The organism is Delftia sp. BGA-UO-ETr-SB1 (genome assembly GCF_059567865.1).
Genome location: NZ_JCAQOW010000006.1, coordinates 874,607 through 1,100,659 on the forward strand (window position 1 = coordinate 874,607; position 226,053 = coordinate 1,100,659).

The window sequence follows — 226,053 nt, forward strand, 5'->3', positions numbered from 1 at the left end:
CGGATCTCGCGCTGGCGGCCCAGCAGGATCAGCGGGGCGTCCACCAGATCTGACGGCGTCACCTCGTCCAGCGCCTGCAGCGCATGGCCTCTGGGCATGATGCAGACGGCCTCGGACTCCAGGCAGGCCCGCGTGCGCAGGCCGGGCATGGTCATGGGCAGGCGCACCAGGCCGATGTCGGCATCGCGGCTCAGCAGGGCCCGCTCGGTCTCGGTATAGGAGCCCGACAGCACTTCCAGCACCACGTCGGGATGCGCCTGCATGAACTGGTGGGCAATGGCCGGCATCAGCGAGGTGGCCAGGGTGCCGGGCACGGCCACCTTGAGCAGCCGGCGCTTGAAGCCGCCCAGCCGCAACTGCTCGGCATGGCGGCGAAAGCACTGGGCCGAATCCATGAGCACCTGGGCGTCGTGCAGCAGGGCCTCGGCCTCCTGCGTGGGCACCAGGCGGCCTTTTTCGCGGATGAAAAGCCGCAGGCCCAGGTCCTGCTCCAGCTGGGCCAGCAGGCGGCTGATGCCGGGCTGGGACAGCCCCAGGCGCTCGGCCGCACCCGTGGTGGAGCCGCTGAGCATGATGGCCTGGAAGGCTTCGAGTTGCTTGAAATTCATGGGTTGTACAGGCGGTGCTTGCATGATGGCAGCGCGGCCGGGGGCGCGCACGGCGCATCACGAATCGCATAGGGTAATACGCGTCCGTCATACCGTTGTGGTGGATGCGGGGGCTCCTGAGAATCGGCGGCGTCAGAACACGCACAACACAAGGAGCAAGATTCCATGAAGGCCCTGCCAAGCATTGCCGCCGTCTGCAGCCTGTCCATCGCGGCCCTGGGCCACCCGATTGCGCATGCGCAGGACATGCAGGTCTACGGCCAGATCCGGCTGACCGTGAACCACCTCAAGACCGGCAATGCCGGCTCCACCATGGAAGAGCGCGACAACGCCTCGCGCCTGGGCTTTCGCGGCAAGGAGGAGCTGGGCGGCGGCCTGCAGGCGCTGTTCGGCATGGAGATGGGGCTGGATGCGGACACGGGCTCGCTGACCACGCCGGCCTTTCGCAACAGCTACGTGGCGCTGCGCGGCAGCCTGGGCACGGTGGCCCTGGGCCGGCTGGACTCGGCCAATCCCACGGGCTCGCCGCTGTACTCGCAGGTCACGGGCATCACCTCGTTCGCGGCCAATGACGCCGGGGCCACGGCCATCGGCACCTCCATGCTCAATGCGCGCAACCGCACCTCCAATTCGCTGGGCTACCAAAGCCCGTCGTGGGGCGGCACGGTGTTCCGTGCGCGCTACTACCTGCGCGGCGATGCCAAGGCCCCAGGGCTGGAGGACGACGCCAGATCGCTGGACCTGGGCCTGAGCTACGCCGCAGGCCCGTGGACGGCCGGCCTGGGCTACGCCAAGGACACGCGCGCCGGGGGCCTGCTGGCCAACGAGTTCGACAGCAAATGGCAGATGGGCCTGCGCTACAGCTTTGGTGCCATCGAGCCCTATGTGCTGCTGGGCCGCGACCGCTTCAACCACAAGCCCGGCGTCTCGCGCGCCGACGTGGACTACTGGATGCTTGGCACGCGGCTGCGCCATGGCGCGCACGCCGTGGTGCTCAACCTGATGCAGCGCGACGTGCAGACCTCGCTGACCGGCAAGCGCAGGCGCCAGCAGCTGGCCTATACCTATGCGCTGTCCAAGCGCACCGAACTGCAGGCCTTCGTGGACCACGACGGCGTGGACTCCAGCCGCCCCAACGTGGCCGTGCGCGCCATCGGCGCGGGCGTGCGCCATGACTTCTGACCGTCCTGCACACCCGCATCAAGAATGGAGATTCCCATGACCCACTTCCAACGCTTCCTGTCCATGGCTTTCCTGGCACTGGGCCTTGCGCCCTTGCCCGGCCATGCGGCCGAATTCCCGGAAAAGCCCGTGCGCATCGTCGTGCCGTTCCCCGCCGGTGCCGCGGCCGATGCCGCCATGCGCGTGGTGGCCCGCAAGATGTCCGAGCTGTGGCGCCAGCCCGTGGTCATCGACAACCGCCCCGGCGTGCATGGTTTCCAGCTGGTGTCCTCCGCGCCGGCCGATGGCTACACCCTGCTGCTGGGCGCGGGCTCGGGCATGGTGACGGCGCCCCTGCTGTCCAGCAAGCTGTCCTACAACCCCTCGCGCGACTTCGTGCCCGTGGGGCGTGTGCTGATCAACGTGCCCATCCTCACCACGCACCCCAGCCTCAATGTGAGCACCGTGCAGGAGCTGGTGGCGCTGGCGCGCAAGAACCCCGGTGCGCTGAACTACAGCTCCAGCGGCAACGGCACGCCAGGCCATCTGTCCATGGAAATGTTCCAGGCCGCCACGGGCACGCGCATGCTGCAGATCCCCTACAAGGGCGGCGCGCCCGCCGTCAACGAACTGGTGGGCGGCCATGTGCAGCTGGGCATCAATGCCGTGCCCAGCGTGGTGCTGCAGATCAAGGCCGGCAAGCTCACGCCGCTGGCCGTGGCCAGCGCCACGCGCTCGCGTGCGCTGCCGCAGGTGCCCACCATGGCCGAGGCGGGCGTCAAGGACTTCGAATACGACATCTGGTATGCGCTGTTCGCGCCCACCGGCACGCCGCCTGCGGTGGTGGCCAAGGTCAATGCCGCGCTGGTGCGCTCGCTGCAGGACCGTGAAGTGGCCAAGTCTCTGGAGGCACAGGGCGCCGAGCCCGCGCCCACCACGCTCCAGGAGCTGGCGCGCTTCATGCAGGAAGACACGGCGCGCTGGGCCAAGCTGGTCAAGGAACGCAACCTCAAGCTCGACTGAGCGCCAGCAGAATGAGCAACACATCAATCACCCGCCTGGGCGGCGTGGTCCGCCATAGCCTCGTCGTGCCCATGCGCGACGGCGTGCGCCTGGCCACCGACCTGTATCTGCCCGAGAGCCTCGGCCCCTACCATCCCGGCCCGCTGCCCGTGCTGCTGGAGCGCACGCCCTACGGCAAGAACGAGGAAACGCGCCGCGAGCGCAGCGCGGCCAACCCCCTTCCCATGCGCCGGGGCGAGGTGGCGGCCCGCTTTGCGCGCGAAGGCTATGCCGTGGTCGTGCAGGACTGCCGGGGCCGCTTCGGCTCCGAAGGCCAGTTCACCAAATACCTGGGCGAGGCCCACGATGGCGCCGACACCCTGCAATGGATCATGGTGCAGCCCTGGTGCAACGGCAGCGTGGGTACCTACGGCCTGTCCTACGCCGCGCACACGCAGACTGCGCTGGCCACGCAGAGGCCGCCGGGCCTCAAGGCCATGTTCCTGGAATGCGGCGGCTTTGCGAATGCCTACCGGGGCGGCATACGCCACGGCGGTGCCTTCGAGCTGAAGCAGGCCGTCTGGGCCCTTCGCAATGCGCGCAGCGGCAGCAACCACTTGGAGCCCGCAGCGCGCCAGGCGCTGGAGCAGGCCGACATCGGCCAGTGGTGCCTGCGCCTGCCCTGGTCGCGCGGCGACTCGCCGCTGCAGTGGGCGCCCGAGTACGAGGACTACCTGTTCAGCCAGTGGGAGCGCGGCAGCTTTGACGACTACTGGCGCCAGCCCGAGCTGTACGCTGCCGGCCACTACGGCGCCTTCGACGGCCTGGCCGTGATGCTGATGTGCGGCTGGTGGGACCCGTATGCGCAGACCACCACGGACAACTACCTGGGCCTGTCGCGCGGCAATGGCCGGGTCCGCATGGTGCTGGGCCCCTGGACCCATGGCGAGCGCAGCGTCCCGCATGCGGGCGATGTGGATTTCGGGCCCGATGCCGTGCTCGACGGCGCGCTGGCCGACGACTACGTGGCCATGCGCCTGGCCTGGTTCGACCACTGGCTCAAGGGCCGGCCCATGCCCGCGCGCCAGCAAGCCGCCGTGCGCTACTTCCGCATGGGCGGCGGATCGGGCGCGCGCACGGCCCAGGGCCGGCTGGACCACGGCGGGGCCTGGCGCAGCGCCGACCACTGGCCCGTGCCCGGCACGCAGCCCACGGCCTGGCACCTGCACGCCGACGGCAGGCTGGCCCGCGAGCCCGCGCCGCAGCCGGGCGTGCGCAGCTACCGCTTTGACCCGGCCTGCCCCGTGCCCACCCTGGGCGGCTCCACCACCTCGGGTGAGCCGCTGATGTTCGCAGGCGCCTACGACCAGGTCACGCACGAGAGCACCTTCGCCGCCCGCCCGCCCTACGGCCCGCTGTCCGAGCGCGGCGACGTGCTGGTGTTCCAGACCGAGCCGCTGCAGCAAGACCTGGAGGTCACGGGCACCATCACCATCGAGCTGCAGGTGTCCTCGTCCGCGCCCGACACGGACTTCACCGCCAAGCTCATCGACCAGTACCCGCCCAGCGCCGACCATCCGCAGGGCTATGCGATGAACATCACCGACGGCATCCTGCGCTGCCGCTACCGCAACTCATGGGAGCAGCCCGAGCTGATGACGCCCGGCGAGGTGGTGGCCATCACCATCGAGCCCATGCCCACCTCCAACCTGTTCCGCAAGGGCCACCGCATCCGCCTGGACATCTCCAGCAGCAACTTCCCGCGCTTCGACGTGAACCCCAACACCGGCGCGCCCGAGGGCAGTGCGGGGCCCAGGCAGGTGGCGGTCAACAGCCTGCATCTGGGCGGCTGCCATGCCTCGCGCATCGTGCTGCCGGTGGTGGCGGTCTAGGCGGGGAACACGCGGGTTTGGCTGCCTGGCATGTTTCGCAATTTGGTTGTACCATGCAACCAAATTGCGAAGGAACATCGCCATGGACATGCAGCAGCGTCAGTTGGAACTGGCCGGCCCCCTGCCGGCCCTTGTACCATCTGGGCGGCTCCGGGGGCGTGTCTGCCTGGTGGTGGGCGCCACCAGCGGCATAGGCCGGGCCACCGCCCTGCGCATGGCCGAGGAGGGCGCCGCCGCCGTGGTGGTCACGGGGCGCCGCCGTGAGCTGGGCCTGGAGCTGGAGCAGGAAATCCGGCAGCGAGGGGCAGACGGCCTTTTTCTGGCCTGCGATGCAACGCGGCAGGAGGACATGGCGGCGGTGGTGGAGCAGGCCGTGGCGCGCTTCGGGCGGCTGGACGCGGCCTTCAACAATGCGGGCTTCCAGGAGCGCCGTGCCGCGCTGGCCGAGCAGGATGACGCGGTCTTCTCCCAGGTCTTCGACACGAATGTGCGTGCGGTCTTCCACGCCATGCGCCATGAACTGGCGGCCATGCTGGCCACGGGCGGCGGCACCATCGTGAACAACACCAGCGTCAGCGGCATACGCAATCCCAATCCGGGCCTGTCGCTGTACGGGGCCTCCAAGGCTGCGGCCCTGTCGCTGACCCGCGCCGCCGCCATGGAGTACGCGCCGCGCGGCATCCGCATCAATGCCGTTGCCCCTGGCCGCGTGGTCACGGACATGATGCTGGGCTCGGGCATTGCCGACATGCATGCCGTGGCGGCGGGCCTGCCGCTGCGGCGCATGGGCCATCCGCAGGAGGTGGCCACGGCCGTCGTCTGGCTGATGTCGGACGAGGCGGCCTTTGTGGTCGGGCACTGCCTGGCGACCGATGGCGGCTTCCTGGCCGGATGAGCCTGCCCGGGGCAAGTCCGTTGCGCGAAGTGAGCACTACCGGGTTTGATATGATGACTGTATAAAGATACAGTTTTCGAGCGGCCTGGCTGCCCGATCTGCCAGGCCCATGCTCCCTCCCCACCGCTTCTACTACCTGCACAACTTCCAGCGCGCGCTGGACTGGATTGGCCAGCGTTACGGCGATCTGCTGGACGCGCCCGAGCAGGCATTCCTCACCCGTTTCACGCAGCTGCCCCAGCCCTCGCAGGCGCTGATGGTGCGTTTGCTGATGCGGCGCGGGCCGTGGTTTCGGGCCGGCAAGCTGGTGTACGAAGAGATTCCCGGCATTGCCGAGGCAGCCGCGCCCCTGCTGGAGCTGGGCTGGCTGGACGCGGACCACCCCATCGCGCTGGAGGAGCTGTTTGCGCTGCACACCAAGCCCGAGCTGCTGCAGCTGTTCGCAGGCGCACCCGTTCATTCAGGCCTGCGCAAGGCCGAGCTTTTGCAGGCCCTGCAGCCCCTGCATGAGGCGCCCAGGCCCTATGCGCAGTGGCAGCCCCAGGGCGTCGGAGCCGGCGAAGCCGCCTGGCGCGTGATGGTGGGTGCGCTGTGCGAGCGCTTTCGGCTGATGTTCTTCGGCAATCTCTACCAGGACTGGTCGGAATTCGTGCTGGCCGACCTGGGCGTGTTCCGCTACGAGGCCGTGGCCTTCGATGCGGCCTCGCGTGCCTTCCAGTCGCGCGACGATGTCGATGGCTACCTGGCCCTGCAGGCCTGCCGCGCGGCGCTGGATGAGGGCGTGGAGATCGATGCGCTGCTGCAGCAGGTCGCCGGCTGCGCCAGCGGCAATGCCTGGCTGGAGCAGCGCCGCGCCAAGGTGCTGCTGCGCATAGGCCAGGCCTGCGAGCGCATGCAGGACTGGGAGCGTGCCGAGCAGGCCTATGCGCAAAGCCGCTACCCCGGCGCCCGCCACCGGCGCATGCGCGTGTACGAGCGCATGGAGCGCTTTGCCGATGCCATGGCGCTGGCCCAGGCCGCCCAGGCCCAGCCCGAGAGCGACGAGGAGCTGCAGCGCGTGGCGCGCATGCTGCCGCGCCTGCGCCGCAGCCTGGGGCAGGGCGCGCGCGGGCGTGCGGCGGCGCTGGCGCCCGTGGTGGCGCAGATGCGCATGGACGTGGAGCTGGAGCTGCCGGCGCGGCCCGCATCGGTCGAATACGTACTGCGCGACCACTGGCACAGCGACGCCGCGCCGGTGTTCTATGTGGAGAACGCGCTCATCAACTCGCTGTTCGGCCTGCTGTGCTGGCCGGCCATCTTCGCGCCGCTGCCGGGCGCTTTCTTCCACCCGTTCCAGAGCGGCCCGGCCGACCTGTCCGCACCCGACTTCGTGCAGCGCCGCGCAGCCTTGTTTGAGGAATGCCTGGCGCATCTGGACGATGGCAGCTGGCGCGAGGTCATCGTGCAGCGCCATGCCGACAAGCAGGGCCTGCAGTCGCCCTTCGTGTTCTGGGGCACGCTGAGCGCGCCGCTGCTGGCGCTGGCGCTGGACTGCATTCCGGCCGCCCACCTCAAGCTGTTCTTTGCGCGGCTGCTGCGCGACGTGCAGGCCAACCGCACGGGCTTTCCCGATCTGGTGCGTTTCTGGCCGGCCGAGCGCCGTTACGAACTGGTCGAGGCCAAGGCCCCCGGCGACAAGCTGCAGGACAACCAGATCCGCTGGCTGCAGTACTGTGCCGAGCACGGCATTCCCGTGCGCGTGTGCCATGTGCAGTGGCGCGGCCAGCCGCTGGGAGAGGCCGCGTGAGCTACACCGTGGCCGTGCGCGCGCTGTGCGAGTTCACGGCACGCGCGGGCGACCTGGACCTGCGCTTCACGCCCGCGCCCAGCGCGCTGGAGGGCATGGCCGGCCACAGCCTGGTGCAGTCGCGCAGGGGCAAGGACTACGAGACCGAGATCAGCCTGGCCGGTGAGTACGGCGACCTGCGCGTGCGCGGCCGTGCCGACGGCTTCGACGCCCAGGCTGGCCAGCTCGAGGAAATCAAGACCTACCGGGGCCAGATCGAGGGCGTGCGCGCCCACCACCGCGCCCTGCACTGGGCCCAGGCGCGCATCTACGCCCATCTGCTGTGCCAGGCGCGCAGCCTGCAGCGGCTGCGCGTGGCGCTGGTGTATTTCAACGTGGGCAACTCGGAGGAAACCGTGCTGGTGCAGGAGGAAGACGCGGCCACGCTGCGCGCCTTCTTCGAGCAGCAATGCGCGCTGTTCCTGGACTGGGCGCGCAGCGAGGCCGCCCACCGCGCGGCGCGCGAGGCGGCGCTGGCCGCGCTGCGCTTTCCCATGCAGGGCTTTCGCGCGGGCCAGCGCGAGCTGGCCGTGTCCGTCTACCGCGTGGCGCGCGCGCAGCAGGGCGGCCAATGCCTGATGGCGCAGGCGCCCACGGGCATCGGCAAGACGCTGGGCACCATCTTCCCCATGCTCAAGGCCATGCCCGACCAGGGCCTGGACCGGCTGTTCTTCCTCACGGCCAAGGGCACGGGCCATGGCCTGGCGCTGCAGGCGCTGGCCAGCGTGAACCGGCAGATCGCCGAGCAGCACCAGCCACCGCCGCAGGAACCGGCTGCGCCACAACCTCCGCCCTCGCCACCCGCGCCACCCGCAAGGCTGCGCGTGCTCGCCATCCTGGCGCGCGACAAGGCCTGCGAGCATCCCGACAAGGCCTGCCACGGCGACTCCTGCCCGCTGGCGCGCGGCTTCTTCGACCGGCTGCCCGCCGCGCGAGCCGCCGCGCTGCAGCAGGCGCCCTGGGACCCGCCTGCCGTGCGTGCCGTGGCGCTGGCGCACGACATCTGCCCCTACTACCTGGCCCAGGAACTGGTGCGCTGGAGCGACGTGGTCGTGGCCGACTACCACTACTTCTACGACAGCGCCGCCATGCTGTACGCGCTCACCCAGGCCCAGCAATGGAAGGTGGGTGTGCTGGTGGACGAGGCCCACAACCTGCTCGAGCGCGCGCGCCGCATGTACACGGCCGAGCTGTCGCAGTTCGCCCTGGCGGCCGCCCGCAAGTCGGCCACCGGTGCCGTGCGCAAGGCGCTGGACCGGCTCAGCCGCAGCTGGAGCGCGCTGAACAGGGAGCAGACCGCCAGCTACCAGGCCCATGAGGAAGTGCCCGCAGGCCTGCTGGGCACCGTGCAGCGCGCCGTGGCCGCCATCGCCGACGCCAATGCCGACAGCCCCATGCTGCCCGGCGACCCGGTGCTGGATTTCTACTGGGAGGCGCTGCAGTTCATGGCGCTGGCCGAGCAGTTCGGCGGCCATGCGCTGTTCGATGTCCACCTGCTGCCCGGGCGCCCAGGTCTCCGTCGCGCGCCGGCCTCCACGCTGTGCATACGCTGCGTGGTGCCCGCGCCCCACCTGGCGGCACGCCATGCGGCGGCCCATGCCTCGGTGCTGTTCTCGGGCACGCTGAGCCCGCCGCACTTCTACCGCGACATCCTGGGCCTGCCCGAAGGCACGCACTGGCTGGAGGCCGACTCGCCCTTCCAGGCCGACCAGCTCGATGTGCAGGTGGCCGGCCACATCTCCACGCGTTACCGCGACCGCGACCGTTCGCTGCGGCCCATCGCCGACCTCGTGGCCGCGCAGTACGCGCGCCGGCCCGGCAACTACCTGTGCTTTTTCAGCAGCTTCGACTACCTGCAGCGCGTGGCCGAATGCCTGCAGCGCGCGCATCCCGATCTGCCGGTCTGGCTGCAGACCCCGTCCATGGACGAGGAGGGTCGCGCGGCCTTCCTGGCCCGCTTCACCGAAGCCGGTCAGGGCGTGGGCTTCGCCGTGCTGGGCGGGGCGTTCTCCGAGGGCGTGGACCTGCCCGGCGAGCGCCTCATCGGCGCCTTCGTGGCCACGCTGGGCCTGCCCCAGGTCAATCCCGTGAACGAAGAGATGAAGCGCGCCATGGATCGCCAGTTCGGCGCGGACAAGGGCTATGACTACAGCTACCTCTACCCGGGGCTGCGCAAGGTGGTCCAGGCCGCAGGCCGCGTCATCCGCAGCGAGCGCGACCGCGGCGTGGTCTTTCTCATCGACGACCGCTATCGGCGCGGCGAGGTGCAGGCGCTGCTGCCGCGCTGGTGGCGGGTGGAGGGCATGCGATGATCCGGGGCCGCACCAGTCCACGACTGCCATCCCATACCCATCCAGTCCCCCATCCCGTCCCCATCCAGGAGCCTTCCGAATGCCCCGCATGCGCTGCGCCATCCTTGCATTGACCCTGGGCCTGCTGGCCGGTGGCCCGGCTGCGGCAGGCGTGGTGCAGCCTGTGCCTGACAGGCAGGCCAGCGAGAACAAGATGCCGGCCTATCCCAAGGAAGCCAGGCGGCTGGAGCAGGAAGGCAAGGTGGTGCTGCGGGTTCTGGTGGGCGCCAGCGGAAAGGCACTGGCCGTGGATGTGGCAGACAGCAGCGGCTATCCTCTGCTCGACCAGGAGGCGCTGGACGCCGTGCGGACGTGGCGCTTTATCCCCGGCACGCGCGACGGCGTGCCGGACAGCATGTGGACGCGCGTGCCCGTCACCTTCCTGCTGAAATAGCGGGCCTGCCAAGTGTGTGCCGGGTCTGAGCCATGCGGGGGCCGATGTTGTAGAGGGTGCAAGCCTCAACAAGGGTTGTCGCTTCCCGGGCATTCACTGCATGGCCCACTGCATTGCTCCCTGCAGCGTCCGCCTGTTCGGCGCTGTAGGTTCACCTTTACCTCACTGCAGATTGATGGCCAGCAGGCTCTTATTGGGTCTGGCGATGTAGAGCAGGCCGTTGTCGGATACGGCCAAGCGTCCGCTGGCCGGCAACTGCCAGACTATCTTGCGGGTCGCTGGGTCCACTGCGTGGGTGTAGTTGCCCTTTTCGGCTGACAGATTGGATATGAAAATCAGGTTGTTGACGGCAACGACTTGGTAGGTGAGGCCGTTGATGTTGATGGGATTGTTGTCGCCCGTCAGCGGCATGGACCACAGCAGAGCTCCGCTATCGCCCGCATAGGCGTGCAATTGCCTTGGCTCGCCTGATCTGAACGGATCGAAGACCAGATAAGCCACTCCGTTGGCCACGATCGGGACGCTGAGGAAGTTCTTCTTCATGGTCCACAGGCGCTTTTTCTGTGAGATTGAAAAGCTGCTGATCGTGATTTCGCTGTAGCCGTAGCGCGCGGCGAGTACCCGGTCAGCGCCATCCAGCACCGTGGTGCTGGGGGCTTTCTCCGTGAAGGCGTACGGGATGTTCTGGGGATCGTCCAGCACGATGGCCCGACCGCCGTCCTCGCGCCGCTTGATCACCAAGCTGGCTTCCGCTTGAGCCGAGACATTTTTCTGCATCGAATAGACATGCTGGGCATCGACGGCGTCCACGCGCTCGCCTTGATAGAAGATGGGAAGCTCAGGCTCCATCCAGCGCACCGTGGCGGTCGCGGCATCCACACGGCGCTGCTGCTCGCCAACATAGACGGAATCGGCATCTCCGGTAAGCCAGAGGCTGGATTCACGGCCGGTTGTCACCGGCTTTTCCTCTGCCACGATGGCTCCGGTAGCGGCATCCAGAGTCTTCAGTGACGATTGGAACGACCGCACCTGGGACACGACATGGCCGGCGGAAAGCACCGGATTACCGAAAAAGGGGAGAGGCCGTGTCCAGGCGACGTTGCCGTCGGCCTCGTTCAGCGCTACGACGGCCTCGTCAGCGCCTGAGTCGCCGTTGAAGACCACGTGCGAACCGGTGGTCAGCATTTCACTGCTGGAGCCATCCGCTCCCGTGGACTTGGCCCGCATCCAGCGCAGGCTGAAGTTCGCAGGATCAAGCCACTTGCTCGTTGCGACATAGCCTGTGTGCCCCGCATTGCCTTGGAAATTGGACCAAGTCGAGGCGCCATCGAGCTTGCTCAGCGGCTTCAGATTATCTGAAGTCGAGATGATGTTGAGTTGGTAGGGCAGCTTCCAGGGCGATCCTGGATAGGGGGAGGCGCAGACAGTGGGGTCATCGCGGCAGAGAGATACGTTGATGAAGCCTGAGCGCTTGCCGCTGGCTGCGCTCTCGGAGATCTTGAGTCGGGCCCGATACTGGCGGGCACCCAACTGCTCCAACGCCACTTCGGGAGAGAAGTCAGCCGTGACTTCCAGCCGCAGATTCAATTGTTCCTGGATGCTGGAGGAGGCGGTGCCGACGACTTGCAGCGTCAGCGACTCTGCCTGCATGACAGTAGCCTCCAGCCGGGGAGGGTCGAATGTCAGAATGCCATTGCCGCCATTGCCGCCATTGCCGCCATTGCCGCCATTGCCGCCATTGCCCGGCTCGGTGGGTGGATTGACCACGGGAGGTGGATTCTCGGTGCTGCCTCCGCCTCCACCACCACAAGCCGTCAGAATCAGGGCAATCAAGATACCTATTGCATTTTTCATTTCATTTGCCTTCGTCGCTCACGCCAAGTCGTCCCTAGGTCGCTACTTTCGGGAATGAAAACACGGTCATGGCGCAAAGCCGCGATTGTGCCTCGATATTGCCGAGTGGCCTCCCTCCAGACTGCCCCAGGCGTCCAGGCCGGCGCTGGGCATCGCGTCGTTGATTAGCGGTTGGCGCCGACCTGCTTTCAGTCCAGGCTGGTCGAGGACCAGAAGCGGGTCAAGCTGTCGGGAGCAACGATTGACTGATGCCCAAGCCCCGGTGACCCTCTCTGCTTGCGTGGGGACGGGTCAGTGCTGTTGGAGCACTCCGCATGATGAAAGGCCGGTCCACTACCATAGTCCCCGTCGGTCGCCCCGCGTGCGACATAAGGACTGCCCCATGAAGATCGTCATCACCAGCGTGCTCGTCGACGACCAGGACAAGGCCCTGGCCTTCTACCGCGACGTGCTCGGCTTCGTTCTCAAGCACGACATTCCCATGGGCGGCGATGCGCGCTGGCTCACCCTGACATCGCCCGGCGATGCCGATGGCGTGGAGCTGCTGCTCGAACCCGACATGCACCCGGCCGCCAGGCCGTTCAAGACCGCCCTGCATGCCGACGGCGTGCCGGCCACCTTCTTCGGCGTGGACGACGTGCAGGCCGAGTACGAGCGCCTGAGCGCGGCCGGCGTGTGCTTCACCAGGCCGCCGACGCATCTGGGGCCGGTCACGATTGCGGTGTTCGACGACACCTGCGGCAATCTCATACAGATCAACCAGCGGCATTGAGCGGGGCCTGCGGCCCCTGCGGCCCTTGCGCGCTCAGTCCCTGGCGGTGGGCTTGTCGTGCCGGGGCGGATCGATGCGCTCGATGTTGCCCAGCAGCAGTGCGCGCCCCGCAAAGTTGCCGCCGGCGGTCTCCAGCGCAAAGCGCTCGGTGTCGCGGCCGCGCACTTCGGCCTCCAGCGTCTGGGCCTCGTCCTCGGTGGCGCCCAGGGCCAGCACGGCATGGCGGCCCATGAGCAGGGCGGACTCGAAGCTTTCGCGCACGACATGGTCGGCGTCCTTCTGGATGAGCTCCAGCGCGTGCTCGCGGTCATAGGCGCGCACGATGAGGCGGGCGTGCGGGCATTCGTGGCGCACGTTCTCCACGATGCGCGTGGCGGCGGCCTTGCTGTCCACGCAGACCAGGATGGCGCTGGCATGGCTGGCGCCGGCCGCATGCAGGATGTCGGCGCGCGCGCCGTCGCCGAAGTAGACCTTGAAGCCGTAGGGCTCGGCGTTGCGGATCACGTCGGGGTCGTTGTCGATGATGGACAGCTTGGCGCCACGGGCCAGCGGCCCCTGGCTGGCGATCTGGCCCACGCGGCCGAAGCCGATGACCAGCACGTTGCCGCGCAGGTCCTGCGGCGCCTCCACGCCGTCCAGCGACACGGCCTCGGCGCCTGCCAGGCGCTTGTGCAGCACCACCACCAGCGGCGTGATGGCCATGGACAGCACGACGATGGCCGTCATGTTGGCATGCACCTCGGGGTCGAGCACGCCGAGCTTGAGCGCCTCGGCAAACAGCACGAAGGCGAACTCCCCGCCCTGGGCCATGAGGATGGCGCGGTCCAGCGCATCGGCATGGCTGCTGCGCGCCACGCGGGCCACGGCATAGATGCACAGCGCCTTGCCCAGCATCAGCGCCACCACGCCCATGCCCACGATGCGCCAGTTCAGCGCCACCACCTCCAGGTTCAGCGCCATGCCCACGCCCAGGAAGAAAAGGCCCAGCAGCAGGCCGCGGAAGGGCTCCACATCGGCCTCCAGCTGGTGGCGGAACGAGGATTCGGACAGCAGCACGCCCGCCACGAAGGCGCCCATGGCCATGGACAGGCCGCCCATCTCCATCAGCAGGGCGGCGCCCAGCACCACCAGCAGCGCGGCGGCCGTCATCACCTCGCGCGCCTTGGCCTTGGCCAGGATGCGGAACAGCGGGTTCAGCAGCCACAGGCCCGCACCCACCAGCGCGCCCAGTGACAGCAGGGCCACGCCCGCGCGTTGCCACAGGGGTGAGGTGGCCACGGGCGCCGCATCGGCCGGAGCAAGAAAGGCCACCACGGCCAGCAGCGGCACGATGAGCAGGTCCTCGAACAGCAGGATGGAGACGATGCGCTGGCCGCGCGGCGCCAGGATGTCGCCACGCTCGGCCAGCACCTGCATGACGATGGCCGTGGAGGTGAGCACGAAGCCCGCGCCGCTCACGAAGGCCACCTGCCACGGAAAGCCGAAGGCCATGCCCACGCCCGTGAGCAGCAGCGCGCACACCACCACCTGCAGGCTGCCCAGCCCGAAGATCTGGCCGCGCAGATCCCAAAGGTGCGAAGGCTTCATCTCCAGCCCGATGACGAACAGGAACATCACCACGCCCAGCTCGGCCACGTGCAGGATGGTCTGCGCGTCCGTCACCAGGCCCAGCCCGTAGGGGCCTATGGCCAGCCCGGCGGCCAGGTAGCCGAGCACGGCGCCCAGGCCCAGCCGCTTGAACAGCGGCACGGCCACCACGGCGGCCCCCAGCAGCGTGACGATTCCTACGAGCTGGCTTGCATTGCCTTCAGCTGCCATGTTGTGTTTCCTTGGATGGGCGGTGTGCGATGGGCGCGCAGGATAGCAAAGGGACGTTGCAGCCCGCGTCTTGAAGGGATCGGCCCTGCTCGGATGCTGGGGCAAAAGGGTATTTACGCAGATTCTTTTGGAAACTACTATCTACAAAGTTTCACAATTTCCCGCCATGGGTCCGCGCCGCCGCAGCTCTTTTTGCGGCTTGGCCGGCCCCCGAGCTTGCCAGGAGCAAGGCGGGCACGAATCCCTTTTTGCCATCCCTCTTTGCCAGGCGAATCCGCACCCCAGCCTCGGCCCTGGGGCTGTCATCGACCTTTTGCTGAATCACAGGAACCATGAAACAACACGCATTGAACAGCCTTTTGCTGATGTGTCTTCCCCTGGGGCCCGCCCTGGCGGCAGATATCGTGATCACCCCGGCTCCGGGCAGTGGCGTGGTGATCAACTCTGGAGCCGGAGGTGCGGCACTGCGCGTGGGTCCCACGGGCGCGGTGGCCGTGCCTGGCCTCCCGGCCACGGCCCCGAGCCTGACCAGCCCCATCTGCCATGACGCGGCGGGCACGTTGGGACGCTGCGATCCCGCGTCCTTGGCGGGGGCGACCGGTGCAACGGGTGCAACGGGGGTAGCGGGAGCAACCGGCGCTGCAGGCCCTGCTGGGCAAGTAGGCCCCGCAGGGCCGGCAGGAGCGACAGGGCCCACCGGAGCCACGGGGGCTGATGGCGCTCCCGGTCCGGCAGGCCCCGCCGGCCCTTCGGGTGCGACGGGCGCAGCGGGAACCAGCCTGGCAGAGCAGGGCTTTTCCGCCAAGCTGCCTGCGATGAGCTTTTCTGCCACGACGCAACTGACCGGCTGGACGGCCAACGTGCCTTTTTATGCGGACACTGCGTTCGATGCGGCCAACGGCACTTTCGTGGTGCCTGCGACAGGCACGTACAAGATCAGCAGCGTGGTCAATTACTCGACGGCAGCTGCGGTGAATGTGTCACTTGGGGCTGGCATCAATCCTGCCTTCGAGGTGCGCCGCAATGGCAGCGACATGCTGGCGCAAGCCAAGCTGCCGATCCTCAATGTCAATATTCCCCTTCTCTTGACCTTGCGCACCGTTCTGGGAAGCGCGGCCGTGCCCCTGGATGCCGAGGTGCAGCTCAATGCAGGCGATGTGGTGGGCCTGCACTACAACGCCAGCGGCATGACCCTGGCCCTCAACGTGCAAGACACCAACTGGTCCATCCACCGCATCCGCTGAACGGCGGGGGCCCCGGCGAGCACCGCCGGGTAGAATCGCGCCCCCTCACCGCCCAGCGCCATGCCCCAGATCCTCGTCCACGACCTCCGCAAGACCTACCGCATCCATGAGCGCGACCCCGGCGTGATGGGCGCGCTGCGCGCGCTGGTGCGCCCGCGCCACCGCACGGTGCAGGCGTTGGATGGCGTGTCGTTTGCGCTGGAGCGTGGCGAGCTGCTGGGCTTCATCGGCCCCAACGGCGCGGGCAAGTCCACCACCATCAAGATTCTGTCGGGCATCCTGCGGCCCGATGGCGGGCGCGTGGAGGTGGACGGGCGCGACCCCTTCGCCGACCGCCAGCGCCATGTGGGCCGCATCGGCGTGGTCTTCGGGCAGCGCTCGCAGCTGTGGTGGGACCTGCCCGTGGGCGACGGCTTCAACCTGCTGCGCGACCTGTACAGTGTCGATCCGCTGCGCTTTGCGCGCACCCGCGACGAGCTGGTGGCCATGCTGAGCCTGGAGCGGCTGCTGGACCAGCCCGTGCGCCAGCTGTCCCTGGGCCAGCGCATGCGCGCCGAGATCGCCGCGGCCCTGCTGCACGAGCCCGAGATCCTGTTCCTGGACGAGCCCACCATCGGCCTGGACGCACCCTCCAAGCTGGCCGTGCGCGAGTTCGTGCTGCGCGCCAACCGCGAACGCGGCACCACGGTGCTGCTGACCACGCATGACATGCACGACATCGAGGCGCTGGCGCGGCGCGTCATCGTCATCGGCCATGGCCGCGTGCTGGCCGACTGCGCGGTCGATGCGCTGCGCGCCCAGGTCGTGGCGGCGCAGCGCGATGGCACGGGCGAAGGTGAAGGCGAGGGGCAGGACATGGCCATCGAGGCCGTGATCGCCCGCTTCTACGCCATGCATGGTGCCTCGGAGGTCTGAGCGCCATGGGACCGCGCCAACGCCTGCGACACCTGCTGCGCCCCTACAAGGCCGCCTTCGCCTCGCGCTTTCTGCTGATGCTGCAGTACCGCACGGCCGCCTACGCGGGCTTTGCCACGCAGTGCTGGTGGGGCGCCATCAAGACCATGGTGCTGGCGGCGTTCTATGGCAGCGCCTCGGCATCGGCCGGCGCGCCGATTTCGCTGGAGCACGCCATCACCTACACCTGGCTGGCCCAGGGCCTGTTCGCGCTGCTGCCCTGGAGCGGCGACCCCGACGTGGCACTGGCCGTGCGCACGGGCGCCATCGCCTATGACCGGCTGCGGCCCGTGGATGCCTATGCGCTGTGGTTCGTGCGCTCGGCTGGCTGGATCGCCGCGCGCGTGCTGCCGCGCGTGGCGCTGATGGTGGCGTTTGCAGGGCTGGCCCTGCCGCTGATGGGGCTGGGCGCCTGGGGCTGGCAGCCGCCGGCCGGCTGGGCCGCAGGCCTGGGCTTTGCCGCGTCCATGCTGCTGGCGCTGCTGCTGTCCACGGCACTGGTCATGCTGCTGAATGTTGCCGCTGCCGCCGCGCTCAATGAAAAAGGCATCAACACGCTGGCCGCCCCCGTGGTCATCGTGCTGTCGGGCAATCTGCTGCCGCTGGCGCTGATGCCCGACGCCTGGCAGACCGCGCTGTTGCTGCAGCCGCTGGCCGGTGTGATGGACATCCCTGCGCGCATCTATTTCGGCCAGATGGCGGGTGCGCAGATGCTGGCCTGCCTGGCGCTGCAAGCCCTGTGGATTGCCGTGATCGTGGCCCTGGGCCGCGTGGCCATGGCGCGCACCATGCGCGGCCTCGAAGTGCAGGGCGGGTGATCGCCATGGCCAAGCAAAAAGGATCGCTGTCCATGTTCCTGCGCCTGGCGCTGGCCTCGCTGGGCGGGCAGGCGCGCTACCCGGCCTCGGCGCTGATGCTGACCCTGGGCCAGTTCCTGGTCACGGGCATCGAGGTCATCGCCGTCTGGGCGCTGTTCCACCGGTTTGGCGAAGTGCAGGGCTGGCGCATCGGCGAAGTGGCCGTGTTCTATGGCCTGGTGAACTGCATGTTCGCCCTGGCCGATGCGCTGGGCCGGGGCTTCGACGTGCTGGGCACGCAGTTCCTGCGCACGGGCGCCTTCGACCGCCTGCTGCTGCGTCCGCGTCCCGTGTGGCTGCAGCTCATGGGCCATGACGTGCGCATCAGCCGCCTGGGCCGCCTGCTGCAGGGCCTGCTGGTGCTGGGCTTTGCCACGGCTCAGGGCGCCGTGGCGTGGACGCCCCAGGCCGTCGCCGTGGCGCTGTTCGCCGTGGCGGGCGGCGTGGCGCTGTTCCTGGGCATCCTGGTGCTGCTGGGCGCGCTCTCGTTCTGGACCGTGGAAAGCCTGGAAGCCGCCAATGTGCTGAGCTACGGCAGCGTCGAGGCCGCCCAGTACCCGCTGGCCCTGTACGCGCAGTGGTTCCGCCGCCTGCTGACCTTCGCCGTGCCGCTGGCCTGCGTGGCCTACTACCCGGCGCTGGCCGTGCTGGGCAAGCCCGACCCGCTGGGCGCGCCGGCCTGGCTGGGCTGGGTCTCGCCGCTGGCCGGCTTTGCCTTCCTCTGGCTGGCCTCGGGCGCCTGGCGCATGGGGGTGAGGCATTACGCGTCCACGGGCAGTTGAAGCCGCTGCAGGCGCCGGTGCACCACACGCTCTAGACTGCGCGCTTGCCTTACTCCGGACACCAGACCATGACAGCAGATGAACGCTTCGCCCAGGCCGCCCTTGAGCTCGGCCACCGCTTCGATGGCGAGATCAAGATAGGCGGCAACTACAGCCCCGTCGTGCGCGACGGCCAGCAGCTGTTCGTCAGCGGGCAGATTCCCCGCGTGGGCGATGAAGTGCTCTATGTGGGGACGGTCGGCGCCGGGATCGACCTGGCATCGGCCAGAACGGCCGCCGCCATCTGTGCCATGCGGGCCCTGGCCTTCGTGCAGCGCGCGGCCGGCTCGCTCGATGCCGTGCGCGCCGTTGCGCGCATCACCGTCTATGTGCGCTCGGCGCCCGATTTCACCCAGCAAAGCGAGGTGGCCGATGGCGCCTCCGACCTCATCGCCCGGGTGCTGGGCCCCGTGGGTGCCCACACGCGCACTTCGGTGGGCGTGCTGCAGCTGCCCAAGGGCGCGGCCGTGGAGCTGGACCTGATCGCCCGCGTGGACTGATCGCGCTACCCCTACCCCTATTCCTATCCCTGGCCCGCTGGCGTTTCGTTGCGCGCCTTCCAGGCCCGCAGCGCCTGGCGGTACTCGTCCATGGCCAGGTCATAGCTGTCGAAGATGCAGGGGTCGCAGCCATTGCCGCAGCAGGCGTCCAGGTCGGGCTGCTCGGGCGGTTGGGGCATGGGGTCGGCGGAGGCGGCGGAATCTGCGGGAACGGGAATCGGCGCGGTGGTCATGGGGGCGATTGTCTCGCGCCACGGGGCTTTCTGTAGAGCACCAAAAGCAAACCCGCGCTGCCGACATGCAGCAGCGCGGGTTTGCTTGTTGACGCGTCTTACCGTCCGGTACGCTGCCTGCGCGCCATGCCCATGAAGCCGGCGGCTCCCGCCATCAGCGACAGCAGCAGCAGGCCCCAGCGGTCCAGCGTGGGGATGCTCTGCGCTCCTGCGGGGACTGCAGGCAGGGCCAGGATGACGGGATCGACGAACTCGCCGTTGACCGTCTTGTCGTCATCGCGCAGGCCGCCGTCCACGATGGTGTAGCTGACCTGGTTGCCACTGATGGTGGGCGTGAAGGGCTGCCACTTGGGCGTTGCGGTGGCGTCGTACTTCATCAGCTGCGCGTTGGCGGGCACGGGGGACGCGAAGGTGAGGGTCACGGTCAGCGTGCTGCTGGGGGCGCACTGCTTGGCCGTGAAGTCCACGGCGGCCTGCGGGTAGGTGAAGGCCGCCGGCAGCGGGCCCAGCGAGCCGGCCACGGCAGAAGGCGAGGTGAAGCTGGCCGCAGTCAGCGTGCAGGTGGGGCTGCTGTTGGCAATGCCCAGATCCACACCCGAGCCCGAGGCGCTTTGCCTGGCCTCGCGCGTCACCGTCACCACATAGGTTTTCTTGGTCGTGCCGTCCTGCGCCGTGACTTCGATGGACACGGTATTGCTGCCCACATTCAGCGCCACCGGGGTGGAGGCCGCTGCGCCGTTGACCAGGATCGTGGCGCCCGCATCGGCTGCGGTGGCCGTCACCGTGACAGTGCTGCTGGTGTTGGGCACGGTGGCCGTGTAGGCCAGGGTGCCTGCACCAAAGCCCGGTGCGAGCGTGCCGCTGCTCAGTGCCAGGGCGCTGAGGTCGGCGTTGGTGGAGTTCACCACCAGGGTGTAGCTGGTGCTGCCCGAGGTGAACGGAGCACCCGTGCCCGTGGAGGAGTCCGTGGCCGTGATGGTGAAGGTGAAGCTTCCCGCCGCGGTGGGCGTGCCGCCCAGAACACCGGTGCTGGCATTGAACGTCATTCCGGTCGGCAGCGTGCCGCTGCTGGCGTAGGTGTAGGGCGCCGTGCCTCCGCTGGCAGTGAAGGTCTGCCCTGCATAGGCCGTGTTCAGCCTGGCAGCCGGCAGCGTGGAAGCTGCGGGCGTCAGCACCACCGTGGCTGCCGCCACGTTGCCACTGTAGGTGCGCTGGCCGCTGATGCTGCTGCTGTCGGTCGCCTGCACCGTGAAGCTGAAGGCCCCGGCCGCCGTGGGCGTGCCGCTGATCACCCCGGCGGACGACAGCGACAGGCCTGTGGGCAGCGTGCTGCCGCCGGCCATTGCAAAGGTGTAGGGCGTTGCGCCGCCGCTGGCGGTCAGGGTCTCGCTGAACGAGACGCCTACCTTGGGCGTGCCGGCCAGCGTCGCGGGCGTCACCGTGATGGCCACATAGGTGAACTGGCCTGCCGCGCCGGTGGCGCTGGTGCCACCAGTCGTTGTGACGCGCACATCGACCGTGCCCGCCGATCCTGCAGGCGCGGTGGCCGTGATCTGCGTGGCGCTGTTGACCGTGAAGCCCGTGGCGGCCGTGCCGCCGAAGGTCACGGCCGTGGCGCCGGTGAAGTTCGTGCCGGTCAGGGTGACCGTGGTGCCACCAATCGAAGAACCGCTTGCGGGCGAGACGGAAGTCACCGTGGGTGCGGGCACATAGGTGAACTGGTCGGCCGCGCTGGTGGCGCTGGTACCGCCTGCGGTGGTGATGCGCACGTCTACCGTGCCCGTGCCGGCAGGCGCGGTGGCCGTGATCTGCGTGGCGCTGTTGACCGTGAAGCCCGTGGCGGCCGTGGCGCCGAAGGTCACGGCCGTGGCGCCGGACAGGTTGGTGCCGGTCAGGGTCACCGTGGTGCCGCCCGCTTGTGGGCCGCTGGTGGGCGAGATGGACGTCACCGTGGGCGCAGGCACATAGGTGAACTGGTCGGCCGCGCTGGTGGCGCTTGTACCGCCCGCGGTGGTGATGCGCACATCTACCGTGCCCGTGCCGGCAGGCGATGTGGCCGTGATCTGCGTGGCGCTGTTGACCGTGAAGCCCGTGGCGGCCGTGGCGCCGAAGGTCACGGCCGTGGCGCCGCCCAGGTTGGTGCCGGTAAGAATCACCGTGGTGCCGCCTGCCTGCGGGCCGCTGGTGGGCGAGATGGAGGTCACCGTGGGCGTGGCCACGTAGGTGAACTGGTCTGCCGCGCCGGTGGCGCTGGTGCCGCCAGTCGTGGTGACGCGCACATCGACCGTGCCCGGCGACCCTGCAGGCGCGGTGGCTGTGATCTGCGTGGCGCTGTTGACCGTGAAGCCCGTGGCGGCCGTGGCGCCGAAGGTCACGGCCGTGGCGCCGGAGAGGTTGGTGCCGGTGATGACCACCGAGGTTCCTCCTGCGGCTGGCCCTGCCGTGGGCGAGACGGAAGTCACCGTGGGCGCGGCCACATAGGTGAACTGGTCGGCCGCACTGGTGGCGCTGGTGCCGCCCACCGTGGTGACCCGCACGTCGATCGTGCCCGCTGCGTGGGCAGGCGCGGTGGCTGTGATCTGGGTGGCGCTGTTGACCGTGAAGCCTGTGGCGGCCGTGGCGCCGAAGGTCACGGCAGTGGTGCCGGAGAAGTTGGTGCCGGTGATGGTCACCGTGGTGCCCCCACTGGTCGAGCCGCTGGTGGGCGAGATGGAAGTCACCGTGGGCGCTGACACATAGGTGAACTGGTCGGCTGCGCTGGTGGCACTGGTGCCACCCACCGTTGTCACCGTCACATCGACCGTGCCAGCGCTGCCCGCGGGCGCGGTGGCGGTGATCTGGGTGTTGCTGTTGATGGTGTAGGTGGCGGTCGCGGCGCCGAAGCGCACGGCGCCGGTGCCAGGTGCTGCGGCGAAGCCGGTACCGGTGATGGTCACCGTGGTGCCGCCGCCGGTGGGACCTGCCGTGGGCGAGATGGAGGTGACCGACGGTGCCGCCACATAAGTGAACTGGTCAGCGGCAACGGTGGGACTGGTGCCGACGGAGTTGCTGACGCGGATGTCCACCGTGCCCGTTCCGGGCGGCGCCGTGGCCGTGATGCTGGTGGCGCTGTTGACCGTGAAGCCGGTCGCTGCCGAGGCGCCGAAGTTCACGCCCGTGGTGCCGATGAAGTTCGTGCCCGTGATGGTGACCGCCGTGCCGCCCGCCTGAGGGCCTGCCGTGGGCGCGATGCTGGTGATCGTGGGCGTTGCCAGGTAGCTGAATTGATCGGCCCCGCTGATGGCGCTGGTGCCGCCCGTCGTTGTGACGCGCACATCGACCGTGCCTGTACCCGCAGGCGAGGTGGCGGTGATCTGGGTGGCGCTGTTGACGACATAGCTGGCGGTTGTCGCGCCGAATAGCACGGCGGTGGCGCCGGACAGGTTGGTGCCGGTGATGACCACGCTGGTGCCGCCTGCCTGCGGGCCAAAGTTGGGCGAGACGGATGCCACCGTGGGCGCGGGCAGATAGGTGAACTGATTGGCTGCGGCAGTGACGCTGGTGCCGCCTGCCGTCGTGACGGTCACGTTCACCGTGCCCGATCCTGCCGGTGCCGTGGCCGTGATCTGGGTGGCGCTGTCGACCGTGAAGCTGGTCGCCGGCGTGCCGCCGAAGCTCACTGCGGTCACGATGGGGCTGTCGATCACGTTGGTGAAGTTGGCACCCGTGATGACCACGGAGGCACCGCCGGCGGCCAGGCCGGAGGTGGGCGCAAGCCCAGTGGCCGTGGGCGTGGCGGGGGGGAAGGGGTCCACGGCCAGATCGTCGAAGGCGAAGTTGAGTGGTTCCGTGGCGCCGTTGTTGGACACGCGCACTTCATCCACGTCCACCAATGCGCCGAGGCTGACCGTGACGAATTGCGTGGTCATTTCGGGCGTCCTGGGGATGTTCACGACTGCGCCAGGTGCAGGGCTGCCGCTCCGATAGCCGGTGAACGTGAATGAAGTCATGTCACCGTACGCAAAGATGCGCACCTGGGCGAGGCTGAAGCGGTCCGTGCCATTGACTGCCATGATGCGGGCTGTGCCGTCCAGGGCGGTGGCTGTGATCGCATCGCCAGAGGTGACGATCCCCGGAGTGCCTGTTATCAGGTCCACTTCAGCGAAATAGGACCAGTCGCTGATGAAGTCCAGCCCGTTGTAGTTCGAGGTGACCGCAGGGTAGCCAGAGGCGGCGCCGGTCCCGAAACCGATGATCCCCGAAGTCACTGCGGCATGGGCCGGAGCCGCCAGTGCCATCACCAACCCTATGAACCACGCAAACCACATGGACAGCATGCGTGAAGCGGACTTGGGCCTGGGGGGGTGGTTGGTGGGCATGGCGGGCAATGGCTGGAGGTGGAAGAACGTCAGGGCCTGACGGGGAATTCGCCGTCCAGGCAGATGCAGAAATTCAGCGCCAGAACGGGTTGCATATTGCTGTGGGCCTGGTTGCCGCCGACGGGCAGCAGCGCTGTCGGCGCCATGGCCGAAGTGGCAGCTCCCGCTGCATAGGTGGGCCTGGCGCTGCCCCGGGGCGGTACGCCTTGCATGCCCTGCGCCAGCAAGTTGCCGCTGGGGGTGGCCGCCGTGGCGCCGGCGCCCTGGGCGCTGATGCCGTGGCTGTGCGCCGGTATCTGCGCAAGGGTCAGCGTTTCGGTGGCTGTGCCCATGGTTTCACCGATGTCGCGGAAGCTCAGTCCAGGTCCCGTGCCGGCGCCCATGGCGGCCTTGCCCTGCAGATTGGGCAGCATGAAATTGGTGGTTCCGTTACCGCCGAACCGGCTTCCGATGACCGCAAAAAGCGCTGCATTCTGCTGTACCTGTATGGTCTGGCCTGCGCAAAAGGCCCAGTTGACAGGAGCGAAGGAGAAGCCGAATGCGCGGACCTCGCCGTAGAAGGGATCTGCCATATGGATGTTTCCTTGTGGGGAGGCTTGTTCAGTTGCGGGGCGGGAAGATCCCGGAGCTGGCGATGCACCAGTTGATGACCAGCGAGGGCTGCATGTTCTGGTGAGGCTGGCTGCCGCCGCTGATGTCCACGGCGGTGGCAGCCATGAAGGAATTGGTGGGCGCGCCATAGGCAGACAGGCCATTGGCGGCCTCGGCCATCACATTGCCGCCGGGGACATTGGTGGTGGCCACCGCAGCGCTGGACAGCAGCTGGTGGGTGTGCTGGGGCATCTGGCTGGGGGTCAGCGTGACGTTTTCCGTACCGTCGATCAAGCCGAGCACAACGCCGCCGCCGTATCCAATGGGCGCGCGACCACGCAGATCGGGCAGGCCGAAGTTCGTCGAGCCATTGCCGCCGTATCGGGTGCCCAGCAGCGCAAACAAGGCCTGGTTCGTACTGATCGGCAGAATCGCTCCGTTGCACAGCAGCCAGCCCCTTGGGACCTGGCCAAAGGCGAATGCGCGGATCTCTCCGAGAAAGGGGTCCATGAAATGCTCCTGTCCGTGCTATGTGAAGCTGGGGAAGTTGCCCAAGAGGCAGATGATGTAGATCAGCACCAGGCTGGGCATGACGTTGTTGTGCGGCTGCCCGCCGCCGACGATCTGCACCGAGCTGGGTCCCAGGGTGGCGGCAGTCGTGGCGGGTGAGGGGGCGTAGAGGTTGAACCCCGTGACGGCTGCCGGTACCTGCTGTTGTGGCTTGCTGGTGCTGGCGGCGCCGGCCGCCGAGAACGGGTGGGTGTGCCCGGGCAACTGGCTGATGTTCAGCGTTACGTCTTCCGCACCCATCTGCTGGCCCAGAAGGCGGTTGCTCCCGCCCTGCAACTGGCCTTGGCCAATAGGAAGTCGGCCCTGCAGGTTGGGAAGTGCGAAGTTGGTGACGCCATCGCCGCCATAGGTGGTACCCAGCAGCACGAAGAGTGCTTCGTTCTCGCTGATGGCAACCAGCCTGCCGTCGCACAATGCCCAGTTCTGGGGGGCAAAGTTGCCCGCAAAAAGACGGATTTCTCCAATATATGCCTCGCTCATGGCGTCTCCTCCTCCTTGATCGACGTGTTCATGCGTGTGATGAGTGCCTGGTAGCTGGTTTGCCCCGGCTCCGCATCCACGACGGGCCCCAGGAACAGAGCAAAGCGTCCCAGGCGTTCGTGGGAAAGCAGGTAGGTGTCGTGGGCCGGGCGGCCGATGTCAGGCCCCTTGAAGCGCAGCGAGCAGCGCGAGGCCAGCAATCCCTGCGTGACCGTGGCCTTTTCCAGGCGCAGCGCCACGGGCGCGGCACCGGGGAGCTGCAACGCGAAATCGGTGCCGACCAGGCCGGTGAAATCCTCAAGGCCGGGCATGCGCGCAGGCTGCGGCGCGCGGCGCATATACCAGTACACGCCGCGATCGGCCTCGGTGGCAAAGCCCAGGCGCTGGTAGTGGCCGAGGATGGGGTTGTTCTTCTCCACATGCAGGCCCAGGTCAATGCCCAGGGCATCTGACTCATCCGTCAAAGCCTGCAGCAACTGCTGCCCCACGCCCTGGCGACGGTGCCTGGGAAGCAGGGCGATATCCACCACGCGGATTTCCTGCGGGCTGCGGTCCACATACAGCCGGCCCGCTATCTCGCCATCGCGCAGCACCAGATCGAAACTGGGGTTGGCGTAGGCCGTCGAATACTGGGTGTGCTGCGCCATGAACTGCTGGCGAATGAAGGCATTCCATTGCTCCTCGGGCCAGCCGAATTGTTCGCGCTCCTGCTCGCGTGTGGAGGCGAAGATGGCCAGGAGAGCGGCTTCGTCGCCGGAACCAATGGGTTGAAGCGCCAGCGCACCGCAGGATTCGGGGTGAGGGCTGCGGAGACTGGTATGGGCAGGCGCAGTGCTCATGAATGGAAATCGACTGGAGCCGCAGGAGTTCCAGTCGTGAATAATTGAAAAGAGTTGTTAAATCATAGGCAGTTTTTGCAAAGGATTGTCAAATTTCTTTGAGAAAGGATTTTCAGTATGCCAAGAATTTCATGCGAAAGATGAGTGTTCCCATAGGGAAGGATCTGAATCGATTGATATTTGAAATTGACAATGCCCTATCAATGCATTGATGTTGTTTATTGTTGATATTGATTGTTCATTCAAATACTACAGGATTGCCATTTTTAATATCCCTGAAATCAGTGATATTCAACTCAAACAGCGCGGCGCCGGGAAATCGATCACGCTGCGGATGATCTCGCGCATTTCCGTGATCAGCGGCCGGGCATCGTCGCGGCGCCATTGCACGGTGTAGGTCAGCGGGGCCAGCGCGCTGTGCTTTGCGGCCTCGGCGCTGCCGTCCAGCACGCGCAGGCGGCCGCGTTCCTGCAGGGCCAGTGCCCATTGCTCGGGCATGTAGGTGAAGCCCAGGCCGTCCACCACCATGCCCACCACGGCGCCCCAGCTGTTGCAGGAAAGGCGCCGCTCCACGGCCAGGCCGTGGCGGCCCAGCCAGTCGTCCAGCGTGCGCGTGGCGCCCGAGCCGGTGGGCAGGGCGATCAGCAGTTGCTCGCGCACCAGGCGCCGGGGCAGGCCGGTGCCGGCGCGGGCAATGAAGTCGTCGCTGGCGGCCCAGACGAAGCGCACCTGGGCGACCTGCTCGAAGGCCAGGCTGCTGCGCGACGATGGCCCGGCGATGACCACGCAGTCCAGCTCGCCATCGACGATGCGCTGCTCCAGCACCTGGCCGATGTCGGTGTGGGGCTCCAGCTGCAGGTCGGGGTGCAGCTCGGCCACCCGCTGCACCAGCCGGGGCAGCCAGGTCAGGCCGCTGAGCTCGCCAAAGCCGATGCGGCAGCGGCCCTGCAGGCCCACGCTGCGGCCCGCCGCCTCGCGCAGCTGGGCGGCGCCGTGCAGCAGCTCGCGGATGCGCGGCAGCAGCTGCTCGCCCTGGGGCGTGAGTTCGGCGGCGCGGCCGCTGCGGTCGAACAGCTGCACGCCCAGCGAAGCCTCCAGCTCCGCAATGCGCTTGGACAGCGATGAGACGGACAGGTGCACGCGGTCGGCGGCCACGCTGAAGTTCAGGCAGGTGGCGGCCCAGTAGAAGGCTTCGAGCTGTTTGAGGGTCATGGCGACATTCTTCCAAAATCGAAATATCGATTCCTATTTATTTCGCTTTTCTTTGCAGGTTGGCCCTTCTACATTGGCCGGCAATGCCTGCCAACACCGTCCCCTCCACAACCGCCACCGCTTCCGCAGCTGCTGCACCTGCCCGGCCGCCGCGTCGCCTGCGCCAGGTGCTGTCGCTCGATGATTTCGAGCGGCTGGCGCGGCGGCACCTGCCGCGCCCCATCCATGCCTACATCAGCGGCGCGGTGGAGGACAACGCCTCGCTGGCGGACAACCGCCGCGCCTTTGCCGAGCTGGCCTTCGTGCCGCGCGCGCTGGTGGGGGTGGCACAGCGCGATCCCTCCTTCGAGCTGTTCGGGCGCCGCTACGGCGCGCCCTTCGGCGTGGCGCCCATGGGCATTGCCGCGCTGTCGGCCTACCGGGGCGATCTGGTGCTGGCCCAGGCCGCACAGCAGGCGGGCGTGCCGGCCATCATGAGCGGCTCCTCGCTGATCCGGCTGGAGGATGTGATGGCGGCCGCGCCCCACACCTGGTTCCAGGCCTACCTGCCGGGCGACCAGGGCCAGATCGATGCGCTGCTGGACCGCGTGGCCGCCGCCGGCGTGCAGACCCTGGTGATCACGGTGGACACGCCCGTGGCCGCCAACCGCGAGAACAATGTGCGCGCCGGTTTCTCCACGCCGCTGCGGCCCGGGCCGGGCTTGGCCTGGCAGGGCATCAGCCACCCGCGCTGGCTGTTCGGCAGCTTTCTCAAGACCCTGTGGCGCCACGGCATGCCGCATTTCGAGAACAACTATGCGCACCGGGGCGCGCCCATCCTGTCGGCCAGCGTGATGCGCGATTTCTCGGACCGTTCCCACCTGGCCTGGCCGCATCTGGCCGCCATCCGCCAGCGCTGGCAGGGGCAGCTCGTGGTCAAGGGCATTCTTTCGGCCGCAGACGCCGTGCTGGCGCGCGATCACGGGGCCGACGGCCTCATCGTCTCCAACCACGGCGGGCGCCAGCTCGATGGCGCCGTGGCACCGCTGCGCGTGCTGCCCGGCATCGTGCGCGCCGTGCCCGGCCTGCCGGTGATGCTGGACAGCGGCGTGCGCCGGGGCACCGACGTGCTCAAGGCCCTGGCCCTGGGCGCGCGCTGCGTGTTCGTGGGCCGGCCCTTCAACTACGCGGCCTCGGTGGCCGGGCCGGCGGGCGTGGCCCACGCCATGGCCCTGCTGCGCGAGGAGGTGCTGCGCGACATGGCCATGCTGGGCGCCACGCGCCTGGACCAGGTCACGCCGGCCTGCGTGCGCCACGCGCAGGCCTGGGATGCGTTCTGAGCGGCAAGACAACGGTATCGGCACAGACAACAGACACAGACACAGACGGAGACACAGCAGTGAGCAAGATTCCCGGATTCCATATCCACGCCCGGCCCGAGGCCGCCCTTGGCGATGCGCTGCTGCAGCGCTACCGCGGCTTTCCGGTCGCCAATGTCAGTGACGCCATGAGCCGCACCACGGGCACCTCGGCGCTGCGGCCCTTTCACCGCCGCCAGGGGCCGCTGGTGGGCCGTGCGCTGACCGTGCGCACGCGGCCCGGCGACAACCTGATGGTGCACCAGGCCATCGACATCTGCGGCCCCGGCGACGTGATCGTGGTGGACGCGGGCGGCGCCGGGCCCAACGCCATCATTGGCGAGATCATGCTGGCGCTGATGATGGCGCGCGGCGCGGCCGGCATCGTCATCGACGGGCTGATCCGCGACAGCGACACCATCGGCCAGCACGGCCTGCCCGTGTATGCGCGCGGCGTCTCGCACCGTGGCCCCTACAAGGACGGCCCCGGCGAGCTGCATGTGCCCGTCAGCATCGACGGCATGGTCGTCCACCCGGGTGACCTGGTGCTGGGCGATGGCGACGGCCTGCTGGCCGTGCCCGCCGCCGATGCCGCCGCCATTGCCGACCGCGTGGAGGCCATACAGCGCGATGAGGCCGACGTGCTCGCCGCCATTGCCGCAGGCCGCGCCGACCGCTCCTGGGTGGCGCGCACGCTGGCCGCCAAGGGGGTGCTGTGATGGACCGCCGCGTTGTCCGCTTCGACTACTGGCTGGATGCAGCCTTCGACCGCATCGTCTCGGCAGCGCCTGGCGTGCAGCTGGTCACCTGCCGGCGCGAGGGCGACGATACCGCCGCCTGGCAGGCCCTGGCCGGCGCACAGGTCTACCAGATCACGGCCGCCAAGGACGAGCTGCCGCGCCACTGGTTCGCCACGGCGGACCTGCTGGCGCGCTGCCCCGATCTGCTGGCAGTATCTTCCAGCGGCTCGGGCTGCGACACCATCGACATCGAGGCCTGCACGCGGGCCGGCGTGGCCGTGATGAACCAGTCGGGCGGCAATGCGGACTCGGTGGCCGAGATGGCCATCGGGCTGATGCTGTCCGTGCTGCGCCGCATCAACGAATCCGACCGCCTGCTGCGCGCCCCGGCCCGGGGCTTCAGCCGGGAGGACGTCATGGGCCACGAGCTGCGCGGCCGCACCCTGGGCCTGGTCGGCGTGGGCGAGGCCGGCAGCCGCGTCGCGGCCCTGGGCCGGGCCTTCGGCATGCAGGTGATCGGCTGCGACCCGGCCTACGACGCGGCAGGCCTGGCGGCGCGCGGGGCAGAGGCCGTCGGCTTCGACGAACTGCTGCAGCGCGCGGACATCGTCTCCCTGCACTGCCCGCGCGATGCCTCCACGCTGTGGCTCATGGACGCCGCTGCCTTTGCGGCCATGAAGCCGGGCGCCATCTTCGTGAGCACGGCGCGCGGCGGTATCCATGACGAGGCCGCCCTGCACGCCGCCCTGGCCAGCGGCCACCTGGCGGGCGCGGGGCTCGATGTCTGGGACCAGGAGCCGCCGCCCGCCTCCCATCCGCTGCTGGCCCTGCCCCAGGTGGTGGCTACCTTCCACACCGCCGGTGTCACGCACGAGGCCCGGCGCAACAACGCCGAGCTGGCCGCCACCCAGATCGTGCAGTTGCTGGCCAATGGCCAGCGGCCCGCGCGCCTGGTCAATCCCGAGGTCTGGCCGCATGCGCGCGAGCGCATCGCCAGGGCCTTGGACCCGTCCCGTTACCCGCCCTTTTCCCCGTCCCGTTGAGCCGCTTCCTTCACCATGACTAAAAAGCCTCTCAGACCACTGCAAGAGGCGACCCAGGAGACAAAGATGACACAGCAAGCAAGGCGCGCATTGTGCGCAGGCCTGGCCGCCGCCTGCATGGCGCTGCCGGCCCTGGCCCATGCCCAGACTCAGGGCGAGGCCCCCTATCCCTCGCGCAACATCGAGATGATCGTGGCCTACGGGCCCGGCGGCGGCACCGACCTGGTGGCGCGGCTGCTGGCCCGCCATCTGGAAAAGAAGCTGGGCGGCAGCGTGGTCGTGCTCAACCGCCCCGGCGCGGGCGGCGGCATCGGCTTTGGCGAACTGGCGCGCGCCAAGCCGGATGGCTACACCATCGGCTTCATCAACACGCCCAACGTGCTGACCATCCCCATCGAGCGCAAGAGCAGCTTCCACTGGAGCCAGTACGACCTGCTGGGCAACCTGGTGGACGACCCGGGCGGCTTTGCCATCCACAACAGCAACGCCATCACCACGCTGGCCGGCCTGGCCGCCTACGCCCGGGCCAACCCCGGCGCCGTGACCGTGGGCACCACGGGCACGGGCTCGGACGACCACCTGGCCATGCTGCTGTTCGCCAAGGCCACGGGCACGCAGCTCACCCATGTGCCCTACAAGGGCGCGGGCGAGGTGCGCGCCGCCGCCACGGGCCAGCAGATCACCATCGGCGCCATCAACGTGGGCGAGGTGCTGGCCTACCAGAAGGGCGGCACTCCCATCCGCCTGCTGGGCCAGATGTCAGCCGCGCGCAGCTCGCTGGCGCCGCAGGTGCCTACGTTCAAGGAGCAGGGCATCGATATCGAGCTGGCCTCCCTGCGCGGCCTGGCCGCGCCCAAGGGCTTGCCCGAAGGCGTGCGCAAAAAGCTGGTCGATGCCGTGGCCGCCATCGCGGCCGACCCGCAGTTCAGGCAGCAGGCCGAGGCCATGTACGCGCCGCTGCGCTACCTGGCACCGCCCGCCTACGCGGCCGAGCTGGAGCGCACCGAGGCCGGCTTTCGCAAGCTCTGGACCGAGATGCCCTGGCAGGACGGCAAGCCCTGAAGGCCATGCCCATGCCAACCTTTGAATTCACAAGGACGACCGCCATGCACTGTCTGCCGCGCCGCAGCCTGGCTGCGCTGGCCCTGTGCGCCCTGGCCCTGCCGGCCCTGGCGCAAGGCCCCATCACCCTCATCGTGGGCTGGCCTGCGGGCGGCCCTTCCGACAACGTGGCGCGGCTGGCGGCCACGCGCATGAGCGAGGCCCTGGGCCAGCCCATCACCATCGACAACCGGGCCGGTGCAGGCGGCAACCTGGGCAGCGACGCGGCGGCCCGCGCAAGGCCCGATGGCAACACCATCATGCTGGCCACCGTGGCCTCGCACGGCCTGAACTCCGCGCTCTATGCCAAGCTCAACCACGACCCGCTCAAGGACTTCGCGCCCATCGGCATGATCACCACCTCGCCCAGCGTGCTGCTGGTGCCCGTGGCCTCGCCGCTGCGCTCGGTCAACGATCTGCTGGAGGCGGCGCGCGCCAGGCCGGGCCAGCTCAACTACGGCTCGGGCGGCGTGGGCTCCAGCCAGCACCTGGCCGGCGCCAGCTTCAAGCAGCTCACGGGCGCAGATGTCACCCACATCCCCTACAAGGGCACGGCCCCGGCCATGACCGACCTGATGGCGGGCCGCGTGGACTTCGTGCTCACCACGGGTGCCATCCCCTTCATCCGCTCAGGCAAGCTGCGCGCCCTGGCCGTGGCCTCACGCCAGCGCCTGCCGGCCCTGCCCGATGTGCCCACCTTCGAGGAAGCAGGCGTCAATGGCTTCTACACCGACTCCTGGTACGGCCTGGTTGCCCCGGCCGGCACGCCGCGTGCGGCGCTGGAGCGCCTGAACGGCGCACTGGCCACGGCGCTGCGCAATCCCGAGGTGCAAAAGCAGTTCATCGACCAAGGCTCGCTGCCCGTCAAGCCCATGGGCGTGGACGCGTTCTGGCGCTTCGTGCGCGAGCAGATGCCCGTGGCGGCCGAGCAGGTGCGGGTGTCGGGGGCCAGAGCCGAGTGAGCGCAGCCGGGGGCGGCAGTGCAGGATCGGCACGGGGGCGACTGCACAGCCGCAATGCAGCCAGCGTGTCACTGGCAGGTCACTGGCAGGTCACTGGTAGTTGAGCGTGAAGGTGGCCCGTCCGTTGGCCAGGCCTGTTGTGACGGAGGGCTGGGTCTGGACATAGCGCGCCGTCAATGGAATCACGTGGTTGCTGGTGTTTGGGGTGATGGTGCCCGCCTGCCACTGGTTGGGATTGCCGAAGTTGGCGGAGTCCTCGCCGTAGCTGATGACCTTGTCGCTGCTGCGGATCTGGATGCCGATGCCGGCAGCCCCTCCGGTCACCGTCAGCACATCGGAGCGGTTGGCGGCATCGTTGGCATCCGTGAGCGTGACGAATGGGCGCAGGGTGGAATTGGCATCGCCCCCGGTGCAGATCAGTTCCAGATCGAATGGCTGGGGCGCGGAGGTAGCGCCTATCCCGTTGAACTGCGACCTGTTGATTCGCTGCAGGTTCACGGCGATGTTGCTCGTCTTCACCCGGCAACTGGCGCCTGTGCGCACCACGGTGCTGCCGGCCGCCATCACGGACCAGATATTGCAAAGGCTATTGCAGTCAAACCGGGCGGTTGCATAGCTGCTGACGCTGAAAGTGCCCGATTGAACGGCGCCTGTCTTGATGAGTTGCATCCATATGGTTTGCTCATGTACATCATCCTTTTGCCATCCCGTGGCTCCTGAATTGTTGGACGTAGTGGTGATGGACATGGTTTTGCCATTGGGGAAATTCCTGGCTTTCCATGTGGCACGCCAACGGATTCCTATTCCGCGCAAAGATGTGGAGTAGATATCGCCGTCCAGCGTAGTGGGGTTCATGATTTGGGGCCATATTTCTGAAGATGGCCCCGAAAGCACACTGTAGGAAATTGTGTCGAGGGTGGATTTGACCATGGGCGACTCCCATAGCACTGATCCATTCATGATATTTCCTGCGGGAACGTTGATGATTTCCGGTAATTGGACGATGGATACTGCCGGGGTAAACATGCCTCCATGAATGGAGCTTACAGAAAAGCAAAGCGTTGCCGGAATGAGAAAATATCTGATTTTTTTCATATGAATGAAACCGGAAACGATGCAGAAGAGTTTGTTGGGCGTGCTCCAAAGTCTATTCCTATGATTTATGAAAATCCATAGGATCATTCTGATATTGGCAATGCTTTTTCATGACTCCAATGCCGTGTTCCGTCCGCTTTTCCGCACATGGCCTTGCAGGCCATCCGGCCGGCGCCGGCGCGCCAGCGGGTGGTCGCTGCTGCTGTTGGCCTCGCCGATGCGCTCGGTCAACGATCTGCTGGAGGCGGCGCGCGCCAGGCCGGGCCGGCTCAACTACGGCCAGGGCGGAGTAGGCGGCCTTTGCATCTGTCCTGGTCTTGCCTCACCCGGGTCGGCCTTTGCGGGCTCCGGGAATGGCGTCGATCAGGCTGCGGGTGTAGGCATGGCGGGGGGCATGCCAGATCTGCCCTTGGTCGCCGCTTTCCACGATGCGGCCCTGGTGCATCACCACGACACGGTCGGCGATGTAGCGCACCACGGACAGGTCGTGAGAGATGAAGAGGTAGGAGAGGCCGAAGTCCCTTTTCAGTTCCACCAGCAGGTTCAGTATCTGTGCCTGCACCGACACGTCGAGCGCGGAAACGGGCTCGTCCAGCACCACCAGGGAGGGCCGCACCACCAGGGCGCGCGCAATGCCTATGCGCTGGCGCTGTCCGCCCGAGAATTCGTGCGGATAGCGCTCGGCCGCGCCGCGCGGCAAGCCTACGCGGTCGAGCATGGCAGCGATGCGCTGCTGCCGCCGCGCGCGCGAGGCCTCGCCATGCACGGCCAGCACTGCGTCCAGGATGTCCTGCACGCGGTGGCGCGGATTCAGCGATCCATAAGGGTCTTGGAACACCATCTGCATGCGGCGCCGCCACGGCCTGAGCGCGCGGCCATGGAGCGGGACAAGGTCGGTCCCGTCCAGTGCAATGCGCCCGGACGCGGGTGTCTGCAGCCGCAGCAGCGCACGCGACAGGGTGGACTTGCCGCAGCCGGATTCGCCCACCAGCCCCAGTGTCTCGCCCGCGCCGATATGAAAGTCCACACCGTCTACGGCGCGCAGCACGCTGGCGTCGCGCCGGATGTGCTCCACCCGCAGCGCCTGTACCTGCAGCAAGGGCACGTTGGCCTGCAGGGCCGGTTGCAGTGCATGGGCAGGCGGTGACGCGACCTGGGGAGTGAACAGCGTGAAGCGCGCTTCCTTCGTTCCCGGCTCCGAGTGGATGCGGATCTCGGGCAGCGGGCCCTGGCCGTGGTGGCGCACCTGTGTAGCCCCCGTTGCCTCGCCGTGCAGCGAGGCACCCAGCAGGCCGCGCGTATAGCTGTGGGTGGGCGTCCTGAACAGGGTGGGTGTGTCTGCCTCTTCGAGCTTGCGTCCACCATGCATCACGGCGACACGGTCTGCCCATTGGCTGACCAGGCCCAGGTCATGGGTGATGAGCAGCATGCCCATGTCCATTTCGCGGCGCAGGCTGTCCAGCAGTTCCAGGATCTGCGCCTGCACGGTCACGTCCAGCGCCGTCGTGGGTTCGTCGGCTACCAGCAGGCGGGGGCGGCAGGCGATGGCCATGGCAATCATCACCCGCTGGCGCTGGCCGCCCGACAGGTGATGGGGATGGTCGTCGATACGGCGCTGGGGCTCCGGGAGGCGCACGCGTTCCAGCAGTTCGATGGCGCGGCGGCGTGCGGCTGCGGCATTCAGCCGTTCATCGGGTCCTGCGTGCAGGCGCAGCGTCTCGGTGATCTGCTCGCCGATGGTATGCACCGGGTTCAGGGACGTCATGGGCTCCTGGAAGACCATGGCGATGTCACGACCGCGTATTGCCCGCAGTTCGGCCGGCGGCAGGGCCAGGATGTCGCGGCCCTGCAGCAGGATGCGGCCGCTCACCTGGGCTCCGGGCGCCAGCAGGCGCAGCACGGCCAGGGCCGTGGTGGATTTTCCGCAGCCTGACTCGCCGACCAGGGCCAGGGTCTGGCCGCGTCGCAGTTCGAGGTCAAGGCCTCGCACGGCCTCGACAGGACCGGCGCGGCCCGGGAAAGCAATGCGCAACTGGCGTATGTCCAGCAGCGGCGGGGCTGCTGTCCGAGGGAGGGCTGTGACCATGGCGCGGGCTGTGCCTTCAGGCCAGGAAAGCCCGCACATGCTGCGCCATCACCTGCGGCTGGTCGCCCCAGATGGTGTGGCCGCACTCGCCAATCTCCACCAGTTCGGCCCGGGGAAAGGCGTCCAGCAGGCGCAGCGCATCGGGGCGGGACAGCACATGCGACTCGCTGCCGCGCAGGATGAGTACGGGCGCGCGCGTGGCGGCAATGTCGTCCGATTGGTCCACCGTGAGCGCCTCGAAGGTCTGCAGGATGGGGTCCAGTGCGTAGCGCCAGTGCAGCCGGCCGTCGTCGCCGACGCCCAGGTCGCCTTGCAGCGTGAAGCGGTGCACCTCGGGCGAGAACCGCCTGCGCTGGGGCAGGCTGTGCGAGAAGGCCAGGGCCTCGTCCCAGCCGGTGAAGCTGCGCGGGCGCGAGCGGTGCAGGGCCACGTACTGGTCTATGGCCTGTTGCGCGATGAGGCAGCTGGGATCGGACAGGACGAGGCGCTGCACGCGCTGCGGATGGCGAGCCGAAAAGGCCATGGCCACCTGGGTGCCCAGCGAGCTGCCGATGAGGCTGGCCTGCGCCAGGCCCAGCGCATCGAAGATGGCACGCAGATCGTCGGCATAGTCGGTGAGCGCATAGCCGCTGGCCGGCTTGTCGGACTGGCCGTGGCCGCGCATATCGATGGCGATCACGCGCCAGTGGGCCGAAAGGGCCGAGCCCAGCGCGCTCCAGGCCGATGCCTGCATGGACGTGCCGTGCAGGCAGACCAGGGCCGGCGCGTTGGGCTGGCCCCATTCGAGCGCATGAAAGCGCAGGCTGCCGGTGGCAATGGACAGCGGGCGCCCCTGTGTCCAGGACAGCGGCGCGGGCGCGCAGGCATCCTCGGACTCGGCGGCGGGAGCGGGTCGCGCGCGTCGCAGAGCCTCTTCGATGGCGCGGGCCGTGAACTGCGGGTTGTCGCCCCAGATCGAGTGGCCTGCATCGGGCACGTCCAGCATGTGCAGACCCCGCAGTTCGCGCTGCAGCCGCTGGACGGTGGGCGCGATGAGCACGTCGCTGTCGGCACCGCGCAGGATGGTGGTGGGCGCTTCGATGGCGCGCACGCTGTCCCACATGTCGCGCGCCGCGCAGCGCAGGGTCTCGATGGCGGCATCGCGGTCATAGCGCCATTCGAGCTGGCCATCGTCCAGCCTGCGCAGATCGCCCTGCAGCGTGCGCAGATGCACTTCGTCACTGAAGCGGCGACGCTGGGGCAGGGTGCGCGAGAAGGCCAGGGCGGCATCCATATCCGCAAACCGGCGCGGGCGTGACAAATGGGCCGAGACCATGTGCTCCGAGGCCTCGGTGGGCATCTCGAAGCTCAGGTCCAGCAGGGCCAGCGCCGCCACTTTGCGGGGATGGCGGGCCGCATACCACAGCGCCACGCGTGAGCCCAGCGACGAGCCGACCAGGCTGACGCGCTCCAGGCCAAGGCGGTCGATGAAGGCTTCCAGATCGGCGCCGTAGTGCTCCACCTGGTACTGGCCGCTGCCGGCGCGCTGCGAGTCACCATGCGAGCGCTGGTCCAGACCGATCAGCCGGTACTCGGGGCCCAGCGAGGCGGCCAGCCACGCCCAGACCCGCCCGTGCAGGGACGTGCCGTGCAGTGCGATCACCACATGGGGGCCATCGCCCCATTGCTCGTAGTGCAGGCGCAGGCCGTTGGCGTGGATGAAGCCGTCTCCGTGGTGGTCCAGGATGCTTGAAGTCATGGTGTTTTTTCTGAAGTGGGAATGCATGGGAAATCAATCGAGCTGTATGTGCGCCTGGCGTGCCACGGCCTGCCAGGCGGCGATCTCGCGCGCCAGCATCTGGCGCACGGCGTCGGGTGCGATGAAGACGGGCGTGAAGCCCAGCCGGGCAACGCTGTCCTGGAATTCGCGGGACGCCGAAAGCTGGCGCAGCGCTGCGGTCAGTTGCTCCAGCACGGGCGCAGGCGTGGCGGCCGGGGCGAACAGGCCCAGCCAGGTTCCCCGGTCGAAGGGAATGCCCGATTCGGCCAGCGTGGGCACCTGCGCAAACGTGGGATGGCGGTCGGGGCCTGCGATGGCGATCACGCGCAGCTTGCCGGCCTGCACCTGAGGTGCGGCTGAGAAGGCATCGGGAATGGCCAGGTCCAGCAGGCCGCCGGCCAGGTCGGTGACCGCCGGTGCGGCGCCCCGATAGGGGATGTGGCGCATGCCTATGCCCAGCGCATGGGCTATCACCTCGCCCGTGAGATGGCCGAAGGTGGCCTGTCCGCCGGTGCCGAAGCTCAGCTCGCCCCGTGTTTTGGCCAGCGCCTTCAGGTCCTGCACCGTATGGACGGGGCTGGAGGCCGGCACGGCAATGACCAGGCCGCCCTGCGCGAAGACCGCGATGGGCGCCAGGTCGCGCGTGGCGCTATAGGGCAGCTGGCTGCGCACGGCGGGCTGCACCGACAGCGTGGCTGCAATGCCCAGGGCCAGCGTGTGGCCGTCGGCCGGGCTCTTGATGACGCTGTCGATGCCGATCAGGCCGCCCGCGCCGGCCTTGTTCTCCACCACAATCTTGGCCGCCAGCGGCTTGGCAAGTGCCTCTGCCAGCAGGCGACCCGTGGAGTCCACCGAGCCGCCAGCCGATGTGGGAACCACGATGCGGATGACGCCGGACGGATAGGCGGGAGCGCTGTCCCGGGCCGTGGCGTTTGCAGCGGCCAGGGCGGCCAGGGCGCCGGCCAGGGCGCGGCGCCGGGTAATGACCGAGGAAGAAAAGGTCGAGGAAGGAAAGGGCGATGGCGCAGATGTATGCATGGGATGTCCTGTTTTCATGGGCTGCCAGGAGGACGGGCGGCCGTGACCTCGACCTCGATGCGGTAGTCGGGGTGGAACAGCGCCGGCACCACCACGCCCGTGGATGACGGCCGTGCACTGCCCAGGTAGTGGCTGCGGATGCGGGCGTGGGTGGGCGCGTCACTGGCGTCGGTCAGGTAGGTGACCACGCGGCAGATGTGGGCGGGTGTCAGATCCACGGCCTGCAGCGCCGTTGCGATGCGCTGCCAGACCAGCTCGGCCTGCTGCGCGAAGTCGGAGGGGATGCTGCCGTCATCGCGCCGGGGCGTCTGGCCTGAAAGAAAGACCAGTGCGCTGCCTGCGGGCGCTTCGAGGATCTGCGAGTAGCTGCCCAGAGGCTCGCCCAGGGCGGGGGGATTGGTGGTGCGAAACGCGGAGGCGGGTGGTGTGCTCATCTCGTCCTGAGGGTCCGCGCCCCATGGCGCGGCGGACTTTCAGAATAGGAGCACAAGGCCGCGCCGCCTATTCGAAAGACGGCCTCGGGTGTTGCGCAAATCGGTTCACCCGGCTTGTGGTGCGCGGGCGGCCCGCAGGTCAGGCGCGCAGGGCCTGCAATGCCTGCTGGTTCTCGGGCAGCTCTGCGGCGGCGGCATCGCGCAGCGCTTCCAGCACGGTGCGCACGGCCGGCGATGCGCCCATGTTGGCGCGCACGGCGATGACGTGGGGACCCAGCGGATTGCTCAGCGTGATCGGCAGTATGGACAGCTGCCTGCGCTGCGCGTAGCGCTGGGCCACCGTCTTTTGCATGAAGTTGAGAAAGCCGTACTGCTCCACCAGTTGCAGGTTGGCGGCCAGCGGCGTGGACGACTCCACCACGTTGGCGGGCATGCAGCCCACGCGGCCCAGGAACAGGGCCTGCACATGGGCGTGGAAAGGGCCGCTGCCGTGGGGCAGGATCCAGGGGTCGTCAATGAGCTCGGCCAGCTTCACGCTGCGCGAGCGCGCGAACCGGTGGCTGCGTCCTGCGACCAGCACATAGTCCTCGTCGAAAAGCACGGACTGCTCCAGTCCAGCGGCATCGTCCCGGTCGGTGATGTGGCGGCACAGCGCGATGTCCAGGCTGCCCTCGCGCACGCGGTCCACCAGCGGCTTCTGGGGCAATTGCTCCAGCGAAATGCGCAGATGGGGCAGGCGCTTCTTGATTTCTCCGACGGCCTTGGGAAGCAGGCCAGTGGCAGGCGGCAGCAGCGAGCCCAGGCGCACCACTCCCTGCGAACCCGAGCGCAGGGCCTGGATTTCGGCATGGGCCTGCTGCACGTCGAACAGCACGCGGCGTGCATGCTGGATGAGGGCATTGCCGTACACCGTGGGAGCCATGCCCGAATGCGAGCGCTCGAACAGCTGCACGCCAAAGGCCGACTCCAGTTCGGCCATGGCGCGAGAGGCCGCCGGCTGGGTCAGGTGTGTCTGCGCGGCCGCCTTGCGCAGCGACTGCGATGCGCCCAGGGCATCGAGCAGCACGAGCTGGCGGAACTTGAGGCGAAACGGAAGAGTGGCGATCGTGGGCGGGGCGGGAAGGGTCATGGTGCGCCTTGGAATCCATGCAAGCGGGGCTGCTGGCAGGCTGGCTGGCGACTCCGGCTTGCACCGGAGACATGTTCCCCACCTGCTGCGGGAGGGGCCATGTTGGCCGCACAGCCCCTTCGCGTGAACGAAGCGATGCGCATGAGTTTGCTCGGACCTCGCATATGTGCAGTGCCTGCCCCATGCCATGCTGCAAGCGGGTGATCGCAAAGCTGCATGGGGTGATCCCCGCGTTCGATCACGGCAAAAGGGGCATGCGCTCCTAGACTTTGCGCATGCTCCTGGCGTGGTGAATTGCCGCGCTGCCTCTTCCGTCCTTTCTTACGGCCGTTCAGCGCTTTCGTCCGCACTGCCTGCACCCGTTGCACCGGCTTGTAGCCTCGATGCCCGTGGCCGCTGACCGTCTTCCCTCGCCCTGCGATCCCTCGCCCATGCCTGCCTCCTTCCCCCTGCTGTCCCGCCTGTGCCGCCTGGCGGCCCAGGCCCTGCCGACGATGCTGGGCATCGTCATCCTCAACTTCCTGCTGCTGCAGCTGGTTCCCGGCGACGCGGCGGATGTGCTGGCCGCCGAGTCGGGCAGCGCCACGGCCGAGCTGATGGCGCAGTGGCGGGCCCGCTTCGGGCTGGACCAGGGCCTGTTCACGCAGCTGGCCCACTATCTGCTGGGGCTGGCGCGGCTGGACCTGGGCGAGTCGCTGCGCTATCAGACCCCCGTGGCCGGGCTGATCGCCTCGCGTCTGCCGGGCACCTTGCAGCTGATGCTCTCGGCCTGGGCCATTGCACTGGCTGCGGGCATGGCTGCCGGTGTGGTCATGGCCAGCTGTGCGGGACGCTGGCCCGACCGGCTGCTGTCGGCCGGGGTGCTGGTGCTGTATTCCATGCCGGGCTTCTGGGTCGGCCTGATGGCGGTGGTGGGCTTTGCCGTGCACCTGGGCTGGTTTCCCAGCGGCGGCAGCTTTTCTGCCGGGGCAGACCTGCAGGGCTGGTCTGCCTGGACGGACCGGGCCTGGCATCTGGCGCTGCCCGCGCTGGCACTGTCTACCTTCTTCGTGGCCATCTATGCGCGGCTGACGCGCGCCGCCATGCTGGAGATGGCCGGGCAGGACTTCGTGCGCACGGCGCGCGCCAAGGGCGTGGGGCCGGTAACCGTGCAGTTGCGCCATGTGCTGCGCAATGCCCTCATTCCCGTCACCACGGTGGCTGGCCTGCACATCGGCAACCTGCTGGGCGGCTCGGTGGTGATCGAAACCGTGTTCGGCTGGCCCGGCATGGGCAGCCTGGCGCTGGAGGCCGTGATGGCGCGCGACTTCCGATTGCTGCTGGGCGTCCTGCTGCTGGCCTCGCTGGTGGTCATCGTGGCCAATGTGCTGGTCGATCTGCTGCATGCGGCCATTGACCCGCGCATGTCCGTGGCATCCAGGGCCGCCACGGCGGCGGGAGGGTAGGGCCATGCCATCGCGCATTTCCCTGTCTGCTCTGCTGGGCCTGGCCATTCTTGCGCTGTTTGTCGTCACCGCCGCGCTGGCGGGCTGGCTCTACCCGGGTGATCCGCTGGATATGGCCGGTCCTGCATTGCTGTGGCCCCTGCAGGACCCCGCCTTTGCGCTGGGAACGGATGCGCTGGGACGTGATCTGGCAGCCCAGCTCGCCCATGGTGCCCGGGCCTCGCTGCAGGTGGGGGCCTGCGCGGCCCTGGTGGGACTGTCCATAGGCACGGTGGCCGGTGCCGTGGGCGGCTACTACGGCGGCTGGGCGGACAAGGCGCTCACGCGCCTGACCGAACTCTTCCAGACCACGCCGACCTTGCTCATGGCCGTGGTCATCGTCGCCATTGCAGGCCCGTCATCGCGCACGGTGGCCTTCGCCATCGGCCTGGCGTCGTGGCCGGGCTGCGCCCGCCTGGTACGGGCCCAGTTTCGCCAGTTGCGGGAGGCCGACTTTGTGCTGGCCGCGCGCAGCCAGGGCTTTGGCGATCTGCACATCATCTGCCGCGAAATCCTGCCCAATGCGCTGGCGCCCGTCATCGTCACCGCCTCGGCGATGGTGGCCAGCGCCATCCTGCTCGAATCCGCGCTGTCCTTCCTGGGCATAGGCGACCCCGAGGTGCTCAGTTGGGGCGGCATGATAGGCGCGGGCCGCGATGCGCTGCGCACCGACTGGTACCTGAGCACATTGCCCGGCGCTGCCATCTCGGTGGTGGTGCTGGCCCTGAACCTGGTGGGCGATGCGCTCAACGACCACCTCAACCCGCGCCTGCGCGGGCGCTGACGGCGGCCCCCCAATGGATATCACCCTGCTGTCCGCCCAGGACCTGGCCCGGCGGTTCGCCGCGCGTGAACTCTCCCCCGTGGAGGTGGCGGTCGCCACCTTCGAACGCATCGAGGCGATGCAGGCGCTGGACACGCCGTTGCGCCTGTTCACCTGGACCGGGCGCGATGCCGCACTGCAGGCCGCGCACCGCGCCGAGCGTGCCTGGCGCGAGCGGCGCGACAACCATCCGCTGTGCGGCGTGCCCTTTTCCGTCAAGGACTGCCTGGCCGTGCGGGCGGCACCGCGCACCCATGGATCGGCACTGTTCGGCGGACAGCTGTGCGCACACGACGATCCGGCGGTGGCGCGGCTGCGCGCTGCTGGCGCTGTCTTCGTCGGCATGAACAACATGCCCGAGTTCGGCCACCGGCCGACCAACCAGAACGCCCACTATGGCACCGCGCTCAACCCCTGGGACGCGCGCCGCACACCGGGCGGCTCCAGCGGCGGCAGTGCGGCCAGCGTGGCCGTGGGCGCCAGCACGCTGGCACTGGGCACGGACGCGGGCGGGTCGGTGCGCGTGCCGGCCGCCTGCTGCGGCGTGCTGGGCCTGAAGGCCACGCATGGCCTGATCCCCAGTGACGATCCGCCCGACGGCTTCGGCTCCCTGGGGCAGACCGGGCCGATGGCGCGTACCGTGCATGACCTGGCCACCGTGCTGCAGACCATTGCAGGCCCCCATGCCGGTGATCCCTGGTCGCAGGCCGCGCCGCCTGCCACGGGCCTGCGTGAAGCGGCCGAGGCCGGCCGCAGCCTGCGCGCCATTCCTGGCTTGCGCCTGCGCTGGTTGCCGTTCATGGCTGCCGGTGAAGGCGCCGAAGGGCTGGACGCGGAAGTGCGCGCGCTGTGCGAGCAGGCACTGACCAGGCTGGCCGGTGCAGGAGCGGGTGTGGAAGAGGGGCACGTGGACCTCGGCGCTTCCAGCGCCATCCTCGGGGCTGTGGCTGCGGCCGTGAACCAGCACCGCTTCGGCGACCTGCTGCGCGAGCACGCTGCCGCACTGCCTCCCACATTCCGCCAACGCCTGCAGGCCGGTGCACGGCTGGGCAGGGAGCCATTGCTGCAGGGACTGCACGGGCGCACGGCCATGTTCCGGCAGGTGCAGGCGCTGTTCGAGCAGGCCGATGTGGTGGCCACGCCCACGCTGTCGGCCCCGGCCGTGCTGGCCGAGGCCGAACCATCGGCCGATCTGATCATCGACGGACAGGCCTGGGGCCCGCTGCGCACGGCCTGGATACACCACTGTCATCCCTTCAACCTCAGCGGCCATCCTGCCCTGACCGTGCCGGTGGGCTGGACGCGCGCCGGCCTGCCCGTGGGCCTGCAACTGGTCGGCCCCTGGCATGGCGAGCTGCGGCTGCTGCAGCTGGCCGCCGCGCTGGAATGCCTGGCTCCCTGGGCGCAGCAGCGCCCGCCCTGTGTGGCCCCTGTGTGAACCCCGTGCGCATCCCTGTTTCCTTACCTGTCTGACTGGAGTGTCTATGTCTGTTGTCCACGGCATGCCGCGCCGGGGCTTTCTGGCCCTGGCCGGCCCTGGCCTGCTGTTTCCCTGGTGCGCCCGCGCCCAGGACTCTTCCTCCCTGCCCTTACCCCCACCGGTGCGGGGCGGCACGCTCACCGTCATCGGCGCCGAGCCGCCGGCCCTGCTATCGCTGGCGAACATCACCGTGGGCACGCGTGACATCTCGGCCAAGATCACAGAAGGGCTGCTGCGCTTTGACGACCGCTTTGCGCCGCAGCCGCTGCTGGCCACGGCATGGTCGGTCTCGGCCGACGGCCGGCGCTACCGCTTCACGCTGCGCCGGAATGTGCGCTGGCATGACGGCCAGCCCTTTACCTCGGCCGACGTGGCCTTTTCCCTGCAGGAGCTGCAGCGTGCGAATCCGCGCGGGCGTGGCACGCTGGCCCAGCTGGAGCGGGTGGAGACGCCGGATGCGTACACGGCCGTGCTGCACCTGAAGGCGCCTGCGCCCTATCTGCTGCGCTCGCTGTCATCGGCCGAGTCGCCCATCGTGCCGCGCCATCTCCATGCCCAGGGCCCGGAGGCGGCAGCGCGCAACGCGGCCGCGCCCGTGGGCACGGGGCCGTTCCGTTTCAGGCAATGGGTGCGCGGCTCGCATGCCGAGCTGGAGCGCAACCCCGATTACTGGGACGTGGGACTGCCCTATCTGGACCGCCTCATCTACCGCTTTTCGGCAGATCCTGCGGCCATTGCCGCTGCGCTGGAGACGGGGGCCGCAGACTTCAGCACCTCCGTATCGCTCAACGATATCGCCCGGCTGTCAAAACATCCGCGCCTGCATGCACAGGCTCTGCCCAGTGCCTACCTGAACAACATCGCGGCCGTGGAGTTCAATCTCGGCAATCCGCATTTCTCCCATGCCCAGGTGCGCCGTGCCGTGGCCCACGCGCTCAACCTGGACTTTCTCAACAAGGCCGCTTACCAGGGCCTGGCCCAGCCGCTGGCCACGCCCGTGCCACCCGCGCTGGCGCCCTGGCATGACGCCACGCTGCGGCCCTATGCCCACGATGTGGACCGCGCCAACGCGCTGCTGGACCAGGCAGGCTTTGCCCGGGGACAGGGCGGGCGGCGCTTCTCGGTCACGCTGGACTACTTTCCCACCGCCACGCTCAAGCTGGTGGCCGATTACGTGAAGGCGGCGCTGTCGCGGGTGGGCATCCATGTCACCGTGCGCAGCCAGGACCTGGGTGGCTTTGTGCAGCGCGTGTACAAGCAGCGCGATTTCGACTTCGAGGTCAACGGTCTGGGCGCCCTGTTCGACCCCACGGCGGGCGTGCAGCGCCTGTATGCCTCGGCCGATGCGGGCAAGGGCATTCCCTTTGTCAACGCCTCGGGCTTTCGCAATGCGCAGGCCGACGACTTGCTGGCGCAGGCCGCGCTGGAGACCGACGAGACGCGTCGCACCGCGCTGTGGCATCGCCTGCAGAAGATCGCCATGGACGAGCTGCCGCTGCTGCCCCTGGTCAGCGTGCCGCGCGGCAACGTGTGGAGCCGCCGTGTGCACGGGCTGCTGGAGGGCGTGGAGGAATCTGCCGGCAGCTTCTCCCGTGCCTGGGTGGAGCCCAAGGCGCCGTGATCCCAAACACGCATCGCGTGATCCCCAGCTTCGAATAGTCGAAACCACAGGCGCTGCCTAGACTGGATTTCAAGGGGCAGGACGTTGCGCAGGCGGCGGGTGCCGCGATCCGCTGCAACCCGCCACGGCCCACCGCAACCCCTGCCCCGGCCCGATCTTTCAACGCTTTCCAGAGCACTTTCAGTCAAAGGATTCCCGGTCCATGTACGGCAAGACATTTTTCATCGGCGTGGCCACCGCAGGCACGCTGGCCTCGGCAGTGCCGGCGTTTGCCCAGGCGGATGCAGACACCCAGGAGGCCGCAGGCGGCGGACGCTCGCAGGTCACCCTCTACGGTGCGGTGGACCTGGGCATGGAGCGCGCCAGCAATGGGCAGTCGCATGTGGGTCGGCTCAGCTCGGGGCTGCAGACGGTGTCGCGCTTCGGCTTTCGCGGCAGCGAGGACCTGGGCGGCGGGCTCAGGGCCAGCTTCCGCCTGGAATCGGCCATCAATGCCGATGAAGGCACACAGAACAATGCCTCCAAGTTCTTCGGGCGCTGGGTGCATGTGGGCCTGTCCGGGCCCTGGGGCGCCATCGACATGGGGCGCATGTGGTCGCCGACCTTCGTTGTCGGGCTGACCTCCGATCCGCTGGCACGCAATCGCACCTCGCTGGGCTGGAACATGTTCCTGCAGCAGACGGGCGCAACATCGACGGCCTTCACGCCGGGCTTTCAGGACAACTCCTTGCGCTACACCAGCCCGCGCGTGGGCGGTGTCTGGAGCGAGGCCATGGTCACGGCGGGCGAGGCCGGCAACAGCTCCGGGCGCGGCCTGGGCTTCAACCTGCAGTATGCGCAGGGCCCGGTCTATCTGGGCTACGGCTACCAGCGCAACTACAACGGTACGGCGGCGGCGCCTGTGGCCCAGCCCCGTTTCAGTGAATCGCACTTTCTGGGCGCCACCTACCGGCTGGGCGATGTCACGCTGTATGCCACCTTCAACCGCAATCTGTCGCAGTTGCCGGGGGTGCCGGCCAGCAGCAACGGCATGCTGTCGGCACGCTGGAACGTGCAGGGGCCGCACGCGCTGATCGCACAACTGGCGCAGCGGCGCGTCAGCGGTACGGAAAGCCGGGCCACCGGTCTGCAACTTGGCTACAACTACGCGCTGTCCAAACGCACCACGCTCTATGCCCGCTATGCGCGCGTGAACAACGAAGGGGCTTCCGCCATCACCCTCAACGGCCTGGCCCTCGCCGGCGCAGGCGCCGATCCCTCGTTCACGGCCATCGGCGTGTCCCATCTGTTCTGAGCATCAGGCGTTCCCGGCTGCCCCTGCGCCCAGCAGGTCCCTGAACGCCTGCGCGGCGGGCGCCAGCGGCCGGCCGCGCGGGCGCACCACGCCCACGCTGCGGGCCACGGCCGGCTCCACCAGGGGAATGCCCACCAGGCCCGGGCGCATGGCCAGGCGCGGCACCACGCCCACGCCCACACCGGCCTGCACCAGGCTCAACAGGGCTGGCACATGGCGCACCTCGCAGCTCCAGCGCACGCGCGCCGCGGTGGTGCCCAGCGCCTGGTCGATCAGCATGCGGTTGCCGCTGCCCGGCGCCAGCATCACGCAGTCATGCCCGTCCAGTTCAGCCCATGGCAGCCTGCGCCGGCGCGCCAGCGGGTGGTCGCTGCGGCAGGCCAGCACGAAGGGCTCCGACAGCAGGGGCTCGAAATCCAGGTCCGGCTCCTGCGTGCCCAGGTAGCTGATGCCGAAGTCGGCCTCGCCCCGGGCCACGGCCAGCAGGATGTCGGGCGCGCTCTGGTCCAGCAGCCGCACGCGGATACGCGGGAACTGCTGGTGGAAGGCACGCACGGTGCCGGCCAGGAAATGCTCCACGGCCGATGGAATGCAGGCGATGGAGACCAGGCCGTGGATGCGCTCGGACAGCTCGCCCATGCCCAGCAGCGCGCTCTCCAGTTCGGCCAGCACATGGCGTGCGCGCGGCAGGAAGCTGCGCCCCATGGCATTGAGTTCCACCTTGCGCGTGGTGCGCTCGAACAGGCGAAAGGCCAGCGCCTGCTCCAGCTTGTCCACGCGGCGCGACAGCGCGGGCTGGGAAAGATGCAGCGCCTCGGCCGCCGCGCGAAAGCTGCCCAGGTCGGCAACGGAGACAAAGGCACGCAGGTCGGCCAGGTCGAAATTCATGCGCAGATCGGTTCAATCAAAAGGATTTTTGCAATTTACAGCATGAGTGCGTGCGGTAAACATTCAAGGCATGCGGTGACCGGGTCCGGTGCGCCGCTCCCGAAGACCAAGAACCGGAGACGCCGATGCCCCCCTTTCTTCTGCTGCGCGCCACGCTGGCGGCCTTGTTGACCCTGCCGCTGGCCACCCCGGCCCAGCCGTCCTACCCGGCGCGCGCCATCACCCTGGTCGTTCCCTTTGCGCCCGGTGGCGGCACCGACAGCATTGCGCGCGACATCGCCAAGAACCTGGGCGAGCGCCTGGGCCAGCCCGTGGTGGTGGACAACCGGGGCGGTGCCGGCGGCGCCATTGGCGCAGCTGCCGTGGCCAAGGCGCCGGCCGATGGCTACACGCTGCTGTTCGCCACCTCCACCTTCATCACCAATGCCGCCGTGGAGGCCAAGCTGCCCTACGACCCGCTCAAGGACTTCGCGCCCGTGGCCATGATCGGCCGGGGGCCGCTGCTGCTGGTGGCCTCGCGCCAGGTGGGTGCCACCAGCGTGGCCCAGCTGGTGGCGGCGGCCAGGGCGCAGCCGCAGGGGCTGAACTATTGCTCGGCCGGCAACGGCAGCATCAACCACCTGGCCGGCGAGATGTTCCGCCAGCGCACAGGACTGGAGCTCACGCATGTGCCCTTCAAGGGCAGCGGCCCGGCCACGGTGGAGCTGCTGGCCGGCCGCGTGGACCTGTTCTTTGCCACCGTGCCCACCATCCTGGCCCAGGTGCGCGAGGGCAAGCTGCCGCTGCTGGCCGTCACCAGCGCGCGGCGCTCGCCGCTGTTTCCCGACACGCCCACGGTGGCCGAGGCAGGCCTGCCCGGCTTCGAGGTCGGCACCTGGTGGGGCGTGCTGGCGCCGGGCAAGACGCCCAAAGCCATCGTCGATGCGCTCAACCGCGCCGTCAACGAAGCCGCCGCCGCCGAACCCATGCCCGGCCGACTGGAGCACGAAGGCGCCAGCGCCGTGCGCCTGACGCCGGCCGCCTTCGGCGAGGAGCTGCGCAAGGAACTGGCGCTGTGGCGCGGCATTGCCGCCAAATCGGGGCTGCAGCACAAATGACGGCGGGGGCGCCGGCCGGTGTCCCTTCATCACACCCCTCCCCCAACACCTCTCAACACAGTCTGGAAAACGCTTCATGAAAATCATTGTTCTGCCCGGCGACGGCATCGGCCCGGAAACCATGGCGGCCACCGTGCAGGTGCTGCAGGCCGCATCCCGGCGCTTCGGCCTGGGCCTGGTGCTGGAGCACGATGTGGCCGGCCACGAAAGCCTGCGCCGCCACGGCGCTACGGTTACGCCCGCCCTGCTCGACAAGGTGCGGGCCGCCGACGGCCTGATGCTCGGCCCCATGGCCACCTACGACTTCAAGGACGAGGCCAGGGGCGAGATCAACCCCTCCAAGTTCTTCCGCAAGGAGCTGGACCTGTACGCCAACATCCGCCCCGCGCGCACCTATCCGGGCATGGAGCAGAAGGTGGGCGCGTTCGATCTGGTGGTGGTGCGCGAGAACACCGAGGGCTTTTACGCGGACCGCAACGTGGAGTCGGGCGGCAGCGAGATGCTGATCACGCCCGATGTCGTGGTCTCGCTGCGCCGCATCACGCGCCTGTGCTGCGAGCGCATCGCGCGCAGCGCCTTCGAGCTGGCCATGGCGCGCCGCCGCCATGTGAGCATCGTGCACAAGGCCAATGTGCTCAAGCTGGGCGACGGCATGTTCATCGACGTCTGCCACGAAGTGGCGCGCGACTTCCCCGAGGTGCAGGTCGATGACTTCATCGTGGACGCCATGATGGCCCACGTGGTCCGGGCGCCGCAGCGCTTCGACGTGATCGTCACGACCAACATGTTCGGCGACATCCTGTCGGACCTGACGGCCGAGCTGTCGGGCAGCCTGGGCCTGGGCGGCTCGGTGAATGCGGGCCGGGACCACGCCATGGGCCAGGCCGCACATGGCTCGGCGCCTGACATTGCGGGGCAGGACATTGCCAACCCGTTCTCGCTGATCCTGTCGGCCGGCCAGCTGCTGGGCTGGCATGGCCAGCGCCGGGGACTGCAGGCCTTCGAGGCGGCGGCGCACGCCATCGAGGAGGCCGTTGTGGCCGCCATCCAGGCGGGCGAGTGCACGCGCGACGTGGGCGGTCGCCTGGGCACGGCCGCCACGGGCGACGCCTTTGCAAGACGCCTGGGCTGAGCCGGTGGCTCAACCCCGCCTGCGCGCCGCCAGCCCCTGCACCACGGCCGCCAGCCGGTCGATTTCCTCGGTGGTGTTGTAGAAGGCCAGCGAGGGCCGCACCGTGGTCTCCACGCCGAAGCGCCTGAGGATGGGCTGGGCGCAGTGGTGGCCGGTGCGCACGGCGATGCCTTCGGCGTTGAGCGCCTCGCCCACCTCGGCCGTGGTCCAGCCTTTGAGCACGAAGGACAGCACGCTGGCCTTGTCGGCCGCCGTGCCGATCAGGCGCAGGCCGGGGATGGGCGCCAGCGCCTGTGTGCCGTACTGCAGCAGATCGTGCTCGTAGCGTGCGATGCGCTCCATGCCCAGGGCCTGCACGTAGTCGATGGCGGCGCCCAGGCCCACGGCGTCGGCAATGTTGCCGGTGCCGGCCTCGAAGGTGTTGGGCAGGGGCTGGTAGACGGTTTTCTCGAAGGTCACGTCGGCAATCATGTTGCCGCCGCCCTGCCAGGGCGGCATGTCCTCCAGCACCTCGCGCCGTCCCCAGACCACGCCGATGCCCGTGGGGCCGAAGACCTTGTGGCCCGAGAACACGAAGAAGTCCGCGCCGATGGCCTGCACGTCCACGGCCATGTGCGAGACCGACTGCGCGCCATCGACCAGGGCCCGGGCGCCCGCCTGGTGGGCCAGCTCCACGATCTGCTGCACGGGCACGACCGTGCCCAGCGCGTTGGAGACCTGGGTGACGGAGACGATCTTGGTGCGCGGGTTCAGCAGCCTGCGGTATTCATCGATGAGCACCTGGCCCGAGTCGTCCACCGGGATCACGCGGATCTTCGCGCCCTTGGCGGCCGCCAGCTGCTGCCAGGGCACGATGTTGGCGTGGTGCTCCAGGTGGGAGACGATGATCTCGTCGCCCTCGCCCACATGCTGCCAGCCCCAGCTCTTGGCCACGAGGTTGATGGCCTCGGTGGTGCCGCGCACGAAGATGACCTCGTTCACGTCGGGCGCGTTGATGAAGCGGCGCACGCGCTCGCGCGCGCCCTCGTAGGCGTCGGTGGCGCGGGCAGCCAGTTCATGGGCCGCGCGGTGGATGTTGGAGTTCTCGTGTTCGTAGAAGTGGCGGATGCGCTCGATCACCGCGCGCGGCTTGTGCGTGGTGGCCGCGTTGTCCAGCCAGGCCAGGGGCCGGCCGTTGACGCGCTCGGACAGGATGGGGAAGTCCCGGCGCACGGCATGCACGTCGAAGGGCGCCTGCACGCCGGCCGCTCCATGCCTTGCCCCGTGCGAAGCCTGCTGGCGCTGCAGCGGATGGGCCGGCGTGGTGTAGCCGGCGGGCAGCACCACGGGATCGACAAAGTAAAAGCGCGGCTCGGCCGAAGGCACGGTGGACGCAATGCCGGGCCCTTCGGTGGGCACGCCGATGCGCGGCACGGCGGGTGCCGCAGGTGCAGCAGGTGCCGTGAACGGGAGCGCGGCCAGCGCATCCAGCGGATCGCCCTGGCGCTGGGGCACGCCCAGCACCTGCGATCCCAGGCGCGGCTCGTAGGCGGGCAGGGCGCTCACGACATGGTCGGGCACGCCGTTGCCGGCCTGGGCATGGGGCAGCAGCGCGGGCGCGCGGTGGGCCAGCGAGGCCAGCGGCGCGGGCGAGGCCGGCAGCAGGTTGCTGCCCGGCGCCAGGCCCTGCGGGATGGGCGTGCCCGGCACGCCGGGGCCCAGGCCTGCGGGGCTGGCCAGCGGTGAGCCCGGGGGCGCCACGTTCACGGGTGCCTGCACGCCAGCAGGCAGGCCGGGAAGACCCGGAAGACCAGGCAGGGCAGGAGCCGATCCCGGTGCGGCGGAGAACAGGGCGTTGGCCATGCGCGCCAGCGCCTCGGGGTCGAAGGGCGCCTGGGGCGCCACGGAGGTGATTGCAGACACGGTCAACGCCCGGCCTCTTTACTTGTAGGTGTCGGGATAGTCGTGGTACTTGCCGATCTCGACATCGTCGAGCACGGCCAGCGCGTCGGGCGTGAGCACGGCCAGCGAGCAGTACAGCGAGATCAGGTAGGACGCGATGGCATGGTTGTTGATGCCCATGAAGCGCACCGACAGGCCCGGGCTCTGCTCGCCCGGCAGGCCGGGCTGGTACAGGCCGACCACGCCCTGGCGCTTGTCGCCCACGCGCAGCAGCAGGATCTTGCTCTTGCCATCGGCCACGGGCACCTTGTCCGAGGGGATCAGCGGAATGCCGCGCCAGGTGATGAACTGCGAGCCGAACAGGCTGACCGTGGGTGGCGGCGTGCCGCGGCGCGTGGCCTCGCGGCCGAAGGCGGCAATGGCCAGCGGATGGGTCAGGAAGAAGGCGGGCTCCTTCCAGACCTTGGTCAGCAGCTCGTCCAGGTCGTCGGGCGTGGGCGCGCCGGTCAGCGGGAAGATGCGCTGCTCGTCCGTGACCTGGGCCAGCAGGCCGTAGTCGGGGTTGTTGATCAGCTCGCTTTCCTGGTTCTCCTTGATGGTCTCGATGGTCAGGCGCAGCTGTTCCTTGATCTGGTCATGCGGGCTGCTGTAGAGGTCGGAGATGCGCGTGTGCACATCCAGGATGGTGGAGACGGCGTTGAGGAAGTACTCGCGCGGCTGCTCCTCGTAGTCCACATAGGTGCGCGGCAGCTGGTTGTCTTCCTGCTTGGCCGTGCAGGTGACCTTGATGGCCTCCGGGTTCTTGACGCGGTTGAGGCGGTAGATGCCGGCCTCCACCGGCGACCATTGCAGCAGGTGCGTCAGCCAGCGCGGGCTGATGGTCGAAAGCTGGGGAACGGTTTTGGTTGCGTTGGCCAGTTGCCGCGCGGCGTTGTCGCCTAGCGCGGTCGTGCCGCCCACTGTTGCCGACATGTGCAGACTCCGTGATCAGTTCAGGAAAAAGGGAAGGGGAAGGAGGGGAAACAGGGCCAGTGTCCCGGCCCGCGCACATGTCTTCAACATGCTATAGCCGCCAAGCGCAGGCCGCGCACCAGCTGGTCGTGGGCCACGGTCTCGCCGCGCATGACCAGGGCCGAGGGCTGCACGCCCAGCGAGACGGCCAGCTTCTCCACGGTCAGCAGCGAGGCGATGACGCGGCCGCGCTCTATCTCGCCCACGTAGGAGCGGTTCAGGTCCGAGTGCTCGGCCAGCCGCTCCTGCGACCAGCCATGGGCCTCGCGCGCCTGGCGCACGGCAATGCCGAAGCTGGTGACAAGCCGGGTGCTCATAGGGCCACCTCCCGGGGCTGCTGCGCGTGCTCGCGCGCATGGGCCTGGGTGACGTGGGCGCCGGGTGGCACGTCCTCGGTCACCCAGACATTGCCGCCGATGACGGCGCCGCGCCCCAGCGTGACGCGGCCCAGGATGGTGGCGCCCGCGTAGATGACCACGTCGTCCTCCACCACCGGATGGCGCGCCAGGCCCTTGCGCAGGTGGCCGTGCTCATCGGTGGGAAAGCGCTTGGCGCCCAGGGTGACGGCCTGGTACAGCCGCACGCGCTCGCCGATCACGGCGGTCTCGCCGATCACCACGCCCGTGCCGTGGTCCATGAAAAAGCCCCGCCCGATCTTCGCGCCCGGGTGGATGTCGATGCCCGTCTGCGCATGCGACAGCTCGGCCACGATGCGCGCCAGCAGCGGCTGCTCCAGCAGGTACAGCTGGTGGGCCAGGCGGTGGTGGATCATGGCCAGCACGCCCGGATAGCACAGCAGCACCTCGTCCACGCTGCGCGCGGCGGGATCGCCCTGGAAGGCGGCCAGCACGTCGCTGTCGAGCAGGCGGCGGATCTGGGGCAGGGACTCGGCAAAGGCGCGTGCGATGTCCAGCGCCATGGCGTCGGCGCCCGCTGCCGTGTGGGGCGCGGACAGCCGCAGCTCCAGCCGTATCTGGCCCAGCAGCGCATGCAGGGCCGAGTCCAGCTGGTGGGCCACGAAGATGTCCTCGCTTTCCTGGCGCAGGTCGTGCGGGCCCAGGCGCATGGGAAACAGGGCTGCCTTGAGCTGGTCGATGAGGGTGGAAAGCGCGTCGCGCGAGGGAAACTCGCGCGCCCCGGGCTCCTGGGTGCGGCCGTGGGCCTCGCGCCATTCGCGACGCGCCGCATGCAGGTTCTGGGTGAGTCCGGCAATGTCGAAACTGGCCATCTGCGTGCTCCTTCAGTCTTGAATCCAGGGCAGGCCGTGGAAGCGCCAGCCGTCGTTTTTGCCGCGCTGCTGACGCGCATCGATCTCGCCCTCGAAGCCTTCGAGCACGTTGAACACATGGGCGAATCCGGCCTGGGCCGCCGCCTGGGCCGCCAGCACCGAGCGCTTGCCGCTGCGGCACAGCAGCAGGGCCACGGCCTCCTTGCCGCCGTGCGGTGCCAGGCGCGCTTCCAGCTCGCGGGCAAAGCGCGGGTTGCGCGTCAGCGCCGTGCCCGTGGCCCAGGGCACGTGCAGGGTGCCCTGCACCTGGCCGACGAACTTGCGCTCCTCGGCCGTGCGCACATCGACCAGCACGGCCTGGCCGGCCTGCACCAGCGCCCAGGCCACAAGCGGGTGCACGCCGCCTGCGTGGCCCAGCCCCTGTGCGCGGGCGTGTTCCTGCGCCTCTTCCAGAGCCTGGGGCAAGGCGGTTTCCAAAGTGAGGGCTGTCATGTCGTCGTCCTTGCGGAGAATTCGCGGGTTGGTGGCTATAGGCACCAATCTAAGAACTTCGCGGCAAGCCACCAACGAACAAGAGCGGCGTTTGATAGAAGCAAAACGTCTATGAAGGCGCCGCGTGGCGCCATGCCCGGTTCGGGCGATCAGGCCGTCAGCAGCCGCTGCAGCATCCACAGGTTCAGCGACACCACCAGGGCCGCGCAGCCCCACAGCACCGCCGCCATCCTGGGGCCAAAGGCCAGCTCGCCCAGCGCCTTGCGCCGCGTGGTGAACAGCAGCAGCGGCACGATGGCAAACGGCAATTGCAGGCTCAGCACCACCTGGCTGAACACCAGCAGGGCGCTGGCGCCGGTGCTGCCGTACCAGGCGGTGGCCACCACGGCGGGCACGATGGCGATGCAGCGCGTCAGCAGGGCGCGCAGCGCGGGCGACAGGCGGATCTGCAAGAAGCCTTCCATCACGATCTGCCCGGCCAGCGTGCCCGTGACCGAAGAACTCAGCCCCGAGGCCAGCAGCGCCACGCCGAACACCGCGCTGGCGATGCCCACGCCCAGCAGCGGCGACAGCAGGTGGTAGGCGTCCGACAGCTCGGTCACCGGCGCCTGGCCGGGCCGGTTGAACGCGCCGGCCGCCACCACCAAAATGGCGGCGTTCACGAACAGCGCCAGACCCAGCGCCACCGTGGAGTCCAGAGTGGCCAGGCGGATGGCCTGGCGCGTGCCCTGGGGCGTGGTGTCATGCCGGCGTGTCTGCACGATGGACGAATGCAGGTACAGGTTGTGCGGCATCACCGTGGCCCCCACGATGCCCACGGCCAGGTACAGCATCTGCGGATTGGCCACGATCTCCATGCCCGGCAGCAGGCCGCGCAGCACGGCCGCCACGGGCGGCTGCAGCCACACCAGCTGGGCGGCAAAGCACAGGCCGATCACTGCCACCAGGGCGATCACCACCGACTCCAGGCAGCGAAAGCCCCGGCTTTGCAGCGCCAGGATCAGCATCACATCCACCACCGTGATGCACACCCCGGCCACCAGCGGCAGGCCGAACAGCAGGTTCAGGCCGATGGCCATGCCCAGCACCTCGGCCAGGTTGCAGGCCACGATGGCGATCTCGCAGAAGAACCACAGCACCAGATTGATGCGCGGGGAAAACTGCGCGCGGCAGGCCTGGGCCAGGTCCCGCCCGCTGGCCAGGCCCAGGCGCACGGCCGCCGCCTGGAACAGCATGGCCATCAGGTTGGAGGCAAAGATCACCGCCAGCAGCGAGTAGCCGAACTGCGAGCCGCCCGCGATGGAGGTGGCCCAGTTGCCCGGGTCCATGTAGCCCACGGCCACCATGTAGCCGGGCCCGGCAAACGCCAGCACGCGGCGCGCGTTGTCCGAGCGGCTGTCGCCGCGCGGCACGGCGATGCTGCGATGCACCTGCGGCAGGCTGGGCGTGCCCGCGTGGCCGTGGTCCGGCTCGATGGCGCCGAAGCGGCCCTGTTCGGCCGCAAGCACGGTGTCGTTCATGGGGGCCTTTCCGCCGGCGGGGGCACGCGGTTGCAGGGGGGAGGCCTATCGGGTGGTCGGCACCAGGCCGCTGGCGGGCGCAATGGCTGCGGCGGCGGGTGCGGCATCAGTGCCTGCGCCGCGCCACAGCGCCACGAGATCTCCGGTCACGATGACCGCGCCGGCCAGCAGAATCAGGCTGCCCACGCAGCGGCGCGCCACGGTGGTAGGTTTCAGGCGCCGCGGCGTGCGGCCCGGCGTGCTGGCCGGCGTGCGGGGGGCGGATGAGGAAGGCAGAAGGGACATCATGGCAACTCCTTGGCAGGGGAACGCTTGTCTCGGGCCAGCCCCGGGGAAGCCCGCCTGCCCCGGCCGGTGCGGGGCAGGCGGGCGGTCCGCGTCAGGCGTAGGCGCTGCTCATCACCAGCGAGCCGTTCACGCCGGCCGGGAAGAAGCCGCCCTTGGTCGCCGTGTCCTTGGTCAGGTACACGATGTTCAGCACGTCGCCCGGCGAGCGGCTGAAAGCGATGCCGTTGGCATCCAGCGGCACGATGTTGGACGTGGTGGCGTCCCCCGTGATGCCCTGGTCCACGTCGGTGGAGCCGTCCAGGCTGTCGCGCGCATCCGAGATGGCGCCGGCCGCCGTGCGCAGCGCGGGCGTGGCCAGTCCCTTGGCGTACAGCACCGTGCGCACCAGACCTGCGTGGTAGGCCTCGGCGGCCAGGATGCCGGCGGCTGCCTCCAGATAGGTCTTGTTGGTGATCAGCGGCGATGCGCCCTTGTAGGCGGTGACGCCCACGTCCTCGAAGATGAAGGCCCCCAGCAGGAAGTTCTCGTCACTCGCATAGGGATCGAAGGCCGTGCCCGCGCCCACCAGGCCGGCCGCTCGCGCGGCCACCGAGAAGGCGCCGTTCGGGTCGGTTCCGCCGATGTCGATCTGCGGCTGCGCCACCGCGGCCGAGCCCAGCGCCGCGCGCAGAAAGGCCACGTGGGCGATCTCGTCCTGGGCGATCTCCTTGGCGTACTGCGCCACCACGGGGTCCTTGAAGGCCACGGCATGGCCGCCCGTGATGGCGCCTTGCGTGCCCACGCCCGACTGCAGGTTGGCGGGCAGGCCGGTGCCGAACACCGCGTAGTGATAGAACTGCGACTCCAGATACTCCAGGTTGAGGGCGAAGTTCAGGATCTCCGCATCCGTGGGCCCGTTGGCCTGCGCATTCGCATCGCCCCCGCCGCCGCCGCAGGCGGACAGGATCACCCCGCCCGCCATGCCCACGGCCACGCCGCTGGTCTTGCGGAAGAACTGGCGCCTGTCCTCCAGCTTCTTGGCACGTTTTTGCAAAACCCCGATCAACACTGATTCGTCGGACATGATGGTTCCTCTCGGTTCGCGGCAGGCGCGAACGGTCAACGTGAAGAATGCGCCTCCGGCCGAAAGCACACGGGTGTGGCGAAAGCGCGTTCCACTGAAGAGGTGGCCACCTGCTCCAGGGGAATGGGATGCGTCCCCGCTATCCGGCAGTACGCAGGCCGCGCAGGTCTGGATGTGCCGCAATTGAAAGCGCAGGTAACGGTTTGCGGATGCAGCCGTTTCTTTTTCTTTTTTGAATCCAGACCCCGCTGCGCTGCGTATCCAGATCAGCCGGAATCGTTCGGCTTGTCATCAACCCGCTAGGAGCATTCCATGGTCTCGATTCAAAACACCCGCAAGCTGGCCTCGTTCGGCCTGGCCATCGTGATGTCGGCTGCCTCCGTGGCCGCCATGGCCGATGTGATGGTGGGCGGCGCACCCATGCTGCCGTCCAAGGACATCATCGACAACGCCGTCAACTCCAAGGACCACACCACCCTGGTCGCAGCCGTCAAGGCGGCGGGCCTGGTCGATACGCTCAAGGGCCCGGGTCCGTTCACCGTGTTCGCGCCCACCAATGCCGCCTTCGAGGCCCTGCCCGCAGGCACGGTGGACACCCTGCTCAAGCCCGAGAACAAGGGCACGCTGACCACCGTGCTGACCTACCACGTGGTGGCCGGCAAGTGGGATGCGGCGGCGCTGTCCAAGATGATCAAGGACGGCAAGGGCATGGCCAGCATCAAGACCGTCAGCGGCGGCACGCTGGTGGCCAAGTCCAGCGGCTCCAAGATCATGCTGACCGATGAAAAGGGCGGCACGGCCACGGTGACCATCCCCGACGTCTACCAGTCCAACGGCGTGATCCACGTGATCGACAAGGTGCTGCTGCCCAAGTGAGCGGCACAGGCAGCGAGCGGGCCGGCCGCTGACCGCCGTGGTCAGTGACCGGAGCCTTGCGCCTTCGCCATGCGCCTTGCGGGCGCTCCGCCAGAGGGCGCGCCGCCAGAGGGCGCTCCGCCGGAGGGCGCTCCGCCATAGGTCGATCCCGCATAGATGGCCGCCAGCGTCAGCGCCATGCCGGCCAGCGCCATCGGCGTGGGCCGGGCGGTGAAGAACAGCACGTCGATGGCATAGGTGCCTATGGGCTCGGCCAGCAGGATGAGGCCGGCCAGCGAGGCCTTCACATGCGGAACGGCCGTGCTCACCATGAGCCAGGCCACGCCCTGCACCAGCAGGCCGTACAGCAGCAGCGTGCCGAAATCGGCCGCGCCGGCAATGGCCAGCGACTCGCCCTCCAGCCACGCGGCCGCCAGCAGGCAGGGCGCGGCGGCGGCGCACAGCACGGCCATGTTGACGGCCGGATGCGTGGCGTGCGGCGGCGTCTGCCCCTTCTTGATGAAGACCACGCACAGCGCATAGGCCGCCGCCGATGCCAGGCCCAGGGCCACGCCCAGCCAGTGCCCGGACGCCGAATCCGGGCCTGCGGCCAAGGGCAGGCCCGCACCCGACACCATGAGGATGCCGGTGGCCGCCAGCACCAGCGCCACGAAGTAGACGACCGTGATCCGCTCGCGGAACACCGCCCAGGCCAGCCCCGCCAGAAAGAACGACTGGCAGTTGGTCAGGATGGCGCCCAGGCCCGGCCCCACCATCCGTATGCTCTTGTGCCACCAGTACAGGTCCAGCGCCAGCGCGGCGCCGGCCAGGCAGGCGTACAGCAGGGCCTGGCGCGTCATGCGCCAGCGCAGGCCCCGCCACAGGGCAAAGCCGGCCAGCCCCAGGCCGCCCAGCAGCATGCGGTAAAAGCCCATGGCGCTGGTGCCCATGCTGCTGAAAGCCACGGCCACGCCGGACAGGCTCAGGATCAGCCCGCCCACGGCCAGCAGCGCCAGGTAGCTTGTCTTTCCGTTCATGCGCCTGGCCCCGTCACGCTTGCCGGTCGGCGGCATTGCGCCGCCGGTATTCGAGCTGGCGTGCCGTCTCGGCCGCGATCTCCGCGCCCAGCAGGCGCTCCACCAGGTGCAGGGCCATGTCGATGCCCGCCGCAAAACCGCCCGAGGTGACGATGGCGCCCTCATCGATCCACAGCCTGTCGGCGCTCACGCGGGCGGCCGGCGCAATGGCGCGCAGGTCTTCCGTGTCCTCGAAGTGCGTGGTGGCCTCGCGCTGGTCCAGGAGCCCCGCCCGCCCCAGCAGGAAGGAGCCCACGCAGACGGAGCCCGTGACCTCGCTGCTGCCGGCCACCTGCCGCAGCCAGGCGGCGACCTCGGGCGCAGCCAGCTCGGCCTGCAGGGCGCCGCCGGCCACGATCACCAGGTCCAGCGGGGGATGGTCCTGCAGGCTGGCCTGTGCCTGTATGCCCACGCCTTCGCGCGTGCGCACGGCGGCGCCGCTGCGGCTGATCACCACGGGCTGAAACGGGGGCGAGGCCGCCAGCCCGCGCCGCACGGCCACGCGCGCGGCCACGTCGAATACCTGCAAAGGCCCTGCAAACTCCAGCAGCACCACGCCATCAAAGACGAAAAATCCAACGGTCCGGGTCTTCATCCACCACTCCTGTCTGTCGAGGAGTGGCAGCTTAGGCAGGCCGCAGCGCGCGGTCTTGGACGGAATTGATCAGGCCGGGCCGCTCAGGGCCGCATGGCTTGGCGGTACTGCGAAGGCGCCACGCCATGCGCGCGGCGGAACCAGTTGGAGAAATGGCTCTGGTCGTAGAAGCCCAGCGACAGTGCCACCTCGCTCAGCGCCAGCGTGCCGCGCAGCAGGCCGCGGGCGCTTTCGGCGCGGCGGGCCTGGTGGTAGGCATGGGGCGTGATGCCGTAGCGGCGGCTGAAGCTGCGGATGGCGTGCTCGGGACTGAGCCCGCAGACGGCGGCCAGCCGCGCGGCGCCCAGCTCCTGGTCCGCATGGGCGTCGATGAACTCGCGCAGCAGCGCCGCGCTGGCGCCATCGGGCGCATGCGGCCGGCCGGGGCTGTGCACCACGCGGCGCAGCAGCGCCAGCAGGGCCTCGTCGGCGGCCAGGCCGTCCTGCGGGCCTTGCAGCAACTGCCGGGCGCAGGCCCGGGTCTGCGGGTCGCGCAGGCTGACGGCGTCGAACCAGCCATCGCGCACGCCCAGCAGCGCGTGCATGCGGGCGGGCTCGACATGCAGCATGTCGTAGGTCCAGCCCTGATCGCCGCCCGGGCGCCCGTCGTGGATCTCGCCGGCGTTGAACAGCGCGATATCGCCACCCGTGAACTCGCGCTCGGCGCCCCGGCTCCAGCACAGCTCGCGCCCGCCGTGGATGACGGCAATGCCCATGGTGTCGTGGAAGTGGCGCGGATAGCGGTGCTGCACCGCATGGCCGCTGAGGATTTCCACACCGCCCAGCGCGCAGTGGCGGCGGTAGGTCAGGGCGCGTTGCGGGCGCTTGCCGGGTATGGGCGCGGCCATGGCCGGTCTCAATCCGCGCCGGGAGCCGCTGCCGGCGTCCTGGCCTGCGCGGCCAGCTTGGACAGCCGCCAGCGCGTCAGGTCGTCCGCGCCGGGGCCGGCCTCCACGCGCAGCTCGGAAAAGGGCACGCTGCGGCCCGACTCCTCCTCCACCAGCGCCAGCCGCAGGGGCGTGCCCGATTGCGCACGCACAAAGCGCATGGGCGGCTGGGCCTGCTGCTGCAGGCGCCACCGGTCGCCGACCTGGGCCAGCGCCTGGATCACCAGGGACAGGTCGCGGCCCTTGGGCGTGAGCAGGTACTCGTAGCGGTCCGGGCCGCTTTGGTAGAGGCGGCGCTCGACCAGGCCGGTCTGCTCCAGCTGGCGCAGGCGGTCGGTCAGCGTGGCATTGGTGATGTCCGTGGACTTTCTCAGGTCGTCATAGCGGCTCAGGCCCAGCATCAGGTCGCGCAGCACCAGCATGGCCCAGCGGTCGCCTACGGCCTCCAGCGCGGTGGCGATCGAGCAGGCCATGCCCTCGAAGCTCTTGGATCGCATGGGGTTTCCCTTGTGTGTTCGCGGTTGTCGCAGGCCTGGAGTGTCTCAGCAAAACGCAAGCCCGGCCCGCAAAGGTGGATTGCGCGCTTGTAACTCCAATGATTGGAGTTTATATTTGGAGCCACTATCAACCACGGCTTTTCAAGCAAGGACCTCCTTCATGAGCACGCATCAAGGCACCGCCATCGTCACTGGCGCCTCATCCGGCATTGGCGCCGTCTACGCAGACCGCCTGGCCGCCAGGGGCCATTCCCTGATCCTGGTGGCCCGCCGCGAGGACCGGCTGCAGGCGCTGGCGCAGCGCCTGCGCAGCGCGCATGGCAGCGAGGTGGAGGTGGTGGCCGCCGACCTGGCCGACGCCGCCGGCCTGCAGCGCGTGGCTGCGCTGCTGTCGGGTGAGCGTGACATCCGCATGCTGGTGAACTGCGCCGGCCTGGGTGCCCTGGGCCCGGCCGCCCAGGTGGATGCAGGCGAGGTCGATCGCATGGTCATGGTCAACATCCATGCGCTGACGCGGCTGTCGCTGGCGGCGGCGCGGCTGTTCGCCACGCGCGGCCGGGGCACGCTGATCAACATCGGCTCCATCCTGGCCGTGATGCCGGTGCCGGGCGCCTCCAGCTACGGCGCCTCCAAGGCCTATGTGCTGAACTTCACGCGCTCGCTGCAGGCCGAGCTCGCTTCCAGCGGCGTCATGGTGCAGGCAGTGATGCCCAGCCTGGTGCACTCCGAATTCTTCGGCGGCAAGCCCGCGCCGTTTCCCGAGCACCTGTTCATGTCGCCCGAGTCCTTGGTGGATACGGCCCTGGTCGCACTCGACCAGGGCGAGGCCATCTGCTTTCCCACGCTGGGCAGCACGACCGCCTGGCTGGACTTTGACCAATCGCGCGCCAATCTCGTCAAGGCGCTGACGCTCAGCGGCGTGCCGGCAGCGCGCTACCAGGGCGCGGATGCAGGCCAGCCCGCCTGACGCCTGACGGCCCGCCGCGTCGCCACCCCGGATTTCCCGAAACCCCTTCTTTTTTGCACCCGGAGAAAACCATGCCCCTGTGGAAGATCTACCACCCCGAAAACGCCTTCAGCGATGAAGACAAACAGGCCATCGCCCAGCGCATCACGGCCGTCTACGGCGACCTGCCGCGCTTTTACGTGGGCGTGGTGTTCGAGGCCGTGGCCCGCACTTCGTTCTTCATCGGCGGCGAACCTGCGGATGATTTCGTGCGCATCTCCGTGGACCACATCGCGCGGCAGATACGCGACGAGGAGACCAAGACACGGTTCCTCGAAGGCGTGCGGCGGCAGCTGTCCCCCTTCATTGCCGACCGTGGCCTGCGCTGGGAGATGCATGTGGACGAGACGCCCTTCAGCCTGTGGAGCATCCAGGGCCTGCGCCCGCCCGTGCCGGGCACGCCCGAGGGGGAGAAGTGGCGCCTGGACAATCGGCCCTCTCCCCTCTGAGGACCTGCCTGCATCTCAGCGCAGCGACAGCCCTGCCGACTGGATCGCCCGGGCGTAGCGCGGGCGCTCGCTTTGCAGGCTCTGGCCCAGGTCGGCCGGGGAGCCGCCCGCCACCTTGAAGCCCATGTGCTCCAGCTGGGCGCGCACATCGGGGGCCTGCAGCACGGTCTGCAGGTCGCGGTTGATCTTGGCGACGATGGGCGCGGGCGTGCCGGCCGGCGCGAAGTAGCCCTGCCAGCTTTCCACCGAGAAGCCGGGCACGCCGGCCTCGGCCATGGTGGGCACCTGGGGCAGGGCGTCGGAGCGGTAGGGCGTGGTCACGGCCAGGGCGCGCAGCTTGCCGGCGCGCACGTACTCGGTCACGGCGGCCAGCGTGATCAGCGTGGCGTCGGTATGGCCGCCCAGCACGTCCAGCGAGGCGGGGCCACCGCCCGGGTAGGGGATGTAGTTGACCTTGGCGCCCGTCTCCTGCGTGAGGATTTCATGCGCCACATGGGCAATGCCGCCATTGCCGGGCAGGCCCAGGCTGATGCTTTGCGGCTTGGCCTTGGCGCGGGCCAGGTAGTCGCCCAGCGTGTTCAGGCCCGTGCCGGGGTTGACCACCAGCACCTGCGGATTGACCACGGCCTTGATGATGGGCGTGAAGGCCTTTTGCGTGTCGTAGGGCAACTGGGCGAACAGCAGGCCGTTGAGCGTGAGGCCCTCGCCCTGCTGCAGCAGCGTGTAGCCGTCGGGCGCGGCCTTGGCCACCTTGGCCGCACCGATGGTGCCGCTGGCCCCGGCCACGTTCTCCACCACCACCGACTGGCCCCACAGCGCGGCCAGCTTGTCGGCCAGCGTGCGCGTGAGCTTGTCGGCGCTGCCCCCGGGCGCCACGGGCACGATGATGCGCACCGGCTTGTTCGGAAAGCTGTCGGCCGAGGCCAAGGCCGCAGGCGCGTGCAGGGCCAGGGCGGAGAACAGGGGAAGCAGCAGCGCGCGCAGCGCAGACGGGGTGCGGATCATGGGAGTGCCGGAGTGCAGAGAGTCGATGCCCGCAGTCTGGGAGGCTCCTGGCGCGGCGTGAACTAAGCATTGCGGCTATGCATATGCGGCTGCCGCACAACGTGCGTCACGCTTGCCCCACGCATGCGCGCGCAGTGCCCAAAGCTCATATCCATATCTGCAATGCGTCGTTGGCGCCGGGGCGGGAGAGGCCTAACTTCGTGTCCTCCCGCGAACGTCCTCCCAGGCACTCCCATGACACAGACCCATCTCTCCATCGACTTCAGCGGCAGCGACGTGGCCAGCCGCCGCGCAGCCGCCATCACCGGCTTCATCGCCACGGCCCGGCGCCTGCTCCCCGATCCCGAGCGGGCCACGCCCGAGCAACTGCAGGCCGTGGCCCGCGAGCTGGAGGCGCTGGGCCTGCAGCGCGAACTGTTCCCGCACGCGCACTTTCCCGTCTCGGCCAGCAACCCGGCCCAGGTCTACCGCCTCAGCGAAGACCTGGGCGGGCGCTATGCGCTGTACATGTCCACCGGCCTGCCGGGCAAGTCCCAGCCGCCGCATGACCACACCACCTGGGCCATCATCGCGGGCGTCGAAGGCGTGGAGCGCAACGTGTTCTTCACGCGCGGCAAGACCGACGACCCGCTGCGCGACACCCTGGCGGTGGGCCGCAGCGTCGATGTGGGCAGCGGAACCTCGGTAGTGCTCACGCCCACCGACGTGCACACCATCGAGCTGATCGGCGAGGAACCCGGCCTGCACCTGCACTTCTACGGGCGCGGCCTGGAACGCATGCCCGAGCGCGTGGTCTTCGAGAGCCTGGAGGGCGGCACGTTCCGCACCTTCGGCCCGCCCAAGTCCATTCGCCATGCGCTGGTCACGCCCGCCGCGCTCCGGCAGGCCCTGGCCGACGGCGAGGAAATCGCCGTGCTCGACGTGCGCGAGGCCGGTGTCTTCGCACATCGCCACATCCTGTTCGCGGCGCCCGCCCCGGCCTGGCGGCTGGAGCAGCTCATCGACCGCCTGGTGCCGCGCCGGGGCACGCGCATCGTGCTGGTGGATGGCGACGGCACGCTGGCCCATGAAGCCGCCGCCAAGCTCGTGCGCCTGGGCTGGCCCAATGTCTCCGTGCTGGAAGGCGGCACCGAAGGCTGGGCGGCCGAGGGGCTGGAAATCTTCAGCGGCACCAACGTGCCCAGCAAGGCCTTTGGCGAAGTCATCGAGCATGAAAAGCACACGCCCTGGATCACCTCGGACGAGCTGGGCGCGCGCGTGCAGCGCGGCGACAACATCGTCGTCGTCGACAGCCGCACGCCCGAGGAATTCGCGGCCTTCAGCCTGCCCTTTGCGCTCAGCGTGCCGGGGGCCGAACTGGTCTACCGCATCGGCGAAATCGCCCCGGACCCGCAAACCCTGGTCGTCGTCAACTGCGCTGGCCGCACGCGCTCCATCGTGGGCGCTCAGACCCTGATCGACGCCGGCATTCCCAACCAGGTCGTCTCGCTGCGCAACGGCACCATGGACTGGCTGCTCACCGGCCGCAGGCTGGCCCATGGCCGCCGCACCCCGCTGCCCGAGCCCGGCGCCGTCGCCCTGGCCACCGCCCGCGAGCGCGCAGCCAGCGTGGCACAGCGCGCGGGCGTGCAATCCATTGATGCGGCCGAGCTGGCCCGCTTCGAGTCCGAAGCCACCGAACGCACGCTCTACCGCTTCGACGTGCGCACCCGCGAGGAATACCAGGCCGGCCACCTGCCCGGCTGGCGCTGGGCGCCGGGCGGCCAACTCGTGCAGGCCACCGACGAATACGCGGCCACGCGCGGCGCACGCATCGTGCTGGCCGACTGGGATGGCGTGCGCGCCCTCACCACCGGCGCCTGGCTGGCCCAGCTGGGCTGGGAAGTCTTCACCTACGTTCCACCCGCGCTGGCCACCCTGGAGGTCGGCGCCGAACCCGTGCGCGTGCTCGCCTCCCACGCGCCTGCGCCGCAGCTGTCCGTGCAGCAGGCGCAGGAACTGCTGGGCGAAGGCCGGGCCATCGTCTTCGACGTGGACAGCCGGCCCGCCTTCGAGAAGCAGCACATCGCCGGTGCGCGCTTTGCCGTGCCTGATCGTCTGCCCTCCTTCGTGCAGGCCCTGCCGCCAGCGCAGGTGGTGGTGCTGACCTCGCCGGACGGCGTGCTGGCGCGCAGCGTGGCGGCCGAACTCGCGGCGCGCACCGGGCGCGATGTGCGTTCCGTCGTTGGTGGCACTTCTGCCTGGGCTGCTGCCGGGCTGCCGCTGGGGCAGGGGGATGCGGATGTGCTGACGGGGGATGATGACCAGTGGTACAGCCCTTATGCGCATCGGGATCTGGGGTTGAGGGATGCGGGGTTTCGGGCTTATCTGGATTGGGAGTTGGGGCTGGTTGAGCAGTTGGAGAGGGATGGGTGGGCTGCTGAGATTCGGCTGGTGCCTGCCTGAGTTGCTTTTTTTGTCCCTGCCGGGTGGTTGTTTTTCGAGGCCGGGTCTCGGCCCGGCAGCCGACCTACTTTCTTATCGCGCGATAAGAAAGTAGGCAAAGAAGCGCGCCCCGCACTGCCCACGACCCTTCGCTTCGCTGCGGGCGACCTGCGTTGGGCGGGATGCGGGGTGCGCCGTGAAACTCGTTACGCGCTGCGCGCTTCACTCAAACATCACGGCGAGCTAGACAACGAAGCAAGCCTGTCCTTCGGCAGGCTTGCCACCCCGCATCCCGCCCAACGCAGGCGTGGGCAGAAGGGGGGAGATTGGGGAACAGCCAACAGCCAACAGCCGGAAATGCAAAACAGCCGACGCGCCATTGTGGCGCTCGGCTGTTTTCGTGGGCTGAGGCTACTGCTTCAGACCTCGGGTTTGGCGGTGTTGCGCAGAAGATAGATCTCGTCTTCCACGTAGGTGGCCAGCCGCTCTGCACTGTGCTGAATGGTGCGCAAGGCGTTGGTCACCACGTCCGTGTCGCGCAGGCCTTCGGGTGATAGCAGCCATGCCTGGGCGAGCTGGGAGATGGAAGAGACCTCGTTGCAGCTCATCTGGACCATTCGGTTCACCTCGGTGATGGAGAAGTTCAGCTGCGTGGTTCTGGCGCTGGTGGATCGTGTTTCCTGCTTCATGGCCTGGCCCTCCATGTGATGGTGAGGGTTTCGAGGCCTATGGACACTGTATGCATGGTTGCGTGCTCCGTATTCAGACGAGACAAGGCCTCTCTGATGGGGAGGCCAGCACCAGCTGCGATCGGTGTTCTTACGCACCAGCCCCTGAACAGGGGGCCGGTCGAAATGATAGAGGCTTTGGACGACAAGCGCGCTCAAAAAAAGGCCGAGCGAAGCGACGGCCCGCACCCACTCCCCGTATGTCAGCGCCTGCGGCGTGGTGGTTGCGGGGTTGCAGTCCTGCCGAAGAACAGGACTGCTTCGTCATCTGACTCGCCGTGATGTTTGAACGTAGCGCGCAGCGCGAAGAGAGTTTCACGGCGAACCCCGCAACCGCCACGACGCAGGTTGCCCCGCAGCGAAGCGAAGGGGTCGCGGACATCCGGGTCGCCTTCTTTGATCTGACCTTTCTTGGCGAATCAAGAAAGGGCAGTCGGCTGCCGGGCCGAGACCCGGCCTCTGTCGCCAGAGGCGCGACAGAGTCAAAAAGGAAGCTCAGGCAGCCAGCCTGAACCGCTCAACCACTCCCCCAAACCCCCTCTCCAGATCCGCAATCAAATCCAAAGGATCCTCCAGCCCCACATGCAGCCGCACCACAGGCGCAGTCCCCGTCCACACACTGTGCTCCCGCAACCGCTCAGGCTGCGCCACCAGGGCCAGGCTCTCGTACCCGCCCCACGAAGCCCCCTGCGCAAACTGCCGCAACGAGTCAACGAACACGGCGCCGGCACCGGCGTCCACCCCTTCGGCAAACGCGAATGACACCAGCCCGCTGGCCCCGCTGAAGTCCCGCTTCCACAGCGCATGGCCGGGATCGGAGGGCAGGGCCGGGTAGAAGACGCGGCCGACCTGGGGCTGATGCTCCAGCCATTGCGCGATTTCGGTGGCGTGGCGCTGGTGCTGGGCCAGGCGCACGGGCAGGGTGCGCAGGCCGCGCAGTGCCAGGTAGGCGTCGTCGGCGCCTATGGTCAGGCCCAGGGCCTCGTAGGCGGTGGATATCTTTTTGGACAGCGCGGGGCCGTCGGTGATGACGATGCCCTGCATCACGTCGGAGTGGCCGGCGATGTACTTGGTCGCGGCCTGGATGGAGAGGTTGGCGCCGTGCTCCAGGGGCTGGTAGAACCAGCCGCCGCTCCAGGTGTTGTCGGTAGCCACGGCAATGCCGTGCTGGCGTGCCACGGCGGCCAGGGCGGGCAGGTCCAGCACCTCGTAGAGCAGGGAGCTGGGCGATTCCAGGTAGACCAGGCGGGTGTTGGGGCGGATTTTGCCGGCCAGATCGTCGCGCGAGGGCGAGAAGTACTCCAGCGTGATGCCCAGGCGCTGCAGCAAGGTGGCGTCCACGCGGCGCACGGGCGAGTAGACGCTGTCGGCCACCAAGGCATGGTCGCCGGGCGAGAGCAGGGCGATGAGCACCAGGGTGATGGCGGACAGGCCCGAGGGCGTGAGAAAGGCGCGGTGCCCGCCCTCCAGCGCGACCACGGCGTCTTCCAGCGCGCGGTGCGTGTCCAGGCCGTGGCGGCCGTAGGAGGCCACGCGCTCGCCGGCCTCGCGGCGGTGGTGCAGGTCGGCGTAGGCGGCGCTGTCGGCAAAGCGCACGGTGCTGGTGCGCACCACGGGCACGTTGACGGGGCCGGAGCCGCCCTGCAGCGGCGGCGTGCCTGCGTGCAGCAGGCGGGTCGACGGGCCCAGGGGCCGGTGCTTGTCTTGGGGGATGCTCATGCCACGGCCTCGCTGGGACGGAAGTAGGCGGCGTTGTAGTTCTTGACTTCGCCGGTGTCGGGGTCGATGGCCACGCGGCCGCTCAGGGTTTCCAGCGGCTGGCCGTAGAGATGGAAGTGCAGCGTGGGCTGCTCGCCCACGACGGCAATGCTGTGGATGTCATCGGGCAGGAAGGCGATGGAGGCGCCCGGCTGCACGGTGAATTCGCGCGCCAGGTGGATGCTGGCGCGTGCGGGGTCGCTGCGGTCGTCCGTGCGCTCGTAGAGGCGGTTGAGCTCCTGGCCTTCGACGGCAACGATCACGGCCCAGGTCGTGTGGTTGTGCGGGGCCGTGGTCTTGCCGGGGTTGATGGAGTTCAGGTACAGGGCCAGGCCCGCATCGCCATCGGCCGGGTTGAGGCGGTAGCGCGTGGAGGCGCCCACGCCTTCGGTCTGCGCGGGCGGGGGGAAGTCCGCGCGGCTGAACAAGGCCTTGTGCGCGGCCAGCTGCTCCAGGCGTGCGGTGATGGCCGACAGGGTGCTGCGGTCGGGCGCGCCGGCCTGCAGCAGCTGGCGCACGTCGGCCAGGGCGGCGTCCACGGCCTGGCGGCGCCGGGCGGCGGCGTCTGTATGGGTGCCTGTATCTGCGCCTGTGCCGGCCGGGGTTTCAGTCGTTGTTTCTGCGGTCATGGGATGTGCTCCTGGAGGTGGGGGATCAAAGGGCAAAGCGCAGGCTGTTGAAGGGCAGCGGCGCTGTGGCCGGTGTGGCCGGGGCGGCTGGCGCAGGCCTGGACCGTGCACCATCGCCCAGGGCGCGCTGCAGGAATTCGCGCGTGCGCTCGCTGCGCGGGCTGCCGAAGATCTGGGCGGCCGGGCCGTGCTCGACGATGCGGCCGGCCTCGGTGAAATAGACCTGGTCGCTGACCTCTTCGGCAAAGCGCATTTCGTGCGTGACCAGCACGCAGGTCATGCCGTCCCTGACCAGGTCGCGGATCACGGTCAGCACCTCGCCCACGGTCTCGGGGTCCAGGGCGGAGGTCACTTCGTCGAACAGGATCAGCTCGGGCCGCATGGCCAGGGCGCGCGCAATGGCCACGCGCTGCTGCTGGCCGCCGGACAGCTCGCCGGGGTAGGCGGATTCCTTGTGGTCCAGGCGCACCTTCTGCAGCAGGGCGCGGGCCTCGCGCTCGGCCGTGGCGCGGTCGCGGCCGACCACGCGCGTGGGGGCGATGACCAGGTTCTCCAGCACCGACAGATGGGGGAACAGGTTGTACTGCTGGAAGACGAAGCCCACGCGCTTGCGCAGGGCGATCAGCTCGGCCTCGGTGCGCAGCTGGTCCACGCGCGTGCCCGCCACCGAGATGGCGCCGCGCTGGGGCCGCAGCAGGCCGGTGATGCAGCGCAGGATGGTGGACTTGCCCGAGCCCGAGGGCCCGATGATGGTCACCGCCTCGCCGCGCCGCACCTGCACGTCGATGCCCTTGAGCACCTGGTTGTCGCCAAAGGACAGGTGCACATCCTGCAGGTGGACCAGTGCGGGCGCCGTGCCTGCGGGGGCATCGGCCGTGGCGAGTTGGGAGAGAAAGGAGTCAGTGGCGTTCATGGCGTCGCTCCAATGCCCGGGTTGCCCGGGCGATGGGATAGCAATAGGCAAAGAAAAGCGCGAGCAGCGTGAAGTACACAAGGATGGTGAAGTCCGTGCGTGCCACGGTGTTGCTGGCGATCTGGGCGGTGTCCACCACATCGTGCACGCCCACCAGCGAGGCCAGCGAGGTGCTCATGGTGATGCTGGCGTAGAGGTTCATCCACGGCGGCAGCATGCGGCGCACGCACTGCGGCAGCACGATGAGGCGGAAGATCTCGCTGCGGCGAAAGGCCAGCGACTGGGCCGCCTCCCACTGCGCGCTGGGAATGGACTGGATGGCGCCCCGGAAGATCTCGGCCACGTTGGCGCTGGTGGGCAGGGCCAGGCCCAGCACCACCTTGACCCAGTCGGGGAACGGAAAGGTCCAGCCCACCAGCTTCAGCTCGAACGGGAACACATAGGTGGTGAAGTAGATGAGCACCAGGATGGGCGCATTGCGAAACAGCTGCACATACCAGCGCACGCCCGTGCGCACGGCCGGCGTGGGCGACAGCGACAGGGCGCCCAGCACCAGGCCGGCCACGGTGCCGATGGCCACGGCCAGCACGCTGATCTCGATGTTGACCAGGAGGCCGCGCAGCAGCGCGGGCAGCCATTTCCACAGGTGCACGAAGGCGGGCGGGGCGCTGTCCGTGGCGGCCCAGCAGGCGCACAGGGCCAGCAGTGCGGCGCCCGCGATCAGCCAGGGGCTGCGCGCCGCGCGCAGCAGGGCGGCGGGCAGCGGGCGGGGCGCGGCGCCGGTGTTCAGGGTGGCTTCATTGGCCATAGCCGGGCATCCTCAGGTGTTGTTCCAGCCAGCGGCCCGCCAGGCTGACCAGCCAGGTCAGCAGGCCGAACCACAGCAGGATGAGCAGCAGCAGCTCCAGCACGTTGTCGCGCTGCGACCAGATCATGATGGACTCGTAGGTCACGTCGCCCACGGCAATGGCCGAGGCCACGGCCGTCATCTTCACCAGGTCCACCAGGTTGTTGGTCAGCGAGGGCAGGGCAAAGCGCACGGCCAGCGGCAGCTGCACGCGCACCAGCAGCTGGCGCTGCGAAAAGCCCAGCGAGCGCGCCGCCTCCAACGTGGTGGCGGGCACGGCCTCGATGCCGGCGCGCAGCGCCTCGGCATGGAACACGCCCTTGTGCAGCGAGACCACGATCACCACCCAGACAAAGGGCGTGAGCGGGTTGTTGCCCGCGCCCCAGTCGCGCAGCTGCTGGGTGATCAGCATGTTGAGCACCAGGAAGGCGCAGTACAGCTGCACCAGCGTGGGCGTGTTGCGCGTGACCTCCACAAAGGCGCGCGCAGGCCGCGCCAGCCAGGCGCGGCCCGAGGTCAGGGCCGCCGCCAGCGCCACGCCGGCCGCCAGGCTGCCGGCAATGGTCAGCAGGGCCAGCTGCACGGTCACGAACATGCCGCGCACAAAGGCCTGGCGCTCGGACACGTCCAGCACGAAGGCGTAGTTCAGGCCCAGGCCCTTGAGCGCTTGCACGCCCTGGGCAAGCAGGCTGTCGTTCATGGCACGGCCTCCAGGGCAGCCGGCTGTGCATGCGCATGCGCTTGCGCAGCGGGGTCTTTCAGCGCGGCCACGGCGCGTGCGATGCGGGCCGTGGCCTCGGCCAGCACCTCGTCGCTGGCGGCCGTGGAGATGCGGAAATACGGCGACAGGCCGTAGGCCCCGCCATCCACGGCAGCCACGCCTTCGGACTCCAGCAGCCATTCGGTCAGGTCAGTGTCGCTGGCGATGGGCTGGCCGTCCGGGCGCAGGTGGCCTATCAGCGCGCCGCAGTGCACAAAGGCAAAGAACGATCCGCCCGGCGGCAGCAGGGCCAGGCCCGGCACCTGGTCCAGCGCCTGGGTGACCCGTTGCGCGCGCCGCGCATAGGCGTTGCGGGCCTGCTGCACAAAGCTCTGGTCGGGCGACTGCAGCGCCGCCGTGGCTGCGGCCTGGGCCACGGAATTGGGGCCTGACGAGGCCTGCGACTGGATCACCACCATGGCCTGCACCAGCGCGGCCGGGCCTGCGCCCCAGCCGATGCGCCAGCCGGTCATGGCATAGGTCTTGGAGACGCCGTTGACCAGCAGCGTGCGCTCGCGCAGGTCTGGGGCCACCGCCAGCCAGTGCGCGGGGGCCTGGGGCGTGAACCAGATGTGCTCGTACAGCTCGTCCAGCAGCACCAGCACCTGCGGATGAAGGCGCAGCACCTGGGCCAGGGCGGCCAGTTCCTCGCGGCTGTAGACGGCGCCCGAGGGGTTGCCCGGCGTGTTCAGCACCAGCCAGCGCGTGCGCGGCGTGATGGCGGCCTGCAGCGCGGCCGGCGTGAGCTTGAAGCCCTGCTCAATGCCGCAGTCCACGATGACCGGCGTGCCGTCGTTCACGCGCACGATGTCGGGAAACGAAGGCCAGTACGGCGCGGGCACGATGACCTCGTCGCCCGCGTCCAGCGTGGCCGCCAGCGCGTTGTAGATCACCTGCTTGCCGCCGTTGCTGACGATGATCTGCCCGGCGTCGAAGTCCAGCCCGTTCTCGCGCCGGTACTTGGCGCTGATGGCCTGGCGCAGCGCGGCCGTGCCGGGCGTGGGCGTGTACTTGGTTTCGCCACGGGCCAGGGCCGCGATGGCGGCCTGCTTGATGGGCTCGGGCGTGTCGAAATCGGGCTCGCCCGTGGTCAGCGCAATGATGTCGCGGCCCTGGCGGGCCAGGGCCGTGGCCCGCGCGCTGGCCGCGGCATTGGGCGAGAGCCTGACGCGCTGCACGCGCTGCGAAAGGGGAAAGGGCGTGGTCATGGCGTGGGGCCTTCCTGGAATGCGGCGGCTGGCGTTGGAGAAACCTGCGGCAAGTCGTGCGGCAAATCGTCCGGCAGGGCTTGCAGCACCTTGCCGGGATTGAGCAGGCCCAGCGGGTCGAAGGCCTGCTTGAGACGCCGCATGAGCTGCAGCTCCACGGCGCTCTTGTAGCGGGGCAGCAGGTCGCGCTTGGTCTGGCCCACGCCGTGCTCGGCGCTGATGGAGCCGCCATGGGCGTGCACGCTGTCGTGCACCACCTCGTGGATGGCGTCTTCCTGGGCAAACAGCTGAGCGGGCGTACCGTCCGGCGCGTGCGACACGTTGTAGTGCAGGTTGCCGTCGCCCAGGTGCCCGAAGGCCACGGGCCGCACCGCGCCAAAGCGCGCCTGCAGCAGTGCGGCCGTGGCCGCAAGAAAGTCGGGGATGCGCGAGATGGGCACCGACACGTCGTGCTTGATGTTGCGGCCATCGCGCCGCTGGGCCTCGCCCAGGGCCTGGTCGCGCAGCCGCCACAGGGCCTGGCTTTGCTGCAGGCTCTCGGCAATGGCGGCATCGGTGACCAGGCCGTCCTCGAAGGCCTGGCCCACCACGCACTCGAAGCGCTGGCGCGCATGGTCCTCGCCCTCGCTGTCGGACAGCTCGATCAGCGCAAACCAGGGCGCGTTGAGCGCCAGCGGTATCGGCTGCTCGGGCACATGGCGGGCTATCAGGCCCAGTGCCGTGTCCGACATCAGCTCGAACGCCGTCAGGCTGGCACCGAAGCCCGCCCGCGCCTGGCTGAGGAAGGCCACCGCATCGCGTATGCAGCCAAAGGCCAGCAGGGCCGTGTGCTGGGCGCGGGGCAGCGGATGCAGGCGCAGCGTGGCCGCCGTGATGATGCCCAGCGTGCCTTCGCTGCCCACGTACAGGTCGCGCAGCGCATAGCCGGTGTTGTCCTTGCGCAGCCCGCGCAGGCCGTCCCAGATGTCGCCCTCGGCCGTCACCACTTCCAGGCCCAGCACCAGCTCGCGCGCGTTGCCGTAGCGCAGCACCTGGGTGCCGCCCGCGTTGGTGGACAGGTTGCCGCCAATGGTGCAGCTGCCCTCGGAGCCCAGGCTGAGGGGAAACAGCCGGTCCGCATCGCGCGCTGCCTGCTGCACATGGGCCAGCACGGCGCCGGCTTCCACGGTCAGGGTGTCGTTGTCGGTGTCGATGGCGCGCACGCGGTTCAGGCGCGCCAGCGACAGCAGCACGGCGTGGCCCGAGGCGTCGGGCGTGGCGCCGCCCATCAGCCCGGTGTTGCCGCCCTGGGCCACGATGGGCGTGCGGTGGGCGCGGCACAGGCGTACCAGCTGCGCCACCTGTGCCGTGTCGGCAGGCCGTGCCACGGCCAGGGCCTGGCCCGTGAGGCGGCCATGCTGGTCGGTCAGGTAGCCGGCCGCATCGGCACCCGTGAGCACATGGGCATCGCCCAGGGCGTGGCGCAGCGCGGTGACCAGGTCGGCGGGGCCGGTGATGTGGCCGCTGGTGCTGGTGCTGGTGTTGGTGCTGGTGTGGGTGCTCATGCGGGCGCCTTCCTGAACTTGTCGTGCAGCTGGTGCAGCAGCGGCGTGGGCGTCATGCCGTTGCGCTGCTCCACCTCGATCAGCCAGCCCGTGCGGTGCCAGTCCTGCACGATGCGGTCGATGGCCGCCTGCGTGTCGGACTCGCCCTTGCGCAGCCAGATCACCGAGGGCGAGGGAATGATGTCGGCGGGCGAGACGATCTCGTAGTCCTTCCAGTCCGCATTGCTGGCCACGAGTTCGCGCAGCGTGGGGCTGACATGCACGGCGGCCGCGCAGTTGCCGCCCTTGAGGGCCAGCAGCGACTCGGGCTGGCCCCGGAAGGCCTTGATCTGGGCGCCGTATTGATCGGCCAGCGGCTTGGTGAAATTGCTGCCCTGCGACACGCACACGGGCTTGCCGCGCAGGTCGTCCCACTGGCGCACGCCGCTGTCCTTCTTGGCGATGGCGGCGCCGCCGACTTCCTCGAACGGCGTGGGCACGAAGGACAGGATCTCGCTGCGCTCCTGCGTCCACTGCATGTTGGCGATCAGGATGTCCACCTTGCCCTGCTGCAGGAACTGCACGCGGTTGGACGGCTGGACCTGCACGGTCTCCACCCCCACGCCCAGGCCCTTGGCCACGCCTTCGGACAGCTGCACGTTGTAGCCCACGTGCCTTTGCGTGACGGGGTCGATGGTGCCGAACGGCGGCCCCGAAAGCATCACCCCCACCACGATCTTGCCGCGCTGCTTGATGCGGTCCAGCGTGGCGTCGGCATGGGCTGCCAGGGCCGTGAGGGCGAGCAGGGCCGCCAGTGCGGTGCGGGTCGGCTTCATGGCTTGGCTCCCTTGGCGGCGGCCTGGGTTGCCTGCGCATCGGCCTGCGCTGCCGCATACACCGCGAAGTCGTAGGGCGCGCGGTCGAACTGGCCCTTCAGCGCGCGTTCGTGGCGCTCGGCGATCCAGGTGTCGGGCACGCCGCTGGCGCGGGCCACCTTGAGCAGGAAGCCCGTGCGGTGCCAGTCCTGGATGGCCTTGTCCACGAAGGCCTGGGTGTCGGCCTCGCCGCGGCGCGTCCACACCACGGTGGGCGAGGGAATCAACTGGTCCTGCGTGCCCAGTTCGAAGTCCTTCCACTCGGCTGCATTCGGGCCGGTGAGCTTTTCATAGAGCGCGGGCTGGATATGGACCGAAGCCGCGCAGGTGCCGCCCTTGAGCGCCAGCAGCGACTCGGGAATGCCGCGCAGGCCCTTGACCACGGCGCCATAGCTCTCGGCCAGGGGCTTGGCGAAGTTGCTGCCCTGCGACACGCAGGCCACCTTGCCGCGCAGGTCTTCCCAGCGCTTGATGCCGCTGGCCTTGGCCACCAGGGCGCCGCCGCCGATCAGGTCATAGGGCGTGGGCGCGAACGAGAGGATCTCGCTGCGCTCCTGCGTCCACTGGATGTTGGCGATCAACAGGTCCACCTTGCCGCTTTGCAGGAACTGCACGCGCGTGGAGGCGGTCACGGGAACCGTCTCCAGCGGCACGCCCAGGCGGCGCGCGATGTCGGCGGCCAGCTCGGTCTGGTAGCCGCCGGTCTTGCCAGTGGCGGGGTCCAGCACGCCGAACGGCGGGCTGGCGCCGTCGATGCCCACGGACAGCTTGCCGCGTTGCTTGATCTTGTCCAGCGTGGCATCGGCGTGGGCGGCGCCGGCGCCCAGCAGCAGGGCCAGGGCGGCGGCAAGGGGGGAAAGAAGGCGGGGCATGCGTGAATCCATCAGGGAACGGAAGGCCCGGCCCCGTCTTGCGGGGCCTGGGCCTGGGTGGTCGGAAAAAAAGCAGGGGTGGACCGCCGTGGCGGTCTGCGGTCAGCTGGCGGACTTGAACTTGGCCTGCAGCTCGGGCAGCAGCGGGTTGGCCGGCTCGATGCCCACGCGCTTTTCGGCGGCGATCAGCCAGCCCGTGCGGTGCCAGTCCTGCACCACCTTGTCCACGGCGGCGATGGTGTCGGCCTCGCCCTTGCGGGTCCAGACCACGGAAGGCGCGGGCAGCACCTCGCCGGCGATGGGGGCCGAGTACTGCGCCCATTCGGGGTTGCTGCGCAGCAGCGGGTAGATCAGCGTGCTGTCATGCACGGCAGCCACGCAGTTGCCGCCCTTGAGCGCCAGCAGCGAGTCCGACGAGCTCTTGTAGCCATGCACCTGGGCGCCGTATTCGCTGGCCAGCGGCTTGGCAAAGCTGCTGCCCTGGGACACGCACACGGGCTTGCCGCGCAGGTCTTCCCACTTGGCGATGCCGCTGCCCTTGCGCACGGCGGCAATGCCGCCCACGCGGTAGAAGGGCGTGGGCGCGTAGCCCAGGGTCTCGGCACGGTCGGGGTTCAGCTCCATGGAGGCGATCAGCAGATCCACCTTGCCGGCCTGCAGAAACTGCACGCGCGTGGCGGTCTGCACCTGGACCAGCTCGGCCTCCACGCCCAGGCCCTTGGCCAGGGCGCGTGCCAGCTCGGGGTTCCAGCCCACGAGCTGCTGGGTGGACGGGTCGATGGAGCCGAAGGGCCCGCCATTGACCAGCACGCCAATGGTGACCTTGCCGCGCTGCTTGATCTTGTCCAGCGTGGCATCGGCCCGGGCCTGGGTGCAGGCCAGGGCCAGCGCGGCGGCGATGAAGGTCAGGGATGCGGAAAGGGCGGCGCGGGGCTGGCGGCGCAGGGTGGGGCTTGTGTGCATGGCGGGAGCGGGGCGGTCGGGACGAACGAAAGATGCGTACGCCTGCATCTTCTGGCCGCCCTTGACCCACGGCAACAAAGCTTTGGGAGCATGTTTATGCGCTTTGCGTCGCTGCATCAGGGTGATCACCAGGGGAATGTGGGCCCGCGGCAGGGCGGGTCGATGGTGTAATCGCGACGGCCGGGGTGCTGCGCTCACCGGCACCTCCCAGCGAGCCCTCTTCCATGCACCAAGCCCTAGCGTCCCTACTCGCCCCTCTCGCCTGCGCCGCCCTGCTGTGCGCCAGCCCCGTGGCCTGGGCCGCCAATCCCACCAGCTCGGGCAATTGCGAGGAAAGCTCCACCAACATGTCCGAGGTGCGCGCCTGCCTGCACGAGCAGAACGTGGCCATGGTCAAGGCCGCCTACGCCTCGCTGTCGCTCAAGCTCAAGGCCCGCATGCCCCAGGCGTCGGAAGAGCTGGAAGTGGCGCAGAGAAACTGGGTGCAGTACGCACGCAGTGCCTGCGAGTTCCTCTCTGAATTCAATTCCGCCAGCTTTGCCAAGGACGATGCGCGCGCCAACTGCTGGAGCGACTTCGCCCGCGCCCGCACCAAGCAGCTCAAGTCCTGGGAAATGCAGCTGGACAAGAAGCCCTGAGGGCGGGGACGCTGCTCACTGGTAGTTCAGCGTGAAGGTGGCCCTGCCGTTGGCCTGCCCCGTCGTGACTGCCGCAGCGGTCTGCACGTATTTGGCAGTCAGCGGGATCTTGAACTGGGCAACGCCCTGGACGATGGTTCCCGCACTCCATTGGTTGGTGTTGCCAGGCACGTTGGAGTCCGGGCCGTAGCCGAGAGCGGTGCCATCCTTCAGTATCTGTATGCCTATTCCCGTGGCAACCGGCTTGCCGTCTGGCGCGGTCTGGCTCAAGGTCAGGACGGTGCTCTGATTGCTGGTGTCATTGGCATCGGTGAGCGTGATGTGGGGGCGCAGAACGCTTTCGGGCGCGCCGCCCTTGCATTCCAGCGTGATGTCGAAGTGCTGGGGGATGGAGGTGGATTGGAGGCCCGTGAATCGCAGGATGGGCACAGCGCCCATGGGTACGGAGATGGTCGAGGCGGCCACCGAGCAGGAGGGACCGACCACCACCCTGGTGCGGCCGGACAGGTTGACGTATCCTGCGGTGCAGCTGGGGCACTGAAATCGCATCTCGACGTTCATCCCGGAGCCCGTTAGCGTGCCAGCGGAAACGTTGCCGGTTTTCACCAGCTCGATCCAGACATCCTGGGGATGTGAACTGACATTCCAGAAATAACCCAGTGCGCCCGAATTATTTTCTGATTCGGTGGTAATGGGCATGGTTCTGCCACTGGGAGCGTTGGGGCCTCGCCATGTGGCCCACCAGCGGATTCCAATGCCGGGAATATTGGTGCTGTAGACATTATTGTATCCGGGCGTCTTGTTTCCGGATTGAACATTGGCGGCTACAACGGCTTTGGCAACATCGTACTCGAATGCCGTGTTCAGCACTGCTCGAAGATTAAATACGGTTGCCGTAGACTTCCATAGCGTCGATCCGTTGGAGTAATTTCCGGGTACTGTTATTTCCTCGGGCAGTGAAATGCTGGAGCTGGTGGGGGAGAATACGCCACCGGCAAAGGCATTGGTGTTCATCGTTGCCGCTGAAAAGGCGATGATAAATGGAATGGCGATCAATGCAAGGCGGCGTACTTGCGAGAAAAATGAGGGAATGAAAGAAGAATGCATGATACTGATTCGCTCCATTGCTGAAGTATGATTCTCGAAAATATCACGCAATAGTTTTATTGAACTTTTGAGTGAATAATGAGAGGCTGGAAATGAAAGCATCGAATCATTCGATGGGTGGCCTCTTTAGTATTTCGCACTCTACGCCGAAGATATGAGGTGATGCAATCAGACTGCTCTGATAATGGAGCGTGGCTCAGTCAAAAGCCGCCCATGCACGCCATTTGTAAAGAGCAAGGCCTGCGTGTCACGGAGCTTGGATGCGTGGGAGGTCGCGCAGACAAGCCAGGTCCAGTCCGCTCGCGGCCCCGGCGGCTGTCGTGAGTGCGCCAGGCCGCTCAGTTGCTGAGAGGTGCGGTCGAAGAAGCGTCCCTGGCACCTCTGGCGGCTTGCCAGAGCGCATCGGCCAGGGCTGTGATCTCAGGGGCCAGGTGCAGGCGTTCCAGCCAGCGGTCCGCAATGCCGCTGGCGCCGTGGAGGGCTCCGGCCAACTGGCCCGTGATGGCTGCCGTGGTGTCGGCGTCATCGCCCAGATTGGCGGCCTGCAGTACCGCGCCTTCAAAGCTGTCATGCCTCGCAAAGCACCATAGGGCCGCCTCCAGGCTGTCCACCACGTAGCCGCTGCCGCGAATCTGTGCGGCCGGCTTGTCGCGATAGTCGCCACGGGCAATCTCCCGCAGGCGCGGGCTGGCGCCGTCTTGCAGAACACCGCCCATGTCCAGAACCTGCTTCCGGGGCAGGCCGCGCAGTGCCCGGCACAGCGCCACGGCGAACAGGCGGCAGGCCTGCAGGCATTCAGGTGCCGCGTGGGTCGTGCGTGAGCTGAGTTCAGCCATGCGCTGCACCAGGTCCTCGTCGGGGCCGAAGAACATGGGCACGGGCGCCAGCCGCATCAGGGAGCCGTTGCCGGCCTGGTCCGGGTCGGGCGAGCCGGCTAGCGGATCGCCGGTGGCCAGGAAGCGCTGGATGGCCGCCCTGGTGGCCATGCCGATGTCAAAGCAGTTGCCGGTGGAACTCCAGTACCCCCATTCGTACCAGTTGGCGTAGCGCGTCATCTGGTCCTGCGGGTCGCAGCCGCCGCGCTGGAGCAGGCTTTCGGCCAGGCACAGGGCCATGGAGGTGTCGTCGGTCCACTTGCCTGCGGGCAGCGAGAAGGGGCCGCCGCCCGCCATGTCGGTCAGCGGCGCAAAGCTGCCGCGCGGCTGGAATTCCAGCGTCGTTCCCACGGCGTCGCCGCAGGCCAGGCCCAGCAGGGCGCCACGGTATCGGTCCAGCGTGTCCATGGCCATGCCTGTGCTCCCGCTCATGGTTGTTCAGGAGCAGTGCTGCGCAGCCGCGCGCGCACCTGCATGAGGGCAAAGCCCAGCAGGTTCAGGCCCTGCCAGCGCGCGGGGTCGGTGGCGCGCACATCGTCGGCGGCCAGGCCGATGCCCCAGATGGCGTCCACGGGGCTGGCTTCCACCAGAACCCGGTCGCCCGTGTTCAGCAGATAGCCGGCCAGGGCCGGGTTCTGGGAGAACTTGGCCTGGTTGGCGCGCACCACGATGCCCATGCGCGCGGCCACCCAGGCCGTTTCATCAAAGCCCTGGATGCCACGCCCCAGCTTCTTGGCCTCGCCCGGCGTTCGGCAGCGCACGATGGCCGCGTGCGCCGCCTCGTCGCCAAACAGCCGTGCCTTGCCCGCCATCATGAAATGCTCGGCCGTGGGGTAGTGCTGGCCATCGACCTCGAAGCCCGCCTCGAACCACTGGCTCATGCAGGTCTTGCCGATGGAGCCATCGGCCGCAGGCTGGTGGCCCCAGAACGGCAGAAAGCGCGGGGTGAGACCCTGGGCCATGGCGTGCTGGAGGTCTTGCAGGGAGGCGATGTGGTCTGTGGTGGTCATACGGAGTTCTCAGGTGCGCAATTCTTCCTGTCGAGCCGCACGTAGACGCGCTCCACGGGAGTCATGAGCATCGGATTTCCATCCTGGGCATGGGCCCGCTGCTCGGTGACGAAGGATGTCATGTCGATGACCTCCAGCAGTTCCTCCGTGGCGAAACGGCGTAGCAGCTTGCCACGCAAGCCCAGCTGGATGGCACGCAACGGCAGCTTGGCGCCGCTGGGGGCATGGTCCGGATCCCATTGCTGGCGCACCTCGGAGGTGGCCACCGCCTGCTGCCACTCGGGCAGGCCAGCGTGGAGCCGGGGGTTGAAGGTGGAAGGTACGGCGGCATCCAGCAGGCTCTCGAAGAAAGTCCGGCGTATGCGCAGGCCGAGGATGACTTCCTGGCCGGCCTTGGTCGCCCAGCCGCAGCGATACATCATCCAGAGGAAATTGGGCTTGATCCAGCTCATGCGCGTGAAGCTGAAGTCCGGGCCGCCGAACCGGCCATGCTCCAGTGCGTGAAGGCCGATGGCCGGGCGATAGGCCTGGTAGACCACCACGGTGGAGTCGTCGTAGTGGGCGAGGATGTGCTCTCCCTCGGAAGGCCAGGTGGCAGATTGCTGCAGGTAGGGTGCTGTTGCGAGATTCATGGTCTGTTCGTTGTCGTTGTCGTTGTCGTTGTTGTTGTTGTTGTTGTTGTAGGTGTTCTGAGGGTGCTGCGCCATGCTGCAGGGCCGGTCCTTCACACCACCAGGCAGCCCTGCCGCTCCGACAGGCCGATGGTGGCCTGCATGCCCGCCGTGAACTGCAGGTAGTCGGCCTCCATGCCGTCCGAGAAGATGACGCCATGGTCGGGCATGCGCGAGCGCAGGGTCAGCGGCTGGCCGGCGGTGACCTGGCCGTAGACCAGCTCGGCCGTGGAAGAGCGGCTGGGAAAGGGCTCGCGCACGGCGAAGTCCAGGCGTGGCGCATCCCAAGCGAAGGGCTGGTAGTCGAAGTCGGTGGATGCGCCGCGCACGGCGCGGGCAATGCCCATCGATCCCGTGACGATGCTCTTGATCCAGGCCGACGAGCCCAGCCCCGTGGCGACGATGAGGCCGGAGGACGACTGGGACTCCTGCCGCTCACCCAGCGTGATGTCGTACAGGGCCGAGGTATGACTGCGCGGGCCGATGAACAGGTCGTTGGCGGCGCGCAGCACCTGGCCGTCGCTCAGGCGCGCTTCGGCCAGGGTGACGGCGCGCGTGGGGCGGCGGTTGGCGGCCACGTCGCCCAGCAGGGCGGCCAGGTCGGCGGGGGCGAAGGGCAGCAGCAGGCCGTCCCAGCGCGCGGGCTCGGGGTTGACGCCGATGAGCGGCTGGCCGTCCAGGTATTTCATGGTGTTGGCCACCATGCCGTCCTGGCCCAGTGCCACCACGATGTCGTCGGCGCCGAAGACGAAGTTGGGCACCAGGGCGCGGTCCACGATCTGGTAGCGGCCGCGCGCCTCCAGCGCCTGCACCACGGCCTGCAGGGCGGCGGCGTAGGCGGCGCTTTCGCGCAGGTAGTCGCCGAAGTCGGCACCCAGGTGCTCGATGTAGAAGCGCGCCTGGGACAGCGTGTGGTACCTGGCCACCAGCTCATCGAGCCGCGTGCGCCGCACCACCAGCACGGTCTTGCGTTCATTGGCGTTCACGGCGGCTCCTTGCGGGTTCGGAATCGGCCACGGCGGCTGCATGGCCTGCACCGGCGCCCATGAGCGACTGCAGCAGCTCGGGCGAGACGTTGAGCTGGCCGATGCGCTCGGCCTTCTCGGCAATGCCGCCAAAGGCCTGGGCGATGAGCTGGCCCGGCTGCATGCCCACGGCGGCCAGCGATTGCACGATGCGCGGATCGGCCTTTTCCAGGGCCTGCATGACGGCGCCCACGCGGTAGGCCTCGGCCTCGGCCAGGGTGCGGCTGTTGGCGGCCTGGCCTTCGACGAAGTCGCGGCGGCTGGTCTCCAGCGCCACGTCGGCAGACATCTGTTCGGCGCGCAGCTCGTTTTCCTTGCGCATCTGGGCGGCCTTGGCTTCCAGCTGGGCCTCGCGGATCTGGCGCTTTTTCTTTTCCACGGCCACGTCGGTATCGAGCTCGTTCTGGCGGATGGCGCGCTCGTTTTCCACGGCAGCCATGCGGCGGGCATAGACGGCGTCGTCCGCGGCCTTGAGGTTGGACTCGCGCGCCTCGGCTTCCAGGGCGCGGGCGATGTCGGGCGTGGGTTTGACGGCCATGACCGAGACGCCCAGGATCTCCAGCCCCAGCGCCTCGATCTCGGGCTGGGCGGCCAGCTCCTGCTGGGCCGTGCGCGCAATGAGCGCCGAGGAGCGCAGCGCCTGCTTGAGGTCCAGCGCCTGCACGGCCTGCTGGATGATGACCTCGGCCTGCATGGTCACGCGGTCGCCCAGGCGCTGCGGGTCTTCGGACATGTATTTCTGGCCGTCGCGCGCCAGGGAGAAGTCCATCAGCGTGGCGGTCTGGCGCGGTGTGCTGATGCGGTAGGTGACCTGGCCCTGCACGGTGACGCTCTGGAAGTCGGCCGTCACCAGCTCCAGCATGAAGTGGCAGTCCTGGCTGCCCACGGGCACGGCGACCAGGGTGGTGGTGGGCGCGTAGTAGAAGAAGGACTGGCCCGCACCCTCGCGCACCACCTTGCCGGCGCGGAACTGCATGAGGTGGACCGTGGGTTGGGACTTGATGAAACGGATGCCGAACATGGTGCTTCTCCTTTAAGTTGCTCTGTACAACTTGTATGGGTTGCATAGTGCAACTTAAAATCCGGCACGTCAAGCACAATCCATCCCATGGCTGAAAAAAATTCCCCATCCCCGCAGGGCGCGCTGGACTTCCCGCGCCCGTTCACCACGGTGGACGTGGTCATCTTCACGGTGGCAGACGATGCCCTGCAGGTGCTGCTGGTGCAGCGCCCCACGGCGGGCAGCGAGCCGTTTCCGGGGCTGTGGGCGCTGCCCGGCGGCTTTGTGGATGTGCGCCAGGACGCGGACCTGCTGGCCTGCGCTCGGCGCAAGCTGCTGGACAAGACGGGCGTGGACAGCCCCTACCTGGAGCAGCTGGGAAGCTGGGGCGGCGCGGCGCGCGACCCGCGTGGCTGGTCGGCCACGCATGTGTATTTCGCGCTGATCCCGGGGCACGACCTGATCCTGGCCAAGGGCGCGAATGCGGCCGATGTGTCGTGGTTTGCCGTCGATGAACTGCTGCGCGCGCCTGCGCTGGCCTTCGACCATGGCGAGATCCTGCGCGCAGCGGTGGAGCGGCTGCGGGGCAAGGTGGAATACACCTCGCTGCCGGCCTTTCTGCTGCCCGAGCCTTTCACGCTGCCGCAGCTGCAGCAGGCCTACGAAGTGGTGCTGGGCCGCCCCGTGGACAAGAGCGGTTTTCGCACGCGCATGATGGCGGCCGGCTTTCTGGTCGAGGCCGGCCAGGTGGAGGGCACGTCACGCCGCCCCGCCATGGGCTACCGCCTGGCCGACCGCAGCGCGCCCGTGGTGTTTCCGCGCACCTTCAGCCCGCGGGGGTGAGGGCGACCTTCGATCAGGGCCAGGATCAGGATCAGGCGCCCAGCAGGCTGCAAAAGCGCTGCATGTCCACATTGCCGCCGCTCAGGATGATGCCCACGCGCCGTCCGTGCAGCTCCTCGCCTTTCTGGCGCGCGGCGGCCAGGCCCAGGCAGCCGGTGGGCTCGACCACGAGCTTCATGCGCGTGGCCAGGAAGCCCATGGCATCGACCAGCTCGGCATCGCTGGCGGTGAGGATGTCGGTCACGTCGCGCTGGATGATGGGGAAGGTGATGCCGCCCAGGTGCTGGGTCTGGGCGCCGTCGGCAATGGTCTTTGGGGTGTCTATGTGGACGATGCGGCCCGCGCGCAGCGACTGCTGGCCGTCGTTGCCGGCCTCGGGTTCCACGCCGTAGAGCGCGCAGTCGGGGCTGAGCGCACGCGTGGACAGGGCGGTGCCCGACAGCAGGCCGCCGCCGCCCAGCGGCACGAAGAGAGCGTCCAGCGGGCCGGTTTCCTCGAACAGTTCCTTGGCGGCCGTGCCCTGGCCGGCCAGCACGTCGGCATGGTCGTAGGGCGGGATCAGGGTCAGGCCGTGGCGCTCGGCCAGGTCGCGGCCGATCTGCTCGCGGTCTTCGGTATAGCGGTCGTAGACCACCACCTGGCCGCCATAGCCCTTGGTGGCCGCCACCTTGGCGGCGGGCGCGTCATGCGGCATGACGATGGTGGCGGGAATCTCCAGCAGCCGCGCTGCCAGGGCGATGGCCTGGGCGTGGTTGCCCGAGGAAAACGCCACCACGCCGGCCTTGCGCTGCGCCGGGCTGAAGCGCGACAGGGCGTTGAAGGCGCCGCGGAACTTGAAGGCGCCCATGCGCTGCAGGTTCTCGCACTTGAGAAAGACACGGGCGCCCAGCGCATCGTCCAGCGTGCGCGAGGTGAGCACGGGCGTGCGGTGGGCATGGCCCTGGATGCGTTGGGCCGCTGCGGCCACGTCGTCGTAGGTGGGAAGAAGGCTTGTCATCGGTACAGGAAAAACAGGGGTGGATCGGGAAGGGGGGCCCGGACCTACTTGGCGTAGCTGTAGACCGTGGCGCGCGACACGCCCAGGTGGGCGGCAATGGTCTCCATGGAGCGGCGCACATCGAGCAGGCCGGCGCCCTTGAGCTCGCGGACCAGGGCGCGGCGCTCCTCGGGCTTGAGGGCGCGCGGCGTGGTCGCCAGGCGGGCAGCGAACTGGTCGATGCGGGCACGCACCGTGTCGGCGCCTGCGCCGGCGCCCGTGGGGTCCAGCATTTCGCGCTCGGGGGTGTCGCCGCTGACGGCGGCAAAGCGGTTGAGCATGCCCTGGAAGCCCTGGAACATCGTCAGGTCCACATTCATGCACAGGGCGGCGATGTAGCGGCCCTCGGAGTCGCGGATGCCGATGGACGTGCTCTTGGCCTGGCGGCCATCGGCGAACTGGTTGGGGTAGTTGGCGATGACCTGCTCGTAGCCGGGGTCGAGGATGCGGGCCAGGCCCAGCTCCGTCGCGCCCTGGCCCACTTCGCGGCCCGACAGGTTGTTGTGGATGGCCAGCACCGCATGGGACGGGTCGAGCAGGTCATGCACCACCACCTCGCAGAACGGGGCAAAGGTCTGGCCCAGGCCTTCGGCGATCTGGGCCAACTGGTCCAGAAGCTGGCGCTGTTCAGGGGTTCGTTGGGTCATGTTGGACATTTTGTTTTGAATTGGACAAAATGTCAAAATCCAGACGACTTCTCTGCGCTTTCCACCATGTTCGACACCCTTGTAGACCTGCTGCAATCCCAGGGCGCGCGTTTTCGCGTGCTGGAACATCCGGCCGAAGGCCGCTCTGACCTGGTCGCCGAAATCCGGGGCACCGCCCCCGGCCAGGGCGCCAAGGCCATGCTCTGCAAGAGCCGCGACGCGGCCGGTGCGGGCGATCCTCAGCTGTTCCTGGCCGTGCTGCCCGGCGACCGCAAGCTGGACTTCAAGCGCCTGGCCCAGGCCGTGGGCGTGCGCAAGGCCACGCTGGCCTCGCCCGAGGAGGCCCAGGCCGCCACGGGCTGCGTGATGGGATCGGTGCCGCCGTTCTCCTTCAACCCGCAGGTGCGCCTGGTGGTGGACCCGGCCCTGGTCGAGCGCTTTGGCGAGATCGCCTTCAACGCAGGCCGGCTGGACCGCTCCATCGTGCTGGACTCGGCCGACTATGTGCGCATTGCCCGGCCCGCGCTGCACAGCCTGAGCGGGGATGGCGCCGATTGACCCGGGGGCCGGGCGGTGCCCACAATCGCAGCAACGCCCGCACACCCTCTCCTGACCATGTCCACCCCTGCGAAGCAGCACCCTGACCGGCCCGATGCGGCCGGCTTTGTGCGTGCGGCGCTGGCTGCTGCCCTGGCCCAGGTGCAGTCGCATCTGGCGGTCTTGGAGGGCGGTGGCAACGATGCCGAGACCATCCACCAGCTGCGCGTGGCCATGCGGCGCCTGCGCACCGTGCTGCGTGAGTGCGCGGGGCTGGCGCCGGACATGCGCGCCGAATGGGATGAACCCCTGGCCCAGGCCTTTGCGCAGCTGGGCACGCTGCGCGATGCTGATACGTTGGCCGATGTGGTGCGCCCGCTGCTGCAGGCAGCCCATGCGCCCCTGTGCGACTGGCAGGCGCCGCAGGCCGTGCAGGCGGATGCAGCCGCTGCCGTGCGCGAGCCGCCATTCCTCCAGGCGCTGGCCGAGATCCAGGCGCTGGCGCAGGCGCCGCAGGCAGAGCCATCGGCCCGTTTTGCCCATCTGTCCGCCACAGGCACGCGCAAGTACCTGGCACGGCGGCTGGCGCGCCTGCACCGCCAGGTGCTGCGCGACGGCCGGCACTTCGACCGCCTGTCGCTGGCGCAGCAGCACCGCGTGCGCAAGCGGCTCAAGCGCCTGCGCTACCTGGCGGACTTTGCGCGGGAATTCGCGCCCGGAATGTGGCCCGGCAAAAAGGGCCGGCGCTTTGCCGAGGCGCTGGTGCCCGCCCAGGACGCGCTGGGCCTGCACAACGACATGGCCGTGGCGGCGGAGCATTTTCGTGACGAGGCCGGCACGGATCCGCGCGCCTGGTTCGCCGCCGGCTACCTGCAGGCCCGCCTGGCCACCAGCGCGCGCAGCAGCCGTCGCGCGCTGCGGGCGCTGGCCCGGGTGCCGGGCTTCTGGGCTGGGCGATAATCCGCCGCTGGCGCACCGCCGCAGCCCCTGGGCCGTGGCGGTGCGCTGTTGCTGAAGGTGCCCCATGCCGTTCACCGGCCAGGGGTTCAACGGGAAGCAGGTGCGCGATGCCATCGAGGTGGCCGCTCGCAATGCCTGCGCTGCCCCCGCAACGGTCAGCGGAATACAACTCCCCACGCGGACGCCCCACAAACCACGCGCCGCAAGCCACTGTGTCCTTCTCGGGCATGGGAAGGCGGGGATGCCTGCCGCAGCGCGCCCACCCTGCGCGCCGCAGCGTTCCGCAAGCCCGGATACCGGCCTTCTGCATTGCTTTCGGACGCCGCGGGAGTGCGCCTGTCCGGTCCGGCCCCAGCCTGCGCTGCCGTGGCCGGCTCCGGCGTGCGCGCTGTGCGGCGTGGTTCAGACGATAGGCCCCGCGGGTGAGTGGGGCAGTTGGGTTCAACGCATGCGCTTCGCTTCTTCGGCCGCCGATTCCTCCGGCCTTCTCTCTGTTCTCCCTCTTGTCTCCAGCCTGCGGCCCGTAGCGGCCGCCGTCCTGCTGGCCAGCTGCGCTGCAGCGGCCGGCGCCGCGCAGGAGCCGGCCTCGGGCCGATCCACGGACTCCGCCGACGATGCGCTGGACGCCGTCTTCGTGACCGCCACCGCGCGGCCCGAGGCGCGCAGCCGCATCGCGGGCACCACGCAGACCATCGACCGCGAGGCCATAGAGCGCTCCAGCGCGCGCTCGGTCACCGACCTGCTGGCCGAGAACGCCGTGGGCTTTCTCAGCGAATGGACGGCGGCCCAGACCTCGATGAACCTGCGCGGCGCCTCCACCGACGGCCAGGGGCGCGACTTCCGCAGCCAGGTGCTGGTGCTGGTCAACGGCCGGCGCGCGGGCACGGCCAACCTGTCCAAGCTCAGCCCCTCGGATGTGGAGCGCATCGAGATCGTGCGCGGCCCGTCCTCGGTGATCTACGGCAGCCAGGCCATGGGCGGGGTGGTCAACATCATCATGAAGACGGGAGCTACCGCACCCGGCACGCGTGCCCAGGTCCAGGCCGGTTCATGGGACCTGTGGCGCACCGATGCGCAGACGGCCGGCGCCAATGACCGCTTCGACTGGTACTTCGGCGTGAGCGCAGGCGGGCGCGGCGACTACGAGTCGGGCGACGGCGGCACGCGCATGGAGAACACGGGCTGGAAGCGGCGCGGCGCCAGCGGCGCCCTGGGCTGGCAGCTGCACGAGCTGCACCGCGTGGAGCTGCAACTGCGCACGGACGGCATCTACAACGCGGGCTTTCGCGGATCCGGCGCCAACATCTACAGCCGAGACAACCGCAGCAACCGCTCGCTGGACCTGACCTACGAGGGCGCACTGCCCGGCCAGCGCCTGAGCTGGACGACCCACCTCTACAGCCTGGTCGATACCGACGAGTTCAACTGGGCATCGCCCGTGATCCGCTCGGGCAACAGCGCCGTGCCCGGCACGGCGCGCGACTACAACCACCGCCAGCTGGACGCCACGGGCCTGCGCTTTCAGCCGCGCCTGCGTGTCAGCCAGACCAATGACCTGCTGATGGGCTTTGACTGGGAGCGCAGCAAGCTGCGCTCCGACCGCCTGCGCGTCGCCATGCCCGGCGGCCCGGCGGGCCAGGTCGCGCCCTACGACAACAACCAGACCGAGCAGGTGCACGCGCTGTACTTCGAGGACGCGCAGACCCTGTTCGACGATCGCCTCACGCTGCGTGCCGGCCTGCGCAAGACCTGGGGCACGACGCGCTTCGACGATACGCCCAACCTGGCCCTGGCCCAGGCCAGCACGCGCGACTACGACAACCACACCTGGTCGGCCGGCGCCACCTGGAAGGCCACGGACCGGCTCACGCTGCGCGCTGCGGCCTCCACGGGTTTCCGCGCGCCCACGGCCACGGAGCTGGCCTCGGACTTCACGGCCGTCGGCGGTGGCCGCACCTTCGGCAACCCCAACCTCAAGCCCGAGACCAGCCGCCAGATCGAGGTCGGCGCCGCGCTGCAGCAGCCCGGCTGGCGCGTGGATGCGGCCCTGTTCCAGAACACCATCAGCGACCGCATCATCACCGTCTCGCGCGGGGCCACGACCAATACCTCGGACTACGCCAACAACGCGGCCGACATCGTGGCGCGCGGCCTGGAAATGCAGGCCGACATGGACCTGGCGCGGGCGCTGAACCTGACGGGCCACCAGCTCAAGGCCTGGGCTGGCGGCTACTACCACTTCAGCATGCGCGACAAGGGCTCGGCCGCCTCGGCCAATACCGACAAGGTGCAGCGCATGTACCGCTACGAGGCCTCGGCCGGCGTGCGCTACGGGCGCGGCAGCGGGCGCCTGCAGGGCGACTGGAGCCTGCAGCTGTCCACGCTGCTGCGCGGTCCCATGTGGTACGACACGGAAGAGGCGCTGCTCATCCCGCAGGGCGAGCCCAGCAGCACCTTCATCCACCGCAAGGGCGCCTTCACCATCTGGAACCTGCGTGCCGACTACCGCGTGTCGCGCGGCGTCAAGCTGTTCGCAGCCGTCAACAACCTGTTCGACCTGAACCGCCATCCCATCTTCATCGCGCTGGACCGCGCGCCCTGCATCGCCAACCCGGCGTACCAGAACGGCGGCTGCGGAACGTCGATGGCCGGCCGCGAACTCATGGTCGGCCTGCAAGCAGAGTTTTGAGGACCACGGCATGAGGCAATCCAGCACCACGCGCCGCCAGTTGCTGCGCCAGGGCGCGGCGGCGGCCCTGGGCTGCGGCCTGCCCGCGGCCTGGGCCGACACCGTCGCTGCAGGCGGGCCGGTGGTGCTGCAGGATGCGCTGGGCCGGCGCGTGGAGATTGCCGCGCCGCCGCAGCGCATCGTCTCCATCTTTGCCTCCAACACCGAGCTGGTGGCCGCGCTGGGCCTGCTGGACCGCGTGGTGGGCGTGGAGGATTTCACGCGCTTTCCACCGGGCGTGGAGCGCATTCCCAAGGTGGGCGGGCGGCTGGGGTTCTCGGTGGACGCCGTGGTGGCGCGCCAGCCGGACCTGGTCATCGTCACGCCCGCGCGCCAGGCGGCGCACCAGCTGGTCGATCCCATGGAGCGCATCGGCGTGCCGGTGATGGTGCTGCTCAGCCGCTCGCTGGCCGAGGTGATGGACAACCTGCGCCTGGTGGCCCGCGCCACGGGCGTGCAGGCGCGCGGCCAGGCGCTGGCCCTGGCGCAGGAGGCGCGGCTGCTGCGCGTGGACCGGCAGGTGGCCGGCCAGCCCCGGCCGCGCGCGCTCATGGTCACGGGCCGGCTGGGCAACGGCATGCTGCTGGCGGCCCGGCCGGGCACCTATACCGGCGAGGCCATGGTGCGCGCGGGCGCCGCGTTCGCGCTGGACGGCCTGGGCACCGTGCCCCAGGTCTCGCCCGAGGCCGTGCTGGCCGCCGACCCCGACGTGCTGCTGTTCGCTGGCACGCAGGAGGCCATGCAGGACCTGATCGGCCAGCGCGGCTGGCGCGACCTGCGTGCCGTGCGCGGCGGCCGGGCCACCACGGTGGCGCGCGCCGAGTTCCTGATTCCCGGGCCGCGCACCTTTGGCGGCGTGGAAAAACTCTCGCGCTGGCTGCACCCTGCGGCCTGGGCCGGGGAGGCCGCATGAATTCCCTTTCACATCCACCTGCGTGGCGCCCCTGGGCCGGTGCGGTCCTGCTGCTGCTGGCCAGCCTGCTGATCGCCGCCTGCGCGGGCCACCAGTGGGCCAGCCCGGCCGACCTGCTGGCCGCGCTGGGCGGCGAAGACAGCCTGCGCAGCCGGCTGCTGCTGCAGTGGCGCGTGCCGCGCGTGCTGGCAGCCGCCCTGGTGGGCGCGCTGCTGGGCCTGTCGGGCGCCATCTTCCAGGGCGTGTTCCGCAATCCGCTGGCCGAGCCCTATCTGCTGGGCGCCTCGGGCGGCGCGGCGCTGGGGGCGACTGTCGCCCTGCTGGTTCCCATGCATCTATTGTTCGGCCTGTCCCAGGCCTGGACGCTGCCCGTGCTGGCCTTTGCGGGCGCCTGGGGTTCGACCATGCTGGTGCTGGCCGTCTCGCGCGTGGCCGGTGCCACCGATGCGGCCGGCATGCTGCTGGCCGGCGTGGCGCTGGCGGCCGTGCTGGGCGCGCTGCGCTCGTTCCTGATGCTGGCGCTGTCCGATGAGACGGTGAGCCTGCAGGTGGTGCTCAGCTGGGTGCTGGGCGGCATACAGACGCCGTCCTGGAGCGGCCTGGGCCTGCTGGCCGGCGCCTCCCTGGCCTGCCTGGCCGGGGCCATGGCGCTGGCGCGCGGGCTGGACCTGCTGGGCCTGGGTGCCGATGCGGCCCAGGGCTTCGGCCTGGATGTGGCGCGCTTCACGCCGCTGGCCGTGCTGGCCGGCTCGCTGGTGGTGGCCGTGGCCGTGGCCTATGGCGGGCTGGTGGCCTTCGTGGGCCTGGCTGCGCCGCACATCGCGCGCTGGATGGCGGGACCGCTGCACCGCGCGGCCCTGCCGGCGTCGGCGCTCACGGGCGCCATCATCGTCACGCTGGCCGATGCCATTGCGCGCAGCGTGCTGCCGCCGGCCGAGATCCCGCTGGGCCTGGTCACGGCCGTGGCGGGCGGGCCCTTCTTCATCGTGCTGCTGGCGCGCAGGCTGAGGTCCGCATGAACGGTGCCATCCCTTGCGCCCCACCGCGCCTGCAGGCCCGGTCCCTCACGCTGCGCCACCGTGGCCGCAGCGTGCTGGACGCCGTCTCGCTGCAGCTGCCCGCCTGCGGCGCCGTGGCCCTGGTGGGACCCAATGGCGCGGGCAAGTCCAGCCTGCTGTCCCTGCTGGCGGGGCTGCAGGCGCCTGCATCCGGCAGCGTGCTGCTGGACGGGCAAGACATTGCAACCCTGTCCGTGGCCGAGCGCGCACGCCGCGTGGGCTACATGCCCCAGCGCTTTGCGCCGCACTGGGACCTGACGCTGGCCGAGCTCATGCACATGCGGCTGGCGGGCCGGGGTGATGTCGAGGCGGCCATTGCAGGCGCCGGGCTGCAGGATTTCACGCGCAGGCGCTGGTCCACGCTGTCGGGCGGCGAGCAGGCGCGTGCCCTGCTGGCCACCGTGCTGGCCACCGACCCGCCCGTGCTGCTGGCCGACGAGCCCGGCGCCGCGCTGGACGTACGCCACCGCCTGGCCCTGGTGCAGGCGCTGGCGCAGCGCGGGCGCGAGCGGCTGGTGCTGGTGGTCATGCATGACCTGGACCTGGCGCTGGCGCACTTCGGGCGCGTCATCGTGCTGGACAAGGGGCGCATAGCGCTCGATGGAGCCCCTGCCGAGCTTCTGCATGCGCCGGGGCTGGATGCCGTGTTCGGCGTGGATTTCGAGCGCATCGTCGCACCCCCGCAAACCTTGCTGCGCGCGCGGCTGAAACAGGAGAACTGAACCCATGCGCATCGATCTGGCCGGCTGGACGCGCGACGCCACGCGCGGCGACCACCGTGAATTCCTGGCGCTGTTCGAGCGCGCCGAGCGCCTGGGTTTCGAGGGCGTGTGGTTCAACGAATTCCGCGTGCCCGATACCGCTTGGCCCTATCCCTCGCCCCTGCTGCTGGCCGCCGCCGTGCTGGCGCGCACCGAGCGGCTGCGCGTGGGCACCTCGGTGCTGGTGCTGCCGCTGCACCATCCGCTGATGCTGGCCGAGGAGATTGCCCAGCTGGACCTGCAAAGCGCCGGCCGCATCGACGTGGGCGTGGGCCGGGGCACGGAGCCGGCCGCGCTGCGCGCCCTGCAGATCGATGCGGACAGCACGCGCGAGCGCTTCGAGCAGTCCTGCCGCATCCTGGTGGAGGCGCTGTCGGGCAGGCCCATCGTGGCGGGGCAGGGGCCCTGGCGCTTCGAGGACCGGCCCGCCCTGCCTTCGACCGTGCAGCGTCCGCATCCTCCCTTGTATGTGGCCGGCTCCACGGCAGAGACCCTGGGCTTTGCCGTCGATCAGAATCTGCCCCTGCTGCTGAGCCTGGAGCCGCCCGAAGGCATGCAGCTGGAGCGCCTGGAGGCCGCTGCCCGAGAGCGCGGGCGCGATGCCGCCGCGCTGCGCGCGCGTTCATCGCTGGCGCGCTATGTCTGCATCGGTGCCGATGAGGCCGCCGTGCAGGCCCGGCTGGCCACGCTGTGGCCGCAGCTGTACCAGCGGCGCGTGTACTTTGCGGGCAAGCGCGGCGTGCCGGCCGACCAGGTGCTGCCCATCGATGTGCCGCGCGTGCTGGCCGAGCAATTCATCCATGGCACGCCCGAGCAGTGCCATGTGCAGATCGCCGCCTTGCGCGAGCGCACGGGCATTGGCCAGCTGCGCTGCGTCTTCAACGCCAACGGCCTGTGGAGCGATGCCCAGGCCCTCGCCGGCATGGAACTGTTTGCGCAGGAGGTTCTCCCTTCATTGCGCAGCGCCGTGCCTTTCGCCACCGTCTGACTTCCTCTTTTTTCTGGAGAACCTTCCATGCAAACCGCCAAGATTCCCGCCACCATCGTCACCGGCTTCCTGGGCAGCGGCAAGACCACGCTGCTGCGCCACATCCTGGACAACGCCGATGGCCGGCGAATCGCTGTGATCGTCAACGAGTTCGGCGAGCTGGGCATCGATGGCGAGATCCTCAAGGGCTGCGGCATCGGCTGCGACGATGAGGGCAACGAGCGCGAAGGCGCGCTGTACGAGCTGGCCAACGGCTGCATGTGCTGCACGGTGCAGGAAGAGTTCTTCCCCGTGATGCGCGCGCTGGCCGAGCGCCGCGACCAGATCGACGCCGTGATCATCGAGACCTCGGGCCTGGCCCTGCCCAAGCCCCTGGTCCAGGCCTTCCAGTGGCCCGAGATCGCCAACGTGTTCACCGTGGACGCGGTGGTCACCGTGGTGGACACGCCAGCGGCCGCCAGCGGCCAGTTCGCCGCCAATCCCCAGGCCGTGGACGAGCTGCGCCGCGCCGACCCCAACCTGGACCATGAATCGCCGCTGCACGAACTCTTCGAGGACCAGCTGGGCGCGGCCGACCTGGTAGTGCTCAACAAGACCGACCTGGCCGATGCCGAGGCCCTGGCGCGCGTGACCGCCCTGGTGCGCGAGGAGCTGCCGCCCGAGGTCAAGATCGTGCAATCGTCCCAGGGCCGCCTGCCGCTGGACGTGGTGCTGGGCCTGGCCAAGGCGGCCGAGACCACCATCGACCAGCGCGTGAGCCACCATGACCACGACGAGGACCATGACCACGACGACTTCGACTCCTACGTGATCGACCTGCCCGCCGTGGACCGCGACCGCCTGCTGGCCGCGCTGGAGATGCTGGTGGAGCAGCACAGCATCCTGCGCGTCAAGGGCTTTGCCGACATTCCGGGCAAGCCCATGCGCTGGCTGCTGCAGGGCGTGGGCCGCCGCTTCGACCACCATTTCGACCGCGCCTGGCGCGAGGGCGAGCAGCGCGGCACGCGCCTGGTGTTCATCGGGCAAGACCTTGATGAAGCAGCGCTGCGCAAGGGCCTGGAGAATGTGGCCGCCTGACCTTCCGATTCCGCACTGAAACCTGTTCCATGCACCTGCTGTCCACGCGCCCCGGCGGCTTCGTCGAGGACGAGAGCATCGTCACCCGCCTCGACCAGACGCCGGCCGACATCGTCATCCTGAGCTCGGCCGACACCACGCTGGCCCTGCTGTCCTCGGCCGTGGCCGCGCTGGCCGGGGCGTCGGCGGACTTCCCCTCGGTGCGGCTGGCCAATCTGCTGTACCTGCGCCAGCCGGCCTCGCTGGACCTGTATGTGGACGAGGTGCTGCGCCATGCGCGCGTGGTCATCGTGGACCACCTGGGCTCGGAGTCGGCCTGGCCCTACGGCATCGAGCAGATCGGCTCGCTGGCGCGCCGCAAGGGGCAGCGCCTGGCCATGTTCTCGGGTGACCTGCAGGAAGACCCGCACCTGCTGGCGCGCAGCACGCTGCCGGCCGCCGCCTGCCGCCAGCTGTGGCAGTACCTGCGCTCGGGCGGCGCGGCCAATGCGCGCGAATTCCTCAAGGCCACCGTCTACCACGGGCTGGACCGGGGCGATGCGCCGCTGCCGCCGCGCACCCTGCCGCAGGCGGCTGTCCACGTTCCCCCGGCGCTGTTCGCTGCCAGGAGCCATGCCCAGGCCCAGGTCCATGCCCATGACGTGGCCGGCATCGACGACCTGCAGCACGCCTGGACGCCGGGCGCGCCCACGGTGGCCCTGGTGTTTTACCGCTCCCACCTGCTGGCCGGCAACACGGCAGCCTTCGACGCCATGGCCCTGTCGCTGCAGCAGCGCGGCATGAACCCACTGCCCGTGGCGCTGGACTCGCTCAAGGACCCGCTGTGCCTGGCCACGCTGCGCCAGCTCTGCGAAGACCATGCCGTGCAGCTGGTGCTCAACACCACGGCGTTCTCGGCGCTGGAATCGGGCACGGCCCTGGCCGGTGATGCGCCCGTGCTGCAAGTCATTGCCAGCGGCGGCAACCGCGAGGACTGGTGGGCCGACAGCCAGGGCCTGCGCCCGCGCGACATCGCCATGCAGGTGGTGCTGCCCGAGATGGATGGCCGCATCATCACGCGCGCCATCAGCTTCAAGGGCCTGTCCCACCGCTGCGCCTTCACCCAGGCCGACGTGGTGGCCTACCAGCCCGAGCCCGACCGAGTGGACTTCGTGGCCGACCTGGCCTGGCGCTGGTGCCGCCTGCGCAGCCTGCCCGCGCGCGACAAGCGCCTGGCCCTGGTGCTGGCCAACTATCCGGGCAGCGAAGGCCGCATCGGCAGCGGGGTGGGGCTGGATACGCCGGCCTCGGTGATCGCCATCCTGCAGCACCTGGCGGCCGAAGGCCATGAGCTGGGCGACCCCGCGCAGCTGCCCGCCGATGGCCAGGCGCTGATGTACACCCTGCAGCAGGGCATTGCCAACGACCCGGCCCAGTGGCCGCTGCGCCCGGCCTGGCAAAGCTATGCGCTGGACGAGTACCTGGCGCGCCTGGCCGCGCTGCCGGACGGCATGGCCGACGCCATCACGGCGCGCTGGGGCGCGCCCGAGGCCGACCCGCTGCTGCGCCAGGGCCGCTTCATGATCGCGGGCCTGCGCCTGGGCCATGTCTTTGTCGGCATACAGCCGGCGCGTGCATTGGTCGGTAAAGGCATGGGCGCGCAGGACTATGCGAGCTACCACGATGCCGAGCTGGTGCCGCCCCACGGCTACCTGGCCTTCTACTTCTGGCTGCGCGACCGCTTTGCCGTGGACGCCATGGTCCACGTGGGCAAGCATGGCAACCTCGAATGGCTGCCGGGCAAGAGCCTGGCGCTGTCGGGCGCGTGCTGGCCCGATGCCATCCTGGGCCCGCTGCCCCATCTCTACCCCTTCATCGTCAACGATCCCGGCGAAGGCGCCCAGGCCAAGCGCCGCAGCCAGGCCGTGATCATCGACCACCTGATGCCGCCGCTGACGCGCGCCGAAAACCACGGCCCGCTGCAGGACCTGGAGCGCCTGGTGGACGAGTACTACGACGCCCTGCTGGTCGATGCGCGGCGCGGCGCGCTGCTGCGCCGCCAGATCCTGGACATCGTGCGCCGCCAGCACCTGGACCAGGAGCTGGACCTGGCGCCCGGTGCCGCGCAGGACGACGATGCCGTGCTCGAACGCATAGACGCCTACCTGTGCGAGCTCAAGGAAACCCAGATCCGCGACGGCCTGCATGTCTTCGGCGCATCGCCTCAAGGGCGCCAGCGCCGCGACACGCTGCTGGCGCTGGCGCGCTTCCCGTCGGACGAAGGCCAGGGCCTGATACAGGCGCTGGCCGCCGACCTGCTGGACAGCCCCGGGTTCGACCCGCTGCGCATGGAGCCCGCACGCCCCTGGACCGGCGCGCGCCCCGCCGCACTGCAGGCCGTGAGCGACGAGCCCTGGCGCCATGAAGGCGACACGCGCGAGCGCCTGGAACTGCTGGCGCAGCAACTGCTGGAAGGTGAGGCCCCGGCCGGTGACTGGCCGCAGACGCGCGCCGCACTGGAACAGGTGCATGCCGTGCTGGCGCCCGCGCTGGATGCCTGCGGCGGCGAGGAACTGCGCCAGCTGCTGCGCGGCCTGCAGGGCCGCTTCGTGCCGCCCGGGCCCAGCGGCTCACCCTCGCGCGGGCGGCCCGACGTGCTGCCCACGGGGCGCAATTTCTACACGCTGGACACGCGCGCCATTCCCACCCAGGCCGCCTGGGAGCTGGGCCAGCAGGCCACGCTCAGGCTGCTGGAGCGCTATCTGCAGGAGCATGGCGAGTACCCGCGCACCCTGGGCCTGTCGGTCTGGGGCACGGCCACCATGCGCACGGGCGGCGACGACATCGCCCAGGCCTTTGCGCTGATCGGGGTGCGCCCCAAATGGGCTCCCGGCAGCCAGCGCGTGGTGGACTTCGAGGTGGTGCCGCGCGTGGGCATGGGCCGGCCGCGCGTGGATGTCACGCTGCGCATCTCGGGCTTTTTCCGCGATGCCTTCCCGGGCGCCGTGCAGATGTTCGACGCGGCCGTGCAGGCCGTGGCCGCGCTGGATGAGGACGCCGAGGACAACCCCATACGCGCGCGCATCCTGGCCGAGGCCGAACAGCTGCAGGCGCAGGGCATGGACGCCGTGCAGGCCCGCCTGCAGGCCGGCTGGCGCGTGTTCGGCGCGCCGCCCGGCCACTATGGATCGGGACTGGGCGGACTGTTCCAGAGCGGTGATTGGCAGGGCGATGCCGACCTGGCCCAGGCCTACCTGGGCTGGAGCCAGCACGCCTACGGCCAGGACGCCGAGGGCGTGCCCGCAGGCGATGCGCTGCGCCGCCGCCTGGGCGAGCTCGACGTGGTGGCCCACAACCAGGACAGCCGCGAGCACGACATCCTCGACTCGGGCGACTACTTCCAGTTCCAGGGCGGCATGGCCTCGGCCGTGCGCCACCTCTCGGGCCGCCAGCCCGCGCTCTACCACGGCGACCATGCCAACCCGGCCCAGCCGCGCGTGCGCTCGCTCAAGGAGGAGATTGCGCGCGTGGTGCGCTCGCGCGTCACCAATCCCAAGTGGATGGACGGCGCCAAGCGCCACGGCTACAAGGGCGCCTTCGAGATGGCGGCCACGGTGGACTATCTCTTCGGCTTCGACGCCACCACGCAGCAGGTGGGCGACCACCAGTACGCCCTGGTGGCCGACGCCTATGTGCTGGACGCGGCCACGCGCGACTTTCTCGTGCAGCACAATCCGCAGGCCCTGCGCGACATGCTGGAGCGCCTGCTCGAAGCCATGCAGCGCGGCCTGTGGGAGCAGCCCGGCGACTATCGCCAGCAGCTGGAAGACCTGCTGCTGGAACATGAAAACCATCTCGAAGGATTGCGCGGATGACCGCATCTCCTGACCTGGGCAGCGGCGCCCAGCCCGCGCTGCCGCCGCTGTTTCCCTTTGCCGCCATTGCCGGCCAGCCCCTGCTGTGCCAGGCGCTGCTGCTGGCCGCCATCGACCCGCAACTGGGCGGCGTGCTGATCGAGGGGCCGCGCGGTACGGCCAAGTCCACGGCCGCGCGCGCGCTGGCCGAGCTCATCGATGCCGCGCCCTTCGTCACGCTGCCGCTGGGCGCCTCGCTGGAGCATCTGGCCGGCTCGCTGGACCTGGGCCAGGCCATGGCCGGCCATGCACTCAAATTCGCGCCCGGCCTGCTGGCGCGCGCCCATGGCGGCGTGCTCTATGTGGACGAGATCAACCTGCTGCCCGATGCCCTGGTCGATGTGCTGCTGGATGCGGCCGCCAGCGGCGTCAACGTGGTCGAGCGCGACGGCATCTCGCACCGCCACGCGGCGCGCTTCGTGCTGGTGGGCACCATGAACCCCGAGGAAGGCCAGCTGCGCCCGCAGCTGCTGGACCGCCTGGGCCTGTGCGTGCGCCTGGCCAATGTGGAGGATGCGGCCCAGCGCCAGGCCATCGTGCGCGCGCGGCTGCTGTTCGATGCCGACCCGGCCGCCTTCCGCGCCCGCCATGCAGACGCCCAGGCCGCGCTGGCCGCGCAGCTGCGCACGGCACGCGAGCGCCTGCAGCCGGCCGGCGCGCTGCCCTGGTCCGACGCGGTGCTGCAGGCCGCGGGCACGCTGTGCATTGCCGCCCAGGTGGACGGCCTGCGCGCCGACCTGGTGCTGCTGCGCGCCGCCCGCGCCTGGGCCGCCTGGCTGGGCGATGCCGAGGTCACGCCCGACCATGTGCAGGCCGTGGCCGAGCTGGTGCTGGTGCACCGCCGCAAGCCGGGGGCGCCGCAGCCACAGCCGCAGCCGCAGCCGCAGCAGCCATCCCCACAGCAAGCGCCATCGAATCCGCCTTCGCAGTCGCCGGCACAAAGCCGGCCGCCTGCAGAATCCACGGCCAACGGCGCAGGCGACAGCCCGCCCTCCGAGGCTGACTGGGGCGCCATGCCGCCCGAGCCCGTGGGCCTGCTGCGTGTCGCCGTGCCCTCATTGCTGGCCCGCGAGGCCGCAAAGGCGGGAGCGCACGCCACAAAAAAAGCCTGAGCCCCCGCGGCCCCGCGCCACAGGCAAGGGCTGCGGGGGCGGGCCAGCAGGCGACCGGCCAGCCCCGGCTGGCCCAGGCGCAAGGCGGGCCGCCCACCGGCAGCTGGGACTGGCCGCGCACGCTGGCCGCGCGCGGCGCCCAGGCGCTGGCGCCTGAACATCTGCAGCGCCGCCGCGAGCCGCCCCAGGCCACGCGGCTGCATTGCTTTGTGCTCGATTGCTCGGCCTCCATGGCCGGCAGCGGCGCACTGGCGCGGGCCAAGGGCGTGCTGCTGTCGCTGATGGAAGAGGCCTACCGCCGCCGCGAGCAGGTGGCGCTGATCTGCTTTGCGGGCACGCGCGTGGAATTGCGCCTGCCGCCGCGCAAGGCAGCGGCCTGGAATGACGACTGGATCGCTCCCATTGGCGGGGGCGGCGGCACGCCGCTGCAGGCGGCCGTGGAGCAGGCGGGCCAGTTGCTGCAGCGCCATTGCGGCGCAGACGCCTCCTGCCAGGGCTGGCTGTGGCTGCTTACCGACGGCCGCACGCGCGAGCGGCCTGCGCGGCCTGCGGCGGCCCAGGAGGCAGGCATCGTGGACTTTGAATCAGGCCGCGTGCGCCTGGGCCGGGCCGCTGCGCTGGCCGCTGCCTGGGACGCACGCCATGTGCGGGCCGATGATTTCGCAGGCTGATCTGCGGCTCTGACGAGGTCAGGCCGGCCAGCTCAGCTCGAACAGCGCGCCGCCACGCTCGCCCGGCAGGCACTGCGCCCGCCCGCCGTGGGCCTGCGCAATGGCCTGCACCACGGCCAGGCCCAGTCCGCTGCCGTTGCCTGCACCCACGCTGGCATTCCTTCGGCTGCGGGCGCCTTCACCGCGCTGGAAGGCGTCGAAGATGCGCGGCGCAAGGTCGGCCGCCACGCCGGGGCCGCTGTCTTCCACGCGCACGGTGCACAGGCCGTGGCGCACGCGCGCGGCCACCAGCAGCGGGCCAGGCTGCGCGTACTGCATGGCGTTTTCCAGCAGGGCCAGCAGGGCCTGGCGTATGCGCACGGGGTCGCAGACCACGGGCTGGTCATCGAGCTCCATCGCCAGCTGCAGGCCCGCCTGCTCCAGCGCCGGTCCCACGGCCAGGGCCACCGAGCGCACCTCGCCGGCCAGGCAGGTCTGGCGCAGCTGCAGTTGCAGATGGCCGTTTTCCTGCAGGCCCAGCAGGCGCAGGTCGTCGATCAGGCGGGTCAGCCCCTCGACCTGGGTCATCAGGCTGGCCAGCATGTCCTTGCTGGGCAGGAAGACGCCGTCGGACAGCCCCTGCAGCCGCCCGCTGAGGATGGTCACGGGCGTGCGCAGCTCATGGGCGATGGCCGCGCTCCAGAAGGCGCGCTCCTGCGCCATGCCTTCCAGGCGCCGGGCCAGGCTGTTGAAGTCGTGCACCAGCTGCGCGGCCTCGTGCAGCGCGCTGTCGTCCGTGCTGGCGCGCGCCGACAGGTCGCCCTCGGCCAGCTGGCGCAGGCTGATGGCCACCGAGTCCAGCGAGGGCAGGATGCGCCGCGACAGCCGCGTGGCCACGAAGATGGCAATCAGCATGGCCACCACCAGGGTCAGCAGCACCCAGGCCAGCTCCACGCTGGAGGGCATCCAGCCGTCGGAGACGCTGGCCGGGTGAAAGGTCAGCAGCAGCGCATAGAAGGCGTACGAGCCCAGCACGCACAGCACCACCACGGCCAGCGTGACGGCCGACATGGTCAGCACCACCTGCCGGCGCAGCCCGGCCGCTGCGCTCATGGGTCCATCCCCAGCCGGTAGCCCACGCTGCGCACGCTGTCGGGCATGCCCTGCAGGCCCAGGCCTTCGAGCTTCTTGCGCAGCTTGCTGATGTGGCTGTCCACGGTGCGCTCCAGCGTGTGGCCTTCGGGCAGGCAGCTCAGCAGCAGTTCGGCGCGGCTGAACACGCGCCGGGGCGAACGCACCAGGCTGGCCAGCAGGTTGAATTCGGTCACGGTGAGTTCGGGCACATGCGTGGCGCCCTGCACCTGCACGCTGACCTCGCGGCTGTCCAGGTCCACGCGAAAGGGGCCGGCCTGCAGCAGCTTGGTATCGCGGAGCCGGCCCTGGCCGCAGCGGCGCAGCACGGCCTGCACGCGCGCCACGACCTCGGCCGCGTTGAAGGGCTTGCCCACGTAGTCGTCCGCGCCAATGCGCAGGCCGATGAGCTTGTCCACGTCCTGGTTGAGGGCGGTGAGCATGATGACGGGCGTGTCGCCGCGCCGGCGGATTTCGGACAGCACCTGCCAGCCGTCGAGGCGTGGCATCTGCACGTCGAGAAGTACGAGATCGGGTTTCAAGTGGTGGTGCAGTTCAAGGGCCTGCTGGCCATCGGCGGCATGCACGGTGCGCAGGTCGCTGCGGGCCAGGTAGGCGCACAGGATGTCTGCGATCTCGGGCTCGTCCTCGGCAACGAGGATGAGCGATGTCGATGGCTGGAAAGGCAAGGGCTGGGCAATGATAGAAGCCATTTTGGGGTCGCGGCGGGGGCTGTGTTCATCTCCATCGTTCTTCCACATTTCCCGGGCCGAAATGCCATCGAAAGAACGCAAGCTGTTTCCCTGTGCCGCCGCAATTGGCCGGCATGCGAAACAAATCCCTGAATATGAAGTCACAGCGGCAATGCCGTATGAGCGGGTGGGAGAGCTGTTAGCTTTGCAGCGGCTCCATGGATGAATGGCCCTGGCGGCAACACGCCGCAGGCCGAAGCCGCACCGGCAGGAGTTTCCTCCATCCCCATGCCTCCTGGCAATCTGGATTTGCATCCGGATGGCCCCTCAGATGTGTCGGCGCCAGGCGCCGTATTTTTTCCGCAGCGCGCCCTGGCGTGCATTGAAAACCAGACCTCGCGTCCATGCCACAGTTCTTCATTCATCGGCCCGTCTTTGCCTGGGTCATCGCGTTGTTCATCGTGCTGCTGGGCGTGCTTGCCATTCCGCAATTGCCGATCTCGCGCTATCCCACGGTGGCGCCGCCCACGGTGAGCCTGTATGCCACCTATCCGGGCGCCACGCCCAAGACGCTCAATGACTCCGTGGTCTCGCTGATCGAGCGCGAGCTGTCCAGCGTCCGCCACCTGCTGTACTTCGAGTCCTCGGTGGACACCTCGGGCTCGGCCGAGATCAAGGCCACCTTCAAGCCCGGCACCAACCCCGAGCTGGCCCAGGTGGATGTGCAAAACCGCATCAAGGCCGTGGAGCCGCGCCTGCCGCAGGCCGTGCGCCAGAACGGGCTGCAGGTGGAGTCGGCCACGTCGAGCTTTCTGCTGCTGGTGGGCCTGATCTCGCCGGGCGGCGAGTTCGACGAGCTGGCACTCAATGACTACATGGCGCGCAGCATCGTGGAGGAGTTGCGGCGCATCGAGGGCGTGGGCCGCGTGCAGCTGTTCGGCACCGAGCGCGCCATGCGCGTCTGGGTCGATCCGGCCAAGCTGATCTCCTACGGGCTGTCCATGGGCGACCTCACCCAGGCCATCCAGCAGCAGAACATGCAGATCGCCCCGGGCCGCGTGGGCGATGCGCCCATCGCCCCGGGCCAGCGCGTGACCACGCCGCTCACCGTGCAGGGCCAGCTGACCTCGCCCGAGCAGTTCGCGGCCATCGTGCTGCGCGCCAATGCCGACGGCTCCCGCCTGGTGCTGGGCGACGTGGCGCGCGTGGAGCTGGGCGCGCAGTCCTATGCCTTCTCCAACCGCGAGGATGGCAAGCCCGCCACCAGCGCCGCCGTGCAGCTGTCGCCGGGCGCCAACGCCGTGCGCACGGCCGCCGCGGTGCAAAAGCGCATGGCCGAGCTGGCCTCCATCCTGCCGCGGGGCATGGAGCACACCATCTCGTTCAATACCGCGCCCTTCGTCAAGATCTCCATCGAGAAGGTGGTGCAGACCCTGGTCGAGGCCATGGTGCTGGTCTTCCTGGTGATGTACCTGTTCCTGCAGAACCTGCGCTACACGCTGATCCCGGCCATCGTGGCGCCCGTGGCGCTGCTGGGCACCTTCGCCGTGATGCTGGTGGCGGGCTTTTCCATCAACGTGCTGACCATGTTCGGCATGGTGCTGGCCATCGGCATCATCGTGGACGACGCCATCGTCGTGGTCGAGAACGTGGAGCGCCTCATGGCCGAGGAAGGCCTGTCGCCGCGCGATGCCACGCTCAAGGCCATGAAGGAGATCACGGGCGCCATCATCGGCATCACCCTGGTGCTGACGGCGGTGTTCATCCCCATGGCGTTCGCCAGCGGCTCGGTGGGCGTGATCTACCAGCAGTTCACGCTGTCCATGGCCGTGTCCATCCTGTTCTCGGCCTTCCTGGCCCTGAGCCTGACACCGGCGCTGTGCGCCACCTTGCTCAAGCCGGTGGCGGCGGGCCACCATCAGAAGAAAGGCTTCTTCGGCTGGTTCAACCGCGGCTTCGAGCGGCTGACGAACCGCTACGAGGCCCATGTCACGGGCCTGGTCCGGCGTACGGGCCGCATGATGCTGCTGTTCGCGGCCATCGTGGCCATCCTGGTGTTTGCGCTGCGCCAGCTGCCATCGGCCTTTCTGCCCGAGGAAGACCAGGGCTACTTCATGGCGTCCATCCAGCTGCCGGCCGATGCCACGGCCGAGCGCACGCTGGACGTGGTCAAGCGCTATGAGGAGCATGTGGCGCAGCGCCCCGGCATCGCCTCCAGCATCTCGGTGCTGGGCTTCAGCTTCGCGGGCTCGGGCCCGAACGCGGCCATGGCCTTCACCACGCTCAAGGACTGGGACCAGCGCAACGGCGCCACGGCAGGCGAGGAAGTCTCGCTCGCGCAAAAGGCCATGGAACACGCGCCCGAGGGCGCCATCATGGTGCTGCAGCCCCCGGCCATCGACGAGCTGGGCACCTCCTCGGGCTTCACCATGTACCTGCAGGACCGCACGGGCCAGGGCCATGCCGCGCTCAAGTCGGCCACCGACCAGTTGCTGGCGCTGGCCGGCAGCAGCAGCGTGCTGGGCTCGGCCTACCAGGACAGCCTGCCCTCGGGCACCAGCGTGCGGCTGGAGATCGACCGCCAGAAGGCCCAGGCCCTGGGCGTGGGCTTTGCCGCCATCAGCGAGACGCTGTCCACGGCCATGGGCTCGCTGTATGTCAACGACTTCCCCAACGCCGGGCGCATGCAGCAGGTCATCGTGCAGGCCGACGCGCCCGCGCGCATGCAGGTCGATGACGTGCTCCGGCTGAACGTGCGCAATGCCTCGGGCGGCATGGTGCCGCTGGCCGAGTTCGCCACGCCCGTGTGGTCGGAGACGCCGCTGCAGCTGGTGCGCTACCAGGGCTTTCTGGCGTCGCGCATCTCGGGCACGCCTGCGCCCGGCACGTCCAGCGGCGCGGCCATGGCCGAGATGGAGCGGCTGGCGGCCCAGCTGCCGCCCGGCTTTGCCGTGGCCTGGACCGGCCAGTCGCTGCAGGAGCGCCAGTCGGCCGCGCAGGCGCCGCTGCTCATGGCCCTGTCCATGCTGGTGGTCTTCCTGGTGCTGGCCGCGCTGTACGAGAGCTGGTCCATCCCGCTGTCGGTGATGCTGGTCGTGCCCCTGGGCCTGCTGGGCGCGGTGGCGGCCGTGCTGCTGCGCGGCATGCCCAACGATGTGTTCTTCAAGGTGGGCCTGATCACCATCATCGGCCTGTCGGCCAAGAACGCCATCCTGATCGTGGAATTCGCCAAGCAGCTGCGCGAGGAGGGCCAGGACCTGCGCGAGGCCGCCATCAAGGCCGCGCGCCTGCGGCTGCGGCCCATCCTCATGACCTCGCTGGCCTTTGCGCTGGGCGTGGTGCCGCTGATGCTGGCATCGGGCGCCAGCGCCGAGACCCAGCACGCCATCGGCACGGGCGTGTTCGGCGGCATGGTCAGCGGCACGGTGCTGGCCGTGTTCTTCGTGCCCGTCTTCTTCGTCTTCGTCCTTGAATGGCAGCGGCGCATCGCCGGGCCGCGCGGCAGCGCGCACCGGCCGCCGCCTGCTGCCGACCCCGGAACCTGAACCATGCCTCTCTGGATCGCGCTCAACGCCCTGTGCTTTCAGGGCCGCCCGCCGGCACAGTCTTTGAATCCCTGCGCGCCACCGGCGCCTGCGAACCCGGCCTGGCAGGCCGGCTCCACCGGTTCCGGGCCGCCAGCGGAGCAGGCCGGCGCCTTCGCACGCGGCGCCGGTGCCACGGTGGCCGGCACGAACGGCCCATGATTTTTATAATGGCGGTTTCGTTCGCCATTGCAGGAGGTATTCGTCCCATGCGCCATTGATGCTGCCGCTGTCCCAGCGGCCCGCTTTTCCCGACCCTGCCCACCGCACGCGCAATGCATGCAAAGCGGCAAGGAACTGCGTTGGCATCCATGAACTGCGATATGACGAATACCACGATCACGCTCGACGGCGTTTCCTGCGTGCTGCCCGATGGCAGCCCCCTTTTCTCCGATCTTTCCGAGACTCTTGACCACCGCCGCACCGGCCTGGTGGGGCGCAACGGCGTGGGCAAGTCGCGGCTGGCGCGCATCCTGGCCGGGCTGGATGCGCCCTCGCAGGGCCGCTGCCTGCGCTCGGGGCAGGTGCTGTACCTGGCCCAGCGCACGGACTGGCATGACCAGCCTTCGGTGGCGGCGCTGGCCGGGCTGCAGCCCGCGCTGGAGGCGCTGGCGCGCATCGAGGGCGGCAGCTGCGATGCCCGGGACTTCGAGCGGCTGGCCGACCGCTGGGATCTGCGCCAGCGCCTGCAGGCCCAGCTGGAGCTGGCGGGCCTGGGTCATCTGCGTGCCGATACGCCGGGCCACGCCCTCAGCGGCGGCGAGGCCATGCGCGTGGCCCTGGCGGGCGCGCTGCTGTCGGGCGCCGACCATCTGGTGCTGGACGAGCCCAGCAACCACCTGGACCGCGAAAGCCGCGAGGCCCTGGCCGCGCAACTGCAGCGCTGGCCCGGTGGCCTGGTCGTGGTCAGCCATGACCGCAGTCTGCTGCAGGGCATGGAACGCATCGTGGAGCTGTCGCCGCAGGGGCTGCGCAGCTACGGCGGCGGCTACGCCTTCTATGCCGAAGCCAAGGCGCGCGAGATGGCCTCGGCGGTGCAACTGCTGGAGCAGCGCAAGCTGGAGCGCCGCCGCGAAACGCAGCAGCTGCGCGAGCAGCAGGAGCGCCAGCAGCGCCGCGAGGCGCGCGGCCGCCGCCAGGGCCAGGAGGCCAACCAGGCGCGCATTCTGCTGGACCGGCAAAAGGAGCGCAGCGAGGCGTCGGCCGGCCGGCTGCGCCGCCTGCATGCAGACACGCGCGAGGCGCTGGACCAGCGCGTGCGCGAGGCGGCGCGCCAGATCGACCTGCAGGCCGGCATCCGCATGCAGGCGCCGCCACCGGCCGGTGCTCCCTGCGACGTGGTGGCGCTGCTGGACGATGTGCTGCTGCCGTTTTCGTTTTCCACGGGGCCGCGCCTGAACCTGTCTCTGTACGGCGGCCAGCGCCTGGCCGTGACCGGTCCCAACGGCTGCGGCAAGACGCGCCTGCTCGATGTGCTGTCGGGCCGCCTTGCGCCCCAGGCGGGCGAGGTGCGCCGCATGCAGGCCTGTGCCTACCTGGACCAGCGCCTGTCCCTGTTGCAGCCCGGGCGCACGGTGATGGAGCAGTTGCAGGACGCCTGCCCCGGCACCCCCGTGGATGTGTTGCGCACGCGCCTGGCCTGGCTCGGGCTGGCGGCCCGGCAGGTGGAGCAGCCTGCGGGCCGGCTCAGCGGCGGCGAGCAGCTCAAGGCTGCCCTGGCCTGCGCGCTGCATGCCGAGCCGCCCGCGCCCCTGCTCCTGCTGGACGAGCCCTGCAACCACCTGGACCTTCCTTCCCTGCAGGCGCTGGAGGGCATGCTGCGCGGCTACGCCGGCACGCTGGTCGTGGTCTCGCATGACGAGGATTTTCTGCAGGCCATCGGGCTGACCGACCGCCTGGTGTGGTCGCCGCAGGGCTGGCGAATGGAGTCCGCCTAGCTTTCCTGCGCTATCAGCGCCTGCAGTGCGCGCACATCGGTCACCAGCAGCGCCTGGCGCCCCTCCTTGCGCAGCAGGCCGCGCCGGGTGAGGGCGCCCAGCTCGCGCGTGACCTGCTCGCGGTTGGTGCTGATCTTGCTGGCCAGCACCGAGTGCGAAGGCACGGGGCAGATGAGGGCCGTGTGCTCGGGCGAGACGCCCGCCTCCCGCGCCAGGCGCAGCAGCTCCATGTGCAGGCGCGTGGGCACGCCGAGGGTGCTCAGTTCCATGACGCGGTCGGTCAGCCGGCGCACCAGGCCGGCCAGGCCCTCCATCATGCGCAGGGCGATGGCGGGCTCGCGCGCCAGCAGGGCCAGGAAGTCCTGGCGCGAGAGGCTGGCCAGCAGCGAAGACTCCAGGGTGACCACATCGGTGGAGCGGGCCTGGCCGTCAATGGCCGCCAGGTCGCCGAAGTGCTCGCCGGGCCCGTAGTCGCGGAAGCTGACCTCGCGCCCGCCCGGCGAGTAGGTGGTGATGCGCACGCGCCCGCTGACCAGGAAGAACACGTCGCTGCCCGTGGAGCAGCGGCTGAACACGGGCTGGCGGGCCTGCAGCGGGCGCCATTCGCAGTCGGCGGCGATGCGGTCCAGGCTGGCGCTGCCCAGGCCCTCGAACAGGGCGATGCCGCGCAGGGCGAAACTGGAGGGCTGGGTGGGGTGGGCCATGGAACCAATAGCGGGCGTAAGGTACAAAGATTCTGGATCGGCCAGGCCCGGCCTAAGTTCCTTCAAGCTGCCGTTCTTCCGGTCTTCTCCTGTCTTCTTCCGCCGTCGGGCGCATCATCGCTTTCCATGGCCCGTGTCCCTCATCCGGCTTTGCCGGCTCTGCCGTCCCTGCGCAGCCTCCACTGGTCCACCGGCCTGGTGCTGTGGACCTATGCGGCGCTGCACCTGTTCAATCACGCCCTGGGCCTGGTCTCGCTGGGCACGGCCGAGGCCGTGCGCGAGCTGGTCCACGGCGTGTGGCGATCCCTGCCCGGCAGCCTGCTGCTCTACGGCGCGCTGGCCGTGCACATGGGGCTGGCGCTGCAGGCGCTGGCGCGGCGGCGCAGCCTGCGCATGCCGGCGCTGGAGGCCGTGCGGCTGCTGCTGGGACTGGGCCTGCCGCTGCTGCTGGCCCTGCACGTGCCGGCCACGCGGCTGGCGCAGGAGGCCTGGGGCGTGGACCCCTCGTATGCGCGCATCGTGCGTTCTTCCTGGAATCCGTCCAGCATGGCCATCCAGCTGCTGCTGATGACGGCCGCCTGGACCCATGGCTGCATGGGCCTGCACATGGCCCTGCGTGCGCGCGGCTGGTGGCGGCGCTGGCAGCCGCTGCTGCTCACGGCCGCCGTGCTGCTGCCCGTGCTGGCGGCGCTGGGCATCGTCTCCATGGCGCGCGAGATCGCGGCGGCCGGCCTGCCAGCGCCGGCCGGCCCCTCGCCCGAGGCATCGCAGTGGCTGCGCGCGCTGACGACCGGGCTGCGCCAGGGCTGGCTGGCCGGCCTGGCCGCGCTGCTGGCCGGCCCCTGGCTGTGGCGGCGCATGCGCCTGCGCGGCGCCCGCCAGGTGCTGCTGCACTATCCGGGCCGCACCGTGCAGGTGGCCCAGGGCATGAGCGTGCTCGAAGCCAGCCGCGAGCATGGCATTGCCCATTTGTCGCTGTGCGGTGGCAGGGCGCGTTGCTCCACCTGCCGGGTGCGCGTGTCCGGCCCGGCGGCCCACCTGCCTGCGCCGGGGCGGGACGAGCGCCTCACGCTGGAGCGCGTGGGCGCGCCGCAGGACGTGCGGCTGGCCTGCCAGCTGCGGCCCACGGGCGATGTGCAGGTGGCGCCGCTGTTCCGCTCGCCGGCAGCCGCCCAGGCCGGGCGGGGCGATGAGCAGCGCGAGGTCCGCGAAGTGCGCGCGGTGGCCATCCTGTTCGTGGACCTGCGCCGCTGGTCGGGCCTGGCCGAGCGGCAATGGCCCGTGGACTTGTCCTGGGTGCTGGACCAGTATTTCGAGCGCGTGGGCCAGGCCGTGCACGACAGCGGCGGCATGGCCAACCAGTTCATCGGCGACAGCGTGATGGCCATCTTCGGCCTGGATACCGACCTGGACACGGCCTGCCGCCAGGCCGTGCAGGCCAGCGCCCTCATCGACCGGCGCATGCAGGAATGGAGCCACACCTTCGAGGCGCAGTTCGGCCAGCCGGTGGATTTCGGCATGGGCCTGCATGCGGGGCGCGCCGCCGTGGGGCGCGTGGGTTTCGAGCACACCACCACCTTCACGGCCGTGGGCGAGGTGGTCAACACGGCCAGCCGCCTGCAGGAATACACCAAGAGCGCCCAGGCGCGGCTGGTGCTGTCGCTGGAGGTGGCGCGCCGCGCGGGCGTGGCCGATGGCCTGGGAGAAGTCCGGCAGGTGCAGGTGCGCGGGCGCTCCGAGCCCCTGCAGGCCCTGCATGTGGCGCGGCCCGGCCTGCAGTGGCCGTGAGCGTGGATGGTGGGCGTGGACAGTGAGCGTGGACATTGAGCGCGGGAACCGGAGAGTTTGCACAAAGCTGTGCGTTTAGGCACTGACGCGCAGGCGGGCGAAGACGAGACTGCAGCCATGCAGAACGCAATCACGCGCTGCAGGATTTGACAAAGGATTCGCCATGAAGCACGCAAAGACCCTCTTCGCCATCGTTTCCCTTTCCTCCGCCTTGTGGTCGGGCATGGCCTCGGCCGCACCGGCCGCCACGGTATCTGCAGAAACCTGGTTTGGCGCCGAGCCCGTCGCCTCCGGCCCCGCGCTGTCGCGCGCCGAAGTGCAGGCCGACCTGGCCCTGTGGAACCGCGCCGGCCTCAACGTCTACCGCGAGTCCGACGTGAACCACTGGGATGCCGACTACCAGCAGCGCCTGGCCCAGTACCAGCGCATGCGCAGCGGCCCCGAGTACCTGGCCGAAGTGCGGCGCCTGGGTGGCTCGGTGAAGGCGGCCGAAGGCCAGGGTTCCGGCCGTGTCCCGGGCTGATGCGATGACGCGCGCCGCCACGCATCGCGCTGCCCACGCCGCAGCATCGCCCTGGGCCGACTTCGCACCGCTGCTGGCCCGGGTGCTGCTGAGCCTGCTGTTCATCTACAGCGGCATCGGCAAGCTGATGGGGCCGGAGGGCACCATGGCCTATATCGCCAAGGCGGGTCTGCCGCTGCCCATGCTGTCGTATGCCATGGCGCTGGTGGTGGAGCTGGGCGTGGCCACGGCCCTGCTGCTGGGCTGGCGCACCCGCGAGGCCGCGGCCGTGATGGCCGTGTTCAGCGTCATGTCGGCGCTGATGTTCCACAACCAGTTCGGCGACAAGGGCCAGCTGGTGCAGTTCCTGAAGAACCTGGCGATCGCCGGGGGATTCGTGCAACTGATGCTGGCGCCCGTGGCGCGCTGGAGCCTGGACGCGCGGCGCAAGGCCTCGCGTTGAGCACGAGCCAGTGATTCCTGGCGCTGTGTGCAACACACAGCCCATGAAACCGGCGCTGCCCAAAGCGAGGGACACCGAGGAAGGGCCTACGCCGGCCGCGCCGCCCCGCCCCGAGGGTGTCGTCCCCCTCCCTCGCGAAGCGAGTAGAGAGGGGGAAGCGGCGTCAGCCGCTCAGGGGGTGTCTTTGTCTCACACCTTGATGCCTTTTTCAGCAAGGCGGCGGGCGTAGGCGGCCAGGATCAGCCGCTCCGAATGCACCAGGTAGTCATTGAGCGCGGCAGCGGCCTCGGCCGGCTTGCCGTCCTCGAACTGCTGCAGGATGCGCGCATTCATGTCCACATAGGGGGCATGCAGGAAGTGCGGGTCGCGCAGCAGGCCGAAGGCCAGCCGCAGCTCGGCCAGCAGGTGCTCGAACATGGTGTCCAGGCGCTCGCTGTCGGCCAGTTGCACCACGGCCTTGTGGAAACTCATGTTGGCCGTGCCCACGCCGGACCAGTCCTGGGCCTCGCGGTGGCGCTGGGCCGCTTCCACGGCTTCGCGCATCAGGCTGCGAGCCGGGTGCATGGGATAGGCCTGGGCCAGCGCCTGGCACTCCACCATGCGGCGCACGCGGTAGATGTCGATGATGGAGGCAATGCTGGGCGCCGCCACCGACACGCCCTTGTTGGGCTCGTGCACCAGCAGCCCCTCCTTGGTCAGCAGCCGGAAGGCCTCGCGCAGCGTGTTGCGCGAGATCTGCAGGCTTTCGCTGAGTGAGGCCTCCGACAGCTTTTGCCCGGGCTCCCAGGCACCATCGATGAGTTTGCTGCGCAGCTGCTCGGTCACGCGGTCGGTCAGGTTGAGGATATCGGTGCTGCGGGTCATGGTGATGGGGGATGCAAGGGTCGATGGGCAGTGTAGCCAGGGCCGGCACTCCTGCCGGCCTCGCGTGGTGCTCAGTTGTCGTGGTGCAGCCGCGTGAAGGTCTGCAGGGTGCTGTCCACGGCCTTGTCGTCAATGTGGCGGTGCGTGACCAGGCGCAGCAGGCCTGCGCTGCCCGTGCGCACCAGCACGCCGGCTTCGGCCAGGCGTGCCTCCCAAAGGCGCGCATCGGCCGCGCTGGTGCCTACGCGCACCTGCACGATGTTGGTCTGCGGCAGTTCGGCCGCGCACCATGCCGGGTGGATGGCGCGCAGGCCCTGGTGCAGGCGGCGGGCGCGTGCGTGGTCCTCGGCCAGGCGATCGACCATGTGCTCCAGCGCCACCAGGCCCGCCGCCGCGATCACGCCGGCCTGGCGCATGGTGCCGCCCAGCATGCGCCGTATGCCGCGCGCCCGCGTGATGAAGTCGGCCGGGCCCATGAGCACCGAGCCCACCGGAGCCGACAGGCCCTTGGACAGGCAGACGGTGACCGAGTCCGTGTGCGCGGCGATCTCGCGGCAGGACAGGCCCAGTGCCACGGCGGCATTGAACAGGCGCGCGCCATCGGTATGCACGGGCACGCCATGGCGGGCGGCCAGGGCATGCAGGGCCGCCAGCGACTCGGGCGCCGCCACGCTGCCGCCCCGTGCGTTGTGGGTGTTCTCCACGGCCACGAGGGCGCTGGGGCAGCGCGCGGATGCCGAGGTGTCCAGCGCCGCCTCCAGCGCGGGCAGGGCGATCAGGCCGCCGTCGCCGGGCAGGCTGCGGTAGTGCATGCCGGTCAGGCCTGCGGCTGCGCGCTCGGCGTTCAGCAGATGGCTGCCGGCCTCGGCCAGCACCTCGCCGGGCATGCGGCCATGGGCGAGCACGGCCACGAGGTTGCCCATGGTGCCGCTGGCCACGAACAGGCCTGCGGCCTTGCCAAAGCGCTGGGCGGCCGTCTCTTCCAGCGCACGCACCGTCGGGTCGCCGTCCAGGCCGTCGTCGCCCAGCGGGGCGCAGGCCATGGCTTCGAGCATCTGCGGCGTGGGGCGCGTGACGGTGTCGCTGCGCAGGTCAACGGCGTCGTGGTGATGGTGCAGGGAGGGCATTCAGTCCGCCTTGATGTTGCGTTCCTTGATGACGCGGGCCCAGCGTGCGGCGTCGGTCTCCATCTGGGCGCCGAACTCCGCCGCAGTGCGGGGCGTCAGTTCCAGCCCCAGGGACTGCAGCTTGGCCTGCAGCGCGGGCGTGGCCATGGCGCGGGCCACGGCATCGTGCAGCGCGGTCTGTATGCCGGGGGGCAACCGGGCAGGCGCCAGCAGGCCGAACCAGTGCAGCACGGTGAGTCCGCGCACGCCGCTTTCGGCCATCGTGGGCACCTGGGGCAGGGCCGGCGAGCGCTGGGCACCGGTGGTGGCCAGGGCGCGCAGCGCGCCGCTTTTGATATGGGGGATCACGGTGGGGGCCGAGGAGAACATGCTCTCGGTATGGTCGGCCACCACGTCGGCGACGGCCTGGCCCGAGCCCTTGTAGGGAATGTGGGTGATGAAGGTGTCCGTCTGCTGCTTGAACAGCTCGCCTGCCAGATGCGTGGCCGTGCCCGTGCCGCCCGAGGCGAAGTTGATCTGGCCGGGCCGTGCCCGGGCCATCGCGATGTATTCCTTCACGCTTTGTGCCTTGAGCTTGGGGTTGACGGCCAGCACCAGCGGCGAGGAGCCGATCAGGGCCACGGGCGTGAAGTCCTTGAGCGCGTCGTACGGTGTCTTGTAGAGACTGGGCGTGATGGTGTGCGGCATGTCGGCCAGGAGCAGCGTGTAGCCGTCGGGCGCGGCGCGGGCCACCAGCTCGGCGCCCAGCATGGCCGAGGCGCCGGGCTTGTTGTCCACGACCACGGGCTGGCCCAGTTCGCGCGACAGCTCCGTGCCCAGCGCACGGGCGATGTTGTCCGAGCCGCCTCCGGCCGTGTAGGGCACGACGATGCGCACGGGCTGTGCAGGCCATTTCTGCGCCAGGGCAAGACCGGGCAGGGCAGCCGCTGCCAGGATGAGCAGGCGGCGCTGCAGGCCCCGGTGCGAAGCGGGATGTGCAGCAGGATGAAAAGAGGGGTGCAAGGCAGGGCGCGGAAGTGGGTGACGTTCGGCAGGCATGGCGAAGGCTCCTTGGTGCAGCGACAGGAAGAAACGATGGGCCGATCCGCCAGCGGCCTGGCCCGCAAGCCACCCGCCTTCATCAACCGATGAAGCGCCCCGCATTGCCCAGCACGCCCAGGTCGATGAAGCTGGAGCCGACATGGGGCGTCTGGCCGCTGTAGTCGATGACGAAGCCGCCCATGTCCCAGTTGCGGATGCCGGCCAGCGCCGAGCGCAGCTTGGCCTGGCTGGGGTCGCGGCCTGCGCGTTCCAGGCCCTCGGCCAGCACGCGTGTGTTCACATAGGCTTCCAGCGTGCCCAGCGAGAACTCCTGCTGCCCGTGGGCGCGCATGGCGGCCTGGTAGTCGCGCACCACCTGCAGCTTGGCCTGGTGGGGCGCGGGAACGACCATGGTCAGGGCAATGCCCCGGGCGTCCTCGCCCAGCGGCTTGAGGCTGTCGTTGGGCAGGGTCACGCTCAGGCCGGTGAGCAGCACGCCGGGCGCGCTCTTGCGCAGGCCGCGCACCAGATCGACCGACACCGTGCCAGCCGTGGCCAGCAGCACGGCCGAGGGGTGGGCCGCGTCCACTTTGTTCAACACATCGGCCAGATTCTTGCCATCGGTGGCGATGGCCGCCTGCACGGCGGGGGCCATCTTCTCGGCCTCCAGGGCGCGCGTGGCGTCCTCCAGCATTTCGCGGCCGTAGGCGTTGTCCAGGTAGACGATGCCAATGCCCTTGAGCCCCATGCCCGCAAGGCGCTGGACCAGGCGGCGGACCTCGGTGGTGTAGCTGGCGCGCACATGGAAGACGTTGCGCGATCCCTTGCGCAGCGACGAGGCGCCCGTGAAGGGCGCCACATAGGGAACGCCGGCTTCCTCGATCAGCGGGATGACGGCGGCGTTGTTGGGCGTGCCCACGCAGGACAGCAGGGCAAAGGCCGTGCCCTTGGAGAGCATCTGCCGCACGTTGTCGGCCGAGCGCTGGGGCACGTAGCCGTCGTCAACCATCTGCAGCTGCAGCGTGCGGCCCTGGATGCCGCCACGTGCGTTGATCTGCGCCATGGCCGCTTCCGTGCCCAGCTTGATGTCGGAGCCGAACCCGGCCAGCGGGCCGCTCATGGCGGCCGAGCAGCCGATGGTGAGGGTCTTGGCGGACAGGCCTGCCTCATCGGCGAAGGCATTGCGCACGAAGGCCGGCGCCAGCGCGGGAACCGCTGCGATGGCTGCAGCACGGGGAAGCAGGGAAACAAGTTGACGGCGTTGCATGGATTCAGAGCTCGGACAAAAGGGATGGGAGCAGGAAGGTGCCATTCACGCCGACTGCCACGCGTGCGCCGCAGGCCGGGAGGGCGGCCCATTGTAGGAGGCGGCCTCGTCACAGGCGATACCGGGGCAGGGGCATTGTTGTGTTCATGCCTTCTATGGATGTTCAATATCCGATAGTTTTTGTCATTTGAAAACCCTGTGCGTGCTCAATCCTTGGGCAACGATATGCGGGTTTGTACTATCAGCATGCGCTGATTGTCTTATTCACAATTCGTTTCTGTAAGACAAATTCTTTGTTTTGTTGAACAAAACCAGGTTGGCAGCGCACTCCACGCCACCGGGTTGGGCCTGCGGGGCGGCTTGACGGCCGCCCCGCACCGCGGGGTGTGAAGGGGGAATCAACATGCTGACTGACGTCAATCTCTGGCCGCTTATCGGAGTGGCCATCATCGTTGCGGGCTTCGTGCTGCGCTTCAATCCCATGCTGGTCGTGATCGTCACGGCCATCGGCACGGCACTGGCGGCGGGCTTCCCCGTCGACAAGGTGCTGGCCACCATTGGCACGGGCTTCATCAAGACGCGCAACCTGCCGCTGATCATCCTGCTGCCGCTGGCCGTGATCGGCCTGCTGGAGCGCCATGGCCTGCGCCAGCACGCGCAGAACTGGATCAGCTCCATCAAGTCGGCCACCGCAGGCCGCCTGCTCATCGTCTACTTGGCCGCACGCCAGCTGACGGCCGCCGTGGGCCTGACCAGCCTGGGCGGGCATCCGCAGATGGTGCGCCCGCTGCTGGCGCCCATGGCCGAAGGTGCGACCCAGTCGCGCTTCGGCATCCTGCCCGCCAAGGTGCGCGACAAGCTGCGCGCCTACTCGGCCGCCACGGACAACGTGGGCCTGTTCTTCGGCGAGGACATCTTCGTGGCCTTCGGCGCCATCGTGCTGATGACCACCTTCCTGAAGGAAGCCGGCATCGAGGTCGAGCCCATCCACGTCGCGCTGTGGGGCATTCCCACGGCCATCTGCGCCTTCGTGATCCATGCCTGGCGCCTGCGCCGCCTGGACCGCATGCTGGAGCGCGAACTGGCCCAGTACAAGGCCGGTGTCGAAGCCGACGCAGCCAACGCCAACGCCAACGCCACCCAAGCCAAGGGAGCCTGAAATGACGCTGACCATCCAACACCTGTACTACCTGGTCGGCTTCGTCCTGGCCGTCACGGCCGTGATGACGCTGCGCGATGCCAGCAACCCCAAGCGCTGGTCCAGCGGCCTGTTCTGGGCGCTGTATGCAGCCGTCTTCCTGGTGGGCAATGAACTGCCGCCCGTGGTCGTGGGCGTGATCGCCGTGGCCATGGCCCTGATCGCCGGCTTCGGCGGCGTGGGCAGCGGCCGCCATGCGCCGCGCAGCGATGCCGAATACCTGGCCAGCGCCAAGCGCCTGGGCAACAAGCTGTTCGCACCGGCCCTGGCGATTCCGCTGATCACCATGGTGGGCACGCTCAGCGCCTCGCACCTGGTCTTCGGCGGCACGCCCCTGCTGGACCCCAAGGCCACCACGCTGGTGAGCCTGGGCGTGGGCTGCGTGCTGGCGCTGGGCCTGGCCTGCTGGCTGACCCGCGAGACGCCGGCCCAGGGCATGCGCGAATCGCGCCGCCTGACCGATGCGCTGGGCTGGGCCCTGGTGCTGCCCCAGATGCTGGGCATGCTGGGCCTGGTGTTCTCGGACGCCGGCGTGGGCAAGGCCGTGGCCTATGTGACCACCACCTATATCAACATGGACATCCGCTTCGTGGCCGTGGCCGTCTACGTGCTGGGCATGGCGCTGTTCACGGTGGTGATGGGCAACGGCTTTGCCGCCTTCCCCGTGATGACGGGCGGCGTGGGCGTGCCCATCCTGGTCGGCGTCTACCATGGCGACCCGGCCGTGATGGCGGCCATCGGCATGCTCTCGGGCTACTGCGGCACCCTGCTGACGCCCATGGCGGCCAACTTCAACCTGGTGCCCGCCGCGCTGCTGGAGATCGACAAGAATGCCGTGATCCGCGCCCAGGTGCCCACGGCCCTGGCCCTGCTGACCGCCAATGTCTTCCTGCTGTACTTCCTGATGTTCCGTTAAAGGACGGACTGTTGCCATGACCGATTCCACTTCCCCGCGCATCCTGGTGACCGGCTTCGAGCCGTTCGAGCAGGACCCTGTCAATCCCTCGTGGGAAGTGGCGCGTGCCCTGCATGGCGAGACCGTGGCCGGCGCCACCGTCCACGGCCTGCAGCTGCGCTGCGTGTTCGGCGAGTCGCTGCGCCAGCTGCAGGAGGCACTGGCACAGCTGCAGCCGGTGCTGGTCATCAGCCTGGGCCTGGCCGGCGGCCGCAGCGAGTTCACGCCCGAGCGCGTGGCCATCAATATCGACGACGCCCGCATTCCCGACCATGCGGCGCGCCAGCCCGTGGACCAGGTGGTGATCCCGGGCGCGCCCGCCGCGTACTTTTCCACGCTGCCCATCAAGGCCGTGGTGCACAACCTGCGCGCGCGCGGCATTCCGTCTTCCGTGTCCAACACGGCGGGCACCTTTGTCTGCAACCACGTGTTTTTCGCGCTCATGCACTGGCTGGCCCAGGGCAAGGCGGCGCCTGGCGCGCGTGGCGGCTTCATCCACGTGCCGGCCCTGCCCGAGCAGGCAGCGCGCAAGCCGGGCATGCCCAGCATGTGCCTGGCCGACCAGGTGGCTGCCGTGCGCGAGACCATTCGCACGGCCCTGACCGTGACCCAGGATCTGAAGGAAAACGCCGGCCAGCTGCACTGAGAGCCTGTGCACCGAGTCCGGCGAGGAGAGAACGATGAAAATTGACCTGAACAGTGATCTTGGCGAGAGCCTGGGCGGATGGCGCATGGGCGACGACGCCGCCATGCTCGACATCGTCAGCAGCGCCAACGTGGCCTGCGGATTCCATGCCGGCGACCCGGCAGGCATCCTGGAGACGCTCAAGGCCGCCCGCGAGCGCGGCGCCATGGTGGGCGCCCATGTGTCCTATCCCGACCTCGTCGGCTTCGGCCGGCGCAACATGGATGTGGCCAGCGCCGACCTGGTGGCCGGCGTCATCTACCAGATCGGTGCGCTGCAGGGCCTGGCCCGCGTGGCCGGCACCGAGGTGCGCTACGTCAAGCCGCACGGCGCGCTCTACAACACCATTGCCCACGACAGGCGCCAGGCCGCGGACGTGATCACGGCCATGCGCGCCATCGACCCCAGCCTGGTGCTGGTGGCGCTGGCCGGCTCGCCGCTGATCGACTGGGCGCGCGATGCGGGCCTGACCGTGGTGGCCGAGGCCTTTGCCGACCGCGGCTACACGCCCGAGGGCACCCTGGTCTCGCGCCGCGATCCGGGCGCCGTGCTGCACGATGTGGACCAGATCGCCGCGCGCATGCTGTCCCTGGTGCGCGACGGCGTGGTCGAAGCCGTCGATGGCAGCCTGGTGCGCATTGCCGCCGACTCCATCTGCGTGCACGGCGACAGCCCCGGTGCCGTGGCCATTGCACGCCACCTGCGCGAACGTTTCGAGCAGGAGGGCGTGCGCATTTCCTCCTTCGTGGGCTGAGGGCACACCATGCGTTTTCTACCCGTCAACCGGCAGGCCCTGATGGTGGAGCTGGCCGATCTCGATGAAACCCTGGCCCTGCTGGGCTCGCTGCAGCGCGAGCCCATCGATGGCGTGCAGGAGCTGGTGCCGGCCGCGCGCACCGTGCTCGTGCAGTTCACGCCCGCCCAGGTGGGCGTGGCCGAGCTGGTGCGCCGCATTGCCGCGCGCGACCTGGGCCAGCGTGCCGAGCGCAGCAATGTGCTGGTCGAGATTCCCGTGCACTACGACGGCGAGGACCTGGCTGACGTGGCGCAGCTGCTGGGCATCACGCCCGAGGAAGTCGTGCGCCGCCACACGGGCAGCGAGTACGCCGTGGCCTTCACGGGCTTCGCGCCCGGCTTTGCCTACCTCAGCGGGGGCGATCCGATCTTCAACGTGCCGCGCCGCACCACGCCGCGCACGCGCGTGCCGGCCGGCTCGGTGGCGCTGGGCGGCACGTTCAGCGCCGTCTATCCCCAGGCCAGCCCGGGCGGCTGGCAACTGATAGGCCGCACCTCGGCCCGCATGTGGGACCTGGCGCGCGAGCTGCCCGCGCTGCTGCAGCCCGGCTACCGCGTGCGCTTTGTCGATGCGGCCGGCATGGCCCAGGTGGATGAGGCGCCCGCGCCCGCCGTGGCGCAGGCCGCGCCGCATGAAGGCAACGCGCTGCGCGTCAAGGCCACGGGCCTGATGACGCTGTTCCAGGACCGGGGCCGGCTGGGCCAGGCCGGGCAGGGCGTCTCGGCCTCGGGCGCCATGGACCAGGCAGCCTTCAAGGCCGCCAACCGCCTGGTCGGCAATGCCAGCGACCTGGCCGTGCTGGAGACCGTGGGCGGTGGCCTGTCGCTGCAAAGCCAGGGCGAGACCGTGGTCGCCATCACGGGCGCTGATGCGCCCCTGACCGTGACCACCGGGTCCGGCCAGCGCTGGAGCGTGCCGCGCTACCAGGCCGTGGCCCTGGCCGATGGCGACCAGCTGACCGTGGGCCAGCCCGTGGCCGGCGCGCGCTGCTATGTGGCCGTGCGCGGCGGCTTTGCCGTCACGCCCGTGCTGGGCAGCGCCTGCACCGACACCCTGGCGAATGTCGGCCCAGCCGCCCTGGCCGTGGGCCAGGTCCTGCCCGTGCGGCCTGCAGACCGCAAGGCCGTGGCCGCACCCGAGCTGCCGCCCGAATCCCTGCCCACCACCGGGCAGGACGTGGTGCTGGACGTGGAGCTGGGCCCGCGCACCGACTGGTTCACGCCCGAGGCCGTGGCCCTGCTGGCCGCGCAGCGCTGGCAGGTCACGCCGCAGTCCAACCGCGTGGGCCTGCGCGTGGCGGGCGAGCAGCCCCTGGCGCGCGCCGTGGCCGGCGAGCTGCCCAGCGAAGGCACGCCGCTGGGCGCCATCCAGGTGCCCCCCAGCGGCCAGCCCGTGCTGTTCCTGGCCGACCATCCGCTGACGGGCGGCTACCCCGTCATCGGCTGCGTGGCGCCGCACCACCTCGATCTGGCCGGCCAGATTCCCGTGGGCGCCTGGATCCGCTTCAACCCCATCCGCGCCTTCGAGGAATACAGCCCCGGCGCGCAAGGCTCCAAGAACTGAACGCGGGGAGCGCCCGGTGGCGCCTGCCCGCAACTGAAAGAAGCTGATCATGAAAAAAGTCCTGATTGCCAACCGTGGCGAGATCGCCGTCCGCATCGCCCGCGCCTGCGCCGACTACGGCGTGAAATCCGTGGCCGTCTACGCCGATGCCGACATCGACGCCCTGCACGTGCGCATGGCCGACGAGGCCTATGGCCTGGACGGCGAGCGCCCGGCCGACACCTACCTGAACATTGCCAAGCTCATCGCCATCGCGCACAAGAGCGGCGCCGACGCCGTGCACCCCGGCTACGGCTTCCTGTCCGAAAGCGAAGCCTTTGCGCGCGCCGTGCTGGATGCGGGCCTGCGCTGGATCGGCCCCACGCCCGAGACCATCGCCAAGCTGGGCGACAAGGTCGAGGCGCGCAAGATCGCCCTGCAGGTGGGCGCTCCCCTGGTGGCCGGCACGCCGGACCCCGTCAAGGATGCCGGCGAAGTGCTGGCCTTTGCCCAGCAGCACGGCCTGCCCATCATCATCAAGGCCGCCTTCGGCGGCGGCGGGCGCGGCATGAAGATCGCGTGGCGCATGGACGAGGTGGAGGAACTCTTTCACTCGGCCGTGCGCGAGGCCGTCACCGCCTTCGGCCGCGGCGAATGCTTTGTCGAGCAATTCCTGGACCGCCCCCGCCACATCGAGGCCCAGGTGCTGGCCGACACCCACGGCAACGTGGTCGTGCTGGGCACGCGCGACTGCTCGCTGCAGCGGCGCAACCAGAAGCTGGTGGAAGAGGCCCCGGCGCCCTTCCTCAGCGACGAGCAGCGCGCCCGCATCCACAGCTCGGCGCGCGACATCTGCGCGGCGGCCGGCTACGTCAGCGCGGGCACGGTGGAATTCCTGTTGAGCCAGAGCGGCGCCATCTCCTTCCTCGAAGTCAACACGCGCCTGCAGGTCGAGCACCCCGTGACCGAGCAGACCACGGGCGTGGACCTGGTGATCGAGCAACTGCGCGTGGCCGACGGCCTGCCGCTGTCCATCACCGAAACCCCGGCGCCGCTGGGCCACTCCATCGAATTCCGCATCAACGCCGAAGACGTGGGCCGCGGCTTCCTGCCCACGCCCGGCCCCGTGGTGCGGTTCGACCCGCCCTCGGGCCCCGGCGTGCGCCTGGACACGGGCGTGCAGACCGGCTCGGTCGTGCCCGGCAGCTTCGACTCGCTGATGGCCAAGCTCATCGTCAGCGGCGCCACGCGTGAACAGGCCCTGGCCCGCGCACGCCGCGCGCTGGCCGAGTTCCGCATCGAAGGCCTGTCCTCCGTGCTGCCCTTCCACCGCGCCGTCATCGGCCATGCCGACTTCGTGGGCAACGACGGCTTCAAGGTCCACACGCGCTGGATCGAATCCGACTTCGCCGAACCCCTGGCCGCCGCCGTGCGCGCCGAGCCGCTGCCCGACGCCAGCCTGGTGCGCTGCGCGGTCGAGATCGACGGGCGCCGGGTGTCGCTGGGCCTGCCTGCGGTGCTGCTGCAGGGGCTGGCATCGGCTGGCGGCGGTGTGGCTGCCGCGCCCGCTGCCGAATCTGCCATGGACCCCGCTGTCGTCACCTCACCCATTGCAGGCAATCTGCATGCGTGGAAGGTGGCCGATGGCGACACCGTTCAGGAGGGCGATGTGATTGCCGTCATGGAGGCCATGAAGATGGAGATGCAGGTGACTGCGCATCGCAGTGGGGTGGTGGCTTTGGTGGCGGAGGCGGGGAAGGCGCAGGTGTTGGGGGCTGTGATTGCTCGGATTGGCTGATTTCTGTTTGACCTGTTTTTGATTTTGTTGTGCCTTTTGCGGCAGAGGCCGGGTCTCGCCCCGGCAGGCGACCCACTTTCTTATCGCGCGATAAGAAAGTGGGCAAAGAAGCGCGCCCCGCACTGCCCACGACCCTTCGCTTCGCTGCGGGCGACCTGCGTTGGGCGGGATGCGGGGTGTGCCGCAGAACTCACTCCTTGCGCCTGCGGCGCAATCCGTTCAAACAACTGCGGCAAGTCAGATGACGAAGCAAGCCTGTCCTTCGGCAGGCTTGCCACCCCGCATCCCGCCCAACGCAGGCGTGGGCAGAAGGGGGGAGGCTGGGGCAGCCAACAGCCAACAGCCAACAGCCAACAGCCGGCGCCATCGCTCCGCTCGGCTTCAAACCGGGGCCGAGCGAAGCGAAGGCCCGCACCACCTCCCCGTATGTCAGCGCCTGCGGCGTGGTGGTTGCGGGGTTGCAGTCCTGCCGAAGGACAGGACTGCTTCGTGATCTGACTCGCCGTGATGTTTGAACGTAGCGCGCAGCGCGAAGAGAGTTTCACGGCGAACCCCGCAACCGCCACGACGCAGGTTGCCCCGCAGCGAAGCGAAGGGGTCGCGGACATCCGGGTCGCCTTTTCTTGGCCTACCTTCTTTTGGCGAAGCAAAAGAAGGTAGGTCGGCCGCCGGGCCGAGACCCGGCCTCGAAAAACAACCCCCCGGCAGGGATCAAAACAGATCCCTGAACCCATCAGGAAGACTCAGCGCCCACCCTGAAAACTACGCGTGCTGTACAGATCCATCGGCAGCCGCGACAGCAGCGGCAGACCAGACACCGCATCCACCGGCTGCCTCTCGATGTAGTTGAAGAACACATCGGAATCGAGCACGCCAATGTCCAGACGGCGCGCATCAGGCACGGCCGCCAGCGTCTTGTAGCCGTCGCCACCCGTGGCATTGAAGCTCAGCACGAACAGCTTGTACGTGCGCGCCGTATCCAGCGGCTTCCACGTCTTGCTCGCGTTGTCATACACCTCGATGCCCGACACGCGCTGGCCGGCCGCCGCTGCCGCATTCACGTCAAAGCGCAGGCCGCCCGTGTAGGGGTAGGGGCCGGTCGTGCCGCTGGGGCCGTAGACGGCCTGCAGGCCGTCCTCGAGCATGCCCTTGACTTCCGTGCCGGTGATGTCCAGGCGGAACAGCTTGTTGCCGAAGGGCAGGACCTGGATGACCTGGGCGGCCGTGGTCTGGCCCAGCAGCGGGATGCGCACGCCGCCGCCGCTTTGCAGGGTGATGTCGGCACCGCCGTAGTGGCGGTTGGCTTCTTCCAGGTAGGCCTGGGCCACGAGCTGCTGGATGTCGCCGCCGCGCACGCTCACGCTGCCTTCGGCATTGCAGGCGGCGCTGGACTGGCTGTAGTTCATGGTGCCGACGCCGCCGGGCACGCGGCGCGAGCACAGTTCCTGGGGCACGGTGGCGACCTGCTTGAGGTTGAACTGGGCGACCTTGTCCTTGAAGGGCTGCAGCGCGGCGGTGGCCTTGGCCGAGGGCGTGGTCACGCGCAGCACGCCGGTGGCGGCGGCGCTGGCCTTGAGAGCGGTCTTTTGCGCATCGGTGGCGGCCTTGCCGGCGATGGTGAAGCTGTCGCCGATCAGCACATGAGGCGTGCCCGTGCACTGGGTGACGCGGCCGTCGGCGTCGAACTGGACCTTGAGGTCACCGACGACCTGGGCGTACTCCCAGGCCTGGACCACGCAGACGGGGCTGCCGTCCTTGTCGGCCAGGCGCGTGGGGTAGGCGCCGCCAGGCGTGCCCACGCCCGTGGTGTTGAGCACGTCGGGGCCGAGCAGGGTGTGCGAGTCGCCGCCCACGACCACGTCCACGCCGCTGAGCTTGGGCACGATCTGGCGGTCGTACTCATAGCCCACATGGCTCATGACGATGATCTTGTTGATGCCCTTGGCGCGCAGCGCGTCGATTTCGCGTTGGGCTGCGGTGGCTTCGTCCTCGAAGGTGGTGTCGGCATCGGGGCTGGACGATGCCTTGGTCTTGCCCGCAATGGTCAGGCCGACGATGCCGATCTTCTGGCCACCGCGCTCCACCACGGTGGAGGGGTTCACATAGCCGGGCGCCTTGGCCGCGTTCAGGGCCGAGTTGGCGCCAAAGCGCACGTTGGCGCTGAGCACGGGCGTCTTGCATGTGCCTGCGCGCAGGCGGTCCAGGAAGGACTTGAGGCCGCTGTCGCCCTTGTCGAACTCGTGGTTGCCCAGCGTGAAGGCGTCAAAGCAGACGGTGTTCATGAGGGCGGCATCGGCCTCGCCGTCGGCGCCTGCGCGGTTGAAGTACAGCGTGCCGGTGAGCGCGTCGCCGGCGTGCAGCTTGAGCACGTTGGGCGACTGCGCGGCCAGCTCCTCGATGGCCTGGGTCACGCGCGCAAAGCCCGCGGCGTCCACGGCCACGGCTTCGGCCTTGCCCGTGCCGGCGTCCAGCTGCAGGGTCTTGCTCTTGGACTCCAGCGTGGAGTGGTGATCGTTGATGTGCAGAATGCGCAGCTCCAGCGGCTGGCCTGCGGGCGTGTCGTTGCCGGAGCCGCCGCAACCGGCGATCAGGGCGGAGGCAGCCAGGGCCACGGCCAGCGGGCGCAGGGCGGGGCGATGGGAGGTCAAGGACATGAACGGGTTCTCTCTGTATCGGTTTGTCACGGCCGCCGATGCTGGGCAAGGCTGATGACACGGCGATGAAATCGCTTTGCAGGGGGCTTGACCTTGACATGGTGGCAATCTCTAAAGTGCCTGCATGCGAGAACAAAGGAGTCAGGCAATGAATGCATCGACCAAGGCCGGCATGGCCATAGACCTGCCCGTTCAGGGCATGACCTGCGCCTCCTGCGTGGGGCGTGTGGAGCGCGCGCTCAAGAAGCTGCCGGGCGTGCAGGAGGCCGTGGTCAACCTGGCCACCGAAAAGGCCAGCATCCGCTTCGAGGGCGCGGCCGATCTGCCGGCCGCCATTGCAGCCATCGAGAAGGCCGGCTACGAAGTGCCCCAGTCCAGCGTGGAGTTGGAGGTGGAGGGCATGACCTGCGCCTCCTGCGTGGGCCGCGTGGAGCGTGCGCTGAAAAAGGTGGAGGGCGTGCAATCGGCCAGCGTGAACCTGGCCACCGAACGTGCAGTGGTGACGCTGGCTGGCAGTGCAGATGTGGCGGCCCTTGTGGCAGCTGTGCACAAGGCCGGGTACGAAGCGCGTCCGCTGGGTGCCAGCGCGAACCCGGCCAGTGAAGGCGGCGCTGCGCAGTCGCCGGCCGAAGACGGCACGGAGCAGCGCCAGGCGCGCGAGAGGGCCTCGCTCAAGCGCTCGCTGATCGTGGCCACGGTGTTCGCGCTGCCGGTGTTCGTGCTGGAGATGGGCGGCCACATGGTGCCGGCCTTCCACCACTGGGTGGGGCAGGCCATCGGCACGCAGAACAGCTGGTACCTGCAGTGCCTGCTGTCGGCCATCGTGCTGTTCGGGCCGGGCCTGCGCTTCTTCCAGAAGGGCATTCCCGCGCTGCTGCGCGGCGCGCCCGACATGAATTCGCTGGTGGCCGTGGGCACCTCGGCGGCGTTTGCCTATTCGCTGGTGGCCACCTTCGTGCCGCAGTGGCTGCCGGCCGGCACGGTGAATGTGTATTACGAGGCGGCGGCCGTGATCGTGGCGCTGATCCTGCTGGGCCGCTTCATGGAGGCGCGCGCCAAGGGCAATACCTCGGAGGCCATCCGCCGCCTGGTGCGCCTGCAGGCCAAGACGGCGCGCGTGCGCCGGGACGGCGCCGTGCAGGAAGTGGACATCGCCGCCGTGCGTGCGGGCGACACCATCGAGGTGCGGCCCGGCGAGCGCATTCCCGTCGATGGCGAGGTCATCGAGGGCAGCAGCTTCGTCGATGAATCCATGATCAGCGGCGAGCCCGTGCCGGTCGAGAAAACCCCGGGTGCCGAACTGGTCGGCGGCACGGTGAACCAGAACGGCGCGCTGGCCTTTCGCGCCACCAAGGTGGGCGCGGACACGCTGCTGGCGCAGATCATCCGCATGGTCGAGCAGGCCCAGGGCTCCAAGCTGCCCATACAGGCGCTGGTGGACCAGGTCACCATGTGGTTCGTGCCGGCCGTGATGGCCGTGGCCCTGCTGACCTTCGGCGCCTGGCTGGCCTGGGGGCCGTCGCCCGCACTGAGCTTTGCGCTGGTCAATGCCGTGGCCGTGCTCATCATCGCCTGCCCCTGTGCCATGGGCCTGGCCACGCCCACCTCCATCATGGTGGGCACGGGCCGGGCCGCGCAGATGGGCGTGCTGCTGCGCAAGGGCGAGGCCCTGCAGACCTTGAAAGATGCCCGCGTGGTTGCCGTGGACAAGACGGGCACGCTGACGCGAGGCCGCCCCGAGCTGACCGACCTGGTGCTGGCCCCGGGCTTCGAGGGCGAGCGCAGCCGCGTGCTGGCGCTGGTGGCGGCCGTGGAGGACCGCTCCGAGCACCCGATTGCGCGCGCCATCGTGGATGCTGCCAAGGCCGAGGATCTGCCGCTGGGTGCCGTGGATCGCTTTGAATCGGTGACAGGCTTTGGCGTGCGCGCCCAGGTGGACGGCGTGCGCGTGGAGATCGGTGCCGACCGCTTCATGCGCGAGCTGGGCCTGCAGGTGGACACGCTGACAGACGAGGCCGCGCGCCTGGGCGACGAAGGCAAGACGCCGCTGTATGCCGCGGTGGACGGACGCCTGGCCGCCATGATCGCCGTGGCCGATCCCATCAAGGACAGCACGCCGGCCGCCATTGCCGCGCTGCACGCCTTGGGCCTGAAGGTGGCCATGATCACCGGCGACAACCGCCGCACGGCCGAGGCCATTGCGCGCCAGCTGGGCATCGACGAGGTGGTGGCCGAGGTGCTGCCCGGCGGCAAGGTCGATGCCGTCAAGCGCCTGAAGGCCGAGCACGGCACGCTGGCCTATGTGGGCGACGGCATCAACGACGCGCCGGCCCTGGCCGAGGCCGATGTGGGCCTGGCCATCGGCACGGGCACGGACATCGCCATCGAGGCGGCCGACGTGGTGCTGATGTCAGGCGACCTGGGCGGCGTGCCCAATGCGATTGCGCTGTCCAAGGCCACCATGGCCAATATCCGGCAGAACCTGTTCTGGGCCTTTGCCTACAACGTGGCCCTGATCCCCGTGGCCGCAGGCCTGCTGTACCCCGTCAACGGCACGCTGCTGTCGCCCGTGTTCGCGGCCGGGGCCATGGCGCTGTCCAGCGTCTTCGTGCTCAGCAACGCGCTGCGCCTGCGGCGTTTCAATCCGCCGCTGGCGGCAGGGCGTTGAGCAACTGGACGGTATTTGTCCCTTTTTGCACTGCGCAAGATCCGTAGCTTGTGAGACTGGCACGACCCAACTCAGGGACACCGAGGAAGGGCCGCCCCGCACCGAGGGTGTCGTCCCCCTCCCGCGAAGCGAGAGAGGGGGAAGGCGCGTAGCGACTCAGGGGGTGCCTAGTTTTGGGACTTCGATGAAGTCGTCCAGGCTCAGGCCCTTTTCTTTCAGCAGGGCTTCTAGCACGGGCTGCAGGCGGCCCAGGCTTTGCTGCACGGTCTCGCGCACCGTGTCCACCACGACCTGGGTGCTGCGGTCGATCTCCACATTGAGCAGGTCGCCCACGCCCTTGGACTCGAACACGGTCATGCGGCGCGTCTCGGGGATCAGCCAGACCTCGAACCAGCCCGCCTGGCGGTCCACCTCGGACACCGTGAGGCTGGCGCCGTTGATGGCGATGTAGCCCTTGGCGAACACGTAGTGGCGAAAGCCCTCGGGAATGCCGAAGCGGATGCGGTGGTTGGTGTCGCTGGAGGCCACTTCCAGCACGGGCGAGGTGAAATCCACATGGCCCGACAGCGGGTGGCCGCCGATCTCGGCGCCATCCTTTGCCGCGCGCTCCACATTGACGCGCCCGCCCACGGCATAGCCGCCCAGCGTGGTGATGTTCAGGCTTTGCAGCATCACATCGAACGTGGCGCGCGTGGGCGAGAGGATCTCGGTCACCGTCAGGCACACGCCGTCGGTGGAGACGCTGGCGCCGATGGCCAGGTCCTGGCAGAAGCCTTCGGGAAAGTCGAGGGTGAAGGTGCGCAGGCCGTTCTGGTCGCGCAGCGCGGCAATGCTTGCCACGGCCTGGATGATGCCGGTGAACACGATGTGGGATTCCTTGGAGCCGCCCGGTCGGCGGCGAAGCGGGTATTTTGCATCGCGGCGCTGCGCTGCGGGGGCGCAGGCCGGCGTGTCCCTGCGGGCATCAGGCCGGTGCCGCTGCCTCCTCCCACCAGCCGCTGAGCAGGGCTGGGGGCCGCTGCGCCGCATGCACCCAGGCACAGGACGGCCAGGCATCCTGCTGCACGTTCATGCCCGCATAGATGCCGTAGCCGGGGCCGGCCGCGATCTCGCCTTCGGCATGCAGGGTCTCGCCCGCGCGGATGCTGCAGGCCGCACGGATGTCGCCCAGCGCACGCATGCCCCAGTCCACCTCGATGTGGCTGCCGCCTTCCACGTCGGCGCCAGCGTACAGGCCATGGCCCAGCTCGATCAGGCCGCTGGCGCGGATGCTGCCGCCCGCGCGCAGGCCCTTGCCGCAGCGGATGGCGCCCTGCACCTCGATGTCCTGGCCGGCCTGGGCGCCGCCGGCCAGGCGCAGGTCGGCGCCGCAGCGCAGCTCCCAGCCGGCGCGCACGTCCTCGGCGCGCAGTTCCTCGTGCACGTCCACGCTCCATGCGGCCTTGACCAGGCCGCCGGCCTGCAACGGGCCGCTGCAGAAGATGGCGCCGCCGCTGTGCAGGTCCTGGCCGGCCTCGATGCGGCCGGCGTGGATGCCGGCGCCGGCCTGCAGCGTGCGGCCCACGGCCAGCAGGCCGGGTACGCGCAGCTCGCCATGCACGACGACGCTGCCCGAGAACACCAGGGCATCGGCCTCCAGGTGATCGACCTCCAGCACGGCGTCGGTGGGGCCGAACTGGTTCATGAGCCAGCGCGCGTCCTCGACGCGGCCATCGCCCACCAGGGCATCGAGCACGCGCTGGTAGTCGTTGCCGTCATGGCGGTTGCGCACGAACCAGCGAAAGCCCGCCGCGCAGGGGCTTTTGGCACGCAGAAAGTTTTGGGAGAGTTCCATGTCCATCATCGGCTCCGGGGTCAAGGCGGCTGCGCCATGCGGCGGCGCGGCCGAAAAGGCGTGCAGGCCAGGGAGGTGCGGGGCGTGGGCCGGCAGCTCCTGGCATGCGCTTCGCATGCGGGATTCGCTGCGGGGGCCGTGCGGGAAGCTGGGGGTGGACCTCAGGCTTTCCGCACGGCGGCGGAAAGCAGGGCCGTGAAGCCGCACAGGCTGATGAAGGCCGTGGGCACGCCGTGCACGCGCTGCGGCCGCTGCGCGCGCAAGGCGGTGCAGCGGGTCGGGGCGTGGCGGAAAAGGCGTGTATGGGCCATGGACAGGGGCAGGAGCAGCCGCGATTATGCCGCGAGGCCATTTGCGCACGGGGGCATGGGGCCGTGTACAGGACGGGGCTTCGTTGCTTTGGGTAACATCACGGACCCTGCGGGCGCCCGGTGGAGGACCACCGGCGCCCGGTTGCCCTGCTGCGCGGCGATCGGCCCGGCAGGGTCCTCTCGCCAAGAGAAGCCCATGAATTCCAAGACTCCCCCCTCGTTCCTGAGCCGCATCGCCATCGCGATCGGCAGTTTCTTCGCCATCCTCGGCAACGGCCGCCTGGCCGCCGATGTGTCCCGCCTGCGCGACGGCGAGCCGCTGGCCGCCGACGTGCCGCCGCCCGCACCCAAGGAGGTGCGCGTGGAGGTGCCCGTGGACCGGATCGTCGAGGTCCGTGTCGAGGTGCCTGTCGAAAAGGTGGTCGAGAAAGTGGTTGAAAAGCGTGTCGAGGTGCCGGTCGAGAAGATCGTCGAGAAGACCATCGTGGAGCCGGCCGCACCCGCTGGCACCGCCGCCCTGCAGCTGCTGGGCCTGCTGCAGCGCGAGGCGCGCTTCGTGGACTTCGTGCAGGAAGACGTGGCTGGCTACGCCGACGCCGAGATCGGCGCCGCAGCGCGCGTGGTGCACGAAGGCTGCCGCAAGGTGCTGCGCGAGCATTTCAGCATCGCCCCCGTGCGTGCCGAGGCCGAAGGCAGCCGCGTCACGCTGGCCGCAGGCTTTGATGCCGCCGCCGTGCGCCTGACGGGCAACGTGGTCGGCCAGGCACCCTTCACGGGCACGCTGGGCCACCGCGGCTGGCGCGTGGACGATGTGCGCCTGCCCCAGCTCACCGATCACAAGGCTGCCGCCATCGTGGCCCAGGCCGAGGTGGAGCTGTGAGCATGGACCAGTCCCGTCAATCCTCCCAGGCGCGCTACAGCATCGGCATCGACCTGGGCACCACGCATTGCGCGCTCTCCTATGTGGACCGCCAGGCCAGCGATGGCGAGAAGGTGGAGCAGGGCGTGCTGGACATTCCCCAGCTCACCGGCCCCTCCAGCGTGGAGGCGCGCCCGCTGCTGCCGTCCTTCCTTTACCTGCCGCATGAAAGCGAGCTGACTGCGGCCGACATGGCCTTGCCCTGGGGCGCCAGCCAGGACTTCGTGGTGGGCGAGTTCGCGCGATCGCGCGGCGCGGCCACGCCGATCCGGCTGGTCTCCAGCGCCAAGAGCTGGCTGTGTCATCCGGGCGTGGACCGCCGCTCGCCCCTGCTGCCGGCCGATGCGCCCGAGGAGGTGCACCGCGTCTCGCCCCTGACCGCCTCCATCCGCTACCTGTCGCACCTGCGCTGGGCCTGGGAGCAGGCCCATCCCGAGGCGCCGTTCGACGCCCAGGACGTGACGGTGACCATTCCCGCCTCGTTCGACCCGGCCGCGCGCGAGCTGACGGCCGAGGCCTGCCGCGCCGCGGGCTTCCAGAAGCTCACGCTGCTGGAGGAACCCCAGGCTGCGCTGTACAGCTGGATCCAGGCCAGCGGCGGCCAGTGGCGCAAGCAGGTGCAAAGCGGCGAGATCATCCTCGTCGTGGACGTGGGCGGCGGCACCACCGACCTGTCGCTGATCGCCGTGCTGGAAAAGGACGGCGGCCTGGAACTGCAGCGCGTGGCCGTGGGCGAGCACATCCTGCTGGGCGGCGACAACATGGACCTGGCCCTGGCCTACGGCGTGGCGCGCAAGCTGGCCCAGGAGGGCAAGCAGCTCGACGCCTGGCAGACCCGCGCCCTGGCCCATGGCTGCCGCCAGGCCAAGGAGCAGTTGCTGGCCGACGCCTCGCTGCAGTCCGTGCCCGTGGTCGTGCCCAGCCGGGGCAGCAAGCTCATCGGCGGCAGCATCCGCACCGAGGTCACGCGTGACGAGGTGCTGCAGATGCTGGTGGAAGGCTTCTTCCCGCGCGCCGCCGTCTCCGACAAGCCCCAGACCCGCGCCCGTGCCGCGCTGACGCAGCTGGGCCTGCCCTATGCGCAGGACGCGGCCGTCACGCGCCACCTGGCGGCCTTCCTCTCGCGCCAGGCCGGCGCCACCGAGCAGATCGAAGGCCTCAAGGGCACGCAGCCCGAGGGCGCGTCCTTCCTGCATCCCTCGGCCATCCTGTTCAACGGCGGCGTGCTCAAGGCGCCGCAGATCGAGCAGCGCATCCTGGAAGTCGTCAACGGCTGGCTGGCCGGCGAGGGCGCGCAACCCGCGCGCCTGCTGGACGGCGCCAACCTGGACCTGGCCGTGGCGCGCGGCGCCGCCTACTTCGGCCATGTGGCGGCTGCGGGCCGTGGCGTGCGCATCCGTGGCGGCACGGCGCAGAGCTATTACGTGGGCGTGGAAAGCAACATGCCCGCCATCCCCGGCATGGAGCCGCCCATCTCGGCCCTGTGCCTGGCGCCCTTCGGCATGGAAGAGGGCACCGAGGTGGCGCTGGACACGCAGGAATTCGGCCTGGTCGTGGGCGAGCCCGTGCGCCTGCGCTTCTTCGGCTCCTCCGTGCGCCGCGCCGACCAGGTCGGCACCGTGCTGGACTTCTGGGGTCCTGAGGAACTGGTCGAGCTGCAGGAAATCGAGGCCCACCTGCCCGCCGAAGGCCGTGCGCCCGGCGAGATCGTGCCCGTCACCCTGCATGCGCGCGTGACCGACATCGGCACGCTGGAGCTCAACGCCGTGCCCGTGGGTGGCGACGAACGCTGGAAGGTGGAGTTCGACGTGCGGGCCGACGTAGCGTAGCCCGCCCCGGCGGCAGGCCCGGTCCGGGCCGCGCACCGTGCCCTGTATGACTGCCGATATGCCTGATACTGCCGCCCCCGCCTCCGCCGCCCCCTTCGCTCCCGACGCCGCCCACATCGTGGGCATCGACCTGGGCACCAGCCACACCGTGGTGGCGCATGTGCCCGTGGGCGGCACGGCGGCCGACATCGCCTTGCTGCCCGTGGCGCAGCGTGTCTCGGCCAGCGAGGTCGCGGCCCAGGTGCTGCTGCCCTCGGCGCGCTACCAGGCGGCGCCCGGCGAGCTCGGCGATGCCTGGCAGCAGCCTTGGACTGCTCTGGGCGCCGATGCGCAAGCGCCCGCCGTCAATGGCCGCTGGGCGCGTGACCTGGGCGCGGCCGTGCCGTCGCGCCTGGTGGCCAGCGCCAAGAGCTGGCTCTCGCACGCGGGCGTGGACCGCACGGCGGCCATCCTGCCCTGGGGCGCGCCCGAAGAGGTGGCCCGGCTGTCTCCGCTGCAGGCCTCGGCCAGCTACCTGGACCATGTGCGGCAGGCCTGGGACCGCATGCACCCCGGCGCGCCGCTGCGGGACCAACTGGTCGTGCTGACCGTGCCGGCCTCATTCGACGAAGGCGCGCGCGCACTCACGCTGGAGGCCGCGCAGCTGGCCGGCTTGCCTGCAGTGCACTTGCTGGAGGAACCCAAGGCTGCCTTCCACGACTGGCTGGTGCTGCAGGGCGAACGCCTGGCGGCCGAGCTGGCGCACTGCCGCCTGGTGCTGGTGGTGGATGTGGGCGGCGGCACCACCGACCTGACCCTGATCCGCGTGCAGCCCGGGGAAGCTGGAGGCCTGCCCGTGCTGACACGCACGGCCGTGGGCGAACACCTGATGCTGGGCGGCGACAACATGGACCTGGCGCTGGCCCATCGGCTGGAGCCGCAGTTCGCCCCGCCCGGCGAGCGCCTGCCCGCCGCACGCTTCGCCCAACTGGTGCAGCGCTGCCGCATGGCCAAGGAACAGTTGCTGGCCGACGATGCGCCCGAGTCCGTGGCCGTGACCCTGCTGGGCGGCGGATCGAAGCTGATGGCGCAGACGCGCACGGCCACGCTGCGCCGCGACGAGGTGCGCGAAGCCGTGGTCGAAGGCTTCATGCCGCTGGCCGGCCTGCAGGACCTGCCCACCCGGCGCCAGGGCGCTTTGCGCGGCCTGGGCCTGCCCTATCCTGCCGATGCGGCGATCACGCGGCACCTGGCGCAGTTCCTCGCGCAGCACGCGGCTGGGGAGTTGCCCGATGCGGTCCTGCTCAATGGCGGCGTCTTCCACGCCCATGCGCTGGCCCAGCGGCTGGTGGCGCAACTGCAGGCCTGGCGCGGCCAGCCGCTGCGCCTGCTGCACAACCCGCATCCCGACTGGGCCGTTGCACGCGGCGCGGCGGCGCATGGCCTGGCCATGCATGTCCAGAGCCGTCCGTCTGAGGATCTGCCGGAATCGGAAGATGCCCGGACTGTGCCCGCCCCGGTACCGCGCATCGGCGGTGGCTCGCCGCGCAGCTACTGGCTGGTCCTGCCCGAGAAGGCGGGTGCCGCACCACAGGGCATCTGCCTGCTGCCGCGCGGCACGGAAGAGGGCGTGCGCATCGTGCTCTCCGGCCGGCGCTTTGCGCTGCGCCTGGGCCAGGCCGTGCGCTTTTCCCTGGTGGCCAACAGCCTGGCGGCCGCGCCTGCGCAGGCCGGACGCATTGCGGCGCTCGACGGCGAGGGCTGGGTCGAGCTGCCCGCCCTGTCCACCGTGCTGCCAGCGCCCGAGGGCCGGGACAAGGCCCAGGTCGAGGTGCAACTGCAGGCCTGCATGACCGAGGTCGGCACGCTGGAGGTGCGCTGCGTGGCCGCCGACGATGCGCAGCGCCAGTGGCTGCTGCCGTTCAGCGTGCGCGGTGCGCTGGCCGCAGATGGGCAGGACACCGGCGATCGTTCTGCCCGGCAGGGCCGGCTGGCCGACGCCGTGGCCCTGATCGAGCGCATCTTCGGCAGCCAGGCGCAGGAGGTGACTGCCAAGGAGGTCCGCCAGCTGCGCCAGTCGCTGGAGCGACGGCTGGGCCCGCGCGAGGACTGGGACCTGCCGATGCTGCGCGCACTGTTCGACGCCCTGCTGGCCCGGGCCAGGCGCCGCCGCCGCACGGCCGAGCACGAGCGCGTCTGGCTGAACCTGGCAGGCTGGTGCCTGCGGCCCGGCGTGGGCGCCGAGCTGGACGGCTGGCGCATGCAGCAGGTCTGGCAACTGCATGGCCAGGGCCTGGGCCATGGCGGCGAGGCGGCCAACCGCACCGAATGGTGGGTCTTCTGGCGCCGCGTGGCCGCGGGCCTGGATGAGGCCCGGCAGATGGAGCTGCTGGAAGAGGTTGCCGGCCACATGCAAAAGGCCGTGCAGCAGTCCACGCAGCGCAGCCAGGGCAAGTCCGCCCATGGCAGCTACGACGACATGCTGCGCCTGTTCGCCGCCATGGAGGCCGTGCCCTGGCAGTACCGCCAGGAAATGGGCCAGTGGATGCTGCAACGGCTGAAGCACCCTGGTGAATCCGTGCAGACCTGGTGGGCCATAGGCCGCCTGGCCGCGCGCATGCCGCTGGCCGCCAACGCCCACCGCGTCATGCCGCCCGAGGCTGCGCAGGAGTTCCTGGACGCCACCCTGGCCCAGGACTGGCGCCGCAATGAAACCGCCATGTTCGCCGCCGTTCAGATGGCCCGCATGACGGGCGACCGTGCGCTGGACCTGTCCGATGCCCAGCGCTCCCTGGTGCTGGAGCGGTTGCGCGGCGCCGGTGCACCGCAGCGCTGGATCGACCTGGTGGAACAGGTCCAGCAGATGGACGCCCAGGATGCGAAGCGCAGCTTTGGGGATAGCCTGCCGCCGGGGCTGGTGCTGGTGGGGTGAGGGCTGTTGCCCCAAGAAAAAGGCCCCGCAGTGCGGGGCCTTTTTCTTGGGGACGCACTGCGGTGCAGTGCGCCGGGATGGGCAGTGCTGGGCTTATTGCGAAGGCCAGACGTAATAGGCGATGCCTTCGTTGCGGAAGCGGGCAAAGGTGGCGATCACATAGTCGCGTTCGCTGGCGTTGGCTGTATAGAAGTGGGCTCCGGAGTCCAGGTTGTAGAACTGGTAGACGGGCACGCTGCCTGCGACGGCATTCTTTTGTGCGTACCAGGTCGGGCCTTCGTAGATGAAACGGGCAAAGGTCTGGTGGACGTAGTCGCGAACGCTTTCACTGATGGTGTAGTAGTGCGCTCCCGAATCCTGGTTGTAGAAGCGAAAGACGGGGCTCAGGTCTTGCTGGGGCTGGGCAGAGGCATAGAAAGCCACGTTCTCGTATTGAAACTCCGGGAGCTTGGCAATCACGTAATCGCGCTCGGCAACGCTGCCTGTGTAGAAGTGGGCGCCCGTATGCGCGTTGTAGAAGCGGTATACAGGGCTGCGCGCCGTGGTCGCACTGGCTGCCAGCCATTTCTGGAGGGCGGGGTACAGCAGGTCGAAGCGCCCGTAGATCGAGGTGCCGCCAGATGCAGAGCAGGTTTGGTCGTCACCCCCATAGAGCGTGCCTGCCAGCCGACCCTGCAGGAACAGGCCCGAGCCACTGCTGCCCGGCTGCGTCAGCCCCTGGTTCCAGGTCACAAGGTTGAAGCCGCCGTTGCCCTTGCTGTCGTTGGAACAAAGCATCGTGCCTTCACTCGACGGCTCGCATGCGACCGAGCCATAGACCGTGCCGAAGCTGATCTTTTGCAGGTCGCCACGGGGATGGTGTATGCCCACGACGCTGGCACCGCTCGTCAGCGTCTGCGTGGTCCAGCCGGAGAAGACTGCGCCAGCGGGAGGCGTGTCGTTGAGGCGCATCAGGGCACCGTCATAGGTTGCCGTTGCGTAGAGCAAGGTTGCGCCGTTGCGCAGAACCTTGTTCCCGGATGACAGCGTGCGGCTGTTGCACGAGGGCGTGCGATAGAACCACGAGGTCTCCAGCGTAGAAGCCACGGTCTGGCTGCTGATGCAATGGTTGGCCGTGACGAAGTAGGGGGTGCCGGAGCTCGCCGTGTCGTTGAGCAGGGTGCCCGAGCAGACATAGCCCATCCCATCCTTGATGTAGAGCATGCGGGCCACGGCGTTGCGTTGCGAGCTGTATGCGTCGTAGCAGGTGGAATCCAGTTGGCAGGGCAGGGATTCGTTGAGCTGTGCCGAGAACTGCATCTCGCCTTCCAGCGGCAGCGAGAGGTTCTCATGCACATGCATCACACGCGGGATGGCGATGCGCAGCGTGTCGGCCGGGACGCCCGGGGGCAGTTCGATCTCCAGCGTCACCTCGTCGCCGCCCGTGTCGGGAGTCCACCAGGTGCGGCCGTCGGTGCCTGTGTCGCCCGCGTCCAGGTTGGCCTGCAGAACCTGCAGAATGCGCTGGCCGGCGATCTCGTAGGCGCCTGCGCGGTTTTGCTGCGCATAGACGCGCAGCAGCGCGTTGCCGGGCAACTGGTTCATTTCCACGCCCAGGCGTATGCCATAGGCGCCTTCCGAGCGCACGCTGACGGCCGCCACGCGTGCGCCGGAGGCGGTGGTGCTCCATTGCAGTTGCGATGCCAGTGCGTCCACCGTGGCCGTTTGTGCACTCAACCGCTGGGCGCCCACCTGCATTGCGCCGCCTGCCGGTGCCGATGCGGCGCGGTATTCCTTCCATGCGCCCAGCTCCACGCGCAGCGGCGTGACCTCGGTGGCTGCAGCCTGGCTGCGTGAAGCCAGGAACTCCCGAGGCGTATCCTGCGGCTGGACGCGCGAGTCCACGCTCATGCGAGGGATGAACTGAAGCACATCGGCGGCGCCCTCCTGCCCCCATGCCAGCCCCAGGCTGCCTGCCAGGGCGAGCGCCAGCGCGACGCTGCGCAAACCCCTGCGCGCAGTGGTGTCGAAAAGATCGGTCATGAGCTCCCTCTCAACGGATTGGTGGATATTGCGAAACCCGGGCATTTTAGGTGTTGTGTGCGTGACAGCCCGGTGACGGCACCGCCGTCCGGCGCTTCCTAGAATGGTCGCTGCGCTGCAGCGGCAGCCGGGTGCGGACACTGCGAGGACCGTGCCTGCCCCACACATCTGCCCCCTGTCATCTACCAAGGATCTGATCCAGCATGAGCCATTCCTACTCCGACACCCAACTCCTGATCGACGGCCAATGGCAGGACGCCGCCAGCGGCAGGAAGATTCCCGTGCGCAACCCGGCCAGCGGCGAAGTCATCGGCCATGTGGCCCATGCCGACGTGGCCGACCTGGACCGTGCGCTGGCCGCAGCGCAGCGCGGTTTCGAGGTCTGGCGCAACGTCTCCGCCCATGAGCGCGGCGCCGCCATGCGCCGTGCCGCGGCCCTGCTCAAGGAGCGCGCCGACGAGATCGCCGCGCTCCTGACGCAGGAGCAGGGCAAGCCCGTGGCCGAGGCCAAGGGCGAAATCCTGGCCGGCGTGGGCATCATCGAATGGTTTGCCGACGAGGCGCTGCGCGTGTACGGCCGCATCGTGCCCTCGCGCCGCCCCGAGGTGCAGCAGCTGGTGATCAAGGAGCCCGTGGGCCCCGTGGCCGCCTTCACGCCCTGGAACTTCCCCGTCAACCAGATCGTGCGCAAGATCGGCGCGGCGCTGGCCACGGGCTGCTCCTTCCTGTGCAAGGCGCCCGAGGAAACGCCGGCTGCGCCCGCAGCCCTGTTCAAGTGCTTTGTCGATGCCGGCGTGCCGGCCGGCGTGGTGGGCCTGGTGTTCGGTGATCCGGCCCAGATTTCCTCCTACCTGATCGCCCATCCCGTGATCCGCAAGGTCACGTTCACCGGCTCCACCGCAGTGGGCAAGCAGCTGGCGGCGCTGGCCGGCCAGCATATGAAGCGCTCGACCATGGAGCTGGGCGGCCACGCGCCGGTCATCGTGGCCGAGGATGCCGACGTGGCCCTGGCCGTGAAGGCCGCAGGCGCGTCCAAGTTCCGCAACGCGGGCCAGGTCTGCATCTCGCCCACGCGCTTTCTGGTGCACAACAGCGTGCGCGAGGAATTCACGCGCGCCATGGTCGCCCATGCCGAAGGCCTCAAGGTCGGCGATGGCCTGGCCCAGGGCACGCAGATGGGCCCGCTGGCCAATCCGCGCCGCGTCACGGCCTTGTCCCATCTGATCGAGGATGCGCAAAAGCAGGGCGCCAAGCTGCTTACGGGCGGTGCCTCGCTGGGCGGCGCGGGCAACTTCTTCGCTCCCACGGTGCTGGGCGACGTGCCGCTGAGCGCCGAGATCTTCAACCAGGAGCCCTTCGGCCCCGTGGCCGCCATCCGCGGCTTTGACGATCTGGGCGAGGCCATTGCCGAGGCCAACCGCCTGTCCTACGGCCTGGCGGCCTATGCGTTCACGCGCTCCATCAAGACGGCCCACCAGCTGGCCCAGCAGGTCGAGACCGGCATGCTGTGGATCAACCAGCCGGCCGTGGCTTCGGCCGAGATGCCGTTCGGCGGCGTCAAGGATTCGGGCTATGGCTCCGAGGGCGGCCCCGAGGCGCTGGAGGCCTACCTGGTCGCCAAGGCCGTGTCGATCGCGGCGGTGTAAGACAGGCATCTGCCCCATGGACAAGGCCGTCCCACTCGCGTGGGACGGCCTTTGTTTTCATGGGGCGGCAACGCCCGACGTGGCGACCCCTGGTATGCGGTAGACGACGAGCACGTACTTTGAAAGGCTCTGGCGCTCAACCTCCACGCCACCCAGCCCCTGGGCAATGCGCCGGCTGGCGGTATTGGGCTCGGCCACCGGGTAGCGCAAGGACTGTGGCGCAAAGGTCGCTCGGGTCCATGCTGCCAGCGCGGCCACGGCTTCGCGGCCGTAGCCCTGGCCATGCACGTCCTCGCGTATCCAGATCCCGAGTTCGGGCTCGGCGTCGCGCGCGCCGTGCAGGCCCAGCAGGCCGGTGAATCGGCCTGACGTGCGCTCGCGCAGCGTGAAGTTGAAGTCCGTGCCGGCCGCGATCTCCTGCAGCCATCCGCGCCAGACCGCCTCGAACTCGGCAGGCGTCGACGCCGGCTCGAAGGACAGGTAGCGCGTCAGCGTGGGCGTGATGCAGGCAAAGGCCTCATCGGCATCGGCGGCAGTGAAGGGGCGCAGCGCCAGGCGCTGTGAGGTGATGGTGGTGTCGCTCCACGACATGGATGCTTTCCTTGCAACAGGGGGACAGGGAGCGTGGGGCGCTGCCGGCCTGGGCTGGCCTTAGCCGTTCATTCTGGCATGGGTCCGTGCTTCAGCCGGCGTTGCGGAAGAAGGCCTCGTGTTGCGCGATCTCATGCGCGGCATGGCGCAGCTGGCGGGCCTGGTCGGGATGGCGTTCGGCCACGCGCTGCGCCAGCGCGCGCAAAAGCGGCGGGCACTGGCCGGGCGCCTGCTGCAGCCGCTGCAGGCGCAGCAGCGCGGCGCGCACGGCGCGGGCCGTGCCGTCGCCAAGCGCGGCTTCCTCGGACAGCTGATGCAGCGCCTGGATGGCGCGGCCCACATGCAGGGCGGCCAGGCCGCACTCCGCTGCCTGCGCACCCAGCTGCCCTCCGGCCTGCTCCGACATGCGCACCAGGCGCAGCAGCCGGTGGTACAGGCGGGCGCGCCAAATGCGGCCATCGCGCGCATGGCCCGGCGTGGCGGCCATGTCCTGCAGCTCGTGGACCATCATGGAGCGCAGGCTTTGCAGCCGGCCCTGCAGCGTGACCGGCAGGATGAAGCGGTAGGCCGCCCAGCCGGCCAGCGGCCCGGACACCACGGCCAGCCCCAGGGCCAGCGCATGGCCGAAGCTGGCCGTCTGCGGGTAGTGGGGCTGCAGCAGGAGCAGCAGCACCATGTTGCAGTCATAGCCCGAGAGCGCGGTGCGCTGGTGCGAGAACAGCAGCGCGCCCACGTAGACAAAGGGCAGCATCAGCCACACCAGGCCCGCCTGGCTGCCGGCGAACGGCCAGACCAGCCACTGGCAGGCCAGGGCCACCAGCACGCCCATGGCCTGCCCCAGGGTCACATGGCGCATGGTGGCCGACGGGTTCTCGAAGCCCGAGAACACGGTCAGCATGATGGACATGCCCAGCAGCATGTAGGCACCGCCGCTCCAGCCCGTCACCACCCACAGCAGGCCCACGATGGCGATGGCCGCGCTGGCACGCAGCATGGCGCGGCGCGCGCCCAGCCAGTCGCTGTGCAGCACCACGGGCCATTGGCGGGCGCGGTGGCCGGGCGGCAGGGCCACGTCATGGGTGGCGGCCAGGTGGGCCTGCAGCGCAAAGCCCATCGGGGCCAGCATGTCGGCTGCGCCGGGCCAGTACACGGCGGCCTCGCGTGCGCGTACCACGGCCGCCGCGGCCTCGTGCAACTGCACGCGCGTCTCCAGCGCCAGGGCGGCTTCACGCAGTGCCTGCGCGGCGGCCAGGGCCTGCGCCTCGCCAAAGGCCGCAGGCGGCTCCTGTGATGGTGCATCGCGCAGCCACAGCAGGGCCGAGATCTGGGCATTCATGAGCCGGCGCAGCGCGTGCACGGCCTCGCGCGAGCGCTGCGAACCGGCGGCGTGCGGGTCCAGCCCCTCCTCGATCACCGCCATGGCCAGCAGGCGGGCGGCGATCTCCTGCGAGCCCAGGGACGAACGGCCGCGCGCCTGCAGGCTGTCGGCCAGATCGCGCAGCAGTTGCGCGAACAGCTGGCGCACCTCGGCATTGCCGGGAATGCCGCTGCCCTTGGGCGTGAACAGCCAGCCCACGAGCAGGGCTGCGAATACGCCGGTCAGAGCCGTGAACAGCCGGTCCCAGCCCAGGGCGAAGACCTGGTCGGGGTGGGCAAAGTCCAGCAGCGCGACCATGGCCGCCGAATAGCCGGACAGCATGGTGCCGTAGGCCACGAAGCTGCGCTGCAGATTGCCCACGCCCGCGCACAGGCCCAGCCACACGGCCAGGCCCAGCACCAGCCACAGCAGGTTTCCCTGGGCCAGCAGCACCAGGCCCACGCCCACGGCCGTGCCGGCCACGGTGCCTGCGACCCGGAAAAAGCTTTTTTCGAGCAGTTGCCCGCGCAGCGGCTGGGATGCGGCCCAGGTGGCCATGGCAGCCCACTGCGGATGCTCCAGCCCCAGCTGCCAGGCAGCCAGCAGCGCCAGGCAGGCGGCAAAGGCCGTGCGCAGATGCTGGCGCAGGCGCACGGGGTCGAAGCCCCAGCGGACCGAGGCCTGCAGCAGGCGGCCATAGGCATCGTGGAGGGCGCTCATGGCGCGCCTTCAGTGCGCAGCGCGGCCATGCGCTCCTGGATCTTGGCCATGCCGGCCAGCATGGCCTCGACCTCGGCATCGTCCAGGTCCTGCAGCATGGCCAGCTCGGCCTGCAGCATGGTGGCGCGCACGCGGTCCACGGCGCGGTTGCCTTCATCGGTCAGGAAGATGCGCTTGCTGCGCCGGTCGCCGGGGTCGGCGCGGCGTTCCACCCAGCCGTGGCCTTCCAGAATATCGAGCAGGCGCACCAGGCTGGAGCCGTCCAGCCCCACGCGCTCGGCCAGTTCCTTTTGCGTGACGCCGTCGCCCCAGGCGCGCAGATGGATCAGCGGCGCCCAGGTGGCATCGGTCAGGCCGTCGGCCAGCAGTTGCTCCTCGACCTGGCGGCGCCACTGGCGTACCAGGGTGACCATGAGAAAGCCGAGACGGGCGCGGGGAGGGGCAGAGGCAAAGGACATGCCTCGATTATCTTTGCAATGCAATTAATTTGCATTGCAAATTAATTGTGTCTGCATTTGATTTAAGGGTATTCCCTTGTTCAGGTGGGCGGTCGATGAAAAAGGCCCTGCAAGACGATGCTTTGCAGGGCCGGTCGATGGATGCGGACGGCTTCAGAGCAGGCCGGGCACCCAGCGGTTGAAGAGCAGGCCCGCCACCAGAAGCCATGCGAACAGCAAGGCGGCCAGCAGCAGGGGCTTCGTGCCTGCGGCGCGCACGGCGCGGACATGGGTGGTCAGGCCCAGGGCCGCCATGGCCACGGCCAGCAGGGCATTGTCCAGCTGCACGCCCACCTGCACCACGGCGGCAGGCAGCACGCCCAGGGAGTTCACGCCGGCCATGGCGACGAAGCCCAGCGCGAACCAGGGAATGGTGATGCGGCGCGGCTGGCCGTCGCTCACCTGGCTGCTGCGGTTGCCGCGCGCCACCGCCATGGACAGCAGCAGCAGGAAGGGGGCCAGCATCATCACGCGCACCATCTTGGAGATCACGGCCACGTCGGCGGCTTCGGGCGCAATGGCTTCGCCGGCGGCCACGACCTGGGCCACCTCGTGCACGGTGGAGCCCACGTACAGGCCGTACTGCGCAGGCGACATGTCCAGCCAGCCGTGGGCGGCGTTCCAGTGGAACAGCGCGGGGTAGAGGAAGGTGCCCACGGTGCCGAAGACCACCACGGTGGCCACGGCCACGGCCACGTCTTCGGCGCGGCCCTTGATCACGGGTTCGGTGGCCAGCACGGCAGCGGCGCCGCAGATGGAGCTGCCCGCGCCGATCAGCACCGTGGTGCGCGCATCCAGCCCGAAGACGCGGCGGCCCAGCCATTGCGCCAGCAAGAAGGTGCTGCCCAGCACCAGGGCATCGACCACCACGCCGGCCATGCCCACATGGCCTATGTCCTGGAAGGTCAGTCGCAGGCCGTAGAGCACGATGCCCGCGCGCAGCAGGCGCTGCTTGGCCAGGCCTACGCCGGCATGGCAGCTGGGCGCCAGGCGCGGATAGACGGTGTTGCCGATGACCAGGCCGATGCAGATGGCCAGCGTCAGTGCGCTCAGGCCCGAGCCGGCCAGCAGCGGCTGGCGTGCGCCCCAGGTGGCGGCTGCGGCAATGGCGCCGGCCAGCAGCAGGCCGGGCGCAAGCTCGGTCAACTGGCGCAGCCAGCCGGACGGATGGGAGGAGCGTGGGAGGGATGTGGTGTTCATGGTGCCTGCGCGCCGCGTCAGGAGCGCGGTGCATGGGAGGCACTTTAGATTTCTTGGCTATATTCGTATAACGAATAGTTTTTGTAGCACCAACCGGGGAAACAGGTTGATGCCTCGTTCAGACTGCACGCCATGCTGCACCTCACCCTGCGCCAACTTGAAATCTTCTGCGCCGTCGCCCAGGCGGGCTCCACCGTGGCCGCGGCCGACGCCGTGGCCCTGTCGCAGTCGGCCACCAGCGCCGCGCTGCAGCAGCTGGAGCAGGCCATGGGCGCCCAGCTGTTCGAGCGCGTGGGCCGGCGACTGGCGCTCAACGACGCGGGCCGCGCCCTGTTGCCCGAGGCGCTGGCGCTGCTGGAGCAGGCCAGGGGCATAGAGCAGGCGTTTTCGGTGCGGGCCGCCAGCCTGCCCGTGCGTCTGCGCGTGGCAGCCAGCACCACCATAGGCACCTATGCGCTGCCGGCCGTGCTCGCGCACCTGGCGCGCAGCCATCCGCACCTGAGCGTGGACCTGCAGATCGCCAACACGCGCGAGGTGGGCCAGGCCGTGGAATCGCTGGACGTGGACCTGGGCCTGATCGAGGGCACCAGCCACTGGCCCGGGCTGGAGGTCGAGCCCTGGATGCGCGACGAACTCGTCATCGTGGCTGCAGCACAGGACCCGCTGGTGCAGGCTGCGGGCCAGCGCCCGCTGGGCGTGGCCGCCTTGCGCGGTGCGCGCTGGCTGCTGCGCGAGCCGGGCTCGGGCACGCGCGAGATGGTGGAGCATGCCTTGCTGCCGCATCTGCACCAGCTGCCGGCCGCCGCCACGCTGGGCAGTTCGGAGGCGATTGCGCGCTGCGTGGCCCAGGGCCTGGGTATCAGCTGCCTGTCGCGCGTGCTGGTGCAGGCCCTGGTCGCCTCGGGAGAGCTGGCCGTGCTGCCGACCACGCTGCCGCGCATGTGGCGGGATTTCTCGCTGGTGCAGCGGGCGGGCAAGCGCCGCTCGCCGGCGCTGGCGGCCTTTGTGCAGGCCTGCCGCCAACACGCCCAGGACTGAGGCGGGTTATTTGCCCAGCGGAATCGGCGTGCTGCGCGGCACGGGCACGGCGGTGACGCTGTTTTGCGGCGAGCCTTCGATCACGCGGTCCGAGTAGGTCATGTAGACCAGGGTGTTGCGCTGCGCATCGACCATGCGCACCACGCGCAGGCGCTTGAACAGCAGCGAGATGCGTTCGGTGAACACCTCGTCCTGCTGCTTGAGCGGCGCGGGGATCTGGATGGGGCCGGTCTGCACGCAGCTGATCGAGGCTTCGGCGCGGTCCTCGGCCAGGCCCAGGCCGCCCTTGATGCCGCCGGTCTTGGCGCGCGAGACATAGCAGGTCACGCCCGCCACCTTGGGATCGTCATAGGCATCGACCACGATCTTGTGGTCCGGGCCTATGAATTTGAACACCGTGTCCACCGCGCCCACCTGCTCGGCGCGCGCACCGCAGGCGCCCAGCAGCAGCGTGGCCAGGGCGGCCGTGAGCAAGGCCCGGCCTCGCGGGAAATACTTCGCACTGGGTTCGATCATGGCATTGCGTATGAGAGTGGCGCGGCCCAACTCAGGGACACCGAGGAAGGGCCGCCCCGCCCCGAGGGTGTCGTCCCCCTCCCGCGAAGCGAGAGAGGGGGAAGGCGCAAAGCGCCTCAGGGGGTGTTTTCACCCGCCACATGGCGGCGAAGATGCTCCAGGGCTTCTTCCACCTGGTCCACCAGCACCAGGCACAGGTCGCCGGGTGTCAGTCGCGCCAGCGCATGGTCGATGGCGTTGAACTCACCCTGGATCTGGGTCACGTAGTCGGTGCGCGGTGCGCCTTGCAGGCCTTGCTGCAGCAGGGCCAGGACTTCACCGTCGGCGCGGCCGCGCTGGCAGGCATCCTGGTAGAGGATGACGTCGTCGAAGGCCTTGCCCAGGATCTGGGTCTGCTCGGTGATGTCCTGGTCGCGGCGGTCGCCCGCGCCGCTGATCACTACGCTGCGGCGCTGGGCCGGCATGGCATCCACGGCCTGGACCAGGGCGCGAATGGCGTCGGGGTTGTGGCCGTAGTCGGCGATCAGCGTGGCGCCACGGTAGTCCATGACGTTGAAGCGGCCCGGCGCGTTGTCGCTGTCGTTGACGAAGCCGGCCAGCCCGCGGCGGATGGTCTGCCAGGGCATGCCCACGCCCCAGGCGGCGGCGATGGAGGCCATGACGTTCTCCACCTGGAAGCTGATGGTGCCGTTGCGCGTGATGGGGATCTCGCGCAGCGCAATGGTCTCGCGCCACGAGCTTTCGGCCGCGACGATGCTGTCGCCGTCCACGTAGACCACGCGGTTGCCCTGGGCACGGTGCGTGGCCATCACGGGGTGGTGGCGGTCGGCCGCGAAATAGATGACCTTGCCCGGCGAGGTGGAGGCCATGGCGGCGACCAGCGGATCGGCCGCGTTGAGCACGGCATAGCCGTCGGTGGCCACGTTCTGCACGATGACGCGCTTGAGCACGGCCACGTCTTCCACCGTGGTGATGTAGTTCAGGCCCAGGTGGTCGCCCGCGCCCACGTTGGTGACCACGGCCACCTGGCAGCGGTCAAAGCCCAGGCCTTCGCGCAGGATGCCGCCGCGTGCGCATTCGAGCACGGCCGCATCGGTCTCGGGGTGGGCCAGGGCGTTGCGCGCGCTGCGCGGGCCCGAGCAGTCGCCGCTGTCGATCTGGCGGCCGTTGACGTAGACGCCGTCCGTGTTCGTCATGGCCGTGCGCCAGCCATGCGAGGTGAACAGGTGGGCGATCAGGCGCGTGGTCGTGGTCTTGCCGTTGGTGCCGGTGACGGCCACCAGCGGGATGCGGCCGTCCTGGCCCGGCGCGAACAGCTCATCGACCATGGGCACGCCCACGTTGCGGGGCTTGCCGAAGGACGGCGCCAGGTGCATGCGCAGGCCCGGTGCGGCGTTGACTTCGACGATGCCGCCGTTTTGCTCTTCCAGCGGGCGCAGCATGGTCTCGCAGACCACGTCCACGCCGCAGATGTGCAGGCCGATGGTCTGGGCGGCCTCCACGGCGCGCGCGGCGATGTCGGGGTGCACGTCGTCCGTCACATCGGTGGCGCTGCCGCCGGTGGACAGGTTGGCGTTGTTGCGCAGCACCACGCGCTGGCCCTGGGCCGGCACGGATTCGGGCGTGAGCCCTTCGGTGGCGATGCGCGCGATGGCGATGTCGTCCAGGCGGATCTTGGTCAGCGCCGTGCCGTGGCCCGAGCCGCGGCGCGGGTCCTGGTTGACGATGTCCACCAGCTCGCGGATGGTGTGCTGGCCGTCGCCCAGCACCTGGGGCGGCTCGCGGCGCGCAGCGGCCACCAGCTGGCCGCCGACCACCAGCAGGCGGAAGTCATGGCCGGGCAGGAAGCGCTCGACCATGATGTCGTCGCCGAATTCCGAGGCGGTGGCGAAGGCTGCCTTGAGCTGCTCGTGCGTGGTGATGTTGACCACCACGCCCTTGCCCTGGTTGCCGTCCTGGGGCTTGACCACCACGGGCAGGCCCACTTCCTGGGCCACGAGCCAGGCTTCTTCCACATCCTTGACGGGGCGGCCCAGCGGCACGGGCACGCCGGCGGCGTGCAGCAGGCGCTTGGTCAGGTCCTTGTCCTGGGCGATGGATTCGGCCACGGCGCTGGTCTGGTCCAGCTCGGCGGCCTGGATGCGGCGCGCCTTGGAGCCCCAGCCCAGCTGTACCAGCGAGCCCGAGGTCAGGCGGCGGATGGGAATGCCACGCGCCACGGCCGCATCGACGATGGAGCCGGTGGAGGGACCGATGCGCTCGTCCTCGTCGAGTTCGCGCAGCTGGGCGACCACCTTGTCGGCGTCGAAGGGCGTGTCGGCCAGGGCCGACTGCAGCAGCTCGCCGGCCTGTTCCATGGCCAGGCGGCCGACGGCCTCTTCGGTGTACTCCACCACCACCTGGTAGGTGCCGGTCTCCACGGTTTCATGCGTGCGGCTGAAGGTCACCGGGCAGCCGGCCTGGGCCTGCAGCGACAGGGCCGCGACTTCCAGCACCTGGGCCAGCGACAGGCGCTGGTCGGCGCCGTGCGGCTGCAGCGTGCCGATCTTGGGAAAGCGCGCGCGCAGCCGGTCCTCGAAGCCGGGCAGGGCCGAGTAGTCGCACTCGCCGGGCTCGCATTGCACGATGGCTTCGATGGCGGTGCTGCGGGTCCAGAGATTGGGGCCGCGCAGGGCTCGGATGCGGGTGATCTGCATAGTGTCTTCTTTCGGAGGGCAGGCCCGCGTCGCCGGGCCTGCCTGCATGTCATCGTGTGGTCGGGCTCAGGCGGCGGTGGCTGCGGCGGCCGGCGTGTAGTCGAAGGTCTTGATGCCGGCGACGATGAGGTCGGGGGCAATGTCCATGGACCACGCGGCGGCAATGGCGGCCAGCAGGGCCGGCGTGTCCGGGCGCAGGCCGCCGGGCAGGCTCAGTGCGTCCAGCGTGCCCAGCACGCGCTCGGCAGCGCCCGTGGCCAGGATCACCTGGTTGCCGCGCACGAAGACGGCACGGCCTTCGCTCTCGGAACGGTGGGCCGCGACCACGGGGCTGTCTGCCTGCATCGAATAGAACAGCACCTCGCCGTCGCACAGGCGGGCCAGGTCGGCCACCTGTTCGATGTCGGCATTGAGGACGCCCGCGCCTTCGTCCAGCACCACGTCGATCTGGGTGCGCATCACGCGCGTCATCTGCGACTGCTCGTGCACGTCATGGTCAGGCAACTGCTCGAAGCCGTCCATGTCGGTGACCACGCCGACCAGGCAGCGGTCGTAGGCCAGGCCTTCCTCCAGGATGGAGCGGGCCGTGGTCTGGATGACGGCGGCCTGGGCCAGGCGGTTGGTCAGCAGGCGGTGGGCACCGGCCCAATTGGCGGTGTTGGTCTTCTGGGTCTGGCGGTTGGACAGGAACATGCCCTCGCTGCTGGCCACGCCCGTGAGCTTGCCCGACAGCTGCAGCAGCCAGCCCACCAGGCGGGCCGTGAAGCCGTTGTTGCGCGTGCCGGCAATGCCCACCAGGGGGATGCGGCCTGCGCCCGTTCCCTCTTCGGTGCGCGGGAACAGGTGGTCGGCGATGGCCATGCCCACGGGGCGCGGCGCGCCGCTGGTGGGCTTCAGGTGCATCAGCAGGCCGGGGCCGGCGTTGACTTCGAGGATGGCGCCGCCCTGCTCCTTCATGGGGCGCGAGACGTCCTGCAGGATCATGTCCATGCCCGCGATGTCCAGGCCCACGATCTTGGCGGCCAGCGTGGCCATGTAGGCCACTTCGGGGTGGACCTCATCCGTGCAGTCGATGGCCATGTTGCCGTTGCGCTGCAGCAGCACGCTGGTGCCCTGGGCGGGAATGGTGTCGGGCGTGACGTCCTGGCGCTTGAGTTCCAGCTTCACGGCCGGGGCTTCGAGATTGATCCAGTCCAGCGGGTATTCCTGCTCAGGGCCGCGGCGTGGGTCCTGGTTGACCACGGCGACCAGCTCGCGCAGCGTGGACTTGCCGTTGCCGGCCACGCTCACGGTCTCGCCACGGCAGGCCGCCACGACCTTGCCGCCCACCACCAGGATGCGGTGCTCGGTGCCGTCGATGAAGCGCTCGACGATCACGTCGGAGCCTTCGGGCTGGGCCAGCGCAAAGGCGGTCTTGATGTCGGCCTCGTCGCGCAGGTCCAGCGTCACGCCACGCGCGTGGTTGCCGTCCGAGGGCTTGACGGTGACGGGAAAGCCGATGTCCTGCGCCACTTCCCAGGCTTCTTCGGGGCTGTTGACGATCTGGCCTTCGGGCACGGGCACGCCGCAGGCGGCCAGCAGGCGCTTGGTGAAGTCCTTGTCCTGGGCAATGCCTTCGGCAATGGCGCTGGTCTGGTCGCTCTCGGCGGTCCAGATGCGGCGCTGCGCGGCGCCATAGCCGAGCTGCACGAGGTTGCCGTCATTGAGGCGGATGTGGGGAATGCGGCGCTCGCCTGCAGCATCGACGATGCAGCCCGTGCTCGGGCCCAGGTAGCGGTCGTTGATCTCGGTCTTGATGGCCTTGACGGCGGCCTTCAGGTCGAAGGGCTCGTCGTTGATGGCGGCCATGATCAGCCGGTGGCCGTAGGCCAGGGCCGTGCGCGCCACGGTTTCCTCGGGGCAGCGGAAGACCATGCGGTAGATGCCGCGCTGGGAAATCTCGCGCGTCTGGCCGAACTCGGCCGGCATGCCCGCCAGGTTCAGCAGCTCGATGATGATGTGCTCCAGCACATGGCCGCACCAGGTGCCGCCTTCCAGGCGCTGGATGAAGCCGCCGCGCTCGCCCACGCCGCAGTGGTGCTCGATCAGGTCGGGCAGCCAGGCCGTCAGGCGCTCGTTGAAACCGTCAAGCTTGTTCGAGGGATAGTCCTCCAGCTCACCAAGATCCAGCCAGACCTCCAGCACGGGACGGTAGGTCCAGACGCTGGGTCCACGCAGGTAGGTGGTGCGCAAGAGTTGGATGTCTTTGAATTTCGCCATGTCGATCAACGGGTAAGCGTGAGCGACGACCCGGGTGCGGATCGCCGGAGAATGGGAGAGGATTGTGCGCTCAGAAAGCCCATGCGCAGTGCTGTCAGCCTAAACCAGGGTTGGCGCGTTGAGCAGGGTATGCCGTGCAAAGCGCGGGATATCCACCGGGGAGCTGCGGTTGCCCGCATGACACCAGGAGCCGCCAGGGGCGGGAAAAACAACTCAACATGCAAGAACACCATTCTGTGGACGTTTCGGCCTTCCTTGCCAGCCCCCGCGGGGCTGGGCTGCGAGCCAGGCTCGCTTCCAATGAAAACGTGCTGGCCCTCGTCCCGGTTGACCTGACCCTCGATATGCGCTTCGGCGAAGGCTGGGTTGTGCTGACCAACCAGCGGCTCCTCGCCTGTGATCCTGCAGATCAGCAGTGGAGTGAGTGGGCACTATCAATTGATCAGAATCTGCGCACGCTGGACCACGGCGGCGTGGGCAACCTCGAACTGCACGGCCCTGCGGCGCGGCTGGCGCTGTGGCGCTTCACGCTGCGCCACCAGGCGGCCGTGCTGCGCCTGCTGCAGCAGTTCGACCACGAGCGCGAGCGCCTGGCACGCGGCGAGGACTTTGCCGAGCCCGAGGACGACGTACCCCGCTGCCCGGCCTGCCAGGCCGAACTGCCGCCCGAAGCCGACGAATGCCCGGCCTGCGCGCGCCAGCAGGGCCCGCAGACCTCCACCTGGGTGCTGCTGCGCCTGTGGCGCTTTGCCCATCCCTACCGGCACCAGCTGTTGCTGGGCTTTTTGCTGACCCTGGCCTCCACGGGCGCCACCCTGGTGGCGCCCTACCTGACGATTCCCATCGTGGACAAGATCCTGATCCCGTTCCAGAACGGGCAGCAGATCGACAGCAGTCTCGTTGTCTTCTACCTGAGTGGGCTGCTGGCGGCGGCGCTGGTGGCCTGGGGCCTGGGCTGGGCGCGCACCTTCGTGCTGGCCAAGGTCTCCGAGCGCATTGGCTCGGATCTGCGCACCACCACCTACAACCACCTGTTGACGCTGTCGCTGGACTACTACGGCAGCAAGCGCACGGGCGACCTGATGGCGCGCATCGGGGCGGAAACAGATCGCATCAATTTGTTTCTATCCTTGAATGCGCTGGATTTCGCCACCGACGTGCTGATGATCGTGATGACCTCGGTCATCCTGTTCTCCATCAATCCGTGGCTGGCCCTGGTCACCCTGGTGCCGCTGCCCTTCATCGCCTGGATGATCCACCTGGTGCGCGACCGCCTGCGCACGGGTTTCGAGAAGATCGACCGCGTCTGGTCCGAAGTGACCAATGTGCTGGCCGACACCATCCCCGGCATCCGCGTGGTCAAGGCCTTCGCCCAGGAAAAGCGCGAGGCTGACCGTTTCGCCCAGGCCAATCTGGTCAACCTGCAGGCCAACGACAAGGTCAATAAGACCTGGTCGCTGTTCACGCCCACGGTGACGCTGCTGACCGAGATCGGCCTGCTGGTGGTCTGGGGCTTCGGCATCTGGCTGGTGGCTGGCGGCCAGATCACGGTCGGTATCCTGACGGCCTTCATCGCCTACATCGGCCGCTTCTACAGCCGCCTGGATTCGATGAGCCGCATCGTCTCGGTCACGCAGAAGGCGGCGGCCGGCGCCAAGCGCATCTTCGACATCCTCGACCACGTGAGCAACGTGCCCGACCCGGTCAACCCGGTCAAGCTGCCGCGCGTGCAGGGCGCCATCACGCTGGACAACCTGAGCTTCCGCTACGGCAGCCGCGCCGTGATCAAGAACCTGGACCTGCAGATTCGTCCGGGTGAAATGATCGGTCTGGTCGGCCACAGCGGCTCGGGCAAGAGCACCCTGGTCAACCTGATCAGCCGTTTCTATGACGTGAGCGAGGGCTCCATCCAGCTCGACGGCGTGGACATCCGCAGGCTCAAGGTCTCGGACTTCCGCAGCAACATCGGCCTGGTGCTGCAGGAGCCCTTCCTGTTCTTCGGCACCATTGCCGAGAACATCGCCTACGGCAAGCCCGATGCCACGCGCGAGGAAATCGTGGCGGCGGCCCGCGCTGCCCACGCCCATGAATTCATCCTGCGCCTGCCGCATGGCTACGACTCCCTGGTGGGCGAGCGCGGCCAGGGCCTGTCGGGCGGCGAGCGCCAGCGCATCTCCATTGCGCGCGCACTGCTGATCGACCCGCGCATCCTGATCCTGGACGAGGCCACCTCGGCCGTGGACACCGAGACCGAGAAGGAAATCCAGAAGGCGCTGGACAATCTGGTGCAGGGCCGCACGACGATTGCCATTGCCCACCGCCTGTCCACGCTGCGCAAGGCCGACCGCCTCGTGGTCATGGACCGGGGCGAGATCGTGGAAGTGGGTCCGCACGACGAGCTGATGGAAAAGCAGGGCGCCTACTGGCGCCTGTACCAGGCCCAGGCGCGGCGCGCCGAAGAGGATGCCCAGGCCGCAGGCCTGACCCTGGCCGCAACCACCATCGAGGAATAAGCCATGTCCAACGCCCAACATTCCGCTGCCGGCGCCGATCTGAGCGGCGTGCGCATGGAGCGCAACGCCCATGGCCGCCTGGTGCTGATCCTGGCCGACGGCACGCGCCACGAATCCGTGGTGCCCGTGCGCGCCTTTCCCATTGCCGCACCGCTGGAAGGCCTGTCCCTGGTCTCCGTCGATGGCAAGGAGGCGCTGTGGGTGGACCACATGGACCACCTGCCGGCGCAGGCCCGCACGCTGATCGAGGAAGACCTGGCCGTGCGCGAGTTCGTGCCCGTCATCCAGCGCATCCACAAGGTGTCCAGCTATTCCACGCCCAGCACCTGGGACCTGGAGACCGACCGGGGCCCCGTGCAGCTCGTGCTCAAGGCCGAGGAGGACATCCGGCGGCTGTCGGGCCGCACGCATCTGATGATCACCAGCCAGGACGGCGTGCAGTTCAGCGTGCCCGACAGCACGGCGCTGGACCGCACCTCGCGCAAGCTGCTGGAGCGTTTCCTCTAGCGCCTGGTCGGGGTTAATAAGGGGTTTACCCTTGGTTTGAGGCAGGCCGAAGCGTCTTTCAAAAAAAGCGCTTCAGTTCTTTCAGCTTCTGTCGATGATGAGGCGACGGCGGGAAATTCCCGCCCACAGCACACATCCAGCAAGAGGGTCGAGCCATGCCAATTCCACCTGTTGACCGATCACCCATACCGTGGCGCCCGCAAAGCGCCGATCTGTACTCCACCGGTGCGTCGGGCGCGGTGCCCGTGCGTCCTGTGAACGCCACCAACGCCGTCGAATCCACGGACCGCATCGGCGAGGGCCGGGTGGTGCGCGATCCTGAAAAGCCGTCCGTGGTGGACCAGGAAAACCGCGACTGGACGCTGGCCGAGGAGATCAAGCAAAAGGAAGAGGTTGAGGAGCCGCCCAAGGAGCCGATCTCCAAGCAGCTCATCGAGTTCATCCAGTCCATGTGGCGTGCCAGCGCCATGGCGGTGGAGCAGGCCCAGGAGGTCAGCAAGGCCGACGATGTGGCTCGCAACAAGATGCAGGTGCGCGACGAACCGTTGACCTATTCGGAACCCAAGGTCAAGCGTACCGGCGGTCTTTGAGTGTCAGGGGCCGGGCAAGAAGGCTCAGTCCTTTGAGCCTTCGCCTTCCTTCTTGTCCCTGGCAGCGGGTGCGGCTGCAGCATGCTCGGCTGCCGCACGCTCGGCGGCCTTTGCCTCTTCGGCCTGCGCCTTGGCCTTTGCCTTGTCGCGTTCGGCGCGGTACTTGACGGCAAAGGCCTGCACTTCCGCATAGGAGACGTAGCCGTCCTTGTCGGTGTCGGCCTCGTCGAAGGCCGCCGACAGGCGCGGGAACAGCGCCACTTCGGCACGGCTGAGCTTGCCGTCCTTGTTGAAGTCCAGCATCTTGAATTCACGCTGGGCCTTGATCTCCCCCTTGGTCAGCGGCGCCGGGCTGGCCGTTGCCTGCTCGGTGGCTGCGTTTTCTGCCGCCTGCGCGCGCGCGGCGGGCAGCATGAAGGCGCTGGTCAGCAGCACGACGACGGCGGCCTGCAGCAGCGGTGGCCGGCGCAGCAGGGCAGAGCGGTTCATGACGGGAAAATGCATGGGCTTTATTTGGGCACGGAACCGGCATTTGCAAGCACGGTCGGCCCGCCCTTTGCAATTGTTTACTTCGGCGGATCGGCGTCCGGATTGGAGATGCCGCTGCTCACATGGCCTGCCGGCACATGGCGCGCGGCCGAGTTGACGTGGCCGGTCTGGTCGTCGAAGAAGAAGTCCGGCTCGAACTCGCGCAGGAACGGGCCCTTTTCCAGGCCGCCGAGGAACATGGCCTCGTCCACCGCAATGCCCCATTCCAGCAGCGTGCGGATGGCACGCTCGTGCGCCGGTGCGCTGCGCGCCGTCACCAGGGCCGTGCGAATGCGCATGGTCTGGGACGAGTCCGCCTGCTGCTGCAGCCGGTGCAGCGCCACCAGCAGCGGCTTGAACGGCCCTTCCGCCAGCGGCGTGGCGGCATGGGAGACCTCGTGGCGCAGAAAGGCCGGCAGCCCGCCTTGCTGGTAGACGCGTTCGGCCTCGTCGGAGAACAGCACGGCATCGCCGTCGAAGGCGATGCGCACCTCCTGCGGGTAGCGGTCGCCTGCCGGCGTGGAATCGACCATCACGCGCGCGGCAGGAAAGCCGATGGACAGCGCCCTGCGCACATCGACCTCGTTGGCCGAGAGAAACAGGTGGGCGCCCAGCGGCCGCAGGTAGGAAAACGGATCGCGCCCGCGCGTGAACACGCCGCGCTCTATGTGCATGTCGGCTGCCTTGGCCGAGGCAAAGACCCGCATGCCGCTGGCCGGGTCGTTGCGCGACAGCATCATCACCTCCACGCGCTGCACCTCGGGCGTATTGAAGGCCAGCAGCTTGCGCACCAGCGGGAAGGCGATGCCCGGGCGTGCGGGCTGGTGCACCAGGTCCAGCTGGCGGCGCATGTAGGCCTGCTCGTCACCGGCGTCGAACAGCCGGTTCTCCTCCTCGAAGTCGAACAGCGCCCGCGAGGAGATGGCGACGACCAGCTTGTCTTGCAGGGTCACGGACATGGCTTGGCGCTTTTCGCTATTTGACGAACTGGTTGAGCTGGATGATGGGCATGAGCACGGCCAGCACGATCAGGGCCACGACCATGCCCATGGCCACGATCAGCAGCGGCTCCAGGATGGTGGCCAGGTGCATGGCACGGCGCTGCACCTCGGTGGACAGCTGGTTGGCCGCGCGCTGCAGCATCACGGGCAGCTGGCCGGTCTGCTCGCCCAGGCGGGCAAACATGGAGATCAGTCCCGGGAAGCGCTTTTTCTGCGCCAGGGCCGAGGCCAGCGGCGCGCCCTCGCGCACCAGGGCCAGCGCGTCCATGGCATCGGCGCGCAGCGCGCGGTTGCCCAGCGTTTCGGCTGCGGCCTGCAAGGCCTTGAGAATGGGCACGCCTGCGCCCGCCAGCATGGCCAGCGTGCCGGCAAAGCGTGCCGCGTTGTAGTTGCGCGCCAGCCGGCCGATCAGCGGCAGGCGCAGCCACCAGGCGTCGAAGCGCTCGCGCAGCACGGGGTTCTTCATGGACAGCCGGAATCCCACGGCGCCCAGCACCAGGGCGACCAGCGCGGCCCAGCCATAGCTGCGCACGAAGTCGCTGAGCGCCAGCATGGCCACGGTGAGCCAGGGCAGGGCGCGCTTGGTGCCGGCGAACACGCTGGCCACCTGGGGCACCACGTAGCTGACCAGGAACAGCACGATGACAATGGCCACCAGGGTCACGATGGCCGGGTACAGGGCTGCGCCAATGAGCTTGGACTGCAGGGCCTGGCGCGATTCCAGGTCGTCGGCCAGCCGCTCCAGCACCGGGCCCAGGCTGCCGCTGGCCTCGCCGGCGCCGATCACGGCGCAGTAGATGTCGGAGAACTCGCGCGGGTGCTGGGCCAGGGCGCGGGCAAAGGTGGAGCCCGCGTTGACCTCGGCGCGCAGCGCGGCCACGAGGTGGTGCTGGCGCGGGTCGTCGGCTTCTTCGGACAGCGCGGCCAGGGCGCGCTCTATGGGCAGGCCTGACCCGACCAGCCCCGCCATCTGGCGCGTCCACACGGTGAGCCCCGTGGAGCCAAGGACGGGACGGGTCAGCCAGCGCGAGGCGCCGCCCTGGGGGCCGGACGCGGAACCCGAGGCCACGATCTCCACGGCCATGGGCACCAGGGCCTGGGCCCGCAGCTGGCTGCGCGCGGCGCGCGCGTTGTCGGCTTCGATCGTGCCCTTGCGGGTCTGACCTTGTGCATCCAGGGCTTCGAAGGAAAAGGCAGGCATGCGCGGCGGGAGTCGGGAAGGGCTGGGGAAGGGATGGCGTTCAGGAAACGCCAGGCGGCGATCCAACCCCCGATGGTAGCCGCTGCCGGTGACGGCTGGATGGCGAGGCCGCCGCCGCGGTCGGCGGCAGCCCCTGCCTGATCCTTATGCCGGCTGGGCCGCCAGGGCCGCTTCGTTGAGCTGGATGGAGCGCAGCGAGGCCGGGCGTTCCATCAGCGGCTGGCCGTAGTCGCTGAACTCGGGCAGCGCGGGCAGCAGCTTCATCATCGTGCCCCAGCGCAGGTAGCTGGCCATGAGCACGTCGGCCGCGGTGAACTGGTCGCCGCACAGGTAGCGCCTGCCGGCCACGGCCTGGCGCAGCGTCTGCACCACGTCGTCATAGCGGCCATAGCCGGCGGACATGGCCTGGTCGGCCGTCTGCTGCTCCAGGTGGCCCTGGCTCTTGGCAGTTATCAAGGCGTCGACGGGGCCGGCCAGGAAGAACATCCAGCGGTGGTAGACGCCGCGCAGCGGGCTGTCCACGGCCGGTGCGAGCCTTCGTTCGGGGAAGATGTCGGCCAGATAGGCAAGGATGGCGGCCTGTTCGGTGATCACGGTCTCGCCGTGCACCAGGGCGGGGACCTTGCCCATGGGGTTGACAGCCAGGTAGTCGGCAGCCTTCATGGTGCTGCCGTATTCCAGCCGCACGGGCTCATAGCGGGCGCCGCATTCCTCCAGCATCCAGCGCGCGATGACGGCGCGCGAGCGGGGGTGGAAGTAAAAGCGCAGCGGCTTGATCGAGTCGTTCATGAAGGCTCCCAGTGGTTTGAATGCATGGCGAGAAGGCCATGGGAGCGACTGTAGGAGGCCATGCTGACAGTTTTTGTCAGCAGTGGTGTCAGCGGACCGTGTAGCCCAGTTGCCGCGACCAGCGTTCGATCAGGCCGCTGCGGTGGTCGGGATAGCGTTCCTGCAGATCGGTGACTGAGCGCACGCGGTCGGCACGGAAATGGCGGAAGTCCTGGCGCAGTTCGCACCAGGCCGCAAGAATGCGCCGCTGGTCGAAGAAGGCCATGGCAAAAGGCCAGATCTGGCGCTCGGTCGGCTGGCCCTTCTCATCCGTGTAGTGCAGCAGCACCCGGTGCTGGCGCCGTATCGCCAGGCGCAGCGCGGTCTGCCAGGGCTCGGTCACGGACTCGTGGCAGATGGGCGGCACCAGCAGGCCGCTGGTGTCCACCTCGATGCGCAGCTCCAGCGGCAGCGCGCTGCGTATGCGGTCCAGCGCGGCGGTGGCGGCCTGGGCGAGCTCGGGGTCGGCCTGGCGGCTGGCCCAGCGCGCGCCCAGCAGCAGGGCCTCCAGCTCATCGGGCGTGAACATCAGCGGCGGCAGCAGAAAGCCGGGCCGCATCTCGTAGCCCACGCCCGGGTCGCCCGCAATCGCTGCACCCTGTTCGCGCAGGGTGGCAATGTCGCGGTACAGGGTGCGCAGGCTCACGTCCAGCTGCCGGGCCAGCACCGGCCCGGCCTGTGGCAGGCGCGCGCGGCGCAGCAGGTCGATCAGCTGCAGCAGCCGGGCGGAGCGGCTCATGCCTTCAGCGGCCCATGACGCCGGCCGTGATCTCCAGCGAGCGCAGGCGCAGGTCGCGGTCATACACGTCGCTGACCAGGATCAGCTCGTCGGCCTCGGTGTCGGCCTGCAGCTTCTGCAGGCGCGTACGCACCTTGTCCGGGCCGCCGATGGAGGCCACGGCCAGGAAGTCGCCGATGGCGCGGCGCTCCTGCTCGCCGAGCTGGGCCGCATAGTTCTCGATGGGGCGCGGCAGCAGTCCGCGCCGGCCCGTGATGATGCCCAGCACGCGCTGGTAGGTGCTGCTGGCCAGGTACTCGGCCTCGTCATCGGTGGGCGCCGCGATCACGGGGGCGCCGACGATCACGTAGGGTTTGGCCAGTTGGGCCGACGGCTTGAACAGGCTGCGGTACAGCTGCACGGCCTGGTAGAGCATGCGCGGCGCGAAGTGCGAGGCAAAGGCATAGGGCAGGCCCAGGTGGGCGGCCAGCTGGGCCGAGAACAGGCTGGAGCCCAGCAGCCAGATCGGCACGTTGGTGCCCGCGCCGGGCGTGGCCACCAGCTTTTGCTCGGGCGTGGCCGGGCCCAGCAGGCGCTGCAGCTCCATCACGTCGCGCGGGAAGTCCTCCTCGGTCTCGACGCGGTCGCGGCGCAGGGCGCGCATGGTGGCGCCATCGGTGCCTGGCGCACGGCCCAGGCCCAGGTCGATGCGGCCCGGGTACAGCTCGGCCAGCGTGCCGAAGGCTTCGGCCACCACCAGCGGGGCATGGTTGGGCAGCATGATGCCGCCCGAGCCCACGCGGATCTTCGAGGTGCCGCCTGCGATGTGGCCGATCAGCACGGCCGTGGCCGAGCTGGCGATGCCGGGCATGTTGTGGTGCTCGGCCAGCCAGTAGCGCTCGAATCCCAGTGCCTCGGCCTTGCGGGCCGTGGCCAGCGCAATGTCCAGGGCCTCGGCGACGGTGCCGCCTTCGCGCACGGCCACGAGGTCGAGCATGGACAGACGGACTTCATTGAATGATGTCATGGCAGGTTCCAACTTCCAGTTCACGGTGGGTGGGGGCGGCGCGGGCCTTGCCGCGCCAGGGCATTCCTGGTGCGCGTTCGCGCACTCAGTTTCTTCTGGACATTTCCCGCGCGCAGGTGATGCCCAGCACCACGCACCAGACCAGGGGGAGGATGGCTGCCGCCAGATGGTTCTCGCCCTGCTGGATGGCCAGCCAGGACAGCGGCAGCGCCACCAGCGCCGACAGGCGGATGACGCGGCGCAGCTGGCTGGTGGACAGCCGGGACTTGAACCACCACAGGGCGATGTAGCTGATCAGGCTCAGCGTGGCGACCCACAGGAACAGGTCGCCGCCATAGGGAGCGCTCCAGGCGCGTAGGGATTCCAACATGCCGACCATTGTGGCAAACGGGGATGCCCCGTGCTGCGCAGGGTCTGGCGTGGCCGCCTGCGCCTAGTCGCGCGTGACGCGCAGCACTTCCTCGGGCGTGGTGATGCCCTCGCGCACCAGCCGCTCGCCGTCGTCGCGCATCAGGCGCATGCCCGAGGCCAGCGCGGTGTCGCGGATCTCGGCCTCGCTGGCCTGGCGGTGGATCTGCGCGCGGATGGTGTCGTCCACCACCAGCATCTCGAAGATGCCGGTGCGCCCTCGGTAGCCACTGGGCTCGGTGGTGTCGATCTTGCGCACCAGGCGCTGGGCCAGCACGCCCAGCAGGGAGGACGACAGCAGGAACGGCTCCACGCCCATGTCGATCAGGCGGGTGACGGCGCTGGATGCATCGTTGGTGTGCAGCGTGGCCAGCACCAGGTGGCCCGTCAGCGAGGCCTGGATGGCGATCTGCGCGGTCTCGAAGTCGCGGATTTCGCCGATCATGATCACGTCCGGGTCCTGGCGCAGGATGGCGCGCAGGGCCTTGGCGAAGGTCAGCTCGATCTTGGCGTTGACCTGGGTCTGCCCCACGCCAGCCAGCTCGTACTCGATGGGGTCTTCCACCGTCATGATGTTGCTGTGGCTGGCGTCCATGCGCGACAGCGCCGCGTACAGCGTGGTGGTCTTGCCCGAGCCCGTGGGGCCGGTGACCAGCACGATGCCGTGGGGCTGGGCCGTCATGTGGGTGAATCGCCTCAGCGTCTCGCCCTGCATGCCAACGGCCTCCAGACTGAGCTTGCTCTCGCTCTTGTCCAGCAGGCGCAGCACGGCGCGCTCGCCATGGGCGCTGGGCAGGGTGGAGACGCGCACGTCGATGGCGCGCGTGCCCAGGCGCAGGCTGATGCGGCCGTCCTGGGGCAGCCGCTTTTCGGCGATGTCCAGGTCGGCCATGATCTTCAGGCGCGAGATCAGCGCCGCGTGCAGGGCCCGGTTGGGCTGCACGACCTCGCGCAGGTCGCCGTCCACGCGAAAGCGCACGCTGGAGTGGCGCTCATAGGGCTCGATGTGAATATCGCTGGCGCCGTCGCGCGCGGCCTGCGTGAGCAGGGCGTTGAGCATGCGGATGATGGGTGCGTCGTCCGCAGTCTCCAGCAAGTCCTCGACGGCGGGCAGCTCCTGCATCATGCGCGAGAGGTCGGCGTCGGACTCGACCTCGCTGACCACCAGGGCCGCGCTGGACTCGCCCTGCGAATAGGCGGCGCTGATGCGGTGCGCCAGCGTGCCCGCATCCAGCATCTGCCAGCGCTGCACCGCATGCTTGCGCTGGACTTCGGACAGGGCCTGCCAGTCGGGCGAAGGGCCGTGCCAGAGCAGGGGCTCGTGGCCGTCGTCCTCGATCAGCAGCTGGCTGGTGCGCGCAAACGAATAGGGCAGGGGATAGCGCATGGGGCCTTCCTGCCTCAGAGCGCGCCGGGGGCTGCCGGCACGGCGGGAGCGGCGGGCTGCGGCTGGGTGAAGTCGATCAGCTCGGGCTTTGCGCCCGGCACGTTGACGATGGCGGCCGGGTTGGTGAACGAGCCGGGGTCCGGCTGGGGCGTCAGCGTGGGCAGCACGGGCGCGGCATTGACCGAGCGCAGCAGGGCGCTGGGCTCGGGCTGCAGGCTCTGTTGCTGAGCGCGAATGGCTTCGTAGCGCTCGGAAGAGACCTGGTTGGTCGCAGTCGCATCGCGCATCACCACGGGGCGCAGGAAGACCATCAGGTTGGTCTTGTTGCGCTTGCGGTTGGTGTTGCGGAACAGGTTGCCGACCACGGGGATGTCGCCCAGCAGAGGCACCCGGTCCTCGGCCTGGGAGTAGTTGTCGTCGATCAGGCCGCCGAGCACGACGATGTTGCCGTCCTCGACCAGCACGTTGGACTCGATGGAGCGCTTGTTGGTGGTCAGGCCGTTGGTGTCCTTGCGCGTGGACTCGTCCACCGAGGAGACCTCCTGGAACACGGCCAGCTTCACCGTGCCGTTCTCGTTGATCTGCGGGCGCACGCGCAGCATCAGGCCCACGTCCTTGCGCTCCACCGTGGTGAACGGGTTGACCGTGCCGCCCGTGGAGTTGCTGGCGTAGGAGCCCGTGACCATGGGCACGTTCTGGCCCACGATGATGCGCGCCTCCTCGTTGTCCAGCGTCATCAGGTTGGGCGTGGACAGGATGTTGGCGTCACCGCTGTTTTGCAGGAAGTTGGCCAGAAAGCCCAGAGTGTCCTTGCCGTTGACGCGCTGCGTGAAGCCGAGGTTGGTGCCCCTCAGGCTGGTCAGCGTGTCGCCCGTGATGGCGCTGCCATCGAGGCCTCCATCCTTGACCAGGCCGAGCAGGTTCAGGATGTTGGCGCCCGCCACATTGGAGTTCGTGCCCAGGGTGCCGATCACGCGGCCGTTGTTGCTGAGCATGGCCTGCCACTGGATGCCGAACTGGGCCAGCCGGTTGTCCTTGATTTCGACGATCAGGCTTTCGATCAGAACCTGGGCGCGGCGGCCGTCGAGCTTGTCGATCACGGCGCGCAGTTGGCGATAGACGGGCGGCGGGGCCGTGATGATCAGCGAGTTGGTCGAAGGATCGGCCTGGATCATGCCGCCCGTGGACGGCTGCTGGGCCACGCCCAGCGCGCCGCCGCCACCGCTGCTGCCCAGGCCCGAGGACGAGCCCATGCCCATGGATGCCGTGCCGCTGGAGTCGCGCGAGACCACGGGCTGCGAGGTGGGAATGGAGGACATGCCGCCGCCCTGCGGCGTGGTGCCGCCCGCACCGGGCTGGCCGCTGGCCGTGCCCGCGGCTGTGGCCTGGGCGCCTATGGCCGCGCGCAAGGTGGCGGCCAGCGCCACGGCGTCGGCGTTCTTCAGATAGACCACATGGATGTTGCCCTGGTCGCCGCCGCCGTTCATGGCGGGCTGGTCCAGCCGCGCGATCAGCGAGCGCACCTGGGCCAGGCGTGCGGGGTTGGCCGCGCGCAGCACGATGGAGTTGCTGCGCGGCTCGGCCATCAGCGAGGTCTTGAAGGCGTTGTCGCTCTGGCCCGGAATATTGGCGCCGCCGGCGGTCACGGTGAGGCCGCCGGGGCTGGCCGTGCCGCCTTCGATCAGGCGCGAGACCAGGGCCACCATGTCGGTGGCCACGGCATGGCGCAGCGGGATGATTTCGACATCGGTGGCGTTGGACACATCCATGGTCGCCACGATGCGCGAGATGCGCTGCAGGTTGTCTGCGTAGTCGGTGATGACCAGCGAGTTGTTGCCCGGGTTGACGTTGATGGTGTTGTTGGGGCTGATCAACGGGCGCAGCACGGGCACCAGGTTGGCCGCGTTCTCGTAGTTGAGCTTGAAGATCTGGGTGACGATCTGGCTGCCCGCGCTGCTGCGGCTCGCGCCCACGGCCACTTCGCTGGCCTGCAGCTTGGCGTCGGCTTCGGGGATGACCTTGTACAGGCCGGCCGATTCGACAATGGTGAAGCCCTGCAGGCGCAGCGCGGCCAGGAACTGCTGGTAGGCGGTGGCAGGCGGCACGGGCCTGTCGGTCAGCAGCGTGATCTGGCCCTTGACGCGGGGGTCGACCACCACGTTGCGGTTGGTGATGGCGCCGATGGCGCGCGAGACGGCCTCGATGTCGGCGCCTGAGAAATTCAGTGTCACAGGCTCGCCGGGGCGCAGGCTGGGCGTGGCGCCGGCCGGTGCGTTGGTCTGAGCCTGGGTCGTGCCAGCGGTGCAGGCCAGCATGGCGCTGACGGCCAGCGTGTGCAGGGTGTTGCGCCAGAACGGGGTCGTGTGCTGCTGAGTCATGGATCAACCAAAGGAAATGATGGACCGGGGCCCCTGGCGCCGTCCCAGAATGTTGAGCAGGTTGGACAGCGCGGTTTCGCGCTCCGGGCTGGCCGAGGCCTCGCCCTGGAAATGCAGCCGCTGGCCCACCCATTGGCCCTGGCCGCTCAGGCGCAGGTCGCCGGTCAGGGTACTGAGCTGCAGCTGCGGGCTGTCGCCCCCGAGGATGTCCAGCCGGTAGCTGCCCAGCGGGCGCAGCGGTGACAGGCGTGAGGATACGGCCAGCGCCTCCAGGCGCGTGCTGCCTTCGCTGCGCCAGCGGCCCGATTGCCACAGCAGCTGCAGTTGCAGGGCCTGCGTGGCCAGCCGCAGCTGGCCTTGCAGGTCCACCGTGTTCCAGGGCGTGCCCAGACCGGACAGCAGGGAGGCGGGCCAGCGCGTGTCGCTGTCATGCACCACGGCGCTCAGGCCCTGCCAGCGGGGCAGCAGGTCCAGCACCACGGGCGTGGGTGTGCAGCATTCGCTGCGCAGCTGAATGCGGGCGCCGTCCAGTCGCGGGCGCAGCGTCCATTCCAGTCGTGTGGGCAGGGCTGTGCGGTCGCGGCTGCCAGCGCCTCCGGTGAAGACCAGGGAGGCCGAGCCATTCCACAGCGTGCCGCGCGGCTGCTGCAGCAGCACCTGGCCCTGCGTGGCCGAATCCACGCCGCGCGCCAGCCAGGCGGCGGGCGCCCAGACGACGGTGGTGGCCACCAGGCCGCACAGGGCACCGGCCAGCGCCCAGCCGCGCGGTGCGCGCAGGGCCGGCTGGGAGCGGGGCTTGCGTTGCATGCTCAAGGCGCCCGCGACGGATCGACGGGCAGGTCCAGCACCAGGCTGCCATCCCAGCGCACGGCATCGGCAGCGCCTGCTGCGCCGGAGGCGGCGGCAGTGCTTGCAGAGGCACTGCGGGCCAGCTTCATCTCGGCCGGAACGGCATGGGTGTTGCTGCGGACCTGGGCCAGCCAGCGCGCCAGCGCGGCGGCGGGTGCGGCCTTGAGCGTGATCTGTGCGCGGTCGCCCATCCAGTTCAATTGGGCGGAGGCGCCCAGTTCGGCGGACAGCGAGCTTTGCAGCAGCGCCTTGGCATCGCCGACCACGGGGCGTGCGTTGCCGCGCAGCTGCTCGGCCTCGGCCTGCAGCAGCTGCATCTGGCGCAACTGGCGGTCGGCCTGGGCATGGCGTTCGGGCGCGGTGCGCAGGCTGTGCAGGGCGGGGGCCAGGGCTACCCACCACAGCAGGGCCAGTGCCACCACGCCACCGGCCAGCAGGGTCATGTTCTGTTCACGCGGCGCCAGGGCATTCCAGCGCGCGCGCAGGGGTGCCAGGCTTTGGCGGGATGCGCGCATGTTCATGGCCGGGCCTCCTGGGCAAGCAGCAGATCGGCGCCGTCACGCTGCAGTCGCAGGCCGCTGCCGGCCAGATGTTGTTGTGCCTGCTCCAGTGCCTCGGCCTCCAGCGAGACGCCCTTGAGGCGCAGCTGCCGGTCCTGATAGTCCATGGCCTGGGGCAACTGTCCAGCGGGCAGGGCCCGGGATGCGGCGGCCAGCAGGGGCTCCAGGTCGCCCTGCGTCAGCGCGCCGGCGGTCTGGCGCAGCGTGGCGACTTCGCGCTGCATTTGAACGGGCGCGTCGACGATGACGGGCACGCGGGGAAAGCTGGTAGCCAGCGTGGAGCGCACCTGGACCTGCTTGGCCGCGATGGCGCGGTTCTCGGTCCAGGCCCAGGCATTGAGGCCCACTACCTGGGCCAGCAGGGCGAGCACGGCGCCCCAGCGCGCGGCCTTCCATTGCGGCGCGCGCAGAAAGCTTTGCCAGCCGTCGAGCATGCGCCGCCGTGTGCGGCTGCCGCCGCCCAGATCCAGGTCGAACTGGGCCAGATCCCAGCTTTGTGCGCGGGCCGCCAGGCCGCGCTGGGCGTCCGTCAGCAGGCTGACGGGGCGCTGCAGGGCCTCGGCGGCGCGGGCCAGCGCCGGGTCGGCCTGGATCGGGGTGTCGGGGGGCAGGGCCTGAAGCAGGGCGGCCAGCATGGCCGGGTCGGCACTGTCGGTGCGCAGCGGCAGGCAGGCCAGCGAGTCCATGCCCTGCGGGGCGGTGCTCAGGCCGGTGGCCAGCAGCCAGGCCGATTCGGGTGAGCCCACGGCCCAGAGCTGGGGCGTGGCCTGGGGCGGACATTCCGGCACGATGCGGCCCACGGGCCGCCCTGCGGATTCCAGGGCCTGAAGGTGGGCATGGAGCCAGGCCTTGTTGCAGGCGGCAACCCAGCAGGGCTCGCCTGCGCGTGCCTGCGGCTGCAGGGCCAGGTGCAATTGGGAGGGCTCGTCGAGCAGGCGCTCTTCCAGCAGCCCGTCGAGCACGGCGCGCAGGCGCACATGTCCGCGCCGGCTTCCCGTAGGCACGCCATGGGGGAGGCTGACCAGATGCCAGGACAAGGCCTGGTGCGGCACCACGGCAACCGTCTGGCCGGTGCGGCCAGGATCGGGCAGCAGGCCTGCGGCGGCGTGGCCATGCCGGTCGGCGCGCAGGCCGTCACTGCTGAGTGCGTAGGCGTATTCGCCAGCGGGGCCCGCAGGCAGATGAAGAATCAAGGTGCTCATGGGCGGAAGCGGGCATTGTAGGGGGCGAGTGTGACAGCCATCTGTCATGGCGCGGGAGCTTCGGGCAATCCCCAGTCCCCCCTCTCACGCCAGATGGTAGTGACTGTCATGTTGTTGCGACGCAACATGGAGCGTTCGCTGGCCACGATCTCGCCCAGGCGCATGCGGCCACGCGCCTCGAAGAAGCTGGTGGCCACCGACAGGTTCTGTCCTTCGAATTTCTGCGGCAGGCCCAGCGCGTTGGAGGCATCGGCCAGGCTGCGCAGCGGGCGCGATGCGCGCAACTGCACCAGCTGGCTGGCCTGGGACCAGGTCAGGTCCTCCACGCTGGCCCAGATGACTTCGGCGCTGGCGGTGTTGAGGTTGACGGGCGTGTTCTCGGGCAGCAGGGTGATGTAGGGCTCCAGGCGCGCGACGACCTCGGGCGGCAGGCCCAACCAGCCGAACTGGCGCAGCGTGCGCGGCATCAGCAATTGCGCGCCCTCGCCAGGGGTGGCGGCTGCGCGCAGGGCCTGGACGATCTGCGTGGCATAGGCAGGGGGCAGGTTCAGGCGCTCCAGCAGGCGGGACAGCGGGCGCAGGGTTTCGGGCTTGTCGGGGGCGCTCAGCAGGTTGCGCAGGTTCAGGCGCGACTGCAGGTCGATGATCTGGCCCGAGAGAAAGGCGTCCTGCATGTCGGCCATGCCGTCATCGACCTGGCTGACGTTGTTCTGCGCCGCCAGAAAGGTGGACAGGCGCGCCTCCTGCAGCGGCACGGCCCAGGGTTCGGCCAGATGGTCCACCTGCAGGCTGGTGCGCGCATCCTCGGCCAGCACCACGCGCGACCAGTCCAGCGCACCCAGCAGGATCCAGGCGGCCTGCATGCGGTTGCGCTCGGCGGTCTCGACCTCCACGCTGCGCCACTGCTGCCACAGCGCGGTGGCGGCGAACGTGGCCACCAGGGTCACCGTGAGCATGGCGGCCAGCAGGGCCACGCCACGGTGGCGGCGGCGGCCGGGCAGGGGGCGGGGTGCGCGCATCATGATCGGCTGTTGGAGCGCAAGGGGTTGACCCAGTCCATGGTGACGCGGCCAGGAATGGCGCTGTCGGGCGGCAGGGTCAGTTCGACGCGGATGCCGTCGGGAATCGTGGGCAGCTGCGCGCTGCTGTTGGTGCCGCCGGACGGCGGGTTGACCGTGCCCGTGCCGTTGTCCGAGCCGCTGGACTGCGGATTGCTCCAGGCGTTGTCGCGGTAGTAGTACAGGCGCCATTGGTCCAGGGGCATCAGCACGGTTTCGCGCCGGCGCTGGTCGTCCGAGGGGTTGCGCCCCCATTGCGATCCCTGGTTCCAGGCATCGCGCCACTGTGCGCGCGTGCGCAGCGGCGGCGACTGCCAGCGCAGCCACTGGTCGCGTCCGGCCGTCTGGCGGCGCGCCCAGGCGACGACCACGGCGCCGTCGTCCACGGCGGCGCTGCTCTTGCGGGTCATGCGCAGCACCTGGCCGTCCCAGTCGATGACCTGTGTGTTTTCAAGCGGCATCAGCGCTTCGAGGTCGGCATTCCATTGGGCGATGACGGTCTGCAGCACCATCTGCTGCTCGTTGCGGGCACGAATGGTCTCCTGCGAGCGCACCATGCTGTCCAGTCCGCGCCAGCTCACCAGGGCCAGCAGGGCCATGACGGCGATGGCCACCATCAGCTCCACCAGGGTGAAGCCGTGCGTGCGGGAAGGGTGGCGCAAGCGCATTCAGAAGCGTCCCACGATGGTGGATACGCGCAGCACGGGATGCTCTGCCGTGACCACCAGGGCATCGACACGGCGGAAGCTGGGATTGGGCGTGGGCCGCACGCTGAGCCGGACCTGCAGTTGCCGGCCGCCCTGCTCGCAGGTGAGGCTGTTGTCGCCCACGGGCGGCATCTGGCGCGACAGGCGCATGCGCACCAGCTCGTTTTGCGCACACAACTGGGCCAGCAGCACCTCGGACTGGCGCTCGGCATTGAGCGTCAGGGCCGATGTGGCCTGCAGACCGGCCATGAGCGCAATGCCCACGATGCCCAGGGCCACCAGCACCTCGATCAGCGTGAAGCCGCGTGCCGGGCGCCTGGGGACACCGTGCTTTCGGCGCGGTCCGTGGAGGGCTGTCATGGCAGGGACTGCACGGCAAAGGGGCGCAGTCCATCCGTGGTCACGCGCAGCGGCGGGCTGGTGGAGTCGCGCAGCGTCAGCGTGACGGACTGGGGTGGAATCAGCGGCTCGGGGCCCAGCACCAGCGGCGTGGCCGGCTGCGCCTGCACACCGGGCTGCAGCCACTGGGAAGGCAGTTGTGCGCTGGCCGGCAGTCCCTCGAAGCGAAAGCCCTGCGGCATGGGCCGCCAGCGCACGGGCACGCCGTTGGCACGGGCCTGGGCTCGGGCCGACTCCAGCAGCGCGGCCAGGCGTTCGGCCTCGCGCTCCAGCTGTGCCTGTCCGCTGTCGCGCAGCGACAGGCTCACGCCTGCGGCGGCAATCGCCATGATGCTGATGACGACCATCAGCTCCAGCAGGGTGAAGCCGCGCGAAGGGGTGGACAGGGAGGAGGGAGCGGTCTGGCGGGGCATGAGAGCAGGCAGGCCCGCCGGGAGTGCGGGCCTGTGGTGCGGTGCGGCGCGGCCCCTGCGGGCCGTCGCCCGGGCCATCGACTTATTGCCAGCTGCCGATGTCGGCATCCTTGCCCTCTCCGCCGGCCTGGCCGTCGGCGCCAAAGGACATGATGTCGATGGGGCCCTTGATGCCAGGATTCAGGTACTGGTAGGGGCGGCCCCAGGGATCGTTGGGCAGCTTTTCCAGGTAGGGCTTCCAGTTGTTGGGCAGCGGTCCGCTCGTGGGGCGGACGATCAGGGCCTGCAGGCCTTGCTCGGCCGTGGGGTAGCGCTGGTTGTCCAGGCGATAGAGCTTGAGCGCCTGGGAGATGTTGGTGATGTCGGTGCGTGCAGCCGTGACGCGGGCATCGTCGGCGCGGTCCAGCACATTGGGCACGATCAGGGCCGCCAGCACGCCGATGATGACCAGGACCACCATCAGCTCGATCAGCGTGAAGCCGCGCTGGACGGCAGTGCGCAGGGCAGGCAACGGACGGCGGGGAAGGCTGGTCATGGAACGGTGCAGCAAATTGGACATATCGCTCCATCATAATCGCGCGATGGTGACACTTTCATTGAACCGCGGCCAGGCCCGGACCTGGCATGTCAAGGCGGCCACATTCGTGCTCTGGCTGCTGGCTGCCGGCGTCGTGGCTTTCTGGGCCATGCGCCTGGGCAACGGCGGCGCGGGAGCGCCCGTGCCACCCGCGCCCGCTGAGCCCTTGCAGGTCGATGCGCCCGCGCTGGCGCAGGCCCTGGGAGGCGTGGCAGCCGCGCAGGGCGCCGTCGTCCCCGCTGCAGCGCCTGTGGTCTCGCGCTATGCGCTGGTCGGTGTGCTGGCCGGGCGCGACAGCGGCGGCGGAGCGGCGGTCATCGCCGTGGGCAACCAGCCGGCCAAGCCCTTCCGCGTGGGGCGCGCCGTGGAAGACGGCGTGGTGCTGCAGTCGGTGTCGGGCCGCGAGGCGCGCCTGGGCCCCAGGGTCGATGGCCCGGCTTCCATCACGCTGCAGATTCCCCTGCCCGACAAGCGCTGATCCCGGTCAACGCGGCAACGGCAGGTCCAGCGCCAGCCAGCCGCCAAAGTCAGGCGCGGGCAGCGTCCATTGGGCCGCCTGGGGCAGGGCGCTGCCTTCGCGCATCAGCCATTGCACGCAGCGCGCCACGCCGGCATGGGTGATCCAGACGGTGTCGCGTGCGGCGCCATCGCCCACCGAACCCCTGCTCGCCTGCTGCAAGGCCTCATCCACTCTGCGCAGCATGGTCGCCAGGGACTCTCCCCGGCCCGGCGCGTGCCCGGCAAGGTCTGCCGCCCAGGCATCGATGGCGCTGCGGTCCAGCGCATCCCAGGGCTGGCCTTCCCACTCGCCGAAGTCCATCTCCAGCAGGCGGCTGTCCGCTGCCGATGCCAGGCCGGGCCGCAGTGCCTGCAGGGCCCGGGCCAATTGACGGCATCGGCGCAGTGGCGAATGCACCAGCAGGCAATCCGCAGGCAGGGCGAGGTGCAGGGCCTGCGCCGCATCGGCAGTGGCCTGGGCGTCGGCTTGCATGTCAAGCCGGCCATAGCAGATGCCGGGCGCCACCAGGGGGCGAGCATGGCGTACCAGCCAAAGGCGTGGTGCCGGTTTGGCGCAGGCGGAGTTCATGGCACGCGCACCAGCACGGCGGCAGCCCCCAGCAGCATGGCCAGTTCACAGACCTGCTGGGCAGCGCCCAGGCAATCTCCCGTCATGCCGCCCAGCCGGCGGCGCAGCCAGCGCACCATGGCGGCCGTGGCCAGGGCGCCGGGCAGGACCAGGCCGATGACGATCGGCAGGCCCGCCAGCCAGCCTGTCAGCGCCAGGGCGGGCAGGCACCAGAGGGTTGCCGCGACCAGGCCCCTGGCAGCCATTGGCCGACCCGCGGCGTGCAAGGCCTTGGAGTGGGTGGCCTGGCCCACATAGGGAAGGCATTGCATGAGGGCCAGCGGCGCCATGCGCGACAGCACATGGATGCTGCACAGCAGCAAGGCCGCCCATTGCATGTTGATGTCGACCAGCAGCGCGACCAGGGATAGCTTGGCCAGCAGCGCCATCACCAGGGCCATGGCGCCGTAGGCTCCCAGGCGCGAATCCTTCATGATTTCCAGCGCGCGCTCGGGCGGGACAAAGCCGCCCAGGCCGTCGGCCACATCGGCCAATCCGTCTTCGTGCAGTCCCCCGGTGAGCCACAGCGTGGCCACGGTGGAAAGAACGGCGGCAACCAGCGGCATCCAGGGGCTGGGCCCCAGCAGCCAGCCCGTTGCCGTCAGGCACGCTGCGCCCCATGCGCCCACCAGCCAGCCGACGCCGGGCAGATGGGCAACGCTGGCGTGCTGCAGCTGGGGGCTCCAGCCAGCCCAGGCGGCCAGCCGCCCCGTGACCGGGATGCGGCTGAAGAACTGGACGGCCAGGACAAAGTGGCGAAGCGGCTGCATGGGCGTGTCAGTGCCGGCCAGCCAGGTCCGTCACTTGAGGAAAAGCTGGTAGGCCGGGTTGGCGGTTTCCTCGACCCAGGGGTAGCCAAGATTGCTCAGGAAGGCGTCGAATTTCTTGCCATCCTTGGCGGGCACCTGCATGCCGACCAGGATGCGGCCGTAGTCGGCGCCTTGGTTGCGGTAGTGGAACAGCGAGATGTTCCAGGTCGGCGCCATCAGGCTGAGGAACTTGAACAGTGCGCCGGGGCGTTCGGGGAAGACGAAGCGCAGCAGGCGCTCTTCCTGCGCCAGCGGCGAATGGCCGCCGACCATGTGGCGCAGATGCTCCTTGGCCATGTCGTCGAAGGTCAGGTCCAGCGCCTCGAAGCCCTGCTTCTCGAAGTTCCTGGCGATCTTCTCGGACTCGCCGCGTGCCGCCGTGGTCAGGCCCACGAAGACATGGGCCTTGTTCTCGTGGCTGATGCGGTAGTTGAATTCGGTCACGTTGCGCGGGCCGCCGGGCAGCTTGCCCACCGCTTCGCAAAAGCGCTTGAAGCTGCCGCGCTCCTCGGGGATGGTCACGGCGAACAGGGCCTCGCGCTCCTCGCCCACCTCGGCCCGCTCGGCCACGAAGCGCAGCCGGTCGAAGTTCATGTTGGCGCCGCACAGGATGGCGGCATAGGTCTCGCCCTTGGTCTTGTGCTTGGCAACGTACTGCTTGATGGCCGCCACGGCCAGGGCGCCGGACGGCTCGACGATGGAGCGCGTGTCCACGAAGATGTCCTTGATCGCGGCGCAGACGGCATCGGTATCGACCACCACGTAGTCGTCCACCAGGCCCTGGGCGATGCGGAAGGTTTCCTCTCCCACCAGCTTGACGGCCGTGCCGTCGGCGAACAGGCCCACGTCGGCCAGCTCCACGCGGTGGCCGGCGCGCACGGACTGCAGCATGGCGTCCGAATCCTTGGTGTGTACGCCGATCACCTTCACGTCGGGGCGCACGGCCTTGATGTAATTGGCCACGCCCGAGATCAGGCCGCCGCCGCCGATGGCGACAAAGACCGCGTCCAGGCGCGGGCTGCCCAGCTTTTGCAGCTGGCTCAGCATTTCCATGGCAATCGTGCCCTGGCCGGCGATCACGTAGGGATCGTCGAAGGGGTGCACAAAGGTCAGGCCCTTTTCCTTTTGCAGCTTGACGGCGTGCTTGTAGGCGTCGGAATAGCTTTCACCGGCCAGTTCCACCTCGCCGCCCAGCGCCTGCACCGCATCGATCTTGACCTGGGGCGTGGTGGTCGGCATCACGATCACGGCACGGCAGCCGAGCTTGCGTGCGCCCAGGGCCACGCCTTGCGCATGGTTGCCGGCGGAGGCGCAGATCACGCCCTTTTCCAGCTGCTCGGCCGACAGGTGCGCCATCTTGTTATAGGCGCCGCGCAGTTTGAAGCTGAACACCGGCTGCTGGTCCTCGCGCTTGAGCAGCACCTTGTTGTGCAGGCGGCGGCTCAGCGCCTTGGCGGGCTCCAGGTCCGACTCCACGGCCACGTCATAGACGCGCGCGGTAAGGATCTTGGTCAGGTAGTCGGCAGGGGTCAGGGGGTGGTTCATCGTCGGCGAAAGGCTGGAGAGCAGCAGGCCGGGAGGCGGCCCGTCGGTATCAGGCGGCCATCATAGGCGCTTGTGAATCATGCTGCAGTGCAGCGTCCTGCACAGGCCGGGAGCGACGAAACCAAAAAAAAGCCCCAGGCTGTAAAGCCGGGGGCTGAATCCACCAATAGAGGAGGTGGAGGAGACAACTGGTGCGATGCAGAGCGAAGTTGGTTCACAATCTGCAGTCCATCTGGAGGGGTGTCCGGGTTAACCCTTCAGATAACGCTTGGGTGCATTGTATGCACGACAGGTGCTGCGTTGCAACAAAATCAGGGTTTTTGTGTAGTTGATGCAAAATAGCAACAGTTTTTTGAGGACGCAACAATGGAATGCACAGTGAGTTGGACAGGCGGCACGACCGGCATGCGCTCGGGCATGGGCTTCGTGGCGGAAACGGGCAGCGGCCACGTGGTCAATATGGATGGGGCGCCGGATGCGGCCAACCCCGCCAATGGAGGGCAGAACCAGGCACCCCGCCCCATGGAGATGCTGCTGGCCGGCGCCGGTGGCTGTACGGCCTATGACGTGGTGCTGATCCTCAAGCGCGGCAGGCATGCCGTCAAAGGCTGCAGCGTCAAGCTCACCTCGGAGCGCGCCGATGCGGACCCCAAGGTGTTCACCAAGATCCACATGCAGTTCACCGTCAGCGGCACGGGTCTGCCCACGGGTGCGGTGGAGCGCGCCATCGCCATGAGCCATGACAAATACTGCTCGGCCACCATCATGCTGGGCAAGACGGCCGAGATCACCACGGGATTCGACATCGTCGAGGCCTGATGTCAGCCGATGGCCGGGCTGGCACCTCGGCGCGGCCCTCCTGAAATGAAGAAAGCGGGCAAGGCCCGCTTTTTTTGGATGGAATGCTGTTTCAGATGTTTCTGAAGGTTCAGATGCGGTGGGCGGTTGTCGTCATCACCTTGGCTGCCAGGCGCATCAAGGCGCGGGCGGGGGGCGGCAATTCCAGGGCACCGGCTTCGCGCGCAGCGGCGGCATGGCGTTCCTCGTCATCCTTCATGCGGGCCACCACGGCCAGCGAGGCGCGGTCTTCCTCGGGCAGCAGGTCCAGGTGGCTTTCCAGATGGGCGGACACCTGCTCCTCCGTCTCCACCACAAACCCCAGGCTGGCCGCGTCGCTGATCTTGGCGGCCACCACGCCAATGGCGAAGGCGCCGGCAAACCACAGCGGGTTCAGCAGGCTGGGCCGGTCGCCCAGGGCGTTGAGCCGGTCGCGGGTCCATGCCAGGTGGTCGGTCTCCTCGCGCGCCGCCTCCAGCAGGTGCTCGCGCAGCACCATGTCGCGCGTCACCATGGCCTGGGCGTTGTACAGCGCCTGGGCGCAGACCTCTCCGACGTGATTGACGCGCATCAAGGCGCCCGACAGCCGACGCTGTGCCTCGGTCAGCTCTCCCTCCGCGATGCCGGCGGCCGGGGAGCGTTCGGCGGCGGAAGGCTGTGCAAACAGGGTGCGAAGCGCCGCATCGGCGGCAGTCAGTATCTTGTCCATGGGCGGTCCCTAGAGCGGAAAATCTTGGCAAATTCAGGGTCTGAACGGTACACCAGGACGCCATGCCCTCTCTTTGTGCAAGCGCAACAAGGCCGGCGCGATGTTCGGGTTGGGCCTGATTGTGTTGGCTTGCAGGTTTGTTGCGGCAGTGCAACGAAAAACGGGGGGTAATGCCCGTTTGTGGGTGAATTTCTTTGCATGGGCAGCGGTGGTCTGGTGCAATAGGCCCTAACTTCCCCACCAGGAGGTTGGCGCGGGAAACCGGTGGAGCATCAGGCCAAGCCTCTCTTCCTCACGACCGGCGCCCTTCTAAACCTTGGAGTAACTCGTAATGAAAAAATCTCTGATTGCCCTGGCAGTGCTGGCTGCTTCCGGCGCCGCAATGGCTCAATCCTCCGTGACCCTGTTCGGTATCGTCGACACTGGCGTTGCCTACGTGAACAAGGACGCAGCTGGCGACAGCCGTTACGGCCTGGGCACCAGCGGCGCTTCCACGAGCCGTCTGGGCCTGCGCGGCACGGAAGACCTGGGTGGTGGTCTGAAGGCTGGCTTCTGGCTGGAAGGCGAAATCTTCGGTGACGATGGCAACGCCAGCGGCTTCAACTTCAAGCGTCGTTCCACCGTGAGCCTGTCGGGCAACTTCGGTGAAGTGCGCCTGGGCCGTGACCAAGTCCCGACCTTCCAAAAGCTGACCTCCTACGACCTGTTCAGCGCCACCGGTATCGGCCAATTCATGGGCTTCCGTAACTGGGCAGCTGGCCAAGGCGCCGACGACAACGGCATCCGCGCTAACAACCTGATCTCGTACTACACCCCCAACTTCGGCGGTTTCAACGCCGGCTTTGGCTACGCTTTCGACGAAAAGCAAACCATCGGTACTGCTGACAGCGTCGGCCGTTACATCGGCGGTTACGTTGCATACGACAACGGCCCCCTGAGCGCCAGCCTGGGCCTGGCCCAGCAAAAGACTGCCGTTGGCGGCCTGGCTACCGACCGTGACGAAATCACCCTGGGTGCTTCGTACAACTTCGGCGTTGCCAAGCTGAGCGGCCTGCTGCAACAGACCAAGTTCAAGCGTGACATCGGCGGCGACATCAAGACCAACTCCTACATGCTGGGTGCTTCGGCTCCTGTCGGCGGCGTGGGCGAAGTCAAGCTGCAATACGCTCTGTACGACCAAAAGGCCATCGACTCCAAGGCTCACCAGATCACTCTGGGCTACGTCCACAACCTGTCCAAGCGCACCGCTCTGTACGGCAACCTGGCGTTCCTGAAGAACAAGGATCTGTCGACCCTGGGCCTGCAAGCCAAGGGCGTGTACGCTGGTGGCGTGCAAGCTGGCGAAAGCCAGACTGGCGTGCAAGTCGGCATTCGCCACGCTTTCTAATGAACGGCTGGCGTAAGCCAGTTGCCATTTGAAGCAAAAAAGAGCCAGTCTTCGGACTGGCTCTTTTGTTTTGTGCTAGGGAAAGACCTGTGTTGTGCTTGTGCCAACGGTGACGAGGCGGGAAAAGCGTTTCTAGAATGAAATTTCCACCAACCAATCGTTAACAAGAGAGAGACAACACAATGAATTCTTCATTCGTGAAAAAGAGCGTGGCACTGGCGGTGTTGGCAGCAACGGCACCCTTGGCAGCATTCGCCCAGCAAAGCAGCGTGCAGCTGTACGGCATCGTCGATGCCGGCGTGCGCCACACCACCAATGAAGGCCCGACCAAGAGCGGCAAGACCCAGATGATCGGCGGCGGCATGTCGCAAAGCCGCTGGGGCATCAACATCACCGAGGACCTGGGCGGCGGTCTGGCAGCCATTGCCAACCTGGAAGCCCGTTTCCTCACCGACACCGGCGAGCAGGCTGCAGCCAGCTACTTCCAGCAATCCTGGGTGGGCCTGCGCAGCAAGAGCTTTGGCCAGGTCACCCTGGGCCGCCAGTACAACATGCTGTTCGACCTGGTGACCTCCACCTATGCCTCCTTCCCGTACTCGCCGTACATGGAGGCCTACAAGCCTGAAATCGGCATGTCCATGGGCGCGCGCGCCAGCAACATGGTCAAGTACCTGGCCGAGTTCGGCCCCGTGCGCGGCGCCCTGCAGTATTCGTTCGACGAGAACAACACCTTCGACAAGGTCGGCACCGGCGTGGCCCCTGGTGGCGCCATCAAGACGGCCGGCGGCTATCTGCGTTATTCGCAAAGCGGCATCTCCGCAGGCGCCGGCTACCTGGGCACCACGCTGCCGGCCGGCACCAAGGTCGATGCCTATACCCTGGGCGGCTCGTACCGTGTGGGTCCCTGGTACGTCAACCTGGGCTACGGCCTGAACAAGCGCAAGGACGCATTCCCGGCCGCAACCGCAGGCGGTGGATTCGACCAGGCCATCCTCAACTCCTTCTGGACGGGCTCGTCCAACGGCGGCTTCGTGGCCGGCGACGCCAACAAGCGCCAGATGTACAAGATGGGCTTCGGCTACCAGATCACGCCCCAGATCAATGTGGGCGCGCATTACTACCATGCCAAGCAGTCGGGCTCGGGCACGGGTAATTTCAATGGCAAGGCAGACTTCCTGGTGGCGGTGGTCGACTACGCCTTCTCCAAGCGTACCGATGCCTATGTGGCCCTGGACCACACCAAGACCAGCGGTGGCTCGGGCGTGATGCTGGACGCCAATGGCGCCACCAAGCGCACGGGCTTCACCGTCGGCCTGCGCCATCGCTTCTGAACACGCGGCGTCTGCGCAACGAAAGGCCTCCTTCGGGAGGCCTTTTTGTTTCCTGTCGATGGGCTGACGGTGGGCGGGCGCGATTTCCTGCGTTAAGGTAATGCGCAGGCCAACGAAGCGAAAGAACCAAGGCTATGGAAGCCACTCGATACAAGGCAGGCGGTCGGGCCTTTGCCCAGATCGCCCAGTACCACCCGGAGCTGACGGCGCTGCGCCGCGAGCTGCATGCGCATCCGGAGCTGGGATTCGAGGAGCGCTTCACGGCGGCGCGCGTCAAGGAGGCCTTGCGCCAGTGCGGTGTGGACGAGATCCATGAAGGCCTGGGCACCACGGGCCTGGTAGCCGTGATCCGCGGGCAGGGCCACAGTTCGGGCGCCATGGTGGGCCTGCGTGCCGACATGGACGCACTGCCCATGGTCGAGCACAACGAATTTCCCTGGAAGTCCGGCAAGCAGGGGCTGATGCACGGCTGCGGGCATGACGGCCATACGACCATGCTGGTGGGCGCCGCCCGCTACCTGGCAGCGACGCGGCGCTTCGACGGCTCGGCCGTGCTGGTCTTTCAGCCCGCCGAGGAAGGGCGCGGTGGCGCGCGGGCCATGATTGCCGATGGTCTTTTCGACCGCTTTCCGATGCAGGCCGTGTACGCCATGCACAACTGGCCCGCCATGCGTGCGGGCACGGTGGGCATCAACATGGGCGCGATGATGGCGGCGGCCGACCGCATCACCATCGAGATCACGGGGCGCGGCGGCCATGGTGCGCATCCCTACCAGACGGTGGACGTGGTGCTGGCGGCCGCGCACATCACCACGGCCGTGCAGAGCATCGTCTCGCGCAATGTGCGCGCCATCGACAGTGCCGTCATCAGCCTGTGCGCAGTGCAGGCCGGGGATCTGGGCGCCTTCAGCGTGATGCCGGGCACGGCAACGCTGGTGGGAACTGTGCGGACCTTCGACCCCGCCGTGCAGGACCGTGTCGAGCAGCGCCTGCAGGAGTTGTGCAGCGCGGTGGCGCTGGGGCTGGGTGCCACGGCCAAGGTCAACTACGAGCGCATCTATCCCGCCACCATCAACTCCCCCACGGAAGCCGCCTTTGCTGCCGATGTGGCCCAGTCGCTGGTGGGGGTGGAGAACCTGGACCGGCAGCTGGAGCCCAGCATGGGTGCCGAGGACTTTTCGTTCATGCTGCAGCACAAGCCCGGTGCCTACCTGCGCCTGGGGCAATCCACGGGCGCCCAGCCCGGGGTGCCGCTGCACAGCAGCCGGTATGACTTCAACGACGAAGTGCTGCCGCTGGGCGCTGCCCTGCACGCCAGCCTGATCGAGCAGGCGATGCCGCTGCATTCGCAGGACGTATAGCGCAGGCGGAGCGGGTCAACGGGCCTGGCTCTCGGGCGCAAGAAGGTGGGCCTGCACCGTTTTCAGAATCTCGTCGGACAAGGCTGGATTGGCTGCGACCGTGGCGCGTGCCAGGACCAGGGCGCCCACCATGCTGCTGAGCATGGCCATGGCCTGGGCGCGCTGTGTGGCATCGGGTGCCTGATCGTCGCCAAGTGTGCCGATCACGCGCGCAAATCTGCCGATGTTGCGTTCCACCCCTTCGGCGAACACCGCTGAAAGATCGCCGCCTGCTCGGGCCACGTCCACGGCCAGCGCCGCAGCGGGGCAGCCCTCGCCGGGGCTGTCGCGGTGCTGTGGCGACAGATAGGACTGCACGCGCGCGGCAAGGCTGCCGGCCTGTTCACCCTGCAGGCCGTCCAGCGGCGCGATGGACCAGTCGAAGGCGCGTGCGCAGGCCTCGCGCACCAGCGCATCCTTGGATTCGAAGTGGCGATAGAGCCCGCCGTGCGTGAGCCCCGCGCCGCGCGTCACCTCGGCCACGCCGACGCCGTCCAGCCCGTGCTCGCGGTACAGCCGTGCGGCGGCTTCGAGGATGTCCTGCCGGTTCTGCGCGGCCTGGGCTTTCGTGACTTTCATGTGCGCTGTCCAATGATTGTGGTCGTTATCAAAACACGTTTATGATGACGGCCATCATCATAAATCAGCCCCCGCCATGGCCTGTGCACCATGTTCTGCAGGGGCTGTGCACTCTACAGGGAAGAACCGATGAATGCCTGTTCACTTCTGCGCAGCCTGCTGCCTGGGCCCGCTCCGACCTCCGCACGGTGTGCCGGGAGCGGCTCATGAATACGGCCCATACGGCCCATACGTCCCAGACGTCCCATACGGCTGCCCACCTGCCTCGCCGCGTGGTCATCACGGGCATGGGCATGGTCTCGCCGCTGGGGCGGGGCACTGAATTGGCCTGGCGCCGGCTGCTGTCCGGCGCATCGGGCCTGAGCCGGCTGCCCGAGGATCTGGCGCCCGATGTGCCGGGCCAGGTGGCAGGCCAGGTGCCCGACCTGGCCCGCGACCCGGAAGGCGGCTGGGACATCGATGCCGTGGTCTCGCCCAAGGACCAGCGCAAGATGGACCGCTTCATTCCGCTGGCGCTGGACGCATCGGACCAGGCCCTGGCCCAGGCCGGCTGGCAGCCGGCCAGCGAGCAGGAGCGCACGCGCACGGCCTGCATCATTGCCTCGGGCATCGGCGGCTTTGGCGCCATTGCCCAGGCCGTGCGCACCACGGACAGCCGGGGGGTGTCGCGCCTGTCGCCCTTCACCGTGCCGTCTTTCCTGGTGAATCTCGCGGCCGGCCATGTGTCGATACGGCATGGACTCAAGGGACCGCTGGGTGCGCCGGTCACCGCCTGCGCAGCCAGCGTGCAGGCCCTGGGCGACGGCCTGCGCATGATCCGTTCGGGCGAGGCCGATGTGGCGCTGTGCGGCGGCGCCGAGGCAGCCATCGACCGCGTGAGCCTGGGCGCGTTCGCGGCGGCCAAGGCCCTTTCCACGGGATACAACGACCGCCCCGAAGAGGCCTCGCGCCCCTTCGACACAGGCCGCGACGGCTTTGTCATGGGCGAGGGCGCGGGCGCCCTGGTGCTGGAGGGACTGGACCACGCCCTGGCGCGCGGCGCCGTGCCGCTGGCCGAAGTCGTGGGCTACGGCACCAGCGCCGATGCCTATCACATCACCTCTGGCCCGGAGGATGGCGACGGCGCGCGCCGCAGCATGGCGCAGGCGCTGGCCATGGCCGGGCTGTCGCCGGATCAGCTGCAGTACCTCAATGCCCACGCCACCTCCACGCCCGTGGGGGACCGGGGCGAGCTGGCGGCCATGCGCTCCCTGTTTGGCGAGGGCAGCGGCGTGGCGATCAGCTCCACCAAGTCGGCCACGGGCCATTTGCTGGGCGCGGCGGGCGCGGTGGCGGCCATCTTCACGGTGCTGGCGCTGCGCGACCAGATGGCGCCGGCCACGCGCAATCTCGTGGAGCCCGATCCCCTGGCCCAGGGGCTGGACCTGATCGCCGGCGCGGCAAGGCCCTGGGCCATGGAGCATGCCCTGGTCAACGGTTTCGGCTTTGGTGGCGTCAACGCCTCGCTGGTGCTCAGGCGCTGGCAGGGCTGAACGAGGCGGGTGGGCCTGGGGGCCGGTGCTACGTGTAGCGCTTGGCCCGCAGGTTGTTCTTCATCTGCTCCAGCGCAGGCTGCAGGGCCGGGCCGATGCGCAGCGCCACGCAGGTGGCCAGCACGTCGATGACCAGCAGGTGCAGCAGGCGCGACACCATGGGGCTGTAGCGGTCGTAGCCCTCGGGATGGTCGGCGGCCAGATGGATGTGGCAGGCCGAGGCCAGGGGCGAGCCGCTGGCGGTGATGGCAATCGTGGTGGCGCCGTTCTTGCGCGCGATGTCGGCGGCGTCCATCAGGTCGCGCGTGCGGCCCGAGTTGGAGATGATCACCGCGCAGTCGCCGGGTCCCAGCAGGGTGGCGCTCATCACCTGCATGTGGCCGTCGCTGGTGGCCAGGCTGGTCACGCCCAGGCGAAAGAACTTGTGCTGCGCGTCCTGCGCCACGATGCCCGAATTGCCTGCGCCGTAGAACTCGATGCGCCGCCCCGTCTGCCAGGTCGAGGCGATGGCCTGCGCCGCCTGCTCTATGGCCGTGGTGCTGGCGGCATTGCGGTATTGCAGGAAGGCGGCCACGGCGTTGTCCACCACCTTGACCATCACGTCGCTGGTCTTGTCGTCGGTGTCCACGCTGCGGTGGATGAAGGGCACGCCCTCGCTGACGCTGCCGGCCAGCTTGAGCTTGAAGTCGGCCAGGCCGTCGTAGCCCATGCTGCGGCAAAAGCGCACCACCGTCGGCTTGCTGACATGGGCGCGCTCGGCCAGTTCGCGCACCGGCTGCCGTGCGAAGGCCCGTGGATCGGCCAGCACCAGGCGGGCCACGCGTTGTTCGGCGGGAGCAAGCGAGGGCAGCGAGGCGGTGATGCGGTCCAGCATTAGGCGGTGGGCGTTGTTCTATGGGTGAAGGGAAGCGGTTGCCGCAAGGCAGGTCCAGCGCGCATTTTGCATGAGCGGCAGCCTTCGCTTACTTTCCTGACGCCGATGCAAACCATGCGCGCGCATACACTTGGAGGATTTGCCGGTACAACCGCACCGCCCTGGTGCGATGCCGCCCCTCGCCAGACTCCCGCCCAAAGGATGTTCCATGAACCAGCTTGATGCGCTTCGACAGTACACGACCGTGGTGGCCGATACCGGCGACTTCCACCAACTGGCCCAGTTCCAGCCGCGGGATGCGACCACCAATCCCTCGCTCATCCTCAAGGCGGTGCAAAAGCCCGAGTACGCACCGCTGATGCGTGCCACCGTGGCCCAGTACAAGGGCCGCAGCCTCGACGAGGTCATGGACCGCATGCTGGTGCGCTTCGGCTGCGAGATCCTGAACACCATTCCGGGCCGTGTCTCCACTGAAGTCGATGCGCGCCTGTCCTTCAATACCTCGGCCACCGTGGCACGTGCCGAGCGCCTGATCGAGCTGTACCAGGCCGAAGGCGTGCACATCGACCGCGTGCTCATCAAGATCGCCTCCACGTGGGAAGGCATCGAGGCGGCGCGCCAGCTGGAGCTGCGCGGCATTCACACCAACCTCACGCTGCTGTTCTCGTTCTGCCAGGCCGTGGCCTGCGGACAGGCCAAGGTGCAGCTGATCTCGCCCTTCGTGGGCCGCATCTACGACTGGTACAAGAAGCAGGCCGGCGCCCAGTGGGACGAGGCCGCCATGGCCGGCGCTAACGACCCCGGCGTGCGTTCCGTGCGTGCCATCTACGAGCACTACAAGCACTTCGGCATCGCCACCGAGGTCATGGGCGCGAGCTTTCGCAACACGGGCCAGATCGTGGCACTGGCCGGCTGTGACCTGTTGACCATCGCCCCCGAACTGCTGGCCCAGCTGGGCGCCAGCGATGCGCCCCTGGCGCGCGCCCTGGACCCCGAGGCGGCGCGGACCCTGGAGCTCGATCCCGTGCACTACGACGAGGCCGGGTTTCGCCTGGCCCTCAACGAGGACGCCATGGGCACCGAAAAGCTGGCCGAAGGCATCCGCGCCTTTGCTGCCGACACGCGCAAGCTCGAAGCATTGATGCAGCAGGCCGCAGACTGATTGGATGAAGACCTTGCCCGTTCTGTGCAATACCTTGCCGGCATGGCCGGCACTTGAAAGCCATTTCCACGAAGACATCCAGACCCTGGATCTGCGCCAGGCCTTTGCCGCGGACGCGGGCCGGCTGGACGCGCTGAGCCAGCAGGCGCCCCATGTCTTTGCCGACCTGTCCAAGAACCTCTGGACCGAGCGCACCGAAGAGCTGCTGCGCGAGCTGGCGCAGCAGGCCGGCGTGCTGGCCCAGCGCGACGCCATGCTGGCCGGCGAGCCCGTCAACTGCACCGAGGGCCGTGCCGTCATGCACTGGCTGCTGCGCATGCCGCGCGACGGCGGCCAGCTGCGCCACTGCGCCACCGTGCAGCAGTGGCAGCCGGCCATGCACGAGGCGCTGGGCCAGGTGCACGAGACGCTGGACGCCATGCTGGCCCTGGCCGAGCAGGTGCGTGGCGACGAGGGCATCACCGACATCGTGAACATCGGCATCGGCGGCTCGCACCTGGGCCCCGAAGTGGTGGTCAATGCGCTGGAGGACTGGGTCGATGCGGGCAAGAATTTCCATTTCGTCTCCAACGTCGATGGCCATGAGCTCGGCCATGTGCTGCGCCGCGTGCGCCCGCACAGCACGCTGTTCCTGATCGCCTCCAAATCCTTCACCACGGCCGAGACCATGCTCAACGCGCACTCGGCGCGCCGGTGGTTCCTGGAGCAGGGCGGCAGCGAGGATGCGCAGGCCGCGTGCTCCATCGACCGGCACTTCGTGGCGCTCACCACCAATGTGCAGGCCGCAGCCGACTTCGGCATCCGCCGCACGCTGGGATTCTGGGACTGGGTGGGCGGGCGTTTTTCGCTGTGGTCGGCCATCGGCCTGCCCGTGGCCATCGCCATTGGCGCGGCGCAGTTCCGTGCGCTGCTGGGTGGCGCCCATGCCATGGATGCGCATTTCTTTTCCTCCGGCGTGGAGGGCAATCTGCCGCTGCGCCTGGGCCTGCTGGACGTCTGGTACCGCGATTTCTGCGGTTTCTCCAGCCGCTGCATTGCGCCGTACAGCCATGGCCTGCGGCGGCTGACCGCCTACCTGCAGCAGCTGGAGATGGAGAGCAACGGCAAGGGCGTGACGCGCGACGGGCAGACCCTGCCCGTGCGCACGGCACCCGTGATCTGGGGCGAGCCCGGCACCAATGGCCAGCATGCCTTCTTCCAGATGCTGCACCAGGGCCAGGACGTGATTCCCGTGGAGTTCATCGCGCTGCGCGACGGCGGCAAATACCTGGGCGCCCACCACCAGAGCCTGGTCGTCAACGCCATTGCCCAGGCCCAGGCCCTGATGGAGGGGCGCCACGGCGAAGAAGGGGCAGAGCGCCATTGCGCGGGCAACCGGCCCAGCAGCTTCCTGCTGCTGCAGCAACTGGACCCGGCATCGCTGGGCGCACTGATCGCGCTGTACGAGCACCGTGTCTTCTCCGCCGGTGCGGTCTGGGGCATCAACAGCTTCGACCAATGGGGCGTGGAGCTGGGCAAGCACCTGGCGCGCCAGCTGCATGCGCGCCAGGACAGTGGCGACTGGCAGGGCGTCGATGCTTCGACGCAGGGCCTCATGCACCGGCTTGCGGCAGGGTCGGCCGGCTGAACGGGCGCGGCGGGCCTGGGGCCACCGCGGCGCACCAGCAGGGTGCCGGGTCATGTGGGTGGAGCATGACCTTCTTCCATTTCATCGTTATGCACAGGCGCCTGATTGCTCGATAGTTGATGCAATCGCCTTGACGGCGGCCCTGCCTGGAGGCAGCCGGCGACGGCGGCACGGCAGGGTGGAGGCGCAGCGCGCCTTCGGACCTGCAACAACTATCCAAGGAGACCCTCGATGCGATTCGTACTGGCCCATGTGGCGATGGCATGTGTGGTGGCGGCAACTGGCGCTGCCCATGCACAGGAGGCGGCCGGCACGCTGGACAAGATCCAGAGCACAGGCAAGGTGGTGATGGGTGTGCGCGAAAGCTCGGCGCCCATGGCCTATGCCTTCGGCACCACGCAGAAGTACGTGGGCTACCACGTGGAGCTGTGCGAGAAGGTGCTGGCCCAGATCGTGCCCAAGGCCAAGATCGAGTACATGGCCCTGACCTCGCAGAACACCATGCCCCTGGTGCAGAACGGCACCGTGGACATCGGCTGCGGCCCGACCACGAACAACCTCGCTCGCCAAAAGCAGGTGGCCTTTGCCGTGACCACCTATGTGAGCCAGGTGCGCATGGCCGTGCGTGCCGACTCGGGCATCACCTCCTTCAAGCAGCTCGACGGCAAGCCCGTGGCGGCCTCGGCCGGCACGACCGCCGTGCAGCTGCTGCGCAAGTACGGGCGCGACAATGGCGTGAACCTGCCCACCTCACTGGGCAAGGACCATTTCGAGAGCTTTCTGATGCTCGAATCGGGCCGTGCCGATGCCTTCGTGCTGGACGACAACCTGCTGGCCGGCGTCATCGCCAACTCCAAGAACCCTGCAGGCTTCAAGATCGTGGGCGAGGTGCTGGGCTCCGAGCCCATCGCCATCCTGTTCCGCCGCGATGATCCCGCCTTCAAGAAGGCCGTGGACGACGTGCTGGTGGGCATGATGGCCTCGGGCGAAGTGGCGAAGATCTACGACAAGTGGTTCGTGCAGCCCATTCCGCCCAAGAATGCCCCGCTGAACCTGCCCATGAGCGACCTGCTCAAGCAGCTGCTGCAAAAGCCCAACGACAAGCCGCTGGAATCCTACGCGCAGCAGTGATTGCGGGCTGAGTCCAGCTCCATCACCGCCCGCGCCAACGCCTGGATGCCGGCATCGATCTGATCGGTGGCAATGGAGGACAGGCGCAGCCGGAAAAAGGGGCAGGGCTGGCGCGGCGTCGCAAAGAACGCGCTGCCTGCCTCGATCAGCACGCCGTGGCGGCGCGCCACGGCGGCCAGCGCATCGGCGTCCAGCCACGGCGGTGCCTGCACCCACAGCGATGCGCCGCCCTGGGGCTGGCGGAAGATGAAATCCGGCAGGTGCGCGCGCAGCGAGCGGTCCACCTGCGCCACGCGTTCCAGCATGGCCTGGTTCACGCGGCGCGCATGGGCCTCATGGTGGCCCAGCGACAGGAACAGCGCATAGGCGTGCTGCAGGAAAGCGCTGGGGTGGCGCACCATGGCATGGCGCAGCACGCGCAATTCATCGATCAGCGCGCGCGGCGCAACGATGTAGCCCAGCCGCAGCGCGGGCGACAGGCTCTTGGACAGCGAACCCACATAGATCACACGCCCGCCCTTGTCCAGGCTCTTGAGCGCGGGCATGGGCGTGCCCTGGTAGAGGTTCTCGGCCTCGTAGTCGTCCTCGATGATCACGAAATCGCCCTGCTCGGCGCGGCGCAGCAGCTGCTCGCGCCGCTGCAGGCTCAGCGTCACGGTGGTGGGGCTCTGGTGCGAGGGCGTGACGAACAGATAGTCCAGCGGCGGCAGGCCATCGACCACCACGCCTTCCTCGTCCACGGCCACGGGCACCCAGTGCGGGCGGCGCAGCGAAAAGGTGTTGCGCGCATGCGGGTGGCCCGGCTCCTCGAAGCCCAGGCGCTGCGAGGGGGCCAGCAGCGCGTCGGCCAGCAGGTAGAAGGCCTGCTGCGCGCCCACGGTGACCAGGATCTCTTCCTTGAGCGCGAACACCCCGCGCCGGGGCAGCAGGCGCAGGCGGATCTGCTCGATCAGGTCGGGCACATCGTCGGTCTCGAAGTCCGGCGTCCAGTGCGGCAGCTGGGCGCGCGCCAGGCTGCGCGTGCAGCATTCCCGGAAGCCTTCGGTGGGAAACAGCGCGGGATCGTGCATGCCGTAGACGAAGGGGTAGGGGTACTCGCGCCACTGCAGCGGCTTGGACAGCGTGTGCCTGTCCGTCAGCGAGCGCAGCACGCGTGCAGACCAGTCCGGCGCGGGCTCCCCGGGACTTGTCGCAGGCAGGGCCACGGCGCCGTCCACACCAGCCAGGCGCGAATCCCGGGCCACGAACACGCCGCTGCGCGGGCGGGCTTCCAGAAAGCCTTCATCCACGAGCTGCTCGTAGACCGTGGTCACGGTATTGCGCGACACCTCCAGCAGGCGCGACAGCTCGCGTGAGGGCGGCATGGCCGCACCGGGCGGCAGGCGGCCTTCGAGGATGGGCTGGACCAGGGCCAGGCGCAGGCGGTCCTTCAGGGGAAGGCCGGGCTGCTCGGGCAGCGCGAACAGGCGGGCCCACTGGTGGCGTGGGTCTGTGGCGGAAGGGGTGCTCATGGCGCAACGGAGGCAATCGGGGGGCGTTCTTGGCGCGGCCGGGCATAGGGCGCGCGGTCGGCGCCATGTTGCGGTGCGGGTGCGGGCAAGTAAAGGTTTGGGCCGGCCGACGCGGGTAAACACCGGGCCTCTGGCTCCTACGTTTGGACGGCTGTGGCCCCCGCGGCCCGCGCCCTTGTTGCGTATTCTGGATTGAAGGCAGCGAGCCGCGCGGCCTGGCGATCCAACGAGGGAGACAGTCCATGCACACCATCACTTTCCGACGCCGCGCCCTGGCGGCCCTGGCCCTGGCCGGCGCGCTGGCGGGCCTGGCGGCCACGCCGCTGCAGGCCCAGGCCCAGGAGCCGCAGCGCGGCGGCACCCTGATCGTGGGCAGCACCCAGGTGCCACGGCACCTGAACGGCGCCGTGCAATCGGGCATTGCCACGGCCATGCCTTCCACCCAGCTGTTCGCCAGCCCGCTGCGCTTCGATGACCAGTGGAAGCCCCAGCCCTACCTGGCCGAGTCCTGGAAGCTGGCCGAGGACGGCAAGTCGCTGACCCTGAACCTGCGCAGGAATGCCGTGTTCCACGACGGCAAGCCCATCACCTCGGCCGACGTGGCCTTCTCCATCATGGCCATCAAGGCCAACCACCCGTTCCAGACCATGCTGGGGCCCGTGGAGAAGGTGGACACGCCCGACCCCTACACGGCCATCATCCGCATGAACGCGCCGCATCCGGCCATCCTGCTGGCCATGAGCCCGGCGCTGGCGCCCATACTGCCCAGGCACATCTATGGCGATGGTGCCGATCTCAAGACCCACGCGCGCAACAGCGCCGACGTGGTGGGCTCGGGGCCGTTCAAGCTGACCGAGTTCCGCGCGGGCCAGCGCATCGTGATGGAGCGCTTCGACAAGTTCTTCCTGCCCGGCCGCCCCTACCTGGACAAGCTGGTCTTCAACATCGTGCCCGACTCCTCCAGCCTGCTGCTGAGCCTGGAGCGCGGCGACGTGCAGATGGTGCCCTACCTGCAGGCCTCCATCGACCTGAAGCGCCTGTCCACCAATCCCCAGATCACGCTGACCGGCAAGGGCTTCGAGGGCATAGGCTCGATCAACTGGCTGGCCATCAACACCGACAGGAAGCCGCTGGACGATGTGCGCGTGCGCAAGGCCATTGCGCATGCCATCGACAAGAACTTCATCACCAAGGCGCTGATGGGCGGCTTCGCCACCGTGGCCGACGGCCCCATCGTGGCGGCCAGCCCCTTTGCCTCGGCCGATCTGGTGCGCTATCCGCTGGACCTCAAGAAGTCGGCGGCCCTGCTGGACGAGGCCGGCCTCAAGCCCGCCTCCAACGGAGAGCGCTTCAAGATCAGCATCGACTACCTGCCCGGCTCGGACGAGCAGCAAAAGAACGTGGCCGAGTACGTGCGCGCCCAGCTCAAGAAGGTGGGCATCGCGGTCGAGGTGCGCGCCTCGGCCGACTTCCCGGCCTGGGCCCGGCGCCTGGCCACGCATGACTTCGACCTGTCCATGGACATCGTCTTCAACTGGGGTGATCCGGTCATCGGCGTGCACCGCAGCTACCTGTCCACCAACATCAAGCCCGTGGTCTGGACCAACACCCAGTCCTACCGCAATCCCAAGGTGGACGAGCTGCTGAACACGGCCAGCAGCACGCTGGACACGGCCGAGCGCAAGAAGCTCTATGCGGCCTTCCAGAAGACCGTGACCGACGAGCTGCCGGTGATCTTCATCAACAACTCGCCCTACCACACGGCCGCGCGCAAGAACGTGGGCAACCTGCCGACCACGGTCTGGGGGCCGGCCTCGCCCTATGACGAGATTTTCTTGAAGTAGTCGGGAGGTGCAGTCCATGGCTTTTCTTCGCACACTCCTCAAGCGGCTGCTGCAGGGCCTGGCGCTGGTGCTGGCCGTGGTGGTGCTGAACTTCATGCTGGTGCATGCGGCGCCCGGCGATCCCGTGGAGACCATTGCCGGCGCCAGCGGCGGCATGGAGCCCGAGCTCATGGCCGAGCTGCGCACACGCTACGGGCTGGACCGGCCGCTGCCCGTGCAGCTGGGCATCTACCTGGCGCGCGTGGCCAGCGGGGATCTGGGCTACTCCTACTTCTTCAACCTGCCGGTGGCGCAAATGATTGCCGAGCGCGTGCCCGCCACCTTGCTGCTGGTGCTGGCCGCCGTGCTCACTGCCTTCGTGGTGGGCACGCTGCTGGGCGTGCTGTCCTCGCGCCGGCCCAATGGCCTGCTGTCGCAGTGCATCACCGTGCTGTCCCTGGTGGGCTTTGCGGCGCCCGTGTTCTGGACCGGCATGCTGCTGGTGCTGGCCTTTGCCTCCTGGTGGCCCGTGCTGCCGGTGTCGGGCATGCGCTCGGCCGATGCCGCAGGCGGCGCAGGCCTTGCCGACCTGCTGGACGTGGCCCGGCACCTGGTGCTGCCTGCGCTGACACTGGCCCTGGTCTACCTGGCGCAGTACAGCCGGCTGTCGCGCTCGTCCATGCTGGACGTGCTGGGCGCCGACTACATCCGCACGGCGCGCGCCAAGGGCCTGGCCGAGCATGTGGTGCTCTACCGCCATGCGCTGCGCAACGCGCTGCTGCCCGTGGTGACCATGCTGGGCCTGCAGTTCGGCAACGTCATGGCCGGCGCCATCATCGTGGAGACGGTCTTCAACTGGCCGGGCCTGGGCCGGCTGGCCTTCGACTCGGTGCTGCGGCGCGACTACCCGACCATCCTGGGCGTGCTGCTGTTCTCCTCCATCGTCGTGGTCGTGATGAACCTCGTCACCGACCTGTGCTACCGGCTGATCGATCCCCGCATCAAGGCGGCCTGAGACCATGAATGCCATCACACCACCTTCCGTGTCCGTGCCGAGCGTCGCCGCGCCCCAGGCCGCAGCCCATGCCGAGCACCCGGCGCGCGAAGCGCTGCGCATGTTCCTGCGCAACCCCTCGGCCATTGCCGGCATGGCCATGCTGCTCATCGTGCTGCTGGTGGCCATCGCCGGCCCCTGGATCTGGCCTGCGGACCCGTTCGAGATCCGCACCATGCCGCTGAGCCCGCCGTTCAGCGAGGAGGCCTGGCTGGGCAGCGACCAGCTGGGGCGCGACGTGCTCACGGGCATCATCCACGGTGGCCGCGCCACGCTGATGGTGGGCGCCTTCGCGGCTTTGCTGTCGGTGTGCATCGGCGTGACGCTGGGGGCAATGGCCGGCTACTACGGCGGCCGCGTCGATGCCCTGCTGATGCGCGTGACGGAGTTCTTCCAGGTGCTGCCCGCACTGCTGTTCGCCATGGTCGTGGTGACGCTGTTCTCGCCCTCGCTGGTGACGGTCACGCTGGCCATCGGCAGCGTCAGCTGGCCGGCCACTGCGCGGTTGACGCGGGCCGAGTTCATGCGCATCCGCCAGCTTGAATTCGTGCGCGCGGAGAGCGCCATCGGCGCGCGCCACGGCCGCATCATCTGGAAGGTGATCCTGCCCAATGCGCTGCCGCCGCTGGTGGTGTCGGCCACGCTGGCCGTGGGCGCCGCCATTCTTTTCGAGGCCGGCCTGTCCTTCCTGGGCCTGGGGGACCCCAACCAGATGAGCTGGGGCCTGATGATCGGGTCGGCCCGCCAGTACCTGCTGTCGTGCTGGTGGGCCGTGGCCTTTCCCGGCGCGGCCATCTTCGTCACCGTGCTGGCCGTCAGCCTGATCGGCGACGGCCTCAACGATGCACTCAACCCCAAGCTGAGGGAGCGCTGATGGACACCGACACCCCCCTGTTGCAAGTGAGCGGCCTGCGCGTGGCCTTCCAGGGCCGGCGCGGCCAGGCCACGGTGCTCAACGGCGTGGATTTCGATCTGCGCGCGGGCGAGACCCTGTGCGTGGTCGGCGAATCCGGCTGCGGCAAGAGCATGACGGCGCTGGCGCTGCTGCGCCTCATTCCCTCGCCTCCGGGCCGCATCACGGGCGGGCAGGTGCGCTTCCAGGGCCAGGACCTGGTGGCCGCCGGGGAGGCCCATATGCGCCAGGTGCGCGGCAACCGCATCTCCATGATCTTCCAGGAGCCGATGACCTCGCTGAACCCGGTGCTCACCGTGGGCGAGCAGATCGCCGAGCCGCTGCGCCTGCACGCCGGCCTGGATGCGGCCGCCGCGCGCCAGCGCGCCGTGGAAATGCTCCGGCAGGTCGGCATCCCCGCGCCCGAGCGGCGCGTGCACGAGTACCCGCACCAGCTGTCAGGCGGCATGCGCCAGCGCGTGATGATCGCCATGGCCCTGGCCTGCCGGCCCGACATCCTGATCGCCGACGAGCCCACCACGGCGCTGGACGTGACCGTGCAGGCGCAGATCTTCGACCTGCTGCGCGAGCTGCAGCGCGACAAGGGCACGGCCATCGTGCTGATCACGCATGACATGGGGGCCGTGGCCGAGATGGCGGACCGCGTCATGGTCATGTATGCGGGCCGCGTGATCGAGCAGGGCCGCTGCGAGCAGGTGCTGTCGGCGCCCGCCCATCCGTACACGCGCGGCCTGATCGCCTGCCTGCCCGAGCTGGGCAGCAGCCAGGCAGGCGGGCGCACCGAGCTGCCCGAGATCCCCGGCGTCGTGCCCTCGATCTGGGAGTTGGGCAGCGGCTGCGCCTTTCGTGCGCGCTGCCGCGAGGCCCAGCCGCGCTGCGCCAGCGAGGCGCCGCCGCTGACCGCGCTGGATGATCCATCCCACGGCGTGGCCTGCTGGCTGCACGCTCCCGCTTCCCGCATCCGCGCCCATACGGAGGCCCTGGCATGAACGCACGCATGGACGATACCCTCTTGCAGGTGGACGATCTCCAGGTCCACTTTCCGCGCCCGGGCAAGGGCCTGTTCGGCAGGCCCGAAGTGGTCAAGGCCGTGGACGGCGTGTCCTTCAGCCTGCGGCGCGGCAGCACGCTGGCCGTGGTGGGCGAGTCGGGATCGGGCAAGACGACCACGGCGCTGGCCGTGATGCGCCTGGCGCCCGTGACGGCGGGCCGCATGCAGCTGGGCGATACCGACCTGGGCGGCCTGTCGGGCGAGGCCCTGCGCCAGGCGAGGCGGCGCATGCAGATCGTGTTCCAGGACCCGTTCTCCTCGCTGAATCCGCGACAGCGCGCGGGCGATGCGGTGCGCGCTCCGCTGGACCTGATGGACGTGGGCACGCCGGCCGAGCGCGAGGCGCGCGTGGCCGAGCTGTTCACCCAGGTCGGCCTGCGGCCCGAACAGCGCCAGCTGTTCCCGCACCAGTTCTCGGGCGGCCAGCGCCAGCGCATCAACATCGCGCGCGCCCTGGCCACGCGGCCCGAACTCGTGGTCTGCGACGAACCCGTGTCGGCGCTGGACATCGCCATCCGCGCCCAGATCCTCAATCTGCTGGCGCGGCTGCAGCGCGAGCTGGGCCTGAGCTACCTGTTCATCTCGCACGACATGGCCGTGGTCGAGCACATCTGCGACGACATCGCCGTCATGTACCTGGGCCAGATCGTGGAGCGCGCACCGCGCCAGGCTTTCTTCGCGCGGCCGCTGCACCCCTACAGCGTGGCCCTGATGTCGGCCGTGCCCACGGTGCGCGGCGGGCGCGAGCGCGCGGCGCGGCGCATCCGGCTGGCCGGCGACCCGCCCAGCCCCATCGACCCGCCCGCGGGCTGCCGCTTCGCCGGGCGCTGCCCCGTGGCCGTGCCTGCGTGCTCGGCCGAGGCGCCACCGCTGCGCGAAGCCGCCCCCGGCCATTGGGTGCGCTGCATCCGCGTGGACCACATCGATGGCGTGCCGCGCGCGCCGTTGGCCCTTTGAACCCGGAGCACCCGCCACCATGAGCATCACCGTCTACGCCGCCCGCAAGATCATCACCATGAACCCCATGCAGCCCGAGGCCACGCACGTGGCCGTGCGCGACGGGCGCATCCTCGCGGTCGGGGACCTGGCGCGCTGCACGGCCTGGGGCGAATGCCGCGTCGACGAGCGCTTTGCCGACCAGGTGCTGCTGCCCGGGCTGGTGGAGGGCCACTGCCACCTCAAGGAAGGCAGCATGTGGGACTGGACATACACGGGTTGGTTCGACCGGCGCGACCCCGACGGAAAGACCTGGCCCGGCCTGCGCTCCATGGATGCCGTGGTGGACCGCCTGGCCGAGGTGGCGGCGCGCATGGATGCGCAGGGCCTGCCGCCCGGACAGCCGCTGATCGCCTGGGGGTTCGATCCCATCTACTTTGGCGGCGAGCGCATGACGGTGGAGCACCTGGACCGCGCCGCCGCAGGCCGTCCCATCGTGATCTCGCACGCCAACGGCCATTTGATGAACGTCAACAGCGCCATGCTGCGCCTGGCCGAGATCACGCGCGACAACGAGGTCGAGGGCGTGGTGCGCTTTGCGCCCGGCCACGCCCTGGCCGGCGAGCCCACGGGCGAGCTGCAGGAGCCGGCCGCCATGTTCCTGGTGCTGCGCAAGATCGGCAACGCCGGCCTGCTGGCGCCCATGACCGAGGCGGGCGTGCGCTCCTTTGCCCGCCTGGCCTGCCGCCAGGGCGTGACCACGGCCACCGACCTGGTCAACAGGCTGGGTGAGCAGGACTGCCGCGTGCTGGAGGCCGCGCTGGCCGACGACCAGGTGCCCATCCGCATCCTGCCCGCCTTACAGGCGTTTCACGGCACGCATGGCGCCGAGGCCGGTGCCGAGCATGTGTGCGCGCTCATGGCGCGCAACACCGACCGCCTGCGCTACGGCCTGGTCAAGATGATGCTGGACGGCTCCATCCAGGGCTTTTCGGCCCGCCTGCGCTGGCCCGGTCACTACAACGGGGCGCCCAACGGCATCTGGGTCACGGCGCCCGCGCAGTACGAGGCCGATTTCGAGACCTACCACCGCGCAGGCCTGCTCATCCATACGCACACCAATGGCGACGAGGCCAGCGAAGCCGCCATCGACGCCATAGGCCGCGTGCTGGCCCGCGCGCCCCGGCCCGACCACCGCCACACGCTGCAGCATGGCCAGATGATCGATGCGCCGCTGTTTCGCCGCATGGCGGCGCTGGGCTTGTGCGCCAACCTGTTCGCCAACCACCTCTGGTACTGGGGCGACCAGCACTACGAGATGACCATGGGGCCGGACCGGGCCATGCGGCTCGATGCCTGCGCCAGCGCGCTGGCCGCCGGCGTGCCGCTGGCCATCCATTCGGATGCGCCCGTCACGCCGCTGGGGCCGCTGTTCACCGCCTGGTGCGCGGTCCACCGGATCACGCCCAAGGGCCGCGTGCTGGGCGTGGCCGAGCGCCTGACCGTGGCCCAGGCCCTGCATGCGGTCACGCTGGGCGCGGCCTGGACGCTGAAGCTGGACCACGAGATCGGCAGCATCGAATGCGGCAAGCGCGCCGACTTCTGCGTGCTGGAGGACGATCCGCTGTCCCTGGACCCCATGGTGCTCAAGGACCTCCGGGTCTGGGGCACGGTGCTGTCGGGGCGCGTCTTCAAGGCGGCATGACATGGGGCAGCGGTTGCCGTTCACGGTCATCGGCGGTTTCCTGGGCGCCGGCAAGACCACGCTGCTCAACCACTGGCTGCGCCATGCGGATGGCCAGCGGCTGGCGGTGCTGGTCAACGACTTCGGTGCGCTCAACATCGATGCAGGCCTGATCAAGGACCACAGCGGCGACACCATCGCGCTGACCAATGGCTGCGTGTGCTGCCAGATCGGTGATGACCTGTCCATGGCCCTGATCGGCCTGCTGCAGCAGCGCGAGCGCTTCGACGCCGTGGTGGTCGAGGCCAGCGGCGTCTCCGATCCCTGGCGCATTGCCCAACTGGGCCTGGCCGATCCCGCACTGGCGCTGGACGGCGTCATCGTGGTCGTCGATGCCGCTGCCCTGCCCGGGCAGGCGGCCGATCCGCTGCTGGCCGACACGCTGCAGCGCCAGGTGGCCCGGGCCGATCTGGTCATCGTCAACAAGACCGATCTGGCCGATACCCGGACCCTGGAGCGCGTGCACGGCTGGATAGCCAGCCACGCGCCAGCCGCGCAACGCTGCGATGTGCGCGAAGCCCGGGTGCCCGTGGAGCTGCTCAGTGGCGCAGCCCTGCTGCGTGGCGTGCGGGAGGTCTCATGGGGTGCCAGCACTGCGCGCCCCATGCATGGCCGGCAGTTCGAGACCTGGTCCTGCCAGCCGCCCGGGATGCTGTCCGAGACGGCCCTGCAGGCGTGGCTGCAGGCCATGCCGGCTGGCGTGCTGCGGCTCAAGGGCGTGGTGCAGACCGGGGCGGGCCAGTGGAGCGAGCTTCAGTTTGCCGGGCGCAGCGGCCGGCTGCGTGCCGCATCAGCGCCCGCGCCCGCGCAGCAGCAGGTGCCCGCCATCGTGGCCATCGGCCTGGCCGGGCAACTGCCGGTGGCCGCGCTGCAGGCGCTGGTGGCAGGCGCTGCGGGCGTCAGGGCTGCGGGCCGTCCCGCATGAAATCCTGGGCCGCCTGCTGCAGCCACTCGCGCAGGCTTTGCAGCGGCGGGTAGTTGCCGCGGCTCGTGGGCCAGGCCAGGTAGTAGCGCTCGGCGCTTTCCATCTCGGGCAGATGGGGCAGGGCGCGCACCAGATCGCCCTGGGCCAGTTCCCGCTCGATCAGAAAGCGTGGCAGCAAGGCCACGCCCACGCCGGCGATGGCGGCCTGGGCGGCGGTGGCGAACTGGTCGAACAGCATGCCCTGGCCCTCGGCCATGGGCGCATGGTGCACGGACAGCCAGCGCTGCCAGGCATCGGGGCGCGATGCCAGGTGCAGCAGCGGCGCCTGCAGCAGGTCCTGGGGCTGGGCAAAGCCATGCTGGGCCAGCAGGGCGGGGCTGCAGGCAGGCACCACGGTCTCGCTCATCAGAAAGGCCAGCTCGGCGCCCGGCCAGTGCGGCAGGCCGAAATGGATGGCGGCGTCCACGGCTTCGAGCTGGAAGTCGAACTGGGACAGCCGCGTCGTCAGGTTGATGGTGATGCCCGGGTGGGCACTGAAGAACTGCGGCAGGCGCGGCGCCAGCCAGCGCGTGCCGAAGGTGGGCAGGATGGCCAGGTTCAGGCTGCCGCCGCGCGGGTTGGCCCGAAAGCCCAGCGTGGCGGTGGAGATGCGCATCAGCGCGCCGCGTATCTCCTGGGCATAGGCCTGGCCGGCCGGACTGAGCCGCACGGTCTGGCGCTCGCGCACAAAGAGCTCCGCCTCCAGCCGCTCCTCCAGCGCGCGGATCTGGCGGCTGACGGCGCTTTGCGTCAGGTGCAGCTCGGCCGCAGCTGCCGTGAAGCTCTGGTGCCGGGCCGCTGCCTCGAAGGCGCACAGCAGGGACATGGGGGGCAGGAAACGGCGGGACAGCAGCATGGCAGAGGGCGGTGGGGCAATCGTGGGAGGGGCATTCTGTTTGGGAATGACCTATGGGCCTGATTATCGTTTGACCAGGCTCAAGGCGCAGACCTAGCATGCGTGCCAGGAATCCACTCTGCCGCAGGGCTGCCCTGTGGCTCCAACTTCAGTCCCCACGAGCACCATGTCCTCTACGCCTGCCCACACCTTCGTGCCCTCCGACGAGATCCGCGCACGGTTTTCCAGCGCCATGTCCGAGATGTACCGCGATGAAGTGCCCCAGTACGGCACGCTGATCGAACTCGTGGCCGACATCAACCAGCGCACGCTGCAGGCCGAGCCTGAGCTGCTGGCCCGGATGCAGCGCAGTGGCGAGCTGGCCCGCCTGGGCGTGGAGCGCCACGGCGCCATCCGCGTGGGCACGGCGGCCGAGCTGTCCATGCTGCGCCGCCTGTTCGCCATCATGGGCATGGAGCCCGTGGGCTACTACGACCTGTCGGTGGCCGGCGTGCCCGTGCACTCCACGGCCTTCCGCCCCGTGGGCGATGCGGCGCTGCTGGCCAACCCTTTCCGCGTCTTCACCTCGCTGCTGCGCCTGGACCTGATTGCCGACGAGGCGCTGCGGGCCCAGGCGGGCGCCATCCTGGCGCAACGCAGCATCTTCACCGAACGCGCGCTGGCGCTGATCGCCCAGGCCGAAGCCCATGGCGGCCTGGCCGACGCCGATGCCGACGCATTCGTGCGCGAGGCGCTGGAGACCTTCCGCTGGCACAGCGAGTCCACCGTGGACGGCACCACCTACGACGCGCTGCACAAGGCCCACCGCCTGATCGCCGACGTGGTCTGCTTCAAGGGCCCGCACATCAACCACCTGACGCCGCGCACCCTGGACATCGATGCCGCCCAGGCCGCCATGCCCGAGCGCGGCATGGACGCCAAGGACGTGGTCGAAGGCCCGCCGCGCCGCGCCTGCCCCATCCTGCTGCGCCAGACCAGCTTCAAGGCGCTCAAGGAGACCGTGCGTTTTGCGGGCGATGCCACGGGCGCGGGCTCGCACACGGCGCGCTTCGGCGAGATCGAGCAGCGCGGCGTGGCGCTCACGCGCAAGGGCCGCGCGCTCTACGACCAGCTGCTGGCCCAGGTGCGCGACATGGGCAGCGCAGGCAGTGCCGCGCCCGACTACGGCAGCCGCCTGGCCCAGGTCTTCGAGGCTTTCCCCGACACCCATGAGCAGCTGCGCCGGCAAGACCTGGCCTTCTACCGCTTCACGCTGAGCGACGAGGGAGCCGCCCTGGCCGCAGGCGAGGCCGCAGCGGCCGCCGCGTCGGACCTGGACGCCCTGATCGCCCGCGGCCTGGCCCAGGCCGAGCCCATCGTCTACGAAGACTTCCTGCCCGTGAGCGCGGCCGGCATCTTCCAGTCCAACCTGGGCGGCGAAGAGCAAAAGCAGTACGCGGCCCATGCGGCCCAGCAGGCCTTCGAGGCCGACCTGGGTGCCCGCGTGCATGACGAGATCGCGCTGTACGAGCAGGCCCAGCAGCGCTCCATCGACCAGCTGCGCAGCGCGCTGCGCGGCCAGGCCACCAAGGTCGCTGCATAAGCGCCGACCCGGGCTGAGCCCGCCACCGTTGAACCCCTTCCCCGGGGCGCATGCACAGGCGCCAGGCCTGCGCGTGCGCCCCTTTGTTTTTGCCATTTGCCGGAGGCCTTCATGAGCACCGCAGACCAGGGCGCGTCGTCGCCCACCGCCCATCTGTTCAACCCGCTGTTCGCACAGCCCGAAGGCTCGCCGATCCGCGAGCTGTTTCCCTACCTGAGCCGTCCCGGCATGCTCTCGCTGGCCGGAGGCTATCCCTCGCCCAGCCTGTTCGATGCCGAAGGCTTGCAGCAGGCCGCCATGGCCGCGCTGCAGCAGGATGCCGCCACCAGCCTGCAGTACGGCGCCAGCGAAGGCCAGCTTGCGCTGCGCGAAGCCCTGGCCGCGCTGTGCGCCACGCGCGGCATTGCCTGCACACCGGCCGACATGATCGTGACCACGGGCTCGCAGCAGGCCTTCGACCTGCTGGTCAAGGTGCTGGTCGAGCCCGGCGATCCGGTGCTGGTCGAAGTGCCCGCCTACCCGGCCACGCTGCAGACCCTGAAGCTGGCCCAGGCACAGGTCGTTGCCGTGCCCACGGACGAGCAGGGCCTGGACACCGAGGCCCTGGCCCGCCTGCTGGCGCAGTGGCCCCATGCGCGTGCCCCCAAGCTGCTCTATACCGTGCCCAACTTCTCCAACCCGGGCGGCACCCTGCTGCCCGCGGCGCGGCGCACGGCCCTGGTGGAGCTGGCGCGCCAGCATGGCTTTGTCATCGTCGAGGACGATCCCTATGGCGAGCTGCGCTTTGCCGGCAAGCGCGAACCGTCGATCTACGAAACGGGCCTGGCGCTGTGCGGCGCCCAGGCCAATCCCGTGGTCTACCTGTCCAGCCTGTCCAAGACCGTGGCGCCTGCGCTGCGCATCGGCTGGATGCTGGCCGACGCCCAATTGCTGCGCCGCTGCACCATCGCCAAGCAGACGGCCGATCTGTGCACCTCGCCGCTGGCGCAGATGATCGCCGCGCACTATCTGCGCTCGGGCCGCTATGCGCCCCAGCTGGCCCAGGCCTGCGCCGAGTACGCGGCGCGCATGGATGCGCTGTGCTCCGGCATGCAGTCGGCGCTGGGCGATCAGATCCGCTTCGTGCGGCCTGCGGGGGGCATGTTCGTCTGGGCCCGGCTGCTGCCGCCGCAGCGGCTTGCGGGCGATTCCCAGGCCCTGGCCCGTGCGCTGTTCACGGCAGCGGTGGAGCAGGGCGTGCTCTATGTGCCGGGCAAGGCCTTCTTCCCGGCTGATGCGGCAGACAAGGCCGGCCTGTGCATGCGCCTGTCGTATGCGGCGCCCACCGTGCCCCAGATCACCGAGGCCGTGGCACGCCTGGGCCGGGCCTGGGGCCAGGCCGTGTCCTGAAAGACATAGGCAAAAGCGTTCATGCAATGACAAAGGCCGCCCGAGGGCGGCCTTTGTCTTGCTGGGCAAACCGGGCATGGCGCATGGCCTGCCCGGTTGCGGCGGGCAATTACATGCCCATGCCGCCCATGCCACCCATGCCGCCCATGTCGGGCATGGCAGGGCCGCCTTCAGCCTTGGGAGACTCGGCGATCATGGCTTCGGTCGTCAGCAGCAGCGATGCCACGGAAGCGGCGTTCTGCAGGGCTGTACGCGTCACCTTGGTCGGGTCCAGGATACCCATTTCCAGCATGTCGCCGTAGGTGTCGTTGGCAGCGTTGAAGCCGTAGTTGCCCGAGCCGTTCAGCACGGCGTTGACCACCACCGAGGGCTCGCCACCGGCGTTGGCCACGATTTCGCGCAGGGGCGCTTCGATGGCCTTCATGATCAGCTTGATGCCGGCGTCTTGCTCGGCATCGCCGGTCTTCAGGTCGCCCACGGCTTGCTTGGCACGCAGCAGAGCCACGCCGCCGCCGGCCACGATGCCTTCTTCCACAGCAGCGCGGGTAGCGTGCAGGGCGTCTTCAACGCGGGCCTTCTTTTCCTTCATCTCGACTTCGGTGGCAGCGCCAACCTTGATCACGGCAACGCCGCCAGCCAGCTTGGCCACGCGCTCTTGCAGCTTTTCGCGGTCGTAGTCGCTGGTGGCTTCTTCGATCTGGATGCGGATCTGCTTGACGCGGGCTTCGATTTCAGCAGCTTGGCCAGCACCGTCGATGATGGTGGTGTTTTCCTTGCCGATTTCGATGCGCACTGCCTGGCCCAGGTCTTCCAGGGTCACCTTGTCCAGCGCCAGGCCCACTTCTTCAGCGATGACCTTGCCGCCCGTCAGGATGGCGATGTCTTCCAGCATGGCCTTGCGGCGGTCGCCGAAGCCAGGAGCCTTGACAGCCACAACCTTCAGGATGCCGCGGATGGTGTTGACCACCAGCGTTGCCAGGGCTTCGCCTTCGACGTCTTCTGCAATGATCAGCAGGGGACGGCCGGCCTTGGCCACGGCTTCCAGCGTGGGCAGCAGGTCACGGATGTTGCTGATCTTCTTGTCGAACAGCAGCACGAAGGGGTTGTCCAGCAGGGCAACCTGCTTTTCAGGGTTGTTGATGAAGTAGGGCGACAGGTAGCCGCGGTCGAACTGCATGCCCTCGACGACGTCGAGTTCGTTGGCCAGCGACTTGCCTTCTTCAACGGTGATCACGCCTTCCTTGCCGACCTTGTCCATGGCTTCGGCAATGATGCTGCCCACGGATTCGTCGGAGTTGGCGGAGATCGAGCCGACCTGGGCGATTTCCTTGGAGGTGGTGGTGGCCTTGGATTGCTTCTTCAGCTCTTCCACCAGGGCGGCGACAGCCTTGTCGATGCCGCGCTTGAGGTCCATGGGGTTCAGGCCGGCGGCCACGTACTTGGTGCCTTCGCGGACGATGGCCTGTGCCAGCACGGTGGCGGTGGTCGTGCCATCACCGGCGATGTCGTTGGTCTTGGAGGCCACTTCCTTCACGAGCTGGGCGCCCATGTTCTGCAGCTTGTCCTTGAGTTCGATTTCCTTGGCGACCGAGACACCGTCCTTGGTCACGGTGGGGGCGCCGAAGGAGCGCTCCAGCACCACGTTGCGGCCCTTGGGGCCCAGGGTGACCTTGACCGCGTTGGCCAGGATGTTCACGCCTTCAACCATGCGGGCGCGTGCTTCGCCGCCGAAAACTACGTCTTTTGCTGCCATTTCAATTCTCCGGATTCAGTTGGAAAGTGCGGTTTCGAAGCGCGGATTACTTTTCGACGACTGCGAACAGGTCGTCTTCCTTCATCACCAGCAGTTCGTCGCCATGGACCTTGACGGTCTGGCCGCTGTACTTGCCGAACAGAACGCGGTCACCGACCTTCACGTTCAGAGCGATCACTTCGCCCTTGTCGTTCTTCTTGCCGGGGCCCACTGCCAGCACTTCGCCCTGGTCGGGCTTCTCGGCGGCATTCTCGGGGATCACGATGCCCGAAGCCGTCTTGGTTTCGTTCTCGAGGCGCTTCACGATCACGCGATCGTGCAGGGGACGCAGGTTCATACCAACTCCTAAATCATCAACAAAGTTGAAACAAAGACTTGCCGGCCCGGCGGGCCGGCATTCGAAGCAATGTGGGACAGAGGACTGTTAGCACTCATGCCCAACGAGTGCTAATAATAAGGCAATTCGGCCAGGATTCAAGAGGTAGGGTCGATGTGCCGCAAGACGGCACACCCGGTGCGGCACTAGCGCAAGGGCAGGGGCCGATTCACAACCCCCGCTGCCGCTGCCTTGAAGTTCTCCATGACTTCATCGATCGGCTGACCCATCTGCGCATGGACGATGGCGCCGTCCGCCACCAGGGTGAGCGCAGCGCCCACGGACACGGGATGGCCATCGAACAGGCGATCCAGCACGGACGACATTTCCTGCTTGTGCCGCCGGACCGTCGCCAGGATCTCAGGGTCGGACGAGCCCAGTTCGGCAGCGGCATTGAGAAAGGCGCAGCCCCGAAAGTCGGGCTGGCCGAACCAACTCCTGAGGGTGGTTGCGAGGGCCTCCAACGCTGGCGAGCCCGCGTCAGTCGCCTGCGCCAGGCTGGCCTGGAACCAGGAAATCCACCGTTCATGGCGGTAGTCGAGGTACGCCCGGATCAGGTCGTCCTTGCTGGCGTACTGGCGGTAGAAGGTGACTTTGCTGACCGACGACCGCTCGATGATCCGGTCCACGCCCGTGGCCCGGATGCCCTCTGCGTAGAAGAGGCCATGGGCTGCCACCAGGATGCGCTCGCGGGGCGGCAATGACTCGAGAGATGGCTGGGAAGTTTTCATGAAGATATTGTAGACAGATCGTTCCACCTCCGTTAGAGTGGCGCATGTAGACAGATCGTTCTACATCTCTTCAAAAGGTCACATCATGGAAACCCGCCCACCCCTTCCCCCGTTCTCGCTCGCAAGCGCCGTCCAAAAGGTCCGTTTGGCCGAGGATGGATGGAACACACGCGATGCGGCCAAGGTCGCGATGGCCTATACCCCCGACACGAAATGGCGCAACCGGGCGGAGTTCGCCAACAGCCGCGCCGAGGCCCAGGCCCTCCTTGAGAGGAAGTGGAAGAAGGAGCTGGACTACCGGCTGATCAAGGAGCTTTGGCTGTACGCGGAAAACCGGATCGCGGTCCGCTACGCCTATGAGTGGCACGACGATGCCGGGAACTGGTTCCGGTCGTACGGCAACGAGAACTGGGAATTCGAGGCCGACGGTCTCATGCGCCGGCGCTTCGCATGCATCAACGACATGCCCATCCAGGAGTCGGAGCGCAAGTTCCACTGGCCGCTGGGCCGTCGCCCCGATGACCACCCCGGTCTGTCCGACCTGGGCCTGTAGGCAAAGCCCCGGGCCACGTCCCCAGGCAGCCAGCCGCTGCCGCGATGGCCTGGGCGGGAAGGAGCTCCGCCTTACCGACTCAACGCCTTGCGGACCTCCGCCTGAAACGCCTCGCTGTTGCGAAGGCGCAGGTACTCCTGGTATGCGGCCCGATATTCCTGCGTTTCGACTCCGTAGGAGATTGATATCTCCGCACGGCGGTCCAATCCGGCGCGGCGCCAGAGTGCGAGATCGGCGATGACTTCGGCGCGGGAAAGCGCTGCGTCCGATGTGGCTGCCGAGGCGTCTTGCGGCTGCGAATGGGCTGCGAAGCAGCTCGAGAAGGCGATGGCCGCAAGCGCCGGCTTCAGGATGCGTGCGGCTGCAGCAACGGTGGGGGAGGGGGTTGTGTTTGGCATGGTTTGACAGATGGGGGTGGGTGGAGCCGGGCCATGGCTTCGGCTGCCTGCTTGGGCAGGTTGCCTGGGCCGCATGTCCCGCAGGGGTGTTCGGTTTCTTTGCTCTGTGGAAAGGGGGCTCCTTTCGGGAAGTGGCAGGTTCAGGGGGCAACGCTGGCGGGCAGACCGTGGCTGGCGGCTGCCAATGCCCTGGAAGGCTCCGGCGTCCAACCGCCGCCCAGCGCCTTGAAGATCGCGACCGTCGATCGCGCCGACTCCGTCCGGGCCTGCGCCTGTGCATCCAGCACGCCCAGCAGGCTTTCATCCGCCTGCAGTACCTCGATCAGGCTGACCACGCCCTTGTCGTAGGCGGCGCCTGCGGCCTGCCGGGCCCGCGTGAGCGCATCCGCGCCCCTGGCGAGCACGGCCATCAGCTCCTGCCGCTTGTCCAGCGAGACCAGGGCGTTCTCCACCTCTTCCGTGGCGCGCAGTACCGACTGCCGGTAGGCGGCAAGGCTTTCCGCCTCCTGTGCCTGCGCCTGGTGGATCTGTGCGTTGATGCGACCGAAGTCGAACAGCCGCCAGCGCAGGCCGCCCACAACGCTTGCCTGCGATGCGCCGGCGCTGAAGAGATTGCCTGCGGAGATGGAGGTGGCGCTGCCGATCAGGCCGCTGATCGACAGCTTCGGGTAGTACTCGGCGATCGCCACGCCGATGCGTGCGTTCGACGCTGCCAGGCGCCGCTCCGCCGCGATGAGGTCCGGGCGTCGCCGCAGCAGATCGCCGGGTGCCTCCGCCAGGGAAAGGGTTGGCAATACGGGGACCGGGCGGGGATCGGCCAGTTCGGCCCGGTGCGTGCCGGGTGCCGTGGCCAGCATCACGTCCATGGCGTTGAGGGCGGCCTCGAGCGCATTTTCCAGCGGCGGGACGGTGGCTTGTGCCCGTGCGAGCGCTCCCTCGACCTGGCGCAGCTGAAGCTCGGGTGCCAGGCCCTTGTTCCACCGCAGTTCGACGATGGAACGCAGTTGCTGCTGGGTTTGCACTTGCGAGCGTGCCACTGCCAGCCGCGCCTGCAGGCCGCGAATCTGGATATAGGTGTCCGCAGTCTGGGCGGCCACCGCGAGCCGCACGGCAGTGGCGCCGGCTTCCGATGCCTGGTACTCGGCCAGGGAGGCCTGCCTGGCCCTGCGCAGGCCGCCGAAGAGATCAAGCTCCCAACTGGCCCCTAGGTTGGCCTCCTGGGCGCTGCCGTAGCGGTCGAACCCCGGCATGGAGTCGAGCACCCGGCCCAGCGGAGTCTCGACCGACTGATAGCTCCTGGCCGTTTGCGCCGAGATCTGGGCCGACGGCAGCAGGGCGGCTGCCGCCGCATCCAGCCCGGCGCGTGCCTGAAGCACGCGGCCAGCGGCCTGGGCAACATCCAGGTTTTGCTGCAGTGCCGCCGTGACGAGGCGCGCCATTTGCGCATCGCCAAAGGCTGCCCACCAGGCTGCAAGGTCCGTGGAGGAGGCCGGCGAGGGCGGCTTGGCCTCACCCAGAACGCGGCTGCCCATGTAGGCCTGGGGCAGGGCCGTGGCGGGCGGCTGGTAGTCAGGGCCTACCGCACACCCTGCACAGAGGCTGGCGAGCATCAGAAAGACGGGGGCGGCAAGACGCGGCATGTTCAACAGTCAGAAGCGTGGTGACGCTGTGACTATATTCCAAAATGGTCACTTGCATAGTATTTTTTTGATGGAGTAAGCTAGGCCGCATGAGCACCACCAACGTCTATCCGACCTCTGCGCGCGGCCCGGTCGAACACGATGTCCGGCAACAGATCGTGACTGCGGCGAAAGAGCATTTCAGCCGCTACGGCTACGAGAAAACCACGGTGTCCGACCTTGCCAAGGCCATCGGCTTTTCCAAGGCCTACATCTACAAGTTCTTCGAGTCCAAGCAGGTCATCGGCGAGATGATCTGTTCCAACTGCCTGATGGAGATGGAGGCGGAGATCCGCCAGGCCGTCGCCAGCACGGATGCGCCTCCCGAGCAGCTGCGGCGCCTGTTCAAGGCGATCGTCGCTGTCACGCTGCGGCTTTTCTCCGAAGACCGCAAGCTGTACGAGATCGCCATTTCCGCGTCGGCCGAGCGCTGGCAGGCAGCGCAGGCCTATGAAGAACGCATGCATCAGCTGCTGCTGCAGATACTCGATGCCGGGCGCCAGCGGGGCGACTTCGAGCGCAAGACGCCGCTGGATGAAACCGGGCGCGCCATCTTCCTGGTCATGCTCCCCTACCTGAACCCGGTGATGCTGCAGCACAGCCTCGACCATGCGGACGAGGCGCCTGCACAACTGGCCGGATTGGTGCTGAGAAGCCTGTCGCCCTAAAATCCGAAGTTGTGACCATTGACATAAATGGTCACCAATCACAAAATCGGGTCCTGCTCATTGATCGGGACCCCTCATGCTTCGGCACCGCCATCTGTCCATCGCCGCTGTCGGCGCACTGTCACTTGCACTCGCTGCCTGCGGCAAAAGCCCGCCGCCGGATCCGCGCACCCAGCCACCCCTCGTTCGCACCACCCTGGTAGCGCCAGGCCATTCTTCCGAGCGCGTCTTCACCGGCACCATCGCGGCCAGGGTGCAGGGCGATCTTGGATTTCGCGTGGCCGGCAAGGTGCTCGAGCGCCTGGTGGATACAGGCCAGACGGTCAGGCGGGGCCAGGCATTGCTGCGCCTCGACCCGGTGGACCTGAAGCTGGCCGCCCATGCCCAGCAAGAGGCCGTTGCAGCCGCCAGGGCACGTGCGCAGCAGGCCAGCGACGAGGAGCAGCGCTACCGTGACCTGCAGGGAACGGGTGCCGTTTCGGCCTTGGCCCATGAACAAATCAAGGCGGCCGCGGATTCCGCCCGCGCCCAGCTCAGGGCGGCCGAAGCGCAGGCCGCTGCAGCGCTGAACGCCAGCCGCTACGCCGAACTGCTGGCCGATGCCGATGGCATCGTGATGGAAACACTTGCCGAGCCTGGCCAAGTCGTCAGTGCCGGCCAGGTGGTCGTGCGCCTCGCCCATGCCGGCAGGCGCGAAGCAGTCGTCCAGTTGCCCGAAACACTGCGGCCCGCGCTGGGCTCGGCGGCCCAGGCCCGCCTGTTCGGCAGGGAGGATGTGGTCATCCCCGCCAGACTGCGCCAGCTGTCCGATGTGGCCGACCGGGCCACCCGCACCTTTGAGGCCCGCTATGTGCTGGACGCCGGCGCGGCGGCCAGCGCCCCGCTGGGCAGCACGGTCACGCTCAGGATTGGCGGGACATCGACAGCAACAGCGACATCTACATCTACATCGACAGCGGGCAAGGCAACCCTGCAGGTCCCCATCAGTGCCATCCTCGATGAGGGCAAGGGCGCCGCTGTCTGGGTGGTGCAGGGCGATCAGGTCAGGCGCCAGCCCGTCACCGTGGTTCAGGTGCAGGACGGCAATGCCCAGGTGGTGGGTGCGCTGGGCCTTGGGGAGCGGATCGTCGCGCTCGGCGCGCATTTGCTGAGCGAGGGCGCGCAGGTGCGGCTGGACAGCGAGGCGCAGGTGCCTTCAACGGCAACAACGTCCACGGCGTCCTCCGTGTCCACGGGAGCGTCCCGTGAGTGAAGGCCGTTTCAACCTATCGGCGCTTGCCGTCCGTGAGCGCTCCATCACGCTGTTCCTGATCCTGCTGATTTCGCTGACGGGTGTCTTTGCCTTCCTGAAGCTGGGCCGGGCGGAAGATCCGGCCTTCACCGTCAAGGTCATGACCATCATCACGGCCTGGCCTGGCGCCACCCCGCAGGAAATGCAGGACCAGGTGGCAGAGAAGCTGGAAAAGCGCCTGCAGGAGCTGCGCTGGTATGACCGCACCGAAACCTTCGTCAGGCCGGGGCTGGCCTTCACCACGCTGACCCTGCTCGACTCCACGCCCCCCGGCGAGGTGCAGGAGGAGTTCTACCAGGCCCGCAAGAAGCTCGGTGACGAGGCCCGCAACCTGCCGGCGGGCGTGATCGGCCCGATGGTGAACGACGAGTACGCCGACGTGACCTTTGCGATCTACGCCCTCAAGGCGCGCGGCGAGGAGCCCCGGGCGCTGGTGCGCGATGCCGAAGCCTTGCGCCAGCGTCTTTTGCATGTGCCGGGCGTCAAGAAGGTCAACATCGTCGGCGAGCAATCCGAGCGGATCTACGTGGAGTTCTCGCACGAGCGCCTGGCCACGCTGGGCATTAGTCCGCAGGACGTCTTCGCGGCATTGAACAACCAGAACGCACTCACGCCTGCCGGGTCGGTGGAGACCCAGGGACCGCAGGTGTTCATCCGCATCGACGGGGCGTTCGACGCGCTGCAGAAGATCCGCGACACGCCCATCGTGGCCCAGGGCCGCACGGTCAAGCTGTCCGACATCGCCACCGTCCAGCGCGGCTACGAAGACCCCTCGACCTTCATCATCCGCAACGGTGCGGAGCCGGCCTTGCTGCTGGGCGTCGTCATGCGCGACGGCTGGAACGGGCTGGACCTGGGCAAGGCGCTGGACAGGGAGGTGGGCGCCATCAACGCAGACATGCCGCTGGGCATGGGCCTGACCAAGGTGACGGACCAGGCCGTGAACATCAGCGCCTCCGTCGATGAGTTCATGCTCAAGTTCCTGGCCGCGCTGCTGGTCGTGCTGGTGGTGTGCTTCGCCAGCATGGGCTGGCGCGTTGGCGTGGTGGTGGCTGCGGCCGTGCCGCTGACGCTGGCGGCCGTGTTCATCATCATGGCCGCCACGGGAAAGAATTTCGACCGCATCACGCTTGGCTCGCTGATCCTTGCGCTGGGCCTGCTGGTGGACGACGCCATCATCGCCATCGAGATGATGGTGGTGAAGATGGAGGAGGGCTACGACCGCGTCGCCGCGTCCGCCTACGCCTGGAGCCATACCGCGGCGCCCATGCTGTCCGGAACGCTGGTGACGGCGGTGGGCTTCATGCCCAACGGGTTCGCCCGCTCCGCTGCAGGCGAGTACACCAGCAACATGTTCTGGATCATCGGCATCGCGCTCATCGCGTCCTGGGTGGTGGCCGTGGTGTTCACGCCCTATCTGGGCGTGAAGATGCTGCCCCCTCTCAAGAAGGTCGAAGGCGGACATGCGGCGATGTATGGCACGCCCCGCTACGAGCGCCTGCGGCGCGTGCTGGGCAAGGTGATCGCCCGCAAGGGCATGGTGGCTGCAGTCGTGGGCGGGCTCATGGTGGCTTCCGTGCTGGGCATGTCCATCGTGAAGAAGCAGTTCTTCCCCATCTCCGACCGGCCCGAGGTGATGGTCGAGGTGCAGATGCCCTACGGCACCTCCATCGGCCAGACGAGCGAGACCACCCGCACGGTGGAAGCCTGGCTGCTGCAGCAGCCCGAATCGGAGATCGTGACCGCCTATATCGGCCAGGGCGCACCGCGCTTTTTTCTGGCCATCTCGCCTGAGCTGCCCGACCCGTCGTTCGCCAAGATCGTCGTGCGCACCGCCAACCAGGCGCAGCGCGACGCGCTCAAGCTCAGGCTGCGCGAGGCCGTCTCCCAGGGACTGGCTCCGCAGGCGCAGGTGCGCGCATCGCAGATCGTGTTCGGGCCGTACTCCCCGTTCCCCGTGGCGTATCGCGTCTCCGGCCCCGACCCGCAGCGGCTGCGCGACATTGCCGGCCAGGTGCACCAGGTGCTGCACGACAGCCCGATGATGCGGACCGTGAACTCCGACTGGGGGGTGCGCACCCCTGTCATGCGCTTCACCCTGGACCAGGACCGGCTGCAGGCCATGGGCCTGACCTCTGCGGCGGTCGCGCAGCAGTTGCAGTTCCTGCTCAGCGGCGTGCCCGTGACCACCGTGCGCGAGGACATCCGCACCGTGCAGGTGATGGCGCGTTCTGCGGGCGGCACCCGCCACGATGTGGCCAGGGTCGGCGACTTCACGCTCACCAACGCCACTGGCCAGCGCATACCGCTGTCGCAGCTGGGCGAGGTCACCGTGCAGATGGAGGAGCCCGTCATGCGCCGCCGCGACCGCATGCCCACCATCACGGTTCGCGGAGACATCGATGACAGCCTGCAGCCGCCCGATGTCTCGGCGGCCATCACCCGGCAGCTGGAGCCCATCAGGAAGGCGTTGCCCGCGGGCTACCGCATCGACGAGGCCGGCTCCATCGAGGAATCCGGCAAGGCCATGACGGCCATGCTGCCCCTGTTCCCGATCATGATCGCCATCACGCTGATCATCATCATCTTGCAGGTGCGGTCGATATCGGCCATGGTCATGGTGTTCCTGACCAGCCCTCTGGGATTGATCGGCGTGGTGCCGACGCTCATCGTCTTTCAGCAGCCCTTCGGCATCAACGCACTGGTGGGGCTGATCGCACTTTCGGGCATTCTGATGCGCAACACGCTGATCCTGATCGGGCAGATCCAGCACAACGAGCAGGAAGGGCTTGCGCCGTTCCAGGCGGTGGTGGAGGCCACCGTCCAGCGCGCCCGGCCCGTGATCCTGACCGCGCTGGCGGCGATCCTGGCCTTCATCCCGCTGACCCAATCGGTGTTCTGGGGAACGCTGGCCTATACGCTGATCGGCGGCACGCTGGCCGGCACGGTGCTGACGCTGGTCTTCCTGCCCGCCATGTACTCGATCTGGTTCAGGATCAGGCCCGGCGAAGCACGGCGCTGATGCACGGCACACGCGCCCAGGGCTTTGGCCGATTGGCCACAATGGGGCATCCCGTTCCAGGCTCAGGAGGCCATGCATGTCCGATATCCGCTGCGGCGATTCCATCCACCCACGCGCATCCCTGGGCCGCCGCTTCGCGCGTGCCGCCGCTCCCCTGCTGGCGGCGCTGCTGCTGTCGCCGCTGGCCCAGGCCGCGCTCAAGGTGGGCGACAGCGCGCCGCGCTTCACCACGCCGGCTGCGGTGGCGGGCAAGGCCTTCGATTTCGACATGGCCGCCACGCTCAGGAAGGGGCCGGTGGTGCTGTATTTCTTCCCCAAGGCCTTCACCCAGGGCTGCACCATGGAAGCCCACGCCTTTGCCGAGGCCACGCCGCGTTTCGCGGCCATGGGCGCCACGGTGGTGGGCATGTCGCATGACGACATCGATACGCTCAAGCGCTTTTCCACCGAGGCCTGCCGCGACCAGTTCGCCGTGGCATCGGACCCGCAGGCGCAGACCATCCGCGCCTACGACGCCTCGGCCGCCGCCGACCCCCAGCGCGCCGACCGCATCTCCTACGTGATCGGCCAGGACGGCAAGGTCCGCTTCGTGCACATCGGCTCGGACCCGGACGAGCATGTGCGCCAGACCGAGGCCGCGGTCAAGCGGCTGACCGGAAAGTAGCCCGCCGCGCGGCCCCTGTCAGGGGCCGTTGCCCTCGCTGGCCAGGATCTCGGCGTATTCCTCGCCCGTGAACAGCCTGGAGCGCGTGTGGAAGGCCTTGCCCGTGCTGCCCTCCAGCGAGAAGGTGCCGCCCTGGCCCTCGATCACGTCGAGGATGAGCTGGGTGTGCTTCCAGTATTCATACTGCGACTTCCCGATGTAGAAGGGCGCGCCGCCCACCTGGCCCAGCAGCACGTCCTGGGCGCCTATCGTCAGCTCGCCGGGCAGGTAGCAGTTGGCGGCGCTGTTGTCGCAGCAGCCGCCGGACTGGTGGAAGAACACCGGCCCGTGCTGGGCCTGCAGGTCGGCGATCAGCGCCAGCGCGGCGTCGGTGGCAGTCACTTTGTCAACCATGGGTTGGTCCTTTCCTGGGCGGCCGGCCGCGCTGCGCGCCGCCGGCCGCATTCACCTGGGAAGAACTTCAGAAGAAGCCCAGCTTGTTCTCGCTGTAGCTGACCAGCAGGTTCTTGGTCTGCTGGTAGTGGTCCAGCATCATCTTGTGGGTTTCGCGGCCGATGCCCGATTCCTTGTAGCCGCCAAAGGCCGCGTGCGCCGGATAGGCGTGGTAGCAGTTGGTCCACACGCGCCCGGCCTTGATGGCGCGGCCCATGCGGTAGGCCACGTTGCCGTTGCGGCTCCACACGCCCGCGCCCAGGCCGTAGAGCGTGTCGTTGGCAATGGCCAGGGCCTCGGCCTCGTCCTTGAAGGTGGTCACGGCCAGCACGGGGCCGAAGATTTCCTCCTGGAAGATGCGCATCTTGTTGTGGCCCTTGAACAGCGTGGGCTGCACGTAGTAGCCGCCTTCCAGGTCACCGCCCAGATGGGCCTGGCCGCCGCCGGCCAGCACCTCGGCGCCCTCCTGCTTGCCCAGGTCCAGGTACGACAGGATCTTGGTGAGCTGCTCCTTGGACGCCTGCGCGCCCATCATGCTATCGGTGTCCAGCGGGTTGGCATGCCGGATGGCGGCCACGCGCTGGAGCACGCGCTCCATGAAGCGGTCGTAGATGCTTTCGTGGATCAGCGCGCGGCTGGGGCAGGTGCAGACCTCGCCCTGGTTGAAGGCGAACAGCACCAGCCCTTCGACGGCCTTGTCGAGGAAGGCATCGTCCTTGTCCATCACATCGGCGAAGAAGATGTTGGGCGACTTGCCGCCCAGCTCCAGCGTGGCCGGGATCAGGTTGTTGGCCGCGGCCTGGGCAATCACGCGGCCCGTGGAGGTGGAGCCCGTGAAGGCGATCTTGGCGATGCGCTTGCTGGTGGCCAGCGGCATGCCGGCCTCGCGGCCGAAGCCGTTGACGATGTTGAGCACGCCGGGCGGCAGCAGGTCGGCAATGAGCTCGGCCAGGATCAGGATGCTGATGGGCGTGGACTCGGCCGGCTTGAGCACCACGCAGTTGCCTGCGCCCAGCGCGGGCGCCAGCTTCCAGGCCGCCATGAGGATGGGGAAGTTCCAGGGAATGATCTGGCCCACCACGCCCAGCGGCTCCTGGATGTGATAGGCCACCGTGGTCTCGTCGATATGGCTGAGCGCGCCTTCCTGGGCGCGCACGCAGCCCGCGAAATAGCGGAAATGGTCCACGGTCAGCGGGATGTCGGCATTCAGCGTCTCGCGGATGGCCTTGCCGTTGTCCACGGTCTCGGCATAGGCGAGCAGCTCCAGGTTGGCCTCGATGCGGTCGGCGATCTTCAGCAGGACGTTCGCACGCTCGGCCGCGCTGGTGCGGCCCCAGGCGTCGCTGGCGGCATGGGCGGCGTCCAGCGCCAGTTCGATGTCTTCGGCCGTGGAGCGCGCGGCGCGGGTGTAGACCTTGCCGCTGATGGGGGTGACCACGTCGAAGTACTGCTCCTTGACCGGAGGTACGAACCTGCCGCCGATGAAGTTGTCGTAGCGGGCCTTGTAGGCGATCTTGGCGCCAGCGGCGCCGGGTGCTGCGTAGACGGTCATGCTGCTTGTCTCCTGAGGATGCTTATGGGTCTGTTGTGATCGGGTGTGGATCGGGATATCCGGCCATGGCCGGACGGCAGACATGATTCAAAAGCCGTGCCAGCCTGCAGGCCGCAGGGCAGTTGCCCGCAAAGGCACGCGAGACGTGGCTGCTTCGGGTATTCCCGTGCGCGTTCGCCCTGTGCCGTGACGTTCCGCAACAGGACAACTGTCCAGAAATGGAACAGTCGGGCGCCTGGCCTGCCACTTGGCTTGCCCGGTGCCCGCCGGCCCCGCATACTGGTCTGCAACGCGGCGCAATGACGCCCGAGCAGGAGACAGCATGCAATCGAGAGCCTCCCTTGTGGCCTTGCGCCAGGCCCGTCACAGCCTGATGGAGTCAGGCCTGTGCCCCAGCGGCCTGGTGGACGAGCGCCTGGCGCGCTCGTGGCAGCGCTGCATCGAGCAGGGACTGCGTCCCACAGGACGGCTGGGTGCCGCCGACAACCTGGAGCAGCACGCGCTGGGCGTGCTGCGCAGCCGCCACCATGCGCTGCTGGCGCATTCACGGCCCGTCATGGAATACCTGTCCGAGCAGGTGCGCGGCAGCCAGAGCGTGGTGGTGTTGGCCGGCCCCTGCGGCACCCTGGTGGATACCTGCGGTGACCCCTTCTTTCTGGGCAAGGCCGAGCGCGTGGCCCTGGCCAGCGGCGCGTCCTGGCATGAGGCGCAGCGCGGCACCAATGCCATCGGCACGGCACTGGCCGAGATGGACTCCATCGAAATCCAGGGCGGCGAGCATTTCCTGGAGCGCAACGGCTTTCTCACCTGCGCGGCCGCGCCCATCCTGTCGGGTACGGGCCAGCTGCTGGGCATCCTGGACATCTCCAGCGAACATGGCCGGGGCAGCCCGCACACGCTGGGCCTGGTCGGCACGGCGGCCCGCATGATCGAAAACCGCCTCATGGCCTGCGACGGCCAGCGCCACATCCGCCTGCACCTGCACGCGCGGCCCGAAGGCATTGGCACGGTGGCCGAAGGCATTGCGCTGATCTCCGCGGACGGATGGCTGGTGGGCGCCAACCGCGCCGCGCTGGCCCTGCTGCGCCTGTCGCGGGCGCAACTGGGCAGCGTGTCGCTGGAGCAGGTGCTGGACGCCGGGCTGGAGGAGCTGCTGTCACGCCAGCACCGCCAGCCCGATGCGGCCCAGCCGCTGCGGCGCCATGACGGCACGGCGCTGTTCGGCCAGCTGGTGCCGGACCGGCGCACGGTCCGGTCCTCGGTCGTGGAACGGGTTGCAGAACAACAGCAACAGCACCAGCAACAGGCGCCGCAGCAGCCGGCGCGCGATGCGCTGGCGCGGCTGGACACGGGCGATGCGCGCTGGCGCACGGCGGCCGACAAGGCCCGGCGCGTGCTGGGCAAGCCGATTGCGCTGCTCATCCAGGGCGAGTCCGGCGTGGGCAAGGAATGGTTTGCGCGCGCGGCCCACGACAGCGGGCCACGCCGCGACGGCCCCTTCGTGGCCATCAACTGCGCGGCCATGCCCGAGTCGCTGATCGAGGCCGAGCTGTTCGGCTACCGCCAGGGCGCCTTCACGGGCGGGCGGCGCGAAGGACAGGCGGGCCTGCTGCGCCAGGCGCACGGCGGCACCCTGTTCCTGGACGAGATCGGCGACATGCCGCTGTCGCTGCAGACCCGGCTGCTGCGCGTGCTGCAGGAGCGGCAGGTGGTGCCGCTGGGCGGCGGCACGCCCGTTGCGGTCGATTTCGCGCTGGTCAGCGCCTCCAACCGCAGGCTGCGCGAGGATGCCGACCAGGGACGTTTTCGTGCCGACCTGTACTACCGCATCAACGGCCTGGCCGTGGAGCTGCCTCCGCTGCGCGAGCGCGGCGACTTCGAGGCGCTGGCCGCGCGCATGCTGGCCGACATCGAACCCGCGCGCCCGCTGCGCATGGCGCCGGCCCTGCTGGCGCAACTGGCCGGCCATGGCTGGCCCGGCAATCTTCGCCAGTGCGCCAGCGTGCTGAGAACGGCCTGCGCCATGCTCGATCCCCATGAGGACTGCCTGCAATGGCAGCACCTGCCCGATGACTTCCAGGCCGAGCTGGCGCAGACCGCCCGCAGCGGCCCCCGGCTCGACGCTGCGCCGCAGAGCCTGGATGAACTCTCGCGCTCGGCCGTGCGGCAGGCGCTGGAGAACTGCCGGGGCAATGTCACCCAGGCCGCACGCATGCTGGGCATCAGCCGCCAGACGCTGTACCGCAAGCTGGCCCAGGACCGTGCGGCGGACGGCTTGCGGCTGCAGTGAGGCGCTTGCCGGTGCTCAGGCCTTGAAGGTGATCCAGGGCCTGAGCTTCACGGCGGCGTGGATCAGGCCGGCCGCCTCCTGCGACTCGATGACCGGGCCGATGGGCTTGTAGGCTTCGGGCGCCTCCTCGATGCGGCGCTCCTCGCGCAGCGTCACGCATTGCCAGCCCTGTTCGCCCGCACGGCCTGCATGTGCCTCGGGGCGCAGCGCGCGCACGGCCTGGCGGCGCATGCGCCGCCCCGCGCCATGGCTGCAGGACCAGAGCCAGTCGGCCGCGCCCAGGCCCGTGACCAGGTACGAGGCATCGCCCATGGACCCCGGGATCAGCGCGAAGTCGCCCTCGTTGGCCGGCGTGGCGCCCTTGCGGTGGATGTTCATGCCGCCTTGCTGCAGGACCACGTTGTGCGGCACATCGACCACCAGGTGCGAATCCGCTGCGCCCACGATCTGCTCCAGGTCCTTGCGCACCAGCTCGGCCAGCACCACGCGGTTGGCCCAGGCATAGCGCGCCGCCACGCCCATGGCCTGCAGGTACTCGCCGGCCAGCGGACCCGACAGGCCGTACAGGCCGCTGGCAGGGTGCTTCACGCCTTGCGGCCACTCGGCCCGGGCGCGGTCCATCCAGGCCTGGCCCACGTAAAAGCCCAGGTCGCGCGAGCCGCTGTGGATCATCACCACCACGTCGCCCGCGCGCAGGCCCGCGCGGTAGGCCGCGTGGCGGTCCAGCACCTCGTCGACCACCTGCAGTTCCACGAAATGGTTGCCCGATCCCACCGTGCCCAGGCACGGGTCGCGGAACACGGCATGGCGCTCCTGCAGATAGGCATGGGGCGCGTGGCGGGCGCTGCCAGCGAAGCTGTCCAGGCCGATGCAGGCGGCCAGCTCGCGGTGCAGGCGGTCCCTGTCGACATGGCCCCACAGGCCCTGGCCGCTCAGCCGGTCCACAAAGGCGGCCGGCCCGTGGTCGAACAGCGCGCGGAAGGCGGCCGTGGTCACGGGCACGTCGCGCCCGCTGCCCAGCAGGCTGGCGGTCAGCAGTTCCACCAGCCGGCCCTTGTGCGGCGCCAGCTGGTCCAGCCGGGCGCCCGTGGTCAGCAGGCGCACGCTGCAGTTGATGTCCGTGCCGATGGCGGCCGGAATGACGAAGTCCGATGGCGTGGCCACCACGCTGCCCACGGGCGCCACCGTGCCCGGATGGAAGTCGGGCGTGGCGCAGGCGCGGCAGACGGCGCCGTGGCTGCCCTGGCCGTCATGCCGGCGCACGGCCGCAAAGGCCAGCAGCTGGCGCACGGCCTTGTCCTCCAGGGGAAGGCTGTCGGGAAGAAGAATGTGGGCCTCGGCCTGGCCATCGCGCACGTGGTAGATGCCGTCGCGATAGTCGAGGGAGATGCCCGTGCGTGCAAAGGCACGCTGGAGTCGTTGAGGAGTGCTCATGGCTGCAGATCCGCGAGGCCTGGTTGGCGCTCGCCGCGTCCGATGGGTGTACGGACGATGAAAGACACCCGGGCGGCAAAGGCCCGGAAAACGTCTTTCCTGCAGCAGCTCGTTCAAGAAAGAAGGGGCGCAGTATAGCGGCAGATTTCCGAATCGTCTGCGGCTTCGGTTCTTGCAGCTTGAGCAGCACGCCGATCGATCGGCCGGTCGGCCGGCCAGTCTCGCGCTCGACGCGGCAGATCAGGTCCAGCCTTTCCTGGTGCTGGGTGTGGGTTGCGTGGCTGAAGTTCGGGCGAAAGGCGCCAGCGCCAGCGTGCAACAGGGCGCGGATGATGGAAAGGTCGCAGCCCAAGGGCCGAGCGTGGCGTGGAGAAGACCGCGCATGGTGCCCTTGGAGGTTTTGGGGCCTTATATGCCGCGTGCGCCTGACGCGAGAAAGCCGCCATCGACGGGCATCGCGATGCCGGTTACGTACCGAGCGTCTTCGGACACCAAGTAGGTCACGGCCGAGGCGATCTCCCCACAGGTGCCGTAGCGGTTCATCGGAATGGCCTTCGAATATTCGGCGCGGAACTGCGCGGTGTGCAGCGCCTGCGTCATCGGCGTATCGACGGGGCCTGGAGCCACCGCGTTGGCGGTAATCCCGTGCTCGGCCAGTTCCACGGCCATCTGCCGCGTCAGCGCAATCACCGCCCCTTTGGACGTGCCGTAGGCGGTGCGGCCGCTCCCCACTGCGCGCATGCCGGCAACAGACGCGATGTTGACGATGCGGCCCCAGCCCTGCTTCACCATCAGCCGAGCCGCCGCTTGCGCGCACAGCAGCGTGCCGGTGACGTTGACGTTCATCGTCGCGACGAAGTTGTCGAGCGGGAAGTCGATGAAGGGGAAGACCTTCGCAATGCCGGCAGAGTTGACAAGGATGTCGCAGCGCCCGTGCTCGCGCTCGACCTGCTCGAACGCCGTGGCAATAGCCTCGGGCTTGCCGACGTCCAGCCGCAGCGCGGTGGCCCGGCCGCCGGCAGCACTGAGCTCGAGTGCCGTCGCTGTCGCCGCATCGACATCGAGGTCGGCCACGAGGACATGGTGGCCGAGGACCGCCAGACGGGCGCACACTTCTGCGCCGATGCCCTTGGCGCCGCCGGTGACGAGCGCGACACGTGATTCGGAAATGGTGGTCATGTCGGGTACCAATAAGAAGGTAGAAGGGTTCAAAGGAAGCCGATCGAGATCCACGGCACCGCCGCGACGATCACGAGGCCGACGAACAAGGCCAGCATGTAGGCGCCAATCGGTCGGATGCCTTCGTCGGGGTTGACGCGGCCGATCGCGCAAGCGGCGTAGTAACCCACACCGAAAGGCGGCGCGAACAGGCCGAGGCCCATCGCGAGGATGACCACCATCGAGTAGTGCACCTCATGGATGCCCACGGTGCGGGCAATCGGGAACAGCAATGGGCCAAACAGCACAATCGCGGGGATGCCCTCGAGCATGCTTCCCAGCACGATGAAGGCGACGACCGATACCGCCATGAAGCCTGCAGCCCCGCCAGGCAGCTCACGCATGGCCTGGCTCAGCGTGTTCGAGAAGCCCGATTGCGTCAGGCCCCAGGCCATCGCGGTGGCCGCACCGATGATCAGCAGGATCGAGCCTGACAGGCTTGCGGTATCCACCAGCATCGGATAGATCCGCTTCCAGTCGAACTGCCGGTAGATCAACAGGCCGGCGAGCACGCCGTAGGCGATGCCGATGGTGGAGACCTCTGTGGCAGTCGCGACACCTTCCACCACAGCGGCGCGGATGATGAACGGCAGCGCGATGGCCGGGAGCGCAATCAGAAATGCCCGACCGATCTCACGCCGGCTGGCACGCTGCACGCCGCTCAGGTCTTCATGCCGATAGCGGGCCCACACTACCGCCATCAGCGTCACGGCCAGCACGAGGCCTGGCAGCAGGCCGCCGGTGAACAACGCGGCGATCGACACGCCGGTGACCGAGCCTATCGTGATCAGCACAATGGATGGCGGAATGGTCTCGGTCTGTGCCCCGGTGGCCGACAGCAGCGCGACCAGGTCGCCTTCCTTGGCGCCGCGCTTCCTCATCTCGGGGAACAGCACCGGTGCCACGGCTGCCATGTCTGCGGCCTTCGAACCTGAGATGCCGGAGACGAGATACATCGCGCCAAGCAGCACGTAATGCAGGCCCCCGCGCACGTGCCCCAGCAGGCTGGCGAGGAACGCCACCATCGCACGCGCCATGCCCGTCATCTCGATCAGTTGGCCCAGGAAGACAAACAATGGCACCGACAGCAGGATCAGGTGGCTGACGCCCTCGTCCATGCGACCGACGACGATCAGAACGGGCGTGTTCGTCGCCAGCATCACATAGCCCAGCGTTGCAAGGCCGAAGGCGAAGGCAATCGGCACGCCGGCGAACACTGCCCCAGCGACGACGACCACGAAGAAGACCACCAGATTGGCGTTGCCGAGCTGTCGCCACACCGGTTGCAGCAGCGTCATCACGACCATCAGGGCGACGACCAAGCCGACGGCGGCCATCACTTGGCGCGGCCGCCCCACCGCGACGAGCCGCAGTACGGCCAGCAGCGCCATCGCCCCGAATCCTGCGGTCATCGCGGCCGCGCGCCATGAATTCTGCAGATCCAGCGCTGGCGTGCGCATCATCGCCTCCTCCACCGCGTATTCATATGCATGCGGCAGCACCAGCAGCAGGAATGCCAGCGCCGCGGCGGTGGCAAGCACATCAAGGAAGGCGCGCGCTTCGGGTGCGAGCTTGCCCACCACTGCCGTCATGCGCATGTGCTCGCCGCGCTGGAAGGCGACCGCAGAGCCCAGCATCGCCAGCCACAGGAAGAGGATCGAGGCGACCTCATCCGACCAGATCAACGGATAGTGGAACATGTAGCGCGCGACCACGCCGGCCAGCAGCACGGCGATTTCGGTGGCCACCAGCAGCGCGACGGGTAAGCCGAGCAGGTGTCCCAGCGCTTGATGGGCGCGCTGCGCCCAGGCAGCGACGGCGCCGCGCTGCGGGCCGTCTTCGGAGATGGGTGTGGCGTGCATCTCGGTCAGCCCAGCTTGCCGGTGTGCTTCTCGAGCAAGGCCCAGGCCTCATCGCCATACTTCTTCTTCCACTCGGCGTAGAAGCCTGACGCAAGAAGCCGCGCACGGAACGGCCCGATTTCCGGGTCGTTGAAGGCCAGCCCCCTGGAAGTCAGCTCGGGCCGCAACGAGGCGTCGAGCTTCGCGCCATCGGCGCGCATGTCGAGCGCAGCCTGGTTCAGGTGCTTGGCAATGATGGGCCTTACCTTCTCGGGCATGCGGCTCCAGACCTTTTGGTTCGTCATGCACCAATAGCCATCCCACATGTGGTTGGTCATGGAACAGTACTTTTGCACCTCGTAGAGTTTGGCGATCGAGATGATCGCCAAAGGGTTCTCCTGACCATCGACCACCTTCGTCTGCAGAGACGAATATGTCTCCGCGAAGTTGATAGAAGTGGGTGCGGCGCCGAGATGCTTGAACAGCGAGGTCCACAGAGGGCTAACCGGCACGCGAATCTTCAAGCCCTTGAGGTCGTCGGGCGTGTTGATCGGACGGACGCTGTTGGTGATCTGCCGGAAGCCGGAACTCCACACGGTGTCCATCGCCATCAGGCCGACCTTGGGGAACTGCGCGCGCAGAAATTTGCCGAGATCACCGTCCAGCGCCTTGTTGACGGCCTCGTCGTTCGCCCAGGCGAATCCAAGCCCCCACATCGATGAGACGGGCACGAGCTGCGACAGCACGTTCACGCCCGAGACGGTGAAGAACTCGAGCCCGCCTGCGCGCAGCTGCGAGAGCATGTCAGCGTCGTTGCCGAGTTGGTTGTTCGGGAAGACGTTGATCTGAACCTGGCCACCCGTGTCTTTCAGGACGCGCTCAGCGGCCTGCATCGCTCGCACGTTGAGTGGATGTGTCGCCGGCAGGTTGGTCCCGAACTTGTAGGTAAATTCGGCGGCGCGCGCGAAGCGCGGCAGCACCAATGCCGGTGCGCTGATCAGTGCGGCGCCAGTCACGATGGCACGTCGGCGGTCGATCGAATTCATGGTTATGTCTCCTGTTGTTTATGCAAGTGAGAGGTGGGCGTCGGCCGTGCCGAGCAACGCCTTGACGAAATAGTCGGGCTGGCCCATCTGGCCGCCCTTGAGCGCAATTTCGAGCTGTGCCAGGTGCGGCTCGCGCGAGATGGCGCGGCACAGCGGAGCGCCTGGCGCCAACCGGGCGACGACGCGCAGAGCCTGCGGGGCTAGTCGCTGCGTGACGTGGCTGGAGGTGTCGCCGCCCGACAGCAGCAGGCGCTTGAGAGGATGCGCACGCAGCAGCGCATCGACGAGGTCGCCGAAGCGGTGTCCCAGCAGGCGGCCGCCTTCGTGGCGGGCCTGCTCCCGGCTGATGCCTTGCTTGGCGAGCGCGGACAGCATCGCTTCGATACGCGGGTCCTTCGGGCCGCGCGCGCTGTGCAGCATCACGCTGTGGCCGGCGCGCAGCGCTAGCAGGGCCTGATCGACGAGGCGGGCGAGTTCCGCTGCGGGATCGCTCGCTGCGACCAACGCGGCAGCGTCCACCGGCAACTCGACGAAGCCCGCATCAGCGGCTGCGTCGATCTGCAGCGCGCTCAGCGGCGAAGCGCTGCCTGAGACGGCCAGCACCTGCGGCACGCCGTCGAAGCGGTCGTGCGTAGTCGGGATGGATGGCAGGGCGCCGGTCTCGTGCCACCACTGCGTCAGCGCATACTCGAGACCCGAACCGCCGATGCAGAACAAGGGTGTCTGGCGGCCCTGAGCCGCACCAGCGAGCCAATCGAGCAGCCGGCCGGTCTCGGTCAAGTGCTCAGTCGTGGTGCCGTCCAGCAGCACCGCGCCGCCCGACGTGGCGTCAACCACGCGCTGCAACTCGCCCGCCATCTCGGTGCGGTCGAGTGTGAGTTGCGGCAGCGTGAAGCCGGTGACAGGCATCGCGGTCTGCCCTGCGAGGTGGCGCGCCAGATCCGCCTCGTGCATCGGCGTTACAGGGTGCACGCTCATGATTGGGTGGCGATCGATGCGATGCACACGGTCGTCGGTGCCGGAGCGCGCGAACAGATTGCCGAAGGCGCAGTAGCGGCCGAGCGCGGGGGTGGCGGCAACGATGGGAATCGCGGTGTCACCGAAGGCCGTGCGAGACAGGTCCATGACCCGCCCGATGCTGCCGATGGTTGGTGAGCTGTCGAAGGTCGAGCAGACCTTGTAGTGCACCAGCGGCACAGGCAGGCGGGACATCGCTGCAAGCACGGGTGCGAGTTGCGCGTCCATCTCGGCCGGCGACATCGCGCGGCTCGCGCCCGCCACGCCGATCGCGTCGAAAGGTCCGAACTCGGCCAGCGTCTGCTCGTCGGGCACGTCGAGGAACAGTGCGCAGTTCAGGCCGGCGAACGCCAGCACTTCGAGTGCATCGGTGGACCCGGTGAAATCGTCACCGTAGAAGGCAAGCTTCATACCGGCTCCTACAGGTTGGCGAAATGAACCAGCGCGCGCTGTAGCGCTGGGTGCGCATCGGCATAGTGCTCCAGGCTCACGCCGGCCACCGCCGCCTCCCAGCCTTCGCGCATGCTTGCCACGCCGGTGGCAATGCCGTCGGGGTGGCCGATGATCCCGCCGCCCGCGAGGTGCATAAGGTCCACCGCGCCGAGCGCGCCGTACAGGTCGGGCGCCAGGCCGGCCCATTGACCCGACGAGAACACCGGCATCAGCGGCTGCAGTCCCGCCCAGGGCGCCAGGCAAGCTTTCGCTGAGGCGATCACCGAGTCGTCCGGCTCCCAGAACTTGCTGCGGATGCCGTTGCAGTGCAGGTGATCCACGCCGGCCAGGCGCCACAGCTTCTGGTAGGCCTGGAACGAGAAGCCGAGCCCTCCATGGCGCGTGAACGCGCCCCAGCCATTGCGATGACCATGGATCGGCAACTGCGAGTGGCGGCGCAGGTGTTCGACGGCGCTGAATCCGACCCAGTTGATGCTCACCATCACGCAGCTGCCGCCTGCGGCGAGCACGGCGTCGTGGCGGCGCAGCATCTCGTCGACCGAACCCGAGATGTTGATCGCGTACATCGGCATGCGACCGAGGCGATCGGCATGGCGCTGCAACACCGGCATGACGGCGCGCAGGCGCTCGTCGAACGGCGCGTACGGCGGGTCGGCGATCAGTTCATCGTCCTTGATGAAGTCGATGCCGGCTGCACAGAGGCTGTCGACCAATTCGGCGGTCTGTGCGGGCGTGAGACCGATGCTGGGCTTGATGATGGTGCCGATCAACGGCCGGCCATGGACGCCGGCGAGACGCCGGGTGCCTGGGATGCCGAAGGCGGGGCCGGCGAACTGCGCGGCGTATTCGGGGGCGAGATCAAGGTCGAGCAGGCGCAGGCCGGTGACTTCACCGAGCTCGTACAGGTTGCCCGCGATGGTGGCCAGCATGCTCGACAGATTGGCTCCGACGTTGGCGACAGGGAACGCGATCTCAATCTCCGCGCGGTGGAAGACGCCGCCGTGCGGATGCCGGTCGACATAGGCGCTTGGAAGCGTCGGCTGAAGCCCGGGTGCGAGTGGCTTGATGCTGGCGATTCGCGCGCGGGAGCGCTCTTTCAGTTCATCGGTCTCACCGGGCAGTGAAAGGAAGGTGCCGCTGGACTGTTCGCCGGAGATCACCTGCGCGATCTTTTCGGAGGCGACCGAGCTTTCGACGAAATAGCGGGCGGTGAACTCTTTACGCGGGGCGATGTTGTTCATGAGGCTGTGAGCTTCTGTCTTTGATAGACCGAAGGGTAGGCGTCACAAACCAATGAGGCAAACGATTCAATTTCGAATGGCTGTGATATAAACTCACAAAACGTACGGGTTGACCCTAGATCAAAAACTCGCCATGGCCACGCCCCATCGACTTTCGCTCAACGGATTGCGCGCCTTTGAGGCGACAGCGCGTTTGCGCAGCTTCAGCGCGGCAGCTGAAGAACTCTCGGTGACGCATGGCGCGGTGAGTCGCCATATCCGCACGCTTGAAGACTCGCTGGGCCTGGCGCTTCTGCAACGCACAGCGCAGGGTGCGACGCCAACAAACGAAGGGTTGCGCTTGGCGGAAGGCCTCTCTACGGCCTTTGGTCTGATTCAGTCAAGTGTCGAGCAACTCAAGCCTGGCCCGCTCACATTGGCATGTTCGGAGTCGATCATGATGTACTGGCTCATTCCCAGGCTGAATCGCTTCAAGGAGATCAACCCCGAGGTGGAGCTTCGCTTCAACATGAGCCATGGTCCGATCGACTTCGCTCATGACAAGGTCAGTGTGGCCATTCGTCTGTCATCGATTGACCCCCCAAAGGAGGCTGTCCGAGCGGATGTGGCTCATGAATGGATTGGGCCGGTATGCTCACCTGGGTATCTGCAGAACCACCGCATCGAGTCCTTCGAAGATCTCGCTCGAGCACGGCTGATGATCTCGCTCACCCGACCAACAGCCTGGGCCGACTGGGCCAGTTGCAGTGGGCAAATGAGCCCGGAGTTGCGCGTAGATGAGTCATTCGCCCACTTCTACCTGCTTATCCAAGGCGCCCGTTGTGGTCTGGGTATGGCGAATGTGCCCCATATGCTGGTCCGAGATGATCTGATGAGCGGCACCTTGGTTGCTCCCATGGGCTTTGTGTGTGGCCCCAACCGACTAGCGATCTGGACTGCTCCACACCTTAGCCGCAGACCTGATGTGGTGAAGCTGGTCGACTGGTTGCACGATGAGTTGCGCGCATCGGAGCCGTAGATGGTCTGCGGTCAGTGCGGCGCTTTGATGGAGGAGCATGTTTTTGACTCCTGATTGGAAGATTTGGGCTGGTTGATCGTTACCGTGAGGAAACAGCGATGAATGAGCCTTGCTCGCGCAGATGCCTCTGGAAACGATCGGCATAGTCTTCGACGACGGCATGCCTCACGCTGGGGCGCTCCGCAAGCGCCGATCGCCACGCTGAAATGCGCGGAAGGCCGTCGAATACCTGATACGCGACCGTCGCGGGGGTGATGTCGAAGTATCGGAACAGCGGGGCGTAAACCGCATCGACCATGCCAAAGGCCTCGCCTGCGAAAAATGGCCCTGTATCCATTTCTGACTCCAGCTTGCCCAGCCGTTCGCGAAATGCAGCGCGCTTGGCATCGGCGGTTGCAGAGTCGCGAGCGTGGAGGAACTGCCAGCCTTCGGCGAAGGTCTGGGCGGCAAACTCGATCCACGCGCGGTGCTGTGCGCGAGGCAATGCATCAACGGGGTACATCGGCGCACCGCCTTGCGTTTCATTGAGGTACTCGCAGATGACCACGCTTTCGAACAGGATCGCGTCCTCGGCATTCGCTTGGCGCACCTTGAGCACCGGCACCTTGCCGGTCGGTGAAAGTGCCAAGAACCAGTCTGGCTTGGCTGACAGATCGACGTCTATCCGATCGAATTCCACACCTTTCTCAAGAAGCACGATCACGGCGCGCTGGACGAAGGGGCACAGCGGGTGGCTTATCAGGGTAAGTGCAGTCATAGTGATGTGAGGCTCTGGAGGGTTTGTGCAGGGGAAACAGCGGCATGGGGCCACGTACCGCTGTTTCCTTTGCCTGGAGTGGAGGAGCTGTCACGCAGCGCTGAAGCAGGCCGTCAGCGCCTCGTTGACTCTGCCCGAGCCAACACGCTTTCGCCGACCTCCTGGGCTGCGCGCTTAACCATTGAGCAGGCGGCCGCCGTCAACGACGATTTCAGAGCCCACCGTCCAACGCGACTCGTCGGAAGCCAGATACAGCACGGCTTTAGTCACCTCGTCGGCCGTGCCGAAGCGCCCAAGCGGAATGCTCGCCGCAATATCTTTGTTGACCTGCTCGCGGTACGCGTCCGGAATCCCGAGCTTGTCGTACAGCGGCGTTTCGATCGGTCCGGGGCTGACCGCATTGACACGGATGCCACGTCCCAGCAATTCAGTCGAAAGCGTCTTCGACATGTTCAAGAATGCGGCCTTCGTGGCGGCATACACGGACGAGCGGGCTGCGCCTGCATGCGCGCTGACGGAGGTGTTGAGCACGACGGAGGCGGGATTCGCGAAGATCGGGAGCAGTGCCTGCATCAGGAAGTAGGGGCCCTTGACGTTGATGTCGAAAGAGCGGTCAAACATCTCTTCCGACCATTCCTCGATGGGCAGCCAGACAGATACGCCGGCATTGAGGAAGGCAATGTCCAGTTGGCCGTAGTGCTCCTTGATGATCTGTGCCAATTCCTTTTGGGCAGCAACGCTGGCCGAGTCGGCGCGCAGCACCTGAACTTCGGGGCCCAGTTCGGCTTGTGCCTTTGCGATCGAATCGGGATTTACGCCCGTGACGATGACGCGGGCGCCTTCCTCCAGAAACTGCTTTGCGGTTTCCAGCCCGATGCCACTCGTGCCGCCAGTGATGAGAGTACGTTTACCTTGCAAGCGCGACATTGATTTCTCCTGAGAACGACGACCGACCAGGTCGACCGCAGGAATGATGCATCCATGCAAAAAAATACATAAGATATGACTTATGTATAAGATTCATGCTGAAACTGCATGAATTGAGGTGAGTAATGGACCGATTTCTCTTGATGAGCTGCTTCGCGCGCGCCGTAGAAACTGGAAGCTTTTCTGCTGCGGGGCGTGATCTGGGCCTGGGGCAACCCAATGTCAGTCGCTATGTGGCGGCGCTGGAAGATCATTTGCAGGCGCGCCTGCTCCACCGGTCCACGCGAAAGCTATCTTTGACGCCGGAGGGCGAACGCTACTACGCGGACATCCGGCGAATCCTGGATGCGGTAGATGAATCCGAATCGTCCTTCAGGAACAACGTCGAGCCATCAGGGCTCTTGCGCGTAGCCTGCCCAACGGCTCTCGCACACGCATTTGTGTTGCCACACGTGCCGACCTTTTTGGAGCGCTATCCCCAATTGACCTTGGATCTTCAATTCAACGATCGATACGTGGACTTGGTCAACGAAGGGACCGAAATCGCCATTCG

At 68.7% G+C, this 226,053-nt stretch carries 197 protein-coding genes and 1 riboswitch (2 of these 198 only partly in view); of the genes, 89 read left to right on the forward strand and 108 right to left on the reverse strand.

The features are described 5' to 3' along the window. On the reverse strand, positions 1-608 hold the 5' portion of the coding sequence (locus AC57B5_RS22765; protein WP_207442446.1) for a LysR family transcriptional regulator. It extends 319 nt beyond the left edge of the window; 608 of the gene's 927 nt are visible here — the first part of the coding sequence; its start codon is at positions 606-608; its stop codon lies off the left edge, out of view. A 165-nt stretch (positions 609-773) separates the two neighbouring features. Between AC57B5_RS22765 and AC57B5_RS22770 the strand changes: the two genes are divergently transcribed. The 7 genes from AC57B5_RS22770 (at position 774) to AC57B5_RS22800 (ending at position 10,128) form a co-directional block, all read left to right on the forward strand. Then, positions 774-1,790 (forward strand): porin, encoded by a 1,017-nt coding sequence (locus AC57B5_RS22770; RefSeq protein WP_012207617.1) that lies wholly within the window; start codon positions 774-776, stop codon positions 1,788-1,790. Positions 1,791-1,826: 36 nt separating this feature from the next. After that, positions 1,827-2,792, forward strand: a complete 966-nt coding sequence (locus tag AC57B5_RS22775; RefSeq protein WP_496400384.1) for a Bug family tripartite tricarboxylate transporter substrate binding protein — start codon at positions 1,827-1,829, stop codon at positions 2,790-2,792. Between the two features lie 11 nt (positions 2,793-2,803). Then, positions 2,804-4,663, forward strand: a complete 1,860-nt coding sequence (locus tag AC57B5_RS22780; protein WP_496400385.1) for a CocE/NonD family hydrolase — start codon at positions 2,804-2,806, stop codon at positions 4,661-4,663. An 82-nt stretch (positions 4,664-4,745) separates the two neighbouring features. Then, complete coding sequence (locus AC57B5_RS22785; RefSeq protein ID WP_496400386.1) at positions 4,746-5,558, forward strand: SDR family NAD(P)-dependent oxidoreductase; 813 nt, start codon at positions 4,746-4,748, stop codon at positions 5,556-5,558. A gap of 109 nt (positions 5,559-5,667) precedes the next feature. Then, a complete protein-coding gene (locus AC57B5_RS22790; protein ID WP_496400387.1) occupies positions 5,668-7,344 on the forward strand; it encodes a VRR-NUC domain-containing protein in 1,677 nt (558 codons plus the stop codon). Beyond that, positions 7,341-9,695, forward strand: coding sequence for an ATP-dependent DNA helicase (locus tag AC57B5_RS22795; RefSeq protein WP_496400388.1), 2,355 nt, complete (start codon positions 7,341-7,343; stop codon positions 9,693-9,695). The genes AC57B5_RS22790 and AC57B5_RS22795 overlap by 4 nt, the downstream gene beginning before the upstream one ends. Positions 9,696-9,774: 79 nt before the next feature. Next, entirely contained in the window at positions 9,775-10,128 is a 354-nt protein-coding gene (locus AC57B5_RS22800) for an energy transducer TonB (RefSeq protein ID WP_099732732.1), read from the forward strand. A 162-nt stretch (positions 10,129-10,290) separates the two neighbouring features. On the opposite strand, the gene AC57B5_RS22805 is transcribed toward AC57B5_RS22800, so the two are convergent. After that, positions 10,291-11,982, reverse strand: a complete 1,692-nt coding sequence (locus AC57B5_RS22805; protein WP_496400389.1) for an outer membrane protein assembly factor BamB family protein — start codon at positions 11,980-11,982, stop codon at positions 10,291-10,293. Positions 11,983-12,364: 382 nt separating this feature from the next. Between AC57B5_RS22805 and AC57B5_RS22810 the strand changes: the two genes are divergently transcribed. Then, positions 12,365-12,754, forward strand: a complete 390-nt coding sequence (locus AC57B5_RS22810; protein ID WP_016452676.1) for a VOC family protein — start codon at positions 12,365-12,367, stop codon at positions 12,752-12,754. A 33-nt stretch (positions 12,755-12,787) separates the two neighbouring features. On the opposite strand, the gene AC57B5_RS22815 is transcribed toward AC57B5_RS22810, so the two are convergent. Next, positions 12,788-14,572, reverse strand: a complete 1,785-nt coding sequence (locus AC57B5_RS22815; protein ID WP_043824352.1) for a monovalent cation:proton antiporter-2 (CPA2) family protein — start codon at positions 14,570-14,572, stop codon at positions 12,788-12,790. Between the two features lie 815 nt (positions 14,573-15,387). On the opposite strand from AC57B5_RS22815, the gene AC57B5_RS22820 reads away from it, so the two are divergent. The 5 genes from AC57B5_RS22820 to AC57B5_RS22840 all read left to right on the forward strand — a co-directional run bounded on the left by AC57B5_RS22820 (position 15,388) and on the right by AC57B5_RS22840 (position 18,948). Next, positions 15,388-15,816: a hypothetical protein gene (locus tag AC57B5_RS22820; RefSeq protein WP_233626411.1), complete on the forward strand. Its 429-nt coding sequence runs from the start codon at positions 15,388-15,390 to the stop codon at positions 15,814-15,816. 60 nt (positions 15,817-15,876) lie between these two features. Next, on the forward strand, positions 15,877-16,731 hold the full coding sequence (locus tag AC57B5_RS22825) for an ABC transporter ATP-binding protein (protein ID WP_496400390.1): 855 nt from the start codon (positions 15,877-15,879) through the stop codon (positions 16,729-16,731). A 5-nt stretch (positions 16,732-16,736) separates the two neighbouring features. Then, complete coding sequence (locus AC57B5_RS22830; RefSeq protein ID WP_496400391.1) at positions 16,737-17,588, forward strand: ABC transporter permease; 852 nt, start codon at positions 16,737-16,739, stop codon at positions 17,586-17,588. 5 nt (positions 17,589-17,593) lie between these two features. Continuing rightward, positions 17,594-18,409 (forward strand): ABC transporter permease, encoded by an 816-nt coding sequence (locus AC57B5_RS22835; protein ID WP_496400392.1) that lies wholly within the window; start codon positions 17,594-17,596, stop codon positions 18,407-18,409. A 68-nt stretch (positions 18,410-18,477) separates the two neighbouring features. After that, positions 18,478-18,948 carry a RidA family protein gene (locus tag AC57B5_RS22840; RefSeq protein ID WP_012207603.1) on the forward strand — a complete coding sequence of 157 codons (471 nt, stop codon included), beginning with the start codon at positions 18,478-18,480 and terminating at the stop codon, positions 18,946-18,948. A gap of 23 nt (positions 18,949-18,971) precedes the next feature. Here the strand turns inward: AC57B5_RS22840 and AC57B5_RS22845 are convergent, their stop codons facing one another. The 7 genes from AC57B5_RS22845 to AC57B5_RS22875 all read right to left on the reverse strand — a co-directional run bounded on the left by AC57B5_RS22845 (position 18,972) and on the right by AC57B5_RS22875 (position 27,231). After that, positions 18,972-19,181 carry an oxidoreductase-like domain-containing protein gene (locus tag AC57B5_RS22845; RefSeq protein WP_496400393.1) on the reverse strand — a complete coding sequence of 70 codons (210 nt, stop codon included), beginning with the start codon at positions 19,179-19,181 and terminating at the stop codon, positions 18,972-18,974. 98 nt (positions 19,182-19,279) lie between these two features. Next, entirely contained in the window at positions 19,280-23,539 is a 4,260-nt protein-coding gene (locus AC57B5_RS22850) for an IPTL-CTERM sorting domain-containing protein (RefSeq protein ID WP_496400394.1), read from the reverse strand. Between the two features lie 29 nt (positions 23,540-23,568). Next, positions 23,569-24,111, reverse strand: a complete 543-nt coding sequence (locus AC57B5_RS22855; RefSeq protein ID WP_099732736.1) for a phage tail protein — start codon at positions 24,109-24,111, stop codon at positions 23,569-23,571. Positions 24,112-24,139: 28 nt separating this feature from the next. Continuing rightward, entirely contained in the window at positions 24,140-24,640 is a 501-nt protein-coding gene (locus AC57B5_RS22860; protein WP_099732737.1) for a phage tail protein, read from the reverse strand. Between the two features lie 18 nt (positions 24,641-24,658). After that, entirely contained in the window at positions 24,659-25,180 is a 522-nt protein-coding gene (locus AC57B5_RS22865; protein ID WP_496400395.1) for a phage tail protein, read from the reverse strand. Continuing rightward, the gene (locus AC57B5_RS22870) at positions 25,177-26,019 is read right to left on the reverse strand and encodes a GNAT family N-acetyltransferase (RefSeq protein ID WP_496400396.1); all 843 of its coding nucleotides are present in this window, start codon (positions 26,017-26,019) and stop codon (positions 25,177-25,179) included. The genes AC57B5_RS22865 and AC57B5_RS22870 overlap by 4 nt, the downstream gene beginning before the upstream one ends. 291 nt (positions 26,020-26,310) lie before the next feature. After that, positions 26,311-27,231, reverse strand: a complete 921-nt coding sequence (locus AC57B5_RS22875; RefSeq protein ID WP_013800558.1) for a LysR family transcriptional regulator — start codon at positions 27,229-27,231, stop codon at positions 26,311-26,313. Between the two features lie 83 nt (positions 27,232-27,314). Here AC57B5_RS22875 and AC57B5_RS22880 point away from each other — a divergent pair, with 83 nt between their 5' ends. The 5 genes from AC57B5_RS22880 (at position 27,315) to AC57B5_RS22900 (ending at position 32,414) form a co-directional block, all read left to right on the forward strand. Next, a complete protein-coding gene (locus AC57B5_RS22880) occupies positions 27,315-28,550 on the forward strand; it encodes an alpha-hydroxy acid oxidase (RefSeq protein WP_496400397.1) in 1,236 nt (411 codons plus the stop codon). 59 nt (positions 28,551-28,609) lie between these two features. Next, complete coding sequence (locus AC57B5_RS22885; protein ID WP_496400398.1) at positions 28,610-29,287, forward strand: RraA family protein; 678 nt, start codon at positions 28,610-28,612, stop codon at positions 29,285-29,287. Further along, complete coding sequence (locus AC57B5_RS22890; RefSeq protein WP_496400399.1) at positions 29,287-30,351, forward strand: hydroxyacid dehydrogenase; 1,065 nt, start codon at positions 29,287-29,289, stop codon at positions 30,349-30,351. Before AC57B5_RS22885 ends, AC57B5_RS22890 begins: the two co-directional genes overlap by 1 nt. 66 nt (positions 30,352-30,417) lie before the next feature. Continuing rightward, complete coding sequence (locus tag AC57B5_RS22895; RefSeq protein WP_197944334.1) at positions 30,418-31,413, forward strand: tripartite tricarboxylate transporter substrate binding protein; 996 nt, start codon at positions 30,418-30,420, stop codon at positions 31,411-31,413. 44 nt (positions 31,414-31,457) lie between these two features. Beyond that, positions 31,458-32,414 (forward strand): Bug family tripartite tricarboxylate transporter substrate binding protein, encoded by a 957-nt coding sequence (locus tag AC57B5_RS22900; protein ID WP_496400400.1) that lies wholly within the window; start codon positions 31,458-31,460, stop codon positions 32,412-32,414. A gap of 90 nt (positions 32,415-32,504) precedes the next feature. Here the strand turns inward: AC57B5_RS22900 and AC57B5_RS22905 are convergent, their stop codons facing one another. The 6 genes from AC57B5_RS22905 to AC57B5_RS22930 all read right to left on the reverse strand — a co-directional run bounded on the left by AC57B5_RS22905 (position 32,505) and on the right by AC57B5_RS22930 (position 39,955). Next, entirely contained in the window at positions 32,505-33,509 is a 1,005-nt protein-coding gene (locus AC57B5_RS22905; RefSeq protein WP_496400401.1) for a fimbrial protein, read from the reverse strand. Positions 33,510-33,831: 322 nt separating this feature from the next. Further along, positions 33,832-35,595: an ABC transporter ATP-binding protein gene (locus AC57B5_RS22910; RefSeq protein WP_496400402.1), complete on the reverse strand. Its 1,764-nt coding sequence runs from the start codon at positions 35,593-35,595 to the stop codon at positions 33,832-33,834. A gap of 16 nt (positions 35,596-35,611) precedes the next feature. Continuing rightward, the gene (locus AC57B5_RS22915) at positions 35,612-37,333 is read right to left on the reverse strand and encodes an alpha/beta fold hydrolase (RefSeq protein WP_428147617.1); all 1,722 of its coding nucleotides are present in this window, start codon (positions 37,331-37,333) and stop codon (positions 35,612-35,614) included. Positions 37,334-37,366: 33 nt separating this feature from the next. Further along, complete coding sequence (locus AC57B5_RS22920; protein ID WP_496400403.1) at positions 37,367-38,392, reverse strand: Bug family tripartite tricarboxylate transporter substrate binding protein; 1,026 nt, start codon at positions 38,390-38,392, stop codon at positions 37,367-37,369. A 14-nt stretch (positions 38,393-38,406) separates the two neighbouring features. Continuing rightward, positions 38,407-38,826, reverse strand: coding sequence for a RidA family protein (locus AC57B5_RS22925; protein ID WP_496400404.1), 420 nt, complete (start codon positions 38,824-38,826; stop codon positions 38,407-38,409). A 139-nt stretch (positions 38,827-38,965) separates the two neighbouring features. Next, positions 38,966-39,955 (reverse strand): LysR family transcriptional regulator, encoded by a 990-nt coding sequence (locus AC57B5_RS22930; protein WP_063328428.1) that lies wholly within the window; start codon positions 39,953-39,955, stop codon positions 38,966-38,968. Positions 39,956-40,386: 431 nt separating this feature from the next. On the opposite strand from AC57B5_RS22930, the gene AC57B5_RS22935 reads away from it, so the two are divergent. The 5 genes from AC57B5_RS22935 (at position 40,387) to AC57B5_RS22955 (ending at position 46,657) form a co-directional block, all read left to right on the forward strand. Continuing rightward, positions 40,387-41,400: an ABC transporter permease gene (locus AC57B5_RS22935; RefSeq protein ID WP_315532991.1), complete on the forward strand. Its 1,014-nt coding sequence runs from the start codon at positions 40,387-40,389 to the stop codon at positions 41,398-41,400. Positions 41,401-41,404: 4 nt separating this feature from the next. Then, positions 41,405-42,223 carry an ABC transporter permease gene (locus AC57B5_RS22940; protein WP_063328427.1) on the forward strand — a complete coding sequence of 273 codons (819 nt, stop codon included), beginning with the start codon at positions 41,405-41,407 and terminating at the stop codon, positions 42,221-42,223. A 13-nt stretch (positions 42,224-42,236) separates the two neighbouring features. Next, positions 42,237-43,700, forward strand: a complete 1,464-nt coding sequence (locus tag AC57B5_RS22945; protein WP_170961991.1) for an amidase — start codon at positions 42,237-42,239, stop codon at positions 43,698-43,700. Positions 43,701-43,746: 46 nt separating this feature from the next. Further along, positions 43,747-45,363, forward strand: a complete 1,617-nt coding sequence (locus AC57B5_RS22950; RefSeq protein WP_496400405.1) for an ABC transporter substrate-binding protein — start codon at positions 43,747-43,749, stop codon at positions 45,361-45,363. Between the two features lie 202 nt (positions 45,364-45,565). Further along, complete coding sequence (locus AC57B5_RS22955; RefSeq protein WP_496400406.1) at positions 45,566-46,657, forward strand: porin; 1,092 nt, start codon at positions 45,566-45,568, stop codon at positions 46,655-46,657. 3 nt (positions 46,658-46,660) lie between these two features. On the opposite strand, the gene AC57B5_RS22960 is transcribed toward AC57B5_RS22955, so the two are convergent. Next, positions 46,661-47,545, reverse strand: coding sequence for a LysR family transcriptional regulator (locus AC57B5_RS22960; protein ID WP_496400407.1), 885 nt, complete (start codon positions 47,543-47,545; stop codon positions 46,661-46,663). Positions 47,546-47,670: 125 nt separating this feature from the next. On the opposite strand from AC57B5_RS22960, the gene AC57B5_RS22965 reads away from it, so the two are divergent. Both AC57B5_RS22965 and AC57B5_RS22970 read left to right on the forward strand, forming a co-directional pair. After that, entirely contained in the window at positions 47,671-48,642 is a 972-nt protein-coding gene (locus AC57B5_RS22965) for a tripartite tricarboxylate transporter substrate binding protein (protein WP_496400408.1), read from the forward strand. 76 nt (positions 48,643-48,718) lie between these two features. Further along, positions 48,719-49,774: an isocitrate/isopropylmalate dehydrogenase family protein gene (locus AC57B5_RS22970; protein ID WP_063328421.1), complete on the forward strand. Its 1,056-nt coding sequence runs from the start codon at positions 48,719-48,721 to the stop codon at positions 49,772-49,774. 9 nt (positions 49,775-49,783) lie between these two features. On the opposite strand, the gene AC57B5_RS22975 is transcribed toward AC57B5_RS22970, so the two are convergent. The 8 genes from AC57B5_RS22975 to AC57B5_RS23010 all read right to left on the reverse strand — a co-directional run bounded on the left by AC57B5_RS22975 (position 49,784) and on the right by AC57B5_RS23010 (position 57,257). Beyond that, a complete protein-coding gene (locus tag AC57B5_RS22975) occupies positions 49,784-51,682 on the reverse strand; it encodes a family 2A encapsulin nanocompartment cargo protein cysteine desulfurase (protein ID WP_097201311.1) in 1,899 nt (632 codons plus the stop codon). Positions 51,683-51,694: 12 nt separating this feature from the next. Further along, positions 51,695-52,627 (reverse strand): family 2A encapsulin nanocompartment shell protein, encoded by a 933-nt coding sequence (locus AC57B5_RS22980; protein ID WP_013800566.1) that lies wholly within the window; start codon positions 52,625-52,627, stop codon positions 51,695-51,697. 83 nt (positions 52,628-52,710) lie between these two features. Beyond that, positions 52,711-52,983, reverse strand: coding sequence for a helix-turn-helix domain-containing protein (locus AC57B5_RS22985; RefSeq protein ID WP_012207587.1), 273 nt, complete (start codon positions 52,981-52,983; stop codon positions 52,711-52,713). Next, a complete protein-coding gene (epsC, locus tag AC57B5_RS22990) occupies positions 52,980-53,894 on the reverse strand; it encodes a serine O-acetyltransferase EpsC (RefSeq protein ID WP_013800567.1) in 915 nt (304 codons plus the stop codon). The genes AC57B5_RS22985 and epsC overlap by 4 nt, the downstream gene beginning before the upstream one ends. A gap of 12 nt (positions 53,895-53,906) precedes the next feature. Then, positions 53,907-54,386: a rhodanese-like domain-containing protein gene (locus AC57B5_RS22995; RefSeq protein WP_496400409.1), complete on the reverse strand. Its 480-nt coding sequence runs from the start codon at positions 54,384-54,386 to the stop codon at positions 53,907-53,909. Between the two features lie 149 nt (positions 54,387-54,535). Further along, positions 54,536-55,906 carry an Nramp family divalent metal transporter gene (locus AC57B5_RS23000; RefSeq protein WP_496400410.1) on the reverse strand — a complete coding sequence of 457 codons (1,371 nt, stop codon included), beginning with the start codon at positions 55,904-55,906 and terminating at the stop codon, positions 54,536-54,538. Positions 55,907-55,951: 45 nt separating this feature from the next. After that, entirely contained in the window at positions 55,952-56,194 is a 243-nt protein-coding gene (locus AC57B5_RS23005; RefSeq protein WP_496400411.1) for a hypothetical protein, read from the reverse strand. Positions 56,195-56,285: 91 nt separating this feature from the next. Then, complete coding sequence (locus tag AC57B5_RS23010; RefSeq protein WP_496400412.1) at positions 56,286-57,257, reverse strand: ferritin-like domain-containing protein; 972 nt, start codon at positions 57,255-57,257, stop codon at positions 56,286-56,288. 312 nt (positions 57,258-57,569) lie between these two features. Here AC57B5_RS23010 and AC57B5_RS23015 point away from each other — a divergent pair, with 312 nt between their 5' ends. Beyond that, complete coding sequence (locus AC57B5_RS23015; RefSeq protein WP_013800571.1) at positions 57,570-58,133, forward strand: fasciclin domain-containing protein; 564 nt, start codon at positions 57,570-57,572, stop codon at positions 58,131-58,133. A gap of 41 nt (positions 58,134-58,174) precedes the next feature. Here AC57B5_RS23015 and AC57B5_RS23020 read toward each other — a convergent pair whose 3' ends face one another. The 4 genes from AC57B5_RS23020 to AC57B5_RS23035 all read right to left on the reverse strand — a co-directional run bounded on the left by AC57B5_RS23020 (position 58,175) and on the right by AC57B5_RS23035 (position 61,206). Next, positions 58,175-59,149 carry a DMT family transporter gene (locus tag AC57B5_RS23020; RefSeq protein WP_496400413.1) on the reverse strand — a complete coding sequence of 325 codons (975 nt, stop codon included), beginning with the start codon at positions 59,147-59,149 and terminating at the stop codon, positions 58,175-58,177. A gap of 13 nt (positions 59,150-59,162) precedes the next feature. Next, the gene (locus AC57B5_RS23025) at positions 59,163-59,783 is read right to left on the reverse strand and encodes a GlxA family transcriptional regulator (protein ID WP_141835539.1); all 621 of its coding nucleotides are present in this window, start codon (positions 59,781-59,783) and stop codon (positions 59,163-59,165) included. A gap of 83 nt (positions 59,784-59,866) precedes the next feature. Further along, complete coding sequence (locus AC57B5_RS23030) at positions 59,867-60,670, reverse strand: helix-turn-helix domain-containing protein (protein ID WP_496400414.1); 804 nt, start codon at positions 60,668-60,670, stop codon at positions 59,867-59,869. Between the two features lie 8 nt (positions 60,671-60,678). Continuing rightward, positions 60,679-61,206, reverse strand: coding sequence for a winged helix-turn-helix transcriptional regulator (locus AC57B5_RS23035; protein ID WP_043824381.1), 528 nt, complete (start codon positions 61,204-61,206; stop codon positions 60,679-60,681). Between the two features lie 160 nt (positions 61,207-61,366). Here AC57B5_RS23035 and AC57B5_RS23040 point away from each other — a divergent pair, with 160 nt between their 5' ends. Both AC57B5_RS23040 and AC57B5_RS23045 read left to right on the forward strand, forming a co-directional pair. Next, positions 61,367-62,173 carry an SDR family NAD(P)-dependent oxidoreductase gene (locus tag AC57B5_RS23040; RefSeq protein WP_192368342.1) on the forward strand — a complete coding sequence of 269 codons (807 nt, stop codon included), beginning with the start codon at positions 61,367-61,369 and terminating at the stop codon, positions 62,171-62,173. Between the two features lie 71 nt (positions 62,174-62,244). Continuing rightward, positions 62,245-62,661 (forward strand): tautomerase family protein, encoded by a 417-nt coding sequence (locus AC57B5_RS23045; RefSeq protein WP_013800576.1) that lies wholly within the window; start codon positions 62,245-62,247, stop codon positions 62,659-62,661. Between the two features lie 15 nt (positions 62,662-62,676). Here AC57B5_RS23045 and AC57B5_RS23050 read toward each other — a convergent pair whose 3' ends face one another. Next, positions 62,677-63,666, reverse strand: a complete 990-nt coding sequence (locus AC57B5_RS23050; protein WP_013800577.1) for a tripartite tricarboxylate transporter substrate binding protein — start codon at positions 63,664-63,666, stop codon at positions 62,677-62,679. A 234-nt stretch (positions 63,667-63,900) separates the two neighbouring features. On the opposite strand from AC57B5_RS23050, the gene AC57B5_RS23055 reads away from it, so the two are divergent. Next, positions 63,901-66,111 carry a rhodanese-like domain-containing protein gene (locus AC57B5_RS23055; protein WP_496400415.1) on the forward strand — a complete coding sequence of 737 codons (2,211 nt, stop codon included), beginning with the start codon at positions 63,901-63,903 and terminating at the stop codon, positions 66,109-66,111. 398 nt (positions 66,112-66,509) lie between these two features. Here AC57B5_RS23055 and AC57B5_RS23060 read toward each other — a convergent pair whose 3' ends face one another. The 11 genes from AC57B5_RS23060 to AC57B5_RS23110 all read right to left on the reverse strand — a co-directional run bounded on the left by AC57B5_RS23060 (position 66,510) and on the right by AC57B5_RS23110 (position 77,166). Beyond that, on the reverse strand, positions 66,510-66,779 hold the full coding sequence (locus AC57B5_RS23060) for a hypothetical protein (protein WP_063328408.1): 270 nt from the start codon (positions 66,777-66,779) through the stop codon (positions 66,510-66,512). Between the two features lie 534 nt (positions 66,780-67,313). Beyond that, entirely contained in the window at positions 67,314-68,537 is a 1,224-nt protein-coding gene (gene metC / locus AC57B5_RS23065; RefSeq protein WP_096914072.1) for a cystathionine beta-lyase, read from the reverse strand. Further along, entirely contained in the window at positions 68,534-69,205 is a 672-nt protein-coding gene (locus tag AC57B5_RS23070; protein WP_065347971.1) for a cysteine dioxygenase family protein, read from the reverse strand. The genes metC and AC57B5_RS23070 overlap by 4 nt, the downstream gene beginning before the upstream one ends. Positions 69,206-69,230: 25 nt before the next feature. After that, positions 69,231-70,118, reverse strand: coding sequence for an amino acid ABC transporter ATP-binding protein (locus AC57B5_RS23075; protein ID WP_063328406.1), 888 nt, complete (start codon positions 70,116-70,118; stop codon positions 69,231-69,233). Next, on the reverse strand, positions 70,105-70,926 hold the full coding sequence (locus AC57B5_RS23080; protein WP_013800582.1) for an amino acid ABC transporter permease: 822 nt from the start codon (positions 70,924-70,926) through the stop codon (positions 70,105-70,107). Before AC57B5_RS23080 ends, AC57B5_RS23075 begins: the two co-directional genes overlap by 14 nt. Beyond that, complete coding sequence (locus tag AC57B5_RS23085) at positions 70,916-71,665, reverse strand: amino acid ABC transporter permease (RefSeq protein ID WP_034397155.1); 750 nt, start codon at positions 71,663-71,665, stop codon at positions 70,916-70,918. Before AC57B5_RS23085 ends, AC57B5_RS23080 begins: the two co-directional genes overlap by 11 nt. Continuing rightward, on the reverse strand, positions 71,662-72,933 hold the full coding sequence (locus AC57B5_RS23090; protein WP_496400416.1) for an aminotransferase class I/II-fold pyridoxal phosphate-dependent enzyme: 1,272 nt from the start codon (positions 72,931-72,933) through the stop codon (positions 71,662-71,664). The genes AC57B5_RS23085 and AC57B5_RS23090 overlap by 4 nt, the downstream gene beginning before the upstream one ends. Further along, on the reverse strand, positions 72,930-74,477 hold the full coding sequence (locus AC57B5_RS23095; protein ID WP_496400417.1) for an FAD-binding oxidoreductase: 1,548 nt from the start codon (positions 74,475-74,477) through the stop codon (positions 72,930-72,932). The genes AC57B5_RS23090 and AC57B5_RS23095 overlap by 4 nt, the downstream gene beginning before the upstream one ends. Next, positions 74,474-75,292: a transporter substrate-binding domain-containing protein gene (locus AC57B5_RS23100; protein WP_198821117.1), complete on the reverse strand. Its 819-nt coding sequence runs from the start codon at positions 75,290-75,292 to the stop codon at positions 74,474-74,476. The genes AC57B5_RS23095 and AC57B5_RS23100 overlap by 4 nt, the downstream gene beginning before the upstream one ends. Next, positions 75,289-76,203: a transporter substrate-binding domain-containing protein gene (locus tag AC57B5_RS23105; RefSeq protein WP_013800587.1), complete on the reverse strand. Its 915-nt coding sequence runs from the start codon at positions 76,201-76,203 to the stop codon at positions 75,289-75,291. Before AC57B5_RS23105 ends, AC57B5_RS23100 begins: the two co-directional genes overlap by 4 nt. 102 nt (positions 76,204-76,305) lie before the next feature. Beyond that, positions 76,306-77,166, reverse strand: coding sequence for a transporter substrate-binding domain-containing protein (locus tag AC57B5_RS23110; RefSeq protein ID WP_313279889.1), 861 nt, complete (start codon positions 77,164-77,166; stop codon positions 76,306-76,308). Between the two features lie 224 nt (positions 77,167-77,390). Here AC57B5_RS23110 and AC57B5_RS23115 point away from each other — a divergent pair, with 224 nt between their 5' ends. After that, positions 77,391-77,804: a lysozyme inhibitor LprI family protein gene (locus AC57B5_RS23115; RefSeq protein ID WP_034397148.1), complete on the forward strand. Its 414-nt coding sequence runs from the start codon at positions 77,391-77,393 to the stop codon at positions 77,802-77,804. A 15-nt stretch (positions 77,805-77,819) separates the two neighbouring features. On the opposite strand, the gene AC57B5_RS23120 is transcribed toward AC57B5_RS23115, so the two are convergent. The 6 genes from AC57B5_RS23120 to AC57B5_RS23145 all read right to left on the reverse strand — a co-directional run bounded on the left by AC57B5_RS23120 (position 77,820) and on the right by AC57B5_RS23145 (position 83,513). Beyond that, positions 77,820-78,911, reverse strand: a complete 1,092-nt coding sequence (locus AC57B5_RS23120; protein ID WP_496400418.1) for a fimbrial protein — start codon at positions 78,909-78,911, stop codon at positions 77,820-77,822. Positions 78,912-79,249: 338 nt separating this feature from the next. Continuing rightward, positions 79,250-80,218, reverse strand: coding sequence for an ADP-ribosylglycohydrolase family protein (locus AC57B5_RS23125; RefSeq protein WP_496400419.1), 969 nt, complete (start codon positions 80,216-80,218; stop codon positions 79,250-79,252). After that, positions 80,215-80,796: a riboflavin biosynthesis intermediates N-glycosidase gene (gene ybiA / locus AC57B5_RS23130; RefSeq protein ID WP_496400420.1), complete on the reverse strand. Its 582-nt coding sequence runs from the start codon at positions 80,794-80,796 to the stop codon at positions 80,215-80,217. Before ybiA ends, AC57B5_RS23125 begins: the two co-directional genes overlap by 4 nt. Then, positions 80,793-81,503, reverse strand: coding sequence for a DUF4291 domain-containing protein (locus AC57B5_RS23135; RefSeq protein ID WP_496400421.1), 711 nt, complete (start codon positions 81,501-81,503; stop codon positions 80,793-80,795). Before AC57B5_RS23135 ends, ybiA begins: the two co-directional genes overlap by 4 nt. A 17-nt stretch (positions 81,504-81,520) precedes the next feature. Beyond that, a complete protein-coding gene (locus AC57B5_RS23140) occupies positions 81,521-82,453 on the reverse strand; it encodes a diacylglycerol kinase catalytic domain-containing protein (protein ID WP_496400422.1) in 933 nt (310 codons plus the stop codon). Then, positions 82,440-83,513: an SPFH domain-containing protein gene (locus AC57B5_RS23145; RefSeq protein ID WP_496400423.1), complete on the reverse strand. Its 1,074-nt coding sequence runs from the start codon at positions 83,511-83,513 to the stop codon at positions 82,440-82,442. The genes AC57B5_RS23140 and AC57B5_RS23145 overlap by 14 nt, the downstream gene beginning before the upstream one ends. Positions 83,514-83,600: 87 nt before the next feature. Between AC57B5_RS23145 and AC57B5_RS23150 the strand changes: the two genes are divergently transcribed. Beyond that, entirely contained in the window at positions 83,601-84,335 is a 735-nt protein-coding gene (locus AC57B5_RS23150) for an NUDIX hydrolase (protein WP_016448794.1), read from the forward strand. Between the two features lie 31 nt (positions 84,336-84,366). On the opposite strand, the gene AC57B5_RS23155 is transcribed toward AC57B5_RS23150, so the two are convergent. Both AC57B5_RS23155 and AC57B5_RS23160 read right to left on the reverse strand, forming a co-directional pair. After that, positions 84,367-85,332, reverse strand: coding sequence for a threo-3-hydroxy-L-aspartate ammonia-lyase (locus AC57B5_RS23155; RefSeq protein ID WP_496400424.1), 966 nt, complete (start codon positions 85,330-85,332; stop codon positions 84,367-84,369). 44 nt (positions 85,333-85,376) lie between these two features. Further along, a complete protein-coding gene (locus tag AC57B5_RS23160; RefSeq protein ID WP_496400425.1) occupies positions 85,377-86,018 on the reverse strand; it encodes a helix-turn-helix transcriptional regulator in 642 nt (213 codons plus the stop codon). Between the two features lie 66 nt (positions 86,019-86,084). Between AC57B5_RS23160 and AC57B5_RS23165 the strand changes: the two genes are divergently transcribed. The 11 genes from AC57B5_RS23165 to AC57B5_RS23215 all read left to right on the forward strand — a co-directional run bounded on the left by AC57B5_RS23165 (position 86,085) and on the right by AC57B5_RS23215 (position 100,716). Continuing rightward, positions 86,085-86,576: a YbaK/prolyl-tRNA synthetase associated domain-containing protein gene (locus AC57B5_RS23165; RefSeq protein WP_097201328.1), complete on the forward strand. Its 492-nt coding sequence runs from the start codon at positions 86,085-86,087 to the stop codon at positions 86,574-86,576. A gap of 57 nt (positions 86,577-86,633) precedes the next feature. Next, positions 86,634-87,515 carry a CHAD domain-containing protein gene (locus AC57B5_RS23170; RefSeq protein ID WP_496400426.1) on the forward strand — a complete coding sequence of 294 codons (882 nt, stop codon included), beginning with the start codon at positions 86,634-86,636 and terminating at the stop codon, positions 87,513-87,515. A gap of 38 nt (positions 87,516-87,553) precedes the next feature. Then, positions 87,554-87,834: riboswitch (cobalamin riboswitch) on the forward strand. Positions 87,835-87,963: 129 nt separating this feature from the next. Next, entirely contained in the window at positions 87,964-90,204 is a 2,241-nt protein-coding gene (locus tag AC57B5_RS23175) for a TonB-dependent receptor (RefSeq protein WP_199959039.1), read from the forward strand. A 10-nt stretch (positions 90,205-90,214) separates the two neighbouring features. Further along, on the forward strand, positions 90,215-91,156 hold the full coding sequence (locus AC57B5_RS23180) for an ABC transporter substrate-binding protein (protein WP_046985167.1): 942 nt from the start codon (positions 90,215-90,217) through the stop codon (positions 91,154-91,156). Next, positions 91,153-92,175, forward strand: coding sequence for a FecCD family ABC transporter permease (locus AC57B5_RS23185; RefSeq protein ID WP_017407715.1), 1,023 nt, complete (start codon positions 91,153-91,155; stop codon positions 92,173-92,175). Before AC57B5_RS23180 ends, AC57B5_RS23185 begins: the two co-directional genes overlap by 4 nt. Further along, a complete protein-coding gene (locus AC57B5_RS23190) occupies positions 92,172-92,936 on the forward strand; it encodes an ABC transporter ATP-binding protein (RefSeq protein ID WP_496400427.1) in 765 nt (254 codons plus the stop codon). The genes AC57B5_RS23185 and AC57B5_RS23190 overlap by 4 nt, the downstream gene beginning before the upstream one ends. 4 nt (positions 92,937-92,940) lie before the next feature. Beyond that, positions 92,941-93,963 (forward strand): LLM class flavin-dependent oxidoreductase, encoded by a 1,023-nt coding sequence (locus AC57B5_RS23195; protein ID WP_496400428.1) that lies wholly within the window; start codon positions 92,941-92,943, stop codon positions 93,961-93,963. 27 nt (positions 93,964-93,990) lie between these two features. Further along, a complete protein-coding gene (cobW, locus tag AC57B5_RS23200) occupies positions 93,991-95,040 on the forward strand; it encodes a cobalamin biosynthesis protein CobW (RefSeq protein WP_496400429.1) in 1,050 nt (349 codons plus the stop codon). A 29-nt stretch (positions 95,041-95,069) separates the two neighbouring features. Then, positions 95,070-98,894, forward strand: coding sequence for a cobaltochelatase subunit CobN (cobN, locus tag AC57B5_RS23205; protein ID WP_496400430.1), 3,825 nt, complete (start codon positions 95,070-95,072; stop codon positions 98,892-98,894). Beyond that, positions 98,891-100,045, forward strand: coding sequence for a magnesium chelatase ATPase subunit I (locus AC57B5_RS23210; protein WP_496400431.1), 1,155 nt, complete (start codon positions 98,891-98,893; stop codon positions 100,043-100,045). The genes cobN and AC57B5_RS23210 overlap by 4 nt, the downstream gene beginning before the upstream one ends. 209 nt (positions 100,046-100,254) lie before the next feature. Further along, a complete protein-coding gene (locus AC57B5_RS23215; RefSeq protein ID WP_082848303.1) occupies positions 100,255-100,716 on the forward strand; it encodes a vWA domain-containing protein in 462 nt (153 codons plus the stop codon). An 18-nt stretch (positions 100,717-100,734) separates the two neighbouring features. On the opposite strand, the gene AC57B5_RS23220 is transcribed toward AC57B5_RS23215, so the two are convergent. Continuing rightward, positions 100,735-101,808 (reverse strand): ATP-binding protein, encoded by a 1,074-nt coding sequence (locus tag AC57B5_RS23220; RefSeq protein ID WP_013800609.1) that lies wholly within the window; start codon positions 101,806-101,808, stop codon positions 100,735-100,737. Beyond that, the gene (locus tag AC57B5_RS23225) at positions 101,805-102,539 is read right to left on the reverse strand and encodes a response regulator (RefSeq protein WP_016448779.1); all 735 of its coding nucleotides are present in this window, start codon (positions 102,537-102,539) and stop codon (positions 101,805-101,807) included. The genes AC57B5_RS23220 and AC57B5_RS23225 overlap by 4 nt, the downstream gene beginning before the upstream one ends. A 383-nt stretch (positions 102,540-102,922) precedes the next feature. On the opposite strand from AC57B5_RS23225, the gene AC57B5_RS23230 reads away from it, so the two are divergent. From AC57B5_RS23230 to AC57B5_RS23240, 3 genes are all read left to right on the forward strand, one after another. Beyond that, complete coding sequence (locus AC57B5_RS23230) at positions 102,923-106,063, forward strand: multidrug efflux RND transporter permease subunit (RefSeq protein ID WP_496400432.1); 3,141 nt, start codon at positions 102,923-102,925, stop codon at positions 106,061-106,063. 3 nt (positions 106,064-106,066) lie between these two features. Then, positions 106,067-106,264: a hypothetical protein gene (locus AC57B5_RS23235; protein ID WP_496400433.1), complete on the forward strand. Its 198-nt coding sequence runs from the start codon at positions 106,067-106,069 to the stop codon at positions 106,262-106,264. A 149-nt stretch (positions 106,265-106,413) separates the two neighbouring features. Continuing rightward, positions 106,414-108,039, forward strand: coding sequence for an ABC-F family ATP-binding cassette domain-containing protein (locus tag AC57B5_RS23240; protein WP_496400434.1), 1,626 nt, complete (start codon positions 106,414-106,416; stop codon positions 108,037-108,039). Here the strand turns inward: AC57B5_RS23240 and AC57B5_RS23245 are convergent. Beyond that, positions 108,036-108,743, reverse strand: a complete 708-nt coding sequence (locus AC57B5_RS23245) for a Crp/Fnr family transcriptional regulator (protein WP_065348165.1) — start codon at positions 108,741-108,743, stop codon at positions 108,036-108,038. The genes AC57B5_RS23240 and AC57B5_RS23245 overlap by 4 nt on opposite strands. 126 nt (positions 108,744-108,869) lie before the next feature. On the opposite strand from AC57B5_RS23245, the gene AC57B5_RS23250 reads away from it, so the two are divergent. The 3 genes from AC57B5_RS23250 to AC57B5_RS23260 all read left to right on the forward strand — a co-directional run bounded on the left by AC57B5_RS23250 (position 108,870) and on the right by AC57B5_RS23260 (position 111,496). Further along, positions 108,870-110,531, forward strand: a complete 1,662-nt coding sequence (locus tag AC57B5_RS23250) for an adenylate/guanylate cyclase domain-containing protein (protein ID WP_496400435.1) — start codon at positions 108,870-108,872, stop codon at positions 110,529-110,531. 163 nt (positions 110,532-110,694) lie between these two features. Beyond that, positions 110,695-111,054, forward strand: a complete 360-nt coding sequence (locus tag AC57B5_RS23255) for a DUF4148 domain-containing protein (RefSeq protein WP_496400436.1) — start codon at positions 110,695-110,697, stop codon at positions 111,052-111,054. Beyond that, positions 111,041-111,496 carry a DoxX family protein gene (locus tag AC57B5_RS23260; protein ID WP_223275169.1) on the forward strand — a complete coding sequence of 152 codons (456 nt, stop codon included), beginning with the start codon at positions 111,041-111,043 and terminating at the stop codon, positions 111,494-111,496. Before AC57B5_RS23255 ends, AC57B5_RS23260 begins: the two co-directional genes overlap by 14 nt. A 189-nt stretch (positions 111,497-111,685) precedes the next feature. Here AC57B5_RS23260 and AC57B5_RS23265 read toward each other — a convergent pair whose 3' ends face one another. The 4 genes from AC57B5_RS23265 to AC57B5_RS23280 all read right to left on the reverse strand — a co-directional run bounded on the left by AC57B5_RS23265 (position 111,686) and on the right by AC57B5_RS23280 (position 115,774). After that, the gene (locus tag AC57B5_RS23265) at positions 111,686-112,360 is read right to left on the reverse strand and encodes a GntR family transcriptional regulator (protein ID WP_012207532.1); all 675 of its coding nucleotides are present in this window, start codon (positions 112,358-112,360) and stop codon (positions 111,686-111,688) included. 71 nt (positions 112,361-112,431) lie between these two features. Next, positions 112,432-113,487 (reverse strand): threonine aldolase family protein, encoded by a 1,056-nt coding sequence (locus AC57B5_RS23270; RefSeq protein ID WP_123690239.1) that lies wholly within the window; start codon positions 113,485-113,487, stop codon positions 112,432-112,434. After that, complete coding sequence (locus AC57B5_RS23275; protein WP_496400437.1) at positions 113,488-114,525, reverse strand: tripartite tricarboxylate transporter substrate binding protein; 1,038 nt, start codon at positions 114,523-114,525, stop codon at positions 113,488-113,490. It abuts the gene before it with no gap. Between the two features lie 82 nt (positions 114,526-114,607). Continuing rightward, on the reverse strand, positions 114,608-115,774 hold the full coding sequence (locus tag AC57B5_RS23280) for an ABC transporter substrate-binding protein (RefSeq protein WP_199959098.1): 1,167 nt from the start codon (positions 115,772-115,774) through the stop codon (positions 114,608-114,610). Between the two features lie 403 nt (positions 115,775-116,177). On the opposite strand from AC57B5_RS23280, the gene AC57B5_RS23285 reads away from it, so the two are divergent. Genes AC57B5_RS23285 through AC57B5_RS23310 form a run of 6 tightly spaced genes read left to right on the forward strand, consistent with a single transcriptional unit; the run spans position 116,178 to position 122,748 of the window. Further along, the gene (locus tag AC57B5_RS23285; RefSeq protein ID WP_209671144.1) at positions 116,178-116,933 is read left to right on the forward strand and encodes a DUF969 domain-containing protein; all 756 of its coding nucleotides are present in this window, start codon (positions 116,178-116,180) and stop codon (positions 116,931-116,933) included. A gap of 1 nt (position 116,934) precedes the next feature. Further along, positions 116,935-117,888, forward strand: coding sequence for a DUF979 domain-containing protein (locus tag AC57B5_RS23290; protein WP_043825613.1), 954 nt, complete (start codon positions 116,935-116,937; stop codon positions 117,886-117,888). Positions 117,889-117,904: 16 nt separating this feature from the next. Then, positions 117,905-118,573 (forward strand): pyroglutamyl-peptidase I, encoded by a 669-nt coding sequence (pcp, locus tag AC57B5_RS23295; RefSeq protein ID WP_013800620.1) that lies wholly within the window; start codon positions 117,905-117,907, stop codon positions 118,571-118,573. A 34-nt stretch (positions 118,574-118,607) separates the two neighbouring features. Continuing rightward, positions 118,608-119,366: a LamB/YcsF family protein gene (locus AC57B5_RS23300; protein ID WP_013800621.1), complete on the forward strand. Its 759-nt coding sequence runs from the start codon at positions 118,608-118,610 to the stop codon at positions 119,364-119,366. 9 nt (positions 119,367-119,375) lie between these two features. Then, positions 119,376-120,971: a 5-oxoprolinase subunit B/C family protein gene (locus AC57B5_RS23305; protein ID WP_496400438.1), complete on the forward strand. Its 1,596-nt coding sequence runs from the start codon at positions 119,376-119,378 to the stop codon at positions 120,969-120,971. Positions 120,972-121,020: 49 nt separating this feature from the next. After that, a complete protein-coding gene (locus tag AC57B5_RS23310) occupies positions 121,021-122,748 on the forward strand; it encodes an acetyl/propionyl/methylcrotonyl-CoA carboxylase subunit alpha (protein ID WP_496400439.1) in 1,728 nt (575 codons plus the stop codon). 743 nt (positions 122,749-123,491) lie between these two features. On the opposite strand, the gene AC57B5_RS23315 is transcribed toward AC57B5_RS23310, so the two are convergent. Continuing rightward, the gene (locus AC57B5_RS23315) at positions 123,492-125,402 is read right to left on the reverse strand and encodes a bifunctional metallophosphatase/5'-nucleotidase (RefSeq protein WP_097201346.1); all 1,911 of its coding nucleotides are present in this window, start codon (positions 125,400-125,402) and stop codon (positions 123,492-123,494) included. A 148-nt stretch (positions 125,403-125,550) separates the two neighbouring features. Between AC57B5_RS23315 and AC57B5_RS23320 the strand changes: the two genes are divergently transcribed. Then, positions 125,551-128,070, forward strand: coding sequence for a heavy metal translocating P-type ATPase (locus AC57B5_RS23320; protein WP_496400440.1), 2,520 nt, complete (start codon positions 125,551-125,553; stop codon positions 128,068-128,070). Between the two features lie 156 nt (positions 128,071-128,226). On the opposite strand, the gene AC57B5_RS23325 is transcribed toward AC57B5_RS23320, so the two are convergent. The 3 genes from AC57B5_RS23325 to AC57B5_RS23335 all read right to left on the reverse strand — a co-directional run bounded on the left by AC57B5_RS23325 (position 128,227) and on the right by AC57B5_RS23335 (position 130,215). Further along, positions 128,227-128,934 carry a riboflavin synthase subunit alpha gene (locus AC57B5_RS23325; RefSeq protein WP_097201347.1) on the reverse strand — a complete coding sequence of 236 codons (708 nt, stop codon included), beginning with the start codon at positions 128,932-128,934 and terminating at the stop codon, positions 128,227-128,229. 100 nt (positions 128,935-129,034) lie between these two features. Continuing rightward, entirely contained in the window at positions 129,035-129,910 is an 876-nt protein-coding gene (locus AC57B5_RS23330; RefSeq protein ID WP_065346807.1) for a hypothetical protein, read from the reverse strand. Positions 129,911-130,065: 155 nt separating this feature from the next. Next, on the reverse strand, positions 130,066-130,215 hold the full coding sequence (locus tag AC57B5_RS23335) for a hypothetical protein (protein WP_013800628.1): 150 nt from the start codon (positions 130,213-130,215) through the stop codon (positions 130,066-130,068). Positions 130,216-130,411: 196 nt separating this feature from the next. Between AC57B5_RS23335 and AC57B5_RS23340 the strand changes: the two genes are divergently transcribed. The 3 genes from AC57B5_RS23340 to AC57B5_RS23350 are packed head-to-tail and all read left to right on the forward strand — an operon-like array spanning position 130,412 to position 135,874. Beyond that, positions 130,412-131,095 (forward strand): DUF2760 domain-containing protein, encoded by a 684-nt coding sequence (locus AC57B5_RS23340; RefSeq protein WP_043782922.1) that lies wholly within the window; start codon positions 130,412-130,414, stop codon positions 131,093-131,095. A 2-nt stretch (positions 131,096-131,097) separates the two neighbouring features. After that, positions 131,098-132,963, forward strand: a complete 1,866-nt coding sequence (locus AC57B5_RS23345; RefSeq protein ID WP_088163646.1) for an Hsp70 family protein — start codon at positions 131,098-131,100, stop codon at positions 132,961-132,963. 58 nt (positions 132,964-133,021) lie between these two features. Then, the gene (locus AC57B5_RS23350; protein WP_496400441.1) at positions 133,022-135,874 is read left to right on the forward strand and encodes an Hsp70 family protein; all 2,853 of its coding nucleotides are present in this window, start codon (positions 133,022-133,024) and stop codon (positions 135,872-135,874) included. Positions 135,875-135,967: 93 nt separating this feature from the next. On the opposite strand, the gene AC57B5_RS23355 is transcribed toward AC57B5_RS23350, so the two are convergent. Next, positions 135,968-137,896 carry a trypsin-like peptidase domain-containing protein gene (locus AC57B5_RS23355; protein ID WP_496400442.1) on the reverse strand — a complete coding sequence of 643 codons (1,929 nt, stop codon included), beginning with the start codon at positions 137,894-137,896 and terminating at the stop codon, positions 135,968-135,970. A 203-nt stretch (positions 137,897-138,099) separates the two neighbouring features. On the opposite strand from AC57B5_RS23355, the gene AC57B5_RS23360 reads away from it, so the two are divergent. After that, positions 138,100-139,542: an NAD-dependent succinate-semialdehyde dehydrogenase gene (locus AC57B5_RS23360; RefSeq protein WP_071956841.1), complete on the forward strand. Its 1,443-nt coding sequence runs from the start codon at positions 138,100-138,102 to the stop codon at positions 139,540-139,542. A 57-nt stretch (positions 139,543-139,599) separates the two neighbouring features. Here the strand turns inward: AC57B5_RS23360 and AC57B5_RS23365 are convergent, their stop codons facing one another. The 4 genes from AC57B5_RS23365 to AC57B5_RS23380 all read right to left on the reverse strand — a co-directional run bounded on the left by AC57B5_RS23365 (position 139,600) and on the right by AC57B5_RS23380 (position 143,907). Then, positions 139,600-140,133 (reverse strand): GNAT family N-acetyltransferase, encoded by a 534-nt coding sequence (locus tag AC57B5_RS23365; protein ID WP_496400443.1) that lies wholly within the window; start codon positions 140,131-140,133, stop codon positions 139,600-139,602. Positions 140,134-140,224: 91 nt separating this feature from the next. After that, positions 140,225-142,210, reverse strand: a complete 1,986-nt coding sequence (locus AC57B5_RS23370) for an FUSC family protein (protein ID WP_496400444.1) — start codon at positions 142,208-142,210, stop codon at positions 140,225-140,227. Beyond that, positions 142,207-142,668 carry a MarR family winged helix-turn-helix transcriptional regulator gene (locus AC57B5_RS23375; RefSeq protein ID WP_496400445.1) on the reverse strand — a complete coding sequence of 154 codons (462 nt, stop codon included), beginning with the start codon at positions 142,666-142,668 and terminating at the stop codon, positions 142,207-142,209. Before AC57B5_RS23375 ends, AC57B5_RS23370 begins: the two co-directional genes overlap by 4 nt. Positions 142,669-142,821: 153 nt before the next feature. Beyond that, positions 142,822-143,907, reverse strand: a complete 1,086-nt coding sequence (locus AC57B5_RS23380; protein WP_013800637.1) for a YeiH family protein — start codon at positions 143,905-143,907, stop codon at positions 142,822-142,824. Positions 143,908-144,039: 132 nt separating this feature from the next. Between AC57B5_RS23380 and AC57B5_RS23385 the strand changes: the two genes are divergently transcribed. Next, on the forward strand, positions 144,040-144,945 hold the full coding sequence (locus tag AC57B5_RS23385; RefSeq protein WP_071956838.1) for a LysR family transcriptional regulator: 906 nt from the start codon (positions 144,040-144,042) through the stop codon (positions 144,943-144,945). 6 nt (positions 144,946-144,951) lie between these two features. Here the strand turns inward: AC57B5_RS23385 and AC57B5_RS23390 are convergent, their stop codons facing one another. From AC57B5_RS23390 to AC57B5_RS23400, 3 genes are all read right to left on the reverse strand, one after another. Then, complete coding sequence (locus AC57B5_RS23390; RefSeq protein ID WP_233174661.1) at positions 144,952-145,461, reverse strand: CreA family protein; 510 nt, start codon at positions 145,459-145,461, stop codon at positions 144,952-144,954. 116 nt (positions 145,462-145,577) lie between these two features. Further along, the gene (cphA, locus tag AC57B5_RS23395; RefSeq protein ID WP_065346794.1) at positions 145,578-148,157 is read right to left on the reverse strand and encodes a cyanophycin synthetase; all 2,580 of its coding nucleotides are present in this window, start codon (positions 148,155-148,157) and stop codon (positions 145,578-145,580) included. Positions 148,158-148,223: 66 nt separating this feature from the next. Then, positions 148,224-150,416: a cyanophycin synthetase gene (locus tag AC57B5_RS23400; RefSeq protein WP_099735044.1), complete on the reverse strand. Its 2,193-nt coding sequence runs from the start codon at positions 150,414-150,416 to the stop codon at positions 148,224-148,226. A gap of 218 nt (positions 150,417-150,634) precedes the next feature. Here AC57B5_RS23400 and AC57B5_RS23405 point away from each other — a divergent pair, with 218 nt between their 5' ends. The 3 genes from AC57B5_RS23405 to AC57B5_RS23415 all read left to right on the forward strand — a co-directional run bounded on the left by AC57B5_RS23405 (position 150,635) and on the right by AC57B5_RS23415 (position 154,026). Then, the gene (locus AC57B5_RS23405; protein ID WP_063328359.1) at positions 150,635-152,929 is read left to right on the forward strand and encodes a cyanophycin metabolism-associated ABC transporter; all 2,295 of its coding nucleotides are present in this window, start codon (positions 150,635-150,637) and stop codon (positions 152,927-152,929) included. Positions 152,930-152,932: 3 nt separating this feature from the next. Continuing rightward, on the forward strand, positions 152,933-153,436 hold the full coding sequence (locus AC57B5_RS23410; protein ID WP_012207504.1) for a cyanophycin metabolism-associated DUF1854 family protein: 504 nt from the start codon (positions 152,933-152,935) through the stop codon (positions 153,434-153,436). Between the two features lie 155 nt (positions 153,437-153,591). Further along, positions 153,592-154,026 carry a hypothetical protein gene (locus tag AC57B5_RS23415; RefSeq protein ID WP_012207503.1) on the forward strand — a complete coding sequence of 145 codons (435 nt, stop codon included), beginning with the start codon at positions 153,592-153,594 and terminating at the stop codon, positions 154,024-154,026. 24 nt (positions 154,027-154,050) lie between these two features. Here AC57B5_RS23415 and AC57B5_RS23420 read toward each other — a convergent pair whose 3' ends face one another. The 17 genes from AC57B5_RS23420 to gspG all read right to left on the reverse strand — a co-directional run bounded on the left by AC57B5_RS23420 (position 154,051) and on the right by gspG (position 169,249). Further along, positions 154,051-154,530 (reverse strand): EF-hand domain-containing protein, encoded by a 480-nt coding sequence (locus AC57B5_RS23420; protein ID WP_043822071.1) that lies wholly within the window; start codon positions 154,528-154,530, stop codon positions 154,051-154,053. Positions 154,531-154,592: 62 nt separating this feature from the next. Continuing rightward, positions 154,593-155,513: a 5'-nucleotidase gene (locus AC57B5_RS23425; protein WP_043822074.1), complete on the reverse strand. Its 921-nt coding sequence runs from the start codon at positions 155,511-155,513 to the stop codon at positions 154,593-154,595. 16 nt (positions 155,514-155,529) lie between these two features. Beyond that, a complete protein-coding gene (gspF, locus tag AC57B5_RS23430; protein WP_013800646.1) occupies positions 155,530-156,756 on the reverse strand; it encodes a type II secretion system inner membrane protein GspF in 1,227 nt (408 codons plus the stop codon). A 144-nt stretch (positions 156,757-156,900) separates the two neighbouring features. Then, positions 156,901-157,545, reverse strand: a complete 645-nt coding sequence (locus AC57B5_RS23435; RefSeq protein ID WP_496400446.1) for a glutathione S-transferase family protein — start codon at positions 157,543-157,545, stop codon at positions 156,901-156,903. A gap of 88 nt (positions 157,546-157,633) precedes the next feature. Beyond that, a complete protein-coding gene (locus tag AC57B5_RS23440; RefSeq protein WP_013800648.1) occupies positions 157,634-158,323 on the reverse strand; it encodes a helix-turn-helix transcriptional regulator in 690 nt (229 codons plus the stop codon). Positions 158,324-158,327: 4 nt separating this feature from the next. Further along, positions 158,328-159,329 carry an LLM class flavin-dependent oxidoreductase gene (locus AC57B5_RS23445; RefSeq protein WP_123690275.1) on the reverse strand — a complete coding sequence of 334 codons (1,002 nt, stop codon included), beginning with the start codon at positions 159,327-159,329 and terminating at the stop codon, positions 158,328-158,330. An 85-nt stretch (positions 159,330-159,414) separates the two neighbouring features. Continuing rightward, on the reverse strand, positions 159,415-159,699 hold the full coding sequence (locus AC57B5_RS23450; protein ID WP_223275171.1) for a hypothetical protein: 285 nt from the start codon (positions 159,697-159,699) through the stop codon (positions 159,415-159,417). Positions 159,700-159,762: 63 nt separating this feature from the next. Continuing rightward, positions 159,763-161,124 (reverse strand): GspE/PulE family protein, encoded by a 1,362-nt coding sequence (locus AC57B5_RS23455; protein WP_013800651.1) that lies wholly within the window; start codon positions 161,122-161,124, stop codon positions 159,763-159,765. Between the two features lie 14 nt (positions 161,125-161,138). After that, positions 161,139-163,502 (reverse strand): type II secretion system secretin GspD, encoded by a 2,364-nt coding sequence (gspD, locus tag AC57B5_RS23460; RefSeq protein WP_197944288.1) that lies wholly within the window; start codon positions 163,500-163,502, stop codon positions 161,139-161,141. Between the two features lie 3 nt (positions 163,503-163,505). Then, on the reverse strand, positions 163,506-164,309 hold the full coding sequence (gspN, locus tag AC57B5_RS23465; protein WP_065346788.1) for a type II secretion system protein N: 804 nt from the start codon (positions 164,307-164,309) through the stop codon (positions 163,506-163,508). 2 nt (positions 164,310-164,311) lie between these two features. Further along, a complete protein-coding gene (locus AC57B5_RS23470; RefSeq protein ID WP_013800653.1) occupies positions 164,312-164,872 on the reverse strand; it encodes a type II secretion system protein M in 561 nt (186 codons plus the stop codon). Further along, positions 164,869-166,113, reverse strand: a complete 1,245-nt coding sequence (gspL, locus tag AC57B5_RS23475; RefSeq protein ID WP_013800654.1) for a type II secretion system protein GspL — start codon at positions 166,111-166,113, stop codon at positions 164,869-164,871. Before gspL ends, AC57B5_RS23470 begins: the two co-directional genes overlap by 4 nt. Positions 166,114-166,157: 44 nt before the next feature. Further along, a complete protein-coding gene (gene gspK, locus AC57B5_RS23480) occupies positions 166,158-167,135 on the reverse strand; it encodes a type II secretion system minor pseudopilin GspK (RefSeq protein WP_043822088.1) in 978 nt (325 codons plus the stop codon). Then, a complete protein-coding gene (locus AC57B5_RS23485) occupies positions 167,132-167,839 on the reverse strand; it encodes a prepilin-type N-terminal cleavage/methylation domain-containing protein (RefSeq protein WP_013800656.1) in 708 nt (235 codons plus the stop codon). The genes gspK and AC57B5_RS23485 overlap by 4 nt, the downstream gene beginning before the upstream one ends. Continuing rightward, entirely contained in the window at positions 167,840-168,238 is a 399-nt protein-coding gene (gene gspI, locus AC57B5_RS23490; RefSeq protein WP_445609965.1) for a type II secretion system minor pseudopilin GspI, read from the reverse strand. Further along, complete coding sequence (locus AC57B5_RS23495) at positions 168,235-168,690, reverse strand: GspH/FimT family pseudopilin (RefSeq protein ID WP_013800658.1); 456 nt, start codon at positions 168,688-168,690, stop codon at positions 168,235-168,237. Before AC57B5_RS23495 ends, gspI begins: the two co-directional genes overlap by 4 nt. 82 nt (positions 168,691-168,772) lie before the next feature. After that, positions 168,773-169,249, reverse strand: a complete 477-nt coding sequence (gene gspG, locus AC57B5_RS23500) for a type II secretion system major pseudopilin GspG (protein WP_012207486.1) — start codon at positions 169,247-169,249, stop codon at positions 168,773-168,775. Between the two features lie 22 nt (positions 169,250-169,271). On the opposite strand from gspG, the gene AC57B5_RS23505 reads away from it, so the two are divergent. After that, positions 169,272-169,745 (forward strand): type II secretion system protein N, encoded by a 474-nt coding sequence (locus AC57B5_RS23505; RefSeq protein ID WP_013800659.1) that lies wholly within the window; start codon positions 169,272-169,274, stop codon positions 169,743-169,745. A gap of 6 nt (positions 169,746-169,751) precedes the next feature. On the opposite strand, the gene AC57B5_RS23510 is transcribed toward AC57B5_RS23505, so the two are convergent. Genes AC57B5_RS23510 through ilvA form a run of 3 tightly spaced genes read right to left on the reverse strand, consistent with a single transcriptional unit; the run spans position 169,752 to position 172,747 of the window. Continuing rightward, positions 169,752-170,354, reverse strand: a complete 603-nt coding sequence (locus tag AC57B5_RS23510) for a histidine phosphatase family protein (protein WP_496400447.1) — start codon at positions 170,352-170,354, stop codon at positions 169,752-169,754. Then, the gene (locus AC57B5_RS23515) at positions 170,351-171,163 is read right to left on the reverse strand and encodes an adenosylcobinamide-GDP ribazoletransferase (RefSeq protein WP_496400448.1); all 813 of its coding nucleotides are present in this window, start codon (positions 171,161-171,163) and stop codon (positions 170,351-170,353) included. Before AC57B5_RS23515 ends, AC57B5_RS23510 begins: the two co-directional genes overlap by 4 nt. 30 nt (positions 171,164-171,193) lie before the next feature. Then, positions 171,194-172,747 (reverse strand): threonine ammonia-lyase, biosynthetic, encoded by a 1,554-nt coding sequence (gene ilvA / locus AC57B5_RS23520; RefSeq protein WP_013800662.1) that lies wholly within the window; start codon positions 172,745-172,747, stop codon positions 171,194-171,196. Between the two features lie 366 nt (positions 172,748-173,113). On the opposite strand from ilvA, the gene AC57B5_RS23525 reads away from it, so the two are divergent. Then, positions 173,114-173,566: an OsmC family protein gene (locus tag AC57B5_RS23525; RefSeq protein ID WP_012207481.1), complete on the forward strand. Its 453-nt coding sequence runs from the start codon at positions 173,114-173,116 to the stop codon at positions 173,564-173,566. A 109-nt stretch (positions 173,567-173,675) separates the two neighbouring features. Here the strand turns inward: AC57B5_RS23525 and coq7 are convergent, their stop codons facing one another. Then, positions 173,676-174,293, reverse strand: a complete 618-nt coding sequence (coq7, locus tag AC57B5_RS23530) for a 2-polyprenyl-3-methyl-6-methoxy-1,4-benzoquinone monooxygenase (RefSeq protein ID WP_034397083.1) — start codon at positions 174,291-174,293, stop codon at positions 173,676-173,678. Positions 174,294-174,624: 331 nt separating this feature from the next. Between coq7 and AC57B5_RS23535 the strand changes: the two genes are divergently transcribed. From AC57B5_RS23535 to AC57B5_RS23545, 3 genes are all read left to right on the forward strand, one after another. After that, entirely contained in the window at positions 174,625-175,680 is a 1,056-nt protein-coding gene (locus tag AC57B5_RS23535; RefSeq protein ID WP_013800663.1) for a porin, read from the forward strand. Between the two features lie 182 nt (positions 175,681-175,862). Further along, positions 175,863-177,011: a porin gene (locus AC57B5_RS23540; RefSeq protein ID WP_013800664.1), complete on the forward strand. Its 1,149-nt coding sequence runs from the start codon at positions 175,863-175,865 to the stop codon at positions 177,009-177,011. A gap of 134 nt (positions 177,012-177,145) precedes the next feature. Next, positions 177,146-178,372, forward strand: coding sequence for a M20 aminoacylase family protein (locus tag AC57B5_RS23545; protein WP_012207476.1), 1,227 nt, complete (start codon positions 177,146-177,148; stop codon positions 178,370-178,372). Positions 178,373-178,387: 15 nt separating this feature from the next. Here AC57B5_RS23545 and AC57B5_RS23550 read toward each other — a convergent pair whose 3' ends face one another. Further along, on the reverse strand, positions 178,388-178,990 hold the full coding sequence (locus AC57B5_RS23550) for a TetR/AcrR family transcriptional regulator (protein WP_012207475.1): 603 nt from the start codon (positions 178,988-178,990) through the stop codon (positions 178,388-178,390). A 206-nt stretch (positions 178,991-179,196) separates the two neighbouring features. Here AC57B5_RS23550 and fabF point away from each other — a divergent pair, with 206 nt between their 5' ends. Then, positions 179,197-180,522, forward strand: a complete 1,326-nt coding sequence (gene fabF / locus AC57B5_RS23555; protein ID WP_496400449.1) for a beta-ketoacyl-ACP synthase II — start codon at positions 179,197-179,199, stop codon at positions 180,520-180,522. A gap of 28 nt (positions 180,523-180,550) precedes the next feature. Here the strand turns inward: fabF and AC57B5_RS23560 are convergent, their stop codons facing one another. Then, on the reverse strand, positions 180,551-181,396 hold the full coding sequence (locus AC57B5_RS23560) for a MurR/RpiR family transcriptional regulator (RefSeq protein ID WP_016448717.1): 846 nt from the start codon (positions 181,394-181,396) through the stop codon (positions 180,551-180,553). Between the two features lie 208 nt (positions 181,397-181,604). Here AC57B5_RS23560 and tal point away from each other — a divergent pair, with 208 nt between their 5' ends. From tal to AC57B5_RS23575, 3 genes are all read left to right on the forward strand, one after another. Then, positions 181,605-182,558: a transaldolase gene (gene tal, locus AC57B5_RS23565; RefSeq protein ID WP_034397078.1), complete on the forward strand. Its 954-nt coding sequence runs from the start codon at positions 181,605-181,607 to the stop codon at positions 182,556-182,558. Positions 182,559-182,562: 4 nt separating this feature from the next. Further along, entirely contained in the window at positions 182,563-184,185 is a 1,623-nt protein-coding gene (gene pgi, locus AC57B5_RS23570; RefSeq protein ID WP_496400450.1) for a glucose-6-phosphate isomerase, read from the forward strand. 231 nt (positions 184,186-184,416) lie between these two features. Beyond that, the gene (locus tag AC57B5_RS23575) at positions 184,417-185,316 is read left to right on the forward strand and encodes a transporter substrate-binding domain-containing protein (RefSeq protein WP_012207470.1); all 900 of its coding nucleotides are present in this window, start codon (positions 184,417-184,419) and stop codon (positions 185,314-185,316) included. Here AC57B5_RS23575 and pdxR read toward each other — a convergent pair. Further along, positions 185,301-186,827 carry a MocR-like pyridoxine biosynthesis transcription factor PdxR gene (gene pdxR, locus AC57B5_RS23580; RefSeq protein WP_496400451.1) on the reverse strand — a complete coding sequence of 509 codons (1,527 nt, stop codon included), beginning with the start codon at positions 186,825-186,827 and terminating at the stop codon, positions 185,301-185,303. The two genes, AC57B5_RS23575 and pdxR, sit on opposite strands and share 16 nt — an antisense overlap. Positions 186,828-187,069: 242 nt before the next feature. On the opposite strand from pdxR, the gene AC57B5_RS23585 reads away from it, so the two are divergent. Genes AC57B5_RS23585 through AC57B5_RS23615 form a run of 7 tightly spaced genes read left to right on the forward strand, consistent with a single transcriptional unit; the run spans position 187,070 to position 195,273 of the window. After that, positions 187,070-188,671 (forward strand): ABC transporter substrate-binding protein, encoded by a 1,602-nt coding sequence (locus AC57B5_RS23585; RefSeq protein WP_496400452.1) that lies wholly within the window; start codon positions 187,070-187,072, stop codon positions 188,669-188,671. A 16-nt stretch (positions 188,672-188,687) separates the two neighbouring features. Continuing rightward, the gene (locus AC57B5_RS23590) at positions 188,688-189,665 is read left to right on the forward strand and encodes an ABC transporter permease (protein WP_012207467.1); all 978 of its coding nucleotides are present in this window, start codon (positions 188,688-188,690) and stop codon (positions 189,663-189,665) included. 4 nt (positions 189,666-189,669) lie between these two features. Further along, a complete protein-coding gene (locus tag AC57B5_RS23595; RefSeq protein WP_043790046.1) occupies positions 189,670-190,578 on the forward strand; it encodes an ABC transporter permease in 909 nt (302 codons plus the stop codon). Then, positions 190,578-191,606 carry an ABC transporter ATP-binding protein gene (locus tag AC57B5_RS23600; RefSeq protein ID WP_496400453.1) on the forward strand — a complete coding sequence of 343 codons (1,029 nt, stop codon included), beginning with the start codon at positions 190,578-190,580 and terminating at the stop codon, positions 191,604-191,606. The genes AC57B5_RS23595 and AC57B5_RS23600 overlap by 1 nt, the downstream gene beginning before the upstream one ends. Beyond that, positions 191,603-192,625 (forward strand): ABC transporter ATP-binding protein, encoded by a 1,023-nt coding sequence (locus tag AC57B5_RS23605; RefSeq protein WP_016450885.1) that lies wholly within the window; start codon positions 191,603-191,605, stop codon positions 192,623-192,625. Before AC57B5_RS23600 ends, AC57B5_RS23605 begins: the two co-directional genes overlap by 4 nt. Positions 192,626-192,644: 19 nt before the next feature. Next, on the forward strand, positions 192,645-194,309 hold the full coding sequence (locus AC57B5_RS23610; protein WP_496400454.1) for an amidohydrolase: 1,665 nt from the start codon (positions 192,645-192,647) through the stop codon (positions 194,307-194,309). A 1-nt stretch (position 194,310) separates the two neighbouring features. Continuing rightward, complete coding sequence (locus tag AC57B5_RS23615) at positions 194,311-195,273, forward strand: CobW family GTP-binding protein (protein WP_496400455.1); 963 nt, start codon at positions 194,311-194,313, stop codon at positions 195,271-195,273. On the opposite strand, the gene AC57B5_RS23620 is transcribed toward AC57B5_RS23615, so the two are convergent. Beyond that, on the reverse strand, positions 195,248-196,168 hold the full coding sequence (locus tag AC57B5_RS23620) for a LysR family transcriptional regulator (protein ID WP_012207461.1): 921 nt from the start codon (positions 196,166-196,168) through the stop codon (positions 195,248-195,250). The genes AC57B5_RS23615 and AC57B5_RS23620 overlap by 26 nt on opposite strands. A gap of 166 nt (positions 196,169-196,334) precedes the next feature. On the opposite strand from AC57B5_RS23620, the gene hglS reads away from it, so the two are divergent. Together hglS and AC57B5_RS23630 are read left to right on the forward strand one after the other, a co-directional pair. After that, positions 196,335-197,750: a 2-oxoadipate dioxygenase/decarboxylase HglS gene (gene hglS / locus AC57B5_RS23625; protein WP_096914008.1), complete on the forward strand. Its 1,416-nt coding sequence runs from the start codon at positions 196,335-196,337 to the stop codon at positions 197,748-197,750. Between the two features lie 111 nt (positions 197,751-197,861). Next, entirely contained in the window at positions 197,862-199,139 is a 1,278-nt protein-coding gene (locus tag AC57B5_RS23630) for an aminotransferase-like domain-containing protein (protein WP_496400456.1), read from the forward strand. Positions 199,140-199,248: 109 nt separating this feature from the next. On the opposite strand, the gene groL is transcribed toward AC57B5_RS23630, so the two are convergent. The 3 genes from groL to AC57B5_RS23645 form a co-directional block, all read right to left on the reverse strand. Continuing rightward, positions 199,249-200,892, reverse strand: a complete 1,644-nt coding sequence (gene groL, locus AC57B5_RS23635; RefSeq protein WP_013800679.1) for a chaperonin GroEL — start codon at positions 200,890-200,892, stop codon at positions 199,249-199,251. A gap of 46 nt (positions 200,893-200,938) precedes the next feature. Beyond that, entirely contained in the window at positions 200,939-201,229 is a 291-nt protein-coding gene (locus tag AC57B5_RS23640; RefSeq protein WP_012207457.1) for a co-chaperone GroES, read from the reverse strand. A 185-nt stretch (positions 201,230-201,414) separates the two neighbouring features. After that, positions 201,415-201,999 carry a TetR/AcrR family transcriptional regulator gene (locus AC57B5_RS23645; protein ID WP_496400457.1) on the reverse strand — a complete coding sequence of 195 codons (585 nt, stop codon included), beginning with the start codon at positions 201,997-201,999 and terminating at the stop codon, positions 201,415-201,417. Positions 202,000-202,084: 85 nt separating this feature from the next. Between AC57B5_RS23645 and AC57B5_RS23650 the strand changes: the two genes are divergently transcribed. Then, positions 202,085-202,552 (forward strand): nuclear transport factor 2 family protein, encoded by a 468-nt coding sequence (locus AC57B5_RS23650; protein ID WP_016445466.1) that lies wholly within the window; start codon positions 202,085-202,087, stop codon positions 202,550-202,552. 71 nt (positions 202,553-202,623) lie between these two features. Here the strand turns inward: AC57B5_RS23650 and AC57B5_RS23655 are convergent, their stop codons facing one another. Together AC57B5_RS23655 and AC57B5_RS23660 are read right to left on the reverse strand one after the other, a co-directional pair. Next, positions 202,624-202,950 (reverse strand): DUF4148 domain-containing protein, encoded by a 327-nt coding sequence (locus AC57B5_RS23655; protein WP_496400458.1) that lies wholly within the window; start codon positions 202,948-202,950, stop codon positions 202,624-202,626. A 140-nt stretch (positions 202,951-203,090) separates the two neighbouring features. After that, a complete protein-coding gene (locus AC57B5_RS23660; protein ID WP_496400459.1) occupies positions 203,091-204,590 on the reverse strand; it encodes an efflux transporter outer membrane subunit in 1,500 nt (499 codons plus the stop codon). Between the two features lie 89 nt (positions 204,591-204,679). On the opposite strand from AC57B5_RS23660, the gene AC57B5_RS23665 reads away from it, so the two are divergent. From AC57B5_RS23665 to AC57B5_RS23680, 4 genes are all read left to right on the forward strand, one after another. Next, positions 204,680-205,297 (forward strand): TetR/AcrR family transcriptional regulator, encoded by a 618-nt coding sequence (locus tag AC57B5_RS23665; RefSeq protein ID WP_012207452.1) that lies wholly within the window; start codon positions 204,680-204,682, stop codon positions 205,295-205,297. A 76-nt stretch (positions 205,298-205,373) separates the two neighbouring features. Beyond that, a complete protein-coding gene (locus tag AC57B5_RS23670; RefSeq protein WP_496400460.1) occupies positions 205,374-206,549 on the forward strand; it encodes an efflux RND transporter periplasmic adaptor subunit in 1,176 nt (391 codons plus the stop codon). After that, positions 206,542-209,610, forward strand: a complete 3,069-nt coding sequence (locus AC57B5_RS23675) for an efflux RND transporter permease subunit (protein ID WP_496400461.1) — start codon at positions 206,542-206,544, stop codon at positions 209,608-209,610. The genes AC57B5_RS23670 and AC57B5_RS23675 overlap by 8 nt, the downstream gene beginning before the upstream one ends. Before the next feature lie 76 nt (positions 209,611-209,686). Next, entirely contained in the window at positions 209,687-210,274 is a 588-nt protein-coding gene (locus tag AC57B5_RS23680; RefSeq protein WP_496400462.1) for a peroxiredoxin, read from the forward strand. A gap of 18 nt (positions 210,275-210,292) precedes the next feature. On the opposite strand, the gene AC57B5_RS23685 is transcribed toward AC57B5_RS23680, so the two are convergent. Continuing rightward, positions 210,293-210,667 (reverse strand): DUF779 domain-containing protein, encoded by a 375-nt coding sequence (locus AC57B5_RS23685; RefSeq protein WP_496400463.1) that lies wholly within the window; start codon positions 210,665-210,667, stop codon positions 210,293-210,295. A 67-nt stretch (positions 210,668-210,734) separates the two neighbouring features. Continuing rightward, positions 210,735-212,258 carry an acetaldehyde dehydrogenase ExaC gene (gene exaC, locus AC57B5_RS23690; protein WP_012207447.1) on the reverse strand — a complete coding sequence of 508 codons (1,524 nt, stop codon included), beginning with the start codon at positions 212,256-212,258 and terminating at the stop codon, positions 210,735-210,737. A gap of 322 nt (positions 212,259-212,580) precedes the next feature. Here exaC and AC57B5_RS23695 point away from each other — a divergent pair, with 322 nt between their 5' ends. Continuing rightward, on the forward strand, positions 212,581-214,548 hold the full coding sequence (locus tag AC57B5_RS23695) for a sigma-54-dependent Fis family transcriptional regulator (protein WP_496400464.1): 1,968 nt from the start codon (positions 212,581-212,583) through the stop codon (positions 214,546-214,548). Between the two features lie 15 nt (positions 214,549-214,563). Here the strand turns inward: AC57B5_RS23695 and AC57B5_RS23700 are convergent, their stop codons facing one another. From AC57B5_RS23700 to AC57B5_RS23725, 6 genes are all read right to left on the reverse strand, one after another. After that, on the reverse strand, positions 214,564-215,982 hold the full coding sequence (locus AC57B5_RS23700; protein ID WP_097201387.1) for an RtcB family protein: 1,419 nt from the start codon (positions 215,980-215,982) through the stop codon (positions 214,564-214,566). 408 nt (positions 215,983-216,390) lie between these two features. Further along, the gene (locus AC57B5_RS23705) at positions 216,391-217,161 is read right to left on the reverse strand and encodes an SDR family NAD(P)-dependent oxidoreductase (protein WP_012207444.1); all 771 of its coding nucleotides are present in this window, start codon (positions 217,159-217,161) and stop codon (positions 216,391-216,393) included. Between the two features lie 29 nt (positions 217,162-217,190). Continuing rightward, complete coding sequence (locus AC57B5_RS23710; RefSeq protein ID WP_496400465.1) at positions 217,191-219,062, reverse strand: TRAP transporter large permease; 1,872 nt, start codon at positions 219,060-219,062, stop codon at positions 217,191-217,193. 5 nt (positions 219,063-219,067) lie between these two features. Further along, positions 219,068-220,087, reverse strand: a complete 1,020-nt coding sequence (locus AC57B5_RS23715) for a TRAP transporter substrate-binding protein (protein WP_097201389.1) — start codon at positions 220,085-220,087, stop codon at positions 219,068-219,070. An 18-nt stretch (positions 220,088-220,105) separates the two neighbouring features. Further along, positions 220,106-221,515 carry a four-carbon acid sugar kinase family protein gene (locus AC57B5_RS23720; protein ID WP_496400466.1) on the reverse strand — a complete coding sequence of 470 codons (1,410 nt, stop codon included), beginning with the start codon at positions 221,513-221,515 and terminating at the stop codon, positions 220,106-220,108. Between the two features lie 8 nt (positions 221,516-221,523). Then, complete coding sequence (locus tag AC57B5_RS23725) at positions 221,524-222,798, reverse strand: ribulose-bisphosphate carboxylase large subunit family protein (protein WP_496400467.1); 1,275 nt, start codon at positions 222,796-222,798, stop codon at positions 221,524-221,526. A 133-nt stretch (positions 222,799-222,931) separates the two neighbouring features. Between AC57B5_RS23725 and AC57B5_RS23730 the strand changes: the two genes are divergently transcribed. Beyond that, the gene (locus tag AC57B5_RS23730; RefSeq protein WP_097201392.1) at positions 222,932-223,816 is read left to right on the forward strand and encodes a LysR substrate-binding domain-containing protein; all 885 of its coding nucleotides are present in this window, start codon (positions 222,932-222,934) and stop codon (positions 223,814-223,816) included. Positions 223,817-223,895: 79 nt separating this feature from the next. Here the strand turns inward: AC57B5_RS23730 and AC57B5_RS23735 are convergent, their stop codons facing one another. Both AC57B5_RS23735 and AC57B5_RS23740 read right to left on the reverse strand, forming a co-directional pair. Continuing rightward, entirely contained in the window at positions 223,896-224,573 is a 678-nt protein-coding gene (locus AC57B5_RS23735; RefSeq protein ID WP_207441634.1) for a glutathione S-transferase family protein, read from the reverse strand. 174 nt (positions 224,574-224,747) lie between these two features. Continuing rightward, complete coding sequence (locus AC57B5_RS23740; protein WP_097201393.1) at positions 224,748-225,500, reverse strand: SDR family oxidoreductase; 753 nt, start codon at positions 225,498-225,500, stop codon at positions 224,748-224,750. A 125-nt stretch (positions 225,501-225,625) separates the two neighbouring features. Here AC57B5_RS23740 and AC57B5_RS23745 point away from each other — a divergent pair, with 125 nt between their 5' ends. Next, positions 225,626-226,053, forward strand: the start of a protein-coding gene (locus AC57B5_RS23745; RefSeq protein WP_496400468.1) for a LysR family transcriptional regulator. 481 nt of this gene lie beyond the right edge of the window; only the first 428 of its 909 coding nucleotides appear in the window; its start codon is at positions 225,626-225,628; its stop codon lies beyond the right edge, outside the window.

Coding starts and splice junctions, on each gene's coding strand:
- AC57B5_RS22770 (WP_012207617.1), top strand. CDS start 774: ATGAAGGCCCTGCCAAGCATTGCCGCCGTCTGCAGCCTGTCCATCGCG.
- AC57B5_RS22775 (WP_496400384.1), top strand. CDS start 1,827: ATGACCCACTTCCAACGCTTCCTGTCCATGGCTTTCCTGGCACTGGGC.
- AC57B5_RS22780 (WP_496400385.1), top strand. CDS start 2,804: ATGAGCAACACATCAATCACCCGCCTGGGCGGCGTGGTCCGCCATAGC.
- AC57B5_RS22785 (WP_496400386.1), top strand. CDS start 4,746: ATGGACATGCAGCAGCGTCAGTTGGAACTGGCCGGCCCCCTGCCGGCC.
- AC57B5_RS22790 (WP_496400387.1), top strand. CDS start 5,668: ATGCTCCCTCCCCACCGCTTCTACTACCTGCACAACTTCCAGCGCGCG.
- AC57B5_RS22800 (WP_099732732.1), top strand. CDS start 9,775: ATGCCCCGCATGCGCTGCGCCATCCTTGCATTGACCCTGGGCCTGCTG.
- AC57B5_RS22805 (WP_496400389.1), bottom strand. CDS start 11,982: ATGAAAAATGCAATAGGTATCTTGATTGCCCTGATTCTGACGGCTTGT.
- AC57B5_RS22810 (WP_016452676.1), top strand. CDS start 12,365: ATGAAGATCGTCATCACCAGCGTGCTCGTCGACGACCAGGACAAGGCC.
- AC57B5_RS22815 (WP_043824352.1), bottom strand. CDS start 14,572: ATGGCAGCTGAAGGCAATGCAAGCCAGCTCGTAGGAATCGTCACGCTG.
- AC57B5_RS22820 (WP_233626411.1), top strand. CDS start 15,388: ATGAGCTTTTCTGCCACGACGCAACTGACCGGCTGGACGGCCAACGTG.
- AC57B5_RS22825 (WP_496400390.1), top strand. CDS start 15,877: ATGCCCCAGATCCTCGTCCACGACCTCCGCAAGACCTACCGCATCCAT.
- AC57B5_RS22830 (WP_496400391.1), top strand. CDS start 16,737: ATGGGACCGCGCCAACGCCTGCGACACCTGCTGCGCCCCTACAAGGCC.
- AC57B5_RS22835 (WP_496400392.1), top strand. CDS start 17,594: ATGGCCAAGCAAAAAGGATCGCTGTCCATGTTCCTGCGCCTGGCGCTG.
- AC57B5_RS22840 (WP_012207603.1), top strand. CDS start 18,478: ATGACAGCAGATGAACGCTTCGCCCAGGCCGCCCTTGAGCTCGGCCAC.
- AC57B5_RS22845 (WP_496400393.1), bottom strand. CDS start 19,181: ATGACCACCGCGCCGATTCCCGTTCCCGCAGATTCCGCCGCCTCCGCC.
- AC57B5_RS22850 (WP_496400394.1), bottom strand. CDS start 23,539: ATGCCCACCAACCACCCCCCCAGGCCCAAGTCCGCTTCACGCATGCTG.
- AC57B5_RS22855 (WP_099732736.1), bottom strand. CDS start 24,111: ATGGCAGATCCCTTCTACGGCGAGGTCCGCGCATTCGGCTTCTCCTTC.
- AC57B5_RS22860 (WP_099732737.1), bottom strand. CDS start 24,640: ATGGACCCCTTTCTCGGAGAGATCCGCGCATTCGCCTTTGGCCAGGTC.
- AC57B5_RS22865 (WP_496400395.1), bottom strand. CDS start 25,180: ATGAGCGAGGCATATATTGGAGAAATCCGTCTTTTTGCGGGCAACTTT.
- AC57B5_RS22870 (WP_496400396.1), bottom strand. CDS start 26,019: ATGAGCACTGCGCCTGCCCATACCAGTCTCCGCAGCCCTCACCCCGAA.
- AC57B5_RS22875 (WP_013800558.1), bottom strand. CDS start 27,231: ATGACCCTCAAACAGCTCGAAGCCTTCTACTGGGCCGCCACCTGCCTG.
- AC57B5_RS22880 (WP_496400397.1), top strand. CDS start 27,315: ATGCCTGCCAACACCGTCCCCTCCACAACCGCCACCGCTTCCGCAGCT.
- AC57B5_RS22890 (WP_496400399.1), top strand. CDS start 29,287: ATGGACCGCCGCGTTGTCCGCTTCGACTACTGGCTGGATGCAGCCTTC.
- AC57B5_RS22895 (WP_197944334.1), top strand. CDS start 30,418: ATGACACAGCAAGCAAGGCGCGCATTGTGCGCAGGCCTGGCCGCCGCC.
- AC57B5_RS22900 (WP_496400400.1), top strand. CDS start 31,458: ATGCACTGTCTGCCGCGCCGCAGCCTGGCTGCGCTGGCCCTGTGCGCC.
- AC57B5_RS22905 (WP_496400401.1), bottom strand. CDS start 33,509: ATGAAAAAAATCAGATATTTTCTCATTCCGGCAACGCTTTGCTTTTCT.
- AC57B5_RS22910 (WP_496400402.1), bottom strand. CDS start 35,595: ATGGTCACAGCCCTCCCTCGGACAGCAGCCCCGCCGCTGCTGGACATA.
- AC57B5_RS22915 (WP_428147617.1), bottom strand. CDS start 37,333: ATGACTTCAAGCATCCTGGACCACCACGGAGACGGCTTCATCCACGCC.
- AC57B5_RS22920 (WP_496400403.1), bottom strand. CDS start 38,392: ATGCATACATCTGCGCCATCGCCCTTTCCTTCCTCGACCTTTTCTTCC.
- AC57B5_RS22925 (WP_496400404.1), bottom strand. CDS start 38,826: ATGAGCACACCACCCGCCTCCGCGTTTCGCACCACCAATCCCCCCGCC.
- AC57B5_RS22930 (WP_063328428.1), bottom strand. CDS start 39,955: ATGACCCTTCCCGCCCCGCCCACGATCGCCACTCTTCCGTTTCGCCTC.
- AC57B5_RS22935 (WP_315532991.1), top strand. CDS start 40,387: ATGCCTGCCTCCTTCCCCCTGCTGTCCCGCCTGTGCCGCCTGGCGGCC.
- AC57B5_RS22940 (WP_063328427.1), top strand. CDS start 41,405: ATGCCATCGCGCATTTCCCTGTCTGCTCTGCTGGGCCTGGCCATTCTT.
- AC57B5_RS22945 (WP_170961991.1), top strand. CDS start 42,237: ATGGATATCACCCTGCTGTCCGCCCAGGACCTGGCCCGGCGGTTCGCC.
- AC57B5_RS22950 (WP_496400405.1), top strand. CDS start 43,747: ATGTCTGTTGTCCACGGCATGCCGCGCCGGGGCTTTCTGGCCCTGGCC.
- AC57B5_RS22955 (WP_496400406.1), top strand. CDS start 45,566: ATGTACGGCAAGACATTTTTCATCGGCGTGGCCACCGCAGGCACGCTG.
- AC57B5_RS22960 (WP_496400407.1), bottom strand. CDS start 47,545: ATGAATTTCGACCTGGCCGACCTGCGTGCCTTTGTCTCCGTTGCCGAC.
- AC57B5_RS22965 (WP_496400408.1), top strand. CDS start 47,671: ATGCCCCCCTTTCTTCTGCTGCGCGCCACGCTGGCGGCCTTGTTGACC.
- AC57B5_RS22970 (WP_063328421.1), top strand. CDS start 48,719: ATGAAAATCATTGTTCTGCCCGGCGACGGCATCGGCCCGGAAACCATG.
- AC57B5_RS22980 (WP_013800566.1), bottom strand. CDS start 52,627: ATGTCGGCAACAGTGGGCGGCACGACCGCGCTAGGCGACAACGCCGCG.
- AC57B5_RS22985 (WP_012207587.1), bottom strand. CDS start 52,983: ATGAGCACCCGGCTTGTCACCAGCTTCGGCATTGCCGTGCGCCAGGCG.
- epsC (WP_013800567.1), bottom strand. CDS start 53,894: ATGGCCAGTTTCGACATTGCCGGACTCACCCAGAACCTGCATGCGGCG.
- AC57B5_RS22995 (WP_496400409.1), bottom strand. CDS start 54,386: ATGACAGCCCTCACTTTGGAAACCGCCTTGCCCCAGGCTCTGGAAGAG.
- AC57B5_RS23000 (WP_496400410.1), bottom strand. CDS start 55,906: ATGAACGACACCGTGCTTGCGGCCGAACAGGGCCGCTTCGGCGCCATC.
- AC57B5_RS23005 (WP_496400411.1), bottom strand. CDS start 56,194: ATGATGTCCCTTCTGCCTTCCTCATCCGCCCCCCGCACGCCGGCCAGC.
- AC57B5_RS23010 (WP_496400412.1), bottom strand. CDS start 57,257: ATGTCCGACGAATCAGTGTTGATCGGGGTTTTGCAAAAACGTGCCAAG.
- AC57B5_RS23015 (WP_013800571.1), top strand. CDS start 57,570: ATGGTCTCGATTCAAAACACCCGCAAGCTGGCCTCGTTCGGCCTGGCC.
- AC57B5_RS23020 (WP_496400413.1), bottom strand. CDS start 59,149: ATGAACGGAAAGACAAGCTACCTGGCGCTGCTGGCCGTGGGCGGGCTG.
- AC57B5_RS23025 (WP_141835539.1), bottom strand. CDS start 59,783: ATGAAGACCCGGACCGTTGGATTTTTCGTCTTTGATGGCGTGGTGCTG.
- AC57B5_RS23030 (WP_496400414.1), bottom strand. CDS start 60,670: ATGGCCGCGCCCATACCCGGCAAGCGCCCGCAACGCGCCCTGACCTAC.
- AC57B5_RS23035 (WP_043824381.1), bottom strand. CDS start 61,206: ATGCGATCCAAGAGCTTCGAGGGCATGGCCTGCTCGATCGCCACCGCG.
- AC57B5_RS23040 (WP_192368342.1), top strand. CDS start 61,367: ATGAGCACGCATCAAGGCACCGCCATCGTCACTGGCGCCTCATCCGGC.
- AC57B5_RS23045 (WP_013800576.1), top strand. CDS start 62,245: ATGCCCCTGTGGAAGATCTACCACCCCGAAAACGCCTTCAGCGATGAA.
- AC57B5_RS23050 (WP_013800577.1), bottom strand. CDS start 63,666: ATGATCCGCACCCCGTCTGCGCTGCGCGCGCTGCTGCTTCCCCTGTTC.
- AC57B5_RS23055 (WP_496400415.1), top strand. CDS start 63,901: ATGACACAGACCCATCTCTCCATCGACTTCAGCGGCAGCGACGTGGCC.
- AC57B5_RS23060 (WP_063328408.1), bottom strand. CDS start 66,779: ATGAAGCAGGAAACACGATCCACCAGCGCCAGAACCACGCAGCTGAAC.
- metC (WP_096914072.1), bottom strand. CDS start 68,537: ATGAGCATCCCCCAAGACAAGCACCGGCCCCTGGGCCCGTCGACCCGC.
- AC57B5_RS23070 (WP_065347971.1), bottom strand. CDS start 69,205: ATGACCGCAGAAACAACGACTGAAACCCCGGCCGGCACAGGCGCAGAT.
- AC57B5_RS23075 (WP_063328406.1), bottom strand. CDS start 70,118: ATGAACGCCACTGACTCCTTTCTCTCCCAACTCGCCACGGCCGATGCC.
- AC57B5_RS23080 (WP_013800582.1), bottom strand. CDS start 70,926: ATGGCCAATGAAGCCACCCTGAACACCGGCGCCGCGCCCCGCCCGCTG.
- AC57B5_RS23085 (WP_034397155.1), bottom strand. CDS start 71,665: ATGAACGACAGCCTGCTTGCCCAGGGCGTGCAAGCGCTCAAGGGCCTG.
- AC57B5_RS23090 (WP_496400416.1), bottom strand. CDS start 72,933: ATGACCACGCCCTTTCCCCTTTCGCAGCGCGTGCAGCGCGTCAGGCTC.
- AC57B5_RS23095 (WP_496400417.1), bottom strand. CDS start 74,477: ATGAGCACCCACACCAGCACCAACACCAGCACCAGCACCAGCGGCCAC.
- AC57B5_RS23100 (WP_198821117.1), bottom strand. CDS start 75,292: ATGAAGCCGACCCGCACCGCACTGGCGGCCCTGCTCGCCCTCACGGCC.
- AC57B5_RS23105 (WP_013800587.1), bottom strand. CDS start 76,203: ATGCCCCGCCTTCTTTCCCCCCTTGCCGCCGCCCTGGCCCTGCTGCTG.
- AC57B5_RS23110 (WP_313279889.1), bottom strand. CDS start 77,166: ATGCACACAAGCCCCACCCTGCGCCGCCAGCCCCGCGCCGCCCTTTCC.
- AC57B5_RS23115 (WP_034397148.1), top strand. CDS start 77,391: ATGCACCAAGCCCTAGCGTCCCTACTCGCCCCTCTCGCCTGCGCCGCC.
- AC57B5_RS23120 (WP_496400418.1), bottom strand. CDS start 78,911: ATGCATTCTTCTTTCATTCCCTCATTTTTCTCGCAAGTACGCCGCCTT.
- AC57B5_RS23125 (WP_496400419.1), bottom strand. CDS start 80,218: ATGAGCGGGAGCACAGGCATGGCCATGGACACGCTGGACCGATACCGT.
- ybiA (WP_496400420.1), bottom strand. CDS start 80,796: ATGACCACCACAGACCACATCGCCTCCCTGCAAGACCTCCAGCACGCC.
- AC57B5_RS23135 (WP_496400421.1), bottom strand. CDS start 81,503: ATGGCGCAGCACCCTCAGAACACCTACAACAACAACAACAACAACAAC.
- AC57B5_RS23145 (WP_496400423.1), bottom strand. CDS start 83,513: ATGTTCGGCATCCGTTTCATCAAGTCCCAACCCACGGTCCACCTCATG.
- AC57B5_RS23150 (WP_016448794.1), top strand. CDS start 83,601: ATGGCTGAAAAAAATTCCCCATCCCCGCAGGGCGCGCTGGACTTCCCG.
- AC57B5_RS23155 (WP_496400424.1), bottom strand. CDS start 85,332: ATGACAAGCCTTCTTCCCACCTACGACGACGTGGCCGCAGCGGCCCAA.
- AC57B5_RS23160 (WP_496400425.1), bottom strand. CDS start 86,018: ATGACCCAACGAACCCCTGAACAGCGCCAGCTTCTGGACCAGTTGGCC.
- AC57B5_RS23165 (WP_097201328.1), top strand. CDS start 86,085: ATGTTCGACACCCTTGTAGACCTGCTGCAATCCCAGGGCGCGCGTTTT.
- AC57B5_RS23170 (WP_496400426.1), top strand. CDS start 86,634: ATGTCCACCCCTGCGAAGCAGCACCCTGACCGGCCCGATGCGGCCGGC.
- AC57B5_RS23175 (WP_199959039.1), top strand. CDS start 87,964: ATGCGCTTCGCTTCTTCGGCCGCCGATTCCTCCGGCCTTCTCTCTGTT.
- AC57B5_RS23180 (WP_046985167.1), top strand. CDS start 90,215: ATGAGGCAATCCAGCACCACGCGCCGCCAGTTGCTGCGCCAGGGCGCG.
- AC57B5_RS23185 (WP_017407715.1), top strand. CDS start 91,153: ATGAATTCCCTTTCACATCCACCTGCGTGGCGCCCCTGGGCCGGTGCG.
- AC57B5_RS23190 (WP_496400427.1), top strand. CDS start 92,172: ATGAACGGTGCCATCCCTTGCGCCCCACCGCGCCTGCAGGCCCGGTCC.
- AC57B5_RS23195 (WP_496400428.1), top strand. CDS start 92,941: ATGCGCATCGATCTGGCCGGCTGGACGCGCGACGCCACGCGCGGCGAC.
- cobW (WP_496400429.1), top strand. CDS start 93,991: ATGCAAACCGCCAAGATTCCCGCCACCATCGTCACCGGCTTCCTGGGC.
- cobN (WP_496400430.1), top strand. CDS start 95,070: ATGCACCTGCTGTCCACGCGCCCCGGCGGCTTCGTCGAGGACGAGAGC.
- AC57B5_RS23210 (WP_496400431.1), top strand. CDS start 98,891: ATGACCGCATCTCCTGACCTGGGCAGCGGCGCCCAGCCCGCGCTGCCG.
- AC57B5_RS23220 (WP_013800609.1), bottom strand. CDS start 101,808: ATGAGCGCAGCGGCCGGGCTGCGCCGGCAGGTGGTGCTGACCATGTCG.
- AC57B5_RS23225 (WP_016448779.1), bottom strand. CDS start 102,539: ATGGCTTCTATCATTGCCCAGCCCTTGCCTTTCCAGCCATCGACATCG.
- AC57B5_RS23230 (WP_496400432.1), top strand. CDS start 102,923: ATGCCACAGTTCTTCATTCATCGGCCCGTCTTTGCCTGGGTCATCGCG.
- AC57B5_RS23235 (WP_496400433.1), top strand. CDS start 106,067: ATGCCTCTCTGGATCGCGCTCAACGCCCTGTGCTTTCAGGGCCGCCCG.
- AC57B5_RS23240 (WP_496400434.1), top strand. CDS start 106,414: ATGAACTGCGATATGACGAATACCACGATCACGCTCGACGGCGTTTCC.
- AC57B5_RS23245 (WP_065348165.1), bottom strand. CDS start 108,743: ATGGCCCACCCCACCCAGCCCTCCAGTTTCGCCCTGCGCGGCATCGCC.
- AC57B5_RS23250 (WP_496400435.1), top strand. CDS start 108,870: ATGGCCCGTGTCCCTCATCCGGCTTTGCCGGCTCTGCCGTCCCTGCGC.
- AC57B5_RS23255 (WP_496400436.1), top strand. CDS start 110,695: ATGAAGCACGCAAAGACCCTCTTCGCCATCGTTTCCCTTTCCTCCGCC.
- AC57B5_RS23265 (WP_012207532.1), bottom strand. CDS start 112,360: ATGACCCGCAGCACCGATATCCTCAACCTGACCGACCGCGTGACCGAG.
- AC57B5_RS23270 (WP_123690239.1), bottom strand. CDS start 113,487: ATGCCCTCCCTGCACCATCACCACGACGCCGTTGACCTGCGCAGCGAC.
- AC57B5_RS23275 (WP_496400437.1), bottom strand. CDS start 114,525: ATGCCTGCCGAACGTCACCCACTTCCGCGCCCTGCCTTGCACCCCTCT.
- AC57B5_RS23280 (WP_199959098.1), bottom strand. CDS start 115,774: ATGCAACGCCGTCAACTTGTTTCCCTGCTTCCCCGTGCTGCAGCCATC.
- AC57B5_RS23285 (WP_209671144.1), top strand. CDS start 116,178: ATGCTGACTGACGTCAATCTCTGGCCGCTTATCGGAGTGGCCATCATC.
- AC57B5_RS23290 (WP_043825613.1), top strand. CDS start 116,935: ATGACGCTGACCATCCAACACCTGTACTACCTGGTCGGCTTCGTCCTG.
- pcp (WP_013800620.1), top strand. CDS start 117,905: ATGACCGATTCCACTTCCCCGCGCATCCTGGTGACCGGCTTCGAGCCG.
- AC57B5_RS23300 (WP_013800621.1), top strand. CDS start 118,608: ATGAAAATTGACCTGAACAGTGATCTTGGCGAGAGCCTGGGCGGATGG.
- AC57B5_RS23305 (WP_496400438.1), top strand. CDS start 119,376: ATGCGTTTTCTACCCGTCAACCGGCAGGCCCTGATGGTGGAGCTGGCC.
- AC57B5_RS23310 (WP_496400439.1), top strand. CDS start 121,021: ATGAAAAAAGTCCTGATTGCCAACCGTGGCGAGATCGCCGTCCGCATC.
- AC57B5_RS23315 (WP_097201346.1), bottom strand. CDS start 125,402: ATGTCCTTGACCTCCCATCGCCCCGCCCTGCGCCCGCTGGCCGTGGCC.
- AC57B5_RS23320 (WP_496400440.1), top strand. CDS start 125,551: ATGAATGCATCGACCAAGGCCGGCATGGCCATAGACCTGCCCGTTCAG.
- AC57B5_RS23330 (WP_065346807.1), bottom strand. CDS start 129,910: ATGGACATGGAACTCTCCCAAAACTTTCTGCGTGCCAAAAGCCCCTGC.
- AC57B5_RS23335 (WP_013800628.1), bottom strand. CDS start 130,215: ATGGCCCATACACGCCTTTTCCGCCACGCCCCGACCCGCTGCACCGCC.
- AC57B5_RS23340 (WP_043782922.1), top strand. CDS start 130,412: ATGAATTCCAAGACTCCCCCCTCGTTCCTGAGCCGCATCGCCATCGCG.
- AC57B5_RS23345 (WP_088163646.1), top strand. CDS start 131,098: ATGGACCAGTCCCGTCAATCCTCCCAGGCGCGCTACAGCATCGGCATC.
- AC57B5_RS23350 (WP_496400441.1), top strand. CDS start 133,022: ATGCCTGATACTGCCGCCCCCGCCTCCGCCGCCCCCTTCGCTCCCGAC.
- AC57B5_RS23355 (WP_496400442.1), bottom strand. CDS start 137,896: ATGACCGATCTTTTCGACACCACTGCGCGCAGGGGTTTGCGCAGCGTC.
- AC57B5_RS23360 (WP_071956841.1), top strand. CDS start 138,100: ATGAGCCATTCCTACTCCGACACCCAACTCCTGATCGACGGCCAATGG.
- AC57B5_RS23365 (WP_496400443.1), bottom strand. CDS start 140,133: ATGTCGTGGAGCGACACCACCATCACCTCACAGCGCCTGGCGCTGCGC.
- AC57B5_RS23370 (WP_496400444.1), bottom strand. CDS start 142,210: ATGAGCGCCCTCCACGATGCCTATGGCCGCCTGCTGCAGGCCTCGGTC.
- AC57B5_RS23375 (WP_496400445.1), bottom strand. CDS start 142,668: ATGTCCTTTGCCTCTGCCCCTCCCCGCGCCCGTCTCGGCTTTCTCATG.
- AC57B5_RS23380 (WP_013800637.1), bottom strand. CDS start 143,907: ATGAACACCACATCCCTCCCACGCTCCTCCCATCCGTCCGGCTGGCTG.
- AC57B5_RS23385 (WP_071956838.1), top strand. CDS start 144,040: ATGCTGCACCTCACCCTGCGCCAACTTGAAATCTTCTGCGCCGTCGCC.
- AC57B5_RS23390 (WP_233174661.1), bottom strand. CDS start 145,461: ATGATCGAACCCAGTGCGAAGTATTTCCCGCGAGGCCGGGCCTTGCTC.
- cphA (WP_065346794.1), bottom strand. CDS start 148,157: ATGCAGATCACCCGCATCCGAGCCCTGCGCGGCCCCAATCTCTGGACC.
- AC57B5_RS23400 (WP_099735044.1), bottom strand. CDS start 150,416: ATGGCGAAATTCAAAGACATCCAACTCTTGCGCACCACCTACCTGCGT.
- AC57B5_RS23405 (WP_063328359.1), top strand. CDS start 150,635: ATGCAAGAACACCATTCTGTGGACGTTTCGGCCTTCCTTGCCAGCCCC.
- AC57B5_RS23410 (WP_012207504.1), top strand. CDS start 152,933: ATGTCCAACGCCCAACATTCCGCTGCCGGCGCCGATCTGAGCGGCGTG.
- AC57B5_RS23415 (WP_012207503.1), top strand. CDS start 153,592: ATGCCAATTCCACCTGTTGACCGATCACCCATACCGTGGCGCCCGCAA.
- AC57B5_RS23420 (WP_043822071.1), bottom strand. CDS start 154,530: ATGCATTTTCCCGTCATGAACCGCTCTGCCCTGCTGCGCCGGCCACCG.
- AC57B5_RS23425 (WP_043822074.1), bottom strand. CDS start 155,513: ATGTCCGTGACCCTGCAAGACAAGCTGGTCGTCGCCATCTCCTCGCGG.
- gspF (WP_013800646.1), bottom strand. CDS start 156,756: ATGCCTGCCTTTTCCTTCGAAGCCCTGGATGCACAAGGTCAGACCCGC.
- AC57B5_RS23435 (WP_496400446.1), bottom strand. CDS start 157,545: ATGAACGACTCGATCAAGCCGCTGCGCTTTTACTTCCACCCCCGCTCG.
- AC57B5_RS23440 (WP_013800648.1), bottom strand. CDS start 158,323: ATGAGCCGCTCCGCCCGGCTGCTGCAGCTGATCGACCTGCTGCGCCGC.
- AC57B5_RS23445 (WP_123690275.1), bottom strand. CDS start 159,329: ATGACATCATTCAATGAAGTCCGTCTGTCCATGCTCGACCTCGTGGCC.
- AC57B5_RS23450 (WP_223275171.1), bottom strand. CDS start 159,699: ATGTTGGAATCCCTACGCGCCTGGAGCGCTCCCTATGGCGGCGACCTG.
- AC57B5_RS23455 (WP_013800651.1), bottom strand. CDS start 161,124: ATGCGCTATCCCCTGCCCTATTCGTTTGCGCGCACCAGCCAGCTGCTG.
- gspD (WP_197944288.1), bottom strand. CDS start 163,502: ATGACTCAGCAGCACACGACCCCGTTCTGGCGCAACACCCTGCACACG.
- gspN (WP_065346788.1), bottom strand. CDS start 164,309: ATGCAACGCAAGCCCCGCTCCCAGCCGGCCCTGCGCGCACCGCGCGGC.
- AC57B5_RS23470 (WP_013800653.1), bottom strand. CDS start 164,872: ATGAACATGCGCGCATCCCGCCAAAGCCTGGCACCCCTGCGCGCGCGC.
- gspL (WP_013800654.1), bottom strand. CDS start 166,113: ATGAGCACCTTGATTCTTCATCTGCCTGCGGGCCCCGCTGGCGAATAC.
- gspK (WP_043822088.1), bottom strand. CDS start 167,135: ATGATGCGCGCACCCCGCCCCCTGCCCGGCCGCCGCCGCCACCGTGGC.
- AC57B5_RS23485 (WP_013800656.1), bottom strand. CDS start 167,839: ATGCGCTTGCGCCACCCTTCCCGCACGCACGGCTTCACCCTGGTGGAG.
- gspI (WP_445609965.1), bottom strand. CDS start 168,238: ATGACAGCCCTCCACGGACCGCGCCGAAAGCACGGTGTCCCCAGGCGC.
- AC57B5_RS23495 (WP_013800658.1), bottom strand. CDS start 168,690: ATGCCCCGCCAGACCGCTCCCTCCTCCCTGTCCACCCCTTCGCGCGGC.
- gspG (WP_012207486.1), bottom strand. CDS start 169,249: ATGTCCAATTTGCTGCACCGTTCCATGACCAGCCTTCCCCGCCGTCCG.
- AC57B5_RS23505 (WP_013800659.1), top strand. CDS start 169,272: ATGGTGACACTTTCATTGAACCGCGGCCAGGCCCGGACCTGGCATGTC.
- AC57B5_RS23510 (WP_496400447.1), bottom strand. CDS start 170,354: ATGAACTCCGCCTGCGCCAAACCGGCACCACGCCTTTGGCTGGTACGC.
- AC57B5_RS23515 (WP_496400448.1), bottom strand. CDS start 171,163: ATGCAGCCGCTTCGCCACTTTGTCCTGGCCGTCCAGTTCTTCAGCCGC.
- ilvA (WP_013800662.1), bottom strand. CDS start 172,747: ATGAACCACCCCCTGACCCCTGCCGACTACCTGACCAAGATCCTTACC.
- AC57B5_RS23525 (WP_012207481.1), top strand. CDS start 173,114: ATGGAATGCACAGTGAGTTGGACAGGCGGCACGACCGGCATGCGCTCG.
- coq7 (WP_034397083.1), bottom strand. CDS start 174,293: ATGGACAAGATACTGACTGCCGCCGATGCGGCGCTTCGCACCCTGTTT.
- AC57B5_RS23535 (WP_013800663.1), top strand. CDS start 174,625: ATGAAAAAATCTCTGATTGCCCTGGCAGTGCTGGCTGCTTCCGGCGCC.
- AC57B5_RS23540 (WP_013800664.1), top strand. CDS start 175,863: ATGAATTCTTCATTCGTGAAAAAGAGCGTGGCACTGGCGGTGTTGGCA.
- AC57B5_RS23545 (WP_012207476.1), top strand. CDS start 177,146: ATGGAAGCCACTCGATACAAGGCAGGCGGTCGGGCCTTTGCCCAGATC.
- AC57B5_RS23550 (WP_012207475.1), bottom strand. CDS start 178,990: ATGAAAGTCACGAAAGCCCAGGCCGCGCAGAACCGGCAGGACATCCTC.
- fabF (WP_496400449.1), top strand. CDS start 179,197: ATGAATACGGCCCATACGGCCCATACGTCCCAGACGTCCCATACGGCT.
- AC57B5_RS23560 (WP_016448717.1), bottom strand. CDS start 181,396: ATGCTGGACCGCATCACCGCCTCGCTGCCCTCGCTTGCTCCCGCCGAA.
- tal (WP_034397078.1), top strand. CDS start 181,605: ATGAACCAGCTTGATGCGCTTCGACAGTACACGACCGTGGTGGCCGAT.
- pgi (WP_496400450.1), top strand. CDS start 182,563: ATGAAGACCTTGCCCGTTCTGTGCAATACCTTGCCGGCATGGCCGGCA.
- AC57B5_RS23575 (WP_012207470.1), top strand. CDS start 184,417: ATGCGATTCGTACTGGCCCATGTGGCGATGGCATGTGTGGTGGCGGCA.
- pdxR (WP_496400451.1), bottom strand. CDS start 186,827: ATGAGCACCCCTTCCGCCACAGACCCACGCCACCAGTGGGCCCGCCTG.
- AC57B5_RS23585 (WP_496400452.1), top strand. CDS start 187,070: ATGCACACCATCACTTTCCGACGCCGCGCCCTGGCGGCCCTGGCCCTG.
- AC57B5_RS23590 (WP_012207467.1), top strand. CDS start 188,688: ATGGCTTTTCTTCGCACACTCCTCAAGCGGCTGCTGCAGGGCCTGGCG.
- AC57B5_RS23595 (WP_043790046.1), top strand. CDS start 189,670: ATGAATGCCATCACACCACCTTCCGTGTCCGTGCCGAGCGTCGCCGCG.
- AC57B5_RS23600 (WP_496400453.1), top strand. CDS start 190,578: ATGGACACCGACACCCCCCTGTTGCAAGTGAGCGGCCTGCGCGTGGCC.
- AC57B5_RS23605 (WP_016450885.1), top strand. CDS start 191,603: ATGAACGCACGCATGGACGATACCCTCTTGCAGGTGGACGATCTCCAG.
- AC57B5_RS23610 (WP_496400454.1), top strand. CDS start 192,645: ATGAGCATCACCGTCTACGCCGCCCGCAAGATCATCACCATGAACCCC.
- AC57B5_RS23615 (WP_496400455.1), top strand. CDS start 194,311: ATGGGGCAGCGGTTGCCGTTCACGGTCATCGGCGGTTTCCTGGGCGCC.
- AC57B5_RS23620 (WP_012207461.1), bottom strand. CDS start 196,168: ATGCTGCTGTCCCGCCGTTTCCTGCCCCCCATGTCCCTGCTGTGCGCC.
- hglS (WP_096914008.1), top strand. CDS start 196,335: ATGTCCTCTACGCCTGCCCACACCTTCGTGCCCTCCGACGAGATCCGC.
- AC57B5_RS23630 (WP_496400456.1), top strand. CDS start 197,862: ATGAGCACCGCAGACCAGGGCGCGTCGTCGCCCACCGCCCATCTGTTC.
- groL (WP_013800679.1), bottom strand. CDS start 200,892: ATGGCAGCAAAAGACGTAGTTTTCGGCGGCGAAGCACGCGCCCGCATG.
- AC57B5_RS23640 (WP_012207457.1), bottom strand. CDS start 201,229: ATGAACCTGCGTCCCCTGCACGATCGCGTGATCGTGAAGCGCCTCGAG.
- AC57B5_RS23645 (WP_496400457.1), bottom strand. CDS start 201,999: ATGAAAACTTCCCAGCCATCTCTCGAGTCATTGCCGCCCCGCGAGCGC.
- AC57B5_RS23650 (WP_016445466.1), top strand. CDS start 202,085: ATGGAAACCCGCCCACCCCTTCCCCCGTTCTCGCTCGCAAGCGCCGTC.
- AC57B5_RS23655 (WP_496400458.1), bottom strand. CDS start 202,950: ATGCCAAACACAACCCCCTCCCCCACCGTTGCTGCAGCCGCACGCATC.
- AC57B5_RS23660 (WP_496400459.1), bottom strand. CDS start 204,590: ATGCCGCGTCTTGCCGCCCCCGTCTTTCTGATGCTCGCCAGCCTCTGT.
- AC57B5_RS23665 (WP_012207452.1), top strand. CDS start 204,680: ATGAGCACCACCAACGTCTATCCGACCTCTGCGCGCGGCCCGGTCGAA.
- AC57B5_RS23670 (WP_496400460.1), top strand. CDS start 205,374: ATGCTTCGGCACCGCCATCTGTCCATCGCCGCTGTCGGCGCACTGTCA.
- AC57B5_RS23680 (WP_496400462.1), top strand. CDS start 209,687: ATGTCCGATATCCGCTGCGGCGATTCCATCCACCCACGCGCATCCCTG.
- AC57B5_RS23685 (WP_496400463.1), bottom strand. CDS start 210,667: ATGGTTGACAAAGTGACTGCCACCGACGCCGCGCTGGCGCTGATCGCC.
- exaC (WP_012207447.1), bottom strand. CDS start 212,258: ATGACCGTCTACGCAGCACCCGGCGCCGCTGGCGCCAAGATCGCCTAC.
- AC57B5_RS23695 (WP_496400464.1), top strand. CDS start 212,581: ATGCAATCGAGAGCCTCCCTTGTGGCCTTGCGCCAGGCCCGTCACAGC.
- AC57B5_RS23700 (WP_097201387.1), bottom strand. CDS start 215,982: ATGAGCACTCCTCAACGACTCCAGCGTGCCTTTGCACGCACGGGCATC.
- AC57B5_RS23705 (WP_012207444.1), bottom strand. CDS start 217,161: ATGACCACCATTTCCGAATCACGTGTCGCGCTCGTCACCGGCGGCGCC.
- AC57B5_RS23710 (WP_496400465.1), bottom strand. CDS start 219,062: ATGCACGCCACACCCATCTCCGAAGACGGCCCGCAGCGCGGCGCCGTC.
- AC57B5_RS23715 (WP_097201389.1), bottom strand. CDS start 220,087: ATGAATTCGATCGACCGCCGACGTGCCATCGTGACTGGCGCCGCACTG.
- AC57B5_RS23720 (WP_496400466.1), bottom strand. CDS start 221,515: ATGAAGCTTGCCTTCTACGGTGACGATTTCACCGGGTCCACCGATGCA.
- AC57B5_RS23725 (WP_496400467.1), bottom strand. CDS start 222,798: ATGAACAACATCGCCCCGCGTAAAGAGTTCACCGCCCGCTATTTCGTC.
- AC57B5_RS23730 (WP_097201392.1), top strand. CDS start 222,932: ATGGCCACGCCCCATCGACTTTCGCTCAACGGATTGCGCGCCTTTGAG.
- AC57B5_RS23735 (WP_207441634.1), bottom strand. CDS start 224,573: ATGACTGCACTTACCCTGATAAGCCACCCGCTGTGCCCCTTCGTCCAG.
- AC57B5_RS23740 (WP_097201393.1), bottom strand. CDS start 225,500: ATGTCGCGCTTGCAAGGTAAACGTACTCTCATCACTGGCGGCACGAGT.